This window comes from Pseudomonas sp. 1L-C-7-B-C1, from assembly GCF_057291635.1.
In genome coordinates, this window is record NZ_JBXAWH010000011.1 from 1 (window position 1) to 228,145 (window position 228,145).

Sequence of the window (228,145 nt, forward strand, 5' to 3'; positions counted from 1 at the left end):
AAGGCTTTGATCGCGAGCTTGACCGAGCAGGGTTTCCCGGTGCTCGACCTGACCGACAACGAACTGGCCAAGCTGCACCTGCGGCACATGGTGGGTGGGCATTCGGAGCGGGTCAGCGATGAGGTAGTGCTGAGGTTTGAATTCCCGGAGCGTCCGGGTGCGCTGTTCAATTTCCTGAACAAGTTGGGCGGGAAGTGGAATATTTCGATGTTCCACTACCGCAACCATGGCGCGGCAGACGGGCGTGTGGTGGCCGGATTGGTGGTGCCGGAGGATGAACGGCATCTGGTGCCGCAGGCGTTGGCCGAGATTGGCTATCCGTACTGGGACGAGACCAGGAACCCGGCGTACAAGCTGTTTTTGGGGTGAGCCATAGTGCTGACGCCGCAGAGTGTCTGCCGATCACCGCTCAAAATGTGGGAGCGAGCTTGCTCGCGAATAGGCCAGCACAGCCACTAAATCTCCAGCGGCTGAAATGACCCCTTCGTGAGCAAGCTCACTCCCACAGGTTGTGTGTTGGCTGAGAGACCTTCGGGAACAAGGTGGAGCGCCACCCCGGTCACTCCCAAAAGTGCTGCGTCCGCTGAGCGACGTTGCGGTCTCAAGCTCTCCTGCCCGTAGCAATTGTTAACCTACCAAACAGCTCACTGCGCTGGCGTTGACTCAACCGCTGGCGCAGGGCTCGGCTCGGTGGTCGTTTCCGGCGCAGGCGGCGTAGCGGGCGCAGCAGGTGCAGCCTCGGCAGGCGTCACTGTTTCGGCCTTCAACGGTTCCGGTTCGGCAGGCGCAGGCATTGGCTCGCTGCTCTGCTCGGCGGCGGGCGCAGGCTGAGTCGCAGGGGTCGCCAATGGCGCCGGCGCGACGGGCGTAGTGGGTGCAGGCGTAGTTGGCGCAGGTGCAGCCGGTGCAGCGGCCGGCTTTTGCTCCGTCAAGGCCGCCGGTTTACCCGGTACCGGCTCAGGCATGCCAAGGTCGGTTTTGGGCTTCTCTTCAATGTGCGCGGCCTTCTTCAGTTCAGGCGGCAGGAAGTTTTCCACCAGTGCGAAGAAGCGGTCATAGAACTTGGACGACGCCACGGTTTCACTGGCGACTTTGACCATCGAGTCGTCGGTCGAACCAATCGGCATCGACACAGACCCCAGCACGCCTACCCCCAGGCTCGCGGAGTTATTGACCTTCTTCAACGCATAGCGATCCTGTAGCGCGTTGGCGAACATTGTCGTGCGGTTGTCAGCGCTGCCGTCCGGGGCGCACACCACATTGAAGCTGATCTCCATGTGGGTTTCGCCGGTTTGCTGGAAGCTTTTATGGCCGCTGATCACTTTAGGATCGCTGCTGGTGATGATGTAGCCCTGGCTCAGCAGTGCCCGTCGAGCCGCTTCACAGGTGGCGGCATCCGAGACCGGGTAGTTACGGGAGAATGTCCCCGCATCGTCGAAATTCTCATGCTCATAGACCGTCGGTTTCTTCGACGAGCAGCCTGCGGCAGCCAGCAGGGTAATGACCCAGCATGCGGTACGAAAGCTCAGTAATTTAGGCATCAAACATCCTGGGGCAATTGGTCGACTGAACGTGGACCGGAGAAAACGCCGGTAAGTCTGCAACAAGCCTGCCATGGGATCAACGCAGAGTTTGCAACCGTATGGATACATCGAAAGGGTGTCTGTCCACGCGGCCTGCATCCGTGGGCCTGTCAGGGAAGCGAAGGTTGCGCTGATCAGACTGCAACAAGGTCGGAAAAGTCGGCATGCCGGGCCTGGCGTCGATCAGCCGAGGTCTTCAGGCCCGGCACGCTCTGGGCCTCAGACCTCGCCGTGCACCAATTTCACGCCAAGAAATTCCAGCGCACGCCAGTAGCCGGGGTAGGTTTTGCCGACGCACTCCGGATCCTGAATCTGCACACCCGCCACTTTCAGACCGGCCAGCGCGAAACACATGGCAATGCGGTGGTCGGAGTGAGTGTTGATCAGGGCGTTGCTGCTGGTGCCCGCCAGGCTCGGATCAGACGCGACGAGCAAATCATCCCCTTCTACCGAGGCCAGCCCGGGCCGGACTTGATTCAGGCCATCATGCAGCGCCTGAACGCGATCGCATTCCTTGACCCGCAGGTTGGCCAGGTCGACGAAGCGCACAGGTGTCTCGTTGAAGGCTGCCAGCACCGCCAGCGTAGGAATCGCGTCCTGCATCTGTGAGCCATTGATGACCGCAGGCATCTTGGGAAACTGCGCGATCACTTCCATGGCCTTGGCGTCTGGCTGAGTGAACGCCTCCCCCGCCACACCGAGGTCGATCTTGCCGCCGGTCAGCGCTTCGGCAGCCCACAAATAGGTTGCGGCCGAGGCGTCGGGCTCGATCTGGTAGTCGCAGGCGGTGTAACCCGTCGGCGCAACGCGCCACAACGCGTCATCCAGCACCTCGACCTCAGCGCCGAACGCACGCATGCAGGCGATGGTCAGGTCGATGTAACCGCGGGCGCCGATCTCCTTGCCGGTCAGCGCCACTTCAATCGGCGCATCGCCACAGGCTGCAACCATCAACAGTGCGGAGACGTACTGACTCGACAGTCCGCCGTCGATTTCGAAGCGCGTGGCCGTGATCGAACCCGTCCCGCGCACCATGACGGGCGGGCAACCGGTGGCGCTCTCTGCGTTCAGGCCGCCTTTGCGCAGAGCGTCCAGCAATGGGCCAATCGGGCGCTTCTGCATGTAGTGATCGCCGTCCAGCGTGACGCTGCCATCCACCGTGCAGACCGCCGCTGTCAGGAACCGCACCGCTGTTCCGGCGTTACCGAGGAACAGCGGGTCTTGCGGCGCCTCGAGACGCCCGCTGCTGGTGACGACGAAGCTCGTGTCGTCCGGCTCGTCGATGGTCACGCCCATCTGCCTCAGGGCATTGGACATGTGGCGCGTGTCATCGCTTTTCAATGCGCCGCGCAAGTGGCTGGTTCCCTTGGCGAGGGCAGCCAGGAGCAGCGCGCGGTTGGTGATGGACTTCGAGCCGGGCGGCGACACATGGCCCGTCAGCGGTACGCCCGGCGGGATGACAGTGATGGTTTGGTTCATGCCCATGGTCCAGCTCTCCAAATTCGAAATCAGGCACCGCTCAGCGCCGTGTTAACAGCCGGCGATCATGGCATTTATCGCCCAGCTCTGCAGCATCAAGCGCGACAGCCGACGCTTTCGCCAAATCGCAGGCACAAAAAAAGCGATCCTGGGATCGCTTTCTGTGTTGCTTCAGGGCGTTCAAGGGCCCCGAAGCTATGTATGGCGCAGCGGACGGGACTCGAACCCGCGACCCCCGGCGTGACAGGCCGGTATTCTAACCGACTGAACTACCGCTGCTTGTCGCACAGACTTTCATCTGCTTAACGCTGTTGAAACCGACCCTTGGGCCTGCTTCGTAAAACACTGACCGAAAACCTTGGCTTTCAATCTCAAACCGGGAAAACCCGATTTGGAAAATATGGCGCAGCGGACGGGACTCGAACCCGCGACCCCCGGCGTGACAGGCCGGTATTCTAACCGACTGAACTACCGCTGCGCATTGCGTGGACTTTCGTCCTGCTGAATCTCAGTATCCTTCAGCGTCTGATGCTGCTGTGAAACACTCAACGATGGTGGGTGATGACGGGATCGAACCGCCGACCCTCTGCTTGTAAGGCAGATGCTCTCCCGGCTGAGCTAATCACCCTTGCTTCGCTGAGGCCGCGAAATTTACGCAGATGGCGAACCTAAGTCAATAGCCCGCTTGAAGTTTTTTTCAAAAGAGCCATTTTTCCCGAGAGGCACGAAGCTGCACATCAGGAACAAAAAAGCGAGCCCTGAGGCTCGCTTTCGTGTTCAGACACCCTGCTTACAACGCAGCCAGACCACGCACGAGATCCGCCTGCAGGTCAGCGACGTCTTCCAGCCCTACGGCGACGCGGATCAGGCTGTCACGTATGCCGGCGGCCTCACGCTCCTGCGGCGACAGCCGACCGTGGGAAGTGGTGCTCGGATGGGTGATGGTGGTCTTGGTGTCACCCAGGTTCGCGGTGATCGAGATCAACCGCGTGGCATCGATGAAGCGCCATGCGCCGTCCTTGCCGCCCTTCACCTCAAAGCTCACCACCGCGCCAAACGCCTTCTGCTGACGTTTGGCCAACGCGTGCTGCGGGTGACTCTCGAGACCGGAGTAATGCACCTTCTCGATGCCCTCCTGCTGCTCGAGCCACTGCGCCAGTTCCAGGGCGCTCTGGCAATGGGCACGCATGCGGATGTTCAGGGTTTCGAGCCCCTTGAGGAACAGCCAGGCGTTGAACGGGCTCAGACTTGGCCCTGCAGTGCGCAGGAAGCCCACGACTTCTTTCATCAGTTCGCTGCGACCGACCACCACCCCGCCCATGGCGCGGCCTTGTCCGTCGATGAACTTGGTCGCCGAATGCACGACCACGTCCGCGCCCATGCGCAGCGGTTGCTGCAGCGCCGGTGTGCAGAAGCAGTTATCGACCACCAGCAGCGCGCCCTTGGCGTGGGCAATTTCCGCCAGTGCATTGATGTCGACCAGCTCCGCCAACGGGTTGGACGGTGATTCGACGAACAGCATTTTGGTATTCGGCTTGATCGCCGCGTCCCAGCCAGACAGTTCTGCGAGGGGGACGTAATCGACATCGACCCCGAAGCGCTTGAAGTACTTTTCGAACAGGCTGATGGTCGAACCGAAGACGCTCTTCGACACCAGCACATGGTCGCCAGCGCTGCAGAAGCTCATCACCGTGGCGAGGATGGCTGACATCCCGGTGGAGGTTGCCACCGCCTGCTCGCCGCCTTCCAGCGCAGCCATGCGTTCTTCGAACGAAGCCACGGTCGGGTTGGTGTAACGCGAGTAGACGTTGCCGGGGATCTCTCCGGCGAAGGTCGCGGCTGCCTCGGCTGCCGTGCGGAACACGTAGCTGGACGTGAAAAACAGTGGATCGCTGTGTTCGCGTTCCGGCGTGCGGTGCTGACCGGCACGAACCGCGAGGGTGTCAAAACCGACACCCTCGAGATCGCTGTCCAGTCGACCGGCATCCCATTCCTGAGTCATGCCGCCTGCTCCTTGTCTGGATTAGTTGTTGTACAGATCGATGATCGCGCTCACCGCCTGAGTCTTGACCTTGGAGGCGTCGTTGCGCGCCTGCTCGATCCTGTTCAGATAATGCTCGTCGATGTCACCGGTCACGTACTTGCCGTCGAAGACCGAACAGTCAAAATTGTCGATCTTGATCTTTTTGCTGCCACTCACCGCCTCGATCAGGTCATTCAGATCCTGATAGACCAGCCAGTCGGCACCGATGAGGTCGGCCACGTCCTGGGTGGAACGGTTGTGAGCGATCAGCTCATGGGCACTCGGCATGTCGATGCCGTAGACGTTGGGGAAGCGCACGGCCGGGGCCGCAGAACAGAAATAGACGTTCTTGGCGCCGGCTTCACGGGCCATCTGGATGATCTGCTTGCACGTCGTGCCGCGAACGATAGAGTCGTCCACCAGCATCACGTTCTTGCCACGGAATTCCAGCTCGATCGCATTGAGCTTCTGGCGCACGGATTTTTTCCGCGCGGCCTGGCCCGGCATGATGAAGGTGCGGCCGATGTAGCGGTTCTTGACGAAGCCTTCGCGGAATTTCACGCCGAGGTGGTTCGCCAGTTCCAGCGCGGCCGTGCGACTGGTGTCCGGAATCGGGATGACCACGTCGATGTCATGATCAGGACGCTCGCGCAGGATCTTGTCGGCGAGCTTTTCGCCCATGCGCAGACGCGCCTTGTAGACCGAGATGCCGTCGATGATCGAATCCGGACGCGCCAGGTAGACGTGCTCGAAGATGCACGGGGCGTATTTGGGATCGGTGGCGCACTGACGGGTGTGCAGCTTGCCGTCTTCGGTGATGTACACCGCTTCGCCCGGTGCCAGGTCACGAATCAACGTGAAGCCGAGCACGTCCAGCGAAACGCTTTCGGAGGCGATCATGTACTCGACGCCTTCGTCAGTGTGACGCTGACCGAAAACGATTGGGCGGATGGCGTCCGGATCGCGGAAACCGACGATGCCGTAACCGGTAATCATCGCCACGACCGCGTAACCGCCACGGCAGCGCTTATGCACGTCGGCGACGGCCGCGAAGATATCTTCTTCGGTCGGCTGCAGCTTGCCGCGCACCGCCAGCTCGTGGGCGAACACGTTGAGCAGCACTTCGGAGTCGGAGTTGGTGTTGACGTGACGCAGGTCCGACTCGAAGATTTCCTTCGCCAGTTGCTCGACGTTGGTCAGGTTGCCGTTGTGCGCCAGGGTGATGCCGTAAGGCGAGTTGACATAGAACGGCTGGGCCTCGGCTGACGTCGAGCTTCCCGCCGTTGGATAACGTACGTGCCCAATGCCCATGTGCCCGACCAGCCTTTGCATATGGCGCTGGTGGAACACATCACGAACCAGACCGTTGTCCTTGCGCAGGAACAACTTGCCGTCATGGCTGGTCACGATACCGGCAGCGTCCTGGCCGCGGTGCTGGAGGACGGTGAGCGCGTCATAAAGCGCCTGATTGACGTTCGACTTGCCGACGATACCGACGATGCCACACATGCGACACAACCCCTACTTAGTGGAACTGGATTTACCGAACACTTCCGGCGGCGTTGTAGGCGGCAGGAGGTGATCCTTGAACGGGATGTCAACAGGTACGCTGACTCCGCTGGCTAGCCACTTGCTGGACATCCCGAGAATCAGGTTTTTCGACCAGTCAGCGACCATGACAAATTGCGGGAGCAGCCTCGACTGCTGCCACCATTGATCCTGTTGCACCGGGCCCAGGCTCAACAGCCCGACCGCGACGACAACCAGCAAGGCTCCGCGCGCCGCGCCGAAGACCATACCCAGAAAACGATCGGTCCCGGACAGCCCGGTGACGCGTATCAGTTCTCCAATCAGAAAGTTGACCATGGCGCCGACCAGCAGGGTGGCGACGAAAAGAATGGTGCAGCCCGCAATCACGCGCGCCGAAGGTGCTTCGATGTAGTTGACCAGATACTGGGCCAGCGATCCGCCAAACATCCAGGCGACGGCACCTGCGATGATCCACGTCAGCAAGGACAATGCTTCTTTGACGAAGCCGCGCTTGAGACTGATCAAAGCGGAGATGGCGACAATTGCAATGATCGCCCAGTCAACCGGAGTAAATGACACGTCGCAGCCTACAGACTGATAAGGCGGCGGATTTTAGCAGAGCACTCGCCTGCCGGTAAGCAGCGATTGCGGATGAAGGGCAATTAAGGCGAACTCTTGGACTTTGTTGGAGGTCGGCTGGGGTCAGACCCGAGACCGACAGTGTCAGATCCGGCCCCTTCCCTGGTAGGACCGGCTTTAGCCGGGAAGGCGGCAGTTGCCACAGCGCGAAATCGAGGGTGGCTGATCCGGCCCCTTCCCGGCTGAAGCCGGTCCTACTAAGGGAAGGCGTCGGCCGGGGACGCTTACTTACGCTCCGGCTGAAAACGCACGACGATGCCTTTGATCTTCTGCTGTTTTTCCAGCGTGTCACGCAAGCGATCGGCCTCGACACGCTCGATCACCGGGCCAACAAAGACGCGGTTCACGCCATCGGAGGTACGGATGTAAGCGTTGTAGCCCTGAGTGCGCAACGTCTTCTGCAGTGTGTCGGCATTGGCGCGATTGGACAGGCTCGCCAGCTGCACCGCCCACGTGACCGACAGACCATTGGCATCGACCCGGCTGGTGTCAGCGGCTGACGCGACTGGCGCTGGCGCTTGAGCGGGTGCAGGTGTCGGTGCCGGAGCTGGCTTCACAGGCGCTGTCTGGGCGGGTTTGGGCGCAGCAGCCACAGGCTTGGAAGGCGCAGGAGCAATGGGCATGGACGGCGGCTGTTGACTGGTGCGCTGCTGAACAGGCTGGGCAGGATGCACAGGCTGAGCAGGTTGCGTCAGCTCGTCATCGGTCGGCACCGGTTCCTGGGGCAATGGCTGCTGTTCAGGCACGCTGACGGGTTCTACCTTGATCTGCGAAGTGGCCGGCGCTTGCGGCGCGGCAGGCGCTTCGACCTGCACACGGCGGGCTTCATCCTGACGCGAAAACAGCATCGGCAGAAAAATCACCGCGATGGCAATCAGCACCAACGCTCCCACCATGCGCTGCTTGTACGCTTTATCCAGCAAAGCCATGTGTCACTTCCTCCGTGACGCGCCAGCAAGCCATTCCAGGGCCTCGGCTACGCAGTAAAAAGACCCGAACAGAACAATCTCGTCGTCGGCTGTCGCGTGGGCGCACTGAGCTTCCAGTGCCAGCGCGATACTCGGGTGAGACGTCACGCGAGCGCCAAGGTTCTGCAACGCCTGTTCGATCTCTTGCGCCGGACGGCTGCGGGGCGTTGGCAGCGGTGCGACGGCCCAACTGCTGAACGTTTCGCCCAACTCCGCCAAGATGCCTTGCAGATCCTTGTCGCTGAGCAGTCCGAACACCGCCAGACGCCGGCCCGCCACCGGTCGCTGATTCAAGCGCTGGGCGAGAAACGTCGCCGCATGGGGGTTATGACCAACATCCAGCAGAAGGCTCAGCGATTTGCCCTGCCAGTCGATGCTGCGACGGTCAAGGCGACCGGTGACGCGCGTCTTGACGAGCGCATCGCGAAGGCTCGCCTCATTCCACGGCAGATCCAGCAGCAGGTAGGCCTGCAGCGCCAAAGCAGCGTTCTGCATGGGCAGGTCGAGTAACGGCAGCGCGTGCAGTTCGACCTTCCGACCGGTCGCGTCGGTGCCAGACCAGTCCCACCCCGTGGCGTTGATCTGCAGATCGAAATCGCGGCCGCGCAGCGACAGCGGGCAATGCAGTGCACGCGCCTTGTCGAGCAATGGCTGCGGTGGATCAAGATCGCCGCACAGCGCGGGCTTCCCTTCACGGAATATCCCGGCCTTCTCGAACGCCACGCTCTCACGGGTATTGCCGAGGAATTCCGCGTGATCAACGCCAATGCTGGTGACCAGCGCCATGTCGGCGTCGATCAGGTTGACCGTATCGAGCCGCCCGCCCAGGCCCACTTCCAGCACCACTGCGTCCAGCCCGGCCTGCGCGAACAGCCAGAACGCTGCCAGCGTGCCCATTTCAAAATAGGTCAGGGAAATGTCGCCGCGGCCGCGCTCCACTACCTCGAACGCCGCGCACAGCTCGGCGTCGGTGGCTTCAACGCCCTGCACCTGGACACGCTCGTTGTAGCGCAGCAAGTGCGGCGAGCTGTAAACACCCACCTTCAGCCCCTGGGCCTGCAACAAGGAAGCAACGAATGCGCAGGTCGAGCCTTTGCCGTTGGTCCCGGTGACCGTGATCACTCTGGGCGCCGGCCGGTTCAGGCCCATCTGCGTGGCCACCTGCTGCGAACGCTCCAACCCCATGTCGATGGCCGACGGGTGCAGCTGTTCCAGGTAACTGAGCCAGTCGCTCAAAGAGCGTGCGGTCATATGTTCGCCGGAGCAGGCGGCACAACGATCGGCTCAAGTGTCGGCGCCACGAATTTCGGCGTCGGCAGCCCCATCATCTGTGCCAGCACGTTGCCCAGACGCTGACGCAGTTCCTGACGGTGGATGATCATGTCGATCGCGCCGTGGTCGAGCAGGAATTCGCTGCGCTGGAAGCCTTCCGGCAGCTTCTCGCGCACGGTTTGCTCGATCACGCGAGGGCCGGCGAAGCCGATCAGTGCTTTAGGCTCGGCAACAATGATATCGCCCAGCATCGCCAGACTGGCGGAAACACCACCGTAGACCGGGTCGGTCAATACGGAGATGAACGGCAAGCCTTCTTCACGAAGACGCGCCAGGACGGCCGAGGTCTTGGCCATCTGCATCAGCGAGATCAGGGCTTCCTGCATACGCGCACCGCCGGATGCCGCGAAGCAGATCATCGGGCAGCGGTTTTCCAGTGCGTAGTTGGCGGCTTGGACGAACCGCTCACCCACCACTGCACCCATCGAGCCGCCCATGAAGGAGAACTCGAATGCGCTGCACACCACCGGCATGCCCAGCAGGGTACCGCTCATGGAAATTAGCGCGTCCTTCTCACCGGTCTGCTTCTGAGCGGCGACCAGGCGGTCCTTGTACTTCTTGCCGTCGCGGAATTTCAGACGGTCTACCGGCTCCAGATCAACGCCGATCTCCTGGCGGCCATCGGCGTCCAGGAAGATATTCAGACGGGCACGGGCGCCGATGCGCATGTGGTGGTTGCACTTCGGGCAGACGTCCAGGGTCTTTTCCAGCTCGGGGCGATACAGCACCGCTTCGCAGGAGGGGCATTTGTGCCACAGACCTTCGGGCACCGAGCTCTTCTTGACCTCGGAACGCATGATCGAAGGGATCAGTTTGTCTACCAACCAGTTGCTCATGCTTTCTTTCTCCAGTACCGATGGCTCGAACGCGATGGCATTTGGTGCCATGCGCATGCCCTTAAATCAATGTCATGTACGGTGCCGCGAAATGTCGTACGACGATCGGCGCGAGGCCTGACCTGCCGGGACAACACTCACGAACACCACGCTCAACTTCATCACGAGACGCAAGACGTCTTCGCTCAACCAATTCGGCCACACGCATCAGCGGATGGCAGGCTAGTGGACGGCGAACGCGGGTCCGCCGTCACATCACAGCCGATGTTGCCGGACAAACGCCCTAGGCGCCGTGCACTGCACTCATGAACGCGCGGATCTTGTCGTGATCCTTCAAGCCTTTGGATTTCTCCACCCCGCCGCTCACGTCAACCGCGTAGGGATGCACCTGGGCGATCGCCTGGGAGACGTTGGCCGAGGTCAGGCCGCCGGCGACAATCAGCGGCTTGCTCAGATGTTTCGGAATCAGCGCCCAGTCGAAGGTTTCGCCCGTACCGCCGGGAATGCCTGCGACGTAAGTGTCGAGCAGGATGCCGCAAGCGTTAGCGTAGGCATCGCAGCTGGCGGCGATGTCGTCGCCGGCCTGGACGCGCAGCGCCTTGATGTACGGGCGGTTATAGCCTTCGCACTGCTCGGGACTCTCATCGCCGTGAAACTGAATGAGGTCGAGGGGAACAACGTCGAGCAGCGCCTGCAGGTCGGCGCGCTCGGCGTTCACAAACAGGCCGACGGTGCTGACAAAAGGCGGCAGCGCAGCAACGATTGCCTGAGCCTGCTCAACAGTGACGAAGCGCGGGCTCTTGGGATAAAACACCAGCCCGATGGCGTCGGCTCCCGCGTCAACCGCGGCCAATGCATCCTCTATGCAGGTAATCCCGCAGATCTTGCTGCGAACGGCTGACATGTAGTGGAGACCTCAAGCCTTGCGAAAGTCACGGATGGTAGCAAATGCAGTCACCTGCGTCAGCCGTCCAGTTCCGAGAAGCCGGTGAGAAAATGCGGGCCGATGTAGCGATCCGGTAATGGGAACTCGTCGCGGTATTCCACCTGAACCAGATACAGGCCGAAAGGATGAGCCGTCACCCCGCCGGTGCGCCGTACCCGGCTTTCGAGCACTTCCTTCGCCCACTCGATCGGCCGCTCCCCTGCCCCGATGGTCATCAGCACGCCAGCAATGTTACGCACCATGTGATGCAGGAAGGCATTGGCGCGGACATCGATGACGATCATCTTGCCGTGGCGGGTGACGCGCAGGTGGTGAAGCTGCTTGATCGGCGACTTGGCCTGGCATTGCCCGGCACGGAATGCACTGAAATCGTGGGTACCGACCAGGTATTCGGCGGCCAGCGCCATTCTCTCCGCATCCAGCGGGCGGTGATTCCAGGTGATTTCCTGGCCCAGGTGTGCCGGGCGGATCTGATCGTTGTAGATCACGTAGCGGTAGCGACGGGCGATCGCCTTGAAACGCGCGTGAAAATGGGCGGGCATGACCTTGGCCCAGGTCACGCTGATGTCATGGGGCAAATTGATATTGGCGCCCATGGTCCAGGCTTTCATGCTGCGCTCGGCCCGGGTGTCGAAGTGCACCACCTGACCGCACGCGTGCACGCCCGCATCGGTGCGCCCGGCGCACATCAGCGACACCGGTGAATCAGCCACTTTCGACAGGGCGTTTTCCAGTGTTTCCTGGACGGTCAGCACGCCGGTCAACTGCCGCTGCCAGCCGCTGTAACGCGAGCCTTTGTATTCCACGCCCAGCGCGATTCTGGAAAAACCTTCGGCGGCCAGCTCGGCTGCCGCTGTTTCTGCCTCGGTGTCTGTAGTTGCCAAGAGCTTAAAGCCTGTCGATGTGCGCAAGGGCGGCCATTATACGGATCGAAAGAAAAGACGCCATCGGCAGGGGCAAACGGTTTATCTCGGAAGCCAGGGTGAACCGAAAGGCCCGGCCCGGAAACGCAAACGACCGCCGAAGCGGTCGTTTATTGCAACGTCGATTAGGGTCAGACGAGGCGCGACAGCATGTTCCGCGCTTCGGTTTTCTGGCCGTCATCACCTTCAGCCACCACCTCATCGAGGATATCGCGAGCGCCGTCGGCGTCGCCCATCTCGATGTAGGCGCGGGCCAGGTCCAGCTTGGTAGCCGCTTCATCGGTACCGGACAGGAAGTCAAATTCCGGTTCATCGTCCGCCAGCAGCGCGTCGTCTTCCGTAAAACGAGGTGACGCTTCCACCGGCTTGTCCAACGCCGTGTCGAACGGCCTGGCGATCGGCGGCTGCTCCAGACTCTGGGAAAGACGGTCCAGCTCAGCGTTGACGTCGTCGATCTCGGACGCAAAGGCTTCCGACGCCTGCTCGGTTTCCATCTCGTCAGCCAGGGAGAGGTCGAAATCGGCTGGCAATTCGATGTCGTCTTCCATCGCAGGCTTGGACGCGCCCAGCGATGCAGGCTGTTCGAACGGCGGCAGATCACGCAGATCGTCCTCCATCCCCAGCAAGTAGTCGTCTTCGGCTTTCAACGCAGGCTGATCTTCCGCCAGATTGAGGTCGAAATCGTCCAGCTCAGGCTGAGCGGCAACGGAGGTCGCCTGCTGCTCGCGCAGAATCGCGTCGAAGTCCAGGTCATCGGATGCCGATCCGGCAAACGGCGCGTCCAGGTCCAGATCGTCCAGAGCAGCGTTGTCCTGTGCCGCAGCGTGATTCGGCGCAGCGGCAGGCGATTCGCTGTCCAGATCATCAAGGCTCAGGTCAAAGTCGTTATCGAACTCGTCGTCCAGTGGCACTTCGGTGACCGTTTCTGCAGCCGGAGCAGGCTGCACGGCGACTTCAGGTTCGTCATGGAGCAGCTCTTCAACGTACTTTGCGTCCATTTCCGCTGCCAAAGCCGCTGCTGCTGCCACCCCTGCTGCCGCCGCGGCCATGGACGGATAGCGGGATTTCAGCTCTTCGACTTCAGCGTGGTTCTTTCCCGTGGCGATCAGCTGCCGTTCCTGCGCGACAAATCCGGATTGGTTGTCCTGCTCGGCATAGACTTCCATCAGCTTGAGGCGCAAGTCACTGCGCTGCGGCTCATGCTTGATGGCGTCTTCCAGAACGGCGACCGCCTGATTGGTACGGCCGTATGCGATGTGAATTTCAGCCTGAACGAGCGCGTCAGCCGGATGTTCGCGGACCGGCTCGGCGACGGTCGGCGCCGGCGGCGTCTTTGCGTGGGGCGCCGGCGCCTCCAGGCCTTCGAAGCTGCTGGGAGACATGTCCAAATCGGACGCGAAGTCCGATTCTTCCGACAAAGCGCGGGCCATCTGGCGATGGCGCTCGGCCTCGATCAGCGCATTGCGTCGGCGAGCCAGCAGCAATAGGAGCAGCAGCAACACCAACAGCGCGCCGCCACCAATCAGGCCCATGAGCATCGGGCTGGAGAGGATCTTGTCGAGGGCGCTGCGGTTGTCTTCATCGACCACCGGCTCGGTGGGTACGATCAGCGCTTGATCAGGCGTTGCGCTGGTGACCGTCGCGCCGTCAACCGGCAACGCATCCTCGGGGGCGATTTCGTCGGGTGCCTTGCCGGCAACATCAGGCGCCGCGGCGTTCGGCACGACCTGTGCCTGCATCGCCGAGTTGGCAGCATTATTGGGGTTGGTGACGCTGTTAGGGCTGACGGCAGGATTGGCAGGATTTGCAGCATCGACAGGCGGTGGAACCGTCGCGCCTGACGCCTGCATCTTCGCCAGCTGATCATTCTTCAGTTGAATCAGCCGCTGCAGTTTGTCGACCTGGCTCTGCAGATCGGTCATACGGCTTTTCAGCTCGGCATTGTCCCGACGCGTGGTGTCCAGGCTTTCCTGGGTAGTCGCCAGCTGGTTGCTGATATCGGCATTGTCGCCCGCCTTGCCTTTCGCACCCGCCTTATTGGCAGAAACGAGGCTGAGGTTGTCTTTAGCGTCGATTTGCGACGGCGCAGCGCCAGCGCGGTCGCGGCGGGTCGCATCGACCTGACGCGCGCCGCTGGGCATGCGCCGGCCTTCGCGCCAGGCACGATTCTGCTCGGCCACTTCAGCCACTGCACGAGGCTGCGCCAGCGCTGTTGATTCCTGCGGCGACGGCAGACGCAACACCTGACCTTTCTTCAGGCGGTTGATGTTGCCGGCAATAAAGGCATCAGGGTTCAACGCCTGAATGGCCAGCATGGTCTGCTGCACAGTTCCGCCATTTTTCACGCGCTCGGCGATTTCCCAGAGCGTATCGTTATTGGCGGTGGTGTATTGGGTGAACTTGGGTTCCGGGGCCGGCGCTGGAGCAGGAGTCGAAGGCGCCGCGGCCGGTGTTTCGGCGGCGGGCGCAGGGGCGGGTGCGGCGCTCGGTGCCGTTGAAGGCAATTGCGCGGCGGCCGCAGCGGCTTGCGGGGAAAATTTGGGCGGGTCCAGCAACAGGCTGTACTCGCGCAGTGCCCGGCCATTGGGCCAGAGCACTTGAACGAGGAATTTTACGTAGGGATCGCGGATAGGCTTGGTGGAGGTGATGCGCAACACGCTCTTGCCACCGGGATTGACGACGGGGGTAAAGGTCAGGTCGTCCAGAATCGCCACTCGGCCAACGCCGGCCTGAGCGAACTCCGCGGACGTCGCCAGACTTGGCACCACCTGGGAGGCATTAAGGTCCTGCACTTCCGTCAGCTCGATTTCGGCCAACAGCGGTTGATTCAGGGTCGACTTCACGGTCAGACCGCCGAGGCCGAGCGCTTGGGCCACTCCCGATGACAGCGCCGACGCCGCAGCGATTGCTAAAACGAGTTTACGAACCTGAACCATAGCCCATCCCTTGTTTGAAATTTCCCCGGCAATCGCGAAGATAATGCCTGCTCGGGTGTAGGGCGTGTCAGCACGCCGCAGCTAGAATGATTCTTCGAATTGTCGGCAAGTATCTTTTACGCAACATCTTTTATCAACAACTCAGCCACCTGCACAGCGTTCAGCGCTGCGCCCTTGCGCACATTGTCCAGCGTGACCCAGAAATTAAGTTCACAACCGTCGTCGACACCCCTGCGCAAACGTCCTATATAGACAGCGTCCTGTCCTACGGCGTCCCCCACCGGCGTCGGGTAATCGCCGGCCTCGACCAGCTCGATGCCTTCTGCAGTTTCAAGCGCAGCATTGACCGCCTTGATGTCGACCGCCCCGCTCGTCTGCAATGACACGCTCAGGCTGTCGCCGAAGAACACCGGCACCTGGATGCAACTCACGCCGACCTTGATTAAAGGCAGCGAGAGCAACTCGCGCAACTCGCTGACCAAACGTTTTTCCAGTGGCACATGACCCTCGGCGTCAGGCTTGCCCACCTGAGCGAGCACGTTGAAGGCCATCTGCCGGTCAAACACCTTGGGCTCCAGCGGGCGAACGTTGAGCAGCTCGGCGGTTTGCCGGGCCAGTTCGGTGACCCCTTCGCGGCCCATGCTCGACACCGCCAGGCACGCTGTCACCGTGATCCGCTCGATGTCCAGCAGTGCGCGCAACGGCGCCAGCACCAGCGCGAGTGCAGCAGCGCTGGAGCTCGGGCAGGCAACCTGCTGCGGCTTGGCCAAGTCAGCCAGGCGGGCGCCATTGACCTCGGGCACCACATTCGGTGCATGCTCGACGGGCAACCCAGCGGACAGGTCGATCACTGCACAGCCGGCGGCCGTGGCGCGCTCGGCATAACTGCGCGTTACGGCGGCGCCTGCTGCGAAAAAGGCAATTTTGGCCTTGTTGAAATCAAAAGCATCGACTTCGCGCACCCGGACATTCTTGCCACGGTACGGCACCGAGCTGCCGGCTGATTCGGCACTGGCGAGCAGGTGCAAATCGCCGACCGGGAAGTCGCGCTCCTCAAGAATCTGGACGATGGTTTCGCCGACAGTACCGGTGGCGCCGATCACGGCGATATCAAAGGACTGGCTCATGGAAAAACCTCAGGGAAAAATCAGGGGGCGGCACTGTAACTGCACGGTGGTGGTCAGGCAATTGGCCGCAAGCGGATAGCCGAACGGACTGAGACTTATCAGGGCTCAAGGCCGATGGGAAAAAACTCGCCACCGCTCCACACGCCCAGCCAGCGCTGCTCGTCGATTTCACGCACGACAGCAAGGTCCACCAATTGATAGAAGACGTTGCGGTGAATCAGGGCTTCGAGGTTGTTGCGCACAAGCACGTAGGGCGCCGGTTCCTGGGTCTGCGGATCAAGGTCGATGCGCAGCGGGTGTTCAGCCCCCGCCTCCACTCTGTCTTCGACGTTGGTGGTGAACCGCAGCAACTGCGACTCACCGCTGCCTTCGACGTCCAGCAGCACCGCCACAAAAGGCGCGTCGTCGACCTTGATGCCGACCTTCTCAACCGGTGTGATCAGAAAGTAATCGTCGCCGTCCCGGCGAATGATGGTGGAAAACAGCCGCACCATCGGCTTGCGACCAATGGGGGTGCCCAGATAGAACCAGGTGCCATCGCGGGCGATGCGCATGTCGATGTCACCGCAGAAATCCGGGTTCCACAGGTGCACGGGCGGCAAGCCCTTGCCGCTTTTCGCAATCTGGGCCAACAGGTCATTGGCTTTGTCCTGCCCACTCATACGCCACTCCTCAGCGGGCTGAGACGCCCAGCAAACCGCGAGCGTAAGCCTCCATCGGGGGTCCTAGCAAATCCTCGGGCTTGGTGTCGTACAACGTCAGCAGACCACCACGCAGGTGAATGCGTGCCGAATCTATGAGATAGCGGGTGTTGGTTTCGATCAGCATCAGCTGAATAACGCCGTTGTCGATGCCCAGACGGTCCACCGCTTCCTGGTCCGACCACTCGTCGAATGTGCCGATGCGGTCATCGGCCTTGGCGAAACGGGCGTACAGCAGGTAGTGCGCGCCGGCAGCCCGGGCCTCGTTCATCGCGTCATCCAGACCTTCCGGGGCGCGAGCACGGCGGACCATCGGGAAGTATTCGATAAACCCGTTGAAGGCCTCTTCGGCCACGACGTTGCGACGCGGGTAGGCACCGCCCGGCGGTGCGAAGGCGCCCTGGGCGATATAGATGAACGAGTCAGGTTGCACGCGAAAGTTGTTCAACCGACGGGTCGAGCTGTGATCCAGCAGCCCGGCGTCGCTGAGCTCATCGTGAGCGCCTTGTGCCAGATCGCTGACGTGCATGCAGCCACTCAACGCCAGTAGAGCCAGCAGTAAAACCAGGCTACGCATTGTTATCTCCAAAATCCGGCGACGGAAAACCGGCGAATGGCCAGTTAATGCAGCTTTTGCGCCATGTCGGACTTGGAGAAGGCTTGGCTCGCTGAATGGGCTTAACGCGGCTGCGCTTTATTCAACAGCCGAGTCGGCCTGTGAGTCGGATCGAAGCTCTGGTTTAGCCTCGAGCCCGTGATCGACATCCCGCTTGCGCTTGTTACCCATGCGCACGCCGATGTCCATCAGGAACTGGAAGAACCCTTCCTGATCTTCAAGGACATTGCTCCAGAACGGCGAGTGGTACAGCGCCACCGCGCCGTGGACCAGCGCCCAGGCGGCGCAGTAATGGAAATACGGCGGAACGTCTTCCAGCTTGCCTTCGGAAATCCGGCCCTTGATCAGCAAGGTCAGGTGTTCGAAGTTCGAAGCGCGGATCTTGTGCAGCTCCTCCACCAGCTCCGGCACCTGATTGCCCTTGACCACCTTCTCTTCAAGCCGGTCGAACAGGCGATAGCGCTGGGGGTCGCGCATGCGGAATTCAAAGTACGCCCGGGACAGCGCTTCCTTATCCTTGTCGACATCCGCCGAATGCAGCAGCTCGTTCAAATCACGCTCGTAGTCGAGCATCAGGCGCAGATAAATCTCGGCCTTGGATTTGAAGTGTTTGTAGATGGTGCCTTTGCCGATACCCACGGCATCCGCAATCATCTCGACGGTGACGCTGTCTTCGCCCTGCTCGAGGAAGAGCTTGAGTGCGGTGTCGAGAATCTCCTGCTCACGGCGGCGAAACTCACGGACTTTACGAGGTTCTTTCTGCATAGGAGGAGACTGTGGGTTCGGAATCGGAAGCGGCACATTATGCCTATCCCGTAGCAGAATGCACGGATCATCCGACCTATATCCGTTTTCTGACGGATTTCGCTGTCGGCAGGCAAAAGGGAAACGATCGAGGCCGAGGCAGTCTCGTTTTTTGGCAGGATCGGCTGGATGGTCGAGAATCCGGAAGGGTCGGCGGAATTGCGGTATCAGCAGCCCTTCAGGTATTCCAAAACTGTTTAAAAATCGTACAGTCGGCGGCTGGACGCCTGCGGATTATAGCCAATACTTATATTCGCCACCGCCGCATCTCCCCCAAGTGCAGCGTTGGTAAGGACACCAATGGACAGCGTGTCTTTGTTTTACTCCTAATGGTCTTAACCCGGATTCACCCCCCAGAACCCGGGTTTTTTTTGCCTGCGATTTGACCAGCGCCCGGGCTTGCCGCGGCGCAAGCGCTGGAAAGCAACGCATGCACCGGGGAGTCAGCCTTTGACGCGCGCCAGCGGGAACAGCCGCTTGAAGTTCTCGCTGGTCTGCTCGGCAAAACGCTCGTAGGTCTCGCCGCGCAACATCGCCAGAAACTCGGCCACTTCACGCACGTATTGCGGCAGGTTCGGCTTGCCCCGATAAGGGATAGGCGCCAGGTACGGCGAGTCGGTCTCGACCAGCAGCCGGTCGGCGGGCACTTTACTGGCGACGTCCCGCAACGCGTCAGCATTGCGGAAGGTGACGATGCCGGACAGCGAAATATAAAACCCCAGATCCAGCGCAGCCTTGGCCATGTCCCAGTCTTCGGTGAAGCAATGCAACACACCCGCTTGTGGCAAAGCGGCCTCGCGCAACAGCGTCAAGGTGTCGGCCCGCGCTCCGCGGGTATGAACGATCACCGGCTTGCCGGTCACGTTGGCCGCTTGCAGATGAAGCCGGAACGAGGCCTGTTGCAACTCGGCAGCCTCAGGTTCGTAGTGATAATCCAGACCGGTTTCGCCGATGGCCACCACGCGCGGATGATTCAGCTCGCCGAGCAGCCACTCCAGTGCAGGCGCCTCGCCGGGCTTGAGGTCAAGGGGGTGAATGCCGACCGAGCAATCAACGTCGTCGTAACGGTCGGCCAACGCTTTTACGGCGCTGGCGTTGTCAGCGCTGACGCCGATGCACAGGAAGTGCCCGACGCCCCGCTCTCTCGCCGCTTGAAGGGCGTTGTCGAGGGAGCCGTCGTGGGCGCTGAGGTCGAGGCGGTCAAGGTGGCAATGGGAATCTACAAGCATGGCGGCGGGGGCAACTTACATCGTGTGGGTAGGACGGTCGGACTTAAGCGCTCCGGCCAGGTAGTTTTCAATCATATTGCGCGCGGTGTTGTCGCCATCGTTGAACTGCACCCCAACGCCAGCGGCGCGGTTTCCCTGAGCACCCTTCGGGGTGATCCAGGTGACCTTGCCCGCGACCGGAATCTTTTCAGGCTCGTCCATCAGGTTGAGCAGCATGAACACTTCATCGCCCAGCTTGTAGCTTTTGCTGGTGGGAATGAACAGGCCGCCGTTTTTGATGAACGGCATGTACGCGGCGTACAGGACGGACTTGTCCTTGATGGTCAGGGACAGAATGCCGTTTCGTGGACCTGGACTCAGTGGCACGCTCATCTCGTTTCCTCAGGCAATGCATGATGTCATGCAGATGGCCAGTCTAACCCTGTCCGGTCAGGCCTGCCCACTGCACCAATAACGCTTCGAGCAACAAAACCCGGTTGAGGTTCGCTTTTGACATGACCTTCTGGCGCTGCAGCAGGACCCAGTCCTGTATCGCCAGCACATTGCGCTGGGATGATTTCTGCGCCAGGTATTGCACAACCTTGCGCATGTCGGCCAAGCCCAGGCCTTCTTCATCCTGGGTCAATTGATAGCGCAGGATCAGGTTTGACCAGTCGCAGAACCAGTCGAACAGCAGCATCAACGGGATGTCTTTCCAGCCTTCGGCCAGCTGGGTCGGCGATTGCTGGCCCTTGAGCAGCTTTTTAACACCGTCGACCACCAGCGCCCGTTGCTCATGAACGCCCTGGGCCTGCAGCTTGACCGCCACCAGCGGCGAACCGGCCGCGAGGGTCAGCAGATCGGCGCGTTCCTGATCGGTGCAATCGGGCAGTGCATCGGCCAGCCAGGCGATGCTCATGGCGTCGCTGGGCAAAGGACACGCCTGTTGCACGCAACGGCTCTTGACCGTGGGCAGCAGCCGACTCGGCTGATGGCTGACCAGCAACAGGACGGTGTTGCCCGAAGGCTCCTCCAGGCTTTTCAGCAGGGCGTTGGCGGCGTTGATGTTCATCGCCTCGACCGGTTCTATCAGCACCACCTTGCGCCCGCCCATCTGCGCGGTTTGCACCACGAAGCTGACCAGGTCGCGCACTTGATCGACCTTGATCGCCTTGTCGGCTTCTTCAGGCTCCAGCACGTAATGGTCAGGGTGACTGCCGGCCGCCAGCAGCGAGCAGGATTTGCATTGGCCGCAGGCCTCCAGGCCTGCCGGGCGCTGGCACAGCAGCAGGTACATCAAACGCTCGGCCAGCGCCCGCTTGCCGATACCGGCCGGGCCGTGCAGCAAATAGGCGTGAGCATGCTGCTTGCGGTCTGCCAGTTGCTGCCACAGGCCGTGCTGCCAGGGATAGGCTTCAGCCATGCCGGCGAGCCGCCAGCAGAGCGATCAGGTCGGGGACCAAAACATCGAGGGACGCCTGAACGTCAGTCAACGGCAGCGACGCGTCCACCAGGCGATAACGCTCGGGGGCGGCGGCCGCGCGGGACAAGTAGGTACTACGCACGGCGCCGAAGAATGCTCGGCCCTCTTGCTCGAAACGGTCGAGCTGACCCCGAGCGGAAGCGCGGGCCAGGCCGATTTCGATGGGCAGATCGAACACCAGGGTCAGATCCGGACGCAGCGCACCCTGGACGAAATCTTCCAGCACGGCGATACGCTCGATGGGCAGGCCTCGGCCGCCTCCTTGATACGCGTACGTGGCATCGGTAAACCTATCGCAAAGCACCACGGCCCCTCGCGCCAGCGCCGGGCGAATCAGCGCGGCGAGGTGTTGCGCGCGGGCGGCGAACATCAGCAGCAGTTCGGTATCCACGAACATCGGCTCGTCACCGGGCGTCAACAGCAGCTCGCGGATGCGCTCGGCTAACGGCGTACCACCGGGCTCACGGGTCAGGACGACATCAATGCCCTCATTGCGCAGCCGTTCGGCAAGGTACTCGCGGTTGGTGCTCTTGCCCGCGCCTTCGGGGCCTTCCAGGGTAATAAACAAGCCGGTCACGGGCAGTCCTTGGTCAGATTCATGGCGAGAGTGCTCGCGGTTGTCATTTGCCGGGGTCATTGGCTGGAGCCGAAGGCGTTTCAGCGTCTGTCTGCGGTTTCGGCGAGTGCTCGCTCGCGCTCGGCTCTACAGACTTGGACTCAACTGACTTAGTCTCTGCAGCGTTGGACTCTGTCGGCTGCGCATCAGTACGTTGTGATTCCAGGGGCTGCTGTTCGGATGCGGGCTTATCGAGGGAATCAGCCGGCGCCGCCGGTGCGACGACCGGCGCCGGGCTGGAACGATAATCCGCGCGACGCTTGAGCTGAAACTCCTTCACCGCCGCATTATGCGCATCCAGATCGGCGGAGAATACGTGACTGCCGTCTCCTCTTGCCACGAAGTACAGGCTGTTGCCGGCCACCGGGTGCATCGCCGCATGGATCGCCTCGCGCCCGACCATGGAAATCGGCGTTGGCGGCAAGCCTGAGATGAGGTAAGTGTTGTACGGCGTAGGCTCCTTCAGCAACGCGCGGGTGATCTTGCCGTTGTACCGGTCGCCGAGGCCGTAAATGACGGTCGGATCGGTCTGCAGCAACATGCCCTGTTGCAAGCGACGCACGAACACGCCGGCAATCTGGCCGCGCTCCTGAGGCACGCCGGTTTCCTTTTCCACCAGCGACGCCATGATCAGCGCCTGGTAGGCATCGGTATACGGCACATCGGCAGCGCGTTTCTCCCACTCTTCCTGGAGCACTTCATCGAGGCGGTTGTAGGCTTGTTTGAGCAGCTCGACGTCGGTCATGCCGCGCACGTAGCGATAAGTGTCCGGGAAAAACCGGCCTTCGGGGAAGACGTCCGGATGGCCCAGCTTCGCCATCAACTCGGTGTCACTGAGCTCGCTCGCTGTTTGCTCCAGCTTGACCTGCCTGGCCAGCGCCGCGCGCACCTGACGGAATGTCCAGCCCTCCACAAGGGTGACGCTGTACTGCACCACTTCACCTTTTTGCCAGAGATCGAGCAGCGACTCGGCGTTCATGCCCGGCACCATGCGGTATTCGCCGCTGTGCAGCGACTGGCCCTGCAGATTGAAGCGCCAGTACAAACGCAGCCAGAACGCATCCTTGATGACACCGTCGGCCTGCAACCGATTCAGCACGCCGGTTGGCGAAGAGCCCGCCGGCACATCCAGCAGTTTTTCCTGGGTGAGATTGAGGGACTGTTGCAGCGCGCTGCTCTGCTGCCAATAAGCCACACCCAGCAACAGCCCCGCCAGAACCACACCTGTTTCCAGCAAGACGAGTAATTTTCGGATCACGAATCAGATATCCAGAAGCCCGCGAACAAGGTGTTGGAGTTTACGGGTCAGCGGCCCAACCGGCCAGTTCAGATGCTCGACGCCGCGTACCGGCCAGATGCCGTACAGGCTGTTGCAGACGAACACCTCGTCGGCCTTTTGCAGGTCGGACATCTGCAGGTCAAGCTCACGGGCCGGCATGTTCTCGCGCTCCGCCAGCGCCAGGATCTCGGCCCGCATCACACCGGCCACGCCGCAGCGGCGCAGGTGCGGCGTCAGCAACATCCCGGCCTTGACCATAAACAGATTGCTGTACACCGCTTCGACGATGCGCCCTGACACGTCCCGCATCAGCCCTTCGGCGTACTCGGCACTTTGCCATTCGCCACGAGCCAGGACTTGCTCAAGGCGACTGAGGTGCTTGAGCCCGGCCAGCAGCGGCTGCTCGGCGAGGCGGGTCTGACAAGCGAACAGTTTGATGCCCTGCTCTGCATGGCTTTCAGGGTAAGCCGGCAGCGGGCCCCCTTGGAGGATGCGTCGCGGCAGCGCGTCCGAAGCGGGGGCATAACCACGCACACCATCGCCCCGGGTGACGATGAGCTTCATCACGCCTTCACCCAGATGGGCGGCGAATCGGCGGCATTCCTGCTCAACCAGCGCCAGATCCACGTTAAGTGCCAGGCGCTGCGCTCCCAGCGTCAGACGCTGCAGATGACGGGGGAAGAGCACTGGTTGCCCGGCCTTGACGAGGACGGTCTCGAAGAGACCATCGCCGTACGCCAGACCCCGATCCTTGACGGCAACGGAGTCAGCAGCAAGGCCATCGATCCAGCTCGCAATCATTCGGTGTACCGGCGGAAGACCAGGGAACCGTTGGTGCCACCAAAACCGAAGGAGTTGGAGATCACCACGTCGATCGGCATCTTGCGCGGCTCGTGGGGAACGAAGTCCAGGTCACAGCCTTCGTCCGGCTCATCGAGATTGATTGTCGGTGGTGCAACCTGATCCCTGATTGCCAGGACGCTGAAAATCGCTTCGATCGCACCGGCGGCGCCCAACAGGTGGCCTGTCATCGACTTGGTCGAACTGACGGCCAGTTTGTAGGCGTGTTCGCCAAACACCTTCTTGATGGCGCTGACTTCGGCCAGATCGCCCGCAGGCGTCGAGGTGCCGTGGGCATTGATGTACTGCACCTCATCCGGATGAACCTTGGCGTCACGCAGAGCATTGGTGATGCAGCGCGCGGCACCGGCGCCGTCATCCGGCGGTGAAGTCATGTGAAACGCATCGCCACTCATGCCGAAGCCGATCAGCTCGGCGTAAATGGTCGCGCCCCGCGCTTTGGCGTGCTCGAGTTCTTCGAGGACCATGGCGCCGGCACCGTTGGACAGCACAAAGCCGTCACGGCCCTTGTCCCACGGACGGCTGGCGCGCGCGGGCTCATCGTTGCGGGTGGACAGCGCGCGCGAAGCGCCGAAGCCGCCCATACCCAGGCCGCAGGCGGCCATTTCAGCGCCGCCGGCAATCATCACGTCGGCTTCGTCGTACGCGATGTTGCGCGCGGCCATGCCGATGCAATGGGTGCTCGTGGTGCAGGCAGTGGCGATGGCGTAGTTGGGACCCTGTGCGCCGAGGTGGATCGACAGGAACCCGGAAATCATGTTGATGATCGACCCCGGCACGAAGAACGGGGAAATCTTGCCAGGACCCTGCTCATGCATCAGCCGGCTGGTGTTTTCAATGTTGGTGAGGCCCCCGATGCCCGATCCCATCGCCACGCCGACGCGCTCGCGATTGGTGTCGTCGATCTCGATACCGGAGTTGCGCACGGCCTGAAAGCTGGCAGCCAGCCCGTACTGGATGAACAGGTCGAGTCTGCGGGCCTCTTTGGCCGACAGGTATTCCTCGACGTTGAATCCCTTCACCGAACCGCCGAAGCGGGTGGTGTATTGGGACAGGTCCGTGTGTTCGATAGGCCCAATGCCACTCTGGCCAGCCAGAATGCCTTGCCAGGTGCTCGGCACATCCGTGCCCAAAGGCGTCAGCATACCCATACCGGTGACCACGACGCGTCTACGCGACACAGGACTCTCCTTTCTTCTATTGATGAAACGCTGCCCTATTCAAAGAAAAAACCGCACGCCAGGGGCAGTGCGGTTTCTCCAGGACAGCAAACTACGATTACAAAATCTTACGCCTGGTGGGCAGTAACGTAATCGATAGCGGCTTGTACGGTGGTGATCTTCTCGGCTTCTTCGTCAGGGATTTCGGTCTCGAATTCCTCTTCCAGAGCCATTACCAGCTCTACGGTATCAAGGGAGTCGGCACCCAGGTCTTCAACGAAGGAAGCAGTGTTGACGACTTCCTCTTCCTTGACGCCAAGTTGTTCGGCAACGATTTTCTTGACGCGCTCTTCGATGGTGCTCATACCGTGTTTTAACTCCTAGTGGACAAATTCAGGCAGCTGGCCGATGGGTAAGTGTATAGAAGAGGTTTTGCGCATTTCAAGCTAAACGCAATTCCCGCTACGCCCAACAGCCCTCTACCCCTTAAAAGATTTCAGCTTTATAACGGATTTTAGACAGCCCGTATGACATTTTTTCGATACGACCGGTCACATGTACATGCCGCCGTTAACGGGGATTGTAGCCCCGGTCACGTAGCCTGCACCTTCTGAGGCAAGAAAAGCGACAACATGCGCTATCTCTTCTGCCTGCCCCAGTCGGCCCAAAGGAATCTGGGCCGTCAGGGAATCACGTTGCGCTTCTGGCAGCTCGCGGGTCATGTCAGTGTCGATGAAACCCGGCGTCACCGAGTTGACCGTCACTGCGCGCGACCCGACTTCACGTGCCAGAGCACGGCTGAAGCCTTCCAGACCCGCCTTGGCGGCTGCGTAGTTTACTTGACCTGCGTTGCCCATGGCACCCACCACCGAACCAATGCTGATGATCCGGCCCCAGCGCGCCTTGGTCATCCCGCGCAGAACGCCTTTAGATAGGCGAAACAGACTGCTCAGGTTGGTGTTGATGACGTCATGCCACTCGTCATCCTTCATGCGCATCATCAGGTTGTCACGGGTGATACCGGCGTTGTTGACCAGGATCAACGGCGCACCCACGCGCTCGGTGATCTGGGCGAGCGCAGCGGCAACGGATTCGTCGCTGCCTACGTCCAGCGCCAGGCCGAAGCCTTCGATGCCGTTTTCCTTGAAATAAGCGGTGATCTTCTCGGCGCCGGATTCGGACGTCGCCGTGCCCACAACGGTAGCGCCGTTACGACCCAGTTCAAGGGCGATCGCCCGGCCAATGCCTCGGCTCGCGCCGGTGACAAGTGCAACTTTACCCTGACTCATGCAGGCGTCTCCTAATCAGGCCAGCGCCGCACGAGCGGCGGCGAAGGCGTCTGGGGTATTGAGGTTGTGGGTGGCCACGCCATCGGCGCAACGCTTGTTCAATCCGGCAAGCACCTTGCCCGGGCCGCATTCGACCAGTTGCAGGGCGCCCTGGGCTGCCAGCGTCTGGATCGATTCAACCCAGCGCACTGGCTTGTAGAGCTGCTGCAGCAGATCGGCTTTAAGGGTATCGAGGTCGGACACGACACCTGCGGTGACGTTCTGCACCAGCGGGATCTGCGGCACCTGCCAGTCAATGGCAGCGATCGACTCGGCGAAGCGTTCCGCCGCCGGGCGCATCAGCTCACAGTGCGAGGGCACGCTCACCGGCAACGGCAAGGCACGCTTGGCGCCTTTGGCCTTGCAGACGTCGATGGCGCGCTCAACGGCGGCCTTGGCACCGGCAATCACGACTTGTCCGGGTGAATTGAAATTCACCGCACTGACCACCTCGCCCTGAGCCGCTTCGGCACAGGCAGCAATGACCACCGCATCGTCCAGGCCCAGAATGGCCGCCATGCCCCCCTGCCCCGCAGGCACAGCTTCCTGCATCAGCTGACCCCGACGCTCGACCAGCTTCACCGCATCGGCAAGTGTCAGGCTGCCGGCCGCAACCAGCGCGCTGTATTCACCCAGACTGTGGCCGGCGACATACGCCGGGCGCACGCCGCCTTCCGCCAGCCACAGACGCCACAAGGCGACCGACGCGGTAAGAATGGCAGGCTGGGTTTTATCGGTCTGATTGAGGCTTTCTTCCGGGCCCTGCTGGGTCAGCGCCCAGAGGTCATAGCCCAGAGCATCGGAAGCTTCTTTGAACGTTTCCAGCACCAGCGGATGCTGCGCGCCCAGCTCGGCCAGCATGCCGAGGGACTGCGAGCCTTGGCCCGGAAAGACAAATGCGACGGAAGCAGACATTAACAAGCCCCTGATTATTGTCGTCAAAATGAGCGTCCGGCGGGCCGAACGCGAAGTAATTCAATGTGTTGCGATGGACAGTTGGATGACCACTCGGTCACAGGCGTCACATTCTAGCCCAAGACTAGGATCGAAGCCCTAAAGCAGATCCTCAAGACGACCGCGCAAGCGCTGTGGCAGGTTTTCCTGAATCTCGATCAGCGCCCGCTGTATCGCGCTCTGGAAACCCTGAGCATCGGCCGAGCCGTGACTCTTCACCACGATGCCCTGCAGCCCCAGAAAACTGGCGCCGTTGTGCCGCGCCGGCGCCAGGTCGGCCTTGAGTCTGCCGAGCACAGGCCTTGCCATCAAACCCACCAGCCGCGACAGCAGGTTGCGGCGAAACAACCGCTCGATCCGCTCGCCAATCATCAACGCCAGGCCTTCGCTGGATTTCAGCAGCACATTGCCGACGAAGCCGTCGCAAACCACCACATCAGCCTCACCCCGATAGAGGCCATCGCCTTCGACAAAGCCGATGTAATTCAGCCCGGGCGCAGCCTGCAACAGACCAGCCGCCAGCTTGACCTGCTGATTGCCCTTAATGTCTTCGGTGCCGACGTTCAGCAGTGCGACTCTGGGTCGCACCACGCCCAGCGCCTCTGCCGCCACCGAACCCATCACGGCGAACTGGTAAAGATGCTCGGCGGTGCAATCGACGTTCGCGCCCAGATCCAGCAACTGGCAATAACCACTGCGTGTCGGCATCGCGGCCACCATGGCCGGGCGGTCGATGCCCGGCAGGGTTTTCAACACAAACCGGGACAGCGCCATCAAGGCGCCGGTGTTGCCTGCACTGACACAGGCGTGGGCCTTGCCTTCGGCGAGAAGCCCCAGCGCGACGCGCATCGACGAATCAGGCTTGCCGCGCAAGGCCTGGGACGGGCGCTCATCCATGGTGATGATTTCGCTGGCGTGCACAACGCGCAGGCGTGAGCGATCGACACCGGAGTGGCGTGCGATGAGTTCTTCAAGAAGGGAGGATTGACCGACGAGGGTCAGGTGTAACGAGGGTGTAGCGAGCAGGCAGGCAATGCTGGCCTGAACAATGTTGCGGGGACCGAAGTCCCCGCCCATTGCGTCGATCGCGATGACCGGAGCAGACAAGAAATTACTCGTCAGCGCCCTTGTCGATCACTTTACGGCCACGGTATACGCCTTCTGGCGATACGTGGTGACGCAGGTGAACTTCACCGGTGGTTTTTTCTACAGACAGAGTGCTAGCCTCGAGAGCGTCGTGCGAACGACGCATGTCACGGGCAGAGCGGGATTTTTTGTTCTGCTGAACAGCCATAATTGATTAACTCCTAAACGTTTGGGTCACGCTTTAACTGCGCCAATACACTGAACGGGTTGGACCGCGTTACCTCGTCCTCGCTCGGCTCGGACTCGTTGAGGTCCGCCGGCGGCTGGCATTCTTTCGGATCATGAGTTGGAACAATGGGCAAGGCGAGCAGAAGCTCATCCTCGATCAAAGCCAGCAGATCCATGGGATCTTCGCCGAGTTCCAGCACGTCATAGCCTTTCGGCAACGACTGGGTGTTTGCACCCTCCTTCACCACCGCATAACTGCATTCGCTGTGGATCGGAAAGGTGACCAGCTCAAGACAACGCTGGCAAACCATTTTGACTTCGACGTCAATTGCACTGTGGATAACCACAGCGCGCTGCTCGTCTCGCTCAAAAACGAATTTCGCCTGCACCGTACCGAGATTGTCAGCAAGCGGGTCGCAGAGTCTCTCCAAATCAGCCAGCAGCATCTCTCCCTGAAGAGTAGTGCCACGATCAGCTAATTTGCGCGGGTCAACGTGAGGTGGAATCGGGTCATTCAACATAGGCGCAGCATTTTAGGGACGACCCTTGCGACTGTCAAAGGAAATTCAGGCCTGTTCGCAACCTGAGCCGCTGATTACACTCGACTTTCATGTTACGGAGCACCCCATGCTGCCTCTACTCCTTGCTTCCAGCTCGCCCTACCGCCGCGAATTGCTCGATCGCCTGCGATTGCCGTTCGTCTGTGCCTCACCCGATATCGATGAAAGTCGTCGCCCAGACGAACCGTCCGTCGATCTTGTGACCCGCCTGGCGCGCGAAAAAGCCATGGCACTGGCTGACCAATTCCCCGACCACTTAATCATCGGGTCAGACCAGGTGGCCGTGCTTGGCGAACAGATTCTCGGCAAGCCCCACACGTTCGAGCGCGCGCTGGAACAGCTGAAGGCGAGCAGCGGCAACAGCGTCAGCTTCCTCACCGGACTTGTGCTCTTCAATAGCCGCACGGGTCAGTGCCAGGTTGATTGCGTGCCCTTCACCGTACACATGCGCCAGCTGGACGACGCTCGCATCAGCCGCTACCTGCACGCCGAACAACCCTATGACTGCGCCGGCAGCTTCAAGGCCGAAGGACTGGGCGTCAGTCTGTTCCGCAGCACCGAAGGCCCCGATGCGACCAGCCTGATCGGTCTTCCTTTAATACGCCTGGTGGACATGCTGATGAACGAGGGCGTCGAACTGCCCTGACCTCGCTAAAAAAACCGATACGAAAAGCCCGACCATTGGCCGGGCTTTTCATCACACATCAAGACTGCCGCGATCAGCGCAGGGACGGCCCAGTGAAGCCTGCCCACATCGCGATCTGCTCAGCGACGCTGGCGCCCATCTTTTTGGAGAAACGATCAAACGGCGACTCTTTAACCGTGTAATCGACCATCTCTTTCTCGCCGATGATATCGCGCGCCACATAGCTGGCACTGCCAAGCCCATCGACCAGCCCCAAGCCCACCGCCTGCTCGCCCGTCCAGACCAGCCCCGAGAACAACTCCGGATGCTCCTTGTCCTTCAGGCGATCACCGCGACCCGCTTTGACGCTGGCGATGAACTGGTTGTGAGTGGTGTCCAGAACACCCTGCCAGAACGCAGTCTCGTCAGCCTTTGGCGGCTGGAACGGGTCAAGGAAGGCCTTGTGCTCGCCCGAGGTATAGGTACGACGGTCAACACCCAGCTTCTCCATCGTGCCGACGAAACCGAAACCGGCCGCCGTGACACCGATCGAACCCACCAGACTGGCCTTGTCGGCATAAATCTGGTCGGCGGCGCTGGCGATGTAATACGCACCGGACGCCCCGAGATCCGTGATCACCGCATACACCTTGATGTTCGGCTTCTGCGCACGCAATCGTCGGATTTCATCGTAGATGTAGCCGGACTGCACCGGACCGCCGCCTGGGCTATTGATGCGCAGAATCACGCCCTTGGTTTTTTCGTCCTCGAACGCTGCCCGCAGGCTGCCAACGATATTGTCGGCACTGGCGGCCTCGGTGTCGGCGATCATGCCCTTCACTTCGATCAGCGCCGTGTGACTGGCGCTGCGCGAGGCGCCCTTGCCGAAATCCATGAGCGGCGAAAACAACGCCAGCGCGCCGAACAGATAAAGAAAGGTCAGGGACTTGAAAAAGATTCCCCAGCGTCGCGACCTGCGCTGCTCCTGCACACTGGCGAGCAGGGTCTTTTCCAGCAGTTTCCAGCTTTTTGCATCCCCTGCGTCGTCGCGCTCTGGCGAAGACGGAGATTTCCATTCGTCCGACATAGATCAGTTACCCCAACAACGAAGTTTCAGCAGTCCGCGCACCCAACCAGGTGCGCAATTCGGAAAAGTGCTCGATCGCCAGACGCGGCTGGTATTGAAGCAGAGACCCTAGCGCTTGCGCGCCATACCCGACAGCCACTGAATCCATTCCGGCATTGCGAGCCATGAGCAGATCGAACGAAGCATCGCCAATCATCAGCGCCTTTTCAGGCCTGACGCCGCAATGCTGCAGGATTTCATTCAGCATCAGCGGATCCGGCTTGCTGGCCGTTTCGTCTGCTGCGCGGGTGGCGTCGAAGAAGTCGGTCCAGCCGTGCGCCTTTAACACTCGATCCAGGCCACGCCGGGCCTTGCCGGTGGCGACCGCCAGGCGATAGCCCTCGGCACGAAATGCCTCCAGCGACTCATGCACACCGTCGAACAGTTTAGAAGGCTCAACGTCCATGGCCATGTAACGGTCGGCGTAGTGCTGCCGGAACTCGATCAGGTCATTGGCCGTGATGTCCGGGTACAAGGTGCGAATCGCTTCCGGCAAACCCAGACCAATAATGCCCTTGATGGCTGCATCATCATGTACCGGACGACGGGCAAGGTGCGCGGCGGCTTGCATCGCGTCGACAATACGACCGATAGAGTCGGACAGCGTACCGTCCCAATCGAAGATCAGCAGTTCGTAATCAGGGCGCAAGCAGCAGTCGCTCCACGGTCTTGGCCCACATCTCGTCGACGGGCGCTTCAACTTTAAGCTCGCCACCGTCCGGCAGCGGCACGGTCAGGGCGTAGGCGTGCAGGAACAGGCGCTTGCCGCCGAGGTCTCGGATTTCACGACTGAAATCCTCATCACCGTACTTCGGGTCACCGGCAATGCAGTGGCCGGCATGCAAGGCGTGCACGCGAATCTGGTGGGTGCGGCCCGTGATTGGCCGGGCTTCGACCATGGTGGCGAAGTCTCCAAAGCGGCGCAGGACCTTGAACAGGGTCAGCGCCTCCTTGCCCTCTTCGTTGACTTCGACCATGCGCTCGCCAGAGCGAAGATTGCTCTTGAGCAATGGCGCACGGACCTGCTTCTGCGCGGTCGGCCAGTTTCCGCGGACCAGCGCCATGTAGCGCTTATCCACGCCATCGCCGCGCAACTGCTCGTGCAGGTGACGCAACATGCTGCGCTTCTTGGCGATCATCAACAGCCCGGAGGTGTCACGGTCCAGACGGTGGACCAGCTCCAGCTCCTTGGCGTCAGGCCGCAGCTGACGAAAGGCTTCGATGACCCCGAAGCTCAAGCCGCTGCCGCCGTGAACGGCGATGCCGGCAGGCTTGTTGAGGACGATCAGGCCTTTGTCTTCATGGACGATGGCCGCTTCCAGACGCTGCAGCAGACCCTGGGCAACGGGCACAGGTTCGTCGCGCTCAGGCACGCGAACGGGCGGGACGCGCACGACGTCGCCCGCCTGAAGCTTGTACTCGGGCTTGATCCGGCCTTTGTTCACGCGCACTTCGCCTTTGCGCAAAATGCGGTAAATCAAGGTCTTGGGAACGCCCTTGAGGTACGTGATCAGAAAGTTATCGATGCGTTGACCGGCAAATTCCGGCGCAACCTCTACCAGCCGGACGCCGGGGGTTGGGGGGGTGAGATTTGTCATGGCGCAAATCATAACAATTTTTTATGGATTTGAAGCACTTAATGATTGCTGCTATAGTCGCGAACGCCGCCAAAAGCGGCCTGGACAGCGGACAAACGGTATGACAGCCGGCCCTGTTCAACGCAATTCACGAGGGCGCGAGGCCGTCCTACGGGGCTTTCGGTGACAACGGAAGATATGCGAGCGTAACGAGCGCAGGTGACATGAGGCCTGAAACAAGCCCGATCGCAGAGTGAGTCACTCGCCATCGAGGCCCACGTTCAAGGCCAGTTCACAAAGTGCAGTCGCTGGCAGTCGCACCGGGCGAATGCTTCGGAAACCATGCCTTATTTGAGCCATGACGCGCGAACTTCCCCTGGAAGATCGCGATAAATGCAACCCGCTGCGGATTCAGCGCGCGGCAGCACCCGAATTATCAGGGATACGTGTGGGGTGGAGACGCACAACCGTCGGACTGTGTAGCACAAGGCTTTATTCAAGACGCTTCATATCGTCCGCTACCGATGGTTGATTCCTCCTCCTGACAAAGCTTTTGCTGACAGGGTGTCATTTGTCACCACAGCAAGCAGGAACGTCGTCGCGACTCGGCCCCGCTGGCCGAACCTCGTTAGACACTGGAGTGTTCAAGCACTCCTGACGTGCCCTGACACCGACCGTGAGAAGTCGTGTGTGCCGAACGCCGTTTCCGGCAGCCCGGAAACCGACGGTACTACATGAAAAGAATGCTGATTAACGCAACTCAACCCGAAGAGTTGCGTGTTGCGCTGGTAGACGGCCAGCGCCTCTACGACCTGGACATCGAATCCGGGGCCCGCGAACAGAAGAAGGCCAACATCTATAAAGGCCGGATCACGCGTATCGAACCCAGCCTCGAAGCCGCGTTTGTCGACTTCGGCTCCGAGCGTCACGGCTTTCTGCCGCTGAAAGAAATCTCCCGCGAATACTTCAAGAAGTCGCCCGAAGGCCGCGTCAACATCAAGGACGTCCTGAGCGAAGGCCAGGAAGTCATCGTTCAGGTCGAGAAAGAAGAGCGTGGCAATAAGGGCGCAGCCCTGACCACATTCATCAGCCTCGCAGGTCGTTATCTGGTCCTGATGCCGAACAACCCTCGCGCCGGCGGCATCTCGCGTCGTATCGAAGGCGAAGAGCGCAACGAGCTGCGTGAAGCGCTGAACGGCCTGATCGCCCCTGCCGACATGGGTCTGATCGTTCGCACTGCCGGCCTTGGCCGCAGCAGCGAAGAAATGCAGTGGGACCTCGATTACCTGCTGCAACTGTGGACCGCGATCAAAGAGGCTTCCCTCGACCGCTCCGCACCGTTCCTGATCTATCAGGAAAGCAACGTCATCATCCGCGCCATCCGCGACTATCTGCGCCAGGACATCGGCGAAGTGCTGATCGACAGCGTCGAAGCCCAGGAAGAAGCGCTGACCTTCATCCGTCAGGTGATGCCGCAGTACGCCAGCAAGATCAAGCTCTACGAAGACAGCGTTCCGCTGTTCAACCGTTTCCAGATCGAAAGCCAGATCGAAACCGCCTTCCAGCGCGTCGTCGAACTGCCTTCGGGTGGCTCCATCGTCATCGATCCGACCGAAGCACTGGTGTCCATCGACATTAACTCGGCGCGCGCCACCAAGGGCAGCGATATCGAAGAGACCGCCCTGCAGACCAACCTTGAAGCGGCTGAGGAAATCGCCCGTCAACTGCGTCTGCGCGACATCGGCGGCCTGATCGTCATCGACTTCATCGACATGACCCCGGCCAAGAACCAGCGCGCCGTGGAAGAAAAGGTCCGTGAAAGCCTCGAAGCGGACCGTGCCCGCGTTCAGGTCGGTCGCATCTCGCGCTTCGGCTTGCTGGAAATGTCCCGTCAGCGTCTGCGTCCCTCCCTGGGCGAGAGCAGCGGTATCGTTTGCCCGCGTTGCAACGGCACCGGCATCATCCGTGACGTTGAATCGCTGTCGCTGGCGATCCTGCGCCTGATCGAAGAAGAAGCGCTGAAAGACCGTACGGCCGAAGTGCGCGCTCAAGTGCCGATCCCGGTCGCTGCGTTCCTGCTCAACGAAAAACGCAATTCGATCACCAAAATCGAACTGCGCACCCGCGCGCGCATCATCATTCTGCCAAACGACCATCTCGAGACCCCGCACTTCGAAGTGCAGCGTCTGCGTGATGACAGTCCGGAAGCCCACAGCCTGCAGACCAGCTATGAAATCGCTGCCGCTGCTGCTGAAGTGGAAGAAGTGGCGCCGCCTGCCGCCGCCACCCGCACCCTGGTTCGTCAGGAAGCGGCAGTCAAGACCGCCCCGGCCCGTGCCAATGCACCGGTTCCGGTTGAAGCCGCTGCGCCGGTCGCTGTTGCGCCTGCACCGGTCGCCCATGAGCCAAGCCTGTTCAAGGGCCTGGTGAAATCGCTGGTCAGCCTGTTCGCTTCCAAAGAAGAGCCTGCTGCTGTCGCGCCTGCCGCGGTGGTTGAAAAACCGGCTACCGAGCGTCCTGCGCGCAATGACGAGCGCCGTAATGGCCGTCAGCAGAGCCGCAGCCGTAACGGCCGTCGTGACGAAGAGCGCAAGCCGCGTGAAGAACGTGCGCCGCGTGCCGATCGCGAAGAACGCGCACCCCGTGAAGAGCGTGCCCCACGCGAAGAGCGCGCGCCTCGTGAAGAGCGTGCACCGCGCGAACCGCGTGAAGAAACCACGGCACCGCGCGAAGAGCGTCCGGCCCGTGCGCCACGGGAAGAGCGTCAGCCACGTGCTGGACGTGAAGACCGCAAGCCGCGTGAAGAGCGTGTGCGTGAACTGCGTGAGCCGATCGACGCCGCACCGGCGGTCAACCTGCCCCGCGAAGAACGCCCTGAGCGCGCTCCGCGTGAAGAGCGTCAGCCACGTGCACCGCGTGAAGAGCGTCAACCGCGCGCTGAACAGGCTGCAGTGGCTGCCGAAGACGAAACCCTGCTGACCACCGAAGAGCAACAGGATGACAACCAGGAGCACGCCGAAGGCGATCGCCCTCGTCGTCGTTCACGCGGTCAGCGTCGTCGCAGCAACCGTCGCGAGCGTCAGCGTGACGCCAATGGCAATGAAATCGAAGGCAGCGAAGGCGTTGAGGGTTCGGAAGGTTCTGAAGCCAACGACGGCGAAGGCAGCGAGCGTGGTCATGAGTCCCATGACGAAGTGCACGCGAATGCTGACCGTGGCAACGTCGCCGCCAGTGCAAGCGTTGCGGCAGTAGCGGAGCGCGTCATCAGCGCCACGGCCGAAGCCGATGCTCACCGTCAGGCTGAACGTGCTAACACGTCCGTTGAAGCCAGCGCGACTGAAGCAGCACCGATCGCTCAGGCCCATGAAGCAGCGCCAGAAGCGCCTGCCGTTGAAACTCCTGCGCCTGAAGCCAGGCGTTCGGTGATGCCAGAAGTGGAAGTAGCCACATTCGACGCCTCGCTGAGCCCGTTCGAACGTCAGGTGAAAGCAGCCGCTGAAGCCGAATCGACCGACGCGCCAGCCAGTGCCGAGTCTTCGGTTGCTGTTGAAGCGCCAGCGGTTGTGGAAGCCCCGGCGTTTATGCCGACTCCTGCACTGGTGCATGAGGCGGTTGAAGTAGCCGTCGCTGAGCCGGTTCACGTTGTTGAACCTGTTAAAGCCGAGCATGTCCAGGCGACCGAGCCTGTTCAGGCGGCCGAGCCTGCCAAAGCACCTGAGCTCGTTCAGATCACTGAACCGGCTCAGGCTGCAGAGCCAGAGCAAGCCAAGGCGCCGGAAATCGAGGCACCGAAAGTCGTCGAACCCGTTGCTCAGCAGCCTGGGGCCGCTGAACCGGTCATCGCCCCGGCCGTCGAAGCAGCCGCTCAGACCGCAGCACCGGAAATCGTCGCCGCGCCAGTGGCGGTCGAACCTCCTCAGGCGCCGGTTGCAGAACCGGCCAAAGAAGAAACACCTGCGCTGCCGGTTGCCAGCAATGGCCGTGCACCGAACGATCCTCGTGAAGTGCGTCGCCGTCGTCTGGAAGCCGAGCGTCAGCAGAAGGAGGCGCAAGCCTCGGATGAGCCTAAACCGCTCGTTTAATCGGCTGTAACCAAAAAGCCCCACCTGTGTGAACAGGTGGGGCTTTTTTATGCCTGCCGTCTAGGGGACCTGAGGTTATGCGGAGTGTGAGATCAGCGCGGTTGAAAGGTCAGCGCAGCGGGGACGTCCACGTCCCACAACACGCCCGGGTCGTCGACCTCGATCTCCTTGATCCGCGCGCCCTGGAATAACCTTTTGGCGCCCTTCTCCCCCGCCAGCGCCATGAGCGCCGGCCCGAACGCACGACCAAAAGCGACTGGGTGCCCATACTTTCCGCCATGGAGCGGTACGCTGATGGCGTTGTCCTCCACCGAACGGGCCACACGTTCGAGGGTGTGAGGATCAATGAAAGGCATGTCGCCCAACGCAATCAACCAGCCGCGATGGGCGGGCTCGGCCGAAACGGCTGCGGCGATGCTGTCGCCCATGCCGGGGGAATCCAGTACCACCACTTCATAGCCATGGCGCAGGCCCAACTCGGCAACGCTGCAGTAATCGGCTCGGGTCAGCAGGACGGTCTTATCGGCCAGGGGGCTGACGGTGACAAGCACCTGCTCCAGCACAGATCGCTCCGTGCCGTCACGCCCGAGGCATTGCGCCAGAAGCTTGTTACGGTGGTCACCGGCAACTGCGCGGTATCGGCTGCCGTGGCCCGCCGCCAGCACGATCGCGCATAGGGTTTCACTCATGGTTAACCCTCTCACTGAATAGCGACTAAGTGACGCTCAAACCGGAGGACACGCCCCGATCAATAGAGGTTGGGTTCCATTTCCAGCGCAACACCGAAGCGCTCGAGGATGTCCGCCTGAATCCGCTGCGCCAGAGCGAGCAATTGCTCGCCCGATGCCTGGCCATAATTGACCAGCACCAGCGACTGCAGCGCATGAACCCCTGCGTCGCCGTCACGGAAGCCCTTCCAGCCCGCCTGCTCGATCAACCAGCCGGCCGCCAGCTTTACCTGGCCATCCGCCTGAGGGTAGCCGACGACGCCAGGGTGCGTAAGTTTGATGGCAGCCACACGCTCGGCGGACACCAGCGGGTTCTTGAAGAAGCTCCCTGCGTTGCCCAGCGTGGCGGGGTCCGGCAGTTTTTCGCTGCGAATGGCGCAGATCGCCCGGCTCACGTGCATCGGCGAAGGCTCTTTGATGCCCTGCTCTTCCAGGCGCTGACGCACCGGCCCGTAATCGAGGTGAAGGGTCGCCGAGTAGCTGAGCTTGAAGCGAACACGCAGGATCAGCCAACGGTTTGGCTGACGCTTGAATAAGCTGTCGCGGTAGCCGAACTCGCAGTCGGCCAGGACAAATTCCCGCAGCTCGCCGCTGTGCCGATCAATCGCGGTCAGGCTGTGAAAAACATCCTTGAGCTCAACGCCGTAAGCGCCGATGTTTTGCATCGGTGCAGCGCCGACGGTGCCGGGGATCAGGCTGAGGTTTTCCAGCCCCGCCAACCCCTGGGCGAGTGTGTCCAGCACGAACGGATGCCAGGGCTCGCCCGCCTCCGCTTCGACAATGGCGCCGTCGCAATCCTCGTGAACGATGCGGATGCCACGGCTGGCCATGCGCAATACAAGGGCATCGACGTCACGGGTCAGCAGCAAGTTGCTGCCGCCGCCGATGACCATCAACGGCACGTCGTGGCGGGTCGAATACGCCAAGGCCTCGCGTACGTCGTCGTCGCTGAACGCCTCGGCAAAGCGCCGGGCGCGGACATTTACGCCGAACGTGTTGTAGGGCTTGAGAGACACGTCGTGTTGCACATTCAGCGTCATGGATGCGTCCGCGAAAACAGTGGAAGAAGTACCAGACCCACGCTCATCAAGCCTCCAGCAGACGACGAACGCGTTCCAGGTCTTCCGCGGTATCGACGCCGGCCGGTGGCGCCTCGAGGGCGTCGGCCACGTGAATGCGCACACCGTGCCAGAGCGCACGCAACTGCTCGAGGTTTTCGGTGTTTTCCAGCCAGCATGGGCCCCAGCTGACGAAGTCGTGGAGAAACCCGGCGCGGTAGGCATAAATGCCGATGTGGCGGCGATACGGCACGCCTTCCGGCAGCGTGTCGCGGGACTTCGCCAAGGCATCGCGAGCCCAGGGCAGCGGCGCGCGGCTGAAAGTCAGCGCCAGGCCGTTGAGATCAGAGCAGACCTTGACCACGTTGGGATTGAACAGCGAGGTCACGTCCTCGATTGGCTCGGCGAGGGTCGACATGCGCGCCTCGGGATGAGCCGCAAGATTGTCGGCGACCTGATCGATCACGGCGGGCGGGATCATTGGCTCGTCGCCCTGGACGTTGACCACGATGGCGTCGTCGGCCAGACCCAGCTGGGCGGCGACTTCAGCCAGGCGGTCGGTGCCGGAATTGTGATCGTCGCGGGTCATCAGCACTTCGGCGCCGAACGCCTGGCAGGCGTCGACGATGCGCTGATCGTCAGTGGCAACCACCACGCGCTCTGCGCTGCTTTTGCGCGCCTGTTCCCAGACGTGCTGGATCATCGGCTTGCCAGCGATGGTTTTCAGTGGCTTGCCGGGAAAGCGACTGGAGCCGTAGCGCGCCGGAATGACAACGGTGAACGCTGCGGTCATTTGTCCAGACGCTCGTCAGTGGTAAGGGTGCGCGCTTCGCTTTCCAGCATTACCGGGATGCCGTCGCGGATCGGGTAGGCCAGACCGGCGCCTTTGCTGATCAGCTCGGTTTTGTCGGCGCTGAGCTTGAGCGGACCCTTGCAGATCGGGCAGGCAAGAATGTCGAGCAATTTGGTGTCCATAAGAGATCCTGAGCGAGTCATGGCAAAAGACGGGTTAACTGCGAATCGAACCAACTGACGAACGCCGGCGAAGGCACGGCTTCCACGGTCAGGTACCACCAGTCCGGCGCGGCAAAAGACGCGCATTTGACGGCGTCCTTCTCGGTCATGACCAGGGGCAATGCCGGGGTGAACGACAGCGCTTGGGCACTGAACACGGCGTGGTCGGCGAACGCATGTGGAACAGGCCGCCAGTGTAGTCCTTCGAGGGTGTTGAAGAAACGTTGTGGGTTACCGATACCGGCCACTGCGTGGACCTGCTGACCGCGCGAAAAATGATCGACCGGCCGGCGCTCACCGGTTACCAGGTTGACCAGCGCCGAGGGCTTGAGCTGAAACCCGAAGCCGTCTTCGCGATCCGCGCTCGCGCCGTTGTACAACAGCGCATCCACGCTGCGCAGCCGCTGGACCGGTTCGCGCAACGGGCCTGCCGGCAGGCAGCGGCGATTGCCAAGCCCGCGGACGGCATCGATCAGCACCAGTTCGAGGTCGCGATTCAGGCGATAGTGCTGCAGGCCGTCGTCGGAAAGAATGAGATCAAGGGGCTCTTCAGCCAGCAAGGCGCGCACGGCTTGCGAGCGATCCGGGTCGATCATCAACGGCACACCGGTGCGGTTGACGATCAGCAGCGGTTCATCGCCCGCATGCTCGGCACCTTGTTGCGGCCGTACGCGCCAGGGCAGGCTCGGCGGTTTTGCGCCGTAGCCCCGACTGACCACACCGACGCGCAGCCCGCGCGCCCGGCAATGATCGATCATCCAGAGAATCAGCGGCGTCTTGCCGGTGCCGCCGACGGTGATATTGCCGACGACCACCACCGGAACGGGCGCTTTATAAATGTCGCCCTGCCCTGCGAGGAAACGCGCACGCTTGCGGTTCACCACGCGCCGGTACAGGCATTCGAGCGGGCGCAGCAGCACCAGCGCCGGATGGCCGTTGTACCAGGCGTCGAGCAGTCGGTCAGTGAATGCCATCAGTTAGCCGATGCGGCCTCGACGGTGGTCATGCGCAAATGGGCGAAACCGAGTTTGCCGGCGGCGTCCATGGCGGTGATGACCGCCTGGTGCGGGGTCTTGCCGTCAGCGCTGATCGACAGCGGCAGACTGGTGTCGCCCTCGGATTCCTTCTGCAGGGCGTCGATGAGGGTTTCCAGCTTGCTGTCGCCCAGCAGGGTGTTGTTCACCGAATACACGCCGTCAGCATTGATGGTGATGTCGACGTGTTTCTTGTCGACGTCATCGGCCGAAGCGCCGGTCACCGCCTGGGGCAGGTCAACGCGCAGTTGGGTTTCCCGGGTGAACGTGGTGGTCACAACAAAGAACAGCAGCAGGATGAACACCACGTCGATCAGCGACACCAGATTGATGTCGATGGTCTCCCTGGGTTTGCGACGGCGGAATTTCACTTCTTCTTGCCCTCGCCACGTGCGGCAGCCTTGATGTCCGGCTTGGCGTCGGTGAGGTCGACGTCACGGTCGCCCTGCACGACTTCCACCAGTTTTATGGCTTCCTGTTCCATGCCGACCACCAGCTCATCGACGCGGGTTTGCAGATAGCGATGGAAGAAGATCGCGGGAATCGCAACGGTCAGGCCTGAAGCGGTGCAGATCAATGCCTTGCCAATACCGCCGGCAAGCATGCCGGCGTTTCCGGTCATGCCGCTGCTGGTGAACGAGCTGAAGATGTCGATCATGCCGAGCACGGTGCCCAGCAAACCCAGCAGCGGCGCCATGGCAGCGATGGTGCCGAGTGTTGCCAGATAGCGTTCGAGCTCGTGAATGACCCGGGCTGCGGCTTCCTCGATGCACTCCTTCATGATCTCGCGACCATGACGGGAATTGGCCAGACCGGCGGCGAGGATTTCACCCAGCGGCGAGTCGGCGCGCAGCTCCTTGAGCTTCTCGGCGCTCAGTTGCTTGTCCTGAATCCAGCGCCACACCTGGCCGAGCAAATGCGGCGGCGTGATGCGACTGGCGCGCAGGGTCCAGAGGCGTTCAATGATGATTCCGACGGCGGCGATGGAACTCAAAATGATCGGTAGCATCATCCAGCCACCTGATTTGACCAGCTCCCACACAGCGACCACCCCCTGAAAAAAAGTGGCGCCACTCTAACATAGCGTCGGCGCCTCGCCGAACGTGTCGATGAATAACCAGACCTTTCAGTCACGCCAGAAGCGCCGCGTCCCACGTTCGGCCAGCGCCTTTTCGTAAGCGCCCAATTGCACGGTGATAGCACCCAGCACAGCGCTGTCGTGAATCTCCATGCCCGACCATGCGTAGCGCGACATCACCAGCGGATGGGGATGGCCGAACGCATTATTGCGGCCTCGGGAAATCAGCACGCCCCGCGCACCGACCACGCGCAGAAACCCCCGCGACGACGAGCTGCGGCTGCCGTGGTGGGGAGATTGCAGCCAGTGGGCGCTGACGTTGAAGCCGTCGTCGAGCATCGCGCGTTCGGCAGCGACGTCGATATCACCGGTCAGCAACAGCCGCTCGCCATTGGCCTCGACGCTGAGCACACAGGAAGCCTGATTGCCCTCGGCGGCCTGCTCCCATATCCAAGTGGAAAAAACGACTTCATCCCACGTCCATGTTTCCCCGTTACGGCAGGACTCGGCTGACAATTCGGTCGGCATGCGCCCTACGTCACCCGTCAGCACCCGCGCGACCGGCACGCCCTTGCGAACGGCAGCGGCACCACCGGCATGATCGGCATCGGCATGACTGAGCAGCAGGGTGTCCAGTTGCTTGAGCCCGGCGCGCCGAATGGCCGGCAATACCACGCGCTCACCGATATCGAAATCACCGAAACGCGGCCCTGCGTCGTACAGCAGGGCGTGGTCGCGGGTGCGCAGCAGGATGGCGAGCCCCTGCCCCACATCCAGCTGCAGCACTTCGACCTGCCCGACAGGCACGGTTTTCTGCGGCGGGAAGATGCAAAGCAACAGTAACGGCCAGCCCAACGGACGCATCGGCAGGCCTTTGGGCAGCAACAGCAGCAACGCGCCGAACAGGCTCAGCGGCCAGACCCACAGTGGCACGTGGGGGCCGGTCCAGGCGGGAGCGAGATCGGCCATGAACGTCAGCCAGCGAAACAGCCCGTCCATCGCGCCGCCTGCCAGCCACAACAGACCTTCGCCCAGCGGAGGGATAACAAGGAGCGCCGTGCCGAGCAACGCCAGGGGCAAGATCAGCAGGCTCAACCACGGCACGGCGAGCAGATTGACGGCGGGACCGCTCACGCTCACCGGCAAGCTCAACATCAGCAGCACCGGCAACAGCCCCACCGCGATCAGCCATTGTGCGCGGGTCCAGCTTTGCAGCCAGCTCCACGGCCCGAGTCGACCGCTGAAGATCAGCATCAGGATCGCGACCGCAAGAAACGACAGCCAGAAACCCGGGCGCAACGTGATCAGTGGCTCGGCGAGCAGCACCAGATTCAGCGCCAGCAACAGCGGCCATGTGGCGCCCAGATGGCGGTAACGAAGACGCCACAGCAGCACCAGGCCCAGCATGGTGACAGCCCGCTGCACCGGCACTTCAAAGCCCGCCAGCACGCCATATGCCAGCGCGCCCGAGAAGGCCGCGATGCACGCCGAGGGCAGCCAGGGCAGAAATGGCGGCCACGCGCCCCATCGGGCCAGGCCAGCCACCAGGCCGTAGAGCAAACCGGCGAGCAAGCCGATGTGCGTTCCGGAAATGACCAGCAAGTGAACGGTGCCGGTGTCCTGCAGGACTTGCCAATCAGCGGCGCTCAATCCGGAATCGTCCCCCAGCACCAAGGCCGCCAGACCGCCCTCCCGGCCCTGGGCATCCACACTCAGCAGGCGCTGGCGAATGCCGTCGCGCCAATTGTCCTGGGCCGGTTCGAGCAACTGGCCGTCCACCACCGTGCCGGTGGCGCCAATGCGCTGCGCCAGCAGCCATGCCTCGTAATCGAACGCGCCGGGATTGACCAGCCCACCGGGGCGCTTGAGTTTGACCGCCAGACGCCAACGCTCCCCGCTATTGACCGGCGGCCCGCCGTACCAGCCAATGCGGATCTGTTCGGGAAGCCGCGCGCGTCGTGAAACGGGATCATCCAGCTGAAAACGCACCACGCCGTCGATTGTCTGCGGCAGCCCGACGACGCGTCCCTCCAGCCAGAGCGTTTGCCCATCGAGGCGCTCGGCCAGTCGGTCATCCAGCGCCGACGACGCCGAGACGCAGGCCCAGGTCAGCCCGAACAGATAAAACGCCAGGGGGTAGGTGCGAAACGGCAGCAGCATCAGCGCCACCACGGGCATCGCCAGCAGCAACCAGACCGGCGGTAATGCTGGCAGAAAACGTAGCGTCAGCAGTCCGAGTGCGAGGGCGAGCATCCCTGTGCGCATGAGGCTTTCCTTGTCTGCGGGTGAAATCGACCTCCATGGCTTAGCCGATGCGCCGGCACGCGCGCTTATTAATTGTCACAAAGTCTGAATTTGCGTTTGCGACTATCCGTGCATACTTCCCCGAATTTCCCGCCCACCTCGCCGGATTCCCGTATGCCACGCCACCTGATCAAGCGGTACATGCCCGATCCGAACAGCATCCGGGAACACAAATCCTTACGCTTTCTTGGCTCTCTTCTGCACGACCCCAACCTCTGGCACCTCAATCGACATTCCGTGGCCCGCGCGATGGGGATCGGGCTGTTTGCCGCCTTGATGCCAATGCCGTTGCAAATGCTACTGGCGGCCGTGCTGGCGATCTGGGTTCGGGCAAACATGCCGATCGCTGTCAGTCTGTGCTGGCTGACCAACCCGCTGACGATGCCGCCGGTGTTTTATTGCACCTATAAAATCGGCGCGCTGCTGATGGGCTTGCCGCCGCGGCATTTCCCGGACGAGCTGAGTTGGGACTGGATCAGTGGACAGCTGTCCACCTTGTGGCAGCCGTTCTTGCTGGGGTCGGTGGTGGCGGGGATTGTGCTGGGCGTGGCGGGGTATTTCGGGACGATGGCGTACTGGCGCTGGTGGGTCGGACGGCAGTGGAGGGCGCGCAAGGCTAAACGTCAGTAGCGCCAACGCCGCCAATCCGGTGGGAGCGAGCTTGCTCGCGAAGAGGTCAGTACATCCGCTACCCATTCAGCGCGTGTAATGGAGTCTTCGCGAGCAAGCTCGCTCCCACATAAGAATGCGGCGGACTCATAATCGAGTCCGCCGCTATTTCACAAGATCGTCCTAAATCTGTTACTGACGCATCCCGCGTCCGCTCACCAGCAATCGCGCGCAGCCGAGGTAGAGCACGATGGTCGCAACGACCATGAACGCCAGAGCGATGCTGATCTTGATGTCAGACACGCCAAGGATGCCGAAGCGGAAGGCGTTGACCATGTGCAGCACCGGGTTGGCCAGCGACACGGTCTGCCAGAACGGCGGCAGCAGGTTGATCGAGTAGAACACCCCGCCCAGGTAGGTCAACGGCGTCAACACGAAGGTCGGAATGATGGAAATATCATCGAAATTGCGCGCAAACACGGCGTTGATGAAGCCCAGCAGCGAGAAAATCGTCGCGGTCAGCAGCACCACGATGATCGTGATACCCAAGTGATGCACCTGCAGATCGGTGAAGAACATCGACAGCATCGTCACGATCACCCCCACCGCCAGCCCGCGCAGCACGCCGCCGATGGTGTAGCCGATCAGGATGGTGTGGGGCGACACCGGCGAAACCATCAACTCTTCAACCGAACGCTGAAACTTGGCGCCGAAGAAGCTCGATACCACGTTGCCATAGGAGTTGGTGATCACTGACATCATGATCAGGCCGGGCACGATGTACTGCATGTAAGTGAAGCCACCCATGTCGCCAATCTGCCGACCGATCAGGTTGCCGAAGATCACGAAGTACAGAACCATGGTGATCGCCGGCGGCAGCAGGGTCTGCGGCCAGATCCGCATGAAACGCCGGACCTCACGGTAAACGATGGTGTTCAGGGCGATCAGATTGGGGCGCAGCTCCGAGCTCATATCGCCACCTTCGCCAGATTCTTCTCGACCAGACCCACGAACAACTCCTCAAGGCGATTGGTTTTATTGCGCATGCTCAACACCTGAATGTTCTGCAGCGACAACTGACTGAACAGCGACGTGATGCCGATGGTCTTGTCGACCTGCACTTCAAGCGTCTGGTTATCCACCAAGTGCACGGGATAGCCGTTGAGCTGAGGCGCGGCCTGCAGCGGATCCCGCAGATCCAGCAGGAAGGTCTCGACGTGCAGCTTGTTGAGCAGCGCCTTCATGCTGGTGTTTTCGATGATCGTGCCGTGATCGATGATGCCGATATTGCGGCACAGCTGCTCAGCCTCCTCCAGGTAATGGGTGGTGAGGATGATGGTGATGCCCTTCTCGTTCAGCTCGGTGAGAAAGGTCCACATGGAACGGCGCAATTCGATATCTACACCCGCGGTTGGCTCGTCGAGGATCAACAGGCGCGGCTCGTGAATCAGCGCGCGGGCGATCATCAGACGGCGCTTCATGCCGCCGGACAATGAACGTGACGGCGAGTCGCGCTTGTCCCACAAACCCAGCTGGGTCAGGTACTGCTCGGCGCGCTCTTTGGCGATCTTCGGCGGGATGCCGTAATAACCCGCCTGGGTCACGACGATGTCGAAGGTCTTCTCGAACTGGTTGAAATTGAATTCCTGCGGCACCACGCCGATTGAGCGTTTGAGCTGCGCAGGATTGGTATCGAGATCGTGGCCGAAAATGTTCACCGTGCCGCTGGTCTTGTTGACCAAGGTCGAGATGATCCCGATGGTGGTGGATTTGCCGGCGCCGTTAGGGCCGAGCAATGCGAAGAAATCACCCTCGGCGACGTCCAGATCAATGCCCTTGAGGGCCTGGAAACCGTTGCCGTAGGTCTTGGTTAGCTGCCGGATGGACAGAGCTGAACTCATGACTGAACACACACCAATAAAAATGAAAAAGGGAAGATAAACGAATACGAAAGTACAGTCGCCGGACTGACACGGCCGCTGACATTTACCGTGCCGCGCAGCGGGAAAATCAGGCGCAACACAAGGTTGCAAGCGCAGTGGTCGCAATGTTGCGTGCCGATGCCGCCCAAGTACAACGACATCGGTTGATAGTCAGTATTAACTCGACACGGGCTGAACTCAGGTCAGCGCGGTCATGACCGCCTTGCGATACGCCGGACGCTGTTGCAAACGTTCGTACCAGGCTTTGAGGTGGGGCAGCTCGCGACGTTCAATCGGCATTTCGAACCAGGGGTAAGCGAAGCAGCCGAGGGGAATGTCGCCCACGCCGAATTCATCGCCCGAGAGGTATGGCTGATGCGCCAGTGCTGCGTCGACGATGACCAGCGGGCGTTCGACTTCGGCTATCGCCGCGTTGATTTGCGTCCAGTCCTGTTTGTCGGCTGGCGTGCGTACTACGCCCCAGAACACCGGGCGAAAGGGAGCGGCCAGTGTCGACGTGGTCCAGTCCATCCACTTTTCAGCCTGGGCACGCGCCTTGGGGCTGGCGGGATAGAGCAAAGAATCAGGCGCGTATTGAGCCGCCAGATAGCGAACGATGGTGTTGGATTCCCACAGCACAAATTCGCCGTCTTCAATCATCGGCACCACGCCGTTGGGGTTCTTCGCCAGATACTCGGGCTGATCGTTGACCCCGAAAGCGCCGCCGGCATTCAGCGACTCATATTCCAGCCCCAGTTCCTCGGCGATCCACAATGCCTTGCGCACATTGGACGAGTTCTTGCGGCCCCAGATCTTCAACATGTTGTCATTCTCCGTGTGGTCAACGAGCGATGAGTGGCGTTTGCGGCGGGCCACAGTCTACTCCGGGATGCGGGTGTTCGAGCCACAACTTCCTGTGCATCGGCCAGCCCCCGAACTCCCTTGGTAGCGCGGGGTCACTATCGAAGCGCGGGCCAGAGCGGTCGACTGCGCAGCCGGTTGCGCTTATCGCACCGTCATCATGGAGGGCTGTTTATGCTGTTGTTGTGGATCGTAGTGTTGGTGGTCGGCGTGGCCTGGCTGGCCCATCGGCGTGTTGCGCCCTTCCCCGCCCTGGGCATCGTCGCGGTGTACCTGCTGGCGATGGGCGCGTTCAGCCATGCCCACGGATGGATGATCATCCCGTGGGTGTTGTGGCTTGGCGTCGCGTTGATGCTGGCGCTGCCGGACCTGCGTCGCAAACACTTCAGTACACCGATGTTCTCGTGGTTCCAGAGAGTGCTGCCGCCGATGTCCGCCACCGAGCGTGACGCTATCGACGCCGGCACGGTGTGGTGGGATGGCGAGCTGTTCAGCGGCCGTCCGGACTGGAACACCCTGCTGAGCTACCCAAAAAGCACGCTGACCGACGAAGAGCAGGCGTTCCTCGACGGTCCGACCGAAGAACTCTGCGCCATGGTCAGCGACTGGGAAATCGGTCAGGCTATGGACCTGCCCCCGGAAGCCTGGGCGCATATAAAAGCGCACGGCTTTTTTGCTCTGATTATTCCCAAGGAGTATGGCGGCAAAGGGTTCTCGGCCTACGCCCACTCGCAAGTGGCGATGAAGCTGGCGACCCGCAGCGGCGATCTGGCCTCCACCGTCATGGTGCCCAACTCACTGGGCCCGGCAGAGCTGCTGCTGCATTACGGCACCGACGAGCAGCGCAATCACTACTTGCCACGCCTGGCCCGTGGCGACGAGATCCCGTGCTTTGCATTGACCGGCCCGCTGGCTGGCTCCGACGCAGGGGCGATGCCCGACACCGGGATCATCTGCAAGGGCCAGTGGGAAGGCGAAGAAGTCATCGGTCTGCGCCTGAACTGGGAAAAGCGCTACATCACCCTCGGCCCGGTCGCTACCCTTCTGGGCCTGGCCTTTAGGGCTTACGACCCTGAGCATTTGCTGGGTGACGAGACAGACCTGGGCATCAGCCTGGCGCTGATACCCACCGACACCGCGGGTGTGGAGATCGGTCGTCGTCATGTGCCACTGGGCGCTGCCTTCATGAACGGCCCGAACTCCGGCAAGGACGTGTTCATTCCGCTGGAATACCTGATCGGCGGCCAGGACATGCTTGGCAAAGGCTGGATGATGCTGATGAATTGTCTGTCGGTCGGACGTTCGATTTCCCTGCCTGCAGTCGGTACCGGCGCCGCGAAGTTCACCAGCCTGGTTACCGGGCAGTACAGCCAGGTTCGCGAACAATTCAATGTGCCACTGGCGGCGTTCGAGGGGATTCAGGAATCCCTCGCGCGAATCGGCGGCAACGCCTGGCTGATGGACAGCGCACGCATCCTGACCGCCAACGCGGTGGACTTGGGCGAGAAGCCTTCGGTGCTGTCGGCGATTCTGAAGTACCACCTGACCGAGCGTGGCCGTGAGTGCATCACCCATGCGATGGATGTGCATGGCGGCAAGGGCATCATCATGGGCCCGAACAACTACCTCGGTCGCTCGTGGCAAGGCGCGCCGATCTTCATCACCGTTGAAGGCGCGAACATTCTGTCGCGCAACCTGATGATCTTTGGTCAGGGCGCCATTCGCTGCCATCCGTTCGTGCTGAAGGAAATGGCCCTCGCCGGTCGTCAGGATCATGACCGGGCGGTGGTGGAATTCGACGGCCTGCTGATGCAGCACATTGGTTTTGCCTTTCGCAACGCGGCCAGCACGTTGGTGCTGAATCTGGGGCTGGGGCATTTCGAAAGCGTGCCGGGGGACCGCCTGAGTCAGGGTTATTTCCGCGCACTGAACCGGCAGGCTGCAGCGTTTGCGATGCTGGCTGACCTGAGCATGATGCTGCTGGGCGGCGAGCTGAAACGCCGCGAGCGTCTGTCGGCGCGACTGGGTGATGTGTTGAGCCACATGTACCTGGCGTCCGCCGCGCTCAAGCGTTACCACGATCTGGATTATCCCGAAGCGCTGGCGCCGTTGTTTTGCTGGTCCATGGAAGAAGCGCTGGGTGAGTCGGAACGAGCGCTGGACGAATTGCTCAGTAACTTCCCGAACCGCATTCTCGGCGGGCTGCTGCGGGTGATCGTGTTCCCGTTCGGTCGTCGTCATAAGGGGCCCTCGGACAGGCTCGATGCCCAGGTCGCGGAGATCCTCGGCCGCGCCAAAGGCGACCCGGCGCTGGAATCCGTGCTTGCCGGTTGCTATCGCCCGACCGACGCAGAAGATCCGGTCGGCGCATTGCAGCACGCCAGCGACTTGCTCAGCGGCGCCAAGGCTATCCGCAGCAAACTGCATCACGGGGTGAAAAGCGGTCAGGTCAAGCCAGCGGGTGGCGAGCATCTGATCGACGCCGCGCTCAATGCAGGCGTGCTGCAGGCGGCGGAAGCGCAAACCTTGCGCGCTGCGGAAGCGGCGCGACGCAAGGTGATCGACGTGGATGATTTTGATAAGGAAGAGCTGGTCGCCACCGAAGGCAAAACCCGCTAACAACGACGTACCCTGTAGGAGTGAGCTTGCTCGCGATTGCGGTGGGTCAGCAACATGCACGTTAGCTGACACGCCGTCATCCGCGAGCAAGGGAATCGCTCCTGCAGTTGCTGCCCACGACTTACGTCTACATACACCGCTCTAGCGAATTGTCCTACACTCCTTGGTAACAACAAGAAAAACCCAAGGGGACGCATCATGATTAATCAACGCCTGACTCATCGCTGCCTGCTCTCTGAAATCGCCTCGGGGGAGGATCTCTACAGAGGCAAGCCGACACAAACGCTGCAAACCCTTCTGATGATGGGCTTCGTCACTCGTCTGCCCAGTCCCGATCGCACCTATGCGCACCTCGCCCTCACTGAAGCAGGCCACCGGTATCTGGCCGGGTTGTGGCATTGAGATAGCCGCAGGCGGCGGGGGCCTCTATACTCCCGCGCCTGTTTTTGTCTCTGAGGACTTCATCATGGCCGACGCCAATCTCGACCACATCATGAATCTGCTGTTGCACTTGCGCGGCATCCTGGTCGCGCTGGGAGAGGCCGAGCAGGTACCCGAAGAAAGTCATGCGCTGTTTCTGGAGCGTTACGATGAGTTGCTGACGCTGTTGCCGGCTGATCCGATCGAGAGTCAGTATCTGGGGCAGGATTTGTTGTGTCAGGTGATTCAGCGTTATCCGCAGATTGCTCATTTGGTGCCGCGGGATTTGCTTTGGTTTTTCGCGGGCGATTGTCTGCATTTCATGCCGGACGATGAGATTGATTTGTATACGGCGCTGGAGGAGCGTCGCTTTGAGGCGATGGAGAACGATGAGCCGTTCGACTGGAATCAGGAGAAGCAGTTGTTGGCGATGTCGCAGTCTGAGTCCAAGCATTAATTTGAGGTTATCCGGATCAAGATCAACATCAAGAGCGTCCGCCTGGGGGCGGACTGTTTCGCCTTCGGCGAGTTACTTGATAAAGCCCCAAGTAACCAAGGGCTTGTGCTCCTGGTTGGGCCCTTCCTTCGTCAGGGTTCCTTCACTCCGGCCTCGCTCCGTGGGCCCGCGCCGAACGGACATCCATGTCCTGACGGCGCTCTCGCCGCATCCATGCGGCTCGGCCCACTCCGCGAGACCTGCGTTCAGCCTGCACCCAAGTCGCGTTTGGCGGTGTCTGGACCTTCTGCGTATGAAGATCAAGATCAACGGCGGATCAAAGGCTTCCCGGCTGAAGCCGGTCCTACGCACTGTACTCGCTGCTTTTCGTAGGACCGGCTTCAGCCGGGAAGCTATTGACTCAGATCGTTCCCCCGCTCCGCGTGGGAATGCCGCCCACGACGCTCCGCGTCATCCCGTACTCGTCGTCGAGATCAATCCTGATAATCCGTCCCATGCCGGTCCAGTTCGCGGATCAGCGCATTCCAATGCCGTGTTACGCCCGGCCCGGTGCCGCTTTTCAGGACTTTGGCCTGCTCTTCCACCCTCCTCACCACCTCTTCAGGCGGGAAGATCAATTCGGCATTGCCGGCGGCCTGCGCGGCAATCTGGATGTTGCAGGCGTATTCGAGGTTGTGCAGCTGTTGAAATGCGTGCTCGACGCTCAGCCCTGCCGTGAGCAGACCATGGTTACGCAGAATCATCACGCTCTTGTCCCCCAGGTCCGCCACTAACCGCTCGCGCTCGCCGAGGTCCTGCGCGATACCTTCATAGCCGTGGTACGCCACCCGCCCGGAGAACCCGAGGGAATGCTGGGAGATGAGCAATAGCCCGTTTTTCTGCGCAGAGACGGCAATGCCATCGCGGGTGTGGGTGTGCAGCACCGCCTGCAAGTCAGGGCGCGCTGCATGGATCGCGCTGTGAATCACATAGCCGGCGTTGTTGATGCCTAAGCCGGTGGGGTCATCGACAATCGTGCCGTCAATGTCGACCTTGACGAGGTTGGAGGCAGTGATCTCGTCAAACAGCAGACCAAACGCATTGATCAGGAAGTGCTCGTCCGGACCCGGTACGCGCGCGGAAAAGTGCGTGTAGATGTGATCGGTCCAGCGTTTCAGGGCGGCGATCCGGTAGGCCGCCGCCAGCTTCACGCGTACTTCCCACTCTTGGGGGCTGACCCGATCGCGTACGCTGCTGGCATTGGCTGCAAGGCTGACACTGGACTGAGCGGGCAAAGCACTGACGTTGCTCATGGATGACTCCCTGATGATCTGATTCAGACGTAATCAGGGCAAGCCTATGCGCTATGGGCGCCAGTTTAAAATCACATTATCTTCTAAGCTCATTATCATTATTTTTTATTCTTGCCATGGCGTCGGCTCTTCGTTGATCAGGTGCGTGCATCTTCCTTGGACTCTCTATGGTCTCGTGGCAGGCATGGGAAACTGCCGCGTGATGAATGGCCGCCATTCCCCGATTTCGTTGAAAACATCGGCCGCGATTTCAAGGTAACCCCAAGCTCCGATCAGCCTTCCCAAGGCTCAAGAAACTTCAGAAGCAATCTGTTGACCTCATCGGGTTGCTCTTCATGAGGGAGGTGGCCGCAGTGGCTAATGGCATGGGCTTCAAGGTCGTCGGCCATCTCGGCCCAAACCTTGGGCATGTCGAACAGTTCGGCGACGGCAGGGAAATTCGCGCCCCACAACGACATTGTCGGCACCGAGATTTTGGTGTCTGCGTCCTCCTGATCCTGGGCAGTGTCGGTGGCGTTGGCACGGTAATCAGACATCGCGCCTCGCACAGCGCCCGGTGCCTGATAAGCCCTGACATACGTGTCGAAGGCTTCTCCGGTAATCGCCTGTGGGTCGTGGCACCAATCAGAGAAGAAATGCCGTAGCCAAATGTGCTCACGTCCGGCAATCAGCGCCTCTGGCAAATCCGGCACCAGGTGGAACATGAAAAACCAGTACGCTTTGGCGATCTTGGCGTCCATCTCACGAGCGACAATACGGGTTGGCACGTTGTCCATCACCACCAGACGGTCCAGCAAATCCGGAAAGTCCTTGGCGAACCGTGTGGCCACGCGAGCACCACGGTCGTGGCCCACCAGCGCGATTTTGGGAACGTCGAGCTCGCGCATCAGCTCGCGAATGTCCAGAGCCATGTTGCGTTTGTCGTAACCGGTAGACGGTTTCTCGGTTTCGCCGTAACCGCGCAGGTCTGGAACGATGACCCGGTAGCGCTCTGCGAGTACCGGGATCTGGAACCGCCAGGCATAGCCGGTTTCCGGGAAGCCGTGAAGCAGGATCACCGGCGGACCTTCGCCGGCCTCAACGATGTGTTGACGGATACCGTTGGCGTTAACCGAATAGCTTTTCATCGTGGACATCAGAACACCTGTAAGAGATGTGGAGCTGTGATTCAACTCAACCATCAGCGATCAAACCGTCCTTAACCAACCCGACGTACGGCTGTGCAATGAAACGCGACCTATATCGTGCGTAGACGGAGTCCTTCCTGCCGTGACTGTGAAGCTGGGGCAATTGCTGAGGGACTGAGGGCCGCCAAGCAATCGCAATCAGACGTTGGTATCAGCCAACAGCGCACCGTAACGGGTATAGGCCTTCGGAATCTCGATGTGTTCCCTCGGATCATCGGACGCGGTGCAAACCCAGCATCCAGGGCCCTCTGCCCTGGATGCACGGTCACCGGGCTCAGCGAACAGTCCTTACGCCGGCTGGCGTGGCCGCGGAATCAGCCGCTGTACGGCGGATAGTCGACATACCCTTTTGCATCGCCGCCGTAGTAGGTGTCGCGATCCGGCTCGGTCAGTGACCAGCCGTTTTTCAGCCGAGCCACCAGGTCAGGGTTTGCGATGAAGGGCTGTCCGAATGCGGCAAGGTCGATCAGGCCGGCGTGCAGCAGCTCTTGAGCGCGTTCACGGGTCATGTCCCCGGCGAGAATCAATGCGGTCTTGCCCAGCTGTGTTTTGCAGTCTTTGAGCAGGTCGCGAAGCGCTTGCTCCTGCGCAGCCGAGCCTTCCTCTGCCATGAAGAAGTGGGTCTGATCCATTACGTGAACGTAAGCGATGCCGCGCTGGCTCATGCCTGCACAGAGCGCTGAGTAGGTTTCGTCGATCTGCGGATACAGCGGCATATCGAACAACTGGCCGTACGGCGAAATGCGGATACCCACTCGATCAGCGCCGACTCTGGCGGCTGCCGCATCGACAACCTCAAATACGAACCGCAGACGATTTTCCAGCGTGTCGGCTGAGTAGCGATCGGTTCGGTCATTCACCAGCGGATTCAGGAACTGCTCAAGCAAATAGCCGTTGGCGCCATGAATTTCCACCCCGTCGAATCCGGCAGCGATAGCGTTTTCCGCAGCCTGGGCGAAATCTTCAACCACGCGTGCTACCTCTTCGGTGGTCAGCGGGCGTGGTGTGGAGGTGGGCACGAAACCCGGCTCCCCGTCGTCCGTGTAGGCAAACGCGACTGCACCTTGCGCTTGCTTGCTGGTAGCGCTAACCGGCGCTTTGCCGTCGATCTGAATGGAAGTGTGCGACACGCGGCCAACGTGCCACAGCTGGGCGAACATCTTCCCGCCGACGCTGTGGACCGAGTCGGTGACCAGCTTCCATCCCTTGATCTGCTCTTCGGTATAGATGCCCGGGTTGAAGAGATAACCCTGGCCCTCACGAGAGATCGGCGTGCCTTCCGAAACAATCAAACCGGCGGTGCCGCGTTGGGTGTAGTGCAGGGCGATTTGCTCCGTCGCAATGTCGTCAGGGGCGCGCGAGCGGGTCATCGGTGCCATGACGATGCGGTTGTCCAGCGTTGTGGTGCCGAGTTCGTATGCTTCAAATAAGGTCATGATTAGTTCTCCTGGAGTGCCCGCTGTGGGGCGCGAAGGTTGGATTCGTGGTTGGCGCGAGCGAGTAGCTCGATAGCACGCTGTCGGTTTGCTTCGCCGGGGATCATGGGGATGACCATCATCTGATCGGTCTGATACTGCGACGCGATGCGCTGCAGTTGCTGAATCGCCAACGGACCGTCGCCAACAACCACCCGCATGCGGTTGAGCGCGACTCGATCGCGCGCTTCAGCGCTGTACTGCGTAGGGTCGACCGCGTCGGGCAGCGCCAACGCCTCGGCTGGGGCAACAGACTCTGCCCGCAGCAACCAGTCATCAAAGCTGGTCGCCAGCCGCTCGGCCTGCTCGACGGTGTCGGCCACTACTGCGAATACAGCAACGATGACACTGGGCGCGGCATGCAGTTTTGATGGGCGAAAATTGGCTCGATAATGCTCGGCGGCCAGCACACCTTGCTGATGATGGGGATTGATGAAGTGCGCAAACGTGAAGCCCATCCCTTCCAGAGCGGCCAGTTCAGCGGTACTGCCGCTGGCACCCAGTATGTGCAACTCAGGGAGGGTCATGATCCGAGGTGCAGCGTAGATCGGCTGGGGCTGATCGCCTGCCCCCTCTTTGTCATCAAGCAGCAGAGCCTTGAGGTCCTTGAGCTTGGCCGGGAAAGGGATCTGGTGCGTTTTCTCATCATTGAGGGCACGGGTGACGCGTTGGTCCGCTCCGGGCGCCCGCCCTACTCCCAGGTCTATCCGCCCCGGGTACAACGCCTCCAGCACACGCGCTGTCTCGGCAACTTTGTACGCGCTGTAATGGGGCAGCATGATGCCACCCGACCCCACCCTGATAGCCTGCGTATGGGCGGCAATCTGCATCATCAGCAGCTCAGGGCTGCTCCCCGCCTGAACGTTGGATTGGTGGTGTTCCGCCACCCAGTACCGTTCGAAACCCAAAGATTCAGCAGCTTGCGCGAGTCGCGTGGTTGCCCACAGCGCATCAGCGGCTGTGCAGCCACTGTCCACGGGGGAATGGTCAAGAATGCTCAATCTCATGGCGCGCTCCCGTAAGCGTTGAAGCAGGTCACTGCCTCGCCAGCCCTTTCAGGAGCGATTATTTTCTGCACTGCGTCAGTGTGTGAATGACAAACGCTAGCGGGGTGAAAGCCAATCGCCGCTATGCTGGCTGAATCGGATGGCATGAGGTCGATTCCATAAAGGTTTCGAGACAGCCTATTGGAGAAATGGAGCGGGATCTCGGCTCGTTATTACCGAGTGACGTGAATTATATTCACTAATTAGATCGCCTCACTGAATCACCTGGTGGGGCGGTAGGTATGAATACAGGGCTATGGGTAATGATCGTTTTCGGCGAGGTCCCAAGCGATGATGAGTCTGCACTCATACCGCCGTGATGAGGATCACGCCTGCCCGGGAATGCTCAGGCGCTTATCGAGAGCGTGCGTAGATAGCGGCCTTCTGCAGGACCTGGGAAACCTGCTCCACCGAGTAGGGTTTGTGCAGCAGCTCGAATCCGTAAGTGCCGTTTTGCGCTAGCACGTGGCTGTAGCCTGATGTCAGCACGACCGGAAGATCCGGGTAGAGGCTGCGAACTCGTTGCGCTAGCTCAATGCCGCTCATGCCCGGCATCACAACGTCGGTAAACACAATGTCGAAGTGCTCGGCATTTTCAGCGAGACGATCTAGCGCAGCTTCCGCATCAGAGGCCAGGACAGGTTCATAACCGAGGTCTGTCAGCATTTCAATCGCGAAAAGTCCCAAGCTTGAATTGTCCTCTACAACCAACACTCGCAAACCCTGCCCATCGAACTGACTCAGGGCGCTCTTCACCTGCCCAGGGCGATTGACTGACTCAACTCGTGGGAGGTACAGAGTAAATGTGGTGCCTTTGCCCAGTGTACTTTTTACGGCAATTTCCCCTCCCGACTGTTTCGCGAAGCCAAACACCTGCGACAACCCCAGGCCTGTGCCCTTGCCCGTTTCTTTGGTAGTGAAAAAGGGCTCGAAGATACGCTCGTGTCTGTCAGCCGGAATACCACACCCCGTGTCGGTCAGCGAGACAGCCACGTAGGGTCCTGAAACCGCTGCATGGCTACGGATGACAGGAAGAACTTCAACGGAGCTTACGGAAACAGTGAGCTGGCCGCTCTGACCCATCGCGTCCCGCGCGTTCGCAGCGATGTTTACGATGGCAGTGTCGAACTGGATCGGATCGGCTTTCACAAAGCAGGGTGTGTCAGGCATAACGAAGTTAATCGAAATATGGCTGCCAGTGAGCGTGTTCATCATGTCAGAGATCGATCGCACCGCATCGCAAGCGGAAAAGATCTCAGGCCTAAGTGCTTGCCTGCGGGCAAAGGCAAGAAGTTGCCCGGTCAGCCTCGTGGCTCTGTCCACCGTTTCTGAGATGGCATCCACGTAGCGACCGCGTCGTTCCTCAGAGAGGTTGGGGCGCTTGAGAAAGTCCGTGGAGGAACGAATGACCGTCAACAGATTGTTGAAGTCGTGCGCAACGCCACCGGTAAGCTGACCTATCGCTTCCAGCTTTTGAGACTGGCGCAGTTGTTCTTCAATCTGGCTACGCTCGGCCAAGGTTTGAGCAACCCGCTCCTCAAGGCTTTCGTGGGCTTGGCGCAGTGCCTCTTCAGCATTCTTGCGCTCGGTAATATCGGAAGCCGCACCAAACCACTCTTTGATTTCACCCGACCCGTCGAGTATGGGAATCGCGCGCGAGAGGGCCCAGCCCACGGAGCCATCGACCCGGTTAACGCGGTGCTCTATCAAATACGTTGATTTGGTTCTCGTCGCCCGTGCGATCTCGGCTCGGACAGCCTCGCGGTCCTCTGCAGGTATGTATCTATCGAGCCACTGCCGGTCGTTGCCTTGGGTATCCGCAATGAAATCGCCGCCGTTAAGCTGATGCAATTCACTCCAGTCCGCGTTAATGCGGTAACGGACTTCAGTAGATGATCGGATGAGGGCATCCAGGGCGCGTTCATTGATGGTCAGCTCGTCGTCGAAATAGCGCAATCGCTCTTGCTCAGAGGAAAGGACGAGCAGCGAAGCGAAAAAGTACACCAACTTTCCGTTTCTCTCGAAGACGGGCTGCACGTGCAAGTGATTCCAGAAGCTCTTGCCGTCTTTGCGGTAGTTTTGAAGCTTGATTTCTATAGGCTCGTGCCGGCTGATGGCCTCTCGAACCATTGCTATGTGATCCTGGCTCGTTCCCGGCCCCTGCAGAAAACGGCAGTTACGGCCAACAACGTCCTCGGCATCGTAGCCAGTCAAACGATAAAAAGCGGCGTTTGCAAAAACGATTGGGTTGTCATCTTGGCGAGGGTCGGTGATCAGCATGGGCATGCGACTAGCAGAGACAGCAGCTGAAAAAGGATCCCCCCCTGGCCTGCTCAGCTCAGCCCCGATACGAGGTTGTTCACCCGGCTCGCCACCCGGCGCGTTCGCTGTGTCAACTGTCATGCCTACCACGCTAGCCGAGATCAATACCCGTCGGATTGTACGACTTATCCACGCCTCGTTGCCGCATCCAATTAGATAGTTCGCCACCAGCTGACCGCCTGTCTGTCGGGCGCGCGTTCTAGATGAAGCGCAATGGCACCTTCAGTGTCGGCTCAGCAAGACTGATGCCCAACGCGGTCATCGACAGACCATCAGAATCGCAACGATAGGCCGAGATGATGGTTTGGGTAACTGTCTCGGGCACAATCAACAGCAGACAGCGTCATGGCTGCAAATACTGCTTCCTGTATCCTGCACGAGATTGGAATAATGCAGGTCAGCCATCCGGCTGCATGCTTCCCACCGCACAGGTACACCATGGCGCTTAATGCTGACCGCCGGATTACAGATGGTCCTTGGAACGCCCGTTACAGCCAGGACCTGATTGAACACCTTCCCGTCGGGCTCTATATCTGCGATCGGAATGCCGTCGTTGTCGCTTACAACCTCAAAGCAGCAGAGATCTGGGGGGAGACTCCAGTCAAAGGTGACCCCGAGGTGAAATTCTGCGGCGCTCATCGACTTTATACAGGTGACGGCACCTACCTGCCCCATGACCAGACGCCCATGGTGCACGTTCTGGCAACTGGGGAGCCTGCGCTGAATGTCGATGTGATCGTTGAGCGCCGTGATGGCAGCCGTCGCAACGTTATTGCCAACGTCACCCCCCTTTTTGACGAAGGTGGAGACCAGATCGGCTTCGTGAATTGCGTGCAGGACGTGACCGTCCTGCGGCAGCGTGAGGAAGAGAGGATCCAGATGATCAGCGATCGCTTTCAGGCGCAGAAAATGGAGATTGTGGGTCAGCTCACGACGGGCATTGCCCATGACTTCAACAACATGCTGACGACGGTAACCGGCTCGGTGAGCCTTGCGGAGCACTACCTCAAGAACAATCAACCGGACCATGCGCAGAAACACCTGAGCAATGCTTTGCACGGTGCGCAAACGGCGGGAGCCATGACCGCTCGGCTCATGGCCTTCTCGAGACGCCATAAGCTCAGGTCAGACGTGATCAATGTGAACCCCTTGATCCACTCGTTGATTGGACTCGGCCAAGGTAGCCTGGGATCGAACGTCAAGTTTGAAACCGAACTGGCATCTGACCCATGGCGAATCAAGGTAGATCCACATCAGCTGGAAAGCGCGCTGTTCAATCTTATGGTCAATGCCCGGGATGCGATGCCTACAGGCGGAACCATCGCAATCCGCACCTGTAATGTTGAGGTTAGCGAACTCATGGCTGCCAAAAGTGCCCTTCTGGTAGCCGGTCAATCGTGCGTGCGTATTCAGGTGGCTGACACTGGCACCGGAATGCCTGCAGCACTTATCGAACGGATTTTCGAACCCTTCTTTACAACCAAAGAAGAGGGAAAAGGCACCGGTCTCGGCCTGTCGATGGTTTACGGTTACGTCATCCAGGCTGGAGGATGCCTTACCGTTGAGAGCGTGGAAGGCCACGGCACGACTTTTTCATTGTTCATGCCAAAACACGTTCTTCCAGAGTCTGACTACGTCATCTGAAACACCTAAGGCTTACCCGTTATCAATAGGCCTGCCGTGCCGCATCGCGTAGGTGAGCATCAAGGAGTGCCTTTCCCACGCCGAGCCGCCGGAAGTCTGGCCTTACGTGATGAGTGCAAAGTTCGGCGTGGCTGTGTCGGGCGCCCATAACACATATCCCGCGAACTGACCCTCCCTGACCGCGACTGTCAGTCGGTCCAGATTCTCTACCCAAAGCTTCAGATGCCGCTCCAATTGCGCGCGCCATGCGGCTTCATGATCCGGCTCTGCGTTGAATTTGAGGTACGAGCGCTCATCGATTGTCTGGAGCAGGCGCTGCAGCCGGGGCGCTCAGCCTGAAAGCATAGACAGCCGTCGTCGATGAACTCTGCCTGGCAAATCCAGGTTTCGATGGGACAGCTCCTGCGAGCACCACCGGCCTGCTTACTTAATTCGAAGGCTCATCTATACAAAGACAGATGAGCCTTTCGTACCGATACCGCAGGTAGGCGCATTCAATCTGCCTGCCAATCAGCCCAAATGCTCGTTCCCATGCTCTACCACGCCGCCGATAAGGGTGATGGCCGTCGCTTCGGTATGACTGACTACGGTGCTCAGTAGCGGCGAGGAGGACACAACTTTACCGCCGTCAAAGTCTTTGAATATCAAATGAGCAGGGGTCAGATCCGCGACGTGGTTGCCCTGTAGCAACAACTCAAAGTGCGCCCCGTCCCGGTCACTGGCGTCCAGTGATTTGAGCGCGGTCAGAGTGCCGGCGGCGTTCACGACCACCTTGAGCGTACCGTTGTGCCCATTGCCCAGGCCAAGGAAGCCTGTAGCAGACACATCGATGACGTCGTTTTCGTTCCCGTTGAAGTCAGTGATCGTGTCCCGCTGTGCGGTACCGTCATTGTCGTAACGCTGGCTGTTTCGAAAGTTGCCGTACACGAAGGTATCGGCGCCCGCGCCGCCTGTCAGGGTATCGCCGCCAGCCCCGCCGTCGAGTCGATCATCGCCGGCGCCCCCATTAAGCGTGTCCCTGCCTGCACCGCCCAGTAAGGTTTCCGCAGCGCTGGTTCCAATGAGCTTTTCACTGGCGTCGGTGCCTTGGATCACGGGTTGCAGATTGGCATTAGTGAAGGTATGCAGGAAGTTGCCGTTCAAGGTCAACTCGAAGCGTTCCCCCAGCACGTCCGCATCCAGACTCTTCAGATAAGTCACGTTCTTGGCCTCGTTGTAAGCCAGCACGAGCGTGTGGTTGTGGCCATTCCCCAGCCCGGTGAAGCCGATGCCGCCACCTGCAACGTCGATCTTGTCATGGGCCACGTCGAAATCGGTGATCACATCCGCATACGACTTGGTCGCGGTGCGATAGCTTTGACTGACCGTATCGAAGCGGAAAATATCATTCCCCTCGCCACCGGTGAGCTTGTCTACGCCAGTGCCACCGATCAGGGTGTCGTTGTTGCCCTTGCCGTTGAGTGTGTCGTTGCCAGCGCCGCCGTATATCACGTCTTGAGTGATGTCACCGTTGAGCGTGTCGTTTGAACGGGTACCGTAGGTGTAGATAGAGTCGGTATTGTCCGACACTTCGCTGCTGGCGAGCGCGGCAACGGCGCCCGTTTGGGTGTGACTGATGACGTTGTGCGTGTACGAATTGTCAAACACGGCGTTGCTTTCGCGGATGCCGTAAGTGGACTGTTCGCTGCCAGTGATGATATTGCCGGTCACCCTGATGTCGTGGGACTTGCTGGAGGTACTGACTTTGGCCACGCCGTATACCTCAATTTCGGACACGGGGCTGCCTAGAGAATTATTGTGGATTGTGTTTGAAAAGACGTCGCCGTTTACGCTGCTTTCGATATATATCCCGCTGCCCTTGTTGTCATGAATATCAACGCCCGTGATCTTGAACTGACGGGCGAATGCGGTGTGGATTCCGTCATCGCCATTGCCGTAGACTTCGCCGCCTTTAACGGTAGTACCGGTGCTTTGCACGAATATTCCGAAGTCGGTATTGCGATAGGCGTCGTTGTCGACTACCTGGACATCGCCGCCGACGTTGAAACCGGTCCGGTTTGCGTAGGCGACATTGTCATGCAACAGGCTGGCAGTCGTTGCATAGGCGCGCACACCGTAGTCATTGTCATGGGCGACGCTGTTGCTCAGCTCTACCTGCACCAAACCGTTGGTGCCCTGCAAATCGAAACCGTTGCCCGCTGCGTTCTTGGCTTCAACGCTATCAATCTTGACCTTAGTACCGCTGCCATTCAGCCAGCCCGATACATACCCCGTGTTGTGCTGAAGGTTGCCATCAAGGGTCAGCTTGCTGGCCCCCACATCGTGGGTGCCGTCGGCCGTCAGGATGCCAGTGACAGCGGAGGGCAGGTCGTTCGCCAGCTTGAGTGTCGAGACGCCCATGCCTTGGCCGACCAGTGAAACATTGCTCTTCAGGGCGAGGCAACTGCCCGTCGTTGCGCTGACCATGTAAGTGCCCCCGGGCAAGTACACCTGTCCGCCGCCCGCCGCAGCGGCGGCATCGATGGCTTTTTGGATGGCGAGCGTATCGTCGCTGCTGCCATTACCCTTTGCGCCGAAATCTTTAACGTTGAATGTTGCCATGATGACTCTCTGCTGGGGATTGAGGTGTCTCCTTATCCACCAGGTAGCCGATGAAGCGGCTCGGTCCCGGACAACGAACAGACTGCATGAGGGTTGGACAGCGCAACAGTGTGGCTGAAATCCAAGGGTTTACCAGCGCACTGACCGCCGTCTATCGAAATTGGGATCAAAGCGGAAAAGGGTACGGAGGTGTAGCGCACATGGGTCGTGAGCAGCTTAGCCACCCATGCCGGCTGCGAGCCGATCATGGGGGTGGCGGGTCGCAATCCCTTCATCAGCGTAAGGCCCAGACCGAGCGCCTCTGGTCTAGCTTTGTCAGCGCTGGACGGCGGCCTCGGCTCGTTAGCCGCCGTTGGGCAAGACGGCTGACGATCAGCTCAGGTCTCCTCTCTCCGCCCGGGCAACGAGCTCATCCACGACGCGTCTTACCTTGGGCAGCAGGTGCCGCGTGTGTGGCCAGACAACGTGGATGGCGACGTCGCCCGGGCTGTATTTTTCAAGCACAGGAACCAGTCTGCCGTCCTTGAGGTGGTCGCGGATCAAAGAACTGGGCATCTGACAAATGCCCTGCCCTGCCGCCGCCATCGCAATGATGGCATCCCCGTCCCCGACCTCGTGGGTACTGGGTGGAACGATCCGGGCGATCTCACCGTTTTCATCCAGCACAGACCAACTCATCCTCTGGCCTCTTCGATAGTTGACGATACAGCGGTGCTGCTGAAGGTCTTCCACAGACTCCGGGTACCCGTGTTTTTCGAGGTAGCGAGGTGCAGCGCAGATGATCTGTTTCTGCACAGCCAGACGCCTCGCTACCAGGCCGCTTGCGTCCTTGAGCGTCCCGAATCGAATACTGAGATCGATACCTTCCTCGATCAGATCAATCACGCTGTCGGTGAATGTCACCGTCAACTTGAGCTCTGGATAAGCGTCAAGGATGTCCAGTAGCACCGGCAGTACGATGCTGCGTCCATAGGCGGCGGGCAGGTCGATTCGAAGACGGCCACTCGGCGTCTTCTGGTTGCTTGTCAGGAATGCTTCAGCGGCAAGGATTTCATCCACCGCCAACGAGCAGCTGGCGAAATAAGCCTCCCCTTCAACGGTCAGTCCCAAGCGGCGGGTAGATCGATGAAAAAGTTTGCAAGCCAGCCTTTCTTCTAACTTCGCGATGCTTTTTCCCACTGCGGACTTGGTGATGCCCAACTGGTCGGCAGCCGAGGTAAAGCTCCCAGTCCTTGCTGCCGTGACGAAAATAACAACCCCGCTCAAGGCCTGTTCAACATAAGCCATTGTCAACTCTCGCTCTACTCAGTGACGACTTATTCCGGGTTTATCCGAGCCAAGCTCTACCTTAGTCTGACCGCACATTGATTTAAAGAGATTGAGAGGAAGCAACAGCAATGACTACCCAAACCATAGAACTTCTTGCGGCTTACTGGACGATTGCCGGTGACGTGTACCCAATGGGCCCCAGTGAAGTGAGCCCGTTTTCATTCGAAGACCGGATGGAGGCTGCGGGCAAGGCAGGCTTCAAAGGCATCGGCTTGGTGCACAACGGAATGATGGCGACGGTTGATCAGATCGGCTATCCCGCCATGAAGACCATTCTTGAGCAGAACGGTATCAAGCACATCGAACTGGAGTTCCTAGTGGACTGGTACCACGACGGTGAGCGTCGACGCCAATCAGACAAGGTGCGCCGAGAATTGCTCGAGGCAGCAGAAGCGTTGGGGGTTCGCTCAATCAAAATCGGCCCCGGTATAGGAGAAGAGCTGGCGGATATTGATCTCATGGTCAAAGAGTTTTCCGTGCTTTGCCGGCAAGCTGCCGAAGTTGGTGCCAACATCGTCTTGGAAATCATGCCGTTCAGTAACGTGCGGACGATTGAAACGGCGTTGGCGATCGTTGAAGGCGCTGATCAGCCGAATGGAGGACTGCTCCTCGACATCTGGCATCTGCAGCGGGGTGGCATCGACTTCAGCGAGATCGCCCGTATCCCGGCCAGATTCATCAAGTCGGTCGAGCTGAACGATGCGCACAAGTACCCCATTGAACCGCTGTGGATGGACACCATCCATAAACGCGTCCTGCCGGGCGATGGCACCTTCGACATCCGGGCTTTTATCAAAGCGGTTCAAGCTACGGGTTATGACGGCCCGTGGGGATTGGAAGTGATTTCGGACACCCACCGCAAGCTTCCCCTTGAAGCCATGGCCAACCGGGCTTTCGAAACCACCCTGCGCCAATTCAGTGAGTGACCTGGCTGACTCTCCTCCGGTGAAAGGCTGAACCCGGAGAGCCTGCTGCTGACCAAGAGTTGGGCTACTAATAAGCCGTCTTGACTCGATAATCGATCATGGAGAACTTCATGGGCTATTTAAGAACACTTTGCCTTGCAACCCTGCTTTCGGCGGGTATCTCAGGGTGTTTCGACTCCTCAAAAACTGATCAAGGCACTGCGCAAAATCCCGACAATGGTTCTTCAATCCAGATGAAGCAGCACTGATCGCTCGCGCGACCGGGAGTCTGAAAACACCTCGATGCGCTCAACCGGGCTCGGGTGACGGCCACGTCGATTTCGCTACACGCAGGAAGTTTTCCCCAAAAATGTTGTTGAGATCCACCTCGCTGTAGCCCAGCCGCTTCAACGCCCGGCCTACCTCCTGGAGGGCTGTCGGCTGTAATTGGCGCTGGCCATTCACGTTTCCGTAATGCTGCTCTGGCCACCAATCGGATTCCTCCACGCCTTCGGGTAAATCCCGGTAATCGGGGGCCAGTTCGGTGTCCAGGCCGAGGCCGATGTGGCGAGTCCCGACTCGCTCGGCCAGGTAATCGATTTGACGAATGAAGGCGGCGACTGACGCTTCAGGGTCGCCCAGAAAGATTCCAAGGCCAGTGAGACCGATCACGCCATCTTGGGCCGCACACGCGAGGATCTGCTCATCGTCGATCGTACGCGGGTGGTCATGGATGGCCTTCACATTGGTATGGGAAAAAATCACCGGTCGCCGGGATAGCTCCATGATCTCCAGGCTTGAACGCTTGCTGGCGTGGGAACAATCCATGACGATGCCGGACCTGTTGATTTCGCTGACAACCTCACGGCCCAAAGGGGTCAGACCTCCGCCCGCACCATGACAACCACCGGCGCAGCTGTTGTCGCGGTTGTACGCCAGCAACATCTGGCGCACGCCCAGTTTGGCGAATAATTCAACCATCGCCACGTCCTGACACAGCATGTTTGCACCTTCAAGGTCGAACGAGACCGCGAGCTTGTGCTGGCCACGGGCACGCTGGATGTCGACGACCGTACCCGCCAGGACATACTCACTCTCGTTCTGCAACAGCCAGCGCCTGAAACCGGCGAGCACTCGAATTACGTCTGCGAACGGCGTCATGTCCATCCCGACATTGACCGATACGTGATGAAAACCAGCCTTGCGGTAGACGCTCAGGGCCGACATGTCCTGGCCTGGGAGCAGCGGCAGGCAGGCGTGGGCTTCCCACAGAATGGGTTCGCAGATCTTGTCTTGAGGAGGCTTGAGGTTCATTCGAGTTCTGCCGGCGGCGTGGTTGATTACGTGAACATCATGGCGGACATGCGACGGTAGCCCTGAACAAAACAGTGGCCTCCAGCCGCTTCAAGCTGATGCCTGTGGCTCACTCTGCGCATGCCACCCTAATTGTCCGGAAATCTGCCGGGTGGCCTCCATCAGTTGCTTGATGTAGTCCTGCTTCAGCTCGTCGCGGAAGCGAAAACAGGGAAATGACACACTCATTCCCCCTATCACATGGCCAAAGCGGTCGCGAATAGGCGCAGCCAAACAGCGCATGTTGTCTTCGAATTCTTCACGGTCTTCAGCGTAGCCTTGGGAACGGACTAACGACAGTTCCTGCAGATAGGCCTCAACGGTGGTCAGCGTGTTGCCCGTGCGCGGCGTGAAACTTTCTTCCTGCAAATGGGCCAGGAGTTCCGGCTGCTCCAGCCACGCCATGAGCACTTTGCCAATACCTGTGCAGTAAAGCGGCGCGCGTCGACCGATGCGCGAGTACATGCGCAGGTTGTATTTCGAATCGATCTTGTGCACGTAGACGATGCTGCCCTCGTCGAGAATTCCCAGGTGAACGGTCTCGCCCGTCAATTCATTGATGCGCCGCATGCCCGGTTCAGCCTCGCGCACGATATCCAGATGGGGCAAGGCCTGGGCGCCCAATTCGAACAGCCGGACGCTAAGCCGGTAGCGGTCTTCGGCATCTTGCACCACATAACCACGTGTCTTGAGTGACTGCAGAAAGCGGTAAACCGTGCTCTTGGACATGTCGAGCTTCTGTGCGATTTCCGACACTCCGCTTTCTTCGGGATGTTCGGCCAGGGCCTCAAGGATGGCCATCGTGCGGGCGACTCCAGAGACCAGTTCGCTGTTCTGAAGGGTGCTGTTGTCCATGAAGGCTCCAACGGAAGGTAAAGCCCAAGGATATACGTTCGCGAATCAAAACGCTGTTTCATCTTTCTTGACGCCGCCGTGAATCTGTTTAAAACTCGGGCACAAGCTCTTCAGATGAAACGCCGTTTCAATAATAAAAAAAGGCGCCAAGTGATGAACGCACTTCCCGGGCAACGCCCGCAAACCCTCTCACCCGGCCCGCTCAAAGTGGCTCTGGCCGGCGCGCGCCCCGAACCTGCCCTGCGCTGGAGCCATCGAGGCCATGCCCAGCCTGCACATGTCTTCATTCTCTTCTGCCGTAGAGGCCTGATCCTATGAAAATCATCGAAGCCCGCGTCATTGTGACCTGCCCGGGTCGCAACCTGATCACCCTGAAAATCGTTACTGATTCCGGCCTGTATGGCATTGGTGACGCCACCCTCAATGGCCGGGAACTGGCCGTAGTTGCTTACCTGGAAGAGCATGTGCTGCCCGCCCTGATCGGTCGCGATGCCCAGCGCATCGAAGACATCTGGCAGTACCTGTATCGCGGGGCCTACTGGCGCCGTGGCCCGGTGACCATGACCGCGATTGCGGCGGTGGATATCGCCCTGTGGGACATCAAGGCAAAGGCCGCGCAAATGCCGCTATATCAACTGCTCGGTGGTAAAAGCCGCGAGCGGGTCATGGTCTACGGGCATGCTACGGGCAAGGACATCGAAGGTTGCCTGGACGAGGTCGCTCGTCATGTCGAGCTGGGCTACAAGGCGGTGCGCGTGCAATGCGGGATTCCCGGTATCGCCACCACCTATGGCGTCGCCAAGCGCAGCGGTGAGCGTTATGAGCCGGCCGACAGCGATCTGCCCGCCGAACATGTCTGGGACACCGCCAAATACCTGAACCACGTGCCCAAGCTGTTTGCTGCTGTGCGCGAGCGATTCGGCGATGACCTGCACATCCTCCACGACGTACATCATCGCCTTACGCCCATTGAAGCGGGACGCTTGGGCAAGTCGGTCGAGCCCTTCAACCTGTTCTGGCTCGAAGACTGTACCCCGGCCGAGAATCAAGAAGCTTTCCGCTTGATCCGCCAGCACACCACTACGCCGCTGGCCGTGGGTGAAGTCTTCAACTCCATTCATGACTGCCGCGAGCTGATCCAGGAACAGTTGATCGACTACATTCGCGCCACGCTGGTGCACGCCGGGGGCATCACCCACGTGCGGCGCATTGCTGACTTCGCTGCGCTGTATCAGGTGCGCACGGGTTTCCATGGCGCCACTGACCTGTCGCCGGTGTGCATGGGCGCGGCACTGCATTTCGATACCTGGGTGCCCAACTTCGGCATTCAGGAGCACATGCCCCATGACGAACGTACCGATGAGGTCTTTCCCCACGCCTATCGCTTTGAAGACGGCCACTTCACCCCTGGCGAGACCCCGGGGCATGGCGTCGACATCGACGAGGACCTCGCCGCGAAATACCCCTACAAACGCGCCAGCCTGCCGGTGAACCGCCTGGAAGACGGCACACTCTGGCACTGGTAGACGTTGTTCGTATTGATCAATAACGACAAGAACGCAGGGCGCTATCCGCCCCGGCAGGAGTTATCCGATGAAAGCTTTTCAAGTAAGGGCACCGTTCGAGTTCGGCCTGGCACAGGTGGCGATGCCGCAGGTGGCGCCCGGTGAAGTCAAGGTCGATGTCGCCTATGCCGGTATCTGTGGCTCGGACATGCACATCATCCATGGGCAGAACGCGTTCGTACGTTTTCCCCGGGTGACCGGTCATGAGTTCTCGGGAGTGGTACGTGAAGTGGGCCAGAGCGTCGAGCACCTCAAGGTGGGCGACCGCGTGTGCATCGATCCGGTCATCAGCTGTGGCACCTGCTACCCGTGCCGGATCAATCGGCCGAACGTCTGCACGCGACTGCAAGTGATTGGCGTACACCGTGACGGCGGTTTCAGCGAGCAAGTCTGCGTGCCTGCCGAAAACGCCCACCGCTTGCCTGACTCAATGGCCTTGAGTCATGCAGCGCTGGTGGAACCGTACTCCATCGCCCTTAACGTGCTTGATCGCATGCAGCCTCATCCGGGGGACAGTCTTTTGATCTACGGCGCAGGGGTGATTGGCCTGACCCTTGTTCAGATGGCCCGGGCGCTGGGGTTGACCGATATCACCGTGACCGACGTTATCGACGCCCGCCTGGAAACCGCCAGGGCACTGGGCGCCAGCCGCACCCTCAACGGCAAGGATGTCGACGTCGAGGCCACCATGCGTGAATTGACCGATGGGGAGGGAGTACCGCTGATTGTCGATGCGGCCTGCATCCCGGCGTTGATGCCGCAAATGGTACGCCTGGCCTCGCCGGCGGGACGGATCGGCCTGCTGGGCTTCAATGCGGTGCCCAGCGATCTGGTACAGCTGGAAATGATCAAAAAAGAACTGACGCTCGTGGGATCGCGCCTAAACAACCGCAAGTTCCCCCGGGTGATCGAATTGATCGCAAGCGGCAATCTGCACGTCCAGGAAATGATCAGCCACCGCGTCAGCTTCGATGAAATGCCATCGGCTATCGATCTGATCGAAAACCATCCCGAACAGACTCGCAAGGTGCTTGTGGAACTGAGCGGCGCCTATCAGTAGCCGTTCACAGATAAACGTGCCCTTCCGGGCACCCTCACCGAATAAACACAAAAAGCGGGAGGTTCCAATGTTTGGTCAAGGTCGCACGTTAATCATCATCATGTTGTTCCTGGCAGGGGTAATCAATTACCTGGATCGCTCGGCACTGTCCGTTGCGGCGCCCTTCATCCAGAAAGATTACGGTCTGACGACGGGTGAAATGGGCATGATCTTCAGCAGCTTTTTCGTCGGTTATGCGGCGTTCAACTTCATCGGCGGCTGGGCGGCCGACCGCTACGGGGCGAAAACCACGCTGTTGCTGGCGATGGTGCTGTGGTCGCTGTTCAGTGGCCTCACGGTGCTGACTATAGGCTTCGCATCGCTCGTGCTGATCCGCATCCTGTTCGGTATGGGCGAAGGCCCCTTGAGCGTCACCACCAGCAAGATGATCAACAACTGGTATACCCCGAAGCAACGGGCACGGGCGCTGGGCACGTCGATGTCCGGCACGCCGTTGGGGGGCGCAATTTCCGGGCCGGTGGTGGGTTTTATCGCTGTCAGTTACGGCTGGAAAGTCTCGTTCATCATCATCATGGCGCTCGGTCTGATCTGGGCGCTGGTGTGGTTCAAGTTCGTCAAGGACAAGCCTCAAGGCAAGGGCGCCGAGGACATTCTGCGGGCGGAAAGCAAGAGTGAGCTAGCCGCCCTGCCGGTTCACCCTCTGCGTTATTACCTCAAGCAGCCGACGGTGCTGTTTACTGCGCTCGCCTTTTTTTCCTATAACTACACGCTGTTCTTCTTCCTGACCTGGTTCCCCAGCTACCTGACCATGGCCCATGGCCTGAACGTCAAGGACATGAGCATCGCGACGGTCATACCCTGGCTGCTCGGTTTTCTCGGACTGGCGCTGGGCGGCTTCATTTCAGACTTCGTGTTCAAGAAAACCGGCCGGATGATGTTCTCCCGCAAAGTGGTACTGGTGACTTGCCTGCTCGCCTGCGCCGGTTGTATTGCCTTTGCAGGGATCGTCAAAACCCTCTACCCGGCGGTGATCCTTGTCGCTTTGGCGGTCTTCTTCTTGTACCTCACGGGGGCAATCTACTGGGCGATCATCCAGGACACAGTGCCTGCGGCGCGGGTAGGCGGCGTCAGCGGCTTCATGCATTTCCTGGCCAACACCTCAGGCATTATCGGCCCGACCCTGACCGGTTTTCTGGTGGAGTTCACCGGCTCGTTCACCAGTGCATTCCTGTTGGCGGGTACGTTGACCGTGATCGGCGCGGTGTGCGTGGCCCGGTACGTAAAACCCCTCTCGGCGGCGGATACCGGCCGCGCAGCGGCAGAAGGTGCGCAACCCGGCTCGGCGCTGAGTCGTCCCTGATCTGTCATTCACAAAAGGAGCGTGTTGATGCGTGTTGTGAAACGTGTTCACTCCACCAGCCCTGTCCGTGAGATCGGCATCGTGCACCTCGGCCTGGGGGCTTTTCATCGCGCCCACCAGGCGGTCTACCTGCAACGCCATCTCAATCGTCATGGCGCAAGTGAATGGGGTTTGTGCAGCGCCAATCTGCGTTCGAATCGCGCAGTGGTGGACCAGTTGCGCGAGCAGGACGGCCGCTATCATGTGGCGGAGTACCGTGACCGCGAGCAGGTGACATTGCGTGAGATCGGCGTGCTGCGCCAGGCGTTGTACGTCGGTGAGGGTGGGCAGGAGCTGGAAGTGCTTTTGCAGCGCATGGCCGCACCCTCTACACGGATCGTCACGCTCACCGTCACCGAAAAAGGCTATTGCCTGAATGCCGTCACCGGGCAGTTACGCATTGAAGATCCGGCCATCGCCCACGATATCGCGCATCCGCATTCGCCGCGCACCGCGCCCGGCATTGTTCTCGAAGCACTGCGACGCCGTCGTGCCTCGGGCATCGCGGCATTTACCGTGTTGTGCTGTGACAACATGCCGGACAACGGCCAGCGCACGCGCCAGGCAGTGACTGGGTTGGCGGCCAAGCAGGACGAGGAATTGGCCCAGTGGGTTAACGATCACGTGGCCTTTCCGGGTTGCATGGTTGACCGGATCGTCCCCGCCATGGATGACGAGTCCTTTACCCGGCTAGAACAGGAACTGGATTGCAATGACCGTGCGGCCGTGGTCTGTGAAAGCTTCAGCCAGTGGGTGATCGAGGATCACTTTCCCCTTGGGCGTCCAGACTGGGAGGTGGAAGGTGTGCAGATGGTGGACGACGTACGTCCGTTCGAAACCATGAAACTGCGCATGCTCAACGGTAGCCATTCACTGCTGGCCTACGTGGGTATGTTGCTGGGCCACGAATCAGTGTCCGACGCCATCAACGATGCGGACCTGGCACCGTTCGTGGAGCGTTACATGACCCAGGAAGCAGCGCCTACGCTGCAGATGCCCGCCGGCATCGATCTTGTGGCCTATGCCGAGGGCCTGAAGGCGCGCTTCGCAAACGACAATCTGCAACATCGCCTCCGCCAGATCGCCATGGATGGCTCGCAGAAGCTGCCACAACGCTGGCTACTCGGCGCGCAGCAGTTGCTCGACCAGGGTCGCGGCATTGACTGCACGGCGTTAGGCATTGCCGCGTGGATTTATGACTGCACACAGCCGCGCCCCGATGGATCGACGCGCGTTATCGACGACCCGTTGAGCCCGACTTTCACTGGTCTTGCCGAACGATTTGAAGGTGCAGCGTTGGTGGATGCCTTTCTCGATCTGGATGACGTTTTCCCGGGCGCGCTCCGTGAACGCGCTGACTTCCGCGTCTCCGTGCAACGTTGCTATCGCGCTTTGATTGACGAGGGCATGAGGTCCGTCCTGCGCACGTTTGCGATCCATGGCTGACGAGAAGGAAGAACGACATGGAACTGCCGACCAAAGGATAAGTGCGGTCCAGCAGCTGTCGCGGTGGGCGGGCTTCGACCGGGCTATTCCGGGCGCTATAACGGTTGCAGGCCACTCTCCTGGATCGCTGCGCCTCCCGCTGATGACTTCATATAGTCGAGCAATTCTTCCGCTTCTTCAGGGTTAGTGCTGTCATTCATCACTGCGCCGGAATACAAAACCATCTGCTGCACGCTGTCGGGAATCAATCCCACAATATCAATGCCTGGCGCCGCTTTGAGCTCACTTAACTGTTGGAAACCCAACTGAGCATCGCCGCGAGCCACGGCGTGGCCCACGGGCTCGGCTGAAATAGCCTTGCTTTTCAACACAAAGTTCTGGTCAAGCTTCATATGCGGGAACAGCCAATGTGAAAGGTACATGCCGGTAGGACTGTTGGCGTAACCGACGGATTCAGCTTTTATCAATGTGTCGCGCAAAGCATCGACCGTGTCGATCTCAGGCTTTGGAGACCCATCCTTTACCGCCATGGCGATGAAGGACCGGCCAAGCTCAACGCGGGTGATCGGGTCAACCCGCTGTTGCGCAACCATTCTGTCCATGGTCGCCCTGTCCGTCATTACAAGGTCAAAACCTTCGGGGCTTGGTTTTTGCTGAAAAGCATCTGCCAGCGTCGCACCAGCGGGTGGCGCTTTGATGATCTGCAAATGGACTGCGCTGGTTTTTTTTTCGTAGTCACGAGCGATGGCAGCAGCCGCACCGATGAAGCCGCTGGCGGATAGCAATCTCAGCGTCACTGGACCATCTGCGGGCTTATCAGCTGCGTGGCTCAGGCCGGGGCTCAAAAAAATGCAGGTCAGCAAAAGTGGTCTGAAGCGCGGGTGCATGGCAGGCAATTCCTCGTCCGGAAAACCTCCACGCTAAAGCACCGTCTGACTAACCCCGTATTAACCCGCGTTAAGAAAAATTTACTTTAACGGACAGACGTACCGGCTCATCTTGCGCCTGCCGTTAGAATGTATGCCCAAAAATCTGGAGTTCAGAATGAATCGTGCGTTAGTCATCGAGGACGACGAAGTCACCGCACAGGCCATCCTCACCGAGCTTGACGCCCATGGATTTCAGGGTCAGTGGGCGGACAACGGACGCGACGGTCTCGCTTTGGCCATCGCAGGAGGCCATGACGTTATTACCCTGGATCGCATGCTGCCCGATTTTGACGGATTGACGATCGTCAGCACGCTACGTCAGTTGTCTATTAAGACCCCAGTGCTGATGATAAGCGCCCTTTCGGACGTGGACGAACGCGTTCGAGGCCTGCGCTCGGGTGGCGATGACTATCTGACCAAACCATTCTCAATGATCGAAATGATTGCGCGCCTCGAGGTGCTGCTACGTGACTCAACACCCGACGAGGCGGAACATTGCCTACGCTTCGGCGGCCTGCAGATGAACCTTATTGCCCAGGCCGTCACTCTCGAAGGTGAGGCAATCGGGCTGCTTCCCACCGAATTCAAACTTCTGACCTACCTGATGCGCCACGCCGGGCAATTGGTCACGCGCACTATGCTGTTTCAAGAAGTCTGGGGCTATCACTTCGACCCCGGCACGAACATCATCGACGTTCACCTCACTCGCTTGCGCAAAAAGATAGAAGGCCCCGGCGCGCCCGTAATCCAGACTATTCGTGGGTCAGGCTATGTTCTCGTCGACAAGGACTGAACGCTGGCGGTCCAGCGGGAGCCGTTTGATCGGCCTTTATTCACTGTTTTTCGTAGCCTGGGGCGCCGTCTTCACCGGCGTATTGTACTGGCAAATTACCCGCTACCTGGGCTCTGTGGCCGAGCGAACACTCATGCAGCGCGCGCATTATTATCAAAAGGTTGATGATGAAGCGTTGGTGGCCGAGCTTGCCGGGAGTGAGGTGTATTCCACCCCAGGTATCGATGCTTACGGGTTGTTCCAAGCTAATGGCGAGCACTTGACAGGAGACTTGCTCAAGCTGCGCGCCAATCTTCCTGACGATGGGCAAGTCCATTATCTGGAGCGCGGTTTAAGCATCGCGTTGCCCAATGAGGAAACGCGTAGTAGCTACGCGCTGCGGCTTGACCGCGCTGATGGCAGGATCTTGATTCTTGCACGCGACGGAGGTTCGATCTCCGCCGTGGCGGGCATCATCGGGCAGGCGTTTTTCTGGGGGTTGTCGCTGACGCTGGTTCCAGGGCTAATCGGCTGGCGTCTGCTGCGAAGGCGCCCTATCAGGCGAGTAGAACGGTTGCAACGCAGCACGGAGCGGATCGTTTCGGGCAACTTGCGTGAGCGGCTGCCGCTTTCAGCCCGCCGTGATGAGCTCGATATGCTGGCCAACGCGGTCAACACTATGCTCGAACACATCGAACAACTGATGCTGGAGGTTAAAAGTGTTTGCGACGGTATTGCACATGACCTGCGGACTCCGCTGACCAGATTACGGGCGCGCCTTTATCAACTACAAAAGCTGCCGCTGCAAAAGGCGCATGTCGATACGTTGAACTTAGCACTGGAGGAAAGCGAATCCATCATGTCACGCTTTCAAGGCTTGCTCCGGATTTCTGAACTGGAGGACACCCGCCGGCGCTCGGGCTTTGAAACATTCCAGCCTGAACAGCTACTGAAGCAGGCTCACGAGTTTTATGAACCGCTTGCTCATGAGAAAAATCAGCAACTGATCCTGGAGACGCCTGGTGACTATCCGTTGCTGAAGGGCGACACCTCTCTGCTGTTCGAAGCGTTGGTGAACCTGATGGACAACGCGATCAAGTTCACTCAGCCGGGAGGCACCATTTCTCTGCGCTGCGTGCGAAGGGAGTGCAGCCTGAGTATCGAGGTGCAGGACAACGGGCCAGGCATCCCCTGCAACGAACTCAACAGCGTGACCCGACGTCTTTACCGCAGCGACCAGACCCGGCAGCAACCCGGTAACGGGCTCGGGTTGTCGCTGGTGGCTGCGATTGCCCGCCTCCATGGGTTTGGGCTAAGAATTGAGGCAGGCATGGATGGTCGTGGCACGCGAGTAGCGCTCGACTGTCCTGTGCACGATGGACGGCACGACGCTTCTTAAATTTTTCTTAACCCTGCTTAATTGGCCGCTGTTTTTTCGCTGGTCTAGGTTGTCGCACCTCGCGTCTAACCAAGGCTTTTCGTACGTGAAACACCTGACCTTACGTTTCGTCCTGACTCTCGTGTTGCCTCATTTGCCGGCAGTGTCTGCCGCTCCTGTTCCAGCAGGCCCCATGACGCCTCCGGCACCGCAGCTGCACGCAAAGTCTTGGGTGCTTATGGATGCTGCCAGTGGGGATGTGCTCGCCAGCCATGATGAAAATGAACACCTGCCCCCTGCCAGCCTGACCAAATTGATGACGGTGTACGTCGCGACCAATGAGATACAGGGCGGCCGATTGCGATCCGATGATGAAGTCACCGTCAGTGAAAACGCTTGGCACACCGAGGGGTCGCGAATGTTCCTCGATCCGCAAAGTAAGGTTGCCATTCATGACCTGTTGCGCGGAATTGTCATCGACTCGGGGAATGATGCCAGCGTCGCACTCGCCGAGCATATTGCTGGTGATCAAAGCAGCTTCGCCGGATTGATGAACGTCACAGCGAATCGGCTGGGGCTCAACGATACGCACTTCATGAACCCTACCGGTCTTCCTGCGCCGGAACATTATTCTTCAGCGCTGGACATGGCGAAGCTCGCACGGGCGATCATCAACGATGAGTCGGCTTACTACTCGCTCTATAAACAGAAACACTTCACCTGGAATGGCATACGCCAACCCAATCGAAATCTGCTGTTGTGGCGGGACGAGTCCGTGGACGGTTTGAAGACAGGTCACACGGAGGCAGCGGGTTACTGCATGGTCACTTCTGCCATGCGTGACGGTCATCGATTGATCACCGCGGTGTTTGGCTCAACCTCAATGAAAAATCGTGCCAATGACGCCGAGAAGTTGTTGAGCTACGGCTTTCGCTTCTTTGACACTAAAACGTATGTCAAGGCTGGTCAGGTCCTGTCGGAGCCTATTCTCTGGAAAGGCGTAGATCGAACGGTGCCCGTAGGGTCGCTGGATGATATATCCCTGACCCTGCCAAAGGATCGAAATCGCAAAGTCGATGTTCGCGTCAAAATCGACCACCCGCTCGTCGCCCCTCTCGCGATGGGTACGATCGTGGGCAGCCTGGACATTTACGACGGCGATAAGAAACTGGCCACGAGGCCTCTGATCTCGTTGGAAGAAGCCCCGGCAGGGGGGTGGTGGAAACGCGCTTGGGACGCCCTGCATCTGTTCTTTCTGAATATGCTCGGCACAGAGAATTCACTCTACAAATAGCGCGCATCCCACTTCGTAATGGGTAGGCCCAAACTGTGGCGTTGAACAGGTACGAGCTGGGGTCAGGCTGAGCGTAGTTTGAAATAGTGTGACCTCTCATTGCTTCTTCCGGAGGCAAATTGGCTAAAAGCGCTGGTCGGGCCTGCCAGGCACTGACCGATGTCTTTTGTTACGATGGAAGCACACCCTTCCGGTTATGCCACTTAGCAAGGTGACAAACGACCATCACGCATCAGCGTTTCGAACAAGGAGCCTCTCATGGGTAAAGAGCCTGTGGATGATCCGACCGTTAAAGGTCATTCCGCCAGTGATGACGGCATCCCAGCCCCTAGCGGAGCTGCCAACCTCATTGATACCGATTATGTTATCGGGCAAGACAACATCAAGGGCGAGTTCTCTTTCTCCCTCGATATACACGGCAAAGTATTCATCATTTCTGCCGCCGCAATATTGCTCTTCGTCGTCTTGACGCTGGCATTGCAGAACGAAGTTGAGCCGCTCTTCAGTGCCATTCGCAACTGGTTGACCGGTCACCTCGCATGGCTCTTCATGAGCATCGCCAATATCTTCGTCGTGTTGTGCCTGGTGCTCATCGTCTCGCCTTTGGGCAAGGTCAGACTCGGTGGCAGAGACGCCAAACCGGATCACAGTTATGTCGGCTGGTTTTCGATGCTCTTCGCCGCGGGCATGGGCATTGGTCTGATGTTCTATGGCGTTGCCGAGCCAATGTCCCATTTCGCAGCGTCTATGGGGGGTGTCACGGTTGACGCCACCGGAGCCCGCACGGATTGGGCGCCACTCAACGGAGCGGCAGGGGACGCCAAGGCTTCAGCGGACCTGGCAATGGCGGCCACAATCTTCCACTGGGGTTTACACCCATGGGCTATCTACGCAATCGTCGCGCTGTCGCTGGCCTTGTTCTCCTATAACAAAGGTTTGCCGCTTTCGATCAGATCGGTTTTCTATCCACTGCTCGGGGAGCGCGTGTGGGGCTGGCCGGGACACATCGTCGATATTCTCGCCGTTTTCGCGACCCTGTTCGGTCTGGCAACTTCCCTGGGCATCGGCGCAGAGCAAGCCGCCGCTGGCCTTGAATACCTGTTTGGTATTCAGGCTACAAACCTCAGCAAGGTCATGCTGATCGTAGGAATCACGATGGTTGCGCTCTGGTCAGTGCTTTCCGGTCTGGACAAGGGCGTGAAGATGCTCTCCCAGATCAATATGGGGCTGGCTTTGCTATTGCTGGTGTTCATCATCGTGGTCGGACCTACATTGGCGATCTTCACCGGTTTTTTCAAAAACCTGGTGACCTACGTGGAGTACCTGCCCGCCCTGTCTAATCCCTTCGGACGCACCGACAGTGAGTTCACGCAGGGCTGGACTGCATTTTACTGGGCCTGGTGGATCAGTTGGTCCCCTTTTGTGGGCATGTTCATCGCCCGTGTCAGTCGCGGCCGTACCGTAAGAGAGTTCCTCATCTCGGTGCTGCTCGTGCCTTCAGTGGTATCGGTACTATGGATGACTACCTTCGGCGGCACCGCCATTGATCAGGCGACGGTGCAGGGGCTGGTTGGCGTCAAGGATGCAGTCCTGGAACTGAAGCTGTTTGCGATGCTTGAAGGATTACCACTCAAAGAGATCACTTCGTTTCTTGGCATCGTCCTCGTGATCGTATTCTTCATCACTTCTTCAGATTCAGGCTCATTGGTGATCGACACCATTACCGCTGGCGGCAAGGTCGATGCGCCTGTCCCGCAGCGGGTATTCTGGGCGGTTATCGAAGGTGTGATCGCTATTGCACTCCTGTTGGGGGGTGGTCTTGTCGCCCTTCAGGCGATGGCGGTCTCAACCGGTTTGCCGTTCGCCATCGTGCTGATGATTGGTTGTATCTCTCTGGTCAAAGGGCTCATGTCGGAGCCTCGATAGCGACGCCATTTATTATCTACCCTCCCCCAACGTTCAAAGGCAGGGGTGCAGCCTATTCGGGGCGCGCCTCTGCATCAGACCGAGGACCGCATGTTTCAAGACGTCGTCAGCTTTTTCGTCAATTACACATTTCTGAGCATTTCATTAGCCAACTGGATTTTCGCGGGGTCGCTGATCGTCGTCAGCTTTGTGCTGGCGAGGACAATAATCGGATTCTTCCTAAGAAGACTCAGGCAGCAGTCAGCCCAGCCAAATGCGCACCTGAGTCACATTGCTGTTGAAGTGTTATCAGGCACCAGCAATACGTTGCTGTTGCTGGCCTCGATTCTTATCGGTGTCGGTGTTCTGGATTTACCCGAGCGCTGGCTGGGGCGCGTGAGCAGTCTCTGGTTTGTGGTCGCTGCCCTGCAAGTCGGGTTGTGGGTCAACCGAGCACTGGCGCTGGCGCTTGCCCGCTATTTTCGCCGCCACAGCACTGCGGAAACCTACCAGGGCAGCGCACTGGCGACCTTGAGTCTGTGGGGCGCCAAAGTTTTTCTTTGGGTAGTCGTCGTCCTTGCGATGCTTTCCAATGTCGGCGTCAACATCACCGCCTTCGTTGCCAGCCTGGGTGTGGGGGGCATCGCGGTTGCGCTGGCGGTTCAGAACATTCTGGCTGACGTCTTCGCGTCGCTGTCCATTGCGGTCGACAAGCCTTTCGAGGTGGGGGATTTCATTGTTGTCGGCTCGCTTTCAGGAACAGTCGAGCACGTGGGCCTGAAGACCACGCGCATCCGCAGCCTGGGAGGTGAGCAGATTGTCATGGCGAATGCCGAGATGATCGGGAGCACTATTCAGAACTACAAGCGTCTGCAGGAGCGCCGAATTGTGTTCGAGCTGGCGCTGACCTACGGCTGTTCAGCTCAACAGATTCGCGAGGTCCCGCAACGTATCGAAGGCATTATCCGGCAGCAAAAACTCGCACGCTTTGACCGCTGCCATTTCCGCAACTTCGGTAGCAGTGCTCTGGAATTTGAAACGGTCTACATCGTGCTCGACCCTAGCTACAACGTGTACATGGACGTCCAACAAGCCATTAACCTGGCCATTGTCGACGCCTTCGCCGAATTGGGCGTGACCTTTGCCCACCCTTCCCGCACGGTGTTCATCGAAAGCGTCCCGGCCAGGGAGACGCTGGACAGTTACGCGACCGGGGCTCGTGAGCAGACTGCCAACCGTCCTGACAGGACTGACCATTGACCGATCAAGACGTCCGCTGCGCCGCTTAGCTCCAAAGCGATCCGAGAGGCGTTGAGGGGCCGTGGTGCGTCGCGACCTGAGCCTGGAATAGTTCGGCCGCCGCCAGTGCATCGGTGAGGGCATGATGGGCGTGGTACATCGGCAGGTTGTACCGGGCCCGGCTGTCGGCCAGGCGAATGGACAGTTGAGGGCGGCGCAACAGCCGCCCCAGCCAGCTGGGCTTCTGTCTGTGCAGTCGGGCCTCTAGTTGCATCGTGTCGATAACCGGGAATTGTAGCCCTTCGCCCAGATGTTCCAGAAATGCCTGATTGAGGAATGCACGTTCGATGTTGCGGTAATGGACGACCATCACCTTCCCGGCCATCGCGTTCAGAAGCGTCTCGTAGACCGCCCCGAATGTTGGCGCTTTGGCAACTTCTGCGTGGGTGATGTGGTGGAACGTGACGGATTTTCCGCTCAATTCTGAAACGGGCTGTATGACCTGGTAGTGCGCATGCTGGCACTGAATACGCCGGAGGGTAAACGGCAGCATACCGATGCTGATAATGCTGTGTGACTGCGCATCAAGGCCTGTGGTTTCCACGTCCAGTGCCAGAAAATGCACATCTTCTAAAGGCGTGTATGCAGCCACCACACCCGCCCGGTAAAAGCGCTGCAGCGCGAGATGTCTCGCTTGCTGTGACAACTCGTCGAACCTGGCTGGCCAGTCCAGAACGGCATCAGTGCAGGGGTGAGCTATTGTCATTTTGGCAATCGTCCCCTGGGCGGATACCGAAAGCGCAGAAAGTTCTGACCGTTGCTAAGCACTTGGAACGCTTCTTTGAGATTGTGCCGTTCACTGTGAGTGAAACGCTCGGGCTCGATGTAGTTGTCAGGCGTCATGCCGCGCTCCAACGCATCTGCCTGATGCCGGATGCGTACCATGGACAGGAACTCAAGGGCATACCTCAAGTGTTTCACGGCATCGGGTTGCATCACGCTGGCAGCAGCAATAGCGTCCAGGCGATCAAAGGAGTTCTGCGCCAGGCTGCCGCAGGCCAGTGCGTGGATACGGATAAGATCGGTCAGCGGCGCTGTTCCCCGACCTTTGAGGTTGATGATGCGTTTTTGCTCGCCGTCCGTTTCGACGACAAACGTGCGAAAGAAACCTAAAGGCGGGGTACGGTTGAGCGCAATCCTTGCCAGTGCGCTCAGAAATCCGGGGCTGGACGAGGATTTGCCGGCGCACAGTAACTTGAGTTCGTGAATAAGGTCGAGCTTCCCGTAAACCCCGTCTAAATCAAAAAAGATGCAACTGTGCAATAGGGCCGAGGGGCTCGGTTTTTCCATCCACTGCCGAAAGTAATTTCGCCACACACTGAGGGGTTGGCGCCATTGCTCATTGGTCGCCATGATGCCCCCCTTGCAATAGGTGTAGCCGCATGCGGCCAGCCCATCGCTGACGAAGGTCGCCAGGCTGCGAAAATAGGCGTCGTGCAGGGTCGCGTCGTAGCTATCATCCAGGACGAGCGCATTGTCCTGATCCGTCACCAGCAGTTGCTCGTCTCGAGCCATCGAACCCAGCACCATAAAACAGTAAGGCACTGGCGGCGGGCCGTATTTCTTTTCGGCCAGTTCAAGCAGCCGCTGGGTGAATGCCCTGCCGATTCCGGAGATCGCGCTGCCGATCATATGAGCCGTAGCGCCATCGCGGACCATGCGAATGTAGGTACCTCTCAGGTCCGTCAGCAGAGATTGCAGTCCTTGTACGGAGGTCTGGTTGGATATCCTGCTGACCAGATATAAGCTGCTATGAGACTCGTAGCGGATGATGTCCGACAGATTGATCAGCCCCGCCGGCCGGCCATGCCTCAGCACAGGCAAGTGGTGAATGTTACGCCGCAGCATCACCAGCATGGCCTCGAAAACCGACTCGTCAGCATCGATCGACACAGGGTCCTTTGTCATGATGTCGCTGACGGAAGTTTGCTCGCCGTCAAGCCCGGCTGCCACGACCCGCGTACGCAGGTCCCGGTCAGTCACAATGCCGCAGATTTCTGGCGTTTCCTGCCCGGCAGGCGTCATCATCACCACCACACACGCCACGCTTTGCTCGGCCATGATTCTGGCAGCATCCCTCACACAGGCGTCAGAGGCGACCCAAACCAGTGATCTCGACAGCAACGCGCGACATCGAAGTTGAATCAATTCGCTGGCACGCCCCTGGGCCTCCACAGCCGACTTGAGCCTGGAGTGGCCCTCGGCCTCGACAAAATCCGCGAACGCATCGTGCTGCCCGCACAGTTCGGCGAATACATCTGCCGGAATGAAATAGATGAGGCTGTCTTCGAGCGCTCTCGCCGGAAAGCGCACTTTGTTACTTCGCAGCAGCCCCGCCTGGCCGAAGATGTCGCCCTCGACCAGCCGGTTATACAATTCGCCGTTGCGGCGGTAGATCTCAACCGCACCGCTGCGAACATAGTGCAGGTCCTGAATGGTCGCCCCGGCTTCAAGAATCTCGCTGCCGGCTTTGAAGTAGCTGACTTCAGTCCGCCGCGCAATGGTGTCGACCACTTCCCTTGGCAGGGCGTCGAAGGGGGCGAACCGGCAAAGATGGTTGCTGATCTCTTCTAATTCAACTTGCATGAAACCTCGTATCGAGCGGGGCCAAGCCTGGGACTTCGCCCTATCAAAGATGCTGGTGCTGCCGGGGATGATTGCCAAGGGACCACATCTGTTTGCGAGCGACAAGTCTGACACTGAAGGGAACTGAAATGCCGAGCGTGGCGTTGACTGTGATTTGCCCATGTTAACGTTGAACCTTTCCTGCGCAGCGTACCCACATAACGGGTACGTTGCACTTCACCGCAACGCCCTCCCCCCCCTTCTGCATGGAGCTTGTAGACCGATGTTGGACACCGTCGCAGCATTTCTCAGCATCACCGCGGTGCTAGCGTTTCTCAACAGACGTTATGTGGGATTGCCGCCCGCCATTGGGGTAATGAGCATTGCGCTGGCGCTTTCGCTCTTCAACATGGCACTCAGTGCAGTAGGTTTTGAAGCGTTGCATACATTCGAAACATCACTGGTGGAGTCCATCGACTTTTCCGAGCTGTTGATGCAAGGCATGTTATCGCTGCTGCTGTTTGCCGGCGCACTGCATGTAGATTTGTCGCAGCTGCGTGCCTACAGATGGCAGGTCGCATCATTGGCGGTCGTCGGAACCACTGTTTCGACCCTGCTCATTGGTTTTGCGCTGTGGGAGCTGCTTTCGCTCACCGACCTGGCTTTGCCGCTTTCGTACTGCCTGGTGTTCGGTGCGCTGATTTCGCCGACAGACCCCATCGCGGTCATGGGCATTCTGAAGTCGGCAGGTGCACCCGCTAGCGTCGAACTGGTGATCTCGGGCGAATCCCTGTTCAACGACGGCGTCAGCGTTGTTCTGTTTTCGCTCATCCTGGCGATGATTGTCAGTGGTGACGCGCCCTCGGTGCTTGGCGCCTCACAACTGCTGGTCGAGGAGGCCGGCGGCGGCGCACTGGTCGGTGCAGTGCTGGGCTACATTACCTACCGAATGCTCAAAAGCATCGACAGCTATCAGGAAGAGGTGCTCATCACCCTGGCCGCAGTACTTGGCGGCTACGCCCTGGCGACTCATCTGCACGTCTCAGGTCCGCTGGCGATGGTGGTAATGGGCCTGATCGTCGGTAATCAAGGCCGCTCCTATGCAATGTCGGAAGAAACCGAGAGGAACATTGACATGTTCTGGGAGTTGATTGACGAAATCCTAAATGCGGTTCTTTTTGTGCTCATTGGCCTGGAAGTGGTGCTGATTCACTTCTCAAGTTCGCTTGCTGTCACAGGTCTGGCCGTTATCGTGCTGACATTGCTGGCCAGGCTGCTGACGGTTGGTGCTCCCGTCGCAGTACTGGGCGAACGCTTTCGGCTGCCTGCCGGTGCCTGGAGCGTGATGACCTGGGGCGGATTAAGGGGAGGGATATCAGTAGCGCTGGCGCTGTCGCTTCCGTCGGGTCATGCCCGGGACGTGGTCGTATCGCTGACCTACATGGTCGTGGTGTTCTCCATCCTGGTTCAGGGCATGAGTATTGGAACATTGGTGAAGCGCGTGATCCCGTGCCGGAAATGAGCGCGGGTCACCAGGGCCGAGGGCGGATATCACGGGAGCGAAGCGGCAATGCACGCGCGCAACCGCGCCTTGTCACTATCAAGCGTCATCGCCGCCTCCGCCCGTTCCAGGATGACCCCGATGTGACGTGCGCACACGGCGGCATATAACACCGGACTGGCGTGCGCCAGGCTTGCGAGCGCTTTGACGAGACGAACGTTCACCTCAATGAGCGCTGCGCCGTCACGCGCGATCGGTGAGAAGAAATCATCGAACATATCCTCTACTGACAGCCCGCGCACATGCACGCAACTGCACTGTGTTTCAGGCTTTTCAAGCGTGCCAGACCTCGCCTGTGCATTGAACGCGCGGATCCCCCTGCCGATGACGTCGATCGCTGTGCCCGGATCGTTCACGGCGGGCGAAAGCGCCCGTGATGCGATCTCTGACAATACGGACAGACCAAAGCGAGGGTCGTGCTCAAACGTTCTACGAACGCCAACGGTGACGGCGGACAGGATCTGCGTCACCTGAGAGTCACCCAGCGGCTCGATGCTTTTCCTCACCCCCCGAGCCAGCAGTTCGCCCTCGTTCACAAAGCTGCCTGGCAGGACTTCAAGATAAATCAGCATAGAATGCTTCTGCGCAAACGCTTCCAGGGCGGGCACGTCGATATGCTGCACATAGCCGACTTCACGGCTGAGGATCGTGAGCATCGGTAGCCCCTGAACCTGTTGATCAGGGTAGGCGCAGCCTCCCAGATACGGCAGACGACAGCGATCCTTCAGGGCACCAATGGTGGCGGCCTCCACCCGGTCGATCGTCTCGCCAACCCGACCAAGCCTAGACAGATGATCGATCCATCGCAGCAGGGTGTAGACGATCAGAACCACGACGGCGAGGGTCACCGCGAACAGGATGACCCTGCCTTGAGCGCCATAGGCGCCTGTACTCAGCGCGATGATGCCAACCAGGCTGAACAGGAACGAGCCAATGAAGGTCGACAGAGCGTTCTGCGTGGTCGTGTCCTCCATGACAAGGGTGGTGGCACGCGGGGTGGTGCCCGTGCTGGCTGCGCCATAAGCCGTGACCATGGTGCTTAGCGAAAACGTGGTGACCGCCAGCATGCTGGAGGCGATGATGCCAAGAATCTTGTCGACGGCATCAGCGCCTATCTTGCCCGGCAGATCTATCGGAATGTGGTCTCTGAGAACGACCGCCAGCAACGCCGTCACAACGCCCAACAGGGAAAACAGTCCCGCTCTGAACCATAGGCGTTTGGTCGTTCGTATCAACAGCCATTGCCACCGAGCAGCCATTGCGAAACTCCGCTGTTACGTGAGGGTGAGTTGGATGATATCTGTAGCAACTAATGACTGGGTGGCTTTCTGAAGTTGAACAACCCCCACAGCAAACCGAGCACTGCGGACACAGAGGAAGCGCACAGCACGCTCAGCTTCGCCGCGGCCAATAAACGGTCGTCGTCATAGGCCAGGCCGGCGATGAAAATCGACATCGTGAAGCCGATACCAGCGAGCAGACCTACAAGTATCACTCCGCGCCAAGTCACCTGTTCCGGCAGTTTGCAAAGCCCGGTGCGAACCAAAAGGAAGGTCGCGAGCACGACGCCGATGGGCTTACCAAGCACCAATGCCAGTACGACGCCATAAACAACCGAAACCACAGCTGCGTCGCTTAGCTGAGCGCCCTGAACACTGACTCCAGCGTTCGCAAGCGCGAACAGCGGCATGATGACGAAAGCGACCCACGGATGGAGCGCCTCCTGAACTCGTTGCACCGGAGGCATCACTTCACGCTCGGCAAGCCGGATTTGCTTGAGTGGCTCTGAGACCTTTTTCTCGCCCTGGTCTACCCGGTGCGTGAGATCTCGGAATGCCTGGGACATGATTTCGAGTGGTCGCTCGCGGGACGGGGCAGACCATACCGGAGTCACAAGCCCCAGAATTACGCCCGCCAGTGTTGGATGTACACCAAGCTTGAAAAGGCCTCCCCAGACAATCGCGCCCGGCAACAGGTAGAGCCATGCCGAGCCGATCCCCATCCTTTGCATCACAAAGACGAGCGCGAGACCTGTGCCTGCGATAGCCAGGCCGACCAAATGCAGGCTTGCGGTATAGAACAGTGCAATGATGAGTATCGCAGCGATGTCGTCGATGATTGCGAGGGCTAGCAGGAAGACTCGCAGATTGGCTGGGATCGATTTGCCCAACAGAGCAAGCACTCCCACCGCGAACGCGATATCAGTCGCCGTGGGGACTGCCCAGCCGTGGGCAGACGCGGTACCTATATTGCAAGCAAGGTAAACGCCCGCCGGGACCAGCACACCACCTAGTGCGGCACCTAGCGGGAGCGTAGCCAGCTTTGCGTTGGACAGAGCGCCGTCCTGGATCTCTTGGCGAATCTCCATTCCGACCACGAGAAAGAAGATGGTCATCAAGCCGTCATTGACCAAGAAGTGCAGTGACTGACCTACACTAAAAGATCCGATAGTGATGGCCACTGAAGTGTGCCAGAAGCCCTCATAGGAAACGCTGGGCGAGGTGTTGGCCCAGAGCAGTGCAGCGATAGCGGCTAATACAAGAACGACGCCGCTGAGGGCTTCGATATGGCTGAATCGCTCGACCGCAGCCAACGCTCGGCTGGTAAGAATCTGTGGTCGGGGGACGACATTTGATGCGGGCGTATTTGGCGCAGGCACGGGTGTTCCTCACCGGCGGCCCGACCAGTACTGGAATTTTAACCTGCGCATCAGCACCTTGCCTTACGCACCCAACTGGATTGTACGCGCGGACCGATGACTATCGCAAAGCTTAGAGAATTCTTGGATATAAGCGATTGCTGAGGAACGACTCTGCATCTCGGAAACGACAGAACGCTGCATCCAGGCAAGCACCTCGGTATGAGTGGGAACGACTCACTGTCGGTACTAGCCTGGCTACGATCTTCTATTCGACAAGTCGGCACCATAGCGCGTGCGGGTCTGGCGGATGGCTTGTCGGCCACTCCAAGCCAAAGGTCATGTCAGAGCCCCTCAAGCCGCATCCCGCTCCTGTTTCAGCGATTGCGCCACCAGGCTGCCGAAAGACGCCACCGGCACCTGCAAGTTGCCGAGGAAGCGTGGATACATCAGCCACAGGTCCATCACCGGTTTGAAGTCCTTGAGCGGTATGTCCGCCAGTGCATCGCGGTGAACGCTGCGCTCCAGCAGCGGACGCGGCACTAGACCCAGCCCCATGCCGTCGGCGACCAGACCCAGTTGCAGCTCGGTGCCGAAGGTTTCCAGATTGACCTTCAGGCTCAACCCCTGATCAGCCAGCGTACGTTGCAGCCCGGCACGGAAACCGCAGCCGTCGGGGTTGAGCACCCAGCCCTGCTCGTAGCAGTCAGCCAGTTTCACCGGCTTTTTCGGCAGCGCGCTCCTGGCGCACACCACCACCAGCTCCATCTTGCCGATGGACTCGCCGACGATGCCTTCAGGGAAGATCTTCCCGGCCGGGAACAGCGCCGCGGCCGCGTCCAGTTCGCCATTCTCGATTTTGCCGATCAGGTGGCTGCCCCAGCCAGTGATCACTTGGGCGCGCAGGTCGGGAAATTGCCCGCGCAGGTGCTTCAGCGCATCCAGCAGCACGACGTCACCGATGGTTTGCGGCACGCCCAGCCTGAGCAAGCCACTGGGCGGCGTGTCGCTGGCAACGAGCTCGCGCAATGAGTCCATTTCCCGCAGGATCCCCAGACACTTCTGATAGACCTGCGTGCCCATTGGCGTCGGCTTGAGCGGCTTGGTGTTACGGTCGAACAACTCAACGCCCAAGGCCTGCTCAAAATTTTGCACTCGGCGCGTGATGGCCGGCTGGGTCAGGTCCAGGGACTCAGCAGCATGGCTGATCGACTGGCAGCGAATGACCGCTACGAATGCATCGATGTCATCAATTTTCATTCAGATCGCACATGGAATAAGGGGAACAAGATAGGCAAAAATCATAATGGCTATCGAAGGCTCTGGATAGCATCACATCGACCTTCATCCTGAAAATCGGTTATCAACGCATTTTTGGTTATAACCTAATCATCAATAGTTAGCATATTAACCCACTGCATTATGCTTATATGAAGCTCTCTTCTTTGCCCGGAGCCGACATGACTCACATCCGACACCCTGAACGACTCAGGACTTTTATCGGCGCGTTGGCCGAACTGATCGATAGCAATCCGAGGGAAGGCGACCTGCTTTCACGGGGAGGCAAGCTGCTGGGGCAATTGGTCCGTTATGACGACTGGCTGCCGGATGAGTTCGCCATTCCCGATCCGACACGCTATCAACAGTTTCTGTTGCACGCCGACTCACGGCAGCGCTTTTCGGTCGTCAGTTTCGTGTGGGGACCGGGCCAAAGCACACCCATTCACGATCACCGCATCTGGGGCTTGATCGGCATGCTGCGCGGCGCCGAGTATTCGCAGGGGTTCGCCCGCGGCCCCGATGGCCGCCTCGAGCAGGAAGGCCCGGCCATCCGCCTGGAGCCCGGCCACGTCGAGGCGTTGTCGCCGCACAGCAACGACATTCATCAGGTCAGCAATGCTTTCGACGATCAGGTGTCGATCAGTATTCATGTCTACGGCGCCAACATCGGCGCCGTGAAGCGCGCTGTTTACCAGCCCGATGGCAGCGAAAAACTGTTCATCTCCGGCTATTCCAACGCCTTTCTCCCGAACATCTGGGATCTGTCCAAAGAGAGCCAAGCCCAATGAGCCACCACACCCGTTCCTACGCCGACATCCGCCGCGCCCTGCTCGCCCATGAAGAAGTCGCGCTGGTTGACGTCCGTGAAGAAGCCCCATTCGCCGAAGCCCACCCCTTGTTCGCCGCCAACATCCCGTTGTCGAAACTGGAGCTGGAGGTGCTCGCGCGCATCCCACGTCGCGACACCGCTGTCACCGTTTATGACAACGGCGAAGGTTTGGCCGAACGCGCCTTGAAGCGTCTTCAGGACCTGGGCTACAGCGACGTCAAGCTGCTTGAAGGCGGGCTGCAGGGCTGGCGCGACGCTGGCGGCGAGGTGTTCATCGACGTCAACGTACCGAGCAAGGCGTTCGGCGAACTGGTCGAGCACCATCGCCACACGCCATCGCTGACCGCCGAGGAAGTCAAGCAGCTGCTCGACGCCAAGGCCGACGTGGTGGTGCTGGATGCGCGGCGGTTCGATGAATACCAGACCATGAGCATTCCCACTGGCGTCAGTGTGCCCGGCGCCGAACTTGTGCTGCGCGCCCGTGAGCTGGCACCCGATCCCAATACCCGGATCATCGTCAATTGCGCGGGGCGTACGCGCAGCATCATCGGCACTCAGTCACTGGTGAATGCCGGCCTGCCCAACCCGATTTCCGCCCTGCGCAATGGCACGATCGGCTGGCTGCTGGCCGGGCAGACGCTGGACCACGGGCAATCACGGCGCTTCCCGCCGCTCAGTGAAGCGATCCGGGAAGTTGCCCGGTCCGATGCGCGCCAGGTGGCGGACAAAGCGCGAGTGAAACGCGCCAGCCGCGCGGACTTGCCGGTCTGGCAGGCAGAAACGACACGCACAACGTACCTGTTCGATGTGCGCACGCCGGAGGAATTCGAAGCCGGCCATGCGCCCGGTGCCCGTTCGACGCCGGGCGGGCAGCTGGTGCAGGAGACTGACCATTACGCCAGCGTGCGCGGCGCGCGAATCGTGTTACTGGATGACGACGGCGTGCGCGCGAACATGTCTGCTTCCTGGCTCGCGCAGTTGGGCTGGGAGGTGCTTGTGGTGGACGACCTGAGTCCAGAGGATTTCAGCGAAAAAGGCGGCTGGAACGCGCCGAATCCGCCCGCGTCACAGGTCGAGGAGATTAGCGCGCAGGCGCTGCGAGAGTGGCGGGAAAACGGCAGCGTGGCAGTGCTGGATTTCACCGCCAGCGCCAACTACGTGAAGCAGCATATTCCCGGCGCCTGGTGGGTGCTGCGTGCCGAGCTGGCAAACGCGCTGCAAAACATCCCGGTTGCCGAGCGTTACGTGCTCACCTGTGGCAGCAGCAAACTCGCGCGCCTGGCGGTGTCGGAGGTCGAAGCCCTGACCGGCAAGCCAGTGTTTGTGCTGAAGGACGGCACCGCCAGTTGGGTGTCTGCCGGTTTCGAGCTTGAGCACGGTGAAAGCCATCTGGCCTCGCCGCGCATTGATCGCTATCGCCGGCCGTACGAGGGCACCGATGCACCGCGTGAAGCGATGCAGGCGTATCTGGATTGGGAGTACGGATTGGTCGAGCAATTGGGCCGCGACGGGACCCATGGGTTCTATGTGATCTGAACCGCCCAACCACTGGCCCCCTTCGTCGCGCGGGCTACGCGCCCCCTGTGGGAGTGAGCGTGCTCTTGAAGATGGCGTTACAGCCTATGAAATCCAGGGAGTGTGCCCGCCACTTCCTGGGTAACCGCTGCCGGAAAAACGAACAGCCTTAAAAATATTTATGCGATTATTTAATAATAATACAATTAATAATCACGCAAATACATAATTAGCATATAACCAAAAGATACTTCTATTACGTTTGTTATAGGCATATGGTCAATCCTGTTGCCGACCCCTTCTCCAGGCGGAGGCCGAGAATCCATTTCCACGCCTGGAGACACGCACCATGTCCGCCCCCTTCACTCCCCTGCTCCGCGCCCGAAACCTGCTCATCGGGGCGTTGCTCGCACTGTCATTCGGCCCGATCGTCCAGGCCGCCGGGCCGCTTCAGCCGCTGCTCGTCGCCAACCAGAAATCTGCGCTCAAAGTGCTGCTGGAGGTCTCTGGCGAGTTGAAAGACGTACCGTACGAGATCAAGTTTTCCGAATTCCCTTCGGCGTCGCCACTGGGCGAAGCCCTTAACGCGGGGGCCGTGGACGTCGGTGCACTGGGCGACGCGCCCTATGTCTTCGCGCTGGGCGCCGGCGCGGCGTTGAAGGTGATCAGCATCACCCACGTCGATGGCCGCTACACCACCGCGCTGATCGTGCGTAACGACTCGCCGATCAAGTCGGTGGCGGACCTCAAGGGCAAGCGCATCGTCACCGGGCGCGGCTCCATCGGCCACTACCTGGCCATTCGCGCGCTGAACGAAGCAGGGCTTAAGACCAACGACGTGAATTTCGTCTACCTGTTGCCCAGTGAATCCCGGTTGATCCTCGACAACGGCGACGCCGACGCCTGGGCCACCTGGGCGCCCTACACCACCGTCGCCACGCAAAACGGCGCGCGCATTCTGCCCAATGGGCCGGATTTGCTGACCAACCATTCCTACCTGGCTGCGACCCGCTCAGCCATCGCCGACAAGCGCGTGCAGCTGGACGACTTCGTGGTGCGGCTCGACCGCGCCTACCGCTGGGCCAACGCCCACCCTGCCGAATATGCCGCCGCCCAGACCAAGGTGACCGGCCTGCCATTGGCCGTGCACCTGGCGGTCAATCAAGAGACGAAGATGGAACGCGTGAGCATCAATGACGGCGTCATCGAAGGCCTGCAGAACACCGCGGACATCTATCAGCGCGAAGGCATCCTCAACAAGCACGTCGACGTCTCCCACGGCTTCGACCCGGACTTCAACGCCATCCGCCTGGCCGCCGAGCAATCGGCCGAACACACAGCCAATCAAGCCACTGACCCAACCAATCCCCAAGCTGCGCGTTAAGCGCTCGAATAAGGAGCACAGATCATGAGCAAGCCTCGTCAACTCAAATTCGGTGCAATGGTCCACGGCGTGGGCCACGGCTGGGGCGAGTGGCGCCACCCGGACGCGCAGGCTGATGCCAGCACCAACTTCGACTGGTACAAGGGACAGGCCCGGTTGGCCGAGGCCGCGAAGTTCGATTTCGTGTTCATCGCTGACAGCCTGCACATTCACGAGAAATCCAGCCCGCATTACCTCAACCGGTTCGAGCCGCTGACCATTCTCTCGGCGCTGGCAGCGACGACATCGAAGATCGGGCTGGTGGCGACCGTGACCGTCAGCTACACCGAACCTTTCCAGGTGGCGCGACAGATTTCGTCGCTGGACCACATCAGCGGCGGCCGGGCCGGCTGGAACGTCGTCACCTCATGGCTCAGCGGCACCGCCGAGAACTTCAGCAAGAGCGAACATCCGCCCCACGCCGTGCGCTATCGCATCGCCAGGGAACACGTATCGGCGGTCAAAGGGCTGTGGGATTCCTGGGAGGACGACGCTTTCACCCGCAACAAGCAAACCGGCGAGTTCTTTGACCGCAGCAAGCTGCACCCCTTGAACCACGCGGGCGACTTTTTCCAGGTGAAAGGTCCGCTGAACATCGCCCGCTCCCGCCAGGGCCAGCCGGTGCTGTTTCAGGCGGGCACCTCGGAGGACGGGCGCAACTTCGCTGCGGAATATTCCGACGCGATTTTCGTCCACGCCGAGTCCCTGGAAGAAGCCCAAGCGTATTACGCCGATCTCAAGCGCCGCGCTGTCGGCTTCGGCCGCAACCCGGATGACCTGTCGATTTTGCCGGGGATTCGCCCGATCGTGGGTCGCGACGCAGACGAGGTTGAGCAGCGGTATCAGCAAGCCGTGCAACTGGTGAGCATCGAGGACGCCATCGTCGCGCTGGGCCGGCCGTTCAACGACCACGACTTCAGCCAATACCCGCTGGATGCGCCGTTTCCAGACCTGGGCGATCTTGGGGCCAACAGCCAGAAAGGCGGATCAGATCGCATCAAACAGCAGGCCAGAGAGCAGAACCTCACCCTGCGCCAGGTCGCGCTGGACTTTTCCCGCCCTCGCCGCGAGTTCGTCGGCACACCTGAACAGGTCGCCGATCAGATTCAGCACTGGTTCGAGCACGGCGCCAGCGACGGTTTCATCATCAATTCGCTGCTGCCTGATGGGCTGAAATCCTTCACGGAGCTGGTCATTCCAGTCCTGCAGCAGCGTGGCCTGCAACGCACTGATTACAGTGGTTCGACCCTGCGCGAGCATTTCGGCCTGGCGTTTCCGGTTAATCGTCATACGGCCGCGCGGTTGGCCACTGCGACGAAGGTCACGGACGCTGAACAATCGCAGGTCCCGGCATGAGCGCAGGGTTGAATCGGCAGCCTGATGCTTCAGCAGATGCCGAGACCGAGGCGGCCTTTGTGGCGCGTTTGCAGGGGATCACCGAGCGGCTGGCCGAGACCGCGCAGCACTACGATGAAACGGCTGAATTCCCACACGAGAACTTCCGTTTGCTGCAAGAGCACGGCTTGCTCGGGCTGACGGTCGAAGGCGCTCTGGGGGGCGGCGATGCGGATCTTAAGCGGGCACAGCAAGTGATCAGCGCGGTGGCGAAGGGTGAGCCTTCCACTGCGCTGATTCTGGTGATGCAGTACATCCAGCACGCGCGCATTCGCGAGGTGAAAAACTGGCCGGAGCATCTCTACCGCCAGGTGGCGTTGGACGCAGTCAATAAGGGCGCGCTGATCAATGCCCTGCGGGTCGAGCCGGACCTGGGTTCACCTTCTCGCGGCGGACTGCCGGCGACGATTGCGCGCAGGACGGCGGAAGGCTGGCGGATCAGCGGACGGAAAATTTATTCGACGGGCAGTCACGGGCTGACCTGGTTCAACGTGTGGGCGCGCAGCGATGACGCCGATCCGCGGGTCGGGGTGTGGCTGGTGCGCAAGGACAGCCCGGGCGTGCGCATCGTCGAGGATTGGGACCACCTGGGCATGCGCGCAACGTCCAGCCACGAAGTGATTTTCGACGACGTGCTGGTGCCGCTGGACCATGCCGTCAACACCAGCCCGGCGAGTTCGCCGCAGCCGGAGCTGGATGCGACGGGGTTGCTGTGGATGTCGGTGTTGTTGTCGTCGGTGTACGACGGCATTGCTCAGTCGGCGCGGGACTGGCTGGTCGGTTTTCTGGAGCAGCGCACGCCGTCCAACCTGGGCGCCTCGCTGTCGACACTGCCGCGCTTTCAGGAAGTGCTCGGCCGCATCGACACGCTGCTGTTCGCCAATCGCACGCTGCTGGAGTCAGCGACCCATGGGCTGACGTCGGCGGGCCATGCCTCCCAGATCAAATACCTGGTGACCAGCAACGCCATTCGCGCGGTAGAGCTGGCCATCGAAGCCACCGGCAACCCCGGCCTGTCCCGCAGCAACCCGCTGCAACGCCATTACCGCAACGTCGTCTGCGGCCGTGTCCATACGCCGCAGAATGACGTGGTGTTGCAGGGGGTGGGCAAGGCGGTGTTTGCCGCACGGGCGGTCAGGCAGTAGTAGCACCGCATTCCCCCTGTAGGACCGGCTTCAGCCGGGAAGGCGCCAGTGTGAACCCCCAAATCTTGCAGCGTGACACCCGACGCATTCCCGGCTAAAGCCGGTCCTACCATACGCGCCGTGCATCGGCTTGCCGATCAAGCCAACATTTCAGGCGGCTCGAACGCGGTGATCGGCGGCACTTCGCCGTGCCACTTCTCGACGTCAACCGTGACCGTCTGCGCCGAACAGCCCTGGGACAGACTCGACGCGCCGACATCTTCAGTCAGCACATTCGGATTGCCGTGCTTCTCCAGGCTGTTCGCCTGCCCCTTCGCCAACGGATCAAACCAGGCGCCGGTGGCGATCTGCACCACGCCCTCACGAATGTCGTCGGACACCATCACTCCCGCCAGAAACGCACCTCGATCATTGAACACCCTGACCACCTCCCCCTCGGCAATCCCGCGCGCCAAGGCGTCCTGCCGGTTGATTGTCAACGGCTCCCGCCCCTGAATTTTCGAGGCCTGGCTGTACGCGCCGTGGTCGTATTGGCTGTGCAGCCGCGTCTTCGGCTGGTTCGACAGCAGATGCAGGGGCCGCGGCTGGGCAGGCTTGTCCAGCCAAACGGGATGGCCGGGACAATCGGCGTAACCAAAGCCGGCGATCGTCTCACTGAAAATCTCGATCTTGCCCGACGGCGTCTGTAGCGGATTGCCCTGCGGGTCGTCACGAAACGCCTTGAGCAGCACCGTATCGTTTGGCGGGTAATCCACCTCAAAGACACCGTCGCGCCAGAATTCCTCAAAATCGGGCAGTTCAATGGCGAAGCTTCCAGCCCGTGGTCGCGACTCTTCATACAGCAAGCGCAGCCATTGCCCGGCGTCACGGCCCTCGGTAAACGGCTGCTCGCAGTCGAGCCGACGGGACAGCTCGGCGAAGATCGCATAATCGTCCCGCGCCTCCCCCACTGGCTCGATCGCCTTGTGCATGGCGATCATGTAGCGGTCCGACGCCGCGCTGCCGATGTCATCCCGCTCCAGTGCGGTCGTGGCCGGCAGTACGATATCGGCGTGTTTGGCCTGAGCGGTCCAGAACTGCTCGTGAACGATGATGGTTTCCGGACGCTGCCAGGCGTGCAGCAGTCGATTGATGTCCTGGTGATGGTGGAAGATGTTACCGCCAGCCCAGTACACCAGCCGAATGTGCGGATAGTGATACCGCTTGCCGTTGTAATCGAAAGCCTCGCCGGGATTGAGCAGCATGTCGGTGATCCGCGCCACCGGAATGAAATCCTTGACCGGGTTCACGCCCTGGGAAAAGCGCGGCCCGGAAAACGCCTTGCGCCCGCTGCCGGTGTTGTTCATGCAGCCATAACCCAGACCGAAGCCGCCGCCGGGCAGACCGATCTGCCCGAGCATTGCCGCCAGGGTCACGGTCATCCAGAACGGTTGCTCGCCGAACTGCGCCCGCTGCAGTGAATAGGCGACGTTGATCATCGTGCGCTTGCCGGCCATTTCCCGCGCAAGGCTGACAATCCGTTGGGCCGGAATACCAGTCAGGGCCGCAGCCCACTCCGGCGTCTTCGCCACACCCTCCACGGCGCCGATCAGATATTCGATGAAGCGCTCATGCCCTGTCGTGTAGCGACGCAGAAAATCCGTGTTGTGCAGCCCTTCGTCCACCAGCACCCAGCACAGCGCCATCATCAGCGCAGTGTCGCTGCCGGGCCGGACGGCGAGCCATTCATTGCGTTCCGGTCCGGTTAAATCATCACGCAGCGGGCTGACATTGACGAACTGCACGCCAGCATCCGACATCCTGCGAATGCCGTTGCTGACCAGATGATCGCTGGCGCCGCCGGGACTGCACTGGGCGTTCTTCAACGGCAAGCCGCCGAAAGCGACGAACAGCTCGCAGTGCTCCGCCAGATTGCGCCAGGACGTATGGGCCGCCAGCAGCCAGTCCATATTGCCGACGATGTGCGGCATCAACACCCGGCCGGCGCCGAGGCTGTAACTGTCGACGCTGTACACGTAGCCGCCATGACTGTTGAGGAAACGGTGCAGCTGACTCTGCGCGTGATGAAAACGCCCCGCGCTGCCCCAGCCATAGCTGCCGCCGAAAATAGCCTTATTGCCGTGCTCGCCCTTCACCCGCGACAACTCAGTGGCGACCAGATCCAGCGCAACGTCCCACGGCACCTCGACAAAGGCTTCGTTGCCGCGCAGGTGCGGGTCGCGTAGGGCCGGATGATCGTTGAAGCGCTCGAGAAAACTGCGGCGCACGGCCGGCCGACGGATACGCGTGGCAGAGTCGATGGCGCCGGGGATGGATAAGCCGATCGGCGAAGGGTCCGCGTCCCACTCTACCGGGTCCATGGCCTTCAGACGTCCGTCAACAACGCGCGGACGGTAAGCGCCCCAATGCAACGAGGTGAAACTCATGGGTGAATGCTCCAGCAGGTAGGCCTGTGCGATGACTGCCGTGATCGGTCAACGCGCCGTTTGTGCCAACGCGTTAACCCCGGCTTCGAGCGCCGAGGCAAAGGAGTCGTCAAATACAGTGCCAGCAGGATAGGATTTCGTCAGCCCGGCGGCGTTGAAAAAGTCGATGGTCTGCTGCGCCTGGGTGATGACCTGGGGCGAAATCGGCAGCACCACCGTCGCCGAACGCTCGAACCAGCCGCGCGCCACTGCAGGATCGGCCTTGGAAAGGACGGCCCAGGCGTTGGCGTACGTGTCAGTGTTTTGCTTGTTGGCGACCGACCAGGCCCGAGCCTTCTGCAGGCGACGGAGGAAGTCAGTGATCTCTGGGCGCTTGTCTTTGATCGAGCGGTCATTGGCAACAACAAAGCTCTGCGCCGGAATCAGGTTTTGCGCAGTGGTGATCACCCGCCCGCCCTGCCGTTCCTGTTGAATCACATAGGGATCCCACGTCGCGATGGCGTCGACCGAGCCGCCGTCCAGGGCGTGAGAAGCATCCAGCGCACTCAGATATCGATATTCCACCGCATCCCGCGCGATGCCGGCCTTGTCCAGCGCGGTCAGCATCAGTTGCTGGCTCCACGAACCCTTCCAGATCGCCACCCGCTTGCCTTTAAGGTCCGCCACCGTTTTGATGGGCGAATCCTTGCCGACCACGATCGCCACACCCGCCAGGTTCTGCCGGGAAACCCCAATCACCTTGATCGGCGCGCCCAACGCGCCGAGAAACAGCACGGGGGCATCACCCAGCAGTCCGACGTCGAGGCTGCCGGCGTTGAGCGCTTCCGTCACCGGCGAGCCGGCAGTGAACTGCTTCCACTCCAGTGTGTAAGGCAAATCGTCGAGAACGCCGGCGGCTTCCATGACGGTCCGGGCGCCATAGCTTTGGTCGCCCACGACCAGTTCTGCGGCATGCACCGCGGTGAGGGAGCCGCTGAATAAAAGAAGGGACAACACAGGACGCAGCAGAAAGGATTTGATCGACACAGGCAATCTCCGGGGAGGCTCCATCGGAACCGGGATCATGAAATGAGCGCCGGTCCGCCTGTGCGGTAGCCGATTCTTGGGCCTGCGCTGGTTCACGCAGCATCAGGCATCGGAACCATAGCATCGGACGTTATATTAAATAAATTCAATATAGTTATATGTAAATATGCGGAATATGCAGGACGAGATTCACCAGCAGCGGGCGTTCGATATAAATCGAACACACACAAAAACGCCGCTCTGTTGAGCGGCGTTTTTGAGAATTTGGAGCGGGAAACGAGACTCGAACTCGCGACCCCGACCTTGGCAAGGTCGTGCTCTACCAACTGAGCTATTCCCGCAAATGGCGTCCCCTAGGGGACTCGAACCCCTGTTACCGCCGTGAAAGGGCGGTGTCCTAGGCCACTAGACGAAGGGGACACAGCCTGGAAACACCATGGTGTTGTGTTCCAGTTCCAGAAACACATCCGAAGATGCTTCCTGGTTTCACTCAACTTCGCCCGAAAGCAAAGCTGCTTAAAAATGGAGCGGGAAACGAGACTCGAACTCGCGACCCCGACCTTGGCAAGGTCGTGCTCTACCAACTGAGCTATTCCCGCAATGGCGTCCCCTAGGGGACTCGAACCCCTGTTACCGCCGTGAAAGGGCGGTGTCCTAGGCCACTAGACGAAGGGGACACGCTACAACATTCACTGCCTGCTACGCTCTGCTGTGTGCTTTACGCTGCAAGTGGCGCGCATTCTATGGATGGATGTAGGGGTCGTCAACCCCTCAGTGAAAATTTATTCAAATCAATGACTTCGCCCTCTATTAAGGCAATGTGCGGCCGATACACAGGTGTCAGCCGCCATGGCCTAAATCTGGCGAAGTGACAGGACCACCTTCCCGCGATAGTGGATAGCCACTACACTCGCGCAAATTACTTGACTGAGGCTTGTGCGGTGACACCACTCATTATCACCCTGTTCGTCGTAGCAGGCATCGTGCTCCTCATAGCCGTCGGCTACTTGAATCATGTCGCAGAGGGCAAAAAGGTCGAGCGTGCGCGAGGTCTTGTCGAGCTCAATGACCGGCTGCGTCGCTGCAGCGAGCTGTCCGAAACCTTCCCCGGTCAGTTGATGACACCGGCGCTCAAGCTGCTGCTGGTTCGCCTTGAGTTGAACGTGGTCAAGCGTCTGCTGGCGCTGGAAAAGAGCAACAACCCGAACCTTCAGGAACGCCAGGCTGAACTGGAAGCACTGGTGGCCCAGGGTGACGCGATCACGGTCAGCAACCCGGCCAGCCCGATTCAGACCGAAGCCAAGGCCAAAGACGTGCGCTTTCTCCTGGAAGCCATGCATGGCCAGGTCACGCGGGCAGCCCACGATGGTTTCCTGCAAACCGCTGAAGCCAAACACTGGATTCGCGAGATCCGTAACTTGCTGGTGCTGCTGCACATCGAGTTCTTCAACAACCTCGGCCAGCACGCGATGAGTCAGGAACAGCCCGGCCAGGCCCGTCTGGCCTTCGAGCGCGGCGTCCAATACCTGAAAAACCAGCCTGAACCCGCACCGTGGAAAGCCCACCTGCAGGCCATGGAACGGCAGCTGGCCAAGGCCAACTCCATGGTGCTGGACACCATCGCACCGACTGAAGACGACAATAACGAGCTGACCGAAGGCTTGAGAGTCGTGGACGCCGACGCCGAATGGAAAAAGAAAGCCATCTACGACTGATGGCTTAAACCTGACGCACCGCGCGGTGCGTCAGGGCTTCATCTCAGCAATCGGTCGATTTCAAGAAGATCGCCGCCAGCCGCTCAATCCCCGCCTGATCCTCCTCGCTGAAGCGCCCGACACTCGGGCTGTCCAGATCCAGAACGCCTATCAGCTGACCGTCCTTTACCAATGGCACCACCAATTCGCTGTTGGAAGCGCTGTCGCAGGCGATGTGTCCCGGAAACTCATGGACATCGTGCACGCGCTGGGTTTCGCGGCTCTGTGCCGCCGTGCCGCAGACACCCTTGCCGAACGGAATGCGCACGCAAGCGATCTGGCCCTGAAACGGCCCCAGCACCAGCTCTTCGTTGCGATTGAGGTAGAAGCCTGCCCAGTTCAGGTCATCGAGCTGGGTATAAAGGAAGGCCGAGAACTGCGCAGCGTTGGCGATGAAATCGCGCTCGTCCGCCAGCAGGGATTCCAGTTGTGCAGCCAGCAGGCGGTAGCCATCAAGGCCCTCCCCTGCAGAATTCAAATCGATCATGCGTCTTGCTCCAGCATTTTCAAACCAACCCAGTAGCGGGCGAACTGATACGCGCAACGACCGTTGCGGTTGCCGCGGCCGGTCGCCCAGCGCACGGCGTGAATCTCAAGGGCTTCATCACGCTGCCATTGCAAGCCGGCCTTGGCCGCCAGCTCGCCGATCCAGTGCTCCACCACATCCAGGAAATGCTCCTGGGTGAAGGGATAGAACGACAGCCAGAGACCAAAGCGGTCCGACAACGCGATCTTGTCCTCCACGGCTTCACTCGGGTGAATCTCGCCGTCGTCACCGCGCTGCCAGTGAGCATTGTCGCTCTCCTTTTCCGGCACGAGGTGGCGGCGATTGGACGTGGCGTACAGCAGGACGTTGTCCGGCGCCTGTTCCAGCGAGCCGTCGAGCACGCTCTTCAGCACCCGGTAGTCGCCTTCGCCGGATTCGAACGACAGGTCATCGCAGAACAATACAAAGCGCTGCGGCAATTTCTGCAGCTGCTCAACCACACGCGGCAGATCCCCCAGATGATCCCGCTCGATCTCGATCAGGCGCAGACCGGCTTTGGCGTGCTCGGCGAGCAACGCCCGGACCAGTGACGATTTGCCCGTGCCACGGGAACCCCAGAGCAACGCGTGGTTGGCGGGCAGCCCGTCGATGAACTGTTGCGTGTTGCGGCCCAGTTGCTCACGCTGGCGGTCAACGCCGATGAGGTCGGACAGGCGCATGTCCAGGGTGACCTCCAGCGGCATCAGGTAACCGACACGGCCTTCGCGCACCCAGCGCGCCGCCAGCGTTGTCTCCCAGTCCACGGGCTGTCGCACGGCAGGCAGCAGAGGTTCGAGGCGCGCCAGCACCGACTCGGCGCGCTCCAGAAATGCGTTCAATCGAGAATCCACGGTTTCTCCTTGATTTAACGGGTTAACGCGTGGCCGCGATCAGCTATGCTTGCCACGCGACGGACACAAGAAGTGACAGTGCCTTTTATGGATATAGCGATCACCCACCGGCTGTCATTCAAACAGGCCCGATTGACTGTGCTGATCGGCTTTGTATTGGGCACGCTGCTCAGTCTGTCTCAAATTGCGCTCGATTATGCCAGCGAAGACGCGTCCATCGATCGTGAAATTCGCTCCCTGCTGCAAATCAGTCATAACCCCGCCTCGCGCATTGCCTACAACCTGGATGCAGAACTCGCCCAGGAACTGACCCTCGGCCTGCTGCACTCCCCGGCCGTGGTCGGCGCGCGGCTGACCGATAACAACAACGTTCAGCTCGCTGCGGTATCACGGCCGCTGGCGAACAGCGCTTACCGGATGGTCAGTGACTTCCTGTTCGGCGGCAGCCGGCAGTTCGAAGACGTGCTGCACCTGGACCACATACCCAATGAGTCCATCGGCATCTTGCACCTGGACGTCGACACCTTCGCTTTCGGCAGCCATTTTCTGCAGCGCGCCGGGATCACACTGATCAACGGTTTCGTGCGCAGCCTGGTGCTGGCCGGCCTGTTGCTGGCGCTGTTTTACTTCACCCTGACCAAACCGCTGACGGGCATGATCCGTGCGCTCTCGGAACGGGATCCGCGCAGCCCCGTTCAACCCCCGCTGCCCTGCCCGCGCGGCCACGAGCATGACGAAATCGGCGTGCTGGTGGCGGTCACGAATCGGCAGTTCGAGAGCGTGGCCAGTGAGTTCGCGCGGCGGCGGGAAGCGGAAAACCGGCTCACCGACCACCTCAACGAACTGGAAGACATCGTCTCCGCGCGGACCAACCAGCTTGAAGCCAGCAACGCCCGGCTCAGCCAGTCCAACGAAGAACTGCAGATCGCGCGCAGCACGGCACTGGACATGGCCCACGCACGCTCGGCCTTTCTGGCCCACATGAGCCATGAAATACGCACGCCCCTCAATGGCTTGTTGGGCATGCTGGCCCTGTCCCTTGATGGCCCGCTGAGTGCAGAACAGCGCCAGCAGCTGTCCATTGCCCACGACTCGGGCAAGGTGTTGGTCGAACTGCTCAACGACATTCTTGACCTGTCGAAATTTGATGCCGGTCAGGTGGAGCTTGAGCGCATTCCGTTCGATCTGGCGGCCTTGATCGAAGACACCGCCAGCCTGCTGTCGCAGAACGCGGCGCCGAATGTCGAGCTGACCTGCCTGATCGACCCGCGTTTCCCGGCGTCCGTGCTGGGTGACCCGACCCGGGTGCGCCAGATCGTCAGCAACCTGCTCTCGAACGCCCTCAAGTTCACCCGGGCCGGACGTGTGGATGTGCGCCTGGGTCAACATGGCGAGCACATGCGTATCGAGGTGTGCGACACCGGCATTGGTATCGCGCAGGACGCTCAGGCGAAGATCTTCCAGCCATTCACCCAGGCCGAAGCCGCGATCACCCGGCAGTACGGCGGCACCGGTCTGGGCCTGACCCTGACCCACAACCTGACCGATGCCATGAACGGGCAATTGAGTATCGAGTCCACCCTTGGCGTCGGCAGCCGTTTCCGCGTGGACCTGCCGCTGCCGGCACACACGCCGGCGCTGCAATGGCCGCAGCTGAAAGGCAAAGTGCTGGTCGCCAGCGATGCGGGCAGCGGATTACTGGAAATGTTGAGCCGAGTGCTGCCGGAATGGGGCGTTACCTGCCAGCACCTTGAGGAAGACGCACCACCCGACTGCGACGCGGACTTGCTCATCACCGATTGCCCGCAATGCCTGGTGGCCATCCGCGAGGCGTGCACGGTGCCGGTATTGCTGGTGACGGCGTACGGCAATTTCATGCCCAGCGAGCAAGTCGCGGCCCTGGCACCGTTGCATCAGCAGGCGCGGCCGTTACCGCGCAACGTGCTGCATCAGAGCCTGGCGCGCATTCTGGATGCTGACGGTCAGGCGGGCAGCAGCCACGAACAAGGCGCCCCCTCTCCCACCCATCGGGCGCGTATTCTGCTGGTGGAGGACAACCCGGTTAATCAGCTGGTAGCCAAGGGCATGCTGGGTAAGCTCGGTTGCGAGGTCATCGTCAGCAGCAACGGCGCCGAAGCGCTGCAACAGCTTGAGCAGGACCACTTCGATCTGGTGCTGATGGACTGCAACATGCCCGTGATGAATGGCTATGACGCCACCCGTTGTATTCGGAAAAACGGACGTTGGTCGGACCTGCCGATCGTCGCACTGACGGCCAACGCGATGCCCGAAGAGCGCGAACACTGCAAGGCCGCGGGCATGAGCGACTACTTGGCCAAGCCGTTTCGTCGCGAGGAATTGATGGCGTTGCTGGATCAGTGGATCCCGGTGGCACAGCCTCAGTAAAAGGCTTCGATCAACCGGCCGCCTGTTCTTTCAACAGCGCGTCGATGTCCGCCTTGATGTCTTCCGGCTTGGTCAATGGGGCGTAGCGCTTGACCAGCTTGCCGTCGCGACCTACCAGGAACTTGGTGAAATTCCACTTGATGCCTTCCGAACCCAGCAAGCCCGGCGCGCGCTTCTTGAGCTGCACGAAAAGCGGGTGCGCATGGCTGCCGTTGACGTCGATCTTCTTGAACAGCGGGAAGGTTACCCCGTAGTTCAGCTCGCAAAAGTCGGAAATCGCCCCTTCGTTGCCGGGCTCCTGTTTGCCGAACTGGTTGCATGGAAAGCCCAGCACCACCAGCCCGCGATCCTTGTAGCCCTGCCACAATTCCTCAAGACCCTTGTACTGCGGCGTGAAACCGCACTTGCTGGCAGTGTTCACCACCAATACCGCCTTGCCGCCGAAATCAGCGAGGGTCTTTTGTTCGCCCTTGATCGTTTGCACCGGAATGTTCAGCAGCTCGTCGCTCATGGCGATGCCTCGAAAGTGGTAAACAGCCAAGCTAGCGCGCCATTGCCTGGCGCGCTATCCCATTGTTGCCGCTGATAGGCCTGCATCAGGCGCTGCGCGGCACCAGGTCCAGGCACACGGAGTTGATGCAGTAGCGCAGACCGGTGGGCGGCGGACCATCCGGGAACACGTGGCCGAGGTGGGCATCGCATTTACTGCAGACCACTTCAGTGCGGATCATGCCGTGACTGACATCGCGCACTTCAACCACGGCGCTGCCTTCCAGCGGCGCGTAGAAGCTCGGCCAGCCGCAGCCCGAATCGAACTTGGTGGTTGAATCGAACAGCGGTTCATTGCAGCAGATGCAGTGGTAGACGCCGTCGGTCTTGGTCTCGTTGTATTTACCGCTGAATGGACGCTCGGTGCCCTTCAGCCGGCAGACGTTGTACTGCTCCGGATCGAGCATCGCTTTCCATTCTTCAAGGGTTTTATCCAGCTTAGCCACGGGTAGACCTCCGTAAATGAAAAAGCCCGATCTGCGTCTTTTCCACGGATCGGGTGGCACGTATGATTGCGCCTTCGTTGGACGCCAGTCTGTCACCCGCGTTTCTCGCGTACAAACCCATTTTGATGGCGTCATGCTCAGCGGTCTGCGCATCTTCACACAGCGGGCCGTCTCTTTTCGGGACCAATCACCATGCAGTTCAGCAAATCGAACAAGCTCGCCAACGTCTGCTACGACATTCGCGGGCCGGTGCTCAAGCACGCCAAGCGCCTGGAAGAGGAAGGCCATCGCATCCTCAAGCTGAACATCGGTAACCCGGCGCCGTTTGGTTTCGAGGCGCCGGACGAGATTCTGCAGGACGTCATCCGCAACCTGCCCATGGCCCAGGGCTACAGCGATTCAAAAGGCCTGTTCAGCGCACGCAAGGCTGTGATGCAGTACTACCAGCAGAAGCAGGTCGAAGGTGTCGGCATCGAAGACATCTATCTGGGCAACGGCGTCTCCGAACTGATCGTGATGTCGATGCAGGCCCTGCTCAACAACGGCGATGAAGTGCTGGTGCCGGCCCCGGACTACCCGCTGTGGACCGCCGCCGTGGCGTTGTCGGGCGGCAACCCGGTGCATTACCTGTGCGACGAGCAGGCCAACTGGTGGCCTGATCTGGAGGACATGAAGGCCAAGATCACGCCGAACACCAAAGCCATGGTGATCATTAACCCGAACAACCCGACCGGTGCCGTCTATTCCCGTGAAGTGTTGCTGGGGATGCTGGAGATTGCCCGTCAGCACAATCTGGTGGTCTTCTCGGACGAAATCTACGACAAGATCCTCTACGACGACGCCGTGCACATTTGCACCGCCTCGCTGGCACCGGACCTGCTGTGCCTGACCTTCAACGGGCTGTCGAAGTCCTACCGCGTGGCGGGTTTCCGCTCCGGCTGGATCGCGATTTCCGGGCCCAAGCACAACGCGCAAAGCTACATCGAAGGCATCGACATTCTGGCGAACATGCGCCTGTGTGCCAACGTGCCGAGTCAGCACGCGATCCAGACCGCGCTGGGCGGCTATCAGAGCATCAACGACCTGATCCTGCCGCCGGGCCGTCTGCTGGAACAACGCAACCGGACCTGGGAATTGCTCAACGACATTCCGGGTGTCAGCTGCGTGAAGCCGATGGGTGCGCTGTACGCCTTCCCGCGCATCGACCCGAAGGTCTGCCCGATCCACAACGACGAGAAGTTCGCGCTGGACCTGCTGCTGTCGGAAAAGCTGTTGATCGTTCAGGGCACGGCGTTCAACTGGCCGTGGCCGGACCACTTCCGCGTGGTGACGCTGCCGCGTGTGGACGATCTGGAACAGGCCATTGGCCGGATCGGCAACTTCCTGAAGACCTATAAGCAGTAACGCTGCTTGCTGCAGGAGCCGACTTGCTGGCGAGCGCGGTCGATCAGTGACGACGATGTTACCTGACGCACCGGGTTCGCCAGCAAGCCGACTCCTACGGTTTTGAGCCCCATCGCTATGCCCCTCACCTCTCGCTGAGGGCCTCTATTGCCGTGCCGGCGCCAGACGACACAGTTTGAAATGATCGCCCGGTTGAATACGCCCCGACATCACCTTATATACCCCCGCAGTACGTTACATATTCTTCCCGAGGAGACACTCTTAACCATGATGCGCATTTTGCTGTTTTTGGCCACTAACCTTGCGGTCGTGCTGATTGCCAGCATCACCCTGAGCCTTTTTGGCTTCAACGGGTTCATGGCGGCCAACGGGGTTGATCTGAACCTCAATCAGCTGCTGATCTTCTGCGCCGTGTTCGGTTTTGCCGGTTCGCTGTTCTCACTGTTCATCTCCAAATGGATGGCGAAGATGAGCACGGGCACCGAAATCATTACCCAACCCCGCACCCGCCATGAGCAATGGCTGCTGCAGACCGTGGAACAACTGTCCCGCGATGCGGGCATCAAGATGCCGGAAGTGGGTATTTTCCCCGCCTACGAAGCCAACGCCTTCGCCACCGGCTGGAACAAGAACGACGCCCTGGTCGCGGTCAGTCAGGGCCTGCTGGAGCGTTTTTCGCCCGATGAAGTGAAGGCGGTGCTGGCTCACGAGATCGGTCACGTGGCCAACGGCGACATGGTGACGCTGGCGCTGGTCCAGGGCGTGGTCAACACCTTCGTCATGTTCTTCGCGCGGATCATCGGCAACTTCGTCGACAAGGTGATCTTCAAGAACGAAGAAGGCCGTGGCATCGCGTTCTATATCGCGACCATATTCGCTGAAATCGTTCTGGGCTTCCTCGCCAGCGCCATCGTCATGTGGTTCTCGCGCAAGCGTGAATACCGCGCAGACGACGCCGGTGCCCGCCTGGCCGGTACGGGCGCAATGATCAGCGCGCTGCAGCGTCTGCGTTCGGAACAGGGCGTTCCGGTGCAAATGCCTGAGAGCATGACGGCGTTCGGCATCAACGGTGGTTTGAAGCACGGCCTGGCCGGGCTGTTCATGAGCCACCCGCCGCTGGAAGAACGCATCGAGGCGCTTCGTCGCCGCGGTTGATTCCGTGATAGCTGGACGAGAAAGGGCGACGTGAAGTCGCCCTTTTCTTTCGCCTGTCGCAGATTTTGTGCGCATAGGCGGTCTGTGGGAGTGAGCTTGCTCACGAAGACGTATCCACATCCGCTGGATCTTTCAGCACGGGAGCCCATTCGCCAGCCTGCCCCTTCCTTATCGCCGATACAGCCGATAGGCATATTCCATCAGGGATGTTGCGCCCGCCTGCTTGAACTTCACGCCCTGCTCCAGCACATCCAGATCCGCGACGCGCTTGACCCGCCAATCAGGGGACAACAGCTGCAGCACCTCATCCTCATCCACTGAGAACGGCGGGCCGGCAATCAGCGACTGATCGTAATCCAGCGTCACCAACAAGCCGCAGGCATCTTTCGACAGCAAGTGATTGAGCTGTTTGACGTAACGCCAGCGCAAGTCCGGCGGCAGCGCAATCAGGGCGGCTCGGTCGTAGAATGCGGTGCAGTCGCCCACGTCGTCGGGATTTAGCGCAAAGAAGTCACCGCACCAGATCTCGCAGCCCTCCACACGATAAACCTTGAGCGCGCCACGCTCCTCGACCGTCGGCTGCAAGCCGTTCTCGCTGAAGAATCCGGCGACTGCGATCTCAGACAATTCTGCGCCTACCACATAAAAACCCTGGTTGAGCAGCCAGACCATGTCGATGCTTTTGCCGCACAACGGCACCAGCACGCGCTCCCCTGGCATGGCGGTGAGCTCTGGCCACAAGCGCAGCAAGTGCGAATTCACAGACGCCTGATTGAAACCGATCTGATTGATCGCCCAGCGCTCATGCCAAAAACGCGGCTCCATAGACACTCCTGATATCCCGATCAAAACGGACGAAAACTTATATTAGATTTAGATGGATGTACTGCCCGATCATGCCACTCACCTTATACGCTCAGGACACTGCAAATGCTGCCTAGCCTGTTCATTTCCCACGGCTCGCCCATGCTTGCCCTCGAACCGGGTGAGAGCGGCCCGGCGCTTGCGCGTCTGGCCGCCACCCTCCCGCGCCCCAAAGCCATCGTTATGGTCTCGGCGCACTGGGAAAGCAATGAACTGCTGGTCAACGGCAATCCCCAGCCGGAGACCTGGCATGACTTCGGCGGCTTCCCATCCGCACTTTTCGCCGTTCAGTACCCGGCACCCGGCATGCCAGAGCTGACGCATCGCGTGCTGGAACTACTGGCAGAGGCTGACCTGCCAGCGCGCATGAACACCCAACGACCGTTCGACCATGGCGTCTGGGTGCCCTTGTCGTTGATGTACCCGCAGGCGGACATTCCCATTGTGCAGGTCTCGCTGCCTACGCGCGGGGGCCCCGCCCTGCAGACGACGGTCGGGCAGGCGCTGAATGGACTGCGCGAGGAAAACGTTCTGCTGATCGGTTCTGGCAGCATCACCCATAACTTGCGAGAGCTGGACTGGCAGGCGGGACCTGAAAGCATCACGCCGTGGGCCCTGGCGTTCCGTGACTGGATGGTGGGAAAGCTGGCGGCCGATGATCTGAAAGCGCTGCACGATTACCGAAACCAGGCGCCCCACGCCGCGCGCAACCACCCGACCGATGAACACCTTCTGCCGCTGTATTTCGCTCGGGCGGCGGGTGGGAAATTCAGCATTGAGCACCAGGGTTTCACCATGGGGGCGTTGGGGATGGACATTTATCGGTTTGGTTGAGGGGGTGGATACAGCCCTGTGGGACCGGCTTTAGCCGGGAAGAGGCCAGGTCAAACACCATCGATTATGCACTTATAGGGGACTTACACTTATAGGGGACTGATTTATTTACAGCGCTTCATCGTAAATTAATCTGTCCCCGGTCAGTTGTGTGGCAACCGACGCCTTCCCGGCTGAAGCCGGTCCTACCAAACCAAAACCCACTCGGCCTGGTGCCTCCCCCCTCCGTCTATGGGATCGGCGCCAGAGACAAAACGGGGACAGATTAATTTACGGTGAAGCGTTGTAAATAAATCAGTCCCCTTCAAATAGTCATCCAAACGCAGCACTAGCCCCCAAATCCCACGCAAAAAAATCCCCGAACCAGTCGGGGATTTTTTTATTCAGACGATCAGCTCAAGAGCAGATCAGTCTTCGCGATAGCGACGCAGCTTCAGCTGCTTGCCGGCAACGCGGGTGTCTTTCAGCTTGGCCAGCAGACGCTCGAGGCCGTCTTCCGGCAGCTCGACGAGGCTGAAGCTGTCACGCACCTGGATGCGACCGATTGCTTCGCGAGCCAGACCACCTTCGTTGAGGATGGCGCCCAGCAGGTTTTTCGCAGCGATGCCGTCACGGGCACCCAGCGCGGTACGGCAGCGAGCACGGCCTTCGGCCAACGGCACCGGGGCACGACGTTCACGGTCGCCACGATCAGGACGGTCGCCTGCCGGACGCTCAGGACGGTCACCACGTGGCGCGTTGTTCGGCACCAATGGACGTTCTTTCTCGATCGCGCTCAGGGTCAGCGCCTGACCATTGGTGGCCTTGCGCAGCAGAGCAGCGGCCAGGGCACGCGGGGTGCAACCGATGTCGGCAGTCAGGCGGTCCAGCAATTCGCCATGGCTTGCTTCAGCATCAGCGACCAGCGGCGACAGGCTGTTGGTCAGTTTCTTGATGCGGGCATCGAGAACGGCCTGGGAGTCCGGCAGGCGGACTTCGGCGATTTTCTGACCGGTCATGCGCTCGATCACTTGCAGCATGCGACGCTCACGCGGCGTTACCAGCAACAGGGCGCGACCTTCGCGACCGGCACGGCCAGTACGGCCGATACGGTGAACGTAGGCTTCCGGGTCGTACGGCATGTCAACGTTGAACACGTGAGTGATACGCGGAACGTCAAGACCACGGGCAGCAACGTCAGTCGCAACAACGATGTCCAGACGACCATCCTTGAGGGAGTCGATGACGCGTTCACGCTGGTTCTGAGCGATGTCGCCGTTCAGCGCAGCAGCCTTGTAGCCTTTGGCTTCAAGGGCACTGGCCAGATCCAGAGTGGCCTGCTTGGTGCGCACGAACATGATCAGGGCGTCGAAATCTTCGACTTCCAGCAGGCTCAACACGGCAGAGGTCTTCTGGTCAGCGTGAACCAGCAGGTGAGCCTGCTCGATCGCGGTAACGGTCTGGGTCTTGCTCTGGATCTTGACGTGTTTCGGGTCTTTCAGGTGACGCTCGGCGATCGCGCGGATCGACTGCGGCAGGGTCGCCGAGAACAGCACGGTCTGACGGGTTTCAGGCATGGCCTTGAAGATGACTTCGAGGTCATCCATGAAGCCCAGCTTGAGCATTTCGTCAGCTTCGTCGAGAACCAGATGGTTCACAGTCGCCAGGACTTTTTCGTCACGACGCAGGTGGTCACAAAGACGGCCCGGGGTAGCGACGACGATTTGAGCGCCGTTGCGAATGGCCTTCAGCTGCGGGCCCATTGGCGCGCCGCCGTAGACAGCCACAACGGTCACGCCCGGCATTTGCTTGGCGTAGGTTTCGAACGCGGTGGCCACTTGCAGGGCCAGCTCACGAGTCGGCGCGAGGATCAGCGCTTGCGGCTCGCGTTTCGTCGGGTCGATCAGGCTCAGGATGGGCAGAGCGAAGGCGGCGGTTTTACCGGTACCTGTCTGCGCCTGACCGATCATGTCGTGACCGGCGAGAATAATGGGGATCGATTGCTGCTGAATGGCCGAAGGCTCTTCGTAGCCGGTGGCTACTACAGCTGCAACAATTGTCGGGTGAAGGTTAAGAGCGGCGAAGCCGCCGGTTTCCTGGGTCATGGGTCTGCCTCTGAGTGCATCCGCAAAGACCCATGCTTCAAAGCTGCGCGTGCCGTGTAAGACCCTAGAGTCACCCTGGCTGCTTTGTCGGCGGGGATTTGCGAAAACGTATTGATGAATGGATCGTCATGGGTGGTTCGTGACCGAACCGGTTCGAGAAGATGGCTTCGCGAACCTAAACCGTGACGAGGGCCCTATGAAAGGCCGGCGCGCACTATACCGGAAATGCTGAAACAAGTGAGGATTTTTTTCGGGAAACAGCCCCTTGCGGCCAACTGTCACAGGCTTTGCGCAAAGCTGCGTCAGTGTCTACTTTTCAAGTGCCCGGTATCGGTAGCGAGCAGAGCTTAAACGATTCATCTGGACAGTGCGACACCCCACCCTCCCTTTCTCCTCATCTGCAGGAAACAGCGACATGACCTCTTCGATCAAAGGCCACGTCAGCCGGGAACAGCGCGGCGCCATCATGCTCATCGGCCTGGACCGGGTCGCCAAACGCAACGCCTTCGACATGCACATGCTCAATCAGTTGAGCCTGGCCTACGGCGAGTTCGAGCGTAACGACCAGGCGCGGGTCGCGGTGGTGTTTGCCCACGGCGATCATTTTACCGGCGGGTTCGATCTGGCTGAGGCAGGGCCGGCATTGAGAGACGGCTGGACGCTGCCGGCCGGCGGTTTCGACCCTTGGGGCCTGTCGATCGGACCGCGGGTGAGCAAGCCGGTGATCGTCGCGGCCCAGGGCTGGTGCTTGACGCTGGGCATCGAGCTGATGCTCGCCTCTGACATCAATCTCTGTGCGAGCAATGCCCGCTTCGCCCATCGGGAAGTGCAGCGCGGCATTTTTGCCTGCGCCGGCGCGACCCTGCGGCTGCACCAGATCGCGGGTTGGGGCAATGCCATGCGCTGGCTGCTGACGGGCGATGAGTTCGACGCCCACGAAGCCTGCCGCATGGGGCTGGTGCAGGAAGTGATGGCACCCGAGGACCTGTTGCCCTCGGCGCTGCGCCTGGCCCGGCACATTGCCGACCGCGCGCCGTTGGGGATTCGCACCACCCTGGAGTCCGCGCGTCAGGCGGTGCTCGAGGGTGAAAGTGTTGCCGCGAAAGCGTTGCCCGCGCTGGTCCGGCGTGTGCTGGACAGCGAGGACGCCAAAGAAGGCCTGCAGGCGTTGCTGGAGAAACGCACGCCGGTGTTCAAGGATTGCTGATCAGGTGGCGGGCCGCAGCGTCTTGATCAGCGGCAACAGCGAATAGCCCAGTTGCGGCGCGAGGCTCTCGGCGCGCTGGGTGAGGGCGTCAATGTCCAGCGTCTGATCGAGGTCGGCGGGGACGATGAGGATGACATTGCCCTCCTTCACCGGCAGCTCCCAGTAATGACGGTGATACAGCCCGCGCAGGAGCGCCGCGCCCAACGGCTTGCCGTCGTCCGATGCCCACTGATTGATGATCAGCCAGCCGCCGGGGTTGAGGCGCTGCTGGCATTTCTCGAGAAAGCCCCAGGCCAGATGGCCCACCGCAGGGCCGGTGTCGGTGTAGAGATCGACAAAGATCAGGTCAGCGTCTTCGGCGGTCGGCAGCAGGTCGAGGGCGTCGCCGATGCGCACGTACAACCGGGGATCGTCCTGCAGGCCCATGAATTCCATGGCCAGACGCGGCACATCGGCGCGCAGTTCGATGGCTTCGACATCGTCAAGGGACAGAAACTTCAGACACGCCTGGGTCAGCGTGCCCGCCCCCAGCCCCATGAACAGCGCGCTTTCCGGGGCTGGATGACAGAGCGCGCCAATGAACATGGCGCGGGTGTAATCGTATTCGAGCCACGCCGGATCGGCCGTGAACGTGCAACTCTGCTCGATGGAATCACCGAACTCCAGGAAGCGGTAATCGGCCACTTCAAGTACGCGGATCTTGCCGAATTCGTCGTGAACTTCGGCCAACACGTGCTCTACGCGTTCCTCGGTCATTGCTGTCTTCGTACCCATGGTCAGAGTGGTTCGGGAGCTCGCCCGCAAGGATCGGCGTTGCCGCGCCCCGGGCCTCGTGTGCAGACAGACGCAAGAGGCGGCCCGGAAAAGCGCGAATTGTCGGCGAATCGCGCCCCGCAGGTCACGCAAATTCTCGAGGCGAGCTGCTAACATGCCTGTCCGATCGCACTGACTTCGAGTTCAAGATGAGCCAACCCTGGAGCCCCGACAGCTGGCGGAACCTGCCTATCCAGCAGCAACCTCAATACCCGGACGCGGACCACGTTCGCCGTGTCGAGCAGACCCTCGCCAGCTATCCACCGCTGGTGTTTGCCGGGGAAGCGCGAGAGCTGCGCCGGCAGTTTGCCGAGGTGACCGAGGGCCGGGCGTTCCTGCTGCAGGGTGGCGATTGCGCAGAGAGCTTCTTCGAATTCTCGGCTGCGAAAATCCGCGACACCTTCAAGGTGCTGCTGCAGATGGCGATCGTCATGACCTTTGCCGCCGGTTGCCCGGTCGTCAAAGTCGGGCGCATGGCCGGGCAATTCGCCAAACCGCGTTCCTCCAACGACGAGACAATTGACGGCGTGACCCTGCCGGCGTACCGCGGTGACATCGTCAACGGTATCGGCTTCGACGAGAAAAGCCGCGTGCCCGACCCGGATCGTCTGCTTCAGGCGTATCACCAGTCCACCGCGACCCTCAATCTGCTGCGCGCTTTTGCTCAGGGCGGTTTTGCCGACCTGCATCAAGTGCACAAGTGGAACCTGGATTTCATCGCCAACTCGGCGCTGTCGGACAAGTACAGCCAGCTTGCCGATCGCATCGACGAGACCCTCGCTTTCATGCGTGCCTGCGGCATGGACACCTCGCCGCAGTTGCGCGAAACCAGTTTCTTCACCGCCCACGAAGCGCTGCTGCTGAATTTCGAAGAAGCCTTCGTTCGCCGCGACAGCCTGACCAATGACTTTTACGATTGCTCGGCGCACATGCTGTGGATCGGCGACCGCACGCGGCAACTGGACGGCGCCCACGTGGAATTCCTGCGTGGGGTGAAGAACCCGATCGGCGTCAAGGTCGGGCCCAGCATGAATACCGATGACCTGATCCGGCTGATCGACATCCTCAACCCGGACAACGATCCGGGACGCCTGAACCTGATCGCGCGCATGGGCGCCAACAAGGTTGGCGACCATCTACCGGCGCTGATCCGTGCAGTGGAACGCGAAGGCAAGAAAGTGCTGTGGAGTTCGGACCCGATGCATGGCAACACGATCAAGGCCAGCAGCGGTTACAAGACCCGCGACTTCGCCCAGATCCTGGCGGAAGTGAAGCAGTTCTTTCAGGTGCATCAGGCCGAAGGCACCTACGCCGGCGGCATTCACATCGAGATGACCGGCCAGAACGTCACCGAATGCATCGGCGGCGCACGTCCGATTACCGAAGACGGCTTGTCGGACCGTTACCACACCCATTGTGACCCACGGATGAATGCCGATCAGTCGCTGGAGCTGGCGTTTTTGATTGCCGAGACGTTGAAGCAGGTTCGGCGATAAGGCGACGCGCCAGTGTTGGACACATCTTGGCAGCCACGAGCTGGCTCCTAACGCACTGATACGACGCGCATAAAAAAACGCCAGACGGGCTGGCGTTTTTTCTTCGCGGCAACTGTTAGCTGGCGGCGCGAGAGGCGTCACGCAACGCTTTTACTTTGTCGTGGTTATCCTGTACACCCTGCAGCTGCTTGTCGATCAGCGACTGAACGGTGGCTGGAAGGTTCTTTTCCACAGCCTTCGAGCGCGCTTCTTTGTAAGCCTTCAGCGCGACGTCTTCACCACGCTCAACTTCATTGAGAATCGCGGTGTCATCTTTCCCGGTCAGAGTGGACTTCAGATCGACCCACGCGCGGTGCAGAGTGCCGCTGACGCTGGAGGAAGTTTCTGGATCGCCGCCCAGTGCGCGAACTTCGGACTGCAGCTCGCGCACCGCAGTTGCGATCTCAGCCGAGCGGCTCAGGAAAAATGCTTTGATGGTTGGATTTTTGATGTCTTCTGCGCTGGCCTGAAAACCTTTCTCGCCATCTTTGCTGGTTTCGATCAGGTCGTTGAGCAGCGAGATCGATTCTTTGTTGATGTCAGTCATTTTCAAGATCCTTATGGGCAGGTTGATACAAAAGCGTTTGCATACCTTGGTGGTTGCAGGGGACGGGCCAACTGCCCACATGATTATTTATCGTTATAAATCAACAGGTTGCAGGAATTAACAGATGAACAACCCGTGTGTTCTGCATGAACTGTCGTTTAGCCTCCATGCAGAATGCCCGTGCCAGGAGCAGATTGGCGGCTAGAGGTGTTCCACGCCGCACGCGAGAAACGCAGCCCTCAAGCGGGCAGCACTTGCTCGCTGGCAATTGATCTGCACCTGGGGCAGGCCCAGCCAATCTGCCAGTTGACGCAGATTTCCGGCCAATGCTTGCATGCCCTCATCGTCCAGCCCTTTCTCTTCCACGTGCACCGCATGTACCGCCAGGCGCCCGGCTGCCCGTTCAGCACGAAGATCAACCCGGGCAACGATGTGCTCGTTGTACAGAAATGGCAGCACGTAGTAGCCGTAAAGACGCTTGGCCTGGGGCGTGTAGATTTCCAGCCGATAGCGAAAATCGAACAGCCGCTCGGTGCGCCCCCGCTCCCAGATCAGTGAATCAAAAGGCGACAGCAACGCACTGGCCGCCACTTTGCGTGGCACGACCGACCCCGCAAGAGTGTACGCCGGTCGCTTCCAGCCCTGCACCTGAACCCTCTGAACCACGCCCTCCTCCACCAGCTCAGCCAACCCGCGCCTGGCGGGTGCCGGGTCCTGCCGGAAATAATCGCGCACGTCCTTTTCGGTACCGACGCCCAGCGCCTTGACTGCATGCAGCAGCAAGCCTCGCTGGGCGTCGGATTCGCCGATATCAGGGTGATTGACGATCGCCGCCGGCAGAACCCGCTCGGGCAAATCGTACAGGCGCTCGAAACCGCGACGACCGGCGACCGTGACCTCACCCGCTGCGAACAACCATTCCAGCGCATGCTTTTCGGCGCTCCAGTCCCACCAGGGTCCGGCGCGATCCTGCCGGGTGCTGATGCTGCCCGCGCCCAACGCGCCCTGTTCGCGCACGGTCTGCAACACCCGGGCGATGGTGATCTGCTGCTCGCGGCCGAACTTCGCCAGTTGCTGATAAATGCCCTCGCCCTGGGCCGCACGTTGCATCCGCCAGCGCATCAGCGGGTACAGCTCTACCGGCAGCAATGACGCCTCATGGCCCCAATACTCAAACAGATTGCGTTGCCGACCCTGGCTCCACGCCGCCTGCTCCAGCAATGTGCGCGGGTAAGGGCCGAGCCGGGAAAAGAGCGGCAAGTAGTGCGATCGCACCAGCGCATTGACCGAATCAATCTGCAGCACGCCGAGTCGCTGGACCAACTGCGTGACATGCGCGGCCTTGATCGTCGCAGGCGGCTGGCGGCTGTTAAAGCCTTGGGCGGCCAGCGCGAGGCGGCGCGCGTGCTTGAGGGAAAGTGGCGGGTGAATCGGCGGTTCGGCGGGCATTGCGACCTCCATGGCGGTGCCCAACGCTAACCGATCACCCGCTGTTCTGTCAGCGCTTCATCGGGTCATCCCAGAAAGGACGCTCCACTTCTTCGTAGACATCCGCCCGACTCAGGCCCATGTCTTTCAACGCGTCATCGCTGAGGGTGGCCAGTTCGACACGCTGGTGATGCAGCTTGCGCCAGCGAGCAACCTGCGCCACGGCCGATTTCCACCAGCGTTCCGGCGCGGATTCCTGCGACAGAGGTTTTGCGACCAATACGTAACCTTTTTGACCTTTCATCGTCCTGCCCTCCAGTGGGGATGGGCAGATTCTCTCGCCGCGCCTAAGATCAATCCAACGAATGTTTCTTATGCACTGCATCTGGGAGATTGATGCATGACCACCTACCCGAGTATCGACAGCGAGCTGCTGCGCACCTTTGTCGCGATCGCCGATGAGGGCGGTTACACCAAGGCCGGCGAGGTGGTGAATCGCACGCAGTCCGCCGTCAGCATGCAGATGAAACGGCTGGAGGAAGACGTGGTGCGGCGCCCGTTGTTTTTGAAAGACGGCCGCACCATCAGCTTCACCGCGGAAGGCCAGGTGCTGCTGGGCTACGCGCGACGGATCCTGAAACTGCACAGCGAGGTGTTTAACACCCTGCGCGAGCCGCACATGGTTGGCACGGTGAAAATCGGTACGCCGGACGATTACGTGATGCGCTTTCTGCCGGGGATTCTGCAGCGCTTTGCCCAGGCCTACCCGTTGGTACAGGTGGAGGTGCATTGCGAGTCTTCGTCGCAGTTGCTACAACGCCAGGACCTGGACCTGAGCATTGTCACCCGCGAGCCTGGCAAGGAAATCGGCCAGATCTTGCGCCAGGAGCGCTTCGTCTGGGCAGTCGGCGCAGGCTTTTGCCCACAGGAGCAAACGCCGATGCCGCTGGCGATGTTCAACACCGACTGCTTTTGCCGGCAGTGGGCAATCAACGCGCTGCAGGCGTCCGGCCGCGAATTCCGCGTGGCCTACACCAGCGCGAGCCTGTCAGCGATCATGGCCGTGGTCAGCGCAGGACTGGCGGTGACGGCGCAGCTGCAAAGCCTGATCACCTCGGACCTGGAAGTATTGGGGGAGCAGCATGGGCTGCCGCAGTTGCCGTCGGCGAGCATCGTGCTGCTGCGCAATCCCAACAATCCTTCGCCAATCACCGAGTGCCTGGCCGATCACATTGCGGAGGGGTTCAGGCTGTAACGCATTCATGACATCCGGCATCACAGCTTGAAGCACAGCATGATCGCGCAAATCACCAGAAAGCCGCAGAACAGCGATCGCAGTACGCGCTCTGGCAAACTGTGCGCCAAGGCGACCCCCCAACTGATGCTGGCCAGTCCGCCAATCGCAAGGGGAATACCCATCAGCCAGTCGACGTGGCCGTGCAAAGCGTAGGTCGCCAGCGTGATCGTGGTGCTCGGCGCCGCCAGGGCCAGCGCCAGGCCCTGGGCCGCCACCTGCGTCGCACCGAACAAGCCGGTCAGAATCGGCGTCGCGATCACCCCGCCGCCGACGCCGAACAGCCCGGCAGTCACGCCCGAGCCGAGGCCCAGCAGCCACAACCAACGGGTGTGCCGCAACTCGGCGCCTACGGTCCCGTTGCGCCAGACCATCTGGATCAGGTTGAACAGCGTCAGCACCACAAGAAAGCCGACAAAGCCCAGGCGCATGATTTGCGGGTCGACGCGCACGGCCCACAGCGAGGTCAGCCAGGACATCGTGAAACTGGGCACGATGAGCATCAGCGCATGACGCACCGACACCCGATTGCGCTGGTTGTAACGCCACAGCGCCAGGAGCACATTGGGCAGCACCATCAATAACGCCGTGCCCTGGGCCAGTTGCTGATCAAGCCCGAACAACACGCCCAGCGCCGGAATGGCGACCAGCCCGCCGCCAATGCCGAACAGGCCGCCCAGTGTGCCCATGGCGGCGCCCAGCAGCAGGTACATCAATACATCGACAATCACGGCCGATCCTCTGATCCGATTTCTGCGCGCATGCTACGCAGTCAGTGCCGTTGAGGAAATCCGCTGAGACGATATCAGGGTGTGGAAACGATCCGCGGCTGAGGCGGGCGATAGAAAACCCCACGCCCGGCCATTACAGAAATTATCTGGTGCATTAAACAGCAGGGCACTAAATTACCGAGCATTACTGACTGAGAGGGACACCCCATGAACGCCAACGAGCCCACCCACAAGGCTGGCGCTGGCAGTTGCGACGAGCTGCTGCTGGATAACCAGCTGTGCTTCGCCCTGTACTCGACGTCGCTGATGATGACCAAGGTCTACAAGCCACTGCTCCAGGCACTGAACCTGACCTATCCGCAATACCTGGCGATGCTGGTGCTGTGGGAGCGCGACGGCTTGACCGTCGGAGAAGTCAGCACCCGCCTGCTGACCGATCCTGGCTCGCTGACGCCACTGCTCAAACGTCTGGAAGCCGAAGGCCTGATCCGCCGTACCCGCAGCAAGGCAGACGAGCGCGTGGTGCTGCTGACCCTGACCGAGCAAGGCAAGGCGCTGCACAAAAAGGCGCAGAGCGTTCCGCAATGCATTCTCGCCGCCAGCGGCATCAATCTTGAGCAGCTCAAGGCCCTGCAGAAAGACCTGCTTGCCCTGCGTGGAAATCTGCTCGAGAGCCTCTAATCGGCTGCCGTAATCGGCAATTCTCAAGAACCTCAAAATTTAACGTGCACACTAAGCAGTAGCGCAGTACTGCACATCAGTCTGCTGGCTTTGAACAAGCCGTAGCCCAGGCGCCGGTCGATGCAGCCCGCCGAGTGTGCCCTTAGTCCAATGCCACACGCGGCAACGTCGATGTCCGTCTGCACATGACTGTCTGACACTCGCCCACACGCACAGTGAAGCCCCTGAACTCGGAAGAGTCAGGGGCTTTTTGCTGAGTACGAACAGACACTTTCTGCAAGAAATGGACGACGCGCTTTTCATTTCCGTCCTACGTCATCGCAGGCAAGACGCTTCGGTTTCCGGCTTTGACCCTGATCATCATTTCTGTCCGACCCGCTCAATCATTCCGCATTGATTGATACGGCCCCTCTCAGAATGATCACGACTCAGGACCTGGGCATGACGACCTCACTCGCTCCGATGTACACCAATGAAGTGACAGGCGACTTTCTTCAGTCGCTCGACACGCCCACCTTCACTTCTGAACAAATGGCTGAATTTCACGAAGACGCTGTAGCGGTTATTCGCAGAAACGAAGCCTATTGCCTGGCCCATCCGCCCATCGGCATCTACCGGCTTGCCACTGAAGGCAGCCAGACGCGCAACGGCGGCATTGTTCAAAAAACGCAGTCGACCATCACTTGCATCCTGGAGAACGGCGAGCAAGTGCGCTTAGCGCATAAGGGAGACTGCGTTCTTTATCCGGATGGTTCCACCGCCCAAATCATCACAGGCGCAGGCCACAGCAATGGTCACGTTGCGTTGGTGGGCAGCCGCTTGTGCAACGGCGACGAGATCATCAACACGCCACAGCCCCACAGACCGTTCGTAGCCCGCCAGGGCGTCCCTTTGGCTGCCGACTTCCTGCCTGCCGTTGGCAGCGCTAACGCCGAATAACACCCCACTTGGTTCCATTGCGCGACCTGCCCATCAGGCTTTCGCGTGGATCTCCCACATCCCCACTCTTTCGCATGGACGCGACACCTGAACAGGGACCGAGCATTGATGGCTACCGGTTATTACATTCGACTCTACGACAAGACCAGCTGTGGCGGATTCGTGATGGAAGCAACATCCGGCATGGGGTTGCACGGCCTCGATCAGTCGCGAGAGGGCGACGCGGTGAAGTGCGGTGTCGACGGTAAAATGTATCGGATCGAGGGCGGAATTTCCCACATGACCAGTGACGGCATTCGCTTGGCCGGCACCCTGGACAGTGTCAGCGGTTGCCCCTGTAAAGCCCGGTTGGAGCCGTCGCTATTCTGTGCCACTTACGAGAACGAGGAGTGTTCGGCGGCAGTAGCCGGCAGGCCTTTTTCCGCCGCTGGTTACAAGCAGGGTGCTGCCGTTGCAACTACGTCGATGCCACTTGGCGCACGCCGTACTGCCAACGCGCAGATGGAGCAGGACCTCGAAGAAGAGGAAGAAGAAGTCGAGCAAGAGCAACTGATTACTCTGCGCCTCGGCGTGTTCTTTGACGGCACCGGTAACAACCAGGCCAACAGCGAAACAGTTGCAGGTTGCATGGCGCGGGATGTCGGGCTGGAAAATGAAGCCGAAGAAATTCAGAAGTTCTGCGCCGAGTTTGGCTATGGGATTGACGGGAGTGCGCCAGACAACAGCTTTGGGAATGACACCTCGAATGTGGCGCGGCTTTATGATTTGTATAGGGACCAAGCCGGCCAGCATATTGATTCAGCAGCTGATGAAGCTTCCATAGCGGTGTACATCGAAGGGATTGGAACTGTCAGCGGCGGACACGACGATCTTTGGAGTCAAGCAACTGGGAGAGGAAAAAATGGAGTACTGGCGCGTGTTGAACAGAGTTCGCAGTCGGTTGTGGAGCGTTTGCTGAGGTTTAACCGCAACAATCCTGAAGTAACTATTCGCCGCCTTGAGATCGATATCTTCGGTTTCAGCCGCGGAGCAGCTGCGGCTCGTCATTTCGCGAATGACATGCGCAAAGGCGTCGAGAGCTTGCTTGCAAAAGCATTGCCTCCCAGTGCCTCAATATTCGTTGAAGGGTTCGGTTGGCGTGTCCAGCATGATGTACATCTGAACTTCATCGGCCTCTTCGATACCGTGCCAGCCATTGTCACGCCGTTAATGCTGGATTTCAGCCCCGGCAATGATCGCAACGGAGGACTCAACCTGGGACTTCCAACCGGTGCCGCCCGCAAAGTGGTGCAGTTGGTGGCGCGGGATGAGCATCGATTGAACTTCGCCCTGATCCGCACCGAGAACGATATCGTTCTGCCCGGCTCGCATTCAGACATTGGCGGCGGCTACCGGCCTCGTATGCGTGAACGGCTGCTGGTCGCGAAACCGGCAAGTAGTCGGGAACGAAAGACCACACCCAACGAACAGTCGCTTGCGTTTTCACAATCCATTCAAAGCGTCGGCCCTTTGGTTAGACGCTTGGTCGATCAGGGTCTTGAGGTGGATATACATTGCCGCTCCGAAGACGAAGAGCGCACGCAGGAAAATCAAATCCCCCTTCACAAGCAGGTTTACGTCCTCACCACACTTGATCGTGAAGTGGATGGAGACTTGTCGAAGATTTATCTGCGGGTGATGCGGGAGCTGGCAGTACAGCACGGCGCCCCGCTCGATGTTATCAACGAGCACGACCAGCGCCTGTCCTTGCCGACTGATCTCGCCACCATTTCAGCGAAGATTCTGGGTTATGCAACAGGCAGGAGAACAACGCTTGATCTAACCGCCGCTGAAGAGGACTTGTTGTTACTACGCTACATCCACCTTTCAGCCAGTTGGAACGCTGTGAAAGACAGGAATCGAACGAGCATCGGACCAATGTTCATCAACCGGCCAACTGATGACCATCAGCGGATTATTCATGGCAATCGGTAGGTTAAACGCGCTGCTTGGATGCGTATTGGGTCTGATCCTGAGCGGATGCAGCAGCGCTAATGACTACGGCGTGGAGCTGCCTTACGACGCATGGCGATTGGGCTTCTTTGCTCCCAGCTACATGGAAGTCTGGATTGAGACAGCCGATGTCGTCGACGTCAAAGGGCGGTTGTTCAAACGGGCCATGAGTGGCGTGGCGGGGATTCAGACCCCACCCAATCTCCGGGGGAATCCAAAAGGCTGGCCCACACGACCGGGCGACGGAAAAGGTAAGCACGTCTGGCGAGCAGATGTTCCCCGGCTGATCTACGTACGCTGGCAGTCTTTGGCCGAGCCACAGACCTACGAGGCTTACATTGATATTCCGGAGCGAACTCAGCAATCCATGCTTGAAGGCGGGAAAACCTATTGCGATACAAGCAAGGTATGGATCGATGACTACCGAAAGAATCTGGTGGTAGGTCTCGCTCCCGGTGGCGTTGTCAAAACCTGGCTCATGGGAGTTTGTATCGACGCGGTTGAAGTCAGCCGCGTACAAGGTCGGATAGTCGAGAAAGGTCCTCATGAAGGCCATTCAAAAGGCCTTTACTACCGGCCTCCCAATGAGGCATCGCAGGCATACATCGACAAGTTCGGCATCCCTTATGACTCTTGGTAAAGACCGATCAAAAAACATCAACGTCCTGTTCGGATGCGTATTGGGCCTGATCCTGAGCGGATGCAGTAGCGCTAACGACTACGGGGTGGAGCTGCCTTATGACGCATGGCGACTGGGCTTCTTTGCTCCCAACTACATGGAAGTCTGGATTGAGACCGCAAACGTCGTCGATGTCAAAGGCCGGTTATTCAGACGGGCCATGAGTGGCGTGGCGGGGATCCAGACGCCACCCAATCTCCGGGGGAATCCAAAAGGCTGGCCTACACGACCGGGCGACGGAAAGGGTAAACACGTGTGGCGAGCGGATGTCCCTCGGCTGATTTATGTCCGCTGGCAATCGTTGGCAGAACCCCAAACCTATGAAGCCTACATTGATATCCCGGAGCAGATTCAGCAATCCATGCTTGAAGGGGGGAAAACCTATTGCGATGCAAGCAAGGTATGGATCGATGACTACCGAAAGAATCTGGTGGTAGGTCTCGCTCCCGGTGGCGTTGTCAAAACCTGGCTCATGGGAGTTTGCATTGATGCGATTGAAGTCAGCCGCGTGCAAGCCAAGGTCGTTGAAAAAGGACCTGACCAAGGGCGTACAAACGGCCGTTATGCCTTGGAGCTAGAGCCAGAGTCGCGAGCATACATCGACAAGTTCGGCATCCCTTACGACTCTTGGTGAAGTCCGATCAAAAAACATCAACGTCCTGCTCGGATGCGTTTTGAGCCTGATCTGAGCGGATGCATTAGCGCTAATGACTACGGGGTGGAGCTGCCGTTTGACGCGGGGCGACCAGGCTCGCTGACGCCGCTGCTCAAACGTCTGGAAGCCGAAGGCCTGATCCGCCGCACCCGCAAAGGAAGATGAACGTGTCGTGCTGCTGACCCTGACCGAGCAAGGCAAGGCGCTGCACAAAAAGGCCCAGAGCGTGCCGCAATGCATTCTGGCCGCCAGCGGCATCAACCTTGAACAGCTCAAGGCCCTGCAGAAAGACCTGCTTGCCCTGCGTGGAAATCTGCTCGAGAGCCTCTGATCAGCCCCCGAAAATCGACTCTTTTGAAAAATCCCGAAAATTTATCTTGCGCACTAAACATTAGCGCAGTACATTCCATCTCACTTGCTTAGCGCACAAGACTTTAGCGCCAAGCAGATCCCGATTCAGTTATCAACATCCAACCCATCATCATGTGAGGAATTACCATGCAAGCTCTCTACACTGCAGTCGCAACCGCAACCGGTGGCCGTGATGGCCGCGCTGTTTCCGACAACAAAATTCTCGACGTCAAACTGGCCACCCCGAAAGAATTGGGCGGCGCCGGTGGCGAAGCCACCAACCCAGAGCAACTGTTTGCTGCCGGCTACTCGGCCTGCTTCATCGGCGCACTTAAATTCGTCGCCGGCCAGAGCAAGAAAACCATCCCGGCTGACGCGTCGATCACTGCCCACGTCGGCATTGGCCAGATCCCCGGCGGTTTCGGTCTGGACATCGACCTGCACATCAGCCTGCCGGGCCTTGAACAAGCCGAAGCTCAGGCGCTGGTCGATGCGGCCCACCAGGTCTGCCCTTACTCCAACGCTACACGCGGCAACGTCGATGTCCGTCTGCACGTGACTGTGTAAAGGCTCGTCACAAGACCTCGTCCCCAACCCTCGTTTGACCGGGAGAAGAACATGAACACGTTTGGCAAGATTGTGGCTGGCTCGCTCCTCGCACTGTCCATCGGCAACGCTTTCGCGGCGACCGATACGGGCGTCGAGCACAACACGCAGGCGTTTCTGGACGCGCTGAATTCCGGAAGCGGCAAGCCGATCGAACAGCTTTCGCCCAAAGACGCCCGCGCGGTGCTGACCGGTGCCCAGGCCGGGGTCAAGCTGACCCTGCCCAAGGCCGATGTCAGCCAGAAGACCATTTCGGTGGACGGCCAGAACATCAGCCTGACGATCGTTCGTCCGGCCGGCGTCAAAGGCACCTTGCCGGTGTTCATGTACTTCCACGGCGGCGGCTGGGTGCTCGGCGATTACCCGACCCACGAACGTCTGGTGCGGGATCTGGTAGAGGGTTCGGGCGCAGTGGCGGTGTTCGTCAACTACACGCCTTCCCCTGAAGCGCACTACCCGACGGCGATCAACCAAGCCTATGCGGCGACCAAATGGGTCGCCGAGCATGGCAAGGAAATCAACGTCGACGGCAAGCGTCTGGCGGTGGCGGGCAACAGCGTCGGCGGCAACATGGCGGCAGTCGTCAGCCTGATGGCCAAAGACAAAGGCACCCCAGCCATCCGTTACCAGGTGCTGTTGTGGCCGGTGACCGATGCCAACTTCGATACCGGTTCGTACGATCAGTTTGCCGAGGGTCACTTCCTCACCCGCAACATGATGAAGTGGTTCTGGGACAACTACACCACCGACCCGAAACAGCGCGCCGAGATCTATGCCTCACCGCTGCGGGCCACGACCGATCAGTTGAAAGGTCTGCCGCCTGCCCTCGTGCAAACGGCAGGTGCCGACGTGCTGCGCGACGAAGGTGAAGCCTATGCTCGCAAGCTCGACCAAGCCGGTGTGCCGGTCACGGCGGTTCGCTACAACGGCATGATCCACGATTACGGGTTGTTGAACGTGGTCAGCCAGGTGCCGGAAGTGCGCTCGGCAATGCTGCAGGCTTCGCAAGAGCTGAAAGTACATTTGAAGTAAAGGCAGTATAGAAAAACGGGTCGATCAGCAATGGTCGACCCGTTTGCATTGCTGGATTCCGTCGTTCATAACCCGCTGTCGCGCAGCACACGCGGTCCCTGTGGGAGTGAGCTTGCTCACGAAGACATATTTCCAGCCGCTGAAGATTTGGCGGATGTACCGGTCTATTCGCGAGCAAGCTCGCTCCCACAGCGCTTTGTCGACAGCTGCGTCTGCGGCGGCGACACCTACTCCTACAAGGTCAGCGTGTGTTGGAACTGCCCTTTCACGCACCCACAAAAAAGCCCGACTCGATGGTCGGGCTTTTTCGTGTCCGGCATTACATCTCCGGCATTACAAGAGCTGTGCTTATTTAGCACGGCCTTTGTAGGAACCGCCGTCGCGGGTGTCGATTTCGATCTTGTCACCGATTTCGATGAAGTCAGCCACCTGCAGCTCGGTGCCGTTGGCCAGTTTGGCCGGCTTCATGACTTTGCCCGACGTGTCGCCACGAGCCGAACCTTCGGTGTAGTCAACGGTGCGCACGATGGTGGTCGGCAGCTCTACGGAGACCAGACGCTCTTCGAAGAAGATCGCTTCGCAGACGTCGGTCATGCCTTCTTCAACGAACGGCAGAACGGCTTCGATGTCTTCGGCGTTCAGTTCGTACATGGTGTAGTCAGTGGTGTCCATGAACGTGTAAGTGTCGCCGCTGATGAAAGACAGCGTGGCTTCTTTACGGTCCAGGATCACGTCGTCCAGCTTGTCATCGGCGCTGTAGACGATTTCAGTCTTGTAGCCGGTCAGCAGGTTTTTCAGCTTGGTCTTCATGATCGCGCTGTTACGGCCCGACTTGGTGAATTCAGCTTTCTGAACCAGCCAAGGATCGTTTTCCAGCTTGATCACGGTACCGGGTTTAAGCTCTTTACCAGTTTTCATTACGAGTATCCGAATTTGGATGAAAGATCTTTCTAAGCCCTGTACGAAAAGCCACTTTTCGTACAGGGCTTACTACAAGGCCGCGTATCATATCCAACTTTGGTAAAACCTTACCAGCGCAGTCGTCAGATCGTCCTGCAAGGCCTGTTCCAGACACCAGCGCTGGGCATGGGCGGCCAGTTCGTCGGCGTGTTGTTCCAGCGCATTCCAGCCCTGGGTCATGTCTGTTCCGCCATTCCAGCTGCGCCAGACCTCGGTCAGCGCCTGCCCCGCCGCCTCCGACAACCCCACCCGATACAACGCCAGAAAGGCATCGAGTTTGGCCCAGTGGGCGTCGTCGTCCTGCTCATAGATGTGCCAGATCAGCGGTCGCCCCGCCCATTGCGCGCGGACGAATGAATCTTCCCCGCGCACCACGTTGAATTCGCAACACCACAACAGCTGGTCGTAGTCTTCCTGGCGCACGAACGGCAACACCTGAATGGTCAGGGCGTTGCGCACTTGCACGGCGCCCGCCTTCAGTTCATTCACGCCCAACCAACGCTGAACGTCACCCAGAATGCGGCCTTCAGGCACCAGCAAATGGGTCGTGCGATCAGCCTGGGCCAGGCAATCCAGCCAGGTGCCGAGGCCGGCGTGCTCGTAGGCGAACAGGGACATCAGCCGCGCATCGGCATGGGGCACGATGTGCAGGCGCTGGAGGAAGGATTGGCGTGCGGCGAAATCCGCCTGAAACGCCTGACGCTTTTCAATCAGGCCCGCCTCACGCAGCAACCCGCCGGTCTTTTCGGTGAATCCGGGGAAGAAGAAGTATTTGCGCAGGCCCGAGGACTGGATCGACGGCAGGCCGTGGCAACCTGACACCCAGTCCTCGGCGCTGAGGTATTCGAGATTGAACCACAGCGGCCGCTTCTCTGCCCCGTGCATGGCCTCGATGTAATCCGGTGGCAGGCGACAGGCGAAGGCTTCGACCACCACGTCCGGCAGCTCGACCCCTTGCCACACCTTGGGGCATTCCTTCGGCCAGTGACGGACGGTCACGCCATCGCGCATCTGCTCTTCCGCCAGCGGATCGGCACCCGGGCACAGCCGTGCGAAGGCATTCAGGTCATCGATCCAGAGGCGAACCTGCAGGTCGTGTTCGGCGACCAGTTGTCGGGCCAGGCGAAAGGTCACGCCGACGTCGCCGAAATTATCGACAACGCTGCAGAAAATATCCCAAGAGGCTTTCATCCGGGCTCCCTGAGGATGTTCAAAAAAACCGATTGTCCTTCATTGCTGCGCAGAATCACCAGCCCCGGTCGTGCGACAATCGCTGCCACCGCTGGCCACATGCATACAAGTCTGGAGTCTGTCATGTACGTCAACCACCGCGAACTGTCTGTCACGCTGCGCCCGCTCAAGCTGATCCTGTCGATTGCCGCCGGCATCTGGCTGGGATTTCTTGCTGTGCTGCTGAGCCTGTGGCTGATCTATAAAATGCTCCCCGCCGAGCAGACCCAGGCACTGAACAATGCAGCCGCGCAAATGACGACCCCGCCTGCGGCAAAGCCAAAGCCTGAAAGTGATAACCCGATGTTCGATCAGTACCGGCAGATTCTGCGCGACAGCGAAGCTCGGCAGAGCCAGGAAGCCGAACAGGCGGAGCGGCAACGCAGCTTCAACGGCCCGAAATGCCAGTTCTGGATGCAGCAGAACCAGACCGCGCCCAGCGAGAAAAGCCGCGCCAGCGTCTATCAGTTCTGCGGCTGAATCCCCTTTTGTCGAGCCATGCCATGCCCCCGAATACGCCATGCCCGTGAACAAGCAAACCGTCCTGCAGTGCATCGTCGAGAAGTTGCAGGTCGATCTCGATGTGGCCGTGCGGGCCGCGCAAACGGCGTACGAAACCGCGACCCACGAAGAGAACATCGCCGAGAACAAGTACGACACCCTTGGGCTGGAGGCCTCGTATCTGGCGGCGGGTCAGGCGCGGCGCGTGGAGGAAATCCGCCAGTCGCTGAACCTGTGTCGCACCCTCGTGCTCAAGCCCTTCGATGAACAGCGCGGGATCCAGACCGGCGACCTCATCGCCCTCCAGGCGGACAACGGTACGGAACAGCGTTTGTTTCTCGGGCCTGACGCAGCGGGGCTGAAAATCAACGTCGAAGAACAGGTGATTACGGTGATCACGGCGCGCTCGCCGCTGGGTCAGAGCCTGCTCGGCAAGTTCGATGGCGATGAGGTGGAAGTGGTGGTGAACGGCAGCCGTCAATCGTTCGAGATCACGCAAATCCTGTGATCCACTGATCATTTGCAGGGTTGTAGCGTCCGACTTTTTATGGGTAAGGTGCAGCGTCGCACCACACAGGGTGAACCCGGAACCCGGAGCCGGGGACACGGATTTAACCAAGGAGATATTTCATGACGAACGTCATCACTTTCCCTGACGCCCATGAACGTGATCGCCTCAAGTCCAGTGACCACCACGGGTTGAGATACCTGAACAAGAAAGAGCGACAACTGATCGACCGCCTGCGCATGACCAGTCACGCCGGCCGCCAGTACGTTTACGACTACGCCAGCATCATGCAGCGCTCCAAGCCGCTGTACCCCGAATCGGTGGACTGACGCGGCTCCCAGGGACGCGTATCGGTTCAGCAGCGGTTAAGTACAACGCCAGGGGGCGTAGGCCTATAGTGGGCAGATGTTTCTGTCTTCAGGAAAGCCCCATGCCCACCGCAACGCCTTCCCCGACGCCCGCCGAACCGAGCGCTGCCGCTGCGCCGGTCGATCACCTGCGCTTCCACAAACGCCACGCCCACCTGGCGCCGACCTTTGGCACCGATGCTTTCGCCCTCAAGGCCGAGGCATTTGCGCGGTTCTTTGGCACCCCTACCTTTCTCGGCGCACAAACGTTGCTGGTATTGCTGTGGGTGGGCGCCAACCTGAGCGGGCTGGTGTCGTTCGACCTCTACCCATTCATCCTGCTCAATCTGGCGTTCAGCCTGCAATCGGCCTACGCCGCGCCGCTCATTCTGCTCGCCCAGACGCGACAGGCTGCCCGCGACAAGGCCAGCGCCGATGCCGACGCAGAGCACAGAGAAGCACTGGCGACCGCCAATGAAGAACGCATGGCCATCGCGGCGCACTACACGGCGCAGATGCTGGAACTGCTAGAGCAAAATACCCGGCTCACCGAAATGACCAAAGTGCTGACCGAGCGCGTCGAAGGGCTGACGGCGGACATGCACAAGCATTTCGTCAAGCGGGATGGGCATGTTTGACGGTTTTCGGGATTTGGCTTGCCCCTACAGCGGATCTGCGGCACGCGCAAAATCTTAGTCTGGCAAGGGACCTTGTAGGAGTGAGCTTGCTCGCGAAGAGGCCAGTACATCCGCTAAATCTTCTCCGGCTGAAATACCGTCTTAGCGAGCAAGCTCACTCCTACAGTTCCTCCGTTTTCCGCAAGACAATGCAGCGCGCTGGCTAAGGACAGCTTCTACGGAAATCACATCCCGTTGAACGATCAAGCTCACCCGCTGCCCCAAACTCCATGTCATTCATGATCCCCCGTCAAAACTCCCGTGCCCGCGCTGTGGTTTTTCCCTGCCAGCCGGCGCGGGATACTGGCCGTCAGTTTCGTTCCGCCCCTCCCCCCTTGAACTCTGGAGTTTTCCCATGACTGTTCCCGCATTTGGCCTCGGCACTTTTCGCCTGAAAGATCAGGTCGTCATCGACTCGGTCAGCAATGGCCTGGAGCTGGGCTATCGCGTCATCGACACCGCGCAGATCTATGGCAATGAAGCTGAGGTCGGTCAGGCCATCGAGCAGAGCGGCGTGCCCCGTAACGAGCTCTACATCACTACCAAGATCTGGACCGACAACTTTGCCGCCGACAAGCTGATCCCGAGCCTGAAGGAAAGCCTGGCAAAGCTGAAAACCGATCACGTCGACCTGACGCTGATCCACTGGCCGTCGCCGAAAGGCCAGGTGCCTGTCGCCGAGTTCATGGGCGCGCTGCTGGAGGCCAAACAGCAAGGCCTGACCCGCGAGATCGGCATTTCCAACTTCACTGTGGCGCTGATGAAAGAAGCCATTGCTGCGGTCGGCGCCGAAAACATCGCAACCAACCAGATTGAGCTGCACCCGTACCTGCAAAACCGCACCGTCGCCGATTTCGCCAAGCAGCACGGAATCAAGATCACGTCCTACATGACCCTGGCCTATGGCGAAGTGCTGAAGGACCCGGTGATCGAGCAGATCGCCCAGCGCCACAACGCAACCCCTGCGCAAGTGACGCTAGCGTGGGCCATGCAGCTGGGTTACGCGGTGATTCCGTCGTCGACCAAACGCGCGAACCTGGAGAGCAACCTGAAAGCCGTGGACCTGAAACTCAGCGAAGACGACATGGCACAGATCGCCCAGCTGGACCGTGGTCATCGCCTGACCAGCCCGGCCAGCCTCGCGCCGCAGTGGGATTGATTGACTGAGGGCTGCTCAGGTCAGGCCGATGCACCTGCCCCCTGTTGCCTTGATGCACAAACGGTCTATGTGGGAGCGAGCTTGCTCGCGAAGAGGCCAGTAGATTCGCTACATCTTTATTGGTTGAACTGCCGCCTTCGTGAGCAAGCTCACTCCCACAGTGGCCAGCGTGTGCTGGACCAAAGTGGGGGATCAGCAAAAAGAAGTCATCCCGCCAGGCCCCGCGCTCTAATCCGACGCCCCCTAATAACGCACCCGAACCATAAACAGGCGCCCTGCCTGGCCCCTTCCTGAAATTGGTTCGCTTACCGCCTGAACCAATCCCGTCCTCTCCTGCGAACCAGACTTCCGAACCTTTGCCGATTGGCCCGAAGCGGCAGGATTACGCCTGCCCGCACGACCGGCCATCTGTCCTTGCAGGCGAACCAATTTCCATTGGCATCGCTATTGCACTCCTCCTCTGCAGCCAGGCCCTGCTTCATGCAGCCCCTGGCCTCCGGTTCACCCCCGTGACGAGAGACGCAGATGGACAGCATCGACACCGACGCAAACCACGACACTTCGTCGAAGATGGCCCTCGATGCGCTGCGCCAGATGGTCGCGCAGCAGGCGGCCTTCCCGCAGCGGCCGTTGCCGACCGAGCGCGACCTGGCGGTGGATTTCGGCGTCAGTCGCCGGGCCATTCGCCGCGCGCTGGCAGTGCTCGAAGCCGAGGGACACATCTGGCGCCGGCAGGGCAAAGGCACTTTCGTCGGCCCTACCCCGCCGAGCGCGGCGATGAGCTTTGCCAGGCTGTCGAGCCGGACCAATTTCAGCGAGGTCATGGAAGCGCGCATCTATCTGGAGCCCGCACTCGCGTCACTGGCCGCGCTGCGCGCCAGCGGCGAACAGATGGCGATCCTGCGCCGGCTGGCGGAACGCACCACTCACCAGCAACACGCCAGCGAACCCGACGCCGAAGGCATCGAGCTGTGGGACAGCGCGCTGCATCGCGGCATCGCCGAAGCCGCCGGCAACCGCCTGATGCTGGACATCTTTGAGATGCTCGACGCCATTCGTCTTGATCCGGCGTGGCGCGAGCTGCGCCAACGCGCCCGCAACACCGACCGCCTGAGCACCTACAGCCACGATCACCACGACATCGTCGGCGCCATCGAAAGCCGCGATCCGGCCAAAGCCGCCACCGCCATGCGCGGCCATCTGCGTGCGCTGCAACAGGCGCTCGATCACGTCATCCAGCAAGACCTCGAGGCCAGCGTATGAGTGCTTCACCCGCGAACACCCCATCGGTATTGAGCGTCAGCGACCTCACCGTGCGCTTCAAGGATGCGCCAGCCAATGTCGTCGACGGCGTGTCGTTCGCCATTCAGCCGGGCAAGACCCTGGCCATCGTCGGCGAGTCCGGCTGCGGTAAAAGCGTGACGTCCATGGCCTTGATGGGCTTGCTGCCCGACACCGCGACGGTCCAGGCCAGCGCCTCGAACTTGCTGGGCGAGCCGCTGCTGGGGATGTCCGACGAGCGCCTGCTGGACGTGCGCGGAAACCGCATGGCAATGATCTTTCAGGAGCCGATGACCTCGCTGAATCCGGTGTTCACCATCGGCGATCAGATCGCCGAAAGCGTGATTCGCCACCAGGGTCTGTCGGCCAGCGCCGCCCGCCAGCGCGCGCTGGAAATGCTGGAAAAGGTCCGCGTGCCCGATGCCCTCCAGCGCCTCGACGCTTACCCACACGAGCTGTCCGGCGGCATGCGGCAGCGCGCGATGATCGCCATGGCGCTGGCCAATGACCCCGCGCTGATCATCGCCGACGAACCCACCACCGCCCTGGACGTGACCATTCAGGCGCAGATTCTCTCGCTGGTCGCCAGCCTCCAGGCCGAAACCGGCACCTCGATGATGCTCATCACCCACGACCTCGGCGTGGTCGCGGAAGTGGCCGACGAGGTCATCGTGATGTACGCCGGGCGCGTCGTCGAAAGCGGCTCGGTCAAAACCTTATTCGATGATCCGCAGCACCCTTACACCATCGGCCTGATGGGTTCGATGCCCTCGGTCGGCCCTCGCGAGGGGCGTTTGGCAACGATCAATGGGCGCGTGCCGACGCCGGCTGAAATGCCCGGCGGCTGCCGCTTTGCCAGCCGTTGCCCGTTCGTCATCGCTGCCTGCCGGGAAGCCCGTCCGCCGTTGCTGGAAGTTTCCGCCGGGCACTTTGCCGCCTGCATTCGCGTGCCACTTGAACAGCATCTGGGAGTCAGCGCATGAGCCTGTCAGGCCCACACATCGTGAATACCGGGGTGGCTGAATCGGCGCTGGAAAAGCCGATTCTGGAAAGCATCGCGGTGAGCAAACACTTTCACAGCGAAGCAGGATTGTTCCAGCGCAAGAAGCCGCCGGTGCAGGCGGTCAACGAGGTTTCCCTGGCCGTGCGCCGGGGCGAAACCCTGGCGCTGGTGGGTGAGTCGGGGTCGGGCAAATCGACCCTGGGCCGCGTGCTGCTGAACCTGCTCAAGCCCACCGCAGGCGACGTCATTTATGAGGGCCGCAACCTGGGCAATCTGCCCGCCGACAAGCTGCGTCAGGTGCGCCGCGATTTGCAGATCATTTTCCAGGACCCGTTCGCCTCGCTGAACCCGCGCATGAGCGTGGAATCGATCATCGGCGAACCGATCTGGCTGCACCGTGACGACCGCCGCAGCGCCCGCCAGGACAAGGTCGCCGAGCTGTTGCGTACGGTCGGTCTGGCGCCGGAGCATGGCAGCCGCTTTCCCCACGAATTTTCCGGCGGTCAGCGTCAGCGCATCGGCATCGCCCGGGCGCTGGCGTCGGAGCCACGGCTGATCCTCGGCGACGAGCCGGTGTCGGCGCTGGACGTCTCGGTGCAGGCCCAGGTGGTTAATCTGCTGGAAGACCTCAAGCACCAGTTCGGCCTGACCCTGCTGATCGTTGCGCACGGCCTCGCGGTGATCCGCCACATGAGCGACCGCGTGGCGGTGATGTACCTCGGCGAGATCGTCGAACTGGCGCCGGTCAACGCGCTGTTCGAAACGCCCTTTCATCCTTATACGCAAGCGCTGATGGCCGCCGTGCCGGTCAGCCACCCGGACCTGCGCCGCCCGCGGCCGTTGCTCGGCGGTGACATGCCAAGCCCGAGCAAGCCGCCGTCCGGTTGCCGCTTTCACACCCGTTGCCCCCACGCCAAGCCCCTGTGCCGCGAAGTGAAACCGCTCTTCGAAACCGTCGAGCTCGGGCGTCAGGTGGCCTGCCATTACTGGCGCGAAATCGCCAACGCCGGCGCCGGTTCGCTGATCGTGCCCACCCCCAGCGCCGCTTATAGCCAGCGTCTGAATCTGTTCAAAAGCCATCAAGCCCTTTCTCTGGAGAGTCAGCCATGAAGTTCGCCCACCTGATGACAACCACGTTGTTGCTGCTCGCTGCGAATGCGGCTGTTGCCGAAACCACCCTGCGCATCGGTATTCAGGACGACCCTGACATGCTCGACCCGCAACGCTCGCGCACCTACTCGGGGCGACTGGTCTACACCGCGCTCTGCGACAAGCTGGTGGACGTCAATCCTGATCTGACCTACGCGCCACAACTGGCCACCGCCTGGAACTGGAGCGAGGACGGCAAGACCCTGACCATGACCCTGCGCGACGGCGTGACCTTCCACGACGGCGAGGTGTTCGACGCCGCCGCCGTGAAGTTCAACCTCGACCGCGCCCGCACCCTGCCCGACTCCCTGCGCAAGAGCGAACTGGCGTCGGTGGAAAGCGTTGAGGTGGTCGACGCGAAAACCGTAGCGATCAAGGTCAAGCAGCCCGACGCCACGCTGATCTCGCAGCTGTCCGACCGCGCCGGGATGATGCTCGCGCCCAAGGCTTCAGCGACCGACGTGGCCTCGAAACCGGTGTGTTCCGGGCCATACAAATTCGTTCAGCGGGTGCAGCAGGACCGCATCGTGCTGGAGCGCTTCGACAACTACTGGAACAAGCAGGCGTACCACTTCGACAAGGTGATTTTCCTGCCGATTCCGGATACCTCGGTGCGCCTGGCAAACCTGCGTTCCGGCGACCTGGACATCATCGAGCGCGTCGCGCCCACCGACGTGAAGACCGCCAAGGCCGACAGCCACGTGCAGGTGTTCAGCACGCCGGGCCTGGGCTACATGCAGCTGATGTACAACACCAACAACGGCGACAAGGCCAACAACCCGCTGGGCAAGGACAAGCGCGTGCGCAAGGCCTTTGAGCTGGCGATCGACCGGGACGCGATCAATCAGGTGGTGTTCGAAGGCCTGTACGCGCCGAGCGCCCAGCCGTTCCCGAAAAACAGCCCGTATTACGACAAGGACCTGCCGCTCCCGACCCGCGACGTCGAAGCCAGCAAAAAACTGCTGGCGGAAGCCGGGGTCAAGACGCCCCTCAGCGTCGAGCTGAAAGTCGCCAACAACCCCATCGCCCAGCAGGTCGGCCAGATCATTCAGGCGATGGCCGAAGAGGCCGGCTTCAAGGTCAATCTGATCGCCACCGAATACGCCACGCTGCTCAGCGAGCAACAGGCCGGCAACTTCCAGATCGGCATGAGCGCCTGGTCGGGCCGTCCTGATCCGGATGGCGACATCCACCAGTTCGTGACCTGCAAGGGCGGCCAGAACGACGGGCATTTCTGCGACCCGAAACTCGACGAGCTGCTGAACAAGGCGCGCACCGTGAACGACCAGGCCCAGCGTCAGGCCCTCTACTTCGAGGCCCTGCGCCTGCTCGCCGAAGACGTGCCGACCAGCTACCTGTACTTCGATCCGCGAATCATCGCCATGCGCAGCAACCTCACCGGTTTCGTGCCCAACCCCGATGGTCTGATTCGCCTGAACAACGTCGCTTTCAAATGACAGCGGCGCCCGTGGACAACCGCTTCGGCCGCGAGGATTCGTCATGCTGACTTTCATCCTGCGACGCCTGCTCAGCGCCATTCCGACGCTGATCCTGGTTTCGCTGTTCGTCTTCACCCTGCAAAAGCTGCTGCCGGGCGATCCGGTCCAGGCCATGGCGGGTGAAGAGCGCGACCCGGCGGTGATGGAATACCTGCGCGAGAAATACCGGCTCAATGACCCGCTGCCGCTGCAATACGTGCACTGGGTCGGCAATGTCCTGCAGGGCGACTTCGGCACCTCGTTGCGCACCGAGCAACCGGTGACCGTGCTGCTGGCGTCGAAGCTGCCGGTGACCATCGAGCTGGCGGTGCTGGCGTTGATCATCGCGCTGGTGATCGGCATTCCCACCGGGGTGATCTCGGCGGTGCGCAAGGGCACGTCGGTGGATTACGCGGCCAACGTGTTCGCCCTGTCGGGGATCTCGATTCCGCACTTCTGGCTGGGGATTCTGTTGATCATGATCTTCGCCGTGAAGCTGCAATGGCTGCCTGCGTCGGGCTTTGTGCCGCTGGGTGAAGACGTCGGGCAGAACCTGAAAACCCTGATTCTGCCAGCCTTCGTGCTGGGCGCGGGGCTGTCGGGCGTGCTGATGCGCCACACCCGCAGCGCGATGCTCGAAGTGCTGCGCGCCGACTACGTGCGAACCGCGCGGGCCAAGGGTTTGTTCCCGCGCACGGTGATCTTGAAGCACGCCCTGCGCAATGCCCTGATGCCGATCGTCACGCTGACCACGCTGCTGTTCGGTGAGTTGCTCGGCGGCGCCGTGCTGACCGAGCAGGTGTTCAGCATTCCTGGCTTCGGGAAGATGATTGTCGATGCCGTGTTCAACCGTGATTACGCCGTGGTGCAAGGCGTGGTGCTGTGCGTCGCCATCGGCTTTCTGCTGCTAAATCTGTTGGCCGACGTGCTCTATCGCCTGATCAATCCGCGTCTGAGGACTGCCTGATGACTTCGATTGCGACCCATCCTTCGGCGCCGCTGAACGCACCGTCCCAAGCGCCGTTGAGAGAACCCCTTTGGCCACGCACCCGCTCGCCGTTCGTGAAGAAATTCCTCGCCAACAAAGGCGCAGTGGTCGGCGCGGTGGTGCTGATCGTCTTCATTCTTGCCGCGCTGCTGGCGCCGTGGATTGCGCCCCATGATCCGCTGAAGGCCAACTTCCTCGCCGTGCGCAAGGCACCTTCGCTGATCTACTGGCTGGGCACCGACGAACTCGGCCGCGACCTGTTCTCCCGCCTGCTCTGGGGGGCGCGCAGTTCATTGCTGGCCGGTGGGGTTTCGGTGGCGATTGCCATGGTCATCGGCGTGCCGCTGGGCCTGTTGGCCGGTTACTTCGGCGGCAAGCTCGACGCGGTGATTTCGCGCGTCATGGAAGCGCTGCTGTCGTGTCCGTTTTTGGTGCTGGCGATTGCCTTGGGCGCGTTTCTGGGCCCGAGCCTGAGCAACGCGATGATTGCCATCGGGCTGTCGGCGATGCCGATTTTCTCGCGCCTGACCCGCGGTCAGGTACTGGCGATCCGTCACGAAGATTATCTGGAAGGCGCCCGCGCCATCGGCCTGCCGGACCGCTGGATCATCCTGCGCTACGTGCTGCCGAACGTGCTCTCGCCGCTGGTGGTGCAAGCGACGCTAACCATCGCGTCGGCCATTCTGGCGGAAGCGAGCCTGTCTTTCCTCGGCCTGGGTCAGCAACCGCCCTCACCGTCCTGGGGCTCGATGCTCAACACCGCGAAGAACTTCATGGAACAGGCGCCGTGGATGTCCATCGCCCCGGGCGTGGCGATCTACATCACGGTGCTGTGTTTCAACCTGCTGGGCGACGGGCTGCGTGATGCCCTTGACCCGAAAAGCTGACGGCTCTTATGCCCACAGGCTCGAAAGCTGCGCCTCTATAACCGATCAACTGCCAAGAAGAGAACGATTGCATGTTCGATGATCTGGATTACAGCCAACCTTACGCGTCCGCCCGCTCGCCGGTGATGGGCAACAACATGGTCGCCTGCTCGCAACCGCTGGCCGCACAGGCCGGGCTGGACATGCTGCGTCAGGGCGGCAACGCCGTTGATGCTGCCATCGCCGCCGCCATGGTGCTGACCGTGGTCGAACCCACCGGCTGCGGCATCGGCAGCGACGCCTTCGCCATCGTCTGGGACGGCAAGACGTTGCAGGGCCTCAACGCCTCGGGCCGCTCGCCGCAAGCCTGGACAGCGGAGCATTTCGCCGGTCAGCAGGAAATGCCCCAGCGCGGCTGGGCCTCGGTGACGGTGCCGGGCGCGGTGTCGGCCTGGGTCGCGTTGTCCGAGCGCTACGGCAAGCTGCCCTTCGCCACCCTCGCGGCACCGGCCATCGGCTATGCGCGCAACGGCTACCAAGTCACGCCGATCATTGCCGAACTGTGGCGGCGCGGCGCCGGGCTGTTGAAGGATCAGCCGGGGTTTGCCGAGTGCTTCCTCCAAGGCGGCAAAGCGCCGAAGGCCGGGGAGAAGGTCATGCTGAAGGATCACGCGAAAACGCTGGAGCTGATTGCTGAAACCAAGGGCGAGGCGTTTTATCGCGGCGAGCTGGCCAAGGCAATAATCACTCACGCTAACGCCAATGGCAGCGTCATGAGCCTTGAGGATCTGGCGAACCACCGGGTGGACTGGATCGATACTTTGTCGGTGCCTTACGCCGGCGCCGTGGTCCACGAGCTGCCGCCGAATGGTCAGGGCATTGCCACGCTGGCGGGTCTGGGCATCCTCGAAGCGCTGGGCGTGGGCGAACAGCCGGTGGACAGCGTCGAGACCGTGCACCCGGTGCTGGAAGCGATGAAGCTGGCGCTGGCCGACCTCAATCAGCACGTCACCGACAACGACCACATGCGCGTGGCCGCTGAACACATGCTCGACCCGGCGTACTTGCGCGACCGCGCGGCGCTGGTCGGCGAACAGGCAGAAGACCCGCTGCATGGCGCGCCCAAGGCCGGCGGTACGGTGTACCTGTCGGCGGCGGACGAGAGCGGGATGATGGTCTCGTTCATCCAGTCGAATTACATGGGGTTTGGTTCCGGTGTGGTGGTGCCGGGCACGGGCATCAGCCTGCAGAATCGCGGGGCGGGTTTTACCCTGGACCCGGATCACGTCAACACCGTGGCACCGGGCAAGCGGCCCTTTCACACCATCATTCCGGGCTTTGTGATGAACGCCGACGGCACGCCGCTGATGTCCTTCGGCCTGATGGGCGGGCCGATGCAGGCACAAGGGCATTTGCAGATGATGCTGCGCATTTTGCGCTATAAGCAGAACCCGCAAGCAGCTGCCGACGCGCCGCGCTGGCGTATCGAGTCGGGCCTTAAGGTCGCGGTGGAGCGGTCATTTGATCCGAAGGTGATCGAAGCGCTGCGCGCCAAGGGTCACGATGTGGAGGTGGAAGACCCCAGCGGCGTGTTTGCGTTTGGCGGCGCGCAGATCATCCAGCGCACGGCCCATGGGTATGTGGGCGGAACTGATCCGAGGAAGGATGGGTTGGTGGCGGCGTATTGAGTCACCCCGCATTGTAGGACCGGCTTCAGCCGGGAAGCGGCAGGTCCTGCTGAGCCCTAATGTTTTGATCCATCGGCGCAGCCTCGATCCTGCGGCTGACGCAAAACCTGTGGGAGCGAGCTTGCTCGCGAAGGGGCTGGAACGTCCGCAAGATCTCAGGCGGCTGGAATGCCGTCTTCGTGAGCAAGCTCACTCCCACAGGGATCTATTTGGCTGAGAAATTGCGGCGTGTCAGACAAGGGACATGTCCAAAACAGACCTGATTTTGCGGGCAAGGTGGGCCGCCACCCCGATCGCTCCTACAGGTATTTCATTAGACCCATGCCTTCTTCAGCCAGACACCACCGCAACAATCCCCACCAGACTCAACACCATCACCGTGCAACCCAGCACCGCCACTTCACGCAGTGGCGGCGGAATGCGCTCTTGGGTCATTCCCCGGGCGCTTTTGCGGTAGCGGGCGTTGAGGCCGATCTGGATCAGGAGGCCCGCCATCAACGAAAGAATGACCGGCAGCAGGGCCACCCACCCAAACGGCGGAATCCAGCGCAGAAACAAGATGCACACGCCGATCAACGTCAGCAGCGTCCGACGCCAGGCCAGCAGCGTGCGTTCGGGTTGCAGACCGGGATCGTCGTGGCGCAACGGCACGGCATGACTGCGCCGGTTCACGACGCGCCGTAAATCAGAAAGACGATCAGCCCCGCCGCCACCAACCCGCCCCCCAACGACAGAATCGGCACCAGCACCGGCAACGGCAGCGGCTTGCGTTGACGCATCGCCCGCTCGACCTTCAGCCAGCGCACGCAGGCACTGGCGCTCACCAACAAGGCCAGCACCAGCAACGACAGGGCCACCGCCCGACGCAGGCCGGGGCTGAACACGTCGCTGGTAAAGGCTTCGACCGCGATGCCACCGGCCAGGAACGCCAGCGCCGTGCGGATCCAGGCGAGAAAGGTGCGTTCGTTGGCGAGGGTGAAACGCGGGTCAGGCTCGCAGCCGCCGCCGAGCAGCGAAGCCGACAAGCGATCACGTTCGGGCGGCGGGATGGGGGCGCTTGCTGGAGGAGTGCCGGGAGGGATGACGTTGCCGGGCTCGGAGGAATTCATGTCGCACCGTGGTCGGGTAGATGCGAAGGATCATACCGGTCATGTCCGGGAAAGGCCCGTATCGGCAGCGACATGGGGTTGTCTGTTGGCGCAGCGCGGGGTTTCTCAAATAGGGCCATGTCGCCGATATTCGTGGCGATGACGAGCGTGTGGGAGTGACCGGGGTGGCGTTCCACCTTGCTCACGAAGAGGCCGGTATAGCCCCTGCATCTTCTGTAACTGGAATGCCGCTTTCGTGAGCAAGCTCACTCCCACAGGATGGTGAGCTGCCTCGATATTTCGGCCAGTTCGGAGGACTTGTGGGAGTGAGCTTGCTCACGAAGAGGCCAGTACATCCGCTGCATTTTCTGGGCCTGGAGTGCCGCTTTCGTGAGCAAGGTGGAACGCCACCCCGGTCACTCCCACAGGGTCTATGTTTGCTGCGCCACCGTGCAGCATCCGTGAGACGGAGTGATCAACATTTAAATCATCTGTTGGCAGCCAGTTCCACCCACACCGCGCCGTCTGGATACTGATAGCGCTCCAGCGTTTCGGCGTGCATTTCGATGCTGTACCCCGGCCGTTGCGGTGGCATATAGCGACCGCGGCGGATGACCACCGGATCAAGAAAGTGCTCGTGCAGGTGATCGACGTATTCCAGCACGCGTTTGTCCAGGGAGCCGGACACGGCGATGTAATCGAATAGCGAGATGTTCTGCACGTATTCGCACAACCCGACCCCGCCACCGTGGGGGCATACCGGGATGTCGAACTTCGCGGCCATCAGCAGCACGATCAGCACCTCGTTCAGCCCGCCCAGCCGGGCCGCGTCGAGCTGGCAGAAATCCAGCGCGCCGGCCTGGAACATCTGCTTGAACATCACCCGGTTGTGGCAATGCTCGCCGGTGGCCACGCCAATCGGCGCGATGCGCTGACGGATCGTCGCGTGGCCAAGGATGTCATCGGGGTGGGTCGGCTCTTCGATCCACCAAGGCTCGAACGCCGCCAGTCGGCGCATGTTGCTGATCGATTGGTCGACGCTCCAGACCTGATTGGCGTCCATCATCAGCGTGCGTTCCCAGCCCAGTTCATCCCTCAGGATCGCGGCGCGGCGCATGTCTTCTTCGATGTCCGAGCCAATCTTCTGCTTGATGTGGGTCCAGCCTTCGGCCACGGCTTCGCGAGCCAGTCGGCGCATTTTCTCTTCCGAATAACCCAGCCAGCCCGGCGCGGTGGTGTAGCCCGGATAGCCCTCCTCCCGCATCTGCGCCTCGCGTTTCGCTTTGCCCGGCACTTGGCGGCGGAGCAAGGCGATGGCTTCTTCGGGGGTGATGGCATCGGTGACGTAGCTGAAGTCCAGGCATTTCACCAGTTGCTCAGGGGTCATGTCGGCCAGCAACTTCCAGACCGGCTTACCCTCGACTTTGGCCCACAAATCCCAGACCGCATTGACCAGCGCGGCGGTGGCCAGATGGATCACGCCTTTTTCCGGCCCCAGCCAGCGCAACTGGCTGTCGCCCGCAGTGATGTTGTGCCAGAAAGCGCCCATGTCTTCAGTGATCGATTCCAGGCTGAGTCCCACCACGCAGGGCGCCAGGGAGTGGATCGCGGCGGCGCAAATCTCGTTGCCCCGGCCGATGGTGAACGTCAGGCCGTGACCTTCCAGCCCGTCAGGCGAATCGGTGTGCAGCACAACGTAGGCGGCGGAATAGTCCGGCGCGCTGTTCATCGCGTCGGAGCCGTCGAGGGACAGTGAGGTGGGGAAGCGGATGTCGCGGACGGAAATGGAGGTGATCTGCATAGTGGGCTCTTATTGTTTGTGGCAACGCATACCTGTAGGAGTGACCGGGGTGGCGTTCCACCTGGCTCGCGATTGCAGCGTGCCAGTCAACGCTTCAGTCGCTGATCAATTGCAATCGCTAGCAAGGTGGAGCGCCACCCCGGTCACTCCTACAGTCATAGCCGACTGTAGGCCAATGCGCGATACAGGCATAATCGCCAAATCCTAATCATCGATATCAAATCCGATATGTCAGACACGTCATCCTCCGCTGGTCTGCCTGGCACCTTCCCGATGCTGAAAATTTCCAGCCGGCAGATCGCATTGCTCAACGCGTTGGGCGAACTGGGCAATCTGCGCAAGGCCGCCACCGCCATTCACACCACCCAGCCCGCCGCCAGTTTGTTGCTGCAACAGCTGGAGGATCGTCTCGGCGTGCAATTGTTCGAGCGTTTGCCGCGCGGCATGCAACCGACGCTGTTCGGCGAGGTGATGATTCGCTACGCCCGGGGTGCGCTGCATGAGTTCGAATACGCCGAAGCGCAGTTGGCCGAGCTGGCACGGGGGGCTACAGGGATGGTGCGCATCGGCACAGTGATGGGCCCGGTGCCGACACTGCTGACCCGTGGTGTGCTGGCGTTCAAGGCCGCGCACCCGAAGGTGCGCATCGCCCTGGAAGTCGGCACCAGCGATGAATTGATACCGGCACTGATTCGCGGCGACTTCGATCTGGTGCTGGGCCGCCTGCCCGATCAACTCGACGGCCAGAGCCTTGACATTCAGCGCTTCGAACAGGGCGAGCGCATGCGCATCATCGCCCGGCCGCAGCACCCGCTGGCGAGCCACAACGGACTGACGCTGGCGGCGCTGGCGCCGATGACCTGGATCCTCCACCCGATCGGCAGCCCGATGCGGCGCCAGGTCGAAAACGCACTGCAGGCAGCGCAACTGATTGAGCCGCTGGACATCGTCGAAACCCGCTCGATTCTGGCAACCACCTCGATGCTCGAATCCTCGGACATGATTGCCGTGGTGCCCAATGACGTTGCCGACCACTACACGCGTTACGGCATGATCGCCATTCTGCCGGTTGAGTTGCCGTTGAGCATGGCCAATCTCGGGCTGATGACGTCGAAAGCCAGGCCGCTGTCGGCGGCGGTGAAGGCGCTGCTCACGTGTCTAAGCGCCATTTCTAACGGTGCAGACGGCCCATGAATCGATAACCCTGCGTTATCGCTCAATCGAAACCTTTCATTGGGAAATTACGTACCGGCTTCATAGAGTGGCTGAAAATAGGCTGACAACGTCCGCGCTCTGAAGCGGGTGCTTGATACGTCGTACATAACAATAACCGGCCAGCCGCGGTGCCGCTTCCTGAAGGAAGTTGCGTCTGGCACTGTTGACCCAGGCCGCAACCGTCATGAGAGGCCGCATGGAACTCATCGCCAAAACGCCCGCGTTCGATAGCAGCGCGCTGTTCATCCGCCTGAACCCACTCGATAACGTGCTGATCGCTCGCCAGGCGCTGAGTGGAGGCACGTACCTGGACGAAGAAAACGTCACGGTCTCCCAGCCGGTTCCGTCCGGGCACAAGGTCGCGGCGGTGCGGGTCGAGCAGGGTCAGCCGCTGCGGCGGTACGGCCAGATCATCGGCTTTGCTTCACAGCCCATCGAGGCCGGACAGCACGTGCATGTGCACAACGTCGAAATGGGCGACTTTTCCCGTGACTACGCCTTTGGGGTCGACGCCCACGAGACGCCGAAAACCGAAGCGTACTTTCAGGGCATCGTGCGTGCCGACGGCCGTGTGGCGACGCGCAACTACATTGGCATTCTGACCTCGGTGAACTGCTCGGCCACCGTGGCCCGGGCCATCGCCGACCGTTTCCGCCGCGACATCTTTCCCGAAGCCCTTGCGGACTACCCCAACATCGACGGCGTGGTCGCGCTGACCCACGGCTCCGGTTGCGCCATCGATTCCAAAGGCGAGGCCATCGACCTGCTGCGTCGTACACTCGCGGGCTACGCCGTGCACCCGAACTTTGCGGCGGTGCTGGTGGTGGGCCTGGGCTGCGAGACCAACCAGATCCAGGACATGCTCGACAGCCAGGGCCTGAAGGCCAGCGACCAACTGCGCGCGTTCACCATTCAGGGCACCGGCGGCACGTCGAAGACTATCGCCAGCGGCATCGCGCAAGTGCAATCGCTGCTGCAGCAGGCCAATCAGGTCACCCGGGAAAGCGTCAGCGCCCGGCACTTGATCGTCGGTCTGCAATGTGGCGGCTCCGACGGCTACTCCGGCGTCACCGCCAACCCGGCACTGGGCAATGCGGTGGACCGGCTGGTGGCGGCGGGCGGTACGGCGATTCTGTCGGAGACCCCGGAAATCTATGGTGCCGAGCATTTGCTGACGCGGCGCGCGGCCAGTCAGGCCATCGGCGAAAAACTCGTTCAGCGCATTCATTGGTGGGAAGACTACTGCCAGCGCATGAACGCCGAACTGAACAACAACCCCTCCGCCGGCAACAAGGCCGGCGGGCTGACGACCATTCTGGAGAAGTCGCTGGGCGCCGTGGCCAAGGCCGGCTCGACCAACCTGATGGGCGTGTATGAATACGCCGAAGCCGTCCGCGCCCAAGGCCTGGTGTTCATGGACACCCCCGGCTATGACCCGGTCTCTGCCACGGGGCAAGTGGCGGGCGGTGCGAATTTGATAGCGTTCACCACCGGGCGGGGCTCTGCGTACGGCTGCGCGCCAACGCCGTCGATCAAGCTCGCCACGAATAACCGCGTGTTCGAATTTCAACAGGAGGACATGGACGTCAATTGCGGCGGCATCGCCGACGGCACGACGACAATTGAAGAACGCGGCGCGTACGTGTTCCAGATGATGCTCGACATCGCCTCCGGCGCCCGCAGCAAAAGCGAGCAGCACGGTTATGGGCAAAACGAATTTGTGCCTTGGCACATCGGTGCGGTGACCTGACAAGACGGGCTGCCTTGGTAGGACCGGCTTCAGCCGGGAAGCTGTCTGGCTTTCAATGGGACCGGCTTAGCCGGGAACTGTCTTGCTTTCAGTGGGACCGGCTTTAGCCGGGAAGCTTTTCCAGCGTTACACCGCAACATGGATGGTGCCCAAACCGGCCTCTTCCCGGCTGAAGCCGGTCCTACACGAACGAAGCCGTTAAGCCCCACAACAATAAAAAAAGGTGCGCAATGAAATCCCTCAAGACCTACCAGACGATCACCATCGTTTTTCTGATGCTGTTCGGGATCGTCAATTATCTGGACCGCAGCGCGCTGTCCATCGCCAACACGACGATCCAGAAGGACATGCTGATCAGTCCTTCGGAGATGGGCATTCTGTTGTCGGCGTTCTCGCTGGCCTATGCCTTCGCGCAGTTGCCGATGGGCATGATCATTGACAAGCTGGGCAGCAAGATCGCATTGGGCGGCGCGCTGATGGTGTGGTCCATCGCGCAGACGGCGTCTGGCTTCGTCAACAGCTTCAGCGGCTTCTTCGCCCTGCGCGTGTTGCTGGGGATTGGCGAGGCACCGATGTTTCCATCGGCCGCCAAGACCCTTAACGAGTGGTTCGAGGAGCACGAGCGCGGCACGCCGACGGGGATCGTCTGGTCGGCGACCTGCATCGGGCCGTGCCTGGCGCCGCCGTTGTTGACGCTGTTCATGGTCAATTTCAGCTGGCGCGGGATGTTCATCATCACCGGCGTGCTCGGCATCGTGTTGTCGCTGTGCTGGCTGATGTTCTACAAAAGCCGCGCGCAATACCTGAAGGAACTGGCGGCCGAGGGTCGTGAACCCACCGTTCAGGTGGTTCAAGCCGACGCCGCGCCGAAGGCTTCGTTCTTCGCCGGCTGGCTGGACCTGTTCAAGCACCGCAGCACCTGGGGCACCTTCCTCGGTTTCATGGGCGTGATTTACATGCTCTGGCTGCACCTGACCTGGCTGCCCGGCTACTTCCAGCGCGAACACGGCCTGGACCCCTACCAAACCGCCTGGGTGGTGTCATTTGCTTATGTGTTCGGCGCGATTGGCACCATTGCCGCCGGACGGATTTGCGATCGGCTGGTCAAGCGCGGCGTCGGCGTGCTTAACAGCCGCAAATACACAGTGATCGGCGGGCTGGTATTCGCCGCGGTGTTCACCCTGCCGCTGACCTTCGTCACCGGCCTGAGCGGCTGCGTCGCCCTGCTTTGCCTGGCGCTTTTCGGCATCAACCTGTCCAGCGCCACGGCGTGGATGGTAGTCAACACCGTGGTCGACACCAAACGCGTGGCGTCACTGGGTTCGATCCAGAATTTCGGCGGCTACATCGCAGGCTCCATTGCGCCGATCGTCACCGGCTTCAGCGTGCAATATTCCGGCACCTTCGCCACGGCCTTTGCGGTCAGCGCCATCGTCGCGTTGCTCTCGGCGTTCGCCTACTTCGTGCTGCTCAAGGCGCCGATACCCGAACACACCACCACGGCGCAGAAGGACTGGCAGGCGAATCTGGATGAGGTGCAAGGGCGTCGGATTTGATGGGTGCTCCTTCAGCGGATTCCTGGGACCTCGCACTCGGTCCCAGGAATGCTGCAGTAGCCGCCGAACGCAACACCTGTGGGAGCGAGCTTGCTGGCGAAGGCGGCATTCCACCCGCTGAACATTTAGCGGAAGTACTGGCCCCTTCGCGAGCAAGCTCGCTCCCACATGTCGACATCAGCCAAACTCGCACACGGCCCTATAACCACGTCACGCCCACACAGCAGCGCATCTACCGCAGATGATTTATAAGCCATAAATTTCCCTTCAAAATCCCGCACTTGTCCTACGCTGTGAGTCAGACGTTTCGCTGTTGCGATGCTGCGTGTCCGAACGAGTGGATTGTTCGTCACAGTGGCGGGTCTGAAATCGTGGCAGTCAGCGAGGGTGGGGTTTGAGACAGGTAGAAGGATCGGAGTTCGGCGTCAGAAACCGAAGACTCAAACGCATGCCGGTGTTGTGGCTGGCGGGACTGTTTACCTTGCTGGTGTGCATCTCCATCACCAGCATCACCGTCTGGCAGCTGCGCCAGACGCGCATTCACGAGCTGGAAATCGCCAACACCACCGTTGCCAACCTTTCTCGCTCGATGGCGCAACACGTTGATGACGCATTCGATCAGGCGCACATCGCCGTGTCATCGGTGGTCGAACGGCTTTCCTTCGACGGCTTCGGCGCCGCCAGTGGATCGCGCATGCACGATTATCTGCGCGCCACCGCCGCCAGCGTCCAGCAGATCCAGGGTCTGTTCATCTATGACAAGGATGGCAACTGGGCGGCAACCTCCCTTAACCACATGCCGGCCAACGCCAACAATGCCGATCGTGAGTATTTTCGGTTCCACCGGTCCATCGCCAGCAACCTTCCCCACATCGGCCCCGCCATTCAGAGCCGCACCACCGGCGACTGGATCATCCCTGTGTCGCGAAGGGTGGACGATGAGATGGGCAACTTCGCCGGTGTGGTGCTGGCCACCATTGAACTGAACTACTTCGAACAGTTCTTTGAGCGCTTCGACATCGGCAAGCACGGCGTCATCACCCTGGCCATGGCCGACGGGACCGTGCTGGCACGACGTCCGCTCATTCAAAACGTGCGCGGCACCTCTATCGGCGACGGCGAATTGTTCCGGCTTTATGTCAAGGAACACTACGAAGGCACGGCAAACGTCGTGTCGATGCTCGACCACGAACAACGCCTGTACGGCTACAAGAAACTGGACCGCTACCCGATGGTGGTGCTCGCCGGTCTGTCCCAGCGCGAAGTGCTCGACGAGTGGCGGCAGTATGCGTGGCGCTCGCTGGCGATCATCATCTGCGTGGTGGTCGCCAACCTGCTGTTTGGCGTCTTGCTGTTCCAGCAGATCCGCTTCGGGCTCAATGCCGAATCACAACTGCGCATTGCCAGCCACTCGCTGGAAAAGCTTGCGCTACAGGACAGCCTGACCGGCCTGGCCAATCGACGGCACTTCCAGGAGATTCTCAGTCTGGAGTTTCGCAACGGTGAGCCGAACCTGCATCCGCTGAGCCTGATCATGATCGACATCGATTTTTTCAAGAGCTACAACGACAACTATGGCCACGTCGCCGGCGACAAATGCATTGTCGCCGTGGCCGAGTGCATTCGCAGCAACCTCAACCGCACTGGCGACCTTGCGGTGCGCTACGGCGGGGAAGAAATGGCCGTGTTCCTGCCCTACAGCGATATGCACGGCGCCGTGAGTCTGGCGGAGAAGATTCGGTTGGCTGTGCTCACGCGAGCCCTGGAACATCAGGGCAATCCGATTGGCATCGTCAGCATCAGCCTGGGGGTTTACGGTTGTCGGGCGCAGGAGTGCCAGAGCATGGAAGATTTCGTTAAACGCGCGGACGCCGCGCTGTATGCCGCCAAGCACCAGGGCCGCAATCGTACCGTCGCCTGGCAGGAGTCGACGCTGCTCAGTGCGCTGCCTGCGCCGTGACGATCTGCGCGACCTTGCCGCGAAACAGCTCCAGCCGGTCGGCGGGCGCGTCGTGTTCGACCACCAGCGCGCCGACCTCCTCGCACTGCGCGACCTGATAGTGCGCGATGCTGGAAAGCTTCTCGTTGATCACGGCCACCGCCACCTGACCGCTGCGCGCCACCACGGCGCGCTTGAACTCGGCAACGTCCATGTCGAACGCGGTCACGCCTTTCAGCGCATCCAGGGCACAGGCGCCGAGAAAGCACAGATCGAAATTGAAGTGGGCGAGTTGCTGAATCGTGGTGAAGCCGTAGGTGCTGCCCGCGACGGGACTCAAGCGCCCGCCCAGCAGAATCACTTCCACTGCCGGCAGCTTCATCAGCTCGACGGCGATCAGCGGCGCATTGGTGGTGACGGTCAGCGCCATATGCGGATCAAGGGCTTTGGCGATCGCCAGGTTGGTCGAGCCGCCGTCGATAAATACGTGTTGCCCGGCGCTTATCAATCTCGCCGCCGCGACGCCCAACTGCCGCTTGCGCCCCGGCTCGTGCTCGACACGCGCCGCCAGCGGGCCGTCCGACGCCAGCGAAATCGCCCCGCCGTACACGCGTTTGCACAGGCCGGCGGACGCCAGAACGCCCAGATCGCGACGAATGGAATGCTCGGACACATTGAATTCGGTCGCCAGCTCTGCGGCGATCACCCGACCTTGCACGGCCAGACGCTCGGTGATCAAACGCTGACGCTCACCGGGGAATGCTTCAGGGTTGGCAGACATGAGGCCTCGATAAAGGGCTGAATCGATCATAAACGAGCAGGATCATGGGGCGACGCAATTGGCAAAGTCAATGTGGCGGCGATTTGAGAAGACCGGGCCGGGCAGTGGATCCACTGCGGCCAGACCACCGTCTTCGTGAGCTAGCTCACTCCCACATGATCGGCGTTTGCTGACCGACTTTGCGATTATCCGGACCCAGGCCGGAGGCCAACGGTCTCTCACTCAACTCAGAAGTCTGCGTTGTCGGTGCCCAACTGTAGGAGCGAGCTTGCTCGCGAAGAGGTCGGTACATTCCCCGAATTTTCAGTGATGAAATCCCGTCTTCTTGAGCCATGGGTTGCGCCATCCCGTTCATGCTCACACGAGCGGTGCTGGCTATCCCGCAGCGCGCAGCTTCAGGACGACGGACGATCTGCCCTCCGCCGCCCTTGGAGCGTCACTGCAACAACGAATAAACCAGCGCCGAGATAGAGATCAGTCCGACCACCACCACAAACACGTTCGACAGCTTTCCCGCATACCGGCGCATGGCTGGCACTTTGCGCACGGCGTACATCGGCATGAGGAACAGCAGCGCCGCGATCACCGGACCGCCGAGGGTTTCGATCATCCCGAGAATACTTGGGTTGAGCGTTGCCACCAGCCAGCAGACCACCAGCATGAAGCCTGCGGTCAGGCGATCAAGCGTACGCGGTGAAGGACGGCGGCCGGTTTTCAACACCAGACCCTTTAGGCCTTCGCTGGCGCCGATGTAGTGGCCCAGAAACGACTTGGTGATCGCGACGAAAGCAATCAGCGGCGCGGCAAACGCGATGGTCGGGTTGCTGAAATGGTTGGCCAGATAGGACAGGATCGACAGGTTCTGCGCCTTGGCTTCCGCCAGTTGCTCCGGCGCCAGGGTCAGCACGCAGCTGAAGACAAAGAACAGCACCATGACCACCATCAGCAGATGGGCGCGGGCCAGGATCTGCGAGCTGCGCGGTTCGGCCTGCTCGCCATATTGACGCTTCTGGTCGACGGCAAATGCCGAAATGATGGGCGAATGGTTGAACGAGAAGACCATCACCGGAATCGCCAGCCACAGCGTGTGCAGCAGTGCCGAAGGTGCCGGAAAGCTGCTTGCCGTGGTGAGAATGCCGCCGTTCCAGTGCGGAATCAGAAACACGGCGAGGAACAGCAGCGCCACGATGAACGGGTACACCATCAGGCTCATGGCTTTGACGATGATCTGCTCACCGCAACGCACCACCGCCAGCAGGCCGAGGATCAGCACGAACGCCAGCAGCGCGCGGGGCGGCGGCGGCACATGCAGTTGGTGCTCCATGAAGCTGCCCACGGTGTTGGTCAGCGCCACGCTGTAGATCAGCAGGATCGGAAACACGGCGAAGAAATACAGCAGGGTGATCAAGGCACCCGCTTTCTTGCCGAAATGCTGCTCGACCACCTCGGTGATGTCCGCCCCATTGCGGCCCGACAGCACAAAGCGGGTCAGCCCGCGGTGCGCATAGAAGGTCATCGGGAAGGCCAGCACGGCCAGAATCACCAGCGGCCAGAACCCGCCGATACCCGCGTTGATCGGCAGAAACAACGTGCCCGCGCCGATGGCGGTGCCGAACAGCCCGAGCATCCAGGTGGTGTCGTTGCGGTTCCAGGTCGTCACGTTCGCGGGTGCGGCGTCGACGGTGTGTTCGACGCTGTTGGCCTGATCATTCATCCGGTCGATTCTCCGTTGCCGGTGATAGCTACATGGTCAAAAGCGCGTCGAAAAAACATGGCAGTCGGCGCCCCTGACCGGTTCTCTACAGGGAAAGGGGCGGGATTGTCCGGGATTGGAGAGCAGAATCAAAGGCTTGTCGGACCAAAAGCCCTCGGGCCGGGATCATCGAAGTTTCAAACCGGGTTAACTTCCTGGGTAAATCAGCCACGTTTCTTACTTAATCAATCGGACAATTCCCACATCAGAGACGGCTGATTTAGTTCACGAAACGTATTGTAAATCCACGGCAGTACAACTTTAAGTCGTCCTCCCTTAGGCTCTCGACCCACATTGAACCGCCCATGGAAGGTAACGCATGCTCAAGACTTTTGCCGTCATCACACTGCTCACTGCCAGCACTTACGCGAGTGCAAACAACGCCCCCGCACACTGCGCAACACTTGATCAGCAGCAAGCGAAAATCCTGTTCGAACGCTGGAACAACACACTGCAAACCGGCGATTCTCGTAAGGTCGCCGCGAACTACACGTCCGACGCCGTGCTGCTTCCGACCCTCTCCAACCGGCCCAGAACAGACCTTGCCGGCAAACTCGATTACTTCAACACGTTTCTTAGAAAGAAGCCGTTCGGCACCCTCGACAGCAGCACTGTTATTACAAGTTGCAACAGTGCAATCGATACCGGCCTGTACACGTTTCGTTTCAGCGATAACTCAGAAGTCCAGGCACGTTACACCTTCACTTACGCACTTGTTGATAACGAGTGGCTGATTACCTCCCATCACTCTTCGGCCATGCCGGAGTAGCGGACATTCAGCCAACAGTCGGCCTGATGTGCAACGGCAGGCCGACTCCACTTTCAGACCCTTCCCACACGTCACTCGCCTGCGACATCGCGCCGCAACGGCATGCTCAGCTCCACCCGCAAACCGTCATGACGGCTGTCAAAGCGAAGCGAACACGCGCAACGCTGCACGATAGCCTGAACGATCGCCAGCCCCAGGCCCGCGCCAGGGCTTTTGCCGTTGCGCCAGAAGCGCTGGGTGAGCTTGTCCAGGTCCGGCTCGGGAATGCCGGGGCCATGATCGCGAACGCGGAAATGCGCCTGCCCGTCGAAGGTTTCAACGCTCAGTTCCACCTGCGCCGCGGCCTGGCTGTGGCGCAGGGCGTTGTCCAGCAGATTGCGCAGTGCGGCCACCGCCAGCGCCGCCGGCATTTGTAGTGCAGCGCTGGACAACTGCGACGGAAGGATCAGTTCGATGCGCTGTTCATCGCCGTGACTGGCATCGTGAATCGCCAGCCGCGCGACCTGCTCGGCATCGCACTGCACGCCATCATCGAACGACAGGCTGCCCTCGACACGGGCCAACAACAGCAGCTGTTCGAGGGTGCGGTGCATGCGGTCAGCGCCCTCCTCCGCATGGGCCAGCGCCGTGTCGCGCTTCTGGCCGTCGGTCATCCGCGCCACCTGCAGATGGGTCTTGATGGCCGTGAGCGGGCTGCGCAGTTCATGGGCGGCGTCGCCGGTCAGCCGACGTTCGCGCTCAAGGGTCTGGGCGATACGCTGAAACAACTGGTTCTGGCTTTTCAGCAGCGGCTGAAGTTCGCTGGGCAGGTTGGGCACGTCCAGTGGCTCGACCGAATCGGCGCTGTGACGATTCAACGCATCGCGCATGCGGTTGAGCGGCGCCAGCCCCCGGCCGATGCCGAACCAGACCAGCGCCAGGCTGCCGAACAGCGCGACCAGCACCGGCACCGATGCCGCCAGCAGCACCGAGTGCCCGAGCACATCGCGTTCGATCTGGCGGTCGGCAGTGCTCACCCGCACGTTGTCATGCATCATCGTGTACACGCGCCAGTGGTCGCCGTTGATCATTTGGTCATGGAAGCCGCTGGCATCGGCCTTCAGCGGTTCGCTCGGCGAGCTATCGGTGCGCGCCAGCACTTGCCCGCGCAGGGAACTCAACTGACAGGCCATGCCGTTGGGCAACGCCGGATCATCGGCCCGCAGCGAGCGAGTGTCGCTGCCGGTGGGCATTTGCATCTGTTCGAGCAGCCCCGCCACCATCCGCGCCGAGGCCTCAAGGCGTTGATCGAGGGATTGCATCATCTGCGTGCGCAAGTCGCGCAGCATCCACGCCGCCGCCAGCACCCAGATCAGAATGAACGCCGAGCCCAGGATAAGGCTCAGCCGTGTGCGCAGGCTCATCATGGCGTGGGCTCCGAATCATGACCGGCCGGGCCGAGCCGATAACCGAGCCCGCGGACAGTTTCGATGATACGGCCGCCCAGCTTGCGCCGCAGGTGGTGGATATGAACATTGAGGGCGTTGCTCTCCACTTCGTCGCCGAAGCCGTACACGCAGTCTTTTAGCTGTTCGCCCGAAAGCACGCGCCCGCTGTTGTTGAGCAACGCTTGCAGCAGGGCCTGTTCACGGCGGGACAGATCAACCGGCTGACCGGCAAGGCGGGTTTCCCGGCTGCTCGGGTCATAGCTGAGCACCCCATGTTCGATCACATTGACGCTGCGCCCGGCCATGCGGCGCACCAGGGTATGCAGACGCGCGCTGAGTTCACGCAAGTCGAAGGGCTTGAGCAGGTAATCGTCCGCGCCGGCCTGCAAGCCGTCGACACGGTCGGTGACGGTATCGCGAGCGGTAAGAATGAGCACCGGGATTTCCACGCCCTGCTGGCGAATCTGGCGCAACAGCTTCAGGCCATCTTCATCGGGCAGGCCGAGGTCGAGAATCATCACGTCGAAATGTGCGGCCGACAGCATCGCCCGGGCGGACGAGGCCGTGGCCACGCGGTCCACCGTCAGGCCCTGGGCATCGAGGCCTGCGACGATGCCGCTGGCAATCAGGTCGTCGTCTTCACAAAGCAGTACGTGCATGGTCGGCCCCGAAAAAAAGGCGATTGAAGCGCAGAGGGATTAACGGCGGATTATGCACGAGCCGCCGCAGACACGACGCGCCCCATCGGGTTAATCGACTGTTAATCGCCACTGCGCAGGCTTGGCCCCATTCACTAAGGATGGAAAGAATGCATGCGTAATCTGTGGTTGGTGATGTTGATCCTTTTCCCGCTGCTGGCGCAGGCCCTGCCCGGCGGCGACACTTTCCCGTCCAGGACCGGCCCCTCACTCTTCAGCGAGAAGCCGGATTTTCTGCCGGCCAATAAAGCGTTTATCTTCACCCCGGAACGCCTGGCGTCCGGGGAAACCCGCCTGTACTGGCAAATTGCGGACGGCTATTACCTGTACCAGCAACGGCTCAGGTTCGAAGGACTGAACAAGGAACAGCAGCCCGTCCTGCCGACCGGTGAAGATCATCACGATGAGTATTTCGGCCAGCAGCAGGTTTATCGGCAAGCCCTTGAACTCACGATTCCGGCCTCGGCCAGTGGTCAGATCAAAGTGAGCTGGCAGGGCTGCGCCGATGCCGGCTTGTGTTATCCCCCGCAAAGCGAGCCCGTCAGTGTGGGCAGCGGCAACGGACAACCCGCCAACGCTCAAGTCGGCGATCAGGCTGAAGATCAAGCGCTGGCCAGTGGCCTCGCGCAACGTTCTCTGGCCCTGAGCCTGCTGGCGTTTTTCGGGCTGGGTCTGCTGCTGGCGTTCACCCCGTGTTCACTGCCGATGCTGCCGATCCTGGCCGGCGTGGTAGTCGGCAGCGGCGCGAGACCGGCACGAGGTTTTGCGCTGGCCGGCGTTTACGTGCTGAGCATGGCGTTGATCTATGCCGGGCTGGGCGTGGTCGCCGCGCTGTTGGGCAGCAACCTGCAATCGACCCTGCAACAGCCGTGGCTGCTGGGCAGTTTCGCGGTGCTGTTTGTGCTGCTTGCGCTGCCGATGTTTGGCTTCTTCGAGCTGCAGTTGCCGGGTTTCCTGCGCGACCGTCTGGAGAAGGCCGGGCGTCAGCGCCACGGTGGCAGTCTGTTGGGCGCATCTGTTCTCGGCGCGCTGTCGGGACTGATGATCGGCCCCTGCATGACCGCACCACTGGCGGGCGCGCTGCTGTATATCGCCCAGAGCGGCAATGCGCTGCATGGCGCCCTGGTGTTGTTGGTCATGGGGCTGGGCATGGGCCTGCCGTTGTTGCTGCTGGTCACGGTCGGCACGCGTTTTCTGCCTAAACCGGGGGCCTGGATGAACCTGGTCAAAGGCCTCTTCGGGTTTCTACTACTGGGCACGGCGCTGATCATGATCCGGCCGCTGCTCGCCGACGTGCTGTGGCTGGCGCTGTTCGGCGTGCTGCTGATTGTGGTTGCTTATAGCGCTATCCTGCAGACCCGGTTGCTGCCACGCGCCTCACTCCTCTGCGCACCCATCGGCCTGGTCGTGGGGCTGTGGGGCGTGATGATGGTGACCGGCGCGGCGGCGGGCGGCGACGATCCCTGGCAGCCGCTCAAGCTCTACAGCGGGTCGAGTTCGTCTACCGCGATTGAGGCCCATGATGCATTCACCACTATCAAGGACCCGCAGGCCCTAGACCGGGAACTCGCCGCCGCCGTAGCCGCCGGGCAGTGGGTGCTGGTCGACTACTACGCCGACTGGTGCGTGTCCTGCAAGATCATGGAGAAGAACGTGTTCGCCAAGGCTGAAACCCTGCAGGCATTGAACGGCGTGCGCCTGCTGCGCCTTGATGTCACGGCCGACAACGACGCCAGCCGCGCGCTGCTCGTTCGTTTCAACGTGCTGGGCCCGCCGACGCTGGTGTGGATCGCACCGGACGGCAGCGAAAGGCGTGATCGGCGAATCACCGGCGAAGTCGACCTTGAGGGCTTTTTGCAGCATTGGCAGACGACCCGGGGGCGTGGCTGATGCTGAGTTTTTCCGTCGGGCCGTTCGCCCTGTCGCTCAACCATCTGCTGCTGCTCGTTGCCCTCGCGCTGGCGACGTTGGTCGGCTGGATCAGTGGCCGCAAGCAGAGGATCAACCCGGAACGCGCCGTGTTCGGCCTGTTCATGTTCGGGCTTCTGGTGGCGCGTCTGGCGTTCGTCGCGCGCTACTGGCCGCAGTATGAGAGTGACCCGCTGCGCATCGTCGATATCCGCGACGGCGGCTTCAGTACCTGGCCCGGCGTGATCGCCGTTGTGGCCAGCGCCGTCACGATGGTGTGGCGGCGACCGTTGCAGCGCAGGCCACTGGGGTGGGGCGTCGCCAGCGGATTGCTGTTCTGGTGGCTGAGCAGTCTGGCGGTCGAAAGCGTTCGTCAGGATGCCCCGCTGCCGGATCTGGCGTTTCGCAATGACAAGGGCGAGCGCGTTCACTTGCGCGACTACGTCGGGCGCAAGCTGGTGATCAACCTGTGGGCGACGTGGTGCCCGCCCTGCCGGAGGGAAATGCCAGTCCTGCAAGCCGCGCAACAGGCTAATCCCGACGTCGCGTTTCTGTTCGTCAATCAGGGAGAAAGCCCACGTGACGTGGCGGCCTTTCTCGGCAGCCAGGGTCTGCAACTGGATAACATGTTGTTCGATGACAGCGGTGATCTGGGTCGACATGCCGGATCAGCCGCCCTGCCCACGACGCTGTTTTACGGCGAGAACGGCCGACAACAGGACGGGCATCTGGGCGAACTGTCCAGCGCCAGCCTGAAACATTACCTGGACGGTTTCGGCCAGCCTGTCTCCTCTTCCACCCCGTCTTCACAGCAAAGGATCATTCCATGAATTTTATTCACCCTGCGTTCATCGCCGTCGCCGTTTCGCTCAGCCTGCCAGCCTCGCTGGTTCACGCCGAAGACTTGCCCGCTCCGATCAAGGCACTGGAGGCCAAGGGCGCGACTATCAAAGGCAGCTTCGACGCGCCGGCCGGACTGAAGGGTTACGCCGCCGAGTACCAGGATCAGGGCATGGCGCTGTACCTGACCCCTGACGGCAAGCATGTGCTCGCCGGCAATCTGTTTAATGAAAAAGGCGAAGACCTGAGCACCGCGCCCCTGCAGAAACTGGTCTATGGGCCAATGGCCGAGGCGATGTGGAGCCGCATGGAAAACAGCACCTGGATCGCCGACGGTGCCAAAACTGCGCCCAAAATCATCTACCTGTTCAGCGACGCCAACTGCCCCTACTGCAACCTGTTCTGGGAGCAGGCGCGGCCATGGGTCAAATCGGGGAAAGTACAGTTGCGCCACATCATGGTCGGCGTGATCCGCGAGGACAGCGCCGCCAAAGCCGCGAGCCTGCTGGCCGACGCGAACCCGGAAGTCGCCCTGCAGAACCACGAGCAGGCGGGCAAAGCCAGCACGCTCAAGGCCATGCAAAACATCCCCAAAGACATCCAGACAAAACTCGACGCCAACATGAAACTGATGGAAGACATGGGCCTTTCGGCCACCCCGTCGATTTTCCACAAGGACGAGGCCGGACACCTCCAGCAGCAACAAGGCGCGCCCCGGCCTGAGGCGCTGGCGAAAATGATGGGGCCGAAATAAAGGCGCTGTGACGCCGTCGTCATCAGCGGGCTGTAAATGAGGCGCTCTGACCGGTGGCGACACGCGATCCAACGTGGCTACTGCGCGGGCCTGTCAGACGTGTAAAAATGTCGACCACCATTTCAAGAGCCACAATCGGGAGGCTCGCTCCATGCGTTACGCCGAAGATCACAAAGCCCAGACCCACCAGCGCATCCTTCAGGAAGCCGCCGCGCGCTTTCGCCGTGACGGCATTGGCGCCACCGGTTTGCAGCCGTTGATGAAGGCATTGGGACTGACCCATGGCGGTTTTTACGCCCATTTCAAATCCAAGGACGACCTGGTCGAAAAATCCCTGCGATGTGCCGTTGATCAATTGCATGCTTCACGGGCCGAGAAACTGGCCGAAGACAGCTCGACCCAGGCGTTCATCGACCTGTACCTGTCGACCGCCCATCGCGATCATCCGGAAAAGGGCTGCCCGCTGCCGACCATGGCGTCCGAGCTGGGCCAGCGCGGGCAACCGAGCGAGATCACCGACGAGTTGATCAACCGCATGCTCGCCACCCTCGAAGCCGGAATGCCGGCCGACGGGCCAAGCAGCGACAAGAGCGTGATGCTGATGTCCGGGCTGGTGGGGGCGATGGTGCTGGCGCGCAGCGCGAAAGATCCGGCGCTGGCCGAGCGAATCCTCGAGACCACCCGCGATCAGCTCAAGCAACTGATCGAAGGCTGACCCTCACTTCCCTGCCCTCTTCGCGGCAGGGAAGCGTCACATTTAGTTCACTGAGGCCTCTCAGGGATGCCAGCGACGGAACAACACGCTGGCGTTCACGCCCCCGAAGCCAAAACCGTTCGACAGTGCGTACTCGATGTTCATCGGACGTGCCTTGCCGTGGACGATGTCGATGCCTGTTGCCGCCTCGTCAGGGTTCTCCAGATTCAGCGTCATCGGCGCGATCTGATCGCGGATCGCCAACGCCGTGAAGATTGCCTCGATACCGCCTGCTGCGCCGAGCAGGTGCCCGGTGGCTGATTTGGTCGACGTCACCGCAACACCATTCTGGTCACCAAACACCGTTTTGATCGCCGCCATTTCACCCTTGTCCCCCACCGGGGTGGACGTGGCGTGGGCGTTGACGTGCTGGACGTCGGCAGGTTGGATGCCAGCCTGACGGATCGCTGCCTGCATTGCCCGGCGCGCACCACTGCCATCTTCCGGCCCGGCCGTCAGGTGATAGGCGTCAGCGCTGGTGCCGTAACCGACCAGTTCGACAATGGGCGTGGCGCCGCGGGCGAGTGCATGCTCCAGGGTTTCGATGACGATGATCCCCGCGCCCTCGCCCATGACGAAGCCGTCGCGGTCCCGGTCGAATGGCCTTGAAGCGCGCTCCGGCGTGTCGTTGAAGCCATTGGAGAGCGCCCGCGCCGCCGCGAAGCCACCCAGGGCAACGCGATCGATGCAGGCCTCGGCGCCACCGCAGATGGCCACGTCCGCTTCACCGTTGCGGATCAGCCGCGCGGCATCGCCGATCGCCTGGACGCCCGCTGCACATGCGGTGACCGGAGCGCCCAGCGGGCCTTTGAAACCGTGCTGGATCGACACATGCCCGGCTGCCAGATTGACCAGAAACGACGGAATGGTGAACGGCGACAGACGCCGCGGCCCACGGGTATCCGTGATGCGCACGGCCTCGGCGATGGCACCGAAACCGCCCACGCCGGCGCCGATGATGGTCGCGGTGCGTTCGCGTTCTTCCTCGGTGGACGGCGCCCAACCCGCCTGCTTGACTGCCTGTTGCGCAGCGCCCAGGGCAAAGAGGATGAAGCGGTCCATCTTCTTCTGCTCCTTGGGCGGCGCGGCAGCGTCAGCATCAAATCCGGCTTCAGGGTCTTGCTCCAGCGTCGGCACCGGGCCGCCGACTTTCCCCGCCAGATCAGCCACCGTCTGCTCAGGCAACTGCACAATGCCGGAGCGGCCTTCGAGCAACCGCTTCCATACCGCTTCGACGCCGGAGCCCAATGGCGTTACCAGCCCCATACCCGTCACTACGATGCGACGCTCACTCATGGGTTCACCTTTTCCTCGTTTTTGGCAGTGGCCGGCACCGTTAAGCGCCCGCCGTTTTGTAACGTTGCGCCGCGTGCTGCAGCGACAGATTCGGGCCCAGCGCCAGGCGTGCCTGGGTGAAAGCCTGCCAGTGCGCGGCATCGGGCAGCGATGGAATGGTGACCAGCTCCTTCTGATCAAACCCGGCCAAGGCGGCGTCGACCATTTCGTTGACGTCCATGACCATCTCCGCCGGGAAGGCATTGATGTCCATGCCCGCGCGCTCCCAGATTTCAGTACGTGTGGCACCGGGCATTACCGCCTGAACCTGCACGCCCTTTTCGCTCATCTCGGCGGCGAGCGACTGGGTGAGGCTCAACACATACGCCTTGCTGGCGGCGTACACCGCGTTGAAGCGTTCCGGCAACAGTGGCACCACGGACGCGATGTTGATGATCGCCCCGGTACCGCGCGTCGCAAAACCGGCCGCTGCGGCTGAAGCCAGATGGGTCAGCGCAACGATATTGAGTTGGATCAGACGGTCCACTTCGCCCATATCCGATTCAGCGAGGGGCGTGCTCAGTGCAACCCCGGCGTTGTTCACCAGCAGCGTGATCAATGCGTCCGTGCGCAGCCGTTGCTCGAGGGCACTGACGTCTGCGGGCTGGATCAAGTCGGCTTTCACCACCTCGACATTGATCGAATGTTTCGCGCGCAGATCCGTCGCCAGCGCTTCCAGGCGCGCTTGGTCACGGGCCACCAGGATCAGATCAAATCCGCGCTGTGCCAAGCGGTCCGCGTAGGTGAAGCCAATGCCCGACGATGCGCCGGTGATGACAGCTTTGCCTTGATTTTGACTCGTCATGAACGTTCTCCACGGGTAAGTGAGCGTAGCTGCGGAGGGATATTACGCCCGTAATTTAAAAAATCATATGTCGATCGTCATTTTTCTGATCGGTCCGCGAACGGCGAGCTTTGAGTTATTGCAGGCATGAAAAAGGCCGATCAGTGATCGGCCTCAGGCTCATGGGGTTTCAGTCAATCGACAGCTTGTCGCGGTTCTTGTCCAGCAGCGCCTTGCCAATGCCTTTCACTTCGATCAACTCGTCGACGGCCGTAAAGCCGCCGTGCTCTTCACGGTACGCGATGATGGCATTGGCCTTGGCGGCGCCGATGCCTGATAGCTCTTTCTGCAGGGTCTCCGCACTGGCGGCGTTGAGATTGACCTTTGAGCCCTGCACACCCAGCGGAGCGGAAATCGCAGGCTTGGCGACGTCTGCCGGCGTGGTGGCAGGGGCGGCGGAAGTCGCGGCATTCACGGCGAGGGATGTACCCGCCAGCAGCGCGAAGATCAAGGAGGACAGATAAGAAGTACGCATGAGTCATGCTCCATGGGCATCGTAAGTGGAAGCAGCATTCCTGAGCTGCTTCCCAAACCTAGCCGATGGCGGCAGTGCGTCAATGCAGGGATCGGTGACCGGATATGTCCCGGCCCGCAGGCCCGGTATATATGGGGCTCCCGCCCGATTCAGGCCCGGTTTGGCTGAGTAAGAAAAGGTTTCCGCGACGCGTGCGCTTACGGTTCCCGACGACGCTGCTGATGAATCCAGTCGACGATATCGCCTTCCGGGGCGTAGCCGCTGACGGTGTCACCGAGGATCTGCCGAACGCGAGTGTAATCGTCATCGTCGAGCGCCTTGAGCAGATGCGAGAGGCTTTGCTTGAAGACGTCCCACGACAGGAAGTCTTCTTGGGCGCTCATGATCATCGGGTGGCGAGTCGCCGCAACGTTGTTGCCGATCAACAGCTCCTCGTAGAGCTTCTCGCCAGGCCGCAGCCCGGTGAATTCGATGGCAATGTCGCCTTGCGGGTTGTGTTCCGAGCGAATGCTCAGGCCCGACAGATGCACCATCTTCTCCGCCAGCTCGATGATGCGCACCGGCTCGCCCATATCGAGCACGAACACGTCGCCGCCCTGCCCCATGGAACCTGCCTGAATCACCAGTTGCGCGGCTTCCGGGATAGTCATGAAGTAGCGGGTGATCTTCGGGTGCGTGACCGTCAGCGGCCCGCCGGATTTGATCTGCTGATGAAACAGCGGAATCACCGAGCCGGAGGAACCCAGCACGTTGCCGAAGCGCACCATGATGAATCGCGTCTTGTTGACCTGATGCACATTGGAGCGGTCGCCGAACATCACCGGCGCGGTTTCGCGGCTCAACGCCTGCAGCGTCAGCTCGGCCAGTCGCTTGGTGCTGCCCATCACGTTGGTCGGGCGCACGGCCTTGTCGGTTGAAATCAGCACGAAGTTGGCCACGCCCGCCTGCAGCGCCGCCTGGGCAGCATTCAGCGTACCGACCACATTGTTGAGCACGCCCTCGGCAATGTTGTGCTCGACCATCGGCACATGCTTGTAAGCCGCCGCGTGGTAGACGGTATTGACCTGCCAGGTTTTCATCACGTCCAGCAGCTTGGCGTGATTGCGGATCGAACCCAGAATGGGCAGCACTTTGACCTTGAGCGACTCCCGAGCGACGCGTCGCTCCAGCTCGGTGAGGATCGTGTACAGGTTGAATTCGCTGTGATCGAGCAGCAACAGCGTGGTCGGCTTCAGGAGCAGGATTTGCCGGCACAGCTCCGAACCGATCGAGCCCCCCGCCCCGGTCACCAGCACGCACTGATTCTTGATGCAGTGTTCGAGCAATTCTTCCTGGGCAGGCACTGCGTCGCGACCGAGCAGGTCGGCGATGTCGACTTCCTGAAGATCGTCGACCTTCACCCGTCCCGCGGCCAGATCAGAGAAATTCGGCACGCTGCGCACGTGCAGCGGGAAGCCCTCGAGAAAGCCCAGAATTTCCCGTCTGCGCGCCCGTGCCGAGGACGGGACCGCCAGCAGGATTTCCTGCGCGCCCGTGACGTTGATCATCTGCTGGATGTGCTTGGGCTTGTAAACCTGCAGCCCGGAAATGACCCTGTTGGAGATCGAATCATCGTCGTCGATGAATGCCACCGGACGCATTGACCGGCCCATGCGCAATGCGGCAACCAACTGGTTACCCGCCGCACCGGCACCATAAACGGCCACTTTGGGCAGCCCATCGTCCCGGGTCGCAAACGGAACATGGCGAACGGCGGAGAACCAGTCCCCCAGGAAATACTGACGCATGGCCAGGCGCAGTCCGCCAATCATGACCATGCTCAGCCACCAGTAATTGAACATCACCGATCGCGGCACCACATGCTGGTGGTTGCTGTAGAGGTAGACGATAAACCCGAGAATCAGCGCCGAGAGGCTGACAGCCTTGATGATCGCGATCAGCGCGTCATTGCCGAAATAGCGCATGACCGCGCGGTACATGCCGAAACGAATGAACAGCGGGATAGCAACAACCGGCGCACAGGCGAACAGCCAGGTGTGGATTTCCAGGGGGTTGATGAGTTCGTCGATGCCCAGGCGGACGACAAACGCCATCCACAAGGCAAACCAGATCAGACAGACGTCTGCGGCGACCTGCATGATCCGCTTGTGCCGGCGAGGCAGCGCCAGCAGCGAAGTACGAATTTTCTCCATTTTCCCCTCAAGCACGCGTTCAAACTCCTTCCAGTCGACCCCAGCGCTGACCATTGATTCCTGTCCCGCCGGGGATTCGGATCAACAGCTTCAGCGCCAATGTCCACACTCAGCTCTTTTCAAGCGCCCCTGCTTTGAACAGGACCGCCAGAGCGAGCAGTGGAGCGTAAGCAATGATCACGCCGAGTGCGCCGTCCAGCTTGAAACGGATGACACACACAGCGACCGGCAACAGCCAGCACAGATTGATTACACCGACTGCGGACGTCACCGGAAGGTGCTTGCCAAAACGTCGCGAGGCGAATTGATAAGCGTGACTTCTGTGAGCCTCATAGACCTTGTCGCCCCGAACGAGCCGACGGATGAGGGTTACCGTAGCGTCTACGATGAAAACCCCGAGGAGAATAAGCCATACCCACAAGAACTGCGAGGAAATCCACGTGCCCTGCAGTGACAGACAGCCCAGCATGATGCCGAGGAATCCGCTGCCGGCGTCGCCCATGAAGATCTTTGCCGGGGGAAAATTCCAGAACAGAAAGCCCGTCACTGCGCACGCCAGCAGGACCGGCAGCCACACCAGCGAGGCGAAGCCGCTCAGCGCGTAGATGATCGCCGCGCCCACGCAGACACAGATCGCCTCAACGCTGGCAATGCCATCGATGCCGTCCATGAAGTTGTACAGATTGAGCAGCCACACCAGATAGAACGCCGCCAGCACGTTAACGATCAAGCCCGGCGCCAGCGTCATGCCGAACACGCTGATCGCAGGAAGACCACCCAGCCAGAACAACGCCCACACCGCAGAAAAAAAATGCCCCAGCAGACGCCATCGCGCTGCGATATGACCATGATCGTCGAGAAACCCCAGTGCGGCGATCAATGCGCCAGCGCCAAACATGGCCAGAAACAGGTCGCGCCCCAACAGTCCTGTAGAGACCATCCAGACCAGCACCACCAGGTAACTGATGACAATCGCCACACCGCCGCCGCGCGGCGTCGGAATCGTATGGGAGCTTCTGCCGTTGGGAATATCAATCAGGCTCTTGTGCAGCGCATACCATCGCAATACATGCGTCAGCGCAAACGAAAAGACCACAACAGCAACCGCGACCCACCAATAGTTCATGCTCGATCCGTAACCAGAAAATGCTCGACGGTCTTCTTCAAGCCGTCCTCTACCGATACCGGGGGCTGCCACTGCAACCGCTCGCGGTTTTTGCTGATGTCCACCCGCAGCGATCCCAGCACCCGCTCGGCCGCGGATTTGCGACCCAACAGGGTGGCGCCGAGCATGATAAGGGATTCGGGGACCGGAATGAGCCAACCGGATGCACGCAGGTGCGCGCTGAGGCGGCTGGCCAGTTCAGTGGTCGACAAATCCCGGCCATCACTGACCAGAAAAACCTGATTCGCGGCAGCAGGATGATCGATGCAAACCTGGATAAGGTCGATCAGGTTATCCAGCGAAACCAGACTGCGTGCGTTGTTCACTGAACCGAGGGGTAACGGCACACCTCTGCGCAACGTGCGCATCAGTTGCAGGAAATTGGCTTTGACCCCGGGCCCGTACACCAGGACCGGACGGATGATCACCACTTCCATCTTAGAGGTCTTTGCGAGGGTCAGAAGGCCCTGTTCCGCTTCGTGCTTGGAAATGGCGTAGGGATCGCTCGGATTGGGAGCGTCGTCCGCACGAAAGCATTCGCCCCGTGCCGTTGATTCGCCGTTGACCTTGATCGTACTGATGAAGATGAAGCGCCGGACACCGGCTGCAGCGGCCTGCTCCGCCAGATGCAGCGTGCCGAGGGTGTTGACCTCCCGGTACAGCGAAAGCGGGTCAGCGGCCGTGTCGTGCATGACATGCACACGCGCTGCCGCATGAACGACCGTATCGACGTCGTGTAGGACTGTCTGCCATGAGGTGTCGGCATTCAGCCCGGCAACAATGGCCGTCGTAACGGTTGGAGAAGAGTGGGTCGTCGCTTGTCTGCTGACCGCGACAATGTGCGCGTCAGACAGGTGTGCAAGGTGGTCAACCAGCGCTGTTCCTAAAAATCCCGAACTCCCTGTTACCAGGATTTTTCTGGTCATATCCGATCCATGCACATAAAGATTCGCCGTCCATCATGACGACCGCTGCGTGGCAGCGGCGCCATTGTAGACGATTGACTCGCGGCCCTGCCATTCAGTCAGCAGGGCCGTGGGCCAGGTGCATCACTTGCCGTTGATCAGCGCTTCGATCTCTTTGACCTTGGCTTCTACCAGGGCAGGATCACGGCGGCTTTCCACGTTCAGGCGCAGCAAGGGCTCGGTGTTCGAGCCGCGCAGGTTAAAGCGCCATTCGGCGAACTCGAGGCTAATGCCGTCGGTTCCGTCGATGTTCGAGCAAGACGGCGTGTAGTGCTCCAGGATCTTGGCGATGATGGATTTGACGTCTTCAACCTTGTAGTTGATTTCGCCGCTGCACGGGTAGGCCGCCATGCGCTCATCAACCAGTTGCGAGAACTTCTTGCCGGACACGGACATCAGCGCGGCGACCAGCAGCCACGGGATCATGCCGCTGTCGCAGTAGGCGAAATCGCGGAAGTAGTGGTGAGCACTCATCTCGCCGCCATACACGGCATCTTCCAGGCGCATGCGCTCCTTGATGAACGCATGGCCGGTTTTGCACAGCACCGGCGTACCGCCCGCCTGCTTGACCTGATCGATAGTGTTCCAGGTCAGGCGTGGGTCATGAATGATTTTCGAGCCGGGGTGTTGCTTGAGCAGCATTTCGGCCAGCAGGCCCACCAGGTAGTAACCCTCAACGAAGCGGCCTTGCTCGTCAAAGAAGAAACAACGGTCAAAGTCACCGTCCCACGCCAGGCCCAGGTCACAGCCGTGCTTGAGCAGCGCGTCGCGGGTGATGCTGCGGTTTTCCGGGAGCAGCGGGTTCGGCACGCCGTTGGGGAAATTGCCATCCGGTTCAGCGTTGATGATCACCCACTCGAAAGGCAGCTGGGAGCGGATCGCGTCCAGTGCAGGACCGACAGCGCCGTTGCCCGGGTCGGCGAGGATCTTCAGTGGACGAAGGTCGGCACCTTTGACGTAGGTCAGCAGGTGCTCGATGTAGGCGGTTTTGTCCGGCTTGGACTGGACGCTGCCGTGCTGAGCCGCCACTTGACCGAAGTCGCCCGCATCCACGCGCTGGCGAATGGCATCGAGGCCGGTATCACCACTGATGGGACGGGACGACTTCTGGACCAGCTTCATGCCGTTATAACCCTTCGGGTTATGACTGGCTGTGACCATCACGCCGCCGTCTGCATCGTAGTGGCTGGTGGCGAAGTAGACTTCTTCGGTGCCGCACAGGCCGATGTCGATGACATCGGCGCCGGCTTCCTGAATGCCTTTGATCAATGCCTGAGCGAGAGCCGGGCTTTCAAGACGCATGTCTCGGCCTACAACGATATTTTTGGCACCCAGTTCAAGAACCATGGACCGACCGATGCGGTACGCGATGTCATCATCGAGGTCATTGGGCACTTGGCCACGGATGTCGTAGGCCTTGAAGCAGCGAGTCTGCAGAGCGGGATAGTCGGAACTCATGTGTAAAAACCTATGCGACGAAAAAACCCGAAGGTTCCTCTGTTCAGTAGAAGCAGCTCGAATAACGAACTGCACGCAACCCTCGCGCCTGAAAGCTTGAGGCGTGGGTTAGGCATTAAAAAAGGAGATTAGTTATAAGTGCGCTTGTAATTATCTTCAACGCAAGCGTTGAGGTGTCTGGCGCGCGGGATTCTATCAGGGCAGACGTGACGCTTTGGGCTTCCTGCGCAGACGCGCGATTGAGACCAACAGGGGGCCAATCAGCATGCCCACCAGCAGTGCAAAGATCACCGGCACGGCGACAGGCAGCTCGGGCGCATTCCAGCCAAAGAACACCAGTGCAACGGCTTGCTGGTTTTCCAGCACAAATACAACAATCGCCGCTGCGATCAACAGGGCGATAACTAAAAAGATCAGACGCTTTACATTTCGCATGAGAACCCCTCAAAGAGCTATTGGAGCTCATGCTCCTCTTCTTCGTTCACCCGGTCGCGGAGCTCTTTGCCTGGCTTGAAGTGAGGGACAAACTTGCCGTCGAGGCTGACAGACTGACCTGTCTTTGGATTACGGCCTACGCGGGGCGCGCGGTAATGCAGCGAGAAGCTGCCGAAGCCGCGTATTTCAATACGGTCGCCCGTCGCAAGGCACTGCGACATCTGCTCAAGCATGGTCTTGATGGCCAACTCCACATCTTTGGATGAGAGCAGTCCTTGATGGGTGACAATTCGTTCGATCAACTCCGACTTCGTCATATTTTTCCCTTCTTTTTCAAGCAGCTAGGTAAAGCGCTTTGAAGGTTTTAGCATGACCTGAAGGATTTGAACAGAGTGTGTCCAGACTTAAATGAGACGAGCTTCTAGATCGTCAACCGGCCAATGGCCGAATCTGCCGTAAAACACCCGCCCACAAAAAAGGGCGACCGAAGTCGCCCTTTTTCAATGGTCAGACAGAACTCAGTTCTGTTTTTCCATTTGAGCACGCAGCAGGTCACCCAGAGTGGTAGGACCAGTGCTTTCAGCGGTTTCAGGCTTGCTACGCAGGCTCTGAATCGCTTCTTTCTCGTCTTCAACGTCTTTCGACTTGATGGACAAGCTGATCACGCGGCTCTTGCGGTCAACGCTGATGATCTTGGCTTCGATCTCTTCGCCTTCTTTCAGGACGTTACGCGCGTCTTCAACGCGGTCACGGCTGATTTCGGAGGCTTTGAGGGTCGCTTCGATGTCGTCGGCCAGAGTGATGATGGCGCCTTTGGCGTCAACTTCTTTAACGATACCGCGGACGATAGCGCCTTTGTCATTGACAGTGACGTACTCGGAGAACGGATCGCTTTCCAGCTGCTTGATGCCCAGCGAGATGCGCTCACGCTCTGGATCAACCGACAGGATCACGGTGTCAAGCTCGTCGCCCTTCTTGAAACGACGTACGGCTTCTTCGCCCACCTCGTTCCAGGAGATGTCGGACAGGTGAACCAGACCGTCGATGCCGCCGTCCAGACCAATGAAGATACCGAAATCGGTGATCGACTTGATGGTGCCGGAGATCTTGTCGCCCTTGTTGAACTGGCCAGAGAAATCTTCCCACGGGTTAGATTTGCACTGCTTGATGCCGAGGGAGATACGACGACGCTCTTCGTCGATGTCCAGAACCATGACTTCCACTTCGTCGCCAACCTGAACGACTTTAGACGGGTGGATGTTCTTGTTGGTCCAGTCCATTTCGGAAACGTGTACCAGGCCTTCCACGCCTTCTTCCAGCTCTGCGAAGCAGCCGTAGTCGGTCAGGTTGGTAACACGCGCGGTGACGCGAGTGCCTTCCGGGTAACGAGCCTTGATAGCAACCCATGGATCTTCACCCAGTTGCTTCAGACCCAGGGAAACACGATTGCGCTCGCGATCGTACTTCAGGACCTTTACATCGATCTCATCGCCAACGTTGACGATTTCCGATGGATGCTTGATACGCTTCCAGGCCATGTCGGTGATGTGCAGCAGGCCATCGACGCCACCCAGATCGACGAATGCGCCGTAATCGGTGAGGTTCTTGACGATACCCTTGACCTGTTGGCCTTCCTGCAGCGATTCCAGCAGAGCTTCGCGCTCGGCGCTGTTTTCGGCTTCGAGGACACTGCGACGGGAAACGACAACGTTGTTGCGCTTCTGGTCCAGCTTGATGACCTTGAATTCCAGCTCTTTGCCTTCCAGGTGCGTGGTGTCGCGCACTGGACGGACGTCAACCAGAGAACCTGGCAGGAACGCACGGATGCCGTTAACGTCGACTGTGAAGCCGCCTTTAACCTTACCGTTGATAACGCCCTTGACCACTTCCTCAGCTGCGAAAGCCGCTTCCAGAACGATCCAGCACTCGGCACGCTTGGCTTTTTCGCGGGACAGCTTGGTTTCGCCAAAGCCGTCTTCGACCGCGTCCAGCGCAACGTGCACTTCATCGCCAATCTTGATGGTCAGCTCGCCAGCGTCGTTGTGGAACTGCTCCAGCGGGATGAGGCCTTCAGACTTCAGACCAGCGTGAACGGTGACCCAACCAGCCTGGTAATCGATATCGACGATGATCGCGGTGATGATCGAACCGGCCTGAAGGTTAAGAGTCTTTAGGCTTTCTTCGAAAAGTTCAGCAAAGCTTTCGCTCATTTTAATTCCTGTTGATAAGGGCGAAGAATACGCCCATCTGCCACGCTCCAGACAACGTGGGTTTCGTTCATATGAAAGAAAGCCTGCGGGACTATGACTGGTCTCCCACATGGCTTTCTGGTCATCCGGCGAGATCGCGGAGTGCGACTTCACTCAGGATGCGTTCAAGCACCTGCTCGATGGACAATTCGGTGGAATCCAGCTGAATGGCGTCATGCGCCGGCTTGAGCGGGGCTACCGCTCGCTGGGTGTCGCGCTCGTCGCGGACACGGATCTCATCTAGCAGACTCGGCAGACTAACATCGTCACCCTTGGCCTTCAACTGCAAATATCGTCGGCGGGCACGCTCGTCGACGCTGGCCGTCAGAAAAATCTTCAATGGCGCGCCGGGAAATACCACCGTGCCCATGTCGCGGCCGTCGGCAATCAGCCCCGGAAACTCCTGAAACGCCCGCTGGCGCTGCAGCAGTGCTTCGCGAACCGCCGGCAACGAGGCCACCTGCGACGCGCCACTGCCCACGTGCTCATTGCGGATGGCCGACGTCACGTCCTCACCTTCCAGGATAATGCGCTGACCGTGGTCGTCGGTCGCCGCCATAAACTGCACATCCAGATGCGCAGCCAGCAGCTTCAATGCTTCTTCATTGGTCAGGTCGACGCCATGGTTGACCGCGGCGAAGGCCAGCAGCCGATACAGCGCGCCGGAATCCAGCAGGGACCAGCCCAGACGTTTGGCCAGCTTGCCCGCCACTGTGCCCTTTCCGGAACCGCTGGGTCCGTCGATCGTAATGACCGGAGCTTGAACTTTCACGATTGCCCCTCTTGCGTTACACGAATACCCACCTGAGCACACAGCGTCAGGAAACTGGGAAATGAAGTCGCCATATTGGCGCAGTCCCGGATGTGGATCGGACTGGCCGCGCGCAGCGACGCGATACTGAATGCCATGGCGATGCGGTGATCACCCTGCGCATTGATTTCACCACCGCCGACGGTTCCACCATCAATAATGATGCCATCTGCGGTCGATTCAACGTTTATACCGAGCGTCGCCAGACCGTCGGCCATGGCTTGAAGACGGCCGGATTCCCTGACGCGTGAGCCCTGAGCACCGTTGAACACTGTTCGCCCTTCCGCGCACGCGGCGGCAATAAAGAGTGCTGGAAGCTCGTCGACCGCCAAAGACACCAGCGTCTGTGGAACGGCGGTACCCATGAGGCGCGCAGGGCGCACGTGCAGATCAGCCACCGGCTCACCGCCCGCATCGCGCGGGTTGTGCAGCGTGATGTCCGCGCCCATCAGACGCAGGACATCAATAACGCCGGAGCGCGTCGGGTTGACGCCCACGCCTTCCAGAATCAGGTCGGAGCCTTCGGCGATGGACGCTGCCACCATAAAGAACGCCGCAGAGGAGATGTCGCCGGGCACTTCGATGGGTGCGCCCTTGAGCTCTCCCCCTGACTGCAGCGCCGCAGTCCCGTCATGGACAGCAACCGAATGGCCGAACCCTTGCAGCATACGCTCGGTGTGGTCCCGGGTCGGCGCCGACTCATGCACCATCGTTGTGCCATTTGCGTAAAGACCGGCGAGCAACAGCGCGGATTTCACCTGAGCACCGGGCAACGGCATGTCGTAGCGGATGGCCTGAAGCCCCTGCCCGCCGCGAACGGTCAGCGGCGGTCGGCCGTCCTCTGCGGTTTTGATCACCGCGCCCATCTGGCGCAATGGCGCGACGACAGTGGTCATCGAGCGCCGGGACAGCGAGGCATCGCCGGTCAGCACGCTGTCGAATCGCTGCGCGGCCAACAGGCCACAGAGCAGGCGCATCGACGTGCCCGAGTTACCCAGATAAAGCGGCCCCGGCGCCGGTTGAAGCCCGTTGAGGCCGACGCCGTGAATGGTGAGGCGACCGTGGTGCGGCCCTTCGATGACTACGCCCATGTCGCGGAAGGCCTGCAACGTTGCCAGCGCGTCCTCACTTTCCAGAAAGCCTTCGACGACGCTGGTGCCTTGGGCCAGTGACCCGAGCATGATCGCCCGGTGGGAAATCGACTTGTCCCCCGGCACGCGAACCCGCCCCCTGACTACGCCGCCCGGCTGGGCAATAAAGCTGAGGTCGGCGCCTGAGGTTTTTTCAACGTAAGCACGACGGGCGAGGATCTTGCCGAAATGCTCGCGGGCGACGCGAGCCCGGGTGAACACACCGAGCAACTGATGTCCGTCGCCTGCATCGACCGCGTCGCGCAACGCATCCAGGTCGCTGCGGAAGGTGTCGAGGGTGCGCAGCACAGCCTCGCGATTCGCCAGGAAGATGTCATGCCACATCACCGGATCGCTGCCGGCGATGCGCGTAAAGTCGCGGAAGCCGCCCGCGGCATAACGGAAGATATCGAGGTTTTCGTTGCGCTTGGCCAGGGAATCCACCAGACCGAAGGCCAGGAGGTGAGGCAAATGACTCGTCGCCGCCAGCACCTCATCGTGACGCTCGACCTGCATGTGCTCCACGTCAGCGCCCAGAGCCGACCAGAGACGATCGACCAGCGCCAGCGCAGAAGAGTCGGTTTCAGCGAGCGGTGTAAGGATGACTTTGTGCCGCTTGAATAGCTCGGCGTTGGAGGCTTCCACTCCGCTCTGCTCGGAGCCGGCAATCGGGTGGCCGGGTACGAAGCGCGCGGGCATCACACCAAACGCCTCGCGGGCAGCACGGACCACATTGCCTTTGGCGCTGCCGACATCGGTCAGCACGGCATTGCCCAGGTCCAGGCCTGCCAGTATCCCGAGGAGCTTTTCCATGGCCAAAATCGGCACGGCCAACTGAATGACGTCCGCCCCTGTGCAAGCGGCAGCGAGACTGTCTTCACAGCGATCAACCACGCCCAGTTCGACGGCCAGTGTGCGCGATTGCGGGTCGAGATCGACGCCCACCACTTCGCGACACAAGCCACTCTCCCTCAAGCCTTTGGCGAATGACCCTCCGATCAAGCCGAGGCCGACCACCACCAGGCGGCCGATCACAGGCTCAGCGGGTCGCAGCGACATGACATCAACCACGCGCCAAAACCTTGCTTAACGCCTCAAGAAAGCGGCTGTTTTCTGCTGGCAGACCAATGCTCACCCGCAGATGATCGGGCATGCCGTAACCGCCGACCGGTCGAACGATGACGCCTTCGCGCAGCAATCCTTCATAAACCGAAGCGGCTTCGCGGTCCAAGTCCACGGCGATGAAGTTGGCCTTTGAGGGAATCCAGGCCAGGCCCATCCGGCCAAGCCCTTCTTCCAGCTGCTGCATGCCGGCTTCATTCAGCTGACGGCTTTGCGCAACATAGTCAACATCGTCCAGCGCGGCGCAGGCAGCTGCCAGTGCAAGGCTGTTGACGTTGAATGGCTGACGCACGCGGTTCAGCACGTCCGCCACGACCGGCGAGGACAACGCATAACCGACGCGCAACGACGCCAGGCCATAGGCCTTGGAGAACGTCCGCGAGACCAGCAGGTTCGGATAGGTACTCAGGAAGTCGAGCCCGTCAGGCAGTTCGGCACCTTCGGCGTATTCGATGTAAGCCTCGTCCAACACCACCAGCACGTCCCTGGGCACCTGAGCGAGGAAATCCGCCAAAGCGCCCGGCCCGAACCAGGTCCCGGTGGGGTTGTTCGGATTGGCGATGAAGACCACCCGGGTGTTGCTGTCGATGGCGGCGAGCATGGCCGGCAGGTCGTGCCCCCAATTCTTTGCCTTGGCAATGTGAGCGGTTGCGCCCACGGCCTGGGTGACGATTGGATAGATCGCGAACGCGTGTTCACTGAACACCGCATTGAGCCCCGGGGCCAGATAGGCACGGGCGACGATTTCCAGAATGTCATTGGAGCCGTTGCCGAGCGTCACCTGATCAGGGTGCACTCCACAGGCCTGCGACAAGCGCTGCTTGAGCTCGAAACCGTTGCCGTCGGGGTAACGGGTCAACTCCGCCAGTGCGTCTTTGATCGCCTGCAACGCCCTGGGGCTCGCGCCCATCGGGTTTTCGTTGCTCGCCAGCTTGATGATGCGCGCCGGATCGATACCCAGTTCACGGGCCAGTTCGTCCACCGGTTTGCCGGGAACGTAAGGCGATAGTTTTTGCACGCCGGGCTGTGCCAGCGCGAGGAAGTCGCCGCTCATGTATCGCATTACCTTTTCAGTGAAACCTGTGGGCTACAAGTCCGGACGCAGGATCAAAGTACTGCCTTCGGATAGGAACCCAACACCTTGAGCGCCACGGCTTCCTGGCTGATTTGCTCAAGAACGGCCTTGATCAGCGGGTCGCGGTAGTGGCCGACGAAATCGATGAAAAACACGTAGGTCCACTTACCGCTTCGCGAGGGCCGCGTCTCGATCCGCGTCAGGTCGATGCCGTTTTCGTGGAAAGGCACCAACAGTTCATGCAGCGCACCGGGCTTGTTGCTCATCGACACAATGATCGACGTCTTGTCGTCGCCCGTCGGCGGCACTTCCTGATTGCCGATCATGAGGAAACGTGTGGAGTTGTCCGGACGGTCTTCGATCTTCTCGGCAATCCGCGTCAGCCCGTAAAGGCCCGCCGCCATATCACCGGCGATCGCCGCCGAGTTCCACTCACCCTTGACCCGCTTGGCCGCCTCGGCATTGCTGGCGACAGCGACGCGCTCGACGTTCGGGTAGTGCGCGTCCAGCCATTTGCGGCATTGCGCCAGGGACTGCGCGTGGGAATAGATGCGGCTGATGCTGTCGGTCTTGGTGCTCTCGCCCACCAGCAGATGATGGTGAATACGCAGCTCGACTTCGCCACAGATGACCATGTCGTGCTCAAGAAAGCTGTCCAGGGTGTGGTTGACCGCACCTTCGGTGGAGTTCTCCACCGGGACGACGCCGAAGTTCACCGCACCGGCGACGACTTCGCGGAACACTTCGTCGATCGCAGCCATCGGCTTGCTGATCACGGCGTGACCAAAATGCTTCAGCGCCGCCGCCTGAGTAAAGGTGCCTTCCGGGCCGAGATACGCGACCTTGAGCGGCTGCTCAAGCGCAAGACACGAGGACATGATTTCGCGGAACAGCCGCGCCATCTCTTCGTTGCTCAACGGGCCACGATTACGCTCCATGACGCGCTTGAGCACCGCTGCTTCACGTTCAGGGCGATAAAACACCGGTACTTCGCCAGCCGGGAGACCGGCCATCTTGACGCGCGCGACTTCCTGGGCACAGCGGGCGCGCTCGCTGATCAGCTCCAGAACCTTTTCGTCCAGGCTGTCGATGCGGACCCGCAGTGCCTTGAGCTCTTGTTCAGACATTAGCCGTGTTCCTTCTCGAACTCTGCCATGTAGGCGGTCAGGGCATTGACCGCATTGATGTCGATGGCGTTGTAGATGGAGGCGCGCATGCCGCCCACCGAACGGTGGCCCTTGAGGTTCAGCAGATTGCGCGCTTCGGCACCCGCGAGGAACGGCTTGTCCAGGCGATCATCGGCCAGACGGAACGGCACGTTCATCCACGAGCGATCGGAGGGGTTGATCGGGTTGCTGTACAAGCCGCTGGCGTCGATGAAGTCGTACAGCGTGCGCTGCTTGAGCTCATTGCGCACGGCCATGGCCTCGACGCCGCCCTGCTCTTTCAGCCATTCGAAGACCAGACCGGACAGGTACCAGGCCAGCGTTGGCGGCGTGTTGTACATGGATCCGTTGTCGGCGGCGACTTTGTAGTTGAGCATCGTTGGACACAGCGAGCGCGCGCGACCCAGCAGGTCCTCGCGGATGATCGCCACGACAATGCCGCTCGGGCCGATGTTCTTCTGGGCGCCAGCGAAGATCATGCCGAAACGCGACACGTCGAGACGGCGCGAAAGAATGTCCGAAGACATGTCAGCAACCAGCGGCACGTCGCCGGTTTCCGGAATCCAGTTGAATTGCAGACCGCCAATGGTCTCGTTGGGCACGTAGTGAACGTAGGCGGCGTCTTTCGACAGCTTCCATTCGCTCTGACCGGGGATAGCGAAGTAATCGGCGGGTTTGGCGCTGGCGGCCACATTGATGTTGCCGTAGCGCGATGCTTCTTCAATGGCTTTCTGCGACCAGATGCCGGTGTCGATGTAGTCGGCCGTGCCGTTTTCCGGCAGCAGGTTCAACGGAACCTGAGCGAATTGCTGACTGCCGCCACCTTGAAGAAACAGCACTTTGTAATTGGAGGGGACAGACAGCAGATCGCGAAAATCCTGCTCCGCCTTGGTGGCGATGGAGACGAACTCGTCGCTGCGATGGCTCATTTCCATGACGGACAGGCCTTTGCCATGCCAGTCCAGGAGTTCGGCCTGGGCGCGCAGCAGAACAGCTTCAGGGAGCGCGGCAGGACCTGCGCAGAAGTTAAAGGCTCGCTTGCTCATATCCACTCTCGTCGTGTCACTGAATTAATTTGGAACGGGTGAAATGCGGGGAAGTGCAGGACAGGGACTGCATTGTGTCAGAAGATCCGCATCGCGACCGTCGTTACCTCCGGTTGCTCCTACAGACGTTCTCTGGTCGGGCGCTGAGATCGACTGTAGGAACAGTCGGAGTTTGCGACGGTCGCGAAAGCGGTCTGCCTGACAGCGTGCGCCCCATGATTCTAAGGAGGGGGCCGGATCGCCAGCCCCCTCTCAGCGTTACTCCTGCGGCTCGTCTTCGTCAGCCGCGGGATCCGCCTGCACATCGTCAGCGGACTCGTCGGTGTCGACGGCGCCAATCACGTCGCCATCAACCTCTTCGCCCTCGAACGCTTCGCCTTCCAGCTCTTCGCCTTCGACTTCCGATGGCTCCTGCACGCGCTCCAGACCTACCAGTTTCTCGTCCTTGGCCAGCTTGATCAGGGTCACGCCCTGAGTGTTACGGCCCAGACTCGATACTTCGCCAACGCGGGTACGCACCAGCGTGCCCTGGTCGGAAATCAGCATGATTTCCTCGCCGTCCTGCACCTGAACCGCGCCGACCAGACGGCCGTTACGCTCGTTGCTGACCATGGCGATGACGCCCTGACCGCCACGCTTGTACTCAGGGAACTCAGTGATCGCGGTGCGCTTGCCGTAGCCACGCTCGGAAGCGGTGAGGATCTGGCTGCCCTGCTCCGGAATCAGCATGGAAATCAGCTTCTGCCCTTCAGGCAGACGCATGCCGCGCACACCGCGAGCGGTACGGCCCATGGCGCGCACTTCGGATTCCTTGAAGCGGGTGACCTTGCCGCCGTCGGAGAACAGCATGATTTCCTGCTCGCCATCGGTGACGGCCGCGGAAATCAGGATGTCGCCTTCGTCCAGCTCCAGCGCAATCAGGCCAACGCTGCGTTGACGACTGAACGCCACCAGCGGGGTCTTCTTGACGGTACCGTTGGCGGTCGACATGAAGATGAACGGGGCCTTCTTCTTGTCGGCAGCCTTGATGCGCGCCTTGCGCTCTTCTTCGGTCTCGTTGCTGTTTTCGAGGTCTTCGGCGTCGGCGTCCACGCCTTCGGCTTCTTCTTCGTCAGCCCGCTTGCGCATGGCTTCGAGGTCGACCGGCAGCATGGTGGTGATGTATTCACCTTCACTCAGCGGCAACAGGTTGACCAGCGGACGACCACGGGCGGCGCGGGACGCTTCCGGGATCTCGTAGGTCTTGAGCCAGTACACCTTGCCTTTGCTGGAGAACATCAGCAGCGTGGTGTGGCTGTTGGCGACCAGCAGGTGAGCGATGTAGTCCTCATCCTTGACGCCGGTGGCCGACTTGCCTTTGCCGCCGCGACGCTGGGCCTGATAGACGGCCAGCGGCTGAGTCTTGGCGTAGCCACCGTGGGAGATGGTCACGACGCGCTCTTCTTCGGGGATCATGTCGCCGAGGGTCAGGTCCAGGCGCGCATCGAGGATTTCGGTGCGACGCACATCGCCGTATTCGGCGCGGATCAGCTCCAGCTCTTCGCGGATGACTTCCATCAGGCGCGTGGCGCTGTTGAGGATGCGCAGCAGCTCGCCGATCTGAGTCAGGATTTCCTGGTACTCGGTCAGCAGCTTTTCGTGCTCCAGACCGGTCAAGCGGTGCAGACGCAGTTCGAGGATGGCCTGAGCCTGTTCCGGCGAAAGGAAATACTTGCCGTCACGCATGCCGTACTGAGGATCGAGGTTTTCCGGGCGGGAGGATTCGGCGCCTGCGCGCTCGACCATCTCGACCACGGCGCTGGATTCCCAAGGCGTGCTGATCAGACCTTCCTTGGCTTCAGCCGGCGTCGGCGAGGCTTTGATGAGGGCGATGACCGGGTCAATGTTCGACAGGGCAACGGCCTGACCTTCGAGGATGTGACCCCGCTCGCGGGCCTTGCGCAGTTCGAACACGGTGCGGCGGGTAACCACTTCGCGACGGTGACGAATAAAGGCTTCCAGCAGGTCCTTGAGGTTCAGGATGCGTGGGCGGCCGTCGATCAGCGCAACAATGTTGATACCGAAGACGCTTTGCAGCTGGGTCTGGGCGTAAAGATTGTTGAGGATGACCTCAGGCACTTCGCCGCGACGCAGCTCGATGACCACGCGCATGCCGTCCTTGTCGGACTCGTCACGCAGTTCGGTGATGCCTTCAAGCTTCTTCTCTTTGACCAGCTCGGCGATCTTCTCGATCAGGCGCGCCTTGTTCAGCTGGTACGGCAGTTCGGTGATGACGATCTGCTGGCGACCACCGACCTTGTCGATATCTTCGACAATGGAGCGGGCGCGCATGTATATGCGGCCACGGCCGGTTTTGTAGGCTTCGACGATGCCGGCACGACCATTGATGATCGCGGCGGTCGGGAAGTCAGGGCCGGGGATGTACTGCATCAACTCGTCGACGGTGAGGTCGCCGTTGTCGATGAGCGCCAGACAGCCGTCGATGACTTCACCGAGGTTGTGCGGCGGAATGTTGGTCGCCATGCCCACGGCGATGCCGCTCGAGCCGTTGACCAGCAGGTTGGGAATACGGGTCGGCATGACCGCAGGGATCTGTTCGGTGCCGTCGTAGTTCGGCACCCAGTCCACGGTTTCCTTGTGCAGGTCGGCCAGCAGCTCGTGGGCCAGCTTGGTCATGCGAACTTCGGTGTATCGCATGGCGGCGGCGTTGTCGCCGTCCACGGAACCGAAGTTGCCCTGGCCATCTACCAGCAGGTAGCGCAGGGAAAAGGGTTGGGCCATACGAACGATGGTGTCGTAGACCGCGGTGTCGCCATGCGGGTGGTACTTACCGATAACGTCACCGACCACACGGGCGGATTTCTTGTACGGCTTGTTCCAGTCGTTACCCAGTTCGCTCATCGCGAACAGTACCCGCCGGTGCACGGGCTTCAAGCCGTCGCGCGCATCGGGGAGAGCACGTCCGACGATGACGCTCATCGCGTAGTCGAGGTAGGACTGCTTCAGCTCGTCTTCGATATTGACCGGGAGGATTTCTTTGGCCAGTTCGCCCATGAGAAGCCTGATTCCTTTTTCTGGTGAAACCTCGCTCAGCCGTACGGGATGAACAAGGCTTGCCGCTGCCGACGATTGTCAGGCAACGACTTACGACAAATCAGCGAGTTATGCCATGAATAGGCGCAGTTATCAGGGTCGCCATGCGGCCCTTTGGAAAGCGCCGGATGGTACCACAATCGCCGTCAGGCACGAAGTGTTTGCAGGTGCCGCGAACAAGCCATTTCGCCAGCAGACGCCTGAGACGCGCTCACAGAGCGTGATACGGCGTATGGGGACGAACGGTATTACCGGTCACGGCGTGATTAATGCAGGCGTTTGCGGCACATCAACAGCGCCATTTTCGCCGTGTCGGGGCGCTCGACGATGCCCTTCTCGGTGACGATGGCGTCGATGAGATCGGCGGGCGTCACGTCGAAGACGGGGTTGAAGGCGTCGACGTCGGCGCCCACACGCTTGCCGCCGACTTCCAGCAATTCGCGGCCGTCGCGCTCTTCGATGGGAATGTCGTCGCCGCTGGCCAGGTTCATGTCGATGGTCGAGCTCGGCGCTACCACCATGAAGCGCACGCCGTGGTGCATTGCCGCGACTGCTAACTGGTAAGTGCCGATCTTGTTGGCGACGTCGCCGTTGGCGGTAATGCGGTCGGCACCCACGATGACCCAGGTGATGCCCTTGGTTTTCATCAGGTGCGCGGCCGCAGAGTCGGCGTTGAGGGTGACCGGAATGCCTTCGTTGACCAGTTCCCACGCCGTGAGGCGGGAGCCCTGCAGCCAGGGCCGGGTTTCATCGGCGTAAACGCGCTCGATCATGCCTTCAAGATGTGCTGCGCGAATGACACCGAGTGCGGTACCAAAGCCGCCGGTGGCCAGCGCGCCGGTGTTGCAGTGGGTCAGCACGGTCTGCAGGTTGCCCTGATGCTTGCGGATCAGCTCGGCACCCAGTTGCGCCATGGTCAGGTTCGCTTCGCGGTCGCTCAAATGAATAGCCACGGCTTCGGCTTCCATGACCTTCAGCGGATCTTCGTGATCCTTCAGGCGATACAGGCGCTCGCGCATGCGGTTCAGCGCCCAGAACAGGTTGACCGCCGTGGGCCGGGAATTGGCCAGCAGGTCGAAGTCTTCTTCCAGGGCCATCTGCCAGTCGCCGCCTTCGGCCAGACGATCAATAACCGCCAATACGATGCCGTAGGCCGCACTGATGCCGATAGCCGGCGCGCCGCGCACCACCATCGTGCGAATGGCTTCGGCCACGCCTTCGGCACTGGTGTAGGGATGCCAGGTTTCTTCGAAGGGCAAGACCCGCTGATCCAGCAGATGCAACGTGCCGTCCCGCCAATCGATGGCCTTTACCTTCTCCGCAGCCAGTAATCGATCGCGCATTGCACACCCCACTTGATGAATTTTTGAAAAACCTGCTGCCACAGCGACGGTGCAAAGAAGCAAATCGCCAGCACCTTAAAAAGCCGCCGATTATAGCGAGCCGCCTGCGAAGACGCTCGGGTATACTTCGCCGTCCCCGTAATAAGCCATTGGATGCCCGCCCCATGCCCCATTCCGCTGCCCCGCTCGACCTGTTGTTGCTGCCGGACTGGCTGGTACCGGTCGAACCCGCCGGCGTTGTGTTGAAGCAGCACGGGATCGGCATTCGCGATGACCTGATCGTTTACATCGGTCCGCGTGCCGAGGCCCTGCGCCAGCCGGCCCTCGAAGTGCGCGAGTTGCCGGGCATGCTGCTCAGTCCCGGGCTGATCAACGCCCACGGCCATGCGGCGATGACGCTGTTTCGCGGTCTGGCGGATGATCTGCCGCTGATGACCTGGCTGCAGGATCATATCTGGCCAGCCGAGGCGAAATGGGTTGATGAGGATTTCGTTCGCGACGGCACCGATCTGGCCATCGCCGAGCAGTTAAAAGGCGGCATCACCTGCTTCTCCGATATGTATTTTTTCCCGAAGGTTGCCTGCGAGCGGGTGCACAACAGTGGCATTCGCGCACAGATCACCGTGCCGGTGCTGGACTTCCCGATACCCGGCGCACGCAACAGCGACGAATCGCTGCACATCGGCATCGAGCTGTTCAACGACCTCGCCCACCACGATCGCATCAAGATCGCCATGGGCCCCCACGCGCCCTACACCGTCAGCGATGAAAACCTGGAGAAGATCCGGGTCATCGCCGATGAGCTGGACGCGATGATCCAGATGCACGTTCACGAAACCGCCTTTGAAGTGCACGAGGCCGTTCAGCAACGCCAGGAACGCCCCCTCGCGCGGCTGCAGCGCCTGGGCCTGCTGGGCCCGCGCTTCCAGGCGGTGCACATGACCCAGATCAGTGATGACGACCTGGCGATGCTGGTCGAAAGCAACTCCAGCGTCATTCACTGCCCCGAATCCAACCTGAAACTGGCCAGCGGTTTTTGCCCGGTCGAGCGTCTGTGGCAGGCCGGGGTCAACGTCGCCATCGGCACCGACGGTGCGGCCAGCAACAATGACCTGGATCTCCTTGGCGAAACCCGCACTGCTGCGCTGCTGGCGAAAGCCGTCGCCGGCTCGGCCACCGCGCTGGACGCCCACCGTGCGCTGCGCATGGCCACGCTGAACGGCGCTCGCGCCATGGGCATTGATGATCACACAGGCTCGCTGCAAATCGGCAAGGCCGCCGACATGGTCGCGTTCGACCTTTCGGGGCTCGCGCAACAGCCGGTCTACGACCCGGTGTCACAACTTATTTACGCAACGGGACGCGACTGCGTGACCCACGTCTGGGTCGCCGGCAAGCAGTTGCTGCAGGACAAACGCCTGACCCGCATGGACGAAGAAGCGCTGACCCGAACCGCCAAAGCCTGGGGCGACCGCATCGCGTCAGATAAAGCCTGACCCATTGAGCGCCGCCACGGTCAGATACCGTGGCCGGACACCGAATTCAAGTTTTAGAGGATCACACATGAGCAACGTCGACCACGCCGAAATCGCCAAATTCGAGGCCCTCGCCCATCGCTGGTGGGACCGCAACAGCGAGTTCAAGCCGCTGCACGACATCAATCCGCTCCGGGTTAACTGGATTGACGAGCGCGTGAATCTGGCCGGCAAAAAGGTGCTCGACGTCGGCTGCGGCGGCGGCATTCTGAGCGAGGCCATGGCCTTGCGCGGCGCCACCGTGACCGGCATCGACATGGGCGAAGCGCCACTGGCCGTGGCGCAACTGCATCAACTGGAATCCGGCGTGAGCGTTGAATACCGGCAGATCACCGCCGAAGCGCTGGCCGAAGAAATGCCCGAGCAATTCGATGTCGTGACCTGCCTGGAAATGCTCGAGCACGTACCCGACCCTTCGTCGGTGATTCGCGCCTGCTACCAGATGGTCAAGCCGGGCGGTCAGGTGTTTTTCTCCACCATCAACCGCAATCCGAAGGCGTACCTGTTCGCCATCATCGGCGCCGAATACATCATGAACCTGCTGCCGCGCGGCACCCATGACTTCAAGAAATTCATCCGCCCGTCCGAGCTGGGCGCGTGGAGCCGTGATGCCGGGCTGCAGGTCAAGGACATCACCGGCCTGACCTACAACCCGCTGACCAAGCACTACAAGCTGGCGTCCGACGTCGACGTCAATTACATGATCCAGACACTGCGAGGAGTCTGAGCCATGCGCCTGAGGGCAGTTCTCTTCGACATGGACGGCACGCTGCTCGACACCGCGCCGGACTTCATCGCAATCTGCCAGGCGATGCTGGCCGAACGCGGCTTCCCGCGTGTGGACGACAAGCTGATTCGCGACGAAATCTCAGGCGGCGCAAAGGCCATGGTTTCGGCGGCGTTCGCCATGTCCCCCGACGCGCCGGAATTCGAGGCGCTGCGACTGGAGTTTCTGGCGCGCTACCAGACTGATTGCGCCGTGCACAGCAAGCTGTTCGACGGCATGGCCGAGTTGCTGGCGGACATCGAAAAAGCCAACTTGATCTGGGGCGTGGTGACCAACAAACCGGTGCGCTTTGCCCAACCGATCATGGAACAACTGGGTTTGTCGGAACGCTCTGCGCTGCTGATCTGCCCGGACCACGTGACCAAGAGCAAGCCCGACCCGGAGCCGCTGTTGCTGGCCTGCAAGATGCTCGATCTGGACCCGGCCAGCGTGTTGTTCGTGGGCGATGACCTGCGTGACATCGAATCCGGCCGCGACGCCGGGACCAAGACCGCCGCCGTTCGCTATGGCTATATCCATCCCCACGACAACCCCGATCATTGGGGCGCGGACGTGGTGGTGAATCACCCGCTGGAACTGCGCCGGGTGCTGGACGATGCGTTGTGCAGTTGCTGATTTGAGACCGAATGCAAATCCCTTGTGGGACGATCGGGGTCGCGCTCCATCTTGCTCGCGAAGACGACGGTACGTCAGTCGCATCTTTAGTGGATCCAGAATACATTCGCGAGCAAGCTCGCTCCCACAGGATCGGGGTGGACTCGATATCTTGGTTACACCTCCGGACTTGTGGGAGCGAGCTTGCTCGCGAAGAGGACGGTACATCCGTCGCATCTTTAGTGAATCCAGAATACATTCGCGAGCAAGCTCGCTCCCACAGTAATGCCGCCAGCCACACACTGCGTTTTACCGCTTGACTACGTGTGATGAAGGAGACCCCATGTTCAATTACTCCGCCCGCCCCGATCTGCTCAAGGACCGGGTGATTCTGGTCACCGGCGCCGGCCGTGGTATTGGCGCCGCTGCCGCGAAAACCTACGCCGCCCACGGTGCAACGGTCTTGCTGCTGGGCAGGACCGAATCGAACCTGAGCGCGCTGTATGACGAGATCGAGGCCGCCGGGCATCCGCAGCCCGTGGTCATCCCGTTCGACCTCGAGACTGCCCTGCCCCATCAATACGATGAACTCGCCGCGATGATCGAAGCCGAGTTCGGTCGGCTAGACGGCGTATTGCACAATGCCTCGATCATCGGCCCGCGCACGCCGATCGAACAGCTCACTGGCGAGCAGTTCATGCAAGTCATGCACGTCAACGTCAACGCCACCTTCATGCTGACCACTGCGTTGCTGCCTCTGCTCAAGCTCTCGGGTGACGCATCCATTGCGTTCACCTCCAGCAGCGTCGGGCGCAAAGGCCGCGCATATTGGGGCGCCTATGGTGTGTCCAAGTTCGCCACCGAAGGGCTGATGCAGACACTGGCCGATGAAATCGATGGGCTGGGGTCGCTACGCGCCAATAGCATCAATCCGGGCGCAACCCGCACTGACATGCGCGCCCAGGCGTACCCGGCCGAGGACCCGACCAATAACCCGACGCCGGAAGAGATCATGCCGGTGTACCTGTACCTGATGGGCCCGGATAGTAAGGGCATCAACGGGCAGGCACTGGATGCGCAGACCCGCTGAACCCGGCTGTGGGTTCGTCGCAGCCCATGGGAGCGAGCGCACTGACGCTGCGCTCCCTCATCTGAATATCTAGTGGCGCCGGGTGCCCTCCACTCGGCAGTTTCCTGTCGTCTTGTATCGCCCAATGCGTTCGGAATCGATACGTAAGTCAAATCCAAGGCGCCGATAGGTACCAAACCTGTCACAATCCGCCGCAACTTGTTGATTGACAATACTTTTCACGCAGGCAGTCGAATTGGCACGAGTTTCGCTCTCTGCATTTCAAGCCCGTAGAGGCGAAGGAGCGGAACCATGAGTTTTCCAACCACCACCAATGCCATAGATTTCGACAGCGCCCGGCTGCAACGCCATGGTTTCGCGCCGCAGCACAGACTCGTCCGGCCTGCCCTCGATTACGAGCAGCTTCGGCGTCAGCTCGACCTGCAACTGCAGACCAGCCTTGAAGCGGATAAGATCCTGTCGATGCTCTTCCAGAGCATTCAGCAGCTCATCCCGCTGAATGCCCTTAACTTTAAACACCTGCCCACCGATCTGCGTCTGGAGCTCGGCGAACGCGCCCGGCATAACGCCACGTACAGCATGACCCACGAAGGCAAGCAACTTGGCGAGCTTTCGTTCCAGCGTGATCATCGTTTTGCCGAGCACGAGCTGGAGCAACTCGAATCGTTGCTGTCGAGCTTGCTCTACCCCCTGCGCAATGCCCTGCTGTACCGCCATGCCAGCCTGAGTGCGCTGCGTGACCCGCTGACCGGCGCCGGTAACCGGATTGCCATGGAACAGTCACTCATTCGAGAGTTCGAAATCGCACGCCGCCAGCAGCAACCGCTATCGGTGCTGATGCTGGACATCGACCACTTCAAGGGCATCAACGACACCCATGGCCATGCCACGGGCGATGAAGTGCTGCGGGCCGTGACCAACGCAGTCAAGGATCGCCTGCGTAATATCGATCAAGTGTTCAGATTTGGCGGTGAGGAATTTCTTATCGTGCTGAGCGACACCAGTCGTGAGTCAGCCGCGCTGGTGGGTGAGCGCCTGCGCAGTGCGGCACTGCAACTGAGTTATCCGGTGACAGGACGGCCTCTGGATCTGACCGTCAGCCTCGGTTGCTCGACGCTGCTGCCGGGCGAATCGTCCGACAGCATGTTGCGCCGCGCCGACACGGCCCTGTACGCCGCCAAGCGCAAGGGCCGCAACCGCCTGGAGATGGCGGGCTGATCGATCAGGCGCGGGCAGGTATCCGGTGTTCCCGGACCGAGCCGTTACCTTCCTGGGATCGTTCCAGCGTCATGCATCGTTCAAGGAACAGGAACATGTACTCGTAACTCTTGCAGACCGCCATTCGCAGGTCGGTCTGCAATTGCTCGCTGGGGTTGTTGCCGGCCAGGGTGCAAATGATTTCCAACGCTTCCCAAGGGTGGGAATCGTCGTACTGCGCATGCATCTTCAGCCACTTCATCGCCCGCTTTCGTGTCTCCGGCGGGAACAGGTCTGCGTAGGTGTCCTGGGAACAGACCACCGCAGACCATTCACCAGTGGCGCCTTCAATGGCGTAGTTGGTCGCCGCAATGGCCACCACCAGCGAATCCGACGAACAGCTGTGCCAGCACCAGTGATTCAACGCGTGAAGTTCCGAGGGCACCCTTTGCGCCTGCAGGTCTTCCAGTGTCACCCCATGGGCGGCGCTCCAGTTGACCCAGTAATCGGCGTGGTTGAGTTCGACCCGAATATTGCGCATTAACCATCGTCGTGCCATGTCTTCACCCGGGTGTCGGGCGAATCGGGTTTTGGTCAGGTTATGCGCCATATAGACCGCGAACTGTTCGACAACCGGCCAGCCACCAATCAGGTACTGGCGCATGGTCTTAGAACTGAGCCGCCCGTCACGCATGCGTTGATAAAGTTCATGCCCTACCACCTTGGCCTTGGCGTCACTGCAATCATTAATCAATTGCTGTGCCCAAGCGGGGTAACTGCTGGCATCCATCAGCGGACCGGTTCTAATGAACATATCGATCACTGTGTAGCTCCTTATGTGAGTTGCGTAGGGTGTGTTCAGCGAAAAGTCCCGGGAGCGCTGAACAACAGGGGGGTCTGCCTCGCGGGCCGTGCGTGCAGACATTCACAGGTGAATAATTGCGGTCGCTCGATAACATACCCCTGAGCGTAGTCCACACCGATTTCCAATAACGCCTGCTCTATCTGAGGGCTCTCGACAAACTCGGCGATCGTCTGTTTGCCCATCACGTGCCCGATATGGTTGATCACTTCCACCATCGCCCGGTTGACCGGATCGTCGAGCATGTCCTTTACGAAACTGCCATCAATCTTCAGGAAGTCCACAGGCAAGTGCTTCAAGTACGCAAATGACGACATGCCTGCACAGAAGTCATCCAGAGAGAAACGGCATCCCAGACTTTTGAGTTCATTGATAAACCGAATGGCGCTGCCCAAGTTAGCGATCGCACTGGTTTCGGTGATTTCAAAACAGATAAGTTCAGGGGGGATTGCGTAGATCTGGAACTGCTGTCGCAAATATTCAAGAAATGCGTCGTCGCCAATGCTGGTCCCGGACAGGTTGATCGCACACACCGCCATGGGCCCCTTGTGGTGCCCGACCTTGAGGCAGTCGGCAATGATCATGAAGACGTGCTGCACGACCCAGCGATCCAGTGTGGTCATCATGCCGTAGCGTTCTGCGGCGGGGATGAAGCTGTCGGGCAGGATCATCCGCCCGGACTCGTCCCGCAGCCGCAGCAGAATCTCGATATGGCCATTGCTTTGCTCGGCGTTGCGACCCAGCGCTGCGATTTCCTGGGAATACAGGCAGAAGCGGTTCTCTTCGAGGGCCATGTGCAGGCGCTGAATCCACGCCATTTCACCAAAGCGGGTGGACAGATCGGAGTCGTCGTCGTGGTAGACCTGAACCCGGTTGCGGCCTTTTTCCTTGGCCATGTAGCAGGCCATGTCGGCGGCGCGCAGCGAGGCTTCCAGGGTGGTCGGGACCTCGTCGATGTGCACCAGGCCAATGCTGACCGTGGTCACAAACGGCCGGCCTTTCCAGACAAAATGCAGGCTTTCCACCGTTTGCCGCAGACTTTCGGCGACCCGTTCGGCGTCCTCCGGCGCGCAATGTTCGAGGAGGATGCCGAACTCGTCACCGCCCAGTCGCGCCAGGGTGTCACCCTCCCGCACGCCCTGCTGCAACAGCGTGCAAATGTGCCGCAGCAACTCATCACCCGCCGCATGACCGCTGGTGTCGTTGACCAGCTTGAACTGGTCAAGATCCAGAAATAATAGTGCATGCCGCGCGGGCTGCTCCACCAGATTGTTGAGGGCCAGTTCCAGGCGGTATTCGAACTCGCGGCGGTTCGCCAGTCCGGTCAGGGCATCGTGGGTCGCTTGCCAGGACAGGTTGGCGATGTATTGCCGCTCCTGGGTCATGTCGTGCAGCACCAGCACCGCGCCACTGACCTTGCCTTCGGCGCGAATCGGCGAGCCGACCAGCGCGACCGACACAGTGCTGCCGTCCAGGCGCTGAATCAGTCTGGAGCTTTCGCTGCCGCCGCCCAGATTGCCACTGAGCATGCGCTCGATCAGGGTCGAAGTGTCTTTCTGGTCATTCTCGTCGAGCAGGCTGAATAACGCGGCCAGCGGCAGGCCGGCCGCCTGCTCGTTTTTCCAGTGAGTCATGAGTTCGGCGGCGGGATTCATATAGACGATGGAGCCGTCGACGTCGGTGGTGATGACACCATCACCGATGGACTCAAGGGTAATTTGCGCACGCTCCTTTTCCATCTGCAGCGCGACCGCGAAGGCATGGCGCTGCTCCAGCAACTTATGGGTGCGCAGCAGCGCCAGGATGATCAGGCACAGCGCGGTGGCGAGGTTGACCACCAGCAGAATTCGCAGGATGACCCGCGAGCCCTCGCCCAGCGCGTCGCTGAAGGCCATGGCCGCGGGCGTGACGCCTTCGTTGATGGCGCTGATGCGCTGCCGCCACCCCAGGACCTCGCTATTGGTGACGTTGCCTTCCTGAATCCGCGCGTGCATTTCCCGGGCGACTTCATCGAGCTTGACCAGGTAGTTGTCACCGACCTTCCACAGGTCAATGGCCTTTTCCAGGTAGCTGAAGTGCTGAAAATTCAGATAAAGCCAGATGATGCTCTGGGCATCGTCAGGGTGGTTGCCACCTTGCAGAATCCCGGCCTTGGCGCGCGCGATGTCGGGCACCGGCTGATCCATGGCCAGGCGCAGGTCATGGCCGCCCTGGGGAATGGCAATGGCTTTTTGGTATTTCAGGTAATTAATGTCGTCGCGGCTGTTGGCGTAGAGATTCAGGTAATAAATGGCGTCTTTCTGGCCCTTCGACCACAGGCTCTCCCCGCCAATGTAGCTGCGCACCGCCGACATCATGTACAGGCTGACGCAGCCGAGCAGTGCCTGTAACAGCACAACGGCGATAAATGGCCATACGATGCCCAGAAGGCGAGGCTTCTCGAGAATCCGCTTTTGCTTCATGGTGTCCCTTTGATCAGCACTGCCAGATACTCAGCCCCCCTGCCAGGCAACCTTCCTGGAGCCTGAGGGACTTCGCTAATTTCCACGATGCAGCAGACAATCTCTCACATCCATTACAAGACGTAACCAGCCAATTGAGTGGAGAGACGTAAACATGACGCTTCTCACATTTCCGGCGGGCGTCGACGCGAAGCATAGCCCAACAATTGACGTGTTCCAGTGGCGATACGCCATTTCACCATGAACCTCCCGAACCCCACAGGCTGAGTCACACCTGTTGCAGGTGTCCGTAGAGCCTGGCGTACAGCCCGCCGTCTGCAATCAGCTGCTGATGGTCACCGTCCTCGGCAATGCGCCCGCCATCGAACACCAGCACCCGATCCGCCTGTTTCACTGCCGAAAGTCGGTGGGCAATGATCAGCGTGGTGCGGCCACTTAAAAAACGGTTCAGCGCCTGATGCAGGTTGTACTCGGTGGCAGCGTCCAGGGCAGAAGTAGCCTCGTCGAGAATCACCACCTTGGGGTCAGCCAGGACCATGCGCGCAATCGCCAGCCGTTGTCGCTGGCCACCAGACAACCGAACACCCGAGCGCCCGACCACACTGTCCAGCCCGAGGGGCAGGGCGCGGATCGTGGCATCCATCTGTGCGATTTCCAGCGCCTGCCAACAGGCGCTGTCGTCCTGCTCGCGCCCCATCAGCAGGTTGGCACGGACGGTGTCGTTGAACAGCGCCGGATGTTGCAGCACCACCGCGACGTTCTCGCGCACGGTGTCCAGACCCATCTCCTGCATGCGCGAGCCACCAAAACGAATCACGCCGGATTGGGGGGTGTACAGGCCGAGCAACAACTGGACCAGCGTGCTTTTGCCGCCGCCGCTGGCACCGACAATGGCGACCTTCTCGCCCGGATTGATGGACAAGTCAAGTTCATCGAGGACCAACTCGTCGTTGTAGCCGAAGCTCAACCCGCGCACGTCGATGCTCACCGTCTGCCGACCCTCGAACGGATTGATTTTTCCCGGGTACTGAGGTTCGTCCGCACGGGCCAGCAGCTCGTTGATCCGGGTCAGCGCGCCGCCCGCCGCGTAGTAGGCGTACTGCAGGTTCAGCAGTTGTTCGACGGGGCCGATCATGAACCACAGGTAGCTGAACACGGCGAGCATGTGACCGATGGACAGGTCGGAGAACAGCACCGTCAGCATCGCGGCAGCGCGGAAAATGTCGATGCCGAACTGAAACAGCAACCCGCTGGCCCGGCCCGACGCGTCGCTCTTCCATTGAGACGACACCGCGTAATCGCGCACTTCCCGGGCGCGCAGGCCGAGCAATCCGAGGAAATACCCCTGACGGTTGCTGGCGCGGATCTCCTGGATCGCGTCGAGGGTTTCAGTGAGCGCCTGGGTGAAGCGCGAAGTGCTGTCGTTTTCCAGCTTCTTGAGGTGTTTAACGCGCTTGCCGAGTTTCACCGTGGCGAACACCACCAGCGGGTTGAACAGCAGAATCAGCAGCGCCAGTTGCCAGTGCATCCACATCAGGATCGCGGCAGTGCCTGTGAGGGTAAGCATCGCCACGAGAAACTTGCTGAGCGTTTCGCCGACGAATTTGTCGACGGTGTCCAGATCCGTCACCAGGTGCGCGGTGACCGTGCCGCTGCCCAGGCTTTCGTATTCGCTCAGCGAGATGCGCTTGAGTCGCTCGATCAGGCGCGTGCGAATGCGGTAGACAATGTTTTTGGCCAGGCCGGCAAACAGCCACGACTGAATCACGTTGAACACCAGCGCGCCCAGGCGCAGGCAGAGTGTCGCCACCAGCATCAGACCGATGTAGCCGACGGGCTTGTGCAGGCTGTCGGGCAGGAACTGATTCATGAAGATCAGCGCCGAATTGCCTTTGCCCAGTAGCACTTCATCGACCAGTAACGGCAACAGCAGCGGTATAGGCACCGAGCAGAGCACGGCCAGAACCGCGACGCCATTGGCCACCCACAGCGATTTCCTGTGCTGCAGGGCAAGGCGGCGGATCTGCGCCCAGTTCAAGCGATCAACGGCGGGAGGCTCATCAACCGATGGTGCGGTGCTGCGACGGTCCGCATTCTCGACATCAGGCACTGGCATTACGCTCCAGCCAGCGACCCAGCAAGGGCTCAAGGACATCAAGGGGTTGATAACCGTTGGTCAGCAGCGCCAACTGGCCGTGGTGCTCGGCAAGCAATGTCGGAAAACCCGCGATGCCCAAGTCCTGAACCCAGGAGAAATCCGACGCAGTTGCGGTGTGCTGTTCGACGCTGTCGAAGGCTTCGGCAAACTCGATGCGCGGCAAGCCGGCTTTTTCGGCCAGCTCGGCCAGCACCGAGCCGTGGGTCACGTCGCGGCCGTCCAGATAAAAGGCCTGCTGGATTTCCTTGACCAGCCGCCAGGCCACGTCCGGGGCCAGACTGCGCGCCGCAACAATCGCTCGGCAGGCAGGCGCGGTGTCGTAGACGAAACCGTCGGGCAAGGCGCCGTCGAAACGGAACGCCTGGCCCGTGGCCTCGTGCACCGCTTGCCAGTGTTCGAGGATGTAGCGTTTGGTCGTCGGTTCCAGCGCCGCGCCACTGCCGGTGCGCAACCCGCCCACCACCAGATGCAACGGCACCCCCGCCGCTCCCGCCTGCTCGACCAATGCTTCGGCCACCGGAGAAAATCCCCAGCACCAGGAACACATCGGGTCCATCACATACAGCAGGCGGGTGGACATGGCTCAGCCCTCGTTGCTTTGAGTTTCAGTGGCCTGGCCGTCGAGCGCACGGTAATTGCGCCCGATCGGGTGCGGCTGATTGCGCGCCTTCGCCAGTTCGATCTGCTTCTGCCGGTCGATGGCGCTGCGGCGGGTTTTTTCGCTCAGTGAATCCCAGCAATGCGGGCAACTGACGCCCGGCGAATAGTGCTCGCTGGCGCGGTCTTCTGCGCTGATCGGTGTGCGGCAGGCGTGACATTGATCGTAGTCGCCTTCGGTCAGGTCGTGGCGCACGGTGACGCGATTGTCGAACACGAAGCAGTCGCCCTGCCAGCGGGTTTCTTCCTGGGGCACTTCTTCCAGGTATTTGAGAATGCCGCCCTTGAGGTGGTAGACCTCTTCGAACCCTTCACCGAGCATGTAGCTGGAGGCCTTCTCACAGCGAATGCCGCCGGTGCAGAACATCGCGACCTTCTTGTGCCTGGCTGGATCGAAATTCGCCTTGATGTAATCGGGAAACTCACGGAATGACGTGGTCTTGGGGTCAATCGCGCCTTCGAAAGTGCCGATGGACACTTCGTAATCGTTGCGCGTGTCGATGAGCAGCACTTCAGGGTCGGCGATCAGCGCGTTCCAGTCCTTGGGATCAACATAGGTGCCGACGGCCTTGTTCGGGTCTACGCCCGGCACGCCGAGGGTCACGATCTCTTTCTTGAGTTTGACCTTGGTGCGGTAGAACGGCTGCTCGTCGCAGTAGGATTCCTTATGGTCGATATCGACCATGCGCGGGTCCTTCTTCAGCCAGGCCATCAAGCCGTCGATGCCCTCGCGGCTGCCGGAGACGGTGCCGTTGATGCCTTCCTCCGCGATCAGCAAGGTGCCCTTGATGCCGTTGTCGACCATCGCCTGCAGCAGTGGCTCGCGCAGCGCGACGTAATCGGAAAGGGTGACGAATTTGTACAGCGCCGCGACGACGATGGGTGCGGTTTGGGTCATGTGGCGTCTCCAGGTGGTGACCCTCGCAAAGGGCCTACCGGGTGAATGATTCAGATAAGCGTGTGCCGACCGGGCAACGCGGCGCGGATTCTATCAAGAATCGAACGTGGGCAGGCAGGAGGGTTGATCAATCGCCTCATCGCTCCGTCCACCTGCCGGGAACATCGGCCTGAGCGTCACGGACTAAATGACATCGCTTCCCCACCCCCACAGGAACGAATCCCATGCATATTCTTCACCTTGCCAGCTCTCCCCGCGGCGATCGCTCTGCCTCTCTCAAACTCGCTGCGCGCTATCTCGAGACCCTGACCTCGTTGCACGCCGACGCCACGGTGGATGTCCTGGACGTCTGGACGACCGATCTGCTGCCCTTCGACGGTGCCGCACTGGAGGCCAAGTACGCCGATCTGCAAGGCGTGCAGATGAACGCCGAGCAGCAGATGGTGTGGGAGCAGATACATGCATTGGGCGAGCGTTTCCATCGCGCCGACGTCATCGTTTTCAGCGTGCCGATGTGGAATTTTGGTATTCCTTACCGCCTCAAGCATCTGATCGACGCCGTGTCGCAGCGGGGCGTGCTGTTCGATTTCGACGCTCAGGGCATGCGCGGTCTGCTCAAAGGCAAGAAAGTGGTGGTGTTCGCGACCCGTGGGGTAGCGCTTGGGGAGGATTTCCCCACGGAGGACTACGATCATCAGGTCGCTTACCTGAAAACCTGGGCGCGCATGGTGGGTGTACCGGCCATCGATGCGGTGGTGTCGGAAGCCACCCTCGCGGATGCGACGACGGCGGAGAAGAACTTCAACGCGGCGCTGGCGCAGGCCTCGAAGCTGGCGGCCGACCTGACATGAACGCCCGTCAAATCAGGAATGCATTCGTACCTAACGAATGTTAGGTAGCCTATTGACCGAGGCGGTATTCAAGCCTAAGGTTGGCCTACCTAACAACCGTTAGGTGCTTAATCTTCCATTACAGGACAGCGCCATGACGACCAGACTGCAGCTATTCACTTCCCCTTCAGCGTTCCCCAATCCCCAGCGGCTACGGCTGTTCATGCACGAAAAAGGCATCGCCGATCAGTTCGATGAAACCGTCTATGACATGGCGCCCGGCGGCGAACAACGCGGCTGGCGTCACCTCAACATGAACCCATGGGGCGAAACCCCTACCCTTCAATTGGCGGATGGCAGCTTCATCTCTGAAACACCGGCCATCGTCCGTTTTCTCGACCAGTCCTACCCCGGCCGCAAGATCATGGGAGAAACCCCGCTGGAGCAGGGCCTGGACAACATGTGGGATAACCGCATCTGGGTGCATATCCTGTATCGCATCGTCACGGCTTTTCACGTCTTGCACACCGGGCTCGGTTTCAAACTGGAATTGACGAAGAATGAGGCATGGGGTGAACACTGCCGCAAGGAGGCACTGATGCACGCGGCCTTGGTGAATCGTCACCTGGCTGACGGTCGCGAATGGCTGTTGGGCGGTGCCGAACCGACGTTTGCCGATATCACGCTGGCTACCGCGATTGCCTTTTCCAAGTTCCCGGTAAACGCGACCCCGCTGGACGAGCGTTTCGAGCATCTCGATAGCTACTGGCAGCGCTGGCAGAAGCGCCCAAGTTTCCAGGCCGCCTACGCTGATCGCAGCAGTGGCATACCGGAACTGGATTCACCTTCCGCCTGATCCGTCTGGATCCGCACGTCATGATGTGTGAGGACGATTGCCTGGACATTTGCTTTAAGATGGCCGGTTCCACAGCAACTCGTCCGACCCATGAAAGGCACGACAATGAGCATCAACGCCCGCGAAGCCATACTTCTGGCTGCTCGAAACATTGCCCAGTCACAGGGCTACAACGGACTGAATTTTCGCGATCTCGCCCAAGAGGTTGGCATCAAGCCAGCCAGTATTTACTACCACTTCCCAAGCAAGGCCGATCTGGGTATTGCCGTTGCCAAGCGGTATTGGCAAGACGGTGCCGCTGCCCTCGATACTATTTCCGAGGAGACGCCGGATCCGGCACAGGCATTGCGCCGATTCCCCGAAATTTTTCGTCGCTCGCTGGAGACCGATAACCGGCTTTGTCTGGCGAGTTTTGTGGGGGCGGAAACCGATAATCTGCCCACGGCCATGGCCGAGGAGATTCAGACGTTTGCTCAGGTCAATATTGCCTGGCTTAGCCGACTGCTGGTCGCCGCGAAATACTGCGAGGAAGCCGACAGCGACGTCCGCGCGCGCGCCATTTTCTCGGCCGTCGCGGGGGCGCAGCTCATCGCACGAAGCAGGTCGGACATCACACTGTTCGATAGGTTAATCGAGGCCTATCGCGCCTACGGCCCACTGCCGGCATGACGCCCGCTAGCGCCCGAAACCTGTACAACGGCTTCGGGCGGCGCGGGTCAGTCATGCCCACCCGCACAGGTCGGGGAAGACGGCGCCGAGCCGAGCTTCGCCCATTCTTCCGGGGTGTAGGTGTGCAGCGCCAGAGCGTGGAACTCACCCATCAGGCCACCGAGCAGGCCATAGACCTTCTGATGGCGCTTGACTGCGTTGAGGCCAGCGAACTGCTCGCTGACCACCACCGCCTTGTAGTGAGTGTCCGTGCCGCGACTGTGCATGTGGCTTTCGTTGAGCACCTGAAGGTACTCGGGCTGAAAGACCGTCAACGCGGATTCGATTCGCTGTTGCATGCTCATGTCAGGCTTCGCTTATGGCTTCTTGGCAGGAGCAGCCGGTGCAGCAGGCTTGGCGCCGGCCGGGGTCAGTTCCTTGGTCATGTCGGCGAGCAGCTTGTTGACCACAGGCACCGCGCTTTCCAGTTTGCTCTGGGTCAGCTGGAACGACTGCTGGCTGATCTGCGGCATCTTGGCCTGGACTTTCTGGCCCAGTGGAGACTGGTAGAAGGCAACCAGGTCTTTCAGCTCGCTTTCGCTGAAGTTGGAGGTGTACAGCTTGACCATGTCAGGCTGCAGTTTTGGCCAGCTGATCACCTGATCCAGCGCGGCGTTGGCCTTGCCCTGGTAGGTTTCGAGGGTGGCTTGCTTGGACGCAGGCGCTTTGGTTTCAGCGAAACGCTGAGCGAACATCTGCTGGACTTGCATGTAAACCGGCGCACCCAGTTGATCGGCGTGAGCCAGTTTGAGGAACGCTACAGCACTGGCTTCATGGCTGGCGGTATCGGCAAGAACCTGGCCGCTGGCACATACCAGAGCAACCGCAGCACAAATGGCACGAAGACGGGTCATCGAGTTTCCTTATCTAGCAGGCGAGGCAGAACCCCAAGGGCGGCCATTCTGCGCCCCTTTGCGCATTTCTCTCAACCCCCGACCCTACGAGCGGTTATCCCGCGGACCTGACGCACTCGCCCGTATGCAGGTTTAGGGCGACCGCCCCGGTCGTTTTGTCGCACACTGGCCGTACCTGTTCCGACCGCACAGCAGCCACGGGGAACCCCGCTGGCTCGCCTGGTTACTAAACTGCGCAAATCGATCTTAAGGAGAGAGTCCAGTGAGCCGTACCGAAACCGACAGCATAGGTCCGATCGAAGTCCCCGAAGACGCTTACTGGGGGGCGCAGACGCAGCGTTCTCTGATCAACTTCGCCATTGGCCAGGAGCGCATGCCACTGCCCGTATTGCACGCGCTGGCACTGATCAAAAAAGCCGCCGCCCGAGTCAACAACCGCAACGGCGACTTGCCCACCGACATTGCCAACCTGATCGAGCAGTCCGCCGACGAAGTGCTGCAAGGCCAGCTCGACGACCAGTTTCCCCTGGTGGTCTGGCAGACCGGCAGCGGCACGCAAAGCAACATGAACGTCAATGAAGTCATCGCCGGCCGTGCCAACGAACTGGCGGGTGGCGTTCGCGGCGGCAAGTCGCCGGTTCACCCCAACGATCACGTCAATCGCTCGCAGAGCTCCAACGACTGCTTCCCCACCGCGATGCACATCGCCGCTGTGCAGGCAGTGAAAGAACACCTGCTGCCGGCGATCGCTGAATTGTCCAGCGGCCTCGCCGAACAGTCTTCGCGGCACATGAAACTGGTGAAAACCGGCCGCACGCACATGATGGACGCTACGCCGATCACTTTCGGCCAGGAGCTGTCGGCCTACGTCGCGCAGCTCGACTACGCCGAAAAAAGCATCCGCGCTGCGTTGCCGGCCGTATGTGAACTGGCCCAGGGCGGCACCGCCGTTGGTACGGGTTTGAACTCGCCCCATGGATTCGCCGAAGCGGTCGCCGCTGAATTGGCTGCGCTGTCTGGCCTGCCTTTCGTCACTGCGCCGAACAAGTTTGCCGCGCTGGCCGGGCATGAGCCGCTGACCGCGCTGTCCGGCGCGCTGAAAACCCTCGCCGTGACGCTGATGAAAATCGCCAACGACCTGCGTCTGCTCGGTTCCGGCCCTCGCGCCGGCCTGGCCGAAGTCAAGCTGCCGGCCAACGAACCGGGCAGCTCGATCATGCCGGGCAAGGTCAACCCGACCCAGTGCGAGGCGCTGTCAATGCTCGCGTGTCAGGTCATGGGCAACGACACCACGATCACCTTCGCCGCCAGTCAGGGCCACCTGCAACTGAACGTGTTCAAGCCGGTGATCATCCACAACCTGCTGCAATCGATCCGCTTGCTGGGCGATGGCTGCCGCAACTTCAACGAACACTGCATTGCCGGCATGGAACCGGATGCCGCCAAGATGGCCGAGCATCTGGAACGCGGCCTGATGCTGGTGACCGCGCTGAACCCGCACATCGGCTACGACAAGTCGGCGCAGATTGCCAAGAAAGCCTATAGCGAAGGGCTGACCCTGCGCGAGGCGGCGCTGCAACTGGGCTTCCTCACCGACGCCGAGTTCGATGCCTGGGTGCGCCCGGAACACATGCTCGAGGCTGGCAGCAATGGCTGAACCCATCAGCGGCGCCACGCCACTGGAAGGCTATGGCAAACGCATTCTGATGATCATCGGCACGCCGAAAAGCATCAGCCTCGGCCACGCGCTGGGCGAGGCTTATGCCCAGGGCGCGCGGAGCAAAGGTCATGTCGTGCGGGTGCTCAAGCTTGATGAAATGGATTTCGACCCGGTGCTGCGTGGTGGTTATGAATCCGCACAGACGCTTGAACACGATCTGCTCGAAGCCCAGCGCGAGGTGCACTGGGCGCAGCATCTGGTGTTCGTGTATCCCGTCTGGTGGGGCGGGCTGCCGAGCCTGCTCGGTGGTTTTTTCGACCGGGTGTTCATGCCCGGCTTTGCCTTCAAGGCCCATGGCAGGCATCACCCCTCCAATGAGTTGCTGAAGGGCCGGACAGCGGAATTGCTGGTGACAATGGACACGCCGTCGCGCTATTTCCGCTGGGTTTTCAAGGCCCCCGCCCATCGGCAGATGGTCAGGACGATCCTCGAATTCTGCGGCATCAAGACCACGCGGCTGACGGAGTTCTCGCCGGTGCGCACCTCTACCGAAGAGCAGCGTCAGCAGTGGCTTCGTGACGCCGAAGCACTGGGCAAGCGCTGAAGGTGATGCCCGAACGGTCAGCAGTGGCGCATGGGCTCGCACGTTGATGGAACCGTTAACAACGCTACTATTCAAATGCTCTGACTTACGCTGTGGCGGCGGCTGTCGCCCATTCAGATCACTCGCGTACCAACCCAATGCCCGGAGAAGGCCATGTTAAGCAAGCGTGAACAAGATCCAGCCCCCACCGTACGTTTTCGCAGCGACCGCGTATCCCGCGTCAATGGCCAGTATTTCTTCAGCACCCGGGAAAACACCCTGGAAGGTCCGTTCATGAGCAAGGAAGACGCTGCTCGTGAAACCGAGGTCTATATCCGTCGCATGCAGGCGGTCAGTGCATATCAGCCAGGCATGCCCTCCTCGCTCAACGGCTGATTCAGCCCGTTTTCATGAATGATTGCGGCGAAAGGTCTCTTCGCCCATCGCTGCGATCTGTCCGTCGATCAGCGCATCGAACGGACGCAACAAGCTATCAAATGACGTCTCCGGCTCCAGCGTATGCAGCGCATGGACGATGGCCTCGAGCGTTGACAACGCGTCGGGCCCCGGCGCTTTGCGTAAACGATAGCGTGACGCTGGCGCATTCGTCAGCATCACTCTGGGCAATGCTGCCAGCAGAGGATTGAGGTGCAGCAGCTTGCGCGCCTTGCGCCAAGTGCCATCGGGTACCACGAGCAGCACGGACACGTCGTCGGCACTGTAAGCCTTCAACGCAACAGCCTCCTCCCCCGGAAACAGCAAACAGGCCCGGTAACCATCCCGGCTCAGCCACAGCGCCAGATCCTCGAACACCTCTCCCACCTGCAATTCCGCATTCGTCAGGCCAAGGGCTGCGAGGCGGGCGGTGTTGAGCGCGTGATTGACTTCACTTGGATGCTGCAGGATCAACACGCGCGTCCGACTGCCCAACGCGGGAATCAACGCACACAGGCAGTGATCGGTCGGGCGCAGGCAGCGTTCACAACGGGCACGGGACATCGTCGGTTTCCTACAGTGGATTGAGCTGCGCTTTCAGCAGATCGCGAAAGGTCTGAATCAGCGGCTCACGGCTGCGGCCGCGACGCAGGATCATCGAAAACGGCGCCTGATAGCCGAATGTGGCCGGCAGCAAGACGCGCAGGTGCCCGGAGTCCACCCACGACTGCGCGTAATGCTCGGGCAAGTAACCGATGTAGGCCCCGGACAGCACCAGAATCAGTTGCGCTTCCATACTCTCGACGGTCGCGGCGCTGTGCTTGAAGCCGTGGCGAGCCAGTTCGGCCTGACTCCAGTAGCCGCGCCCGACCATGCGTTGTTGAGTGATGACCGGTTCCGGAATCCGCCGTTCGGCATAAAGCGTGTGGCGATTGCTGCAGTACAGCCAGTGCTGCTCGCGGTACAGCGGCTGATAGAGCAGGCCGTTCATGCGGGTGGAGAACGAGCCGATTGCGAGGTCCAGCCGGTTGTCCAGCACGCCCAGCTGCAGTTCATACGGACTCATCACGGCGAGGTGCAAATGCACGGCCGGATGCTCTGCACTGTAGGCGCCGATAACTTCCGCGAAGGGCAGCGCGCGGTCGCTGACCGTCGAGTCCAGCACCCCCAGGTTCAGCGTGCCGCGCAGCTCGCCCTTGAGCGCAGCGGCGTAGCGCTCGAAGCCTTCCAGCTCGCCTAACAGCCGCAGGGTTTCCTGATGAAACAGCTCGCCCTTGCTGGTCAGGCTAAAACCGCCGCGTCCGCGATGACACAGCACGATGCCCAACGCCGCTTCGAGCTGGCTCATGTAGGTGCTGATTGCCGAGGTCGAGAGATTGAGCTCTTGCTGAGCGCTGGCAAAGCCCTGATGGCGCACCACGCAGGCGAAGATGCGCAGCAATTTGAGGTCGGGGAGCGCGCTGGGCATGGTTGTTCCAGGGAGGGCTTTGCGCGCAGCTTACCCGATACTTCAGGAATATCTGAACTAAGTATTTTGCCTGGCCGATTGTTCGCGGTGGGCCCGGTCAACAGAATCGGGGCCATGCTGGAAGCCCGCTTCCGCCCCTTTTTGATTACCACTGACGAGGCATTCTCGTGGACAAGATTTTTCACCAACCACTGGGCGGCAACGAAATGCCGCGCTTCGCCGGCATCGCCACCATGATGCGCCTGCCGCACCTGCAAACGGCGGCCGGGCTGGACGCGGCCTTCGTCGGCGTGCCCCTGGACATCGGCACGTCGCTGCGCGCCGGTACTCGGTTCGGCCCGCGGGAAATCCGTGCCGAATCGGTAATGATTCGCCCCTACAACATGGCCACCGGCGCCGCCCCGTTTGATTCGCTGTCCGTGGCGGACATCGGCGACGTGGCGATCAACACGTTTAACCTGCTGGATGCCGTGCGCATCATCGAAGAAGCCTACGACGGCTTTCTCGCACACGACATCATTCCACTGACCCTTGGCGGCGATCACACCATCACGCTGCCGATCCTGCGCGCCATGAAGAAGAAACACGGCAAGGTCGGGCTGGTGCACATCGACGCCCATGCGGACGTTAACGATCACATGTTTGGCGAAAAGATCGCCCATGGCACCACGTTCCGTCGGGCGGTGGAGGAAGGTCTGCTGGATTGCGATCGCGTGGTGCAGATCGGTTTGCGTGCCCAGGGCTATACCGCTGAAGACTTCAACTGGAGTCGCAAGCAAGGGTTCCGGGTGGTTCAGGCCGAGGAATGCTGGCACAAGTCGCTGGCGCCGCTGATGGCCGAAGTGCGCGAGAAGGTAGGCGGCGGTCCGGTGTACCTGAGTTTCGACATCGACGGCATCGACCCGGCCTGGGCGCCGGGCACTGGCACACCCGAGATCGGCGGTCTGACGACAATTCAGGCAATCGAGATCATTCGTGGGTGCCAAGGGCTGGAGTTGATTGGCTGCGACCTTGTCGAGGTTTCGCCGCCGTATGACACTACCGGCAATACCTCGCTGCTGGGGGCGAACCTGCTCTATGAAATGCTCTGCGTGCTGCCAGGCGTCGCGCACCGCTGATAGCGGGACTGGACGGGTTGCTTAATGGGACCAGGCGCGCTGCTTTTTAGCGGGACCGGCTTCAGCCGGGAAGAGGCCCGTATGAGCACTCCTCAATTTTGCGGTGTGGCGCCTGACGCCTTCCCGGCTGAAGCCGGTCCTACGATTTGCACGCGCTGACTTTGTGGGACCGGCTTCAGCCGGGAAGAGGCCCTTATGAGCACTCCTCAATTTTGCGGTGTGGCGCCTGACGCCTTCCCGGCTGAAGCCGGTCCTACGATTTGCACGCGCTTACTTTGTGGGAAGGGCTTCAGCCGGGAAGAGGCCCGTATGAGCACCCTCACTCTTGCGGTGTGGCGCATGACGCCTTCCGGCTGAGCCCGGTCCCACAACGTGTGCGCTGCATCGGGCGCGCCGCTCTTCCATTGCGCGCCGTTACAAAAAATCACCACACACCTGTCATTCCTCTCCCGCAAACTTGGGCTAGCCTTAATCCGAGACCGCCGGCGTTGTGCATTGCACCGCAGGTTTTTCAGGGTGGTTGCTCATTGGGCATTCCTGCCACAACCCTCTGTATTTTGATGTTGGGGTGATTACCACTTGGATCAAAGCAGAGGCCGGCCATGAAGCGGAGTGAAGTCAGACAACATGTCATCGACACGATCGGGAAGATCCTGGTCGACAAGACACTGATTCAGGAAGAAGACGATGTGATGCTGAGTGCGCTTGAACTGGATGAGGAAGACTTCAGAGAGTTTTTTTCAATTCTGCAAAGTGACTTTGGCATCGTCCTTCCCAACCAGATCAAAGCCGATATTGCGGGTATGTCACCGCAATCACCTTATGGACAACTGACCCTGCAGGGTCTTGTCGACCAGATTCTCGTCGAAAAAAGGCGCCGAACTCACCACTGAGTCGCAAATGGGATCGATTCAGAAAGGGTGCAGAGCGGAGGGAAGGACTCGACCAAATGGTCGGAGAAAATCGGGAGCGGGCTATCGGGCGATAGCGCCGCTTTCAGACGCGTCTTGAGAAAGCGCTTAGCGCCGTGGACGACGACGCTCATCATCATTGCTGCGCACGGGAATGGGTTGCAGCTTTGGCTTTTCAATCAACCCGAGCGCGACGCCTACATCGTGAAGCCATTCTTGCAACTTGCTGTTCATATAACGCCCCCTTCAGGGAAATACTCGGCAGCCAATGTCCGAACTGCCTAAGCAGATCATAGTGCTAAGGCGCACTTTACGCCTGCTACCGAGTGTCGCGGCAGGAATTTTTGGCCTTGCATGACGTTGTGACACTGCAAATCGCCGATTCGAAGACTTCACGCGACAGACGGCGGGGCCGTCAGCCAGCGACCGCGGAGGTCAACGCCGCGCATTCATGGGCCTGCCGGCGTCTGGCAAACAGATAGAACAGCCCGCCGCCAAGGAAACATCCTGTAAACCATGCGAAGTTGGCCATCGGCTGCAATGCCGGGACGAAGGTGATTGCAATGCCTGCCACTGTTGCCAGGATAAGCGCCTTGACCGCCGTGTAGTTCACCCCGCCGGTGTACCAGTAGCGCCCGGTCGGCCCATCGTTGAACAGCGCATCGACATCGATCTGCTGCTTCTTGATCACGTAATAGTCCACCAGCAAGATGCCGAACAGCGGCCCGATGAACGCCGCCAGCACGTCCAGGGTGTAATGGATGACGGCGGGGTTGTTAAACAGGTTCCAGGGTGTGATGAAGACCGACGCCACCGCTGCGATCATCCCGCCTGCACGCCAGCTGATCTTGCTGGGCGCGACGTTGGCGAAGTCGAACGCCGGCGACACGAAGTTGGCGACGATATTGATGCCGATTGTCGCGGTCACAAAGGCAAACGCGCCGAGCAGCACTGCGACATCGTTATCGATGCGCGCCACGGTGGCGATCGGGTCATGGAGCATCTCGCCGAACACCGGCAGCGTTCCCGAAACAATGACGACGGTGACCAGCGAAAACGCCAGAAAGTTGATAGGCAGCCCCCAGAAATTGCCGCGACGCACTTCGGACATGCTTCGGCAGTAGCGGCTGAAATCGCCGAAGTTGAGCGTAGGGCCAGAGAAGTACGACACCACCAGCGCCGTGGCCATGATCACTTGGGAAAACGCTTCCCAGCCCGTCAGGGATTTCTCGGACAGGGTGAAGCTGATGTTGGCCCAGCCCGCCTTCCAGACAATCCACCCCGCCAGGATGAACATCACGGCATAGACCACGGGTCCGGCCCAATCAATGAAGCGCCGGATCGAGTCCATCCCGGTCCAGAACACAGCAGCCTGTACCACCCAGAGCGCCAGGAAGCCCATCCATCCGAGATAGGACAAGCCGGCAAAGTGCGGCTCTGCATAGACCGACATGTGTGGGAAGAAGCGCAGCACCACGATGATCAGCGCGCTCGAGGCCAAATACGTCTGCACCCCGTACCACGCCACCGCGATAAGGCCGCGAATCACTGCAGGAATATTCGCACCGAACACGCCGAAAGCGAGACGGCAGATCACCGGGTACGGCACCGCCGCCTGCTGACTGGGCCTGGCCAGCAGGTTGGCGATCACCTGAATGATGCAGATGCCCACCAGCAGCGCGATCAGCACCTGCCAGCTCGCCAGCCCGAGGGCAAAAAGGCTGGCCGCGAAGACGTAGCCGCCCACGCTGTGCACATCGCTCATCCAGAACGCGAAAATGTTGTACCAGGTCCACTTCTGCGGCACGGGGCCCAGGTCCTCGTTGTACAGGCGGGGGCTGTAGCCTTTGGGCAATGGCTCGGTCATCGCATTTCTCCCTTTAAGGACGAACCGGCTCCCGACATCACACGTGCGCACACTGCGTACGGGAGCGCGTGTGGGTTGTATACGAAGCGAGAGGCAGAATGCGTGCCATTGCCTGCTTGGCGGTCTGGCAAGGCGCCAAGATAGCGGGTTACCGGCAATCGGGCACGTCACTAGCTGCGATCTTGAACAGCAGGGATTACGCACCAGCGCCTGCTGGCAGTGCACCGTGATCAATGTCGGTGCATTCTTGCCAGGCAGTAAACAGGCACAAGAACGAAATGAAATCTGTACACGATCAGCGGCGACTTTGTTCTAACTTATAAGCCTGTGAGCGCGCAGCGTCATGAAAAACAGTCCCGGGTCACTCCGGCAACTGCACCAGTCCATCCGGGTCGGTCATCGCCCGCTCCAGCAGATCCGCCGGCAGACTCTTGCTGGCCCGCGCGCCGAGCAGCTTGAGCTGTTCACTGCGGCTAACCAGGTTGCCGCGCCCTTCGACGAGCTTGTTGCGCGCGGCGCCGTAGGCCTTGTCCAGCTGCTGAAGACGGTTGCCGACCTCGTCCAGATCCTGGATAAACAGCACGAACTTGTCGTAGAGCCACCCTGCCCGCTCAGCGATCTCACGGGCATTCTGACTCTGCCGCTCTTGCTTCCACAGACTGTCGATGACCCGCAGCGTTGCCAGCAGTGTGGTCGGGCTGACGATCACGATGTTGCGATCAAAGGCCTCCTGAAACATGTTCGGCTCGGCCTGCAACGCCGCCGAGAACGCCGCCTCGATTGGCACGAACAGCAAAACGAAATCGAGACTGTGCAGCCCTTCAAGGCGTTTGTAGTCTTTGCCGGACAAGCCTTTGACGTGATTGCGCAGGGACAGCACGTGCTGCTTCAGTGCCGCCTGGGAAATCACCTCATCGTCGGCCGACACATACTGTTGATAGGCGGTCAGGCTGACCTTCGCGTCGACAACGACCTGCTTATCGCCCGGCAGCATGATCAACACGTCAGGCTGGAAGCGCTCGCCGTCGGGGCCCTTCAGGCTGACTTGGGTCTGGTACTCGCGGCCCTTTTCAAGGCCGGCATGTTCGAGCACCCGCTCCAGAATCAATTCGCCCCAGTTGCCTTGGGTCTTCTGGCCCTTCAACGCACGGGTGAGGTTGTTTGCCTCATCGCTCAGGCGCAGGTTGAGCTGCTGCAAGCGCTCCAGCTCCTTGCTCAGAGAGAAACGTTCGCGGGCTTCGTTCTGGTAACTGTCTTCAACGCGCTTTTCGAACGACTGGATGCGTTCCTTGAGCGGGTTGAGCAACTGCCCCAATTGCTGCTGACTGGTCTCGGCGAAGCGCTGTTCGCGCTCATCGAAGATCTTGCCGGCCAGCTCTGCAAACTGCGCACGCAGCTCATCGCGGGAGCCCTGCAGGTCGGTGAGCCGCTGCTGATGACTGTCCTGCTGTTCGCGCAGCTCGGCACCAAGGGACGCGCACTGGGCGTCAAGGCGGCGCAGCTCGGCCTCCCTGGCGGTCCGTTCGCGGTTCCAGTCTTCCTGAGCCTCGCGCGCGCCTTCATGCTGTTGACGGAGCAACTCCACTTCCCGGCGCAGGGCCGCCAGGTCCGCCTGCTTGACCGCATTGGCCTGGGCCAGGTCGCTGATCTCATCGCGGCTGGCGTCAAGCTGGGCGTTGAGCCCGTCCTGCGCCATCTGCGCATTACTCAAACGCTCGTCAAGCAACGCGGCGTCCGCTTCGCGTTGCGCCAGACGCCGCTGCAACTGCCACGCCAGTCCCACCAAAGGCAATGCCGCCACCGCCAAACCCAGCAACAGGCTGGTTAACTCAAACAACATAAAATCCAGACTCCTCCATTCATGCAGTCAGCATTATGCGCAGAAGCGAGCTCGACGTACGATTCGGGTAAAACCGCGCAAGGGGAAGAGAAAAAAGCAAGCGGATGCTTCAAGAGCGGCGTGATAGAGCCAGTGCTTGGGACAATCCACAGAACCTGTGGATAACTCAGTGGACAACACCCCTTAAGCTCTCGGAAACGCACGTAGAATGGGGCCTGCGTTCAAACTGACGATTTTTTCACCAGCGCAAAAAAACGATGGTTTTCATTGACTTAATAATTCGTTGCATTAAATCAAGCGGTTAGCGGACGACGTGACAGTGACATGACAGATACCTTTCGCAATGTGCACAAGTGGATTTTGTCTCTGCACAAGCCGGTTTCAGCAGCCATGACATCCGCTCAAAATTCGCGGGAATAAGGCACAGGGCCACCCTTTCCGCTCGATATCCTGTAGTCTCTTCTGCCCCGCGTTGTGCCGTTCAACTGAAGCATTGCAAATCAGTGCTTGCGCTGCGCCAGTAACTCTATTAGCATCGCCGCCGTTAGTACCAAGCTGAAAGTCAATTCTGATCGAACAAATCCCCCAATCCCGGTTCGCCAATGAGCGAACGGATTGAAAAAAGGGATCGATCACCTCGATGGTTTCCAGACATGAACTCACACGACCTGCCGTCGAAACGGAGGGGTGTGCAGAACATTCATGCTCTCCTCAACCAGCCTGCAAATTGATCAGGATCTTCACCTCGAGCATCGAACCTTAGCTCGCGTTGTGTTGCCTGCCCTCCTAAGTACCTACCAGTCAGCCCCGCGCCACATTTTAAATGCGCTCAACTGGCTGCTTTTGTTCCAGACAGGTTCTGCGCCCTGCCCTTGACTCGCATTCGAGCATGGGTCCGCGTTTACTGGAACGTTTTAATTTTGCACGCCTCTTATTGCGTGTCGATTCAGGAAACACCCATAACATGACTACTCATATCCAGACCCAAAACGCTATTCGTACACTGACCAACGCTTTCGCCCCAATGGACTGCCTGATCATGGCAGCACGCAAAGGCTGCTTCAGCTTCACCATCGTCAACGAGCACGGCATCGCCCGCCATAGCGAGCGTTTGTACCCGAACCAGTACTCCAGCGATGCTCCGCTGCAGGCGGTGATCGACCGTACGCGTCAGGCCCTGGTTGCCTGATACCGTTGGCTGATACCGTCCGTCGGTAAATACCGCTGCATCGACAAGGCCTCACCCGATAACGGTGGGGCTTTTTTGTATCTGTTTTACTTACAGAAACAGCGACAGATGCGGTAATGAATGCCAGTCACCATTTTGACACTGCATGGGAACTGACCGTAAAACAGACCTTTACATCGTGAATATCACACTACACTTCAAGTCAGCGGCTCAGGTCGCTGCCGGTGGGCCCACTCCATCAATGCTGCCAAGCGCCATGGCCCGCCGACTCATCAACTCCTCGAGGGTGTTATGGGAATCGCCGCCAGTGAACTGTGTCGCTACGTCATTCGCCCGACGCTCATCTACCTTGGCCGGCACAATCGGGCCGCCGAAGCCCTGTTATTGGGCATTGCCGCCAGCCAGTCAGCGCTAGGCGCCGAGCTGGATAACCCGCCCGGCCACGGGCTTTACAGCATCGCCGACACTCAACACCGCCAGCTTTGGGACGAATACCTGGCCCGGGATCCGGACCTTGCCAGCCTTGTGCGAGGCCTGGCCAGCCAGCACGCGTTCCTCACAGGTCCCGATCTGGAACTGACCGTCAACCTGCGTTACTCGACTGCCATCGCCTGGTTGATGGTCGAAGCAAGCCATATTTCGCTGCCGGATACAGATGACTGTCTGGCCATGGCACACATGTGGCGCGAGATATTTCAGCCCGATGGGCAGTTGCAGGATTTCACCTCGGCTTGGCAAACGTGGGTCAGCCCCTTATTCCAGCCCTCACCAGCCATTTCGTGACCGACCGGTATTAAACGAAAAAGCCGCGAACTTTCAGGATTGTCCTACAAGAACCGCTCTAAATCGGCTGATCCAGGCTATGGCGCGTGGGAAGAAATATTGGTAATTTCCGCGCGGTGATCAACAAGGAGTTCTAACAATGAAAAAAACGATGATCAAATCCAGCCTCAGTCTCGCCATCACTCTTGCCTCCACTCAGATTTTTGCATCCGGCTTCGCCCTGAACGAACAAAGTATCAGCGGCATGGGGACCGGCTTTGCGGGCCGTACCTCGTCCGTCGATGACGCCAGCATCGTGTACGGCAACCCGGCCGGGATGTCGCGTCTCAAGCGCGCGCAGGCGACCGTGGGGGTCGCCGCAATCGATGCTTCCACCGACATCACCGACACCAGCGGCCGCAGCACCGGTTCGAACAAAGGCGACATGGTGCCTTTCATCGCCGTGCCGATGGGCTTCTACGTGAACCCGGTCGACGAGCACTGGGCGTTCGGCTTTGGTGTCTACGCGCCATTCGGCCTGGTCACCGATTACGAAGACAACTTCCAGGGCCGTAACTTCGGCAGCAAGAGCATCGTCAAGGTCGTGACCTTTCAGCCGACCGTCAGCTACGCATTCAATGACAAGGTGTCGATCGGTTTCGGTCCGACCATCAACCGTATTTCCGGTGCGCTGGAATCGGCACTCAATGTCAGCCCGCTGCTGGGCGCCCGTACCGGCGACGGCCGCGTGCAGGTCAAGGGCGATGACGTTGGTTACGGCTTCAACGCCGGTATCCTGGTGCAAGCCACCGACACCACCAGCGTCGGCCTGACCTACCATTCCAAAGTGACCTACAAGCTCGAAGGCCACACCGAAGTGACCCCGGGTGCAGGTGTGCCTTCAGCCATCCTGCCGGGCGGTCGCTACGACGCCAAGCTGAACATCGATACACCGGAAACCGTCGACTTCTCCGTCACTCAGAAAATGAATGACGACTGGAAGCTGTACGCCGGTGCAACGTGGACCCGCTGGAGCCGCCTGGAAGACATCACCGTCAAAAACTCCGGTATCTCGCCGGTGTCTCGCCGCGACGCGACCCAGTCTCTGGTCGGTACCATCCGTGAAGAGCAGAACTGGCACGACACTTGGGCCTACGCCGTGGGAACTTCGTACCAGTTGAACAAGCAGTGGGTGCTGCGTACCGGCTTGTCGTTCGACCAGTCGCCCACCAACAACGAAAACCGCTCGCCGCGCATCCCGACAGGCGATCGCACGATCTTCAGCCTCGGCGCCGGTTACAGCCCTACCGACGACATCACCATCGATGTGGCTTACTCCTACCTCCAGGAAGAGAAGGTCAAGGTCTCCGACGCGAACGCGCTGGGTCAGAGCTACAACGCCAAGTACGACAACAGCGCCAACGGTTTCGGCGTGGGCATGACGTACCGCTTCTGATGCAGTTGGCGGGACAGATACATCACCTGTTCGCCAGACAGAAAACCCCGCAGCCAGCAATGGCTGCGGGGTTTTTCGTTGTGGTCGGTCTGTTCTGTGTCGCGCCGCTTTTAAGGCTTAGAGGCGATGGCCTTCTCGATGGCCGAAATCAGCTCGGGATCATCCGGCGCGGTTTTGCTGGAGAAGCTGGCAACCACATTGCCCTTGCGGTCGACCACGTACTTATAGAAGTTCCAGCGCGGTGGGCTGCTTTGCTCGGCGAGGACCTTGAACAGGTTGATGGCGTCGGCGCCGCGCACCGACTGCGGCTCGGTCATGGTGAACGTGACGCCATAGTTCACGTAGCAGACCTTGGCGGTCTCGGCAGCGTCTTTGGATTCCTGCAGAAAATCGTCCGAAGGCACGCCCAGCACTTCAAGCCCCTCGCCCTTGAAACGCTGATTGAGCGCTTCAAGCCCTTTGAACTGCGGCGCGAAGCCACAGAAGCTCGCGGTATTGACCACGAGCATTGGCTTGCCGGCGAACTGCTTGCACAAGTCGATATCCTGTTTCGCCCGCAGCTTGGGCAGCTCGCCTTGCAACAATGGCGGGCAATCGGCAGCCGACGCGGCGCCACTGAGGGCAAGCAACAGCAGAGGCGCGTGAATCCAGCGTAAGGCCATGGCGACGTCCATTCATGAGCGGGCAGGAAAAGTGGGGTTGCCGCTACGCTACTCCGCCGCGCGATGAATGCCTAGCGCGCCAAGGAAACGGGGCCATCAACTGGCTTTGTCGGTGGCTGTGAACGCTCGCTGCATAGCCTGGGGCGGCTCACCGAAGTTGCGCAGAAACGCCTGGCGCATTCTTTCGCGATCGCCGAAACCGGTCTCCAGAGCAACCACTTCAATAGGGTGCTTACTGGTTTCCATCATCGCCCGCGCCACTTCCACCCGCAGGCATTCGATGGCTTTCGCCGGGGTCTGCCCGGTTTCCTCGCGGAACACCCGACTGAACTGGCGGGGGCTCAACCGGGCAATGGCCGCCAGGGCATCGATGGAGAGATCGCTTTTGAGGTTCTCGCGGGCATAGGCCAGCGCCAGTTGCACGCGATCGGACTTGGGGTCCAGCTCCAGCAGCGTCGACAGCTGAGAATGCTCGCTGCCGCGCCGTTGATAGATCACCAGTTTGCGCGCGACCTGCCGGGCGATGTCGGCGCCGAGGTCGTTCTCGACCATCGCCAGCGCGAGATCAAGGCCGGCGCTCATGCCCGCGCCGGTCCAGATCTGACCATCCACGGTAAACAGCTTGTCGTCCTCGACGCGAACGTTGGGGTAACGCTTGCGAAACTCAGGGGCGTGAATCCAGTGCATGGTCGCGCGCTTACCGTCGAGCAGCCCGGCCTCCGCCAGCACAAACCCGCCCGTGCACAGCGACGCCACCCGCCGCGATTGAGCCGAGGCGGTGCGCACGAACGCAAGCAGGCTGGGGGTGGGCAATTGCAGGTCCATGTAGCCGCTGACGATGATCGTGTCGTAACCCTCGGGCTGCAATGGCGTGGTGTTGACCGAGAAGCCTTCGGACGACATCACCTCCCCGCCGCTCTCCGACACCAGATGAAAGGAGTACGCCGCCTCGCCCTGCATCAGGTTCGCGCAGGTCAGCACGGACCCGACCGACAGGCTGAGGGACTGAAAATGCGGGTACACCACCAGCGCAACGCTATGCATGACACCTCTCCGGCTGATCCGCCGACTCATCAATTTGGGAGCTAGCTTGCTCGCGAAGGCTCACTTTCAGTCACCAGAGAAGTGGCTAACAGTTCCGGCCCCTTCTTGAGCAAGGTGGAGCGCCACCCCGGTCAGTCCCACAGGTTCCAGTGGCTTGCCATAGATATCGAGCGGACCGCAGATCCTGTGGGAGCGAGCTTGCTCGCGAAGACGTCGGTACATCCAATAAATTTTCAGCAGCTGGAATGGCGTCTTCGCGAGCAACCTCGCTCCGACATGGACGGTGTTTGCCGCGCGCCGATGCAGGATGTTAAACGACAAATCAATCGCCCATCAGCGCCAATGTCACCAGCACCAGGGTTTCGAGCAGTTCGAGCATCGCGCCGGCGGTGTCGCCGGTGCTGCCGCCCAAACGTCGCATCATCACCCGGCGCAGCCAGAAGAACCCACCCGCTGCCACCACCAGCACCCACGCCGCCGGACCGCCACCGATGAGCACGCAGACCACCGCCACCGCCGCCAGCACCCGCACGCCCGTCTGGCGCGGCAGATGATCGGCCAGCGCCTGGCCCAGCCCGCCGGCGCGCACATAGGGCGTGTTCAGAAACAGCGCCAGCATCGCCGCGCGGCCGATCACCGGCGCCAGCAGCAGGCCAACACCATTGTGGGTTCCAATCAACGCCACCACCGCGCTGTACTTCAAGAGCAACACCACCACCAGGGTGACCACGGCAATCGGGCCGCTCCGGGGGTCTTTCATGATCGTCAGCGTACGTTCGCGGTCGCCGAATCCACCGAGCCAGGCGTCCGCACTATCAGCGAGGCCGTCCAAGTGCAGCCCTCCGCTGAGCATCACCCAGGCCGCCAGCAGCAAGGCGGCATGCAACAGTGTCGGCGCGCCGTCGAGCAGATGGTCCATCGCCATCAACAGTACGCCGAACAGCAATCCGACCAGCGGGTAAAACAGCAGCGAGCGCCCCGACTCCTGGGGCGTCGGCATGCCCGGCAGGCGAATCGGCAAGCTGCTGAGGAACTGCAAGGCAATCCAGAACGGCAGCATTTAAACCTCCGTCAACTCGCTGTTGGCCTGCACATGGAGACTGAACATACCGCCATGAGCCACCGTGACCTGCAGCAATTGCTCGCGAGGCAGACCGCGGGCGCGGGCCAGCAAGAGACGCATCACCCCGCCATGACTGATCAGCAGAACGCGCTGACCCTCACACGCCCGCTGCAACCGCTCAACGGCGGCCAACACGCGGGTGGCAAATGCCTGGACCGGCTCGCCGTTGGGCGGCGTAAACCCGTACGGGTCCTCCCAGAAGCGTCCCAACCCGGCGGCGTCGGTTTCCATCAATTGCGCGGGGCTCTGCCCTTCCCAGTCACCAAAGTGCAATTCCTGAAGATCGACTTCCAACTCCACGAGCAAGCCCAGTCGCTCGGCCAGTTCGTCGGCGAAGCGCGCGCAGCGTTGCAGGGGCGAGCTGACGATGCGGTCCCAGGGGCCACGACCAACCACTGCCGCGCGCATCTGCTGCCAGCCGGTGTCAGTCAGCGCGTCATCGATGCTGCCGCGCAGGCCGCCGCCGAATTCGGTTTCGCCGTGGCGCAGCAGGTCCAGATGCAAGGTCATGCCGGGCGGTCTGCCACCGCGGCCTCGGCGAAGGTCGCCATGCCGTTGTGCAACTCGCAGGCCAGACGCAACAACGGCACCGCGAGCGCCGCGCCGCTGCCTTCGCCCAGACGCAATCCAAGGTCCAGCAACGGCTCGGCCTGCAGCGCGTCCAGCACCAGACGATGGCCCGGCTCGGCGCCACGGTGGCCGAAGAACAGCCACTCCCGACAGGACGGATTGATACCCACCGCCACCAGCGCCGCCACGGAACAGATAAAGCCATCGACCAGCGCAGCGATGCCCTCCTGGGCACAGGCCAGGTACGCACCGACCAGCGCCGCGACTTCAAAACCACCGAGGGCGCGCAGACTGTCCAGCGCATCATCGACAGCATCGGCATGCAGGCGCAGGGCCCGCTCGATCACTTGCGCTTTGTGGTTCACCCCCTCGGCATCCAGACCGGTGCCGGGGCCGACCAGCGAGGTGGGCCGGCAATCGAGCAGCGCGCACGCCAGCGCAGTGGCGACGGTGGTGTTGCCGATGCCCATTTCCCCGCCGATGAACAACTCGGCGCCCGACGCCTTGGCGCGCAACACGCTGTCGCGACCGCCTCCAAGGGCAGCATGCAGCTGCGCCTCAGTCATCGCTGGGCCGTGGGCAAAGTTCGCGGTGCCCGGACCGAGGTTGAGGTGACGCACGCCCGGCAGGTCCAGCGGGGCAACCGTACCCAGATCGACCACGTCCAGTTGCGCGGACAATTGCCGGGCCAGCACGCTGATTGCCGCGCCGCCCATGATGAAGTTGTGCAGCATCTGCCCGGTCACTTCCTGGGGGTACGCCGAAACCCCTTCAGCGACCACGCCGTGATCGCCGGCAAAAATCGCGATCCAGACCTCATCGACCTCCGGCTTCAGGCGACCCTGCAGGCCAGCCAGCTGAACCGCAACGTCTTCCAGCCGGCCCAGTGAGCCGGTCGGCTTGGTCAATTGCTGCTGCCGGGCCAGCGCGTGGTCGCGGCTGGCTTGATCGACGTCACGGGCAGGCGCGAGCCACCAGGCGTTACTCATAGTGCGGGTCCTTTGAGGATCATGGGCAGTCCGGCAACGATAAACACCACGCGATGGCAGCGTTCGGCCAGCGTCTGATGCAGCCAGCCGGCTTCATCGACATAACGGCGGGTCAGCTCACCGAGTGGCACGACGCCGAGCCCGGTTTCGTTGCTGACAAAAATGATGTCGCCCGGCAGTTTAGCCAGGCCGTCGAGCAAGGCTTCGCGCTCTTCAGCCAGGCGCTGCGGATCGTCCAGCATCAACAGATTGGTCAGCCACAGGGTCAGGCAATCCACCAACAGGCAGCGGCCCTCCCCGGCGTTTTCCCGGAGCACGCGGGCCAGCTCGATGGGTTCTTCGATCAACCCCCATTGCGCCGGACGACGCTGGCGGTGCAAGGCGACACGCTGGTTCATTTCACCGTCAAGCGGCTGACTGGTGGCGATATAGATGACGTCGAGGCCGCTTTCGCTGGCCTGCTTTTCCGCCAGCCGACTTTTACCGGAGCGCGCCCCGCCGAGGATCAATTGCAGCATCAACGTTGCTCCAGGCCGCAGAGTTCACGCAGCAGTGTGCCGTCCAGGTGGGTTTCCACCAGATCGGCCAGGCGCTCGATGTCGCGTTCGCGCAGGGCGTGGTAATCCACCGACTGCACATTCTGCAGACCGGCCCACCGCAGCAAGGCGCTGCTCGACGCGGGGTTCTCGAACAGCCCGTGCAGGTACGTGCCGAAGACCTGGCCGTCCGGGCTGCGCGCGCCATCGCAGCGACCGTCGGCGAGCTGGACCAATGGACGTTCCAGCGCCGCGCCGGTAGTCACCCCCGCATGAATCTCGTAGCCGCTGACGTCGGCGTCTTCGAGGGTCAGGCGACCGCTCACATTGCGCAGTTGCTTCTCTTCTTCCAGCACCGTGCTCAGGGCCAACAGTCCCAATCCCGGACTGGAACCGGCCGCGCCTTCAAGCCCCAGCGGGTCATGCAGCTGCTCGCCGAGCATTTGCAGGCCACCGCAGATGCCCAGCACCTTACCGCCGTAACGCAGGTGGCGGCCGATGGCGGTGTCCCAGCCATTGGCGCGCAGATAGGCAAGATCGCTGCGCACGCTTTTTGAGCCGGGCAGGATAATCAGATCAGCCCCGGGAATCGCCTGCCCCGGCCCGACGAATTGCAGATTCACCTGGGGATGCAGGCGCAGCGGGTCGAAATCGGTGTGGTTACTGATGCGCGGCAGGACCGGCACGATGACGTTAAGCACCTGCTCGGCCTTGTCGGTCTGGCGCTGGTCGAGGCCGTCTTCGGCTTCAAGGTGCAGGTCCATCACGTAGGGCAGCACGCCCACCACCGGTTTGCCGGTGCGCTGTTCGAGCCAGTCGAGGCCCGGCTGCAACAGGGCGATGTCACCGCGAAAACGATTGATGATGAAGCCTTTGACCCGCGCCTGTTCGCTGGGCGAAAGCAATTCCAGCGTGCCGACCAGATGGGCAAATACCCCGCCGCGATTGATGTCCGCCACCAGCAGCACCGGGCAATCCACCGCTTCGGCAAAGCCCATGTTGGCGATATCGCCGGCGCGCAGGTTGATCTCGGCTGGCGACCCGGCGCCTTCGACCATGACCACCGGCCAGCCTTCGCTGAGGCGGCGGTGGGAAGCGAGTACGGCTTGCATGGCGATGGCTTTGTAGTCGTGGTAGGCCACGGCGTTCATGGTAGTGACGGCGCGACCATGAATGATCACTTGCGCGCCGGTATCACTGTTGGGTTTGAGCAGCACCGGGTTCATGTCGGTGTGGGGCTCGAGGCCACAGGCCTGGGCTTGGACCGCCTGGGCGCGACCGATCTCCCCGCCGTCGGCAGTCACTGCGCTGTTCAGCGCCATGTTCTGCGGCTTGAACGGCACGGTGCGCACGCCCTGACGGGTCAGCCAGCGGCACAGCGCCGTCACCAGCGTGCTTTTGCCGGCGTCGGAGGTGGTGCCCTGCACCATCAGGGTTTTGCCGAGGGTCATAAGCGCTCCCGGGAAAATTCGCTGAGCGTCTGTTCCAGACGATGCCAGTCGGCTTCCTCGCGGGGCAGGCCGAAGCGCAGGCTGCTGTTGTGAGTAAAGATCCGCAGAAGGACGCCCCGCTGCGCACAGAATTCGTAAAGTTCTTCCGCCAGCGGTGTGATCAGCCACTGGAACAGCGCGCAGCCGCCCTTGGGCGCGAAGCCGTGGCGATTAAGCACGTCGACCAGACGCTGGCTGGCCTGCTCGGTGCGCTGGCGCTGGCGTTGATGGCCGGCCACGTCGATGAGACAGGCCTGACCGATGATCCGCGTGGGTCCGCTGACCGACCAGGGGCCGATCTGCCGCGCCATGACTTTCAGAAACCGCGGCTCCGCCAGCACAAAGCCCAGGCGCACACCGGCCAACCCGAAAAACTTGCCGAACGAGCGCAACACGATCAGGCCCGCGCGCTGGGTGTACGCCGCCAGGCTCAACTCCGGCGTGTTGTCCATGAACGCCTCGTCCACCACCAGCCAGGCGCCGCGCTGGGCCAGACGGGCGTGCCATTCCAGCAGGCGTTCAGGCGGCAAGCTCAGGCCGGTGGGGTTGTTCGGGTTGACTACGACGAGCACATCAAGGGTGTCGATGAACCGCTCCACCTCGTGCTCCAGCACCTCGCGCACCAGAAAGCCGGTATTGCGCCAGGCCTCGGCGTGCTCGGCGTAGCACGGCGACAGCACGCCGACCTTGCCCGCCTGACGCAGACGCGGCAGCGCCTGGATCGCCGCTTGGGAACCGGCCACCGGCAGCACGTCCGTAGCGCCGTAATAGCGGCGGGCGGCGGCTTCCAGACCGTCATCGGTTTCCGGCAGGCGCGCCCAAGCCGCTTCAGGAATCGCCGGGATCGGCCACGACCACGGCGAAATCCCGCTGGACAGGTCAAGCCAGCTCGATTCTTCAATGCCATATTTCAGGACTGCGCCACGCAATCGGCCGCCATGTTCAAGCATAGAATTCTGTCCCCAGACACAAGATCAGCAACCACAGCCACACGCCGCGCTGCACCAGTTGCCAACCGCGATCAATGGAATTCGCGTCCGCCGGGACACCTTCGCCCAGGGTCGCGCGCTCATGCAGCTCGCCGTGATAAATCGCCGCACCACCCAGTTCGACGCCCAACGCACCGGCGCCGGCGGCCATCACCGGACCTGCGTTGGGGCTGTCCCACTTCGGTGCCTGGGTGCGCCAGCAGCGCAGGGCCAATCGGGTGTTGCCCAGCAGCGCGTAGGTCAACGCCACCAGGCGGGCCGGAATGTAGTTGAGCAGGTCGTCGATTTTCGCCGCCGCCCAGCCGAAGCGTTCGAAGCGCTCGTTGCGATAGCCCCACATGGCATCGAGGGTGTTGCTCAGGCGGTAGAGCACGACGCCCGGCGCGCCCAGCACGACGAACCAGAAGATTGCCGCGAACACCGCATCGCTGCCGTTTTCCAGCACCGATTCCGTGGCCGCGCGGGCCACTTCGGTGCTGTCCAGTTCGGACGTCTGGCGACTGACCAGATAGCCGACCCGTCGGCGTGCTTCGTCCAGATCATCGCTGCGCAGCGCCTGGGCGACCGGCTCGACGTGCTCACCCAGACTGCGCAAACCCAACGCGCAATAAAGCGCCAGGACTTCCACCAGCCAGCCAATCAACGGCAACCAACTGAGCAGCGTGGCGATCAGGGTCAGGGGAATCACGGCGATGAACCATGCGGTCACGCCATGGCTGCGCCAGCCCCGGCCGGCGGCATTCAGGCGCTGTTCGATGCGCTCGGCAAAGCGGCCGAACGCCACCAGCGGGTGGTTCCGTTTTGGCTCGCCGAGCAACGCGTCCAGCGCGACCCCGGCGACGCTCAATAACGCCACGCTCATGCAATCACTCCCCATGTATTCTCGTAAACCAGTTCCTGCAGCGCGCGCGGCTGCGCCCAGCCCTCCAGCACCAGCATCGGCGCCGGGTAGAACTCCTTGACGGGACCCAGGCACAGAATTGCCAGGGGTTTTGAACCGGTTGGCATCTTCAGCAGATCGGCCAGGGCCAGGGGGTCGAACAGCGATACCCAGCCCATCCCGAGGCCTTCGGCACGCGCCGCCAGCCAGAGGTTCTGGATCGCGCATGACAGCGACGCCATGTCCATTTCCGGCAAGGTGCGACGGCCGAAGATGTGTTTGTCGCGGTCGTCCATCAGCGCGGCGACCAATACCTCGGCGCAGTCGCTGATGCCCTCGACCTTCAGCTTCATGAAATCGTCAGAGCGCTCGCCGAGGGCTTCGGCAGTGCGAATACGCTCCTCCTCCACCTGCGCCTGAATCTGCCCACGCAATGCCGGGTCGGTGATCCGCAGGAAGCGCCACGGCTGCATCAATCCGACGCTTGGCGCGTGGTGCGCGGCTTCGAGCAGGCGGGCCAGCAACTCGGGCGCGACCGTGCCGCCGCAGAAGTGGCGCATGTCGCGACGCTCGGCGATGGCACGGTAAACGGCGGCGCGTTCGGGATCGGTGAAGGTGTGTTCAGTCATGGAGTCGCCTGTCCCGCGCGTGAAACACAGCAATCACCTGCGATGCGCCCCATGTAGGAGTGAGCTTGCTCGCGAAAGCGTTGGGTCAGACAGGCAATTACGTCAGAAAGACAGCCTTCGCGAGCAAGCTCGCTCCCACAGAATGCGGCGATTGCATTGGCCAGGCTCATGGCAAAAACAGCGCCGCCATCGCCTGGGGATTCGAGGGGAAGTAGAAGTGCACGTACGACGCAGTCATGCGTCCTTCGCGGTACACCGCTTCGGCGCCGCGCCCGCCATTGGGGCTGAGGCCGCGGGCGATGGGGGTCAGTTCGGTGCTGGTCAGGGAGTGGTGATAGGTATGGCCACGCAAGGTGCCTTCCGGCAGTTCGACCGATTGCAGGGCAAGGGCTGCCAGACGCTTTTGCATCACGGCTTCACCCTTGAGCAAGCCCACCCCTTCGGCGCGCTGGCCGTCGACATCGGTCAGGGCATCGAGCAGGTACAACATGCCGCCGCATTCGGCGAGCAAGGGTTTGCCGGCGGCGTGGTGCGCGCGAATCGCGGCGAGCATGCTGTGGTTTTCCGCCAGCGCGGTGTGATGCAATTCCGGGTAGCCACCGGGCAGATACAGACTGTCGGCGTCGGGTAATTCGCGGTCGCGGATCGGCGAGAAGAAGGACAGTTCTGCGCCCATCTCCCGAAGCAGGTCCAGGCTGGCGCCGTAGAAAAACGCGAACGCCTCGTCATGGGCGATGGCGATTTTCACCCCGGCCAGCAGCGGTTCGGCCGGCACGAATTCCGGCGCGGTAAAGGTCACGGACGGTGGCAAGGTGGCGTCGCAGGTGCTGGCCAGCGCGGTGGCGGCAGCGTCGAGGCGCATGTCCAGGTCATTCAATTCGCTGGCCTGCACCAGGCCGAGGTGCCGGCTGGGCAGCTCAATGCCGGTTTCACGGGACAGCGCGCCGTACCAGCGCAGGCCTTCGGTCAGGCTGCCTTCCAGCAACTGCGCGTGGCGCACCGTACCGACGCGATTGGCCAGCACGCCGGCGAACGGCAGATCCGGCTGATAGCGCGCCAGTCCCAGCGCCAAAGCGCCGAAGGTCTGGGCCATGGCCGTGCCGTCAATCACGCCCAGCACCGGCACGCCGAAACGCCGCGCCAGGTCGGCGCTGGAGGGGGTGCCGTCGAACAAGCCCATGACGCCTTCGATGAGGATCAGGTCGGCATCGGCAGCGGCTTCCCATAAAAGGCGCCGGCTTTCGTCCTCGCCGATCATCCACATGTCCAGTTGGTACACCGGATGGCCGCTGGCGCGTTCAAGAATCATCGGGTCGAGAAAGTCCGGCCCACATTTGAACACGCGCACCTTGCGCCCCTGATTGCGGTGCAGACGGGCCAGTGCGGCAGTGACGGTGGTTTTGCCCTGACCGGACGCCGGCGCTGCGATCAGCACTGCCGGGCAGTGCCGGGGTTGACGCTCACTCACAGTTCGATGCCTTTCTGGGCCTTGATGCCGGCTTGAAAGGCATGCTTGACCACGCCGATTTCGGACACGGTGTCTGAAAGGTCGATCAATTCATGCTTCGCCCCGCGACCGGTGACGATCACATGCTGCATCGGTGGCCGTGCCTGCAGATCGCTCAGCACCTGCTCCAGGTCCAGATAACCGTGCTTGAGGGCGATGTTCAGCTCATCGAGCACGACCATACCGATGGACGCGTCCTTGAGCATCTCCCGGGCCACGGCCCAGGCGGCTTCGGCGGCGGCGATGTCACGCTGGCGGTCCTGGGTTTCCCAGGTGAAGCCCTCGCCCATCACGTGGTAACGCACTTGTTCAGGGAAGCGGCGGAAGAACAGCTCTTCGCCGGTGCTGTGGCGGCCTTTGATGAACTGAACGACGCCGCACTGCATGCCGTGGCCCATGGCGCGGGCGAGCATGCCGAACGCCGAACTGCTCTTGCCTTTGCCGTTGCCGGTCAGCACCAACAGCAATCCGCATTCATTCGGCGCGCTGGAAATGCGCTCGTCCATCACCGCCTTTTTGCGCAGCATGCGCGCCAGGTGGCGTTCGTCACGTTCGGGGGATTCGCTCATCTCAGCTCTCCGCTTGAGGGCAGGTGTGGCAGACGGAGGGCACGGGCAAAGACTGTCAGCAGGCACCGGACAAGGCCGGCCTGCAGCAGAGCATCGCCCTCCGTGATGCTGTTCGATGGATCAGGCCGGTCTCCGGACTCATGAGTTGCCACAAGCGTGGCAGGCCATGCGCCTTCCCATGTTCAGCGAACACAGTGGCATCGTGCGTGGCCCAGACTCATTTACCGTTGCGGAGGCAGCGCCGGAATTGATCGCACGAGCAATCGCACCGGCTTCCCTGTTTCACCCTGTGGACCAACGAAGTCCCGGGCACCTGAAACATGGCGCGAAGGTTAGAGGGTTGACTGGGGAGCGTCAATCGAACCGTGGGCAGAGCGCCCACGGGTTTACGGGATTTCACCCTGAAAGGCACAGGTGTTCATGCAGCAACAGCCCATGAACACATTGCCTCAGAAGCGACTATTGCCTGGCGAGGTTCGATGGCTGGATAACGCGTTTGGCGTTCAGCCAGGCTTTTTGCCAATAGGGCTTGTCGAGGCTGTCGAGTTTGACGGTGCCGCCGGTGGCTGGTGCGTGAACGAATCGCCCTTCCCCGACGTAGATGCCGGCATGGCTGACGTGGGAGCCGCCGCTGGTGGCGAAGAACACCAGATCACCGGTCTGCAGCTGACTGCGATCGATGTCAGGACCGCGCAGGGTGATCATATCCCGTGTCGACCGCGGCAAGGTGATCCCCGCCGCATCGTGGTAGACGTAGCCGATCAGGCCACTGCAATCGAATCCCGAATCAGGCGTGTTGCCGCCCCAGCGATAGGGCGTGCCAACGAGGCCGATCGCGCGCAACAAGACGTCGTCGGCGAGCGGTGAAGCAAACTGGGGAGGAGCGGAAACCACAGGCCGATAGACGACCTTGCGCGGAGCGGGCGGTGGAGTGCTGGAACACGCGGCCAGCAGCACAGCCAGAGAGGCAACCATCAGGCGAACCGTTAACGACATAAACACGACAACCTGTGCGGGGTGCAGCTTACTTTGCCGACAGCCGGGGTTGCGCGCAAGAGGGCCGAACCCTCTACGCGCCCGGAATTAACGGTGTTGGCGCTTGATGGTAGTCGAGGTCATCGCGGTGGTGGTTTCAGGTACCGTTGAAGGTGCCATGGCCAGTGCGCGTTTGGCTTCGATGAAGGTCTTGGCCCAGTAGGCATCGTCGAGGCTGTCGACGCGGACGCCACCGCTGCGGCGGCTGCTGGAATGGATGAACTGGTCATCGCCCAGGTAGATGCCCGCATGGCTGACACGACCACGGCCGGCGGTGCTGAAGAACAGCAGATCGCCCGGCTTGAGGTCATTGCGCTTGATGAGAGGGGCATCGATATTGATCATTTCGCGGGAAGACCGCGGCAGGCTCATGCCCGCCTCTTCACGGAAGAGGTAACCGATGAAACCGCTGCAGTCGAAACCGGAGGTGGTCGACGTGCCGCCAAAGCGATAGCGAGTGCCTATCAAGGATTTGCCGCGTTCGAGGATGCTGTCAGCCAGAACCGGCAATCGGTATGGCTTGTTGTCGGCAAACTGAGCGAGCTCGTCTTCAGTGGCGACTTCGTCATCCAGTACGGAAGAGGCGTAGTCGGCGCGCTTGGTAGCGGATTGAGCAGTGGCAGAGTCCCGGAACTGGGGGCTTTGCGACTGTTGTTGCGACGTCGGCATCTGGGCCGCGCAGCCGAACAACAGCGTTACGAGTGCGAGAGGCACGAGGGGTGCGAAGCGGTTTAGCATGTGCACGACCGTGGCTGAAGTGTAAAGAAGCCGAAACTATGCCCGCTATCGTACCCATTTGCAAATTCAATCGAAACAAATGTGACTTACGATGTCGTCCATCACTTCTAAGGCTCTACACCTCAGAAACGCATCCATATGCGCGGAATGATCGGTCGGCGAAGGATTTATCTCGGCAGTAAAGCCTCCCGTCACCCGAGCGCGCAGCATAGACTCATGAATGTACGGGAAGCTGGCGGTGGTTCCGATGCTGAGCACAGCGTCAAAGCCTTTTGCCATCTCCCTCTCAAGCACGTTCAGTGCCAACTCCGGCAACATCTCCCCAAACAACACCACCGATGGCCGCAGAACGCCAGTACAGCGGGGACACAGTGGTGGCAATGGCCGGTTGAGATGTTCGCTCAACTGTAGATCCTCGGCGCCACAAGATTGACAGTAGAGCGGCGCCAACTGGCCGTGAATTTCGATCAGCCGTTCCGGTGGACTGCCTGCGGCGCGATGGTAGCCGTCGACGTTTTGCGTCAATACCCAGCACTCCGGCTTGCGCCGCTGCAATTCGGCGATGGCGTAGTGCGCCGCATTGGGACGTCCGCCCAGGCAAGCGCTGCCCAATTGTGCGATGTACTTCCAGCACAGCGCGGGATCACGACGCAGCATCGGGCCGGACAAGGCCATTTCGATGGGCAGGCCGTCGTCGGTCTCGCCGTTATACAGTCCACCGACACCGCGATAGGTTGGCAGACCCGAATCAGCCGAGAGGCCGGCGCCGGTGATGATCAGAATACGGGTGGCGTGGCGCAGAGCCGCGGCGGTTTGCAGCACCAGGGCCGGATCGACCACGGACGCGCCTACCAACCGAGGGTTTCTTTGAGGAAGGGAATGGTCAGCTTGCGCTGGGCCTGGAGCGAGGCCTGATCGAGTTGCTCAAGCAGGTCGAACAGCGCGCTCATGCTGCGCTTGCCGCGGGTAAGGATGAAATGCCCCACCTCATCGGTCAGGTGCAGCCCGCGACGCGAGGCGCGTAACTGCAGGGCGCGGAGCTTTTCCTCGTCGGACAACAGACGCATCTGGAACACGAGCGCCATGGTCAGCCGTGATTTCAAGTCGGCCAGCTTGACCGGCAGCTCCCTCGGCGAGCATGAAGCGGCGATAAGCAAGCGTCGGCCGCTGTCGCGAAGGCGGTTGAACAGATGGAACAACGCTTCTTCCCACTCAGGCTTGCCGACCACCGCCTGCAAGTCATCGAGGCACACCAGTTCGTACTGCTCCAGATGATCGAACAGGCCGATGCCTTGATCGAGCAACTCGGCCATCGGCAGGTAAACCGCCGGCTCGCCCATCTGTTCGAAACGCAGGCAGGCGGCCTGCAACAGATGCGTGCGCCCTACCCCGTTCTTGCCCCACAGATAAATCAGACTCTCCGTCCAGCCGGCCTCGGCTTCGCACAGCCGCTCGACATAGCCGAGTGCAGCGGCATTGGCGCCTGGATAGTAATTGATGAAGGTGGCGTCATCACGCAGACGCACACTCAGGGGCAGCTGAACTGGTTTCATGCTGGCTGAACGGTTCGAGACGAACCGCCAAATGGCCTCTGTGAAAAGTGCGCAAAGTCTATACCCGCAGGGCTGGCCGCACAATGCGGCAGACCGCCAGCAAAATCAAAGGCTTGCGTAGGTCACTGGTATCACTGGGGAATACGGGCAAAACCCGCCGAGAAAGGAGGCGCGCGGTGAACACCGCGCGCCGGTACGCATCCTGATTCGCGGGAATCAGAGATCCGGGTCGTCCAGACCGCCGTAGATGTCAGAATCCTTGTACAGGTCATGAACGTGGCGCACCAACACCATGATCACCGCCGCCACCGGGAGCGCCAGCAGGATGCCAGTGAAGCCGAACAGCTCGCCGCCCGCCAGGATGGCGAAGATCACCGCGACCGGGTGCAGGCCAATGCGGTCGCCTACCAGCAATGGCGTCAGCACCATGCCTTCCAGCGCCTGACCGACTATGAACACCGCCACGATGCCCAGCATCGGGTACAGGTCGCCGCCGAACTGGAAGAAGCCCGCCAGTATCGCCGAGCCGATGCCGATCACGAAACCCATGTACGGCACGATGGCCGCCAGGCCGGCGATGACACCGATCAACAGCCCCAGCTCCAGCCCGACCAGCATCAACCCGGCGGCGTAGATCACGCCCAGCGCGACCATCACCAGCAACTGACCACGAATGAACGCGCCCAAGACCTCATGGCACTCGTCCGCCAGGGCGACAATCTTCTTCTCGCGGTGACGCGGCAACAGGCTGCGGACCTTGGCGGTCATCACGTCCCAGTCACGCAGCAAGTAGAAGCAGACCACCGGGATCAGCACCAGATTGGTCAGCCAGCCGATCAGCGCCAGGGTCGAGGTGGTGGCCTGGGACAGGACGATGCCGACGATGTCGCCAGTCTGACCCATGTGCTCCGAGATCGCCGCCTTGACCTTGTCGAACTTCCAGAACCCGTCTGCCAGGCCCAGCTTGGCCTGTGTCCACGGCAGGGCGGTGTGCTGCAGCCAGTCGAGGATCTGCGGCGCCAGTTCGTACAGGCGATAAAGCTGCTTGGCCAGCATCGGCACCAGCACCAACAGCAGTCCCATGAAAATCAGGGTGAACAACAGGAACACCGTCACCACACTCATGGTGCGGGACATTTTCAGTTTTTCCAGCCGGTCTGCCAGCGGATCGCCCATGTACGCCAGCAGCAAGGCCACGAGGAACGGCGTCAGAATCGAATGCAGCAGCCAGACGAACAAACAGACCAGGACAACCCCGCCCAGCCAGAACCAACGACGCGTATCAGTCATTACTGCCTCTTTCCCCAAGATGATGTGCTTTGCGCAACGTCGTTATGAACCTGTTCACCAACGGAAGTGCAGTGCGCTGTCGGAAACAGCAGGCGGCTGCGGTGCTGCGGGCGTGCCGTCAGCAGACGCCGGCGCCGGGTTGGGCGCGGAATTAACCGGCGCGCTGGCGAGCTCACTGGCCGGCACTTCCTGCAACTTCGCCAGCGACAGCTGGGACCGCAACTGATCGGGGCTGCCGCTGACGTCGAAAGCGACGCGATCACCGTCGGCTGATTTCAGGCGGCCACCGAACGGTTCGAGCAGGCGCAACAGCTGCGCATAACGCTCAAGATTCATGCCCTGCACATCCAGCACCATGCCGGTCGCCGCGCCGGGCTTGACCACGAAACGCGGCGCCAGACGCTGGCTCACCGCCAACAGCACCGCATCGGCCAGTTCCGCCGAACTCGCGCCGCTGGCGCTGCCCTGCTCCATCTTGTCGCCCAGCCACAGGTGCCATTTGCCCTGCCACTGGCCGCCGTTTTCCTGCGCGTGTACCGCCAGAATCGCGTCTGAACCGTAACGCTCGGAAGCCTCTTTGAGCGGGCCGACGTCGTTGCCGTCGAGGGTCTTGGCGTTGCCGATGCCTTGCTCGCCCAGGTCGGCCAGCGGCAGACGCAACGGCAGACCGCGATGCTGAGCGGCGCGACGCAGAGGTTCGGCGGAGGCTTGGCCGTCGCCGACCAGATTGGCGCCGTCAGTCGCATCGTTCAACCACCAGGCCATGATCACCGGACGGTTGGTGCCCCACAACGGCAGCCCCGCCTGACGCATCACGCGTTCGGTGCTCGCCGGGTCGAAGTCGACCTGCAGGGTCTCGGGTGGGCCGGCGTCATAACCGTACTGGCTGATAATTTGCTGAGGGTCCTTGCGCACCTCGGCAAGGCCGCCGTTCTGCACCGCCTTGGGGTCGCCGGTCAGGCGGATGACCAGGGTTTCCAGCGCAGCCTGGGTGGCACGGGTTTTCTCGTCCGGGGTCTGGCCACTGACGGGCTCGCGCACCTGATAAAGCGTGTTCACCGTCTCGGCGAGCGCCGGCAGACTCATCAATGAGAGACAACCCACGAACAGGCAGTTTTTTAGGCGCATGAATGAAGGTGGACGCATGAAGGATTCCCGCTGGGTAAAAAAGGCAACGCTATAAATAGCCGCATAAACTTGAATGAACCGACTCAGACCGCAGGTGCAGCCGAATCGCTCACTCAGGCGCCAACGTTACACCGGATCCTTGCGGCGACGAACGGGTGCGGCAGGATAAACCCGGTTATTTTTTCTTCACGGTCGTCCTGCCCGTCGGCCCAAGGATGGCCGCTTGCGCCCAACCCTGATAAAATCGCGCGCCTTCGCAGACCGGCGATGACAAGGCCCCGCGTCGTTGCCACTCGGTCGTTACCCCGAATCCCCCCCTTAAAGGCCTGGATCATGAGCAAGCAACCCTCCCTGAGCTACAAAGACGCCGGTGTAGACATCGACGCCGGTGAAGCGCTGGTCGAACGCATCAAGAGCGTCGCCAAGCGCACCAAGCGCCCGGAAGTGATGGGCGGCCTCGGGGGCTTCGGCGCTCTGTGCGAAATCCCGGCCGGCTACAAGCAGCCTGTGCTGGTCAGTGGCACCGACGGTGTCGGCACCAAGCTGCGTCTGGCGCTGAATCTCAACAAACACGACACCATCGGCATCGACCTGGTCGCCATGTGCGTCAACGATCTGGTGGTCTGCGGCGCTGAGCCGCTGTTCTTCCTCGACTACTACGCCACCGGCAAGCTGAACGTCGACACCGCCGCCCAAGTGGTCACCGGCATCGGCGCGGGCTGCGAACTGGCCGGCTGCTCCCTGGTCGGCGGCGAAACCGCTGAAATGCCCGGCATGTACGAAGGCGAAGACTACGACCTGGCCGGTTTCTGCGTCGGCGTGGTGGAAAAAGCCGAGATCATCGACGGCTCCAAGGTTGCAGCGGGCGACGCACTGATCGCGCTCCCCTCTTCCGGTCCGCATTCCAACGGTTACTCGCTGATCCGCAAGATCATCGAAGTGTCGGGTGCCGACATCGACACCATCCAGCTCGACGGCAAGCCGCTGACCGAACTGCTGATGGCGCCGACCCGCATTTACGTCAAGCAACTGCTCAAGCTGATCAAAGACACCGGCGCGGTTAAAGCCATGGCCCACATCACCGGCGGCGGCTTGCTGGATAACATTCCGCGCGTGCTGCCTGAAGGCGCACAGGCCATCGTCGACGTGGCGAGCTGGACCCGCCCGGCGGTGTTTGACTGGCTGCAGGAAAATGGCAACGTGGATGAGCACGAAATGCACCGCGTGCTGAACTGCGGCGTTGGCATGGTCATCTGTGTTGCCCAGGAACACGTTGAAGTCTCGCTGAACGCCCTGCGTGACGCCGGCGAGCAGCCGTGGGTCATCGGCCAGATCGGCACCGCTGCCGAAGGCGCTGCACAAGTCGAGCTGAAGAACGTCAAGGCTCATTAATGCCTGAGATGCCCCAACCCTGTGACGTGGTGGTGCTGCTGTCCGGCACCGGCGGCAACCTGCAGGCGATGATTGACAGCTTTCAGGACAGCGCGAGCCCTGCGCGCATCCGGGCGGTGATTTCCAACCGCGCCGATGCCTTCGGGCTCGAGCGGGCCGCTCGCGCGGGGATCGACACTCGCGTGCTCGATCACACCGGCTACGAAGGTCGCGAGGCCTTCGATGCGGCGCTGATCGAAGCCATCGATTCGTTTCAGCCGTCGCTGGTCGTGCTCGCCGGGTTCATGCGCATCCTCACGTCCGGGTTCGTCCGCCACTACCATGGCCGCCTGCTGAACATTCACCCTTCCCTGCTTCCGCGGTATAAAGGCCTGCACACCCATCAACGGGCGCTGGACGCCGGCGATGCCGAGCATGGCTGCAGCGTGCACTTTGTCACCGAGGAACTCGATGGGGGGCCTCTGGTCGTACAGGCAGTTGTTTCTGTAGAGTTGCACGACACGCCCGCCACGCTGGCACAAAGGGTTCACGCCCAGGAACACCTGATATATCCCCTGGCCATTCGCTGGTTTGCCGAAGGACGCTTGACCCTCGACGAACACGGCGCCTCACTGGACGGCCAGGGCCTAGGGCCCAGCGGCCACTTGATCCGACATTAGGAGATATTATGCGTCGCGCTTTGCTCTTCGCTTTCGCTCTGTTCGCACTTCCCGCAGTCAACGCGGCCGACCTTCAACCTTTCTCCGCCAGCTACACCGCTGACTGGAAACAACTCCCCATGAGCGGCGGCAGCGCCAGCCGCAGCCTCGAAAAGAACGCCAACGGCACCTGGACCCTGAACTTCAAGGCATCGATGATGATCGCCAGCCTGACCGAAGTCAGCACGATCAAGGTCGACAAGGATCAGTTGCTGCCGCAGACCTACCACTTCGAACGTGGCGGCCTGGGCAAGAGCAAAACGGTCGATCTGGTATTCGACTGGCCCACCAAATTTATCACCGGCTCGGACCGTGGCGACGCGGTGAAAATCCCGCTGAATGCCGGCGTTCTCGACAAGTCCACCTACCAGCTCGCGCTGCAGCATGACGTGGCAGCGGGCAAAAAGAGCATGTCGTATCAGGTGGTCGATGGTGACGAGATCGACACCTATGACTTCCGCGTCCTGGGCACTGAAAAGGTCGAGACCAAAGTCGGTTCGGTCGACGCCATCAAGGTCGAGCGCGTGCGTGACCCTACGCAGAACAAACGCATCACCGTGATGTGGTTCGCCAAAGACTACGACTACCTGCTGGTTCGCCTGCAACAGGTTGAAACCGACGGCAAGGAATACAACATCATGCTGCAGGACGGCACGGTGAACGGTAAGTCGGTCAAAGGCAGTTAAGACACGCCACCGCCGAGCGCACTACGAAAAAACCCGCCTCCATGGCGGGTTTTTTCTTGGCGCTGAGAGACACATGGGCCTACATGAAAGATTCTTCATGGCCCTCAACCGGGTGTGACAAAACGCCACACTCCCTTCGAATACA

203 protein-coding genes, 7 tRNA genes, 5 pseudogenes and 1 riboswitch are annotated in these 228,145 nt (G+C 60.7%); of the genes and pseudogenes, 80 read left to right on the forward strand and 135 right to left on the reverse strand.

The window, feature by feature from the left end; all coding sequences use genetic code 11:
* Positions 1–369: pseudogene (locus AC0Z8Z_RS17155) on the forward strand (threonine ammonia-lyase, biosynthetic); the annotation flags it as partial.
* A 275-nt stretch (positions 370–644) separates the two neighbouring features.
* On the opposite strand, the gene AC0Z8Z_RS17160 reads toward AC0Z8Z_RS17155, so the two are convergent.
* From AC0Z8Z_RS17160 to AC0Z8Z_RS17310, 31 genes and pseudogenes are all read right to left on the reverse strand, one after another.
* A complete protein-coding gene (locus AC0Z8Z_RS17160; protein ID WP_485619884.1) occupies positions 645–1,541 on the reverse strand; it encodes a DUF2242 domain-containing protein in 897 nt (298 codons plus the stop codon).
* A gap of 261 nt (positions 1,542–1,802) precedes the next feature.
* The gene (gene aroA, locus AC0Z8Z_RS17165) at positions 1,803–3,068 is read right to left on the reverse strand and encodes a 3-phosphoshikimate 1-carboxyvinyltransferase (RefSeq protein ID WP_485619885.1); all 1,266 of its coding nucleotides are present in this window, start codon (positions 3,066–3,068) and stop codon (positions 1,803–1,805) included.
* 196 nt (positions 3,069–3,264) lie between these two features.
* Positions 3,265–3,341, reverse strand: a tRNA-Asp gene (locus AC0Z8Z_RS17170).
* 122 nt (positions 3,342–3,463) lie between these two features.
* Positions 3,464–3,540, reverse strand: a tRNA-Asp gene (locus AC0Z8Z_RS17175).
* A gap of 74 nt (positions 3,541–3,614) precedes the next feature.
* Positions 3,615–3,690: transfer RNA gene (locus tag AC0Z8Z_RS17180), tRNA-Val, on the reverse strand.
* Between the two features lie 162 nt (positions 3,691–3,852).
* Positions 3,853–5,064, reverse strand: a complete 1,212-nt coding sequence (locus tag AC0Z8Z_RS17185; RefSeq protein ID WP_485619886.1) for an O-succinylhomoserine sulfhydrylase — start codon at positions 5,062–5,064, stop codon at positions 3,853–3,855.
* Between the two features lie 21 nt (positions 5,065–5,085).
* A complete protein-coding gene (gene purF, locus AC0Z8Z_RS17190) occupies positions 5,086–6,594 on the reverse strand; it encodes an amidophosphoribosyltransferase (RefSeq protein ID WP_172609169.1) in 1,509 nt (502 codons plus the stop codon).
* 12 nt (positions 6,595–6,606) lie between these two features.
* Entirely contained in the window at positions 6,607–7,194 is a 588-nt protein-coding gene (locus AC0Z8Z_RS17195; protein WP_037011737.1) for a CvpA family protein, read from the reverse strand.
* Positions 7,195–7,478: 284 nt separating this feature from the next.
* Positions 7,479–8,183: an SPOR domain-containing protein gene (locus AC0Z8Z_RS17200; RefSeq protein ID WP_485619887.1), complete on the reverse strand. Its 705-nt coding sequence runs from the start codon at positions 8,181–8,183 to the stop codon at positions 7,479–7,481.
* A pseudogene (folC, locus tag AC0Z8Z_RS17205) lies at positions 8,167–9,473 on the reverse strand (bifunctional tetrahydrofolate synthase/dihydrofolate synthase). Before folC ends, AC0Z8Z_RS17200 begins: the two are co-directional and overlap by 17 nt.
* Positions 9,470–10,390, reverse strand: a complete 921-nt coding sequence (gene accD / locus AC0Z8Z_RS17210) for an acetyl-CoA carboxylase, carboxyltransferase subunit beta (RefSeq protein WP_122535753.1) — start codon at positions 10,388–10,390, stop codon at positions 9,470–9,472. The pseudogene folC and the gene accD overlap by 4 nt, the downstream one beginning before the upstream one ends.
* 283 nt (positions 10,391–10,673) lie before the next feature.
* Entirely contained in the window at positions 10,674–11,294 is a 621-nt protein-coding gene (locus AC0Z8Z_RS17215; RefSeq protein WP_485619888.1) for a phosphoribosylanthranilate isomerase, read from the reverse strand.
* A 59-nt stretch (positions 11,295–11,353) separates the two neighbouring features.
* The gene (gene truA, locus AC0Z8Z_RS17220) at positions 11,354–12,178 is read right to left on the reverse strand and encodes a tRNA pseudouridine(38-40) synthase TruA (RefSeq protein WP_172612940.1); all 825 of its coding nucleotides are present in this window, start codon (positions 12,176–12,178) and stop codon (positions 11,354–11,356) included.
* A 212-nt stretch (positions 12,179–12,390) separates the two neighbouring features.
* A complete protein-coding gene (locus AC0Z8Z_RS17225; protein ID WP_485619889.1) occupies positions 12,391–15,195 on the reverse strand; it encodes a FimV/HubP family polar landmark protein in 2,805 nt (934 codons plus the stop codon).
* Positions 15,196–15,311: 116 nt separating this feature from the next.
* Positions 15,312–16,322 carry an aspartate-semialdehyde dehydrogenase gene (locus AC0Z8Z_RS17230; protein WP_485619890.1) on the reverse strand — a complete coding sequence of 337 codons (1,011 nt, stop codon included), beginning with the start codon at positions 16,320–16,322 and terminating at the stop codon, positions 15,312–15,314.
* 98 nt (positions 16,323–16,420) lie between these two features.
* A complete protein-coding gene (locus AC0Z8Z_RS17235) occupies positions 16,421–16,984 on the reverse strand; it encodes a DUF1285 domain-containing protein (RefSeq protein WP_485619891.1) in 564 nt (187 codons plus the stop codon).
* A gap of 10 nt (positions 16,985–16,994) precedes the next feature.
* Positions 16,995–17,600: a DUF4823 domain-containing protein gene (locus tag AC0Z8Z_RS17240; RefSeq protein WP_122535542.1), complete on the reverse strand. Its 606-nt coding sequence runs from the start codon at positions 17,598–17,600 to the stop codon at positions 16,995–16,997.
* 117 nt (positions 17,601–17,717) lie between these two features.
* Complete coding sequence (locus AC0Z8Z_RS17245; protein ID WP_122623755.1) at positions 17,718–18,404, reverse strand: TetR/AcrR family transcriptional regulator; 687 nt, start codon at positions 18,402–18,404, stop codon at positions 17,718–17,720.
* 482 nt (positions 18,405–18,886) lie between these two features.
* Positions 18,887–19,672, reverse strand: coding sequence for a TatD family hydrolase (locus AC0Z8Z_RS17250; protein ID WP_485619892.1), 786 nt, complete (start codon positions 19,670–19,672; stop codon positions 18,887–18,889).
* Between the two features lie 15 nt (positions 19,673–19,687).
* On the reverse strand, positions 19,688–20,044 hold the full coding sequence (locus AC0Z8Z_RS17255; RefSeq protein WP_037011754.1) for a PilZ domain-containing protein: 357 nt from the start codon (positions 20,042–20,044) through the stop codon (positions 19,688–19,690).
* Between the two features lie 43 nt (positions 20,045–20,087).
* Positions 20,088–21,074: a DNA polymerase III subunit delta' gene (locus AC0Z8Z_RS17260; RefSeq protein WP_485619893.1), complete on the reverse strand. Its 987-nt coding sequence runs from the start codon at positions 21,072–21,074 to the stop codon at positions 20,088–20,090.
* Complete coding sequence (tmk, locus tag AC0Z8Z_RS17265; protein WP_485619894.1) at positions 21,067–21,711, reverse strand: dTMP kinase; 645 nt, start codon at positions 21,709–21,711, stop codon at positions 21,067–21,069. The genes AC0Z8Z_RS17260 and tmk overlap by 8 nt, the downstream gene beginning before the upstream one ends.
* A gap of 43 nt (positions 21,712–21,754) precedes the next feature.
* Positions 21,755–23,008, reverse strand: coding sequence for an endolytic transglycosylase MltG (gene mltG / locus AC0Z8Z_RS17270; RefSeq protein ID WP_485619895.1), 1,254 nt, complete (start codon positions 23,006–23,008; stop codon positions 21,755–21,757).
* 3 nt (positions 23,009–23,011) lie between these two features.
* Positions 23,012–23,827, reverse strand: a complete 816-nt coding sequence (gene pabC / locus AC0Z8Z_RS17275; protein WP_485620037.1) for an aminodeoxychorismate lyase — start codon at positions 23,825–23,827, stop codon at positions 23,012–23,014.
* Positions 23,827–25,071, reverse strand: a complete 1,245-nt coding sequence (gene fabF, locus AC0Z8Z_RS17280) for a beta-ketoacyl-ACP synthase II (RefSeq protein WP_485619896.1) — start codon at positions 25,069–25,071, stop codon at positions 23,827–23,829. The genes pabC and fabF (AC0Z8Z_RS17280) overlap by 1 nt, the downstream gene beginning before the upstream one ends.
* 107 nt (positions 25,072–25,178) lie before the next feature.
* Positions 25,179–25,415, reverse strand: a complete 237-nt coding sequence (gene acpP, locus AC0Z8Z_RS17285; RefSeq protein WP_007987170.1) for an acyl carrier protein — start codon at positions 25,413–25,415, stop codon at positions 25,179–25,181.
* A gap of 186 nt (positions 25,416–25,601) precedes the next feature.
* A complete protein-coding gene (gene fabG / locus AC0Z8Z_RS17290; RefSeq protein WP_037011760.1) occupies positions 25,602–26,339 on the reverse strand; it encodes a 3-oxoacyl-ACP reductase FabG in 738 nt (245 codons plus the stop codon).
* Positions 26,340–26,354: 15 nt separating this feature from the next.
* Complete coding sequence (gene fabD / locus AC0Z8Z_RS17295) at positions 26,355–27,293, reverse strand: ACP S-malonyltransferase (protein ID WP_485619897.1); 939 nt, start codon at positions 27,291–27,293, stop codon at positions 26,355–26,357.
* A 138-nt stretch (positions 27,294–27,431) separates the two neighbouring features.
* Positions 27,432–28,439 carry a phosphate acyltransferase PlsX gene (gene plsX, locus AC0Z8Z_RS17300; protein WP_485619898.1) on the reverse strand — a complete coding sequence of 336 codons (1,008 nt, stop codon included), beginning with the start codon at positions 28,437–28,439 and terminating at the stop codon, positions 27,432–27,434.
* 4 nt (positions 28,440–28,443) lie between these two features.
* Positions 28,444–28,626, reverse strand: a complete 183-nt coding sequence (rpmF, locus tag AC0Z8Z_RS17305; RefSeq protein WP_003179396.1) for a 50S ribosomal protein L32 — start codon at positions 28,624–28,626, stop codon at positions 28,444–28,446.
* 13 nt (positions 28,627–28,639) lie between these two features.
* Positions 28,640–29,167, reverse strand: a complete 528-nt coding sequence (locus tag AC0Z8Z_RS17310) for a YceD family protein (protein WP_065993122.1) — start codon at positions 29,165–29,167, stop codon at positions 28,640–28,642.
* A 106-nt stretch (positions 29,168–29,273) separates the two neighbouring features.
* Here AC0Z8Z_RS17310 and AC0Z8Z_RS17315 point away from each other — a divergent pair, with 106 nt between their 5' ends.
* A complete protein-coding gene (locus AC0Z8Z_RS17315; RefSeq protein WP_485619899.1) occupies positions 29,274–29,852 on the forward strand; it encodes a Maf family protein in 579 nt (192 codons plus the stop codon).
* 73 nt (positions 29,853–29,925) lie between these two features.
* Here the strand turns inward: AC0Z8Z_RS17315 and AC0Z8Z_RS17320 are convergent, their stop codons facing one another.
* Genes AC0Z8Z_RS17320 through rluC form a run of 3 tightly spaced genes read right to left on the reverse strand, consistent with a single transcriptional unit; the run spans position 29,926 to position 32,555 of the window.
* Positions 29,926–30,918: a S49 family peptidase gene (locus AC0Z8Z_RS17320; RefSeq protein WP_485619900.1), complete on the reverse strand. Its 993-nt coding sequence runs from the start codon at positions 30,916–30,918 to the stop codon at positions 29,926–29,928.
* 7 nt (positions 30,919–30,925) lie between these two features.
* Positions 30,926–31,606, reverse strand: coding sequence for an HAD-IA family hydrolase (locus tag AC0Z8Z_RS17325; RefSeq protein WP_485619901.1), 681 nt, complete (start codon positions 31,604–31,606; stop codon positions 30,926–30,928).
* Positions 31,596–32,555 carry a 23S rRNA pseudouridine(955/2504/2580) synthase RluC gene (rluC, locus tag AC0Z8Z_RS17330; RefSeq protein ID WP_122535554.1) on the reverse strand — a complete coding sequence of 320 codons (960 nt, stop codon included), beginning with the start codon at positions 32,553–32,555 and terminating at the stop codon, positions 31,596–31,598. Before rluC ends, AC0Z8Z_RS17325 begins: the two co-directional genes overlap by 11 nt.
* Positions 32,556–33,277: 722 nt before the next feature.
* Here rluC and rne point away from each other — a divergent pair.
* Entirely contained in the window at positions 33,278–36,616 is a 3,339-nt protein-coding gene (gene rne, locus AC0Z8Z_RS17335) for a ribonuclease E (protein ID WP_485619902.1), read from the forward strand.
* 92 nt (positions 36,617–36,708) lie between these two features.
* Here the strand turns inward: rne and AC0Z8Z_RS17340 are convergent, their stop codons facing one another.
* The 8 genes from AC0Z8Z_RS17340 to AC0Z8Z_RS17375 form a co-directional block, all read right to left on the reverse strand.
* Positions 36,709–37,305, reverse strand: coding sequence for a nucleotidyltransferase family protein (locus AC0Z8Z_RS17340; protein WP_485619903.1), 597 nt, complete (start codon positions 37,303–37,305; stop codon positions 36,709–36,711).
* Positions 37,306–37,364: 59 nt separating this feature from the next.
* The gene (gene murB / locus AC0Z8Z_RS17345; RefSeq protein WP_485619904.1) at positions 37,365–38,384 is read right to left on the reverse strand and encodes a UDP-N-acetylmuramate dehydrogenase; all 1,020 of its coding nucleotides are present in this window, start codon (positions 38,382–38,384) and stop codon (positions 37,365–37,367) included.
* 46 nt (positions 38,385–38,430) lie between these two features.
* A complete protein-coding gene (gene kdsB / locus AC0Z8Z_RS17350) occupies positions 38,431–39,195 on the reverse strand; it encodes a 3-deoxy-manno-octulosonate cytidylyltransferase (RefSeq protein ID WP_205487137.1) in 765 nt (254 codons plus the stop codon).
* Positions 39,192–39,377 carry a Trm112 family protein gene (locus tag AC0Z8Z_RS17355; protein WP_003174668.1) on the reverse strand — a complete coding sequence of 62 codons (186 nt, stop codon included), beginning with the start codon at positions 39,375–39,377 and terminating at the stop codon, positions 39,192–39,194. The genes kdsB and AC0Z8Z_RS17355 overlap by 4 nt, the downstream gene beginning before the upstream one ends.
* 17 nt (positions 39,378–39,394) lie before the next feature.
* A complete protein-coding gene (gene lpxK / locus AC0Z8Z_RS17360; protein ID WP_485619905.1) occupies positions 39,395–40,390 on the reverse strand; it encodes a tetraacyldisaccharide 4'-kinase in 996 nt (331 codons plus the stop codon).
* The gene (locus AC0Z8Z_RS17365) at positions 40,390–40,821 is read right to left on the reverse strand and encodes an ExbD/TolR family protein (RefSeq protein ID WP_172609192.1); all 432 of its coding nucleotides are present in this window, start codon (positions 40,819–40,821) and stop codon (positions 40,390–40,392) included. Before AC0Z8Z_RS17365 ends, lpxK begins: the two co-directional genes overlap by 1 nt.
* The gene (locus AC0Z8Z_RS17370; RefSeq protein WP_172609193.1) at positions 40,818–41,492 is read right to left on the reverse strand and encodes a MotA/TolQ/ExbB proton channel family protein; all 675 of its coding nucleotides are present in this window, start codon (positions 41,490–41,492) and stop codon (positions 40,818–40,820) included. Before AC0Z8Z_RS17370 ends, AC0Z8Z_RS17365 begins: the two co-directional genes overlap by 4 nt.
* Before the next feature lie 84 nt (positions 41,493–41,576).
* A complete protein-coding gene (locus AC0Z8Z_RS17375) occupies positions 41,577–43,793 on the reverse strand; it encodes a DNA internalization-related competence protein ComEC/Rec2 (protein ID WP_485619906.1) in 2,217 nt (738 codons plus the stop codon).
* 153 nt (positions 43,794–43,946) lie between these two features.
* On the opposite strand from AC0Z8Z_RS17375, the gene AC0Z8Z_RS17380 reads away from it, so the two are divergent.
* A complete protein-coding gene (locus tag AC0Z8Z_RS17380; RefSeq protein ID WP_485619907.1) occupies positions 43,947–44,462 on the forward strand; it encodes a DUF2062 domain-containing protein in 516 nt (171 codons plus the stop codon).
* 171 nt (positions 44,463–44,633) lie between these two features.
* Here the strand turns inward: AC0Z8Z_RS17380 and AC0Z8Z_RS17385 are convergent, their stop codons facing one another.
* From AC0Z8Z_RS17385 to AC0Z8Z_RS17395, 3 genes are all read right to left on the reverse strand, one after another.
* Positions 44,634–45,413: an ABC transporter permease gene (locus tag AC0Z8Z_RS17385; protein ID WP_065993104.1), complete on the reverse strand. Its 780-nt coding sequence runs from the start codon at positions 45,411–45,413 to the stop codon at positions 44,634–44,636.
* Positions 45,410–46,342: an ABC transporter ATP-binding protein gene (locus AC0Z8Z_RS17390; RefSeq protein WP_485619908.1), complete on the reverse strand. Its 933-nt coding sequence runs from the start codon at positions 46,340–46,342 to the stop codon at positions 45,410–45,412. Before AC0Z8Z_RS17390 ends, AC0Z8Z_RS17385 begins: the two co-directional genes overlap by 4 nt.
* A gap of 219 nt (positions 46,343–46,561) precedes the next feature.
* The gene (locus AC0Z8Z_RS17395; protein ID WP_485619909.1) at positions 46,562–47,185 is read right to left on the reverse strand and encodes a glutathione S-transferase family protein; all 624 of its coding nucleotides are present in this window, start codon (positions 47,183–47,185) and stop codon (positions 46,562–46,564) included.
* Positions 47,186–47,398: 213 nt separating this feature from the next.
* Here AC0Z8Z_RS17395 and AC0Z8Z_RS17400 point away from each other — a divergent pair, with 213 nt between their 5' ends.
* The 3 genes from AC0Z8Z_RS17400 to AC0Z8Z_RS17410 all read left to right on the forward strand — a co-directional run bounded on the left by AC0Z8Z_RS17400 (position 47,399) and on the right by AC0Z8Z_RS17410 (position 50,720).
* On the forward strand, positions 47,399–49,843 hold the full coding sequence (locus AC0Z8Z_RS17400; protein ID WP_485619910.1) for an acyl-CoA dehydrogenase: 2,445 nt from the start codon (positions 47,399–47,401) through the stop codon (positions 49,841–49,843).
* A 198-nt stretch (positions 49,844–50,041) separates the two neighbouring features.
* Complete coding sequence (locus AC0Z8Z_RS17405; protein ID WP_163022082.1) at positions 50,042–50,245, forward strand: helix-turn-helix domain-containing protein; 204 nt, start codon at positions 50,042–50,044, stop codon at positions 50,243–50,245.
* Between the two features lie 64 nt (positions 50,246–50,309).
* Entirely contained in the window at positions 50,310–50,720 is a 411-nt protein-coding gene (locus tag AC0Z8Z_RS17410; RefSeq protein WP_074888183.1) for a PA2817 family protein, read from the forward strand.
* A 473-nt stretch (positions 50,721–51,193) separates the two neighbouring features.
* On the opposite strand, the gene AC0Z8Z_RS17415 is transcribed toward AC0Z8Z_RS17410, so the two are convergent.
* From AC0Z8Z_RS17415 to AC0Z8Z_RS17440, 6 genes and pseudogenes are all read right to left on the reverse strand, one after another.
* Positions 51,194–52,012, reverse strand: coding sequence for a class II aldolase/adducin family protein (locus AC0Z8Z_RS17415; protein WP_122623773.1), 819 nt, complete (start codon positions 52,010–52,012; stop codon positions 51,194–51,196).
* A 272-nt stretch (positions 52,013–52,284) separates the two neighbouring features.
* Entirely contained in the window at positions 52,285–53,148 is an 864-nt protein-coding gene (locus AC0Z8Z_RS17420) for an alpha/beta fold hydrolase (protein ID WP_485619911.1), read from the reverse strand.
* 365 nt (positions 53,149–53,513) lie between these two features.
* Positions 53,514–54,635 (reverse strand): alkene reductase, encoded by a 1,122-nt coding sequence (locus AC0Z8Z_RS17425; protein ID WP_485619912.1) that lies wholly within the window; start codon positions 54,633–54,635, stop codon positions 53,514–53,516.
* 2 nt (positions 54,636–54,637) lie between these two features.
* A complete protein-coding gene (locus AC0Z8Z_RS17430) occupies positions 54,638–55,681 on the reverse strand; it encodes an MsnO8 family LLM class oxidoreductase (protein WP_485619913.1) in 1,044 nt (347 codons plus the stop codon).
* 393 nt (positions 55,682–56,074) lie between these two features.
* Positions 56,075–57,244, reverse strand: a pseudogene (locus AC0Z8Z_RS17435) (ATP-binding protein); the annotation flags it as partial.
* Between the two features lie 48 nt (positions 57,245–57,292).
* Positions 57,293–58,123 (reverse strand): annotated as a pseudogene (locus AC0Z8Z_RS17440) (PAS domain S-box protein); the annotation flags it as partial.
* A 264-nt stretch (positions 58,124–58,387) separates the two neighbouring features.
* On the opposite strand from AC0Z8Z_RS17440, the gene AC0Z8Z_RS17445 reads away from it, so the two are divergent.
* Positions 58,388–59,686 (forward strand): two-component system sensor histidine kinase NtrB, encoded by a 1,299-nt coding sequence (locus AC0Z8Z_RS17445; RefSeq protein ID WP_485619914.1) that lies wholly within the window; start codon positions 58,388–58,390, stop codon positions 59,684–59,686.
* A 22-nt stretch (positions 59,687–59,708) separates the two neighbouring features.
* Here AC0Z8Z_RS17445 and AC0Z8Z_RS17450 read toward each other — a convergent pair whose 3' ends face one another.
* The 3 genes from AC0Z8Z_RS17450 to AC0Z8Z_RS17460 all read right to left on the reverse strand — a co-directional run bounded on the left by AC0Z8Z_RS17450 (position 59,709) and on the right by AC0Z8Z_RS17460 (position 63,574).
* Positions 59,709–59,933, reverse strand: coding sequence for a GNAT family N-acetyltransferase (locus AC0Z8Z_RS17450; protein WP_485619915.1), 225 nt, complete (start codon positions 59,931–59,933; stop codon positions 59,709–59,711).
* 263 nt (positions 59,934–60,196) lie between these two features.
* Positions 60,197–62,287, reverse strand: a complete 2,091-nt coding sequence (locus AC0Z8Z_RS17455) for a glycosyl hydrolase family 28-related protein (RefSeq protein ID WP_485619916.1) — start codon at positions 62,285–62,287, stop codon at positions 60,197–60,199.
* A gap of 372 nt (positions 62,288–62,659) precedes the next feature.
* Positions 62,660–63,574, reverse strand: coding sequence for a LysR family transcriptional regulator (locus AC0Z8Z_RS17460; protein ID WP_485619917.1), 915 nt, complete (start codon positions 63,572–63,574; stop codon positions 62,660–62,662).
* A 110-nt stretch (positions 63,575–63,684) separates the two neighbouring features.
* Here AC0Z8Z_RS17460 and AC0Z8Z_RS17465 point away from each other — a divergent pair, with 110 nt between their 5' ends.
* Positions 63,685–64,542 (forward strand): sugar phosphate isomerase/epimerase family protein, encoded by an 858-nt coding sequence (locus AC0Z8Z_RS17465; protein WP_485619918.1) that lies wholly within the window; start codon positions 63,685–63,687, stop codon positions 64,540–64,542.
* A 288-nt stretch (positions 64,543–64,830) separates the two neighbouring features.
* Here the strand turns inward: AC0Z8Z_RS17465 and AC0Z8Z_RS17470 are convergent, their stop codons facing one another.
* Both AC0Z8Z_RS17470 and kdgR read right to left on the reverse strand, forming a co-directional pair.
* Positions 64,831–65,835 (reverse strand): dipeptidase, encoded by a 1,005-nt coding sequence (locus AC0Z8Z_RS17470; RefSeq protein ID WP_485619919.1) that lies wholly within the window; start codon positions 65,833–65,835, stop codon positions 64,831–64,833.
* A gap of 90 nt (positions 65,836–65,925) precedes the next feature.
* Positions 65,926–66,729, reverse strand: a complete 804-nt coding sequence (kdgR, locus tag AC0Z8Z_RS17475; protein WP_485619920.1) for a DNA-binding transcriptional regulator KdgR — start codon at positions 66,727–66,729, stop codon at positions 65,926–65,928.
* A gap of 314 nt (positions 66,730–67,043) precedes the next feature.
* Between kdgR and manD the strand changes: the two genes are divergently transcribed.
* From manD to AC0Z8Z_RS17495, 4 genes are all read left to right on the forward strand, one after another.
* Complete coding sequence (gene manD, locus AC0Z8Z_RS17480; protein WP_485619921.1) at positions 67,044–68,255, forward strand: D-mannonate dehydratase ManD; 1,212 nt, start codon at positions 67,044–67,046, stop codon at positions 68,253–68,255.
* 67 nt (positions 68,256–68,322) lie between these two features.
* Complete coding sequence (locus AC0Z8Z_RS17485) at positions 68,323–69,354, forward strand: Zn-dependent oxidoreductase (protein ID WP_485619922.1); 1,032 nt, start codon at positions 68,323–68,325, stop codon at positions 69,352–69,354.
* 67 nt (positions 69,355–69,421) lie between these two features.
* Positions 69,422–70,714 carry an MFS transporter gene (locus AC0Z8Z_RS17490; protein WP_485619923.1) on the forward strand — a complete coding sequence of 431 codons (1,293 nt, stop codon included), beginning with the start codon at positions 69,422–69,424 and terminating at the stop codon, positions 70,712–70,714.
* Between the two features lie 27 nt (positions 70,715–70,741).
* Complete coding sequence (locus tag AC0Z8Z_RS17495) at positions 70,742–72,199, forward strand: mannitol dehydrogenase family protein (protein WP_485619924.1); 1,458 nt, start codon at positions 70,742–70,744, stop codon at positions 72,197–72,199.
* A 95-nt stretch (positions 72,200–72,294) separates the two neighbouring features.
* On the opposite strand, the gene AC0Z8Z_RS17500 is transcribed toward AC0Z8Z_RS17495, so the two are convergent.
* Entirely contained in the window at positions 72,295–73,086 is a 792-nt protein-coding gene (locus AC0Z8Z_RS17500) for a substrate-binding domain-containing protein (protein ID WP_485619925.1), read from the reverse strand.
* A gap of 157 nt (positions 73,087–73,243) precedes the next feature.
* Here AC0Z8Z_RS17500 and AC0Z8Z_RS17505 point away from each other — a divergent pair, with 157 nt between their 5' ends.
* The 5 genes from AC0Z8Z_RS17505 to AC0Z8Z_RS17525 all read left to right on the forward strand — a co-directional run bounded on the left by AC0Z8Z_RS17505 (position 73,244) and on the right by AC0Z8Z_RS17525 (position 79,737).
* Complete coding sequence (locus tag AC0Z8Z_RS17505; RefSeq protein ID WP_485619926.1) at positions 73,244–73,921, forward strand: response regulator transcription factor; 678 nt, start codon at positions 73,244–73,246, stop codon at positions 73,919–73,921.
* Positions 73,899–75,299, forward strand: coding sequence for a sensor histidine kinase (locus AC0Z8Z_RS17510; protein WP_485619927.1), 1,401 nt, complete (start codon positions 73,899–73,901; stop codon positions 75,297–75,299). The genes AC0Z8Z_RS17505 and AC0Z8Z_RS17510 overlap by 23 nt, the downstream gene beginning before the upstream one ends.
* Before the next feature lie 85 nt (positions 75,300–75,384).
* Positions 75,385–76,572 (forward strand): D-alanyl-D-alanine carboxypeptidase family protein, encoded by a 1,188-nt coding sequence (locus tag AC0Z8Z_RS17515; protein WP_485619928.1) that lies wholly within the window; start codon positions 75,385–75,387, stop codon positions 76,570–76,572.
* A 258-nt stretch (positions 76,573–76,830) separates the two neighbouring features.
* Entirely contained in the window at positions 76,831–78,498 is a 1,668-nt protein-coding gene (locus AC0Z8Z_RS17520; protein WP_485619929.1) for a BCCT family transporter, read from the forward strand.
* 90 nt (positions 78,499–78,588) lie between these two features.
* Positions 78,589–79,737 carry a mechanosensitive ion channel family protein gene (locus AC0Z8Z_RS17525; protein ID WP_485619930.1) on the forward strand — a complete coding sequence of 383 codons (1,149 nt, stop codon included), beginning with the start codon at positions 78,589–78,591 and terminating at the stop codon, positions 79,735–79,737.
* Between the two features lie 25 nt (positions 79,738–79,762).
* Here AC0Z8Z_RS17525 and AC0Z8Z_RS17530 read toward each other — a convergent pair whose 3' ends face one another.
* Entirely contained in the window at positions 79,763–80,482 is a 720-nt protein-coding gene (locus AC0Z8Z_RS17530) for a 3'-5' exonuclease (RefSeq protein ID WP_485619931.1), read from the reverse strand.
* Positions 80,479–82,362 (reverse strand): DUF294 nucleotidyltransferase-like domain-containing protein, encoded by a 1,884-nt coding sequence (locus AC0Z8Z_RS17535; RefSeq protein ID WP_485619932.1) that lies wholly within the window; start codon positions 82,360–82,362, stop codon positions 80,479–80,481. Before AC0Z8Z_RS17535 ends, AC0Z8Z_RS17530 begins: the two co-directional genes overlap by 4 nt.
* 262 nt (positions 82,363–82,624) lie before the next feature.
* Between AC0Z8Z_RS17535 and AC0Z8Z_RS17540 the strand changes: the two genes are divergently transcribed.
* Entirely contained in the window at positions 82,625–83,863 is a 1,239-nt protein-coding gene (locus AC0Z8Z_RS17540; protein WP_485619933.1) for a cation:proton antiporter, read from the forward strand.
* 29 nt (positions 83,864–83,892) lie between these two features.
* Here the strand turns inward: AC0Z8Z_RS17540 and AC0Z8Z_RS17545 are convergent, their stop codons facing one another.
* The 3 genes from AC0Z8Z_RS17545 to AC0Z8Z_RS17555 all read right to left on the reverse strand — a co-directional run bounded on the left by AC0Z8Z_RS17545 (position 83,893) and on the right by AC0Z8Z_RS17555 (position 87,800).
* Positions 83,893–85,161, reverse strand: coding sequence for a DUF2254 domain-containing protein (locus AC0Z8Z_RS17545; protein WP_485619934.1), 1,269 nt, complete (start codon positions 85,159–85,161; stop codon positions 83,893–83,895).
* A 50-nt stretch (positions 85,162–85,211) separates the two neighbouring features.
* Positions 85,212–86,561 carry a Na+/H+ antiporter NhaA gene (nhaA, locus tag AC0Z8Z_RS17550; RefSeq protein ID WP_485619935.1) on the reverse strand — a complete coding sequence of 450 codons (1,350 nt, stop codon included), beginning with the start codon at positions 86,559–86,561 and terminating at the stop codon, positions 85,212–85,214.
* A gap of 333 nt (positions 86,562–86,894) precedes the next feature.
* Entirely contained in the window at positions 86,895–87,800 is a 906-nt protein-coding gene (locus AC0Z8Z_RS17555; protein WP_485619936.1) for a LysR family transcriptional regulator, read from the reverse strand.
* Between the two features lie 200 nt (positions 87,801–88,000).
* On the opposite strand from AC0Z8Z_RS17555, the gene AC0Z8Z_RS17560 reads away from it, so the two are divergent.
* The 5 genes from AC0Z8Z_RS17560 (at position 88,001) to AC0Z8Z_RS17580 (ending at position 94,128) form a co-directional block, all read left to right on the forward strand.
* Positions 88,001–88,609, forward strand: coding sequence for a cysteine dioxygenase family protein (locus tag AC0Z8Z_RS17560; RefSeq protein WP_485619937.1), 609 nt, complete (start codon positions 88,001–88,003; stop codon positions 88,607–88,609).
* A complete protein-coding gene (locus tag AC0Z8Z_RS17565; protein ID WP_485619938.1) occupies positions 88,606–90,186 on the forward strand; it encodes a rhodanese-related sulfurtransferase in 1,581 nt (526 codons plus the stop codon). Before AC0Z8Z_RS17560 ends, AC0Z8Z_RS17565 begins: the two co-directional genes overlap by 4 nt.
* Before the next feature lie 328 nt (positions 90,187–90,514).
* Complete coding sequence (locus tag AC0Z8Z_RS17570) at positions 90,515–91,549, forward strand: ABC transporter substrate-binding protein (RefSeq protein ID WP_485619939.1); 1,035 nt, start codon at positions 90,515–90,517, stop codon at positions 91,547–91,549.
* Positions 91,550–91,573: 24 nt separating this feature from the next.
* Positions 91,574–92,944 carry an LLM class flavin-dependent oxidoreductase gene (locus AC0Z8Z_RS17575; protein WP_485619940.1) on the forward strand — a complete coding sequence of 457 codons (1,371 nt, stop codon included), beginning with the start codon at positions 91,574–91,576 and terminating at the stop codon, positions 92,942–92,944.
* On the forward strand, positions 92,941–94,128 hold the full coding sequence (locus tag AC0Z8Z_RS17580; RefSeq protein ID WP_485619941.1) for an acyl-CoA dehydrogenase family protein: 1,188 nt from the start codon (positions 92,941–92,943) through the stop codon (positions 94,126–94,128). The genes AC0Z8Z_RS17575 and AC0Z8Z_RS17580 overlap by 4 nt, the downstream gene beginning before the upstream one ends.
* A gap of 137 nt (positions 94,129–94,265) precedes the next feature.
* On the opposite strand, the gene AC0Z8Z_RS17585 is transcribed toward AC0Z8Z_RS17580, so the two are convergent.
* The 6 genes from AC0Z8Z_RS17585 to AC0Z8Z_RS17610 all read right to left on the reverse strand — a co-directional run bounded on the left by AC0Z8Z_RS17585 (position 94,266) and on the right by AC0Z8Z_RS17610 (position 98,257).
* Entirely contained in the window at positions 94,266–96,554 is a 2,289-nt protein-coding gene (locus AC0Z8Z_RS17585) for a molybdopterin guanine dinucleotide-containing S/N-oxide reductase (protein WP_485619942.1), read from the reverse strand.
* Between the two features lie 48 nt (positions 96,555–96,602).
* Complete coding sequence (locus AC0Z8Z_RS17590) at positions 96,603–97,604, reverse strand: ABC transporter substrate-binding protein (RefSeq protein ID WP_485620038.1); 1,002 nt, start codon at positions 97,602–97,604, stop codon at positions 96,603–96,605.
* Positions 97,605–97,845: 241 nt separating this feature from the next.
* Positions 97,846–97,921 (reverse strand) — tRNA-Gly (locus AC0Z8Z_RS17595).
* A gap of 3 nt (positions 97,922–97,924) precedes the next feature.
* A tRNA-Glu gene (locus tag AC0Z8Z_RS17600) sits at positions 97,925–98,000 on the reverse strand.
* A gap of 103 nt (positions 98,001–98,103) precedes the next feature.
* Positions 98,104–98,179, reverse strand: a tRNA-Gly gene (locus tag AC0Z8Z_RS17605).
* Between the two features lie 2 nt (positions 98,180–98,181).
* Positions 98,182–98,257: transfer RNA gene (locus tag AC0Z8Z_RS17610), tRNA-Glu, on the reverse strand.
* A gap of 264 nt (positions 98,258–98,521) precedes the next feature.
* On the opposite strand from AC0Z8Z_RS17610, the gene AC0Z8Z_RS17615 reads away from it, so the two are divergent.
* Positions 98,522–99,295, forward strand: a complete 774-nt coding sequence (locus AC0Z8Z_RS17615; RefSeq protein WP_485619943.1) for a hypothetical protein — start codon at positions 98,522–98,524, stop codon at positions 99,293–99,295.
* Positions 99,296–99,338: 43 nt separating this feature from the next.
* On the opposite strand, the gene AC0Z8Z_RS17620 is transcribed toward AC0Z8Z_RS17615, so the two are convergent.
* Positions 99,339–99,821 carry a GAF domain-containing protein gene (locus tag AC0Z8Z_RS17620; protein WP_485619944.1) on the reverse strand — a complete coding sequence of 161 codons (483 nt, stop codon included), beginning with the start codon at positions 99,819–99,821 and terminating at the stop codon, positions 99,339–99,341.
* On the reverse strand, positions 99,818–100,711 hold the full coding sequence (locus AC0Z8Z_RS17625) for an ATP-binding protein (RefSeq protein WP_485619945.1): 894 nt from the start codon (positions 100,709–100,711) through the stop codon (positions 99,818–99,820). Before AC0Z8Z_RS17625 ends, AC0Z8Z_RS17620 begins: the two co-directional genes overlap by 4 nt.
* 87 nt (positions 100,712–100,798) lie before the next feature.
* On the opposite strand from AC0Z8Z_RS17625, the gene AC0Z8Z_RS17630 reads away from it, so the two are divergent.
* Entirely contained in the window at positions 100,799–103,117 is a 2,319-nt protein-coding gene (locus AC0Z8Z_RS17630) for a hybrid sensor histidine kinase/response regulator (RefSeq protein WP_485619946.1), read from the forward strand.
* A 10-nt stretch (positions 103,118–103,127) separates the two neighbouring features.
* Here AC0Z8Z_RS17630 and AC0Z8Z_RS17635 read toward each other — a convergent pair whose 3' ends face one another.
* Both AC0Z8Z_RS17635 and msrB read right to left on the reverse strand, forming a co-directional pair.
* A complete protein-coding gene (locus tag AC0Z8Z_RS17635) occupies positions 103,128–103,628 on the reverse strand; it encodes a glutathione peroxidase (protein ID WP_122535598.1) in 501 nt (166 codons plus the stop codon).
* Between the two features lie 85 nt (positions 103,629–103,713).
* Complete coding sequence (gene msrB / locus AC0Z8Z_RS17640) at positions 103,714–104,112, reverse strand: peptide-methionine (R)-S-oxide reductase MsrB (protein ID WP_369306673.1); 399 nt, start codon at positions 104,110–104,112, stop codon at positions 103,714–103,716.
* Between the two features lie 192 nt (positions 104,113–104,304).
* Between msrB and AC0Z8Z_RS17645 the strand changes: the two genes are divergently transcribed.
* Positions 104,305–105,516: a pyridoxal phosphate-dependent aminotransferase gene (locus AC0Z8Z_RS17645; RefSeq protein ID WP_122535600.1), complete on the forward strand. Its 1,212-nt coding sequence runs from the start codon at positions 104,305–104,307 to the stop codon at positions 105,514–105,516.
* A 267-nt stretch (positions 105,517–105,783) separates the two neighbouring features.
* On the forward strand, positions 105,784–106,671 hold the full coding sequence (gene htpX, locus AC0Z8Z_RS17650) for a protease HtpX (RefSeq protein ID WP_037011815.1): 888 nt from the start codon (positions 105,784–105,786) through the stop codon (positions 106,669–106,671).
* Between the two features lie 168 nt (positions 106,672–106,839).
* Here htpX and AC0Z8Z_RS17655 read toward each other — a convergent pair whose 3' ends face one another.
* Positions 106,840–107,496 carry a thiopurine S-methyltransferase gene (locus tag AC0Z8Z_RS17655; protein WP_485619947.1) on the reverse strand — a complete coding sequence of 219 codons (657 nt, stop codon included), beginning with the start codon at positions 107,494–107,496 and terminating at the stop codon, positions 106,840–106,842.
* A 105-nt stretch (positions 107,497–107,601) separates the two neighbouring features.
* Here AC0Z8Z_RS17655 and AC0Z8Z_RS17660 point away from each other — a divergent pair, with 105 nt between their 5' ends.
* Positions 107,602–108,369: a DODA-type extradiol aromatic ring-opening family dioxygenase gene (locus tag AC0Z8Z_RS17660; RefSeq protein WP_485619948.1), complete on the forward strand. Its 768-nt coding sequence runs from the start codon at positions 107,602–107,604 to the stop codon at positions 108,367–108,369.
* Positions 108,370–108,776: 407 nt separating this feature from the next.
* On the opposite strand, the gene AC0Z8Z_RS17665 is transcribed toward AC0Z8Z_RS17660, so the two are convergent.
* Positions 108,777–110,453, reverse strand: coding sequence for a DEAD/DEAH box helicase (locus AC0Z8Z_RS17665; RefSeq protein ID WP_122623792.1), 1,677 nt, complete (start codon positions 110,451–110,453; stop codon positions 108,777–108,779).
* A 415-nt stretch (positions 110,454–110,868) separates the two neighbouring features.
* Between AC0Z8Z_RS17665 and AC0Z8Z_RS17670 the strand changes: the two genes are divergently transcribed.
* Positions 110,869–111,660 carry a crotonase/enoyl-CoA hydratase family protein gene (locus AC0Z8Z_RS17670; RefSeq protein WP_485619949.1) on the forward strand — a complete coding sequence of 264 codons (792 nt, stop codon included), beginning with the start codon at positions 110,869–110,871 and terminating at the stop codon, positions 111,658–111,660.
* Here the strand turns inward: AC0Z8Z_RS17670 and AC0Z8Z_RS17675 are convergent, their stop codons facing one another.
* A complete protein-coding gene (locus AC0Z8Z_RS17675) occupies positions 111,661–112,416 on the reverse strand; it encodes a spermidine synthase (RefSeq protein ID WP_485619950.1) in 756 nt (251 codons plus the stop codon).
* A gap of 206 nt (positions 112,417–112,622) precedes the next feature.
* Here AC0Z8Z_RS17675 and AC0Z8Z_RS17680 point away from each other — a divergent pair, with 206 nt between their 5' ends.
* Positions 112,623–113,969 carry a class II 3-deoxy-7-phosphoheptulonate synthase gene (locus tag AC0Z8Z_RS17680; RefSeq protein WP_122535607.1) on the forward strand — a complete coding sequence of 449 codons (1,347 nt, stop codon included), beginning with the start codon at positions 112,623–112,625 and terminating at the stop codon, positions 113,967–113,969.
* Between the two features lie 115 nt (positions 113,970–114,084).
* On the opposite strand, the gene AC0Z8Z_RS17685 is transcribed toward AC0Z8Z_RS17680, so the two are convergent.
* From AC0Z8Z_RS17685 to AC0Z8Z_RS17695, 3 genes are all read right to left on the reverse strand, one after another.
* On the reverse strand, positions 114,085–114,555 hold the full coding sequence (locus AC0Z8Z_RS17685; RefSeq protein ID WP_485620039.1) for a PA2169 family four-helix-bundle protein: 471 nt from the start codon (positions 114,553–114,555) through the stop codon (positions 114,085–114,087).
* Positions 114,556–114,756: 201 nt separating this feature from the next.
* The gene (locus tag AC0Z8Z_RS17690) at positions 114,757–116,004 is read right to left on the reverse strand and encodes a winged helix-turn-helix domain-containing protein (RefSeq protein WP_485619951.1); all 1,248 of its coding nucleotides are present in this window, start codon (positions 116,002–116,004) and stop codon (positions 114,757–114,759) included.
* Positions 116,005–116,053: 49 nt separating this feature from the next.
* A complete protein-coding gene (locus AC0Z8Z_RS17695) occupies positions 116,054–116,287 on the reverse strand; it encodes a DUF1127 domain-containing protein (RefSeq protein ID WP_240356910.1) in 234 nt (77 codons plus the stop codon).
* Between the two features lie 96 nt (positions 116,288–116,383).
* Between AC0Z8Z_RS17695 and AC0Z8Z_RS17700 the strand changes: the two genes are divergently transcribed.
* The gene (locus tag AC0Z8Z_RS17700; RefSeq protein WP_065993052.1) at positions 116,384–117,238 is read left to right on the forward strand and encodes a LysR substrate-binding domain-containing protein; all 855 of its coding nucleotides are present in this window, start codon (positions 116,384–116,386) and stop codon (positions 117,236–117,238) included.
* A gap of 20 nt (positions 117,239–117,258) precedes the next feature.
* Here the strand turns inward: AC0Z8Z_RS17700 and AC0Z8Z_RS17705 are convergent, their stop codons facing one another.
* A complete protein-coding gene (locus AC0Z8Z_RS17705) occupies positions 117,259–117,990 on the reverse strand; it encodes a sulfite exporter TauE/SafE family protein (RefSeq protein ID WP_122535760.1) in 732 nt (243 codons plus the stop codon).
* Between the two features lie 225 nt (positions 117,991–118,215).
* Between AC0Z8Z_RS17705 and AC0Z8Z_RS17710 the strand changes: the two genes are divergently transcribed.
* From AC0Z8Z_RS17710 to AC0Z8Z_RS17745, 8 genes and pseudogenes are all read left to right on the forward strand, one after another.
* The gene (locus AC0Z8Z_RS17710; RefSeq protein WP_485619952.1) at positions 118,216–118,689 is read left to right on the forward strand and encodes a MarR family winged helix-turn-helix transcriptional regulator; all 474 of its coding nucleotides are present in this window, start codon (positions 118,216–118,218) and stop codon (positions 118,687–118,689) included.
* 441 nt (positions 118,690–119,130) lie between these two features.
* Entirely contained in the window at positions 119,131–119,628 is a 498-nt protein-coding gene (locus AC0Z8Z_RS17715; protein ID WP_172609225.1) for a hypothetical protein, read from the forward strand.
* 108 nt (positions 119,629–119,736) lie between these two features.
* Positions 119,737–121,602 carry a PAAR domain-containing protein gene (locus tag AC0Z8Z_RS17720; protein WP_485619953.1) on the forward strand — a complete coding sequence of 622 codons (1,866 nt, stop codon included), beginning with the start codon at positions 119,737–119,739 and terminating at the stop codon, positions 121,600–121,602.
* Positions 121,568–122,260 (forward strand): DUF2931 family protein, encoded by a 693-nt coding sequence (locus tag AC0Z8Z_RS17725; RefSeq protein WP_485619954.1) that lies wholly within the window; start codon positions 121,568–121,570, stop codon positions 122,258–122,260. Before AC0Z8Z_RS17720 ends, AC0Z8Z_RS17725 begins: the two co-directional genes overlap by 35 nt.
* Positions 122,247–122,933: a DUF2931 family protein gene (locus tag AC0Z8Z_RS17730; protein ID WP_485619955.1), complete on the forward strand. Its 687-nt coding sequence runs from the start codon at positions 122,247–122,249 to the stop codon at positions 122,931–122,933. Before AC0Z8Z_RS17725 ends, AC0Z8Z_RS17730 begins: the two co-directional genes overlap by 14 nt.
* 111 nt (positions 122,934–123,044) lie before the next feature.
* Positions 123,045–123,285 (forward strand): annotated as a pseudogene (locus tag AC0Z8Z_RS17735) (MarR family winged helix-turn-helix transcriptional regulator); the annotation flags it as partial.
* A 167-nt stretch (positions 123,286–123,452) separates the two neighbouring features.
* Complete coding sequence (locus AC0Z8Z_RS17740) at positions 123,453–123,872, forward strand: organic hydroperoxide resistance protein (protein WP_065993050.1); 420 nt, start codon at positions 123,453–123,455, stop codon at positions 123,870–123,872.
* A 51-nt stretch (positions 123,873–123,923) separates the two neighbouring features.
* The gene (locus tag AC0Z8Z_RS17745) at positions 123,924–124,943 is read left to right on the forward strand and encodes an alpha/beta hydrolase (protein ID WP_172609230.1); all 1,020 of its coding nucleotides are present in this window, start codon (positions 123,924–123,926) and stop codon (positions 124,941–124,943) included.
* A 348-nt stretch (positions 124,944–125,291) separates the two neighbouring features.
* On the opposite strand, the gene AC0Z8Z_RS17750 is transcribed toward AC0Z8Z_RS17745, so the two are convergent.
* Positions 125,292–125,861: an elongation factor P gene (locus tag AC0Z8Z_RS17750; RefSeq protein ID WP_172609231.1), complete on the reverse strand. Its 570-nt coding sequence runs from the start codon at positions 125,859–125,861 to the stop codon at positions 125,292–125,294.
* Between the two features lie 87 nt (positions 125,862–125,948).
* A complete protein-coding gene (earP, locus tag AC0Z8Z_RS17755; RefSeq protein WP_485619957.1) occupies positions 125,949–127,094 on the reverse strand; it encodes an elongation factor P maturation arginine rhamnosyltransferase EarP in 1,146 nt (381 codons plus the stop codon).
* Positions 127,095–127,217: 123 nt separating this feature from the next.
* Here earP and AC0Z8Z_RS17760 point away from each other — a divergent pair, with 123 nt between their 5' ends.
* The 12 genes from AC0Z8Z_RS17760 to AC0Z8Z_RS17815 all read left to right on the forward strand — a co-directional run bounded on the left by AC0Z8Z_RS17760 (position 127,218) and on the right by AC0Z8Z_RS17815 (position 138,778).
* Positions 127,218–127,613, forward strand: a complete 396-nt coding sequence (locus tag AC0Z8Z_RS17760; RefSeq protein ID WP_205487091.1) for a hypothetical protein — start codon at positions 127,218–127,220, stop codon at positions 127,611–127,613.
* A gap of 46 nt (positions 127,614–127,659) precedes the next feature.
* Positions 127,660–128,142, forward strand: a complete 483-nt coding sequence (locus tag AC0Z8Z_RS17765) for a GreA/GreB family elongation factor (protein ID WP_485620040.1) — start codon at positions 127,660–127,662, stop codon at positions 128,140–128,142.
* Between the two features lie 122 nt (positions 128,143–128,264).
* Positions 128,265–128,471, forward strand: a complete 207-nt coding sequence (locus AC0Z8Z_RS17770; RefSeq protein ID WP_485619959.1) for a hypothetical protein — start codon at positions 128,265–128,267, stop codon at positions 128,469–128,471.
* A 101-nt stretch (positions 128,472–128,572) separates the two neighbouring features.
* Positions 128,573–129,127 (forward strand): DUF1003 domain-containing protein, encoded by a 555-nt coding sequence (locus AC0Z8Z_RS17775; protein WP_205487090.1) that lies wholly within the window; start codon positions 128,573–128,575, stop codon positions 129,125–129,127.
* A 394-nt stretch (positions 129,128–129,521) separates the two neighbouring features.
* Positions 129,522–130,325, forward strand: a complete 804-nt coding sequence (gene dkgB / locus AC0Z8Z_RS17780) for a 2,5-didehydrogluconate reductase DkgB (protein WP_485619960.1) — start codon at positions 129,522–129,524, stop codon at positions 130,323–130,325.
* A gap of 525 nt (positions 130,326–130,850) precedes the next feature.
* A complete protein-coding gene (locus tag AC0Z8Z_RS17785; protein WP_485619961.1) occupies positions 130,851–131,588 on the forward strand; it encodes a FadR/GntR family transcriptional regulator in 738 nt (245 codons plus the stop codon).
* On the forward strand, positions 131,585–132,589 hold the full coding sequence (locus AC0Z8Z_RS17790) for an ABC transporter ATP-binding protein (RefSeq protein ID WP_463579119.1): 1,005 nt from the start codon (positions 131,585–131,587) through the stop codon (positions 132,587–132,589). The genes AC0Z8Z_RS17785 and AC0Z8Z_RS17790 overlap by 4 nt, the downstream gene beginning before the upstream one ends.
* Positions 132,586–133,719 (forward strand): ABC transporter ATP-binding protein, encoded by a 1,134-nt coding sequence (locus AC0Z8Z_RS17795; RefSeq protein WP_485619962.1) that lies wholly within the window; start codon positions 132,586–132,588, stop codon positions 133,717–133,719. Before AC0Z8Z_RS17790 ends, AC0Z8Z_RS17795 begins: the two co-directional genes overlap by 4 nt.
* Positions 133,716–135,215 (forward strand): ABC transporter substrate-binding protein, encoded by a 1,500-nt coding sequence (locus tag AC0Z8Z_RS17800; RefSeq protein WP_485619963.1) that lies wholly within the window; start codon positions 133,716–133,718, stop codon positions 135,213–135,215. The genes AC0Z8Z_RS17795 and AC0Z8Z_RS17800 overlap by 4 nt, the downstream gene beginning before the upstream one ends.
* 43 nt (positions 135,216–135,258) lie before the next feature.
* Positions 135,259–136,203: an ABC transporter permease gene (locus AC0Z8Z_RS17805; RefSeq protein ID WP_037011865.1), complete on the forward strand. Its 945-nt coding sequence runs from the start codon at positions 135,259–135,261 to the stop codon at positions 136,201–136,203.
* Positions 136,203–137,111: an ABC transporter permease gene (locus AC0Z8Z_RS17810; protein ID WP_485619965.1), complete on the forward strand. Its 909-nt coding sequence runs from the start codon at positions 136,203–136,205 to the stop codon at positions 137,109–137,111. Before AC0Z8Z_RS17805 ends, AC0Z8Z_RS17810 begins: the two co-directional genes overlap by 1 nt.
* 71 nt (positions 137,112–137,182) lie before the next feature.
* A complete protein-coding gene (locus tag AC0Z8Z_RS17815) occupies positions 137,183–138,778 on the forward strand; it encodes a gamma-glutamyltransferase family protein (RefSeq protein ID WP_485619966.1) in 1,596 nt (531 codons plus the stop codon).
* A gap of 330 nt (positions 138,779–139,108) precedes the next feature.
* Here the strand turns inward: AC0Z8Z_RS17815 and AC0Z8Z_RS17820 are convergent, their stop codons facing one another.
* The 3 genes from AC0Z8Z_RS17820 to AC0Z8Z_RS17830 all read right to left on the reverse strand — a co-directional run bounded on the left by AC0Z8Z_RS17820 (position 139,109) and on the right by AC0Z8Z_RS17830 (position 141,667).
* Positions 139,109–139,450 carry a DUF202 domain-containing protein gene (locus AC0Z8Z_RS17820; RefSeq protein ID WP_485619967.1) on the reverse strand — a complete coding sequence of 114 codons (342 nt, stop codon included), beginning with the start codon at positions 139,448–139,450 and terminating at the stop codon, positions 139,109–139,111.
* On the reverse strand, positions 139,447–139,887 hold the full coding sequence (locus tag AC0Z8Z_RS17825) for a YidH family protein (RefSeq protein ID WP_485619968.1): 441 nt from the start codon (positions 139,885–139,887) through the stop codon (positions 139,447–139,449). The genes AC0Z8Z_RS17820 and AC0Z8Z_RS17825 overlap by 4 nt, the downstream gene beginning before the upstream one ends.
* Positions 139,888–140,353: 466 nt before the next feature.
* Positions 140,354–141,667, reverse strand: a complete 1,314-nt coding sequence (locus AC0Z8Z_RS17830) for an L-fuconate dehydratase (RefSeq protein ID WP_485619969.1) — start codon at positions 141,665–141,667, stop codon at positions 140,354–140,356.
* Between the two features lie 273 nt (positions 141,668–141,940).
* Here AC0Z8Z_RS17830 and AC0Z8Z_RS17835 point away from each other — a divergent pair, with 273 nt between their 5' ends.
* The 4 genes from AC0Z8Z_RS17835 (at position 141,941) to AC0Z8Z_RS17850 (ending at position 148,148) form a co-directional block, all read left to right on the forward strand.
* A complete protein-coding gene (locus tag AC0Z8Z_RS17835; RefSeq protein WP_485619970.1) occupies positions 141,941–142,861 on the forward strand; it encodes a LysR family transcriptional regulator in 921 nt (306 codons plus the stop codon).
* 217 nt (positions 142,862–143,078) lie between these two features.
* Complete coding sequence (locus AC0Z8Z_RS17840; RefSeq protein ID WP_485619971.1) at positions 143,079–144,632, forward strand: UxaA family hydrolase; 1,554 nt, start codon at positions 143,079–143,081, stop codon at positions 144,630–144,632.
* A gap of 230 nt (positions 144,633–144,862) precedes the next feature.
* Positions 144,863–146,188 carry an MFS transporter gene (locus AC0Z8Z_RS17845; protein ID WP_485619972.1) on the forward strand — a complete coding sequence of 442 codons (1,326 nt, stop codon included), beginning with the start codon at positions 144,863–144,865 and terminating at the stop codon, positions 146,186–146,188.
* Positions 146,189–146,636: 448 nt separating this feature from the next.
* Positions 146,637–148,148: a sensor domain-containing diguanylate cyclase gene (locus AC0Z8Z_RS17850; RefSeq protein ID WP_485619973.1), complete on the forward strand. Its 1,512-nt coding sequence runs from the start codon at positions 146,637–146,639 to the stop codon at positions 148,146–148,148.
* On the opposite strand, the gene AC0Z8Z_RS17855 is transcribed toward AC0Z8Z_RS17850, so the two are convergent.
* Positions 148,126–148,908, reverse strand: coding sequence for a DeoR/GlpR family DNA-binding transcription regulator (locus AC0Z8Z_RS17855; protein ID WP_485619974.1), 783 nt, complete (start codon positions 148,906–148,908; stop codon positions 148,126–148,128). The two genes, AC0Z8Z_RS17850 and AC0Z8Z_RS17855, sit on opposite strands and share 23 nt — an antisense overlap.
* Before the next feature lie 436 nt (positions 148,909–149,344).
* Entirely contained in the window at positions 149,345–150,622 is a 1,278-nt protein-coding gene (locus tag AC0Z8Z_RS17860; protein WP_485619975.1) for a serine/threonine transporter, read from the reverse strand.
* A gap of 358 nt (positions 150,623–150,980) precedes the next feature.
* Here AC0Z8Z_RS17860 and AC0Z8Z_RS17865 point away from each other — a divergent pair, with 358 nt between their 5' ends.
* Complete coding sequence (locus AC0Z8Z_RS17865) at positions 150,981–151,430, forward strand: DUF4440 domain-containing protein (RefSeq protein WP_485619976.1); 450 nt, start codon at positions 150,981–150,983, stop codon at positions 151,428–151,430.
* Positions 151,431–151,501: 71 nt separating this feature from the next.
* Here AC0Z8Z_RS17865 and AC0Z8Z_RS17870 read toward each other — a convergent pair whose 3' ends face one another.
* Positions 151,502–152,836 (reverse strand): ATP-binding protein, encoded by a 1,335-nt coding sequence (locus AC0Z8Z_RS17870; RefSeq protein ID WP_172609250.1) that lies wholly within the window; start codon positions 152,834–152,836, stop codon positions 151,502–151,504.
* Positions 152,833–153,516 (reverse strand): response regulator, encoded by a 684-nt coding sequence (locus tag AC0Z8Z_RS17875; RefSeq protein ID WP_065993005.1) that lies wholly within the window; start codon positions 153,514–153,516, stop codon positions 152,833–152,835. The genes AC0Z8Z_RS17870 and AC0Z8Z_RS17875 overlap by 4 nt, the downstream gene beginning before the upstream one ends.
* A 153-nt stretch (positions 153,517–153,669) precedes the next feature.
* Here AC0Z8Z_RS17875 and dsbD point away from each other — a divergent pair, with 153 nt between their 5' ends.
* From dsbD to AC0Z8Z_RS17895, 4 genes are all read left to right on the forward strand, one after another.
* Positions 153,670–155,445 carry a protein-disulfide reductase DsbD gene (gene dsbD, locus AC0Z8Z_RS17880; protein WP_485619977.1) on the forward strand — a complete coding sequence of 592 codons (1,776 nt, stop codon included), beginning with the start codon at positions 153,670–153,672 and terminating at the stop codon, positions 155,443–155,445.
* Entirely contained in the window at positions 155,445–156,293 is an 849-nt protein-coding gene (locus AC0Z8Z_RS17885; protein WP_485619978.1) for a TlpA family protein disulfide reductase, read from the forward strand. Before dsbD ends, AC0Z8Z_RS17885 begins: the two co-directional genes overlap by 1 nt.
* Positions 156,290–157,057, forward strand: a complete 768-nt coding sequence (dsbG, locus tag AC0Z8Z_RS17890; RefSeq protein ID WP_485619980.1) for a thiol:disulfide interchange protein DsbG — start codon at positions 156,290–156,292, stop codon at positions 157,055–157,057. The genes AC0Z8Z_RS17885 and dsbG overlap by 4 nt, the downstream gene beginning before the upstream one ends.
* A gap of 151 nt (positions 157,058–157,208) precedes the next feature.
* Positions 157,209–157,772, forward strand: a complete 564-nt coding sequence (locus AC0Z8Z_RS17895) for a TetR/AcrR family transcriptional regulator (protein ID WP_485619982.1) — start codon at positions 157,209–157,211, stop codon at positions 157,770–157,772.
* A 60-nt stretch (positions 157,773–157,832) separates the two neighbouring features.
* On the opposite strand, the gene fabF (AC0Z8Z_RS17900) is transcribed toward AC0Z8Z_RS17895, so the two are convergent.
* The 17 genes from fabF (AC0Z8Z_RS17900) to mtnA all read right to left on the reverse strand — a co-directional run bounded on the left by fabF (AC0Z8Z_RS17900) (position 157,833) and on the right by mtnA (position 179,715).
* Positions 157,833–159,107: a beta-ketoacyl-ACP synthase II gene (gene fabF / locus AC0Z8Z_RS17900; RefSeq protein ID WP_172609255.1), complete on the reverse strand. Its 1,275-nt coding sequence runs from the start codon at positions 159,105–159,107 to the stop codon at positions 157,833–157,835.
* A gap of 40 nt (positions 159,108–159,147) precedes the next feature.
* The gene (locus AC0Z8Z_RS17905) at positions 159,148–159,951 is read right to left on the reverse strand and encodes an SDR family NAD(P)-dependent oxidoreductase (RefSeq protein ID WP_485619983.1); all 804 of its coding nucleotides are present in this window, start codon (positions 159,949–159,951) and stop codon (positions 159,148–159,150) included.
* A 169-nt stretch (positions 159,952–160,120) separates the two neighbouring features.
* Positions 160,121–160,465, reverse strand: a complete 345-nt coding sequence (locus tag AC0Z8Z_RS17910) for a ComEA family DNA-binding protein (RefSeq protein WP_122535643.1) — start codon at positions 160,463–160,465, stop codon at positions 160,121–160,123.
* Between the two features lie 197 nt (positions 160,466–160,662).
* Positions 160,663–162,657, reverse strand: a complete 1,995-nt coding sequence (locus AC0Z8Z_RS17915; RefSeq protein WP_485619984.1) for a polysaccharide biosynthesis protein — start codon at positions 162,655–162,657, stop codon at positions 160,663–160,665.
* Positions 162,658–162,766: 109 nt separating this feature from the next.
* Positions 162,767–163,783, reverse strand: coding sequence for an MraY family glycosyltransferase (locus AC0Z8Z_RS17920; RefSeq protein ID WP_485619985.1), 1,017 nt, complete (start codon positions 163,781–163,783; stop codon positions 162,767–162,769).
* Positions 163,780–164,748 (reverse strand): UDP-glucose 4-epimerase family protein, encoded by a 969-nt coding sequence (locus AC0Z8Z_RS17925; protein ID WP_485619987.1) that lies wholly within the window; start codon positions 164,746–164,748, stop codon positions 163,780–163,782. The genes AC0Z8Z_RS17920 and AC0Z8Z_RS17925 overlap by 4 nt, the downstream gene beginning before the upstream one ends.
* 123 nt (positions 164,749–164,871) lie before the next feature.
* Positions 164,872–166,245: a phosphohexomutase domain-containing protein gene (locus AC0Z8Z_RS17930; protein ID WP_485619988.1), complete on the reverse strand. Its 1,374-nt coding sequence runs from the start codon at positions 166,243–166,245 to the stop codon at positions 164,872–164,874.
* Between the two features lie 195 nt (positions 166,246–166,440).
* Complete coding sequence (locus AC0Z8Z_RS17935) at positions 166,441–166,680, reverse strand: lipopolysaccharide assembly protein LapA domain-containing protein (protein ID WP_122535647.1); 240 nt, start codon at positions 166,678–166,680, stop codon at positions 166,441–166,443.
* A 17-nt stretch (positions 166,681–166,697) separates the two neighbouring features.
* Positions 166,698–166,997, reverse strand: a complete 300-nt coding sequence (gene ihfB / locus AC0Z8Z_RS17940; protein ID WP_037011901.1) for an integration host factor subunit beta — start codon at positions 166,995–166,997, stop codon at positions 166,698–166,700.
* A gap of 201 nt (positions 166,998–167,198) precedes the next feature.
* Complete coding sequence (gene rpsA, locus AC0Z8Z_RS17945; protein WP_065992985.1) at positions 167,199–168,890, reverse strand: 30S ribosomal protein S1; 1,692 nt, start codon at positions 168,888–168,890, stop codon at positions 167,199–167,201.
* A gap of 121 nt (positions 168,891–169,011) precedes the next feature.
* Positions 169,012–169,701, reverse strand: a complete 690-nt coding sequence (gene cmk, locus AC0Z8Z_RS17950) for a (d)CMP kinase (protein ID WP_065992981.1) — start codon at positions 169,699–169,701, stop codon at positions 169,012–169,014.
* Positions 169,698–171,905, reverse strand: a complete 2,208-nt coding sequence (locus AC0Z8Z_RS17955; RefSeq protein ID WP_485620041.1) for a bifunctional prephenate dehydrogenase/3-phosphoshikimate 1-carboxyvinyltransferase — start codon at positions 171,903–171,905, stop codon at positions 169,698–169,700. Before AC0Z8Z_RS17955 ends, cmk begins: the two co-directional genes overlap by 4 nt.
* Positions 171,906–171,933: 28 nt before the next feature.
* A complete protein-coding gene (hisC, locus tag AC0Z8Z_RS17960; RefSeq protein WP_485619990.1) occupies positions 171,934–173,046 on the reverse strand; it encodes a histidinol-phosphate transaminase in 1,113 nt (370 codons plus the stop codon).
* 53 nt (positions 173,047–173,099) lie between these two features.
* A complete protein-coding gene (gene pheA, locus AC0Z8Z_RS17965) occupies positions 173,100–174,194 on the reverse strand; it encodes a prephenate dehydratase (protein WP_122535649.1) in 1,095 nt (364 codons plus the stop codon).
* Positions 174,194–175,279: a 3-phosphoserine/phosphohydroxythreonine transaminase gene (serC, locus tag AC0Z8Z_RS17970; RefSeq protein ID WP_485619992.1), complete on the reverse strand. Its 1,086-nt coding sequence runs from the start codon at positions 175,277–175,279 to the stop codon at positions 174,194–174,196. The genes pheA and serC overlap by 1 nt, the downstream gene beginning before the upstream one ends.
* A 258-nt stretch (positions 175,280–175,537) precedes the next feature.
* The gene (gyrA, locus tag AC0Z8Z_RS17975; protein ID WP_485619994.1) at positions 175,538–178,333 is read right to left on the reverse strand and encodes a DNA gyrase subunit A; all 2,796 of its coding nucleotides are present in this window, start codon (positions 178,331–178,333) and stop codon (positions 175,538–175,540) included.
* A gap of 305 nt (positions 178,334–178,638) precedes the next feature.
* Positions 178,639–179,715, reverse strand: coding sequence for an S-methyl-5-thioribose-1-phosphate isomerase (gene mtnA, locus AC0Z8Z_RS17980; protein ID WP_485619995.1), 1,077 nt, complete (start codon positions 179,713–179,715; stop codon positions 178,639–178,641).
* Between the two features lie 164 nt (positions 179,716–179,879).
* Between mtnA and AC0Z8Z_RS17985 the strand changes: the two genes are divergently transcribed.
* The 5 genes from AC0Z8Z_RS17985 to AC0Z8Z_RS18005 all read left to right on the forward strand — a co-directional run bounded on the left by AC0Z8Z_RS17985 (position 179,880) and on the right by AC0Z8Z_RS18005 (position 184,939).
* Positions 179,880–181,211, forward strand: coding sequence for a TRZ/ATZ family hydrolase (locus AC0Z8Z_RS17985; protein ID WP_485619996.1), 1,332 nt, complete (start codon positions 179,880–179,882; stop codon positions 181,209–181,211).
* 67 nt (positions 181,212–181,278) lie between these two features.
* Positions 181,279–181,977, forward strand: a complete 699-nt coding sequence (gene ubiG / locus AC0Z8Z_RS17990; protein WP_122535654.1) for a bifunctional 2-polyprenyl-6-hydroxyphenol methylase/3-demethylubiquinol 3-O-methyltransferase UbiG — start codon at positions 181,279–181,281, stop codon at positions 181,975–181,977.
* A gap of 3 nt (positions 181,978–181,980) precedes the next feature.
* The gene (mupP, locus tag AC0Z8Z_RS17995) at positions 181,981–182,652 is read left to right on the forward strand and encodes an N-acetylmuramic acid 6-phosphate phosphatase MupP (RefSeq protein WP_272632069.1); all 672 of its coding nucleotides are present in this window, start codon (positions 181,981–181,983) and stop codon (positions 182,650–182,652) included.
* Positions 182,653–182,974: 322 nt separating this feature from the next.
* Positions 182,975–183,721: a YciK family oxidoreductase gene (locus AC0Z8Z_RS18000; protein WP_485619997.1), complete on the forward strand. Its 747-nt coding sequence runs from the start codon at positions 182,975–182,977 to the stop codon at positions 183,719–183,721.
* Positions 183,722–184,012: 291 nt separating this feature from the next.
* A complete protein-coding gene (locus AC0Z8Z_RS18005; protein WP_485619998.1) occupies positions 184,013–184,939 on the forward strand; it encodes a GGDEF domain-containing protein in 927 nt (308 codons plus the stop codon).
* A 4-nt stretch (positions 184,940–184,943) separates the two neighbouring features.
* Here AC0Z8Z_RS18005 and AC0Z8Z_RS18010 read toward each other — a convergent pair whose 3' ends face one another.
* From AC0Z8Z_RS18010 to trhO, 5 genes are all read right to left on the reverse strand, one after another.
* Entirely contained in the window at positions 184,944–185,741 is a 798-nt protein-coding gene (locus AC0Z8Z_RS18010; RefSeq protein ID WP_485619999.1) for an iron-containing redox enzyme family protein, read from the reverse strand.
* 35 nt (positions 185,742–185,776) lie between these two features.
* Entirely contained in the window at positions 185,777–188,242 is a 2,466-nt protein-coding gene (locus AC0Z8Z_RS18015; RefSeq protein WP_485620000.1) for an EAL domain-containing protein, read from the reverse strand.
* A 268-nt stretch (positions 188,243–188,510) separates the two neighbouring features.
* Positions 188,511–190,358: an ABC transporter ATP-binding protein gene (locus AC0Z8Z_RS18020; protein WP_485620001.1), complete on the reverse strand. Its 1,848-nt coding sequence runs from the start codon at positions 190,356–190,358 to the stop codon at positions 188,511–188,513.
* Positions 190,345–190,980, reverse strand: coding sequence for a DsbA family protein (locus tag AC0Z8Z_RS18025; protein ID WP_485620002.1), 636 nt, complete (start codon positions 190,978–190,980; stop codon positions 190,345–190,347). The genes AC0Z8Z_RS18020 and AC0Z8Z_RS18025 overlap by 14 nt, the downstream gene beginning before the upstream one ends.
* 3 nt (positions 190,981–190,983) lie before the next feature.
* Positions 190,984–191,955, reverse strand: coding sequence for an oxygen-dependent tRNA uridine(34) hydroxylase TrhO (trhO, locus tag AC0Z8Z_RS18030; protein ID WP_485620003.1), 972 nt, complete (start codon positions 191,953–191,955; stop codon positions 190,984–190,986).
* Positions 191,956–192,179: 224 nt separating this feature from the next.
* Between trhO and AC0Z8Z_RS18035 the strand changes: the two genes are divergently transcribed.
* The 3 genes from AC0Z8Z_RS18035 (at position 192,180) to AC0Z8Z_RS18045 (ending at position 194,310) form a co-directional block, all read left to right on the forward strand.
* Positions 192,180–192,806, forward strand: a complete 627-nt coding sequence (locus tag AC0Z8Z_RS18035; RefSeq protein WP_485620004.1) for an FMN-dependent NADH-azoreductase — start codon at positions 192,180–192,182, stop codon at positions 192,804–192,806.
* 133 nt (positions 192,807–192,939) lie between these two features.
* The gene (locus tag AC0Z8Z_RS18040) at positions 192,940–193,641 is read left to right on the forward strand and encodes a glutathione S-transferase family protein (protein ID WP_485620005.1); all 702 of its coding nucleotides are present in this window, start codon (positions 192,940–192,942) and stop codon (positions 193,639–193,641) included.
* 105 nt (positions 193,642–193,746) lie between these two features.
* A complete protein-coding gene (locus tag AC0Z8Z_RS18045) occupies positions 193,747–194,310 on the forward strand; it encodes a TetR/AcrR family transcriptional regulator (RefSeq protein WP_485620007.1) in 564 nt (187 codons plus the stop codon).
* A 47-nt stretch (positions 194,311–194,357) separates the two neighbouring features.
* Here the strand turns inward: AC0Z8Z_RS18045 and AC0Z8Z_RS18050 are convergent, their stop codons facing one another.
* Positions 194,358–194,654 carry a BolA family protein gene (locus AC0Z8Z_RS18050; protein WP_122535665.1) on the reverse strand — a complete coding sequence of 99 codons (297 nt, stop codon included), beginning with the start codon at positions 194,652–194,654 and terminating at the stop codon, positions 194,358–194,360.
* A gap of 12 nt (positions 194,655–194,666) precedes the next feature.
* Positions 194,667–195,203, reverse strand: a complete 537-nt coding sequence (locus AC0Z8Z_RS18055; protein ID WP_122535666.1) for a DUF2059 domain-containing protein — start codon at positions 195,201–195,203, stop codon at positions 194,667–194,669.
* Between the two features lie 262 nt (positions 195,204–195,465).
* Between AC0Z8Z_RS18055 and AC0Z8Z_RS18060 the strand changes: the two genes are divergently transcribed.
* The 3 genes from AC0Z8Z_RS18060 (at position 195,466) to AC0Z8Z_RS18070 (ending at position 197,842) form a co-directional block, all read left to right on the forward strand.
* Positions 195,466–196,860, forward strand: coding sequence for a class II fumarate hydratase (locus AC0Z8Z_RS18060; RefSeq protein WP_122535667.1), 1,395 nt, complete (start codon positions 195,466–195,468; stop codon positions 196,858–196,860).
* Positions 196,853–197,467 (forward strand): NAD(P)H-dependent oxidoreductase, encoded by a 615-nt coding sequence (locus AC0Z8Z_RS18065; protein WP_485620008.1) that lies wholly within the window; start codon positions 196,853–196,855, stop codon positions 197,465–197,467. The genes AC0Z8Z_RS18060 and AC0Z8Z_RS18065 overlap by 8 nt, the downstream gene beginning before the upstream one ends.
* 153 nt (positions 197,468–197,620) lie before the next feature.
* Positions 197,621–197,842, forward strand: coding sequence for a DUF6316 family protein (locus AC0Z8Z_RS18070; protein ID WP_122535669.1), 222 nt, complete (start codon positions 197,621–197,623; stop codon positions 197,840–197,842).
* Between the two features lie 12 nt (positions 197,843–197,854).
* Here AC0Z8Z_RS18070 and AC0Z8Z_RS18075 read toward each other — a convergent pair whose 3' ends face one another.
* Both AC0Z8Z_RS18075 and AC0Z8Z_RS18080 read right to left on the reverse strand, forming a co-directional pair.
* Positions 197,855–198,445 carry a tRNA-uridine aminocarboxypropyltransferase gene (locus AC0Z8Z_RS18075; protein ID WP_272632051.1) on the reverse strand — a complete coding sequence of 197 codons (591 nt, stop codon included), beginning with the start codon at positions 198,443–198,445 and terminating at the stop codon, positions 197,855–197,857.
* A 10-nt stretch (positions 198,446–198,455) separates the two neighbouring features.
* A complete protein-coding gene (locus AC0Z8Z_RS18080; protein WP_172609278.1) occupies positions 198,456–199,349 on the reverse strand; it encodes a LysR family transcriptional regulator in 894 nt (297 codons plus the stop codon).
* A 167-nt stretch (positions 199,350–199,516) separates the two neighbouring features.
* Here AC0Z8Z_RS18080 and speB point away from each other — a divergent pair, with 167 nt between their 5' ends.
* Together speB and AC0Z8Z_RS18090 are read left to right on the forward strand one after the other, a co-directional pair.
* Complete coding sequence (speB, locus tag AC0Z8Z_RS18085) at positions 199,517–200,467, forward strand: agmatinase (RefSeq protein ID WP_485620009.1); 951 nt, start codon at positions 199,517–199,519, stop codon at positions 200,465–200,467.
* Positions 200,468–201,069: 602 nt separating this feature from the next.
* Positions 201,070–201,360: a hypothetical protein gene (locus AC0Z8Z_RS18090; RefSeq protein ID WP_122535673.1), complete on the forward strand. Its 291-nt coding sequence runs from the start codon at positions 201,070–201,072 to the stop codon at positions 201,358–201,360.
* 126 nt (positions 201,361–201,486) lie between these two features.
* On the opposite strand, the gene AC0Z8Z_RS18095 is transcribed toward AC0Z8Z_RS18090, so the two are convergent.
* The 3 genes from AC0Z8Z_RS18095 to AC0Z8Z_RS18105 all read right to left on the reverse strand — a co-directional run bounded on the left by AC0Z8Z_RS18095 (position 201,487) and on the right by AC0Z8Z_RS18105 (position 204,971).
* The gene (locus AC0Z8Z_RS18095) at positions 201,487–201,612 is read right to left on the reverse strand and encodes a PA1414 family protein (RefSeq protein WP_122535674.1); all 126 of its coding nucleotides are present in this window, start codon (positions 201,610–201,612) and stop codon (positions 201,487–201,489) included.
* Positions 201,613–201,793: 181 nt separating this feature from the next.
* Positions 201,794–203,245 (reverse strand): NCS1 family nucleobase:cation symporter-1, encoded by a 1,452-nt coding sequence (locus AC0Z8Z_RS18100; protein ID WP_122535675.1) that lies wholly within the window; start codon positions 203,243–203,245, stop codon positions 201,794–201,796.
* Positions 203,246–203,606: 361 nt separating this feature from the next.
* Positions 203,607–204,971, reverse strand: coding sequence for a DNA recombination protein RmuC (locus AC0Z8Z_RS18105; RefSeq protein ID WP_485620042.1), 1,365 nt, complete (start codon positions 204,969–204,971; stop codon positions 203,607–203,609).
* 1,078 nt (positions 204,972–206,049) lie between these two features.
* Between AC0Z8Z_RS18105 and AC0Z8Z_RS18110 the strand changes: the two genes are divergently transcribed.
* From AC0Z8Z_RS18110 to AC0Z8Z_RS18120, 3 genes are all read left to right on the forward strand, one after another.
* Positions 206,050–206,274: a hypothetical protein gene (locus AC0Z8Z_RS18110; protein WP_172609282.1), complete on the forward strand. Its 225-nt coding sequence runs from the start codon at positions 206,050–206,052 to the stop codon at positions 206,272–206,274.
* A gap of 291 nt (positions 206,275–206,565) precedes the next feature.
* Positions 206,566–207,057, forward strand: coding sequence for a hypothetical protein (locus AC0Z8Z_RS18115; RefSeq protein ID WP_172609283.1), 492 nt, complete (start codon positions 206,566–206,568; stop codon positions 207,055–207,057).
* Between the two features lie 139 nt (positions 207,058–207,196).
* On the forward strand, positions 207,197–208,492 hold the full coding sequence (locus tag AC0Z8Z_RS18120; protein WP_122622203.1) for an OmpP1/FadL family transporter: 1,296 nt from the start codon (positions 207,197–207,199) through the stop codon (positions 208,490–208,492).
* Between the two features lie 110 nt (positions 208,493–208,602).
* On the opposite strand, the gene AC0Z8Z_RS18125 is transcribed toward AC0Z8Z_RS18120, so the two are convergent.
* The 18 genes from AC0Z8Z_RS18125 to AC0Z8Z_RS18210 form a co-directional block, all read right to left on the reverse strand.
* Positions 208,603–209,154, reverse strand: coding sequence for a glutathione peroxidase (locus AC0Z8Z_RS18125; RefSeq protein WP_122535680.1), 552 nt, complete (start codon positions 209,152–209,154; stop codon positions 208,603–208,605).
* 96 nt (positions 209,155–209,250) lie between these two features.
* Positions 209,251–210,198 (reverse strand): GlxA family transcriptional regulator, encoded by a 948-nt coding sequence (locus AC0Z8Z_RS18130; RefSeq protein WP_485620010.1) that lies wholly within the window; start codon positions 210,196–210,198, stop codon positions 209,251–209,253.
* A gap of 322 nt (positions 210,199–210,520) precedes the next feature.
* Entirely contained in the window at positions 210,521–211,258 is a 738-nt protein-coding gene (locus tag AC0Z8Z_RS18135) for an adenosylcobinamide-GDP ribazoletransferase (protein ID WP_485620012.1), read from the reverse strand.
* A complete protein-coding gene (gene cobC / locus AC0Z8Z_RS18140; RefSeq protein ID WP_485620013.1) occupies positions 211,259–211,831 on the reverse strand; it encodes an alpha-ribazole phosphatase family protein in 573 nt (190 codons plus the stop codon). It lies immediately after the preceding gene.
* Entirely contained in the window at positions 211,828–212,880 is a 1,053-nt protein-coding gene (cobT, locus tag AC0Z8Z_RS18145; protein ID WP_485620014.1) for a nicotinate-nucleotide--dimethylbenzimidazole phosphoribosyltransferase, read from the reverse strand. The genes cobC and cobT overlap by 4 nt, the downstream gene beginning before the upstream one ends.
* A complete protein-coding gene (cobU, locus tag AC0Z8Z_RS18150; protein ID WP_485620015.1) occupies positions 212,877–213,398 on the reverse strand; it encodes a bifunctional adenosylcobinamide kinase/adenosylcobinamide-phosphate guanylyltransferase in 522 nt (173 codons plus the stop codon). Before cobU ends, cobT begins: the two co-directional genes overlap by 4 nt.
* Complete coding sequence (locus AC0Z8Z_RS18155; protein WP_485620016.1) at positions 213,398–214,867, reverse strand: cobyric acid synthase; 1,470 nt, start codon at positions 214,865–214,867, stop codon at positions 213,398–213,400. Before AC0Z8Z_RS18155 ends, cobU begins: the two co-directional genes overlap by 1 nt.
* Positions 214,864–215,856, reverse strand: coding sequence for a threonine-phosphate decarboxylase CobD (gene cobD, locus AC0Z8Z_RS18160; RefSeq protein ID WP_485620017.1), 993 nt, complete (start codon positions 215,854–215,856; stop codon positions 214,864–214,866). The genes AC0Z8Z_RS18155 and cobD overlap by 4 nt, the downstream gene beginning before the upstream one ends.
* The gene (gene cbiB, locus AC0Z8Z_RS18165) at positions 215,849–216,757 is read right to left on the reverse strand and encodes an adenosylcobinamide-phosphate synthase CbiB (RefSeq protein WP_485620018.1); all 909 of its coding nucleotides are present in this window, start codon (positions 216,755–216,757) and stop codon (positions 215,849–215,851) included. Before cbiB ends, cobD begins: the two co-directional genes overlap by 8 nt.
* The gene (gene bluB / locus AC0Z8Z_RS18170; RefSeq protein WP_485620019.1) at positions 216,754–217,404 is read right to left on the reverse strand and encodes a 5,6-dimethylbenzimidazole synthase; all 651 of its coding nucleotides are present in this window, start codon (positions 217,402–217,404) and stop codon (positions 216,754–216,756) included. The genes cbiB and bluB overlap by 4 nt, the downstream gene beginning before the upstream one ends.
* A 166-nt stretch (positions 217,405–217,570) precedes the next feature.
* The gene (locus tag AC0Z8Z_RS18175) at positions 217,571–218,872 is read right to left on the reverse strand and encodes a cobyrinic acid a,c-diamide synthase CobB (protein ID WP_485620020.1); all 1,302 of its coding nucleotides are present in this window, start codon (positions 218,870–218,872) and stop codon (positions 217,571–217,573) included.
* Positions 218,869–219,480: a cob(I)yrinic acid a,c-diamide adenosyltransferase gene (cobO, locus tag AC0Z8Z_RS18180; RefSeq protein ID WP_485620021.1), complete on the reverse strand. Its 612-nt coding sequence runs from the start codon at positions 219,478–219,480 to the stop codon at positions 218,869–218,871. The genes AC0Z8Z_RS18175 and cobO overlap by 4 nt, the downstream gene beginning before the upstream one ends.
* A gap of 106 nt (positions 219,481–219,586) precedes the next feature.
* A riboswitch (cobalamin riboswitch) is annotated at positions 219,587–219,812 on the reverse strand.
* 127 nt (positions 219,813–219,939) lie between these two features.
* On the reverse strand, positions 219,940–220,476 hold the full coding sequence (locus AC0Z8Z_RS18185) for a C40 family peptidase (RefSeq protein WP_485620022.1): 537 nt from the start codon (positions 220,474–220,476) through the stop codon (positions 219,940–219,942).
* Between the two features lie 87 nt (positions 220,477–220,563).
* The gene (locus AC0Z8Z_RS18190; protein ID WP_122535695.1) at positions 220,564–221,253 is read right to left on the reverse strand and encodes a C40 family peptidase; all 690 of its coding nucleotides are present in this window, start codon (positions 221,251–221,253) and stop codon (positions 220,564–220,566) included.
* Between the two features lie 66 nt (positions 221,254–221,319).
* The gene (locus AC0Z8Z_RS18195) at positions 221,320–222,093 is read right to left on the reverse strand and encodes an NAD-dependent deacylase (RefSeq protein WP_485620023.1); all 774 of its coding nucleotides are present in this window, start codon (positions 222,091–222,093) and stop codon (positions 221,320–221,322) included.
* 8 nt (positions 222,094–222,101) lie between these two features.
* On the reverse strand, positions 222,102–222,806 hold the full coding sequence (gene hda, locus AC0Z8Z_RS18200) for a DnaA regulatory inactivator Hda (protein WP_074890952.1): 705 nt from the start codon (positions 222,804–222,806) through the stop codon (positions 222,102–222,104).
* A 216-nt stretch (positions 222,807–223,022) separates the two neighbouring features.
* On the reverse strand, positions 223,023–224,096 hold the full coding sequence (locus AC0Z8Z_RS18205) for an AI-2E family transporter (protein WP_485620025.1): 1,074 nt from the start codon (positions 224,094–224,096) through the stop codon (positions 223,023–223,025).
* A gap of 54 nt (positions 224,097–224,150) precedes the next feature.
* Positions 224,151–225,224, reverse strand: coding sequence for a DUF2066 domain-containing protein (locus AC0Z8Z_RS18210; RefSeq protein ID WP_485620043.1), 1,074 nt, complete (start codon positions 225,222–225,224; stop codon positions 224,151–224,153).
* Positions 225,225–225,557: 333 nt separating this feature from the next.
* Between AC0Z8Z_RS18210 and purM the strand changes: the two genes are divergently transcribed.
* The 3 genes from purM to AC0Z8Z_RS18225 are packed head-to-tail and all read left to right on the forward strand — an operon-like array spanning position 225,558 to position 228,000.
* On the forward strand, positions 225,558–226,616 hold the full coding sequence (purM, locus tag AC0Z8Z_RS18215; RefSeq protein ID WP_485620026.1) for a phosphoribosylformylglycinamidine cyclo-ligase: 1,059 nt from the start codon (positions 225,558–225,560) through the stop codon (positions 226,614–226,616).
* A gap of 8 nt (positions 226,617–226,624) precedes the next feature.
* Complete coding sequence (gene purN / locus AC0Z8Z_RS18220) at positions 226,625–227,275, forward strand: phosphoribosylglycinamide formyltransferase (protein ID WP_485620045.1); 651 nt, start codon at positions 226,625–226,627, stop codon at positions 227,273–227,275.
* Between the two features lie 8 nt (positions 227,276–227,283).
* A complete protein-coding gene (locus AC0Z8Z_RS18225) occupies positions 227,284–228,000 on the forward strand; it encodes a DUF3108 domain-containing protein (RefSeq protein WP_122535700.1) in 717 nt (238 codons plus the stop codon).
* Positions 228,001–228,145 lie beyond the last annotated feature (145 nt).

Excerpts from the sequence above, each read along its gene's own strand:
- AC0Z8Z_RS17160 (WP_485619884.1), bottom strand. The coding sequence starts at position 1,541 with ATGCCTAAATTACTGAGCTTTCGTACCGCATGCTGGGTCATTACCCTG.
- aroA (WP_485619885.1), bottom strand. The coding sequence starts at position 3,068 with ATGGGCATGAACCAAACCATCACTGTCATCCCGCCGGGCGTACCGCTG.
- AC0Z8Z_RS17185 (WP_485619886.1), bottom strand. The coding sequence starts at position 5,064 with ATGACTCAGGAATGGGATGCCGGTCGACTGGACAGCGATCTCGAGGGT.
- purF (WP_172609169.1), bottom strand. The coding sequence starts at position 6,594 with ATGTGTGGCATCGTCGGTATCGTCGGCAAGTCGAACGTCAATCAGGCG.
- AC0Z8Z_RS17200 (WP_485619887.1), bottom strand. The coding sequence starts at position 8,183 with ATGGCTTTGCTGGATAAAGCGTACAAGCAGCGCATGGTGGGAGCGTTG.
- accD (WP_122535753.1), bottom strand. The coding sequence starts at position 10,390 with ATGAGCAACTGGTTGGTAGACAAACTGATCCCTTCGATCATGCGTTCC.
- AC0Z8Z_RS17215 (WP_485619888.1), bottom strand. The coding sequence starts at position 11,294 with ATGTCAGCCGTTCGCAGCAAGATCTGCGGGATTACCTGCATAGAGGAT.
- AC0Z8Z_RS17225 (WP_485619889.1), bottom strand. The coding sequence starts at position 15,195 with ATGGTTCAGGTTCGTAAACTCGTTTTAGCAATCGCTGCGGCGTCGGCG.
- AC0Z8Z_RS17230 (WP_485619890.1), bottom strand. The coding sequence starts at position 16,322 with ATGAGCCAGTCCTTTGATATCGCCGTGATCGGCGCCACCGGTACTGTC.
- AC0Z8Z_RS17235 (WP_485619891.1), bottom strand. The coding sequence starts at position 16,984 with ATGAGTGGGCAGGACAAAGCCAATGACCTGTTGGCCCAGATTGCGAAA.
- AC0Z8Z_RS17240 (WP_122535542.1), bottom strand. The coding sequence starts at position 17,600 with ATGCGTAGCCTGGTTTTACTGCTGGCTCTACTGGCGTTGAGTGGCTGC.
- AC0Z8Z_RS17245 (WP_122623755.1), bottom strand. The coding sequence starts at position 18,404 with ATGCAGAAAGAACCTCGTAAAGTCCGTGAGTTTCGCCGCCGTGAGCAG.
- AC0Z8Z_RS17250 (WP_485619892.1), bottom strand. The coding sequence starts at position 19,672 with ATGCTTGTAGATTCCCATTGCCACCTTGACCGCCTCGACCTCAGCGCC.
- AC0Z8Z_RS17255 (WP_037011754.1), bottom strand. The coding sequence starts at position 20,044 with ATGAGCGTGCCACTGAGTCCAGGTCCACGAAACGGCATTCTGTCCCTG.
- AC0Z8Z_RS17260 (WP_485619893.1), bottom strand. The coding sequence starts at position 21,074 with ATGGCTGAAGCCTATCCCTGGCAGCACGGCCTGTGGCAGCAACTGGCA.
- acpP (WP_007987170.1), bottom strand. The coding sequence starts at position 25,415 with ATGAGCACCATCGAAGAGCGCGTCAAGAAAATCGTTGCCGAACAACTT.
- fabG (WP_037011760.1), bottom strand. The coding sequence starts at position 26,339 with ATGAGTCAGGGTAAAGTTGCACTTGTCACCGGCGCGAGCCGAGGCATT.
- fabD (WP_485619897.1), bottom strand. The coding sequence starts at position 27,293 with ATGTCTGCTTCCGTCGCATTTGTCTTTCCGGGCCAAGGCTCGCAGTCC.
- rpmF (WP_003179396.1), bottom strand. The coding sequence starts at position 28,626 with ATGGCTGTTCAGCAGAACAAAAAATCCCGCTCTGCCCGTGACATGCGT.
- AC0Z8Z_RS17310 (WP_065993122.1), bottom strand. The coding sequence starts at position 29,167 with ATGTTGAATGACCCGATTCCACCTCACGTTGACCCGCGCAAATTAGCT.
- AC0Z8Z_RS17315 (WP_485619899.1), top strand. The coding sequence starts at position 29,274 with ATGCTGCCTCTACTCCTTGCTTCCAGCTCGCCCTACCGCCGCGAATTG.
- AC0Z8Z_RS17320 (WP_485619900.1), bottom strand. The coding sequence starts at position 30,918 with ATGTCGGACGAATGGAAATCTCCGTCTTCGCCAGAGCGCGACGACGCA.
- rluC (WP_122535554.1), bottom strand. The coding sequence starts at position 32,555 with ATGACAAATCTCACCCCCCCAACCCCCGGCGTCCGGCTGGTAGAGGTT.
- rne (WP_485619902.1), top strand. The coding sequence starts at position 33,278 with ATGCTGATTAACGCAACTCAACCCGAAGAGTTGCGTGTTGCGCTGGTA.
- AC0Z8Z_RS17340 (WP_485619903.1), bottom strand. The coding sequence starts at position 37,305 with ATGAGTGAAACCCTATGCGCGATCGTGCTGGCGGCGGGCCACGGCAGC.
- murB (WP_485619904.1), bottom strand. The coding sequence starts at position 38,384 with ATGACGCTGAATGTGCAACACGACGTGTCTCTCAAGCCCTACAACACG.
- kdsB (WP_205487137.1), bottom strand. The coding sequence starts at position 39,195 with ATGACCGCAGCGTTCACCGTTGTCATTCCGGCGCGCTACGGCTCCAGT.
- AC0Z8Z_RS17355 (WP_003174668.1), bottom strand. The coding sequence starts at position 39,377 with ATGGACACCAAATTGCTCGACATTCTTGCCTGCCCGATCTGCAAGGGT.
- lpxK (WP_485619905.1), bottom strand. The coding sequence starts at position 40,390 with ATGGCATTCACTGACCGACTGCTCGACGCCTGGTACAACGGCCATCCG.
- AC0Z8Z_RS17375 (WP_485619906.1), bottom strand. The coding sequence starts at position 43,793 with ATGCGCACAGGGATGCTCGCCCTCGCACTCGGACTGCTGACGCTACGT.
- AC0Z8Z_RS17380 (WP_485619907.1), top strand. The coding sequence starts at position 43,947 with ATGCCACGCCACCTGATCAAGCGGTACATGCCCGATCCGAACAGCATC.
- AC0Z8Z_RS17385 (WP_065993104.1), bottom strand. The coding sequence starts at position 45,413 with ATGAGCTCGGAGCTGCGCCCCAATCTGATCGCCCTGAACACCATCGTT.
- AC0Z8Z_RS17390 (WP_485619908.1), bottom strand. The coding sequence starts at position 46,342 with ATGAGTTCAGCTCTGTCCATCCGGCAGCTAACCAAGACCTACGGCAAC.
- AC0Z8Z_RS17395 (WP_485619909.1), bottom strand. The coding sequence starts at position 47,185 with ATGTTGAAGATCTGGGGCCGCAAGAACTCGTCCAATGTGCGCAAGGCA.
- AC0Z8Z_RS17400 (WP_485619910.1), top strand. The coding sequence starts at position 47,399 with ATGCTGTTGTTGTGGATCGTAGTGTTGGTGGTCGGCGTGGCCTGGCTG.
- AC0Z8Z_RS17405 (WP_163022082.1), top strand. The coding sequence starts at position 50,042 with ATGATTAATCAACGCCTGACTCATCGCTGCCTGCTCTCTGAAATCGCC.
- AC0Z8Z_RS17410 (WP_074888183.1), top strand. The coding sequence starts at position 50,310 with ATGGCCGACGCCAATCTCGACCACATCATGAATCTGCTGTTGCACTTG.
- AC0Z8Z_RS17415 (WP_122623773.1), bottom strand. The coding sequence starts at position 52,012 with ATGAGCAACGTCAGTGCTTTGCCCGCTCAGTCCAGTGTCAGCCTTGCA.
- AC0Z8Z_RS17420 (WP_485619911.1), bottom strand. The coding sequence starts at position 53,148 with ATGTCCACGATGAAAAGCTATTCGGTTAACGCCAACGGTATCCGTCAA.
- AC0Z8Z_RS17425 (WP_485619912.1), bottom strand. The coding sequence starts at position 54,635 with ATGACCTTATTTGAAGCATACGAACTCGGCACCACAACGCTGGACAAC.
- AC0Z8Z_RS17430 (WP_485619913.1), bottom strand. The coding sequence starts at position 55,681 with ATGAGATTGAGCATTCTTGACCATTCCCCCGTGGACAGTGGCTGCACA.
- AC0Z8Z_RS17445 (WP_485619914.1), top strand. The coding sequence starts at position 58,388 with ATGGCTGCAAATACTGCTTCCTGTATCCTGCACGAGATTGGAATAATG.
- AC0Z8Z_RS17450 (WP_485619915.1), bottom strand. The coding sequence starts at position 59,933 with ATGGCGCGCGCAATTGGAGCGGCATCTGAAGCTTTGGGTAGAGAATCT.
- AC0Z8Z_RS17455 (WP_485619916.1), bottom strand. The coding sequence starts at position 62,287 with ATGGCAACATTCAACGTTAAAGATTTCGGCGCAAAGGGTAATGGCAGC.
- AC0Z8Z_RS17460 (WP_485619917.1), bottom strand. The coding sequence starts at position 63,574 with ATGGCTTATGTTGAACAGGCCTTGAGCGGGGTTGTTATTTTCGTCACG.
- AC0Z8Z_RS17465 (WP_485619918.1), top strand. The coding sequence starts at position 63,685 with ATGACTACCCAAACCATAGAACTTCTTGCGGCTTACTGGACGATTGCC.
- AC0Z8Z_RS17470 (WP_485619919.1), bottom strand. The coding sequence starts at position 65,835 with ATGAACCTCAAGCCTCCTCAAGACAAGATCTGCGAACCCATTCTGTGG.
- kdgR (WP_485619920.1), bottom strand. The coding sequence starts at position 66,729 with ATGGACAACAGCACCCTTCAGAACAGCGAACTGGTCTCTGGAGTCGCC.
- manD (WP_485619921.1), top strand. The coding sequence starts at position 67,044 with ATGAAAATCATCGAAGCCCGCGTCATTGTGACCTGCCCGGGTCGCAAC.
- AC0Z8Z_RS17485 (WP_485619922.1), top strand. The coding sequence starts at position 68,323 with ATGAAAGCTTTTCAAGTAAGGGCACCGTTCGAGTTCGGCCTGGCACAG.
- AC0Z8Z_RS17490 (WP_485619923.1), top strand. The coding sequence starts at position 69,422 with ATGTTTGGTCAAGGTCGCACGTTAATCATCATCATGTTGTTCCTGGCA.
- AC0Z8Z_RS17495 (WP_485619924.1), top strand. The coding sequence starts at position 70,742 with ATGCGTGTTGTGAAACGTGTTCACTCCACCAGCCCTGTCCGTGAGATC.
- AC0Z8Z_RS17500 (WP_485619925.1), bottom strand. The coding sequence starts at position 73,086 with ATGCACCCGCGCTTCAGACCACTTTTGCTGACCTGCATTTTTTTGAGC.
- AC0Z8Z_RS17505 (WP_485619926.1), top strand. The coding sequence starts at position 73,244 with ATGAATCGTGCGTTAGTCATCGAGGACGACGAAGTCACCGCACAGGCC.
- AC0Z8Z_RS17510 (WP_485619927.1), top strand. The coding sequence starts at position 73,899 with ATGTTCTCGTCGACAAGGACTGAACGCTGGCGGTCCAGCGGGAGCCGT.
- AC0Z8Z_RS17520 (WP_485619929.1), top strand. The coding sequence starts at position 76,831 with ATGGGTAAAGAGCCTGTGGATGATCCGACCGTTAAAGGTCATTCCGCC.
- AC0Z8Z_RS17525 (WP_485619930.1), top strand. The coding sequence starts at position 78,589 with ATGTTTCAAGACGTCGTCAGCTTTTTCGTCAATTACACATTTCTGAGC.
- AC0Z8Z_RS17530 (WP_485619931.1), bottom strand. The coding sequence starts at position 80,482 with ATGACAATAGCTCACCCCTGCACTGATGCCGTTCTGGACTGGCCAGCC.
- AC0Z8Z_RS17535 (WP_485619932.1), bottom strand. The coding sequence starts at position 82,362 with ATGCAAGTTGAATTAGAAGAGATCAGCAACCATCTTTGCCGGTTCGCC.
- AC0Z8Z_RS17540 (WP_485619933.1), top strand. The coding sequence starts at position 82,625 with ATGTTGGACACCGTCGCAGCATTTCTCAGCATCACCGCGGTGCTAGCG.
- AC0Z8Z_RS17545 (WP_485619934.1), bottom strand. The coding sequence starts at position 85,161 with ATGGCTGCTCGGTGGCAATGGCTGTTGATACGAACGACCAAACGCCTA.
- AC0Z8Z_RS17555 (WP_485619936.1), bottom strand. The coding sequence starts at position 87,800 with ATGAAAATTGATGACATCGATGCATTCGTAGCGGTCATTCGCTGCCAG.
- AC0Z8Z_RS17560 (WP_485619937.1), top strand. The coding sequence starts at position 88,001 with ATGACTCACATCCGACACCCTGAACGACTCAGGACTTTTATCGGCGCG.
- AC0Z8Z_RS17565 (WP_485619938.1), top strand. The coding sequence starts at position 88,606 with ATGAGCCACCACACCCGTTCCTACGCCGACATCCGCCGCGCCCTGCTC.
- AC0Z8Z_RS17570 (WP_485619939.1), top strand. The coding sequence starts at position 90,515 with ATGTCCGCCCCCTTCACTCCCCTGCTCCGCGCCCGAAACCTGCTCATC.
- AC0Z8Z_RS17575 (WP_485619940.1), top strand. The coding sequence starts at position 91,574 with ATGAGCAAGCCTCGTCAACTCAAATTCGGTGCAATGGTCCACGGCGTG.
- AC0Z8Z_RS17580 (WP_485619941.1), top strand. The coding sequence starts at position 92,941 with ATGAGCGCAGGGTTGAATCGGCAGCCTGATGCTTCAGCAGATGCCGAG.
- AC0Z8Z_RS17585 (WP_485619942.1), bottom strand. The coding sequence starts at position 96,554 with ATGAGTTTCACCTCGTTGCATTGGGGCGCTTACCGTCCGCGCGTTGTT.
- AC0Z8Z_RS17590 (WP_485620038.1), bottom strand. The coding sequence starts at position 97,604 with ATGGAGCCTCCCCGGAGATTGCCTGTGTCGATCAAATCCTTTCTGCTG.
- AC0Z8Z_RS17620 (WP_485619944.1), bottom strand. The coding sequence starts at position 99,821 with ATGATCGATTTGAATTCTGCAGGGGAGGGCCTTGATGGCTACCGCCTG.
- AC0Z8Z_RS17630 (WP_485619946.1), top strand. The coding sequence starts at position 100,799 with ATGGATATAGCGATCACCCACCGGCTGTCATTCAAACAGGCCCGATTG.
- AC0Z8Z_RS17635 (WP_122535598.1), bottom strand. The coding sequence starts at position 103,628 with ATGAGCGACGAGCTGCTGAACATTCCGGTGCAAACGATCAAGGGCGAA.
- AC0Z8Z_RS17645 (WP_122535600.1), top strand. The coding sequence starts at position 104,305 with ATGCAGTTCAGCAAATCGAACAAGCTCGCCAACGTCTGCTACGACATT.
- htpX (WP_037011815.1), top strand. The coding sequence starts at position 105,784 with ATGATGCGCATTTTGCTGTTTTTGGCCACTAACCTTGCGGTCGTGCTG.
- AC0Z8Z_RS17655 (WP_485619947.1), bottom strand. The coding sequence starts at position 107,496 with ATGGAGCCGCGTTTTTGGCATGAGCGCTGGGCGATCAATCAGATCGGT.
- AC0Z8Z_RS17660 (WP_485619948.1), top strand. The coding sequence starts at position 107,602 with ATGCTGCCTAGCCTGTTCATTTCCCACGGCTCGCCCATGCTTGCCCTC.
- AC0Z8Z_RS17665 (WP_122623792.1), bottom strand. The coding sequence starts at position 110,453 with ATGACCCAGGAAACCGGCGGCTTCGCCGCTCTTAACCTTCACCCGACA.
- AC0Z8Z_RS17670 (WP_485619949.1), top strand. The coding sequence starts at position 110,869 with ATGACCTCTTCGATCAAAGGCCACGTCAGCCGGGAACAGCGCGGCGCC.
- AC0Z8Z_RS17675 (WP_485619950.1), bottom strand. The coding sequence starts at position 112,416 with ATGACCGAGGAACGCGTAGAGCACGTGTTGGCCGAAGTTCACGACGAA.
- AC0Z8Z_RS17680 (WP_122535607.1), top strand. The coding sequence starts at position 112,623 with ATGAGCCAACCCTGGAGCCCCGACAGCTGGCGGAACCTGCCTATCCAG.
- AC0Z8Z_RS17685 (WP_485620039.1), bottom strand. The coding sequence starts at position 114,555 with ATGACTGACATCAACAAAGAATCGATCTCGCTGCTCAACGACCTGATC.
- AC0Z8Z_RS17690 (WP_485619951.1), bottom strand. The coding sequence starts at position 116,004 with ATGCCCGCCGAACCGCCGATTCACCCGCCACTTTCCCTCAAGCACGCG.
- AC0Z8Z_RS17695 (WP_240356910.1), bottom strand. The coding sequence starts at position 116,287 with ATGAAAGGTCAAAAAGGTTACGTATTGGTCGCAAAACCTCTGTCGCAG.
- AC0Z8Z_RS17700 (WP_065993052.1), top strand. The coding sequence starts at position 116,384 with ATGACCACCTACCCGAGTATCGACAGCGAGCTGCTGCGCACCTTTGTC.
- AC0Z8Z_RS17705 (WP_122535760.1), bottom strand. The coding sequence starts at position 117,990 with ATGTACCTGCTGCTGGGCGCCGCCATGGGCACACTGGGCGGCCTGTTC.
- AC0Z8Z_RS17710 (WP_485619952.1), top strand. The coding sequence starts at position 118,216 with ATGAACGCCAACGAGCCCACCCACAAGGCTGGCGCTGGCAGTTGCGAC.
- AC0Z8Z_RS17715 (WP_172609225.1), top strand. The coding sequence starts at position 119,131 with ATGACGACCTCACTCGCTCCGATGTACACCAATGAAGTGACAGGCGAC.
- AC0Z8Z_RS17720 (WP_485619953.1), top strand. The coding sequence starts at position 119,737 with ATGGCTACCGGTTATTACATTCGACTCTACGACAAGACCAGCTGTGGC.
- AC0Z8Z_RS17725 (WP_485619954.1), top strand. The coding sequence starts at position 121,568 with ATGACCATCAGCGGATTATTCATGGCAATCGGTAGGTTAAACGCGCTG.
- AC0Z8Z_RS17730 (WP_485619955.1), top strand. The coding sequence starts at position 122,247 with ATGACTCTTGGTAAAGACCGATCAAAAAACATCAACGTCCTGTTCGGA.
- AC0Z8Z_RS17740 (WP_065993050.1), top strand. The coding sequence starts at position 123,453 with ATGCAAGCTCTCTACACTGCAGTCGCAACCGCAACCGGTGGCCGTGAT.
- AC0Z8Z_RS17745 (WP_172609230.1), top strand. The coding sequence starts at position 123,924 with ATGAACACGTTTGGCAAGATTGTGGCTGGCTCGCTCCTCGCACTGTCC.
- AC0Z8Z_RS17750 (WP_172609231.1), bottom strand. The coding sequence starts at position 125,861 with ATGAAAACTGGTAAAGAGCTTAAACCCGGTACCGTGATCAAGCTGGAA.
- earP (WP_485619957.1), bottom strand. The coding sequence starts at position 127,094 with ATGAAAGCCTCTTGGGATATTTTCTGCAGCGTTGTCGATAATTTCGGC.
- AC0Z8Z_RS17760 (WP_205487091.1), top strand. The coding sequence starts at position 127,218 with ATGTACGTCAACCACCGCGAACTGTCTGTCACGCTGCGCCCGCTCAAG.
- AC0Z8Z_RS17770 (WP_485619959.1), top strand. The coding sequence starts at position 128,265 with ATGACGAACGTCATCACTTTCCCTGACGCCCATGAACGTGATCGCCTC.
- AC0Z8Z_RS17775 (WP_205487090.1), top strand. The coding sequence starts at position 128,573 with ATGCCCACCGCAACGCCTTCCCCGACGCCCGCCGAACCGAGCGCTGCC.
- dkgB (WP_485619960.1), top strand. The coding sequence starts at position 129,522 with ATGACTGTTCCCGCATTTGGCCTCGGCACTTTTCGCCTGAAAGATCAG.
- AC0Z8Z_RS17785 (WP_485619961.1), top strand. The coding sequence starts at position 130,851 with ATGGACAGCATCGACACCGACGCAAACCACGACACTTCGTCGAAGATG.
- AC0Z8Z_RS17790 (WP_463579119.1), top strand. The coding sequence starts at position 131,585 with ATGAGTGCTTCACCCGCGAACACCCCATCGGTATTGAGCGTCAGCGAC.
- AC0Z8Z_RS17795 (WP_485619962.1), top strand. The coding sequence starts at position 132,586 with ATGAGCCTGTCAGGCCCACACATCGTGAATACCGGGGTGGCTGAATCG.
- AC0Z8Z_RS17800 (WP_485619963.1), top strand. The coding sequence starts at position 133,716 with ATGAAGTTCGCCCACCTGATGACAACCACGTTGTTGCTGCTCGCTGCG.
- AC0Z8Z_RS17805 (WP_037011865.1), top strand. The coding sequence starts at position 135,259 with ATGCTGACTTTCATCCTGCGACGCCTGCTCAGCGCCATTCCGACGCTG.
- AC0Z8Z_RS17810 (WP_485619965.1), top strand. The coding sequence starts at position 136,203 with ATGACTTCGATTGCGACCCATCCTTCGGCGCCGCTGAACGCACCGTCC.
- AC0Z8Z_RS17815 (WP_485619966.1), top strand. The coding sequence starts at position 137,183 with ATGTTCGATGATCTGGATTACAGCCAACCTTACGCGTCCGCCCGCTCG.
- AC0Z8Z_RS17825 (WP_485619968.1), bottom strand. The coding sequence starts at position 139,887 with ATGAATTCCTCCGAGCCCGGCAACGTCATCCCTCCCGGCACTCCTCCA.
- AC0Z8Z_RS17830 (WP_485619969.1), bottom strand. The coding sequence starts at position 141,667 with ATGCAGATCACCTCCATTTCCGTCCGCGACATCCGCTTCCCCACCTCA.
- AC0Z8Z_RS17835 (WP_485619970.1), top strand. The coding sequence starts at position 141,941 with ATGCTGAAAATTTCCAGCCGGCAGATCGCATTGCTCAACGCGTTGGGC.
- AC0Z8Z_RS17840 (WP_485619971.1), top strand. The coding sequence starts at position 143,079 with ATGGAACTCATCGCCAAAACGCCCGCGTTCGATAGCAGCGCGCTGTTC.
- AC0Z8Z_RS17845 (WP_485619972.1), top strand. The coding sequence starts at position 144,863 with ATGAAATCCCTCAAGACCTACCAGACGATCACCATCGTTTTTCTGATG.
- AC0Z8Z_RS17850 (WP_485619973.1), top strand. The coding sequence starts at position 146,637 with ATGCCGGTGTTGTGGCTGGCGGGACTGTTTACCTTGCTGGTGTGCATC.
- AC0Z8Z_RS17855 (WP_485619974.1), bottom strand. The coding sequence starts at position 148,908 with ATGTCTGCCAACCCTGAAGCATTCCCCGGTGAGCGTCAGCGTTTGATC.
- AC0Z8Z_RS17860 (WP_485619975.1), bottom strand. The coding sequence starts at position 150,622 with ATGAATGATCAGGCCAACAGCGTCGAACACACCGTCGACGCCGCACCC.
- AC0Z8Z_RS17865 (WP_485619976.1), top strand. The coding sequence starts at position 150,981 with ATGCTCAAGACTTTTGCCGTCATCACACTGCTCACTGCCAGCACTTAC.
- AC0Z8Z_RS17870 (WP_172609250.1), bottom strand. The coding sequence starts at position 152,836 with ATGATGAGCCTGCGCACACGGCTGAGCCTTATCCTGGGCTCGGCGTTC.
- AC0Z8Z_RS17875 (WP_065993005.1), bottom strand. The coding sequence starts at position 153,516 with ATGCACGTACTGCTTTGTGAAGACGACGACCTGATTGCCAGCGGCATC.
- dsbD (WP_485619977.1), top strand. The coding sequence starts at position 153,670 with ATGCGTAATCTGTGGTTGGTGATGTTGATCCTTTTCCCGCTGCTGGCG.
- AC0Z8Z_RS17885 (WP_485619978.1), top strand. The coding sequence starts at position 155,445 with ATGCTGAGTTTTTCCGTCGGGCCGTTCGCCCTGTCGCTCAACCATCTG.
- dsbG (WP_485619980.1), top strand. The coding sequence starts at position 156,290 with ATGAATTTTATTCACCCTGCGTTCATCGCCGTCGCCGTTTCGCTCAGC.
- AC0Z8Z_RS17895 (WP_485619982.1), top strand. The coding sequence starts at position 157,209 with ATGCGTTACGCCGAAGATCACAAAGCCCAGACCCACCAGCGCATCCTT.
- fabF (WP_172609255.1), bottom strand. The coding sequence starts at position 159,107 with ATGAGTGAGCGTCGCATCGTAGTGACGGGTATGGGGCTGGTAACGCCA.
- AC0Z8Z_RS17905 (WP_485619983.1), bottom strand. The coding sequence starts at position 159,951 with ATGACGAGTCAAAATCAAGGCAAAGCTGTCATCACCGGCGCATCGTCG.
- AC0Z8Z_RS17910 (WP_122535643.1), bottom strand. The coding sequence starts at position 160,465 with ATGCGTACTTCTTATCTGTCCTCCTTGATCTTCGCGCTGCTGGCGGGT.
- AC0Z8Z_RS17915 (WP_485619984.1), bottom strand. The coding sequence starts at position 162,657 with ATGGAGAAAATTCGTACTTCGCTGCTGGCGCTGCCTCGCCGGCACAAG.
- AC0Z8Z_RS17920 (WP_485619985.1), bottom strand. The coding sequence starts at position 163,783 with ATGAACTATTGGTGGGTCGCGGTTGCTGTTGTGGTCTTTTCGTTTGCG.
- AC0Z8Z_RS17925 (WP_485619987.1), bottom strand. The coding sequence starts at position 164,748 with ATGACCAGAAAAATCCTGGTAACAGGGAGTTCGGGATTTTTAGGAACA.
- AC0Z8Z_RS17930 (WP_485619988.1), bottom strand. The coding sequence starts at position 166,245 with ATGAGTTCCGACTATCCCGCTCTGCAGACTCGCTGCTTCAAGGCCTAC.
- AC0Z8Z_RS17935 (WP_122535647.1), bottom strand. The coding sequence starts at position 166,680 with ATGCGAAATGTAAAGCGTCTGATCTTTTTAGTTATCGCCCTGTTGATC.
- ihfB (WP_037011901.1), bottom strand. The coding sequence starts at position 166,997 with ATGACGAAGTCGGAGTTGATCGAACGAATTGTCACCCATCAAGGACTG.
- rpsA (WP_065992985.1), bottom strand. The coding sequence starts at position 168,890 with ATGAGCGAAAGCTTTGCTGAACTTTTCGAAGAAAGCCTAAAGACTCTT.
- hisC (WP_485619990.1), bottom strand. The coding sequence starts at position 173,046 with ATGAGCGGCGACTTCCTCGCGCTGGCACAGCCCGGCGTGCAAAAACTA.
- pheA (WP_122535649.1), bottom strand. The coding sequence starts at position 174,194 with ATGTCTGAACAAGAGCTCAAGGCACTGCGGGTCCGCATCGACAGCCTG.
- serC (WP_485619992.1), bottom strand. The coding sequence starts at position 175,279 with ATGAGCAAGCGAGCCTTTAACTTCTGCGCAGGTCCTGCCGCGCTCCCT.
- gyrA (WP_485619994.1), bottom strand. The coding sequence starts at position 178,333 with ATGGGCGAACTGGCCAAAGAAATCCTCCCGGTCAATATCGAAGACGAG.
- mtnA (WP_485619995.1), bottom strand. The coding sequence starts at position 179,715 with ATGCGCGATCGATTACTGGCTGCGGAGAAGGTAAAGGCCATCGATTGG.
- AC0Z8Z_RS17985 (WP_485619996.1), top strand. The coding sequence starts at position 179,880 with ATGCCCCATTCCGCTGCCCCGCTCGACCTGTTGTTGCTGCCGGACTGG.
- ubiG (WP_122535654.1), top strand. The coding sequence starts at position 181,279 with ATGAGCAACGTCGACCACGCCGAAATCGCCAAATTCGAGGCCCTCGCC.
- mupP (WP_272632069.1), top strand. The coding sequence starts at position 181,981 with ATGCGCCTGAGGGCAGTTCTCTTCGACATGGACGGCACGCTGCTCGAC.
- AC0Z8Z_RS18000 (WP_485619997.1), top strand. The coding sequence starts at position 182,975 with ATGTTCAATTACTCCGCCCGCCCCGATCTGCTCAAGGACCGGGTGATT.
- AC0Z8Z_RS18005 (WP_485619998.1), top strand. The coding sequence starts at position 184,013 with ATGAGTTTTCCAACCACCACCAATGCCATAGATTTCGACAGCGCCCGG.
- AC0Z8Z_RS18015 (WP_485620000.1), bottom strand. The coding sequence starts at position 188,242 with ATGAAGCAAAAGCGGATTCTCGAGAAGCCTCGCCTTCTGGGCATCGTA.
- AC0Z8Z_RS18020 (WP_485620001.1), bottom strand. The coding sequence starts at position 190,358 with ATGCCAGTGCCTGATGTCGAGAATGCGGACCGTCGCAGCACCGCACCA.
- AC0Z8Z_RS18025 (WP_485620002.1), bottom strand. The coding sequence starts at position 190,980 with ATGTCCACCCGCCTGCTGTATGTGATGGACCCGATGTGTTCCTGGTGC.
- trhO (WP_485620003.1), bottom strand. The coding sequence starts at position 191,955 with ATGACCCAAACCGCACCCATCGTCGTCGCGGCGCTGTACAAATTCGTC.
- AC0Z8Z_RS18035 (WP_485620004.1), top strand. The coding sequence starts at position 192,180 with ATGCATATTCTTCACCTTGCCAGCTCTCCCCGCGGCGATCGCTCTGCC.
- AC0Z8Z_RS18040 (WP_485620005.1), top strand. The coding sequence starts at position 192,940 with ATGACGACCAGACTGCAGCTATTCACTTCCCCTTCAGCGTTCCCCAAT.
- AC0Z8Z_RS18045 (WP_485620007.1), top strand. The coding sequence starts at position 193,747 with ATGAGCATCAACGCCCGCGAAGCCATACTTCTGGCTGCTCGAAACATT.
- AC0Z8Z_RS18050 (WP_122535665.1), bottom strand. The coding sequence starts at position 194,654 with ATGAGCATGCAACAGCGAATCGAATCCGCGTTGACGGTCTTTCAGCCC.
- AC0Z8Z_RS18055 (WP_122535666.1), bottom strand. The coding sequence starts at position 195,203 with ATGACCCGTCTTCGTGCCATTTGTGCTGCGGTTGCTCTGGTATGTGCC.
- AC0Z8Z_RS18065 (WP_485620008.1), top strand. The coding sequence starts at position 196,853 with ATGGCTGAACCCATCAGCGGCGCCACGCCACTGGAAGGCTATGGCAAA.
- AC0Z8Z_RS18070 (WP_122535669.1), top strand. The coding sequence starts at position 197,621 with ATGTTAAGCAAGCGTGAACAAGATCCAGCCCCCACCGTACGTTTTCGC.
- AC0Z8Z_RS18075 (WP_272632051.1), bottom strand. The coding sequence starts at position 198,445 with ATGTCCCGTGCCCGTTGTGAACGCTGCCTGCGCCCGACCGATCACTGC.
- AC0Z8Z_RS18080 (WP_172609278.1), bottom strand. The coding sequence starts at position 199,349 with ATGCCCAGCGCGCTCCCCGACCTCAAATTGCTGCGCATCTTCGCCTGC.
- AC0Z8Z_RS18090 (WP_122535673.1), top strand. The coding sequence starts at position 201,070 with ATGAAGCGGAGTGAAGTCAGACAACATGTCATCGACACGATCGGGAAG.
- AC0Z8Z_RS18095 (WP_122535674.1), bottom strand. The coding sequence starts at position 201,612 with ATGAACAGCAAGTTGCAAGAATGGCTTCACGATGTAGGCGTCGCGCTC.
- AC0Z8Z_RS18100 (WP_122535675.1), bottom strand. The coding sequence starts at position 203,245 with ATGACCGAGCCATTGCCCAAAGGCTACAGCCCCCGCCTGTACAACGAG.
- AC0Z8Z_RS18110 (WP_172609282.1), top strand. The coding sequence starts at position 206,050 with ATGACTACTCATATCCAGACCCAAAACGCTATTCGTACACTGACCAAC.
- AC0Z8Z_RS18115 (WP_172609283.1), top strand. The coding sequence starts at position 206,566 with ATGGGAATCGCCGCCAGTGAACTGTGTCGCTACGTCATTCGCCCGACG.
- AC0Z8Z_RS18120 (WP_122622203.1), top strand. The coding sequence starts at position 207,197 with ATGAAAAAAACGATGATCAAATCCAGCCTCAGTCTCGCCATCACTCTT.
- AC0Z8Z_RS18125 (WP_122535680.1), bottom strand. The coding sequence starts at position 209,154 with ATGGCCTTACGCTGGATTCACGCGCCTCTGCTGTTGCTTGCCCTCAGT.
- AC0Z8Z_RS18130 (WP_485620010.1), bottom strand. The coding sequence starts at position 210,198 with ATGCATAGCGTTGCGCTGGTGGTGTACCCGCATTTTCAGTCCCTCAGC.
- AC0Z8Z_RS18135 (WP_485620012.1), bottom strand. The coding sequence starts at position 211,258 with ATGCTGCCGTTCTGGATTGCCTTGCAGTTCCTCAGCAGCTTGCCGATT.
- cobC (WP_485620013.1), bottom strand. The coding sequence starts at position 211,831 with ATGACCTTGCATCTGGACCTGCTGCGCCACGGCGAAACCGAATTCGGC.
- cobT (WP_485620014.1), bottom strand. The coding sequence starts at position 212,880 with ATGAGTAACGCCTGGTGGCTCGCGCCTGCCCGTGACGTCGATCAAGCC.
- cobU (WP_485620015.1), bottom strand. The coding sequence starts at position 213,398 with ATGCTGCAATTGATCCTCGGCGGGGCGCGCTCCGGTAAAAGTCGGCTG.
- AC0Z8Z_RS18155 (WP_485620016.1), bottom strand. The coding sequence starts at position 214,867 with ATGACCCTCGGCAAAACCCTGATGGTGCAGGGCACCACCTCCGACGCC.
- cobD (WP_485620017.1), bottom strand. The coding sequence starts at position 215,856 with ATGCTTGAACATGGCGGCCGATTGCGTGGCGCAGTCCTGAAATATGGC.
- cbiB (WP_485620018.1), bottom strand. The coding sequence starts at position 216,757 with ATGAGCGTGGCGTTATTGAGCGTCGCCGGGGTCGCGCTGGACGCGTTG.
- bluB (WP_485620019.1), bottom strand. The coding sequence starts at position 217,404 with ATGACTGAACACACCTTCACCGATCCCGAACGCGCCGCCGTTTACCGT.
- cobO (WP_485620021.1), bottom strand. The coding sequence starts at position 219,480 with ATGAGCGAATCCCCCGAACGTGACGAACGCCACCTGGCGCGCATGCTG.
- AC0Z8Z_RS18185 (WP_485620022.1), bottom strand. The coding sequence starts at position 220,476 with ATGTCGTTAACGGTTCGCCTGATGGTTGCCTCTCTGGCTGTGCTGCTG.
- AC0Z8Z_RS18190 (WP_122535695.1), bottom strand. The coding sequence starts at position 221,253 with ATGCTAAACCGCTTCGCACCCCTCGTGCCTCTCGCACTCGTAACGCTG.
- hda (WP_074890952.1), bottom strand. The coding sequence starts at position 222,806 with ATGAAACCAGTTCAGCTGCCCCTGAGTGTGCGTCTGCGTGATGACGCC.
- AC0Z8Z_RS18205 (WP_485620025.1), bottom strand. The coding sequence starts at position 224,096 with ATGACTGATACGCGTCGTTGGTTCTGGCTGGGCGGGGTTGTCCTGGTC.
- AC0Z8Z_RS18210 (WP_485620043.1), bottom strand. The coding sequence starts at position 225,224 with ATGCGCCTAAAAAACTGCCTGTTCGTGGGTTGTCTCTCATTGATGAGT.
- purM (WP_485620026.1), top strand. The coding sequence starts at position 225,558 with ATGAGCAAGCAACCCTCCCTGAGCTACAAAGACGCCGGTGTAGACATC.
- purN (WP_485620045.1), top strand. The coding sequence starts at position 226,625 with ATGCCCCAACCCTGTGACGTGGTGGTGCTGCTGTCCGGCACCGGCGGC.
- AC0Z8Z_RS18225 (WP_122535700.1), top strand. The coding sequence starts at position 227,284 with ATGCGTCGCGCTTTGCTCTTCGCTTTCGCTCTGTTCGCACTTCCCGCA.